Genomic DNA, 230,686 nt, shown 5'->3' on the forward strand with positions numbered 1-230,686 from the left:
TTCAAGGCTTCCAGAGCCACTTTCGTTTTGAACTGGGCTGAGTGATTCCGACGCTTACGTTTAGGTGCCACAAGAACTGCTCTCCTTCAAGCTCTACAGAGCCATTATGCGGCAAGCACCCCACCTATAACACTGCCCAAAAAACAGGGTCCACTTCTATACTCGATTACAGAGAAAACGAGGAGGACGCCATGACAGAAACTAGACTGTGGGCTTGCCACATCTAGTTCCAATATCCTTCAACTGGAAAGCGGGCTTCATCTTCTAATAGAGGGCCACAGACGACTACCTCATGTCCACCTTTGGCGAAGACGCTTCGACAAGGAAGGCTGAGCACCAAAGGGCTTTGAGGACCACCTGCCAGGGATATTAAGGTATCTCCACTAAGGGCAAAAACTACTCGGCCAATACCAGACCAGAAGATTGCACCACTACACATGGCGCAAGGCTCACAACTTGCATAGAGGGTTGCCCCGCGAAGGTCTATCCCTGGTTTCCACACATCACGTACCGCATTCATTTCCGCGTGCGAGGTAATGTCGGCACTGCTGTCAATTGAATTGTAAGCCTTGGTTAGAACAGATCCAGCACTATCGGTGATGAGAGCTCCGAAAGGCTCGTCACCGCGTGATCGTGCCTGAGTAGCTAAATCAATGGCTTGGCGTAGGAAATCTATATCGCGCGTGTCCATTGCTTCAGTGTAGAGGCAATAGCTTCCTCCTTACGCCTATCACAGTGTCATAATTGCCGTGGCAGAGACAAATATGGCACCGGGACACTGTTTTGCTTGGGGGGATAGAGCTTGTTTCTTTGCTTGGGGGGATAGAGCTTGTTTCTTTGCTTGGGGGGATAGAAACTACTTCAACTCTGAGACTATGACTGATGTGGCTTCGGCAATTGATTCCCACGAGCTACCTTCGGTATATATTGCCAACGCGAAGGCCCCTGAAGGCAGCTCAATTATCCCAACATCGTGCAGGTCTGCTTCAAGGAATCCAACTTTATCCGCAACGACGGTGCCCGCGGGGACACCCGCTGGTATGCCGTCGCGAAACTCTTGGCTCACCATGTCCTCAAATAGGCGAGTTCTGCCGTCAGATCCAAAAAGCTCACCCCGATATGCTTGCGCCAAAAAAACTGCCATGTCATTGGTGGTGCTAGAGAAAACACCCCAATCAAGTTGAGTGTGAGTGGCGCCAATCTCGGCTGCCCTCTGGGTGAGAGCGTCGGGAGGAATCTCATCAAGCCACGCCTCGGGGCAGTCATTGTCTGAATAGATAATCATAGCGTCAAAGCATTCACCCAGACTTGTTCCTAGGAACCAGTCCTCCCAGGCCCATTGCCCCTGTTCTACTGCTCTGATCATCGAATCTGCGATGAATAATTTGTACGTACTGGCTGGGTGAAAACCAATATCACCATTCCACTGCAGCAACGCCTCGTCAGAAGTGACGTTAATGAGTGTGACGGCCGCTTCTGCCTCGAAAAAGATTTCTTCTAATTCGTCAGTTACAGCAGAAGCATCAAAAACTGGGGCGGGTTTGGAAGGTTTCTTTGCTGGTTGTTCTCTCTGTCGGGCTGGTGCGCTTTCTTGGACGATAGGCAGAACTGGCTGCGCTGATGAAGTCTCTTCCTCAACTGTTGGAACACTTACCAGCACAGTCGTGAGCAATACGATGCATCCAATGCATAGGAGAGCTGCGAGAAATGTTCTGGATGCCTGCGGCATCGTGTGCTTTCGAACTGCGCGTGCGGGGTTCACTGAAAAGTCCCGTTTAGAACTGGTTAGAGCATATGAGCATGACATTAGAGTACCGTTCTTTGAAAGACCTGGCATCTCTGCACTTGAACATCGTGGTCATGCCAGATGAAGAGATTTCATGAAGAATAGAAGACACACGATGGTGTTGTGAGGGGAGACGAAATGTGTCGATGGATGGCCTATGTGGGAGAGAAGATTCCGCTAGAGATATTACTGAGTTTGCCTAACCACTCGCTTATACATCAAAGTTTGAACGCTCGACAGCTGGCTCTTCCTAGTTACAAATATGCTCGGCAGTTCCGTAACCACGATTTTCCCACCCAAGGTGAGGGATTCGGAATGGCATGGATCAGACGCGATGGTACCGTCGGAAGATACCGAGACACTCAGCCTGCGTGGGATTCCCAAAATTTTCCTGAGTTGGCAGCACAAATTGAAAGCTCATGTTTTCTCAGCCACGTGAGGGCGGCGCCAGGTGGCTCAGTTGCCGCTGACAATAATCATCCCTTCGTTCATGATGGATGGATGTTCCAGCATAACGGTGGGATAGGGGGTTTCGAGGCACTAAAAAGAGAACTGACATTTGACGTGGCGCCAGCACTCTATCCGTTTATTAGAGGGAATACTGATAGTGAAGTCTGCTTCTATCTGGCGCTCACATATGGTTTAGCGTCTGACCCGGTAAAAGCAATGCATCGCATGCGCGAACGGGTCGAGCAGGCTCGCATGAAATATCAGGTTGGGCAGCCTTTCGAAGGCTCTTTCGCCGCTTCAGATGGAGAAGTACTAGTAGCAATGCGCACAGTGAGCACGCAGGGATTGCTGCAGATCTATTCTGATGCGCAGGCACCATCACTTTATTGGGCAGAGGGGCCGGTTCATATCCGGATGGATGACGGAAACAGTGAAGAGTTGCCCGCTGGTTCCTTCACCGTGGTCTCTGAGCCTCCAGAACTTCACTACGCGCCTCGCACATGGCATCAATTTCCAGATCAGAGTATCGGCATATTTCAGCGAGGCCAACGTCCGCTTTTCTATTCGTTTGAAATGCTATCCCACTCATAGCTAACGCGATTGGGAAAAGACGATGACAATCGTGATTCCAGCGATGACGGCTCCAACTATGCCCAATCCGAGGTAGCCGATCGTAGCCAGCATGACGCCTGCTAGTGCTCCGCCAAACCCGCCGGCAACGCCCATCAGAGCATCCGAAGCTCCTTGAGTTGCAACGCGGATTGGACCTGGGACAGCATCGTTGAGAAGGGTGGAGGCTGCCACGGTGCTGGCTGACCATCCCAAGCCCAAGAGAATCAAAGCAACGATAGACGTGGGAACGGACGAATAAGAAAATGCGGCAGTGACTGCCGAAACAAGAATAGCGAATATGCCTAACAACATCATTGGTTGTGGTCCAAGTTTGTCTGACAGTAGCCCCATAACGGGCGAGAGAGCATACATTCCAGCAATATGGAGGCTCACAGTTAGTCCGACAACTTCGATTGAAGCACCATGGGTATCCATATGGACGGGAGTCATTGACATGATCGCCACCATGATTGCTTGACTTGAGATAATGGTTGCGAGTGCGACGCGTGCTTTTTTGTATTCCCACAGTGCTTTGACTCCCTCAAAAAACCGGCTGCGGGGAGAATTGTCTTGCGTGCTTCCTAGTTTGCATGAAAGGAGGTATGGGTCGGGGCGAAGCCCCACAGTAAGGACCGCCATCGCAGCAACCATACCAATCGCAGAGAACACGAAGATCCCAGAGAGGGCGGGGATTCCTAACCACGCACCAACGAGCTTCCCAGGTCCTGTCATATTGGGGCCTGCTATGGCTCCCACTGTGCTCATCCACATTATTAGGGACAGATCTCTGCCACGATGCTGAGGTAGTGCAAGATCAGTTGCTGCAAAGCGTGCCTGTAAGTTCACAGCGGCACCAAATCCAATCATGCAGCCGCTCAGAAGAAGTAAGGGGAAGAATGATAAGAGTGCAGAAACGATGACAAGGACCGATCCTAATGCGGCAATTGCCAGTCCTGTTGATAGAGAGAAACGTCTACCTTTTGAAAATGCCAGGCGTGACAGTGCTGCAGAGGCGAATGCTCCTCCAAGAGTGCTGGCCGTGGTGATGGAGCCTGCCCATGCGGGCGATCCTGTCATCTCTACTGCAAGGAGCGATCCCGTGGACACAACCGCGCCGGCGCCGAAGCCCGAAAAAATTTGTGCCGTGGAAAGAATCCACAAGGTACGTCTTTGAGTTGAGGCTATAGATGATGTTTGATTGGGGCAACTCTTCACAGCCTCACAATAGTTGGTAAGTGCTATTTGCCGTAGTCACGCTCATGAAGATCGTCGTAAAATTGACACGAGGACGTAACGGAGAAAGGACGGCACTCATTATGCGTGCAACGATAATCCACGGAAGGCACGATGTGCGGCTGGAAGAAGTTGCCGATCCCTCAATTGTTGCTGACACCGATGCGATTGTCCGGGTGGTTCGAAGCTGCGTCTGTGGATCAGACCTTCATCGATACCGGGGTACTATTTCGATTGACCGTCCCAAACCTATCGGACATGAATTCGTTGGTGTCGTGGAAGAAGCGGGCAGAGAAGTCAAGAATGTGAAGCCTGGTGACTTTGTCATTGCGCCCTTTTATATTTGCTGTGGCACTTGCGTGAATTGTCGAAGTGGGTGGACTGTAAATTGCTTGAATGTAGGTTGGTGGGGTGGTGGCAGCGACGGGAACAATTCAGAAAATGCCGGCCAGGCTGAAATCGTGCGGGTTCCTCAAGCTGACGGAACGTTGTTTGTTGTTGATGGGGGAATGCCTGCCGAAGAGCTGCTTCCTGGGTTGCTTTCTCTGAGTGATGTGATGTGTACTGGTCATCATGCAGCGGTATCAGCAGGGGTGAAACAAGGAAGCACGGTTGCTGTCGTAGGTGATGGGGCAGTGGGATTGTGTGGAATTATTGCAGCTAAGCGTTTGGGTGCCTCGCGTATTGTTGCGATGTCACGCCATGCTGATCGGCAAGAGCTTGCTGTAGAGTTCGGTGCCACAGACATCATTGCAGAACGTGGGGAAGAGGGAATCGCGAAGCTGAAAGCGCTCTTTTCTGGTATCGGCCCGGATGCGGTATTAGAGTGTGTGGGCTCACAAGAATCTATGGATCAAGCACTTGCTTCAGCTAGGCCTGGAGGACAGGTAGGGTTTGTGGGTGTTCCTGCAGGTGGAAGCATTATTGCTGTTCGGACGCTTTTTGACTCCAATGTCGGTGTGCGAGGCGGGGTTGCGACAGTCCGGGACTATATTGGTGAGTTACTGCCGGACGTTCTCAATGAGACTATTCAGCCTGGAAAGGTGTTCACCGAGGCGATGCCGTTGGATCAGGTGGCAGAAGCGTATGCGGCGATGGATGAGCGCCGTACCATCAAAGCAATGCTGATCCCATGATCAGAAGGATTTTCGAAGCGCCGAAGGTTAGCGAGGAAATACCAACACGTATAGTCCGCTATGGGCTGGGACGGCTTTGACCTGGACAGTTGAGCACGGAACGGTCTGCATTATGCCACTGAATATGTGGGACTATGGTCCTGTATTATTGGTATGTCTGGCGGGCGGAGCACTCACATGCCATCGGGGACGAAAAATTTGGACGCTCGAAGATTGAAGACAGCTGAGCAGTGGTTAGCTGAGGTAACCCCTCGGGTCGAGGATCCCCGTGTTCATTTTGGAAGTGCAATGGGGTGGTTGTTTGATTGTGTCTCTTGTTCGAAGGCTTCGTTTGGGGTGTGTTAGCCGAGGCATTTTCGGGGCTGGTGGTTGATTTCGTTGATGATCTCGTGGAGTTCTTGTTCGTTGATCGTGTCGAACCGGGTCCCTTTGGGCAGGTAACGGCGGATGTGACCGTTGAAGTGCTCGTTTGTTCCGCGTTGCCAGGATGAGTATGGATCAGCGAAGAAAGTCTTGATACCAGTTTTATGCAGACCCGCATGGTCGGTGAACTCCTTCCCGTTATCTGTCGTCACACTCGTCCTGGCCCCTATTGGCAGAGCAGTGAAAATGCAGAGTTGCGCGGCCAGGGTCTCTTTCGCCCCACACTTTGGCAGCAAAGTCGCAGTTAGGTAGCGAGTCTTCCTCTCGACCTCGGTATGAATTGCCCCACTATGATCGCCCCCGATCATTGAGTCCCCTTCCCAGTGGCCAAACTCGAGGCGATCCTCGACTTCACCTGGCCGATCGTGAATGCTCACACGGTCTGGAATGCAGGACTGTCGGTGTACTTTACGGCCCGAGCGTTTCCGTCTCTTTTCATTGCCCCTAGGGAGGTATTGAACTAGCTCACGCCACTTCTGTGCCTTGGAATACACCCACTGGTAGATGCTCTCAGCACAGATCCGCATCCGTGTATCTTCTGGATACAGCAGGCGAAGGCGCCCAGCGATCATTTTTGGGGTCCAGCCCCGGCGGAGGGCTTGAACCACCCAGTCCACTAGGGGGTCATGGGTCATGCGCCACGGCCGGTGAGATTGCTTTAACGCCTGTGCTGCCTTGTCTTGGGCGATGCTGGCCCGATATTGCCACTGGGTGCACGGACCGCATTTCAGGGCCGCTGTGCGGTAGGGCACGTAAGCCTGGGACGTGGAGGAAGGCTTTCCACCCATTACGCTGCACCTCCCGGCTGATCGTTGAGGGCGAGCGTCCCAAACACGCCGCCACATAGCGAACAGATTTTCCCTGATCAATGCACCAGTCCGACCGCAAAGTAAAGGGTCATAGCAATGCTAGCTATACCGAGAAAGCGCCCCATTATGTGGTCTCTGCTTTTGCTTAAAATGACAGCCGAGAAACAGACTGCCGGAACGCCAAAAGTTATGAGTGTATTGACAAGAATGTTTGTTGTTGGTGTTGAAAATCTATCTGGTTTGCCAGATATGTCCCAGTGAGTTGTCACCAGGCCGGGCAATGATGGAAGCATTCATAATTGTATGAGTAATGCTGTGAGGGCAATCGCGAAAGGAATTCCCACTAGTGTTGTGACCAGCGCCTGCGTTGAAACACCGGTCGGTTCTCTAGAGTCCACGGTAGGCCTCCTTGAAGAGCGAAGCGACAGCTTCTGCGGAGAGACCAAGGGTATGCGCGCGTTCTGCTAAAGACTGTGTTTCCCGGTGAATCTCGTTGATAGCTTCAGCTTGTGAGCTAATAACGGCACCGCTGCCCCGACGCATAGTAACTAGTCCTTGTTCTCGCAGAACTTGGTAGGCATGGAGTACCGTGTGGAGGTTAATATCTAAAGCTAGTGCCAACTGCTTGGCACTGGGAAGCCGGTCCCCAGCGTGTATCTTTCCAGCACTGATTTGAGTTTGCACTGCCGATGCGATCTGTTCGAACAATGGAGTATTCGAAGTAGGGTCGACACTGATAATCATATAGGCATTCTATCATCAGTAGAATACTTAATGGTATTGTTACAAGCACTTGTCAACTAGGCCAGTATCCATAACCAATGTGCTTATAGGACTTCCTTGTGCACAACGGACGTTTTCTCTAAACAAGAGCGCTAGTAATAGCTGCTTCCACTGTTGAGTGAGTGAAGGTAAATCCCGTTGCGTTGAGCACCGTGGGTTGTACGTTAGCATCGCTAAGCAACAGTGATTGAGCGGCTAGTTTTCCCAAGACTGTCAAAAGCATCCATGATGGTACCGGCAACCAAAATGGCCGACGAAGATGGCGAGCTAAAGATCGACCAATGTCGTTTGCGCTGGCAGCTACGGGACCATTGAGGTTCACCGGACCTTCTATTTCATGGTGAATTGTGTGGACTATTGCGCGTACCTCGTCTTCTAAAGAAATCCACGGCCAGATTTGTGTTCCTTTTCCCAGCGGACCAGCCACGCCCATACGAGTCAGGGGAATGAGTGGTTTGAGAAGTGCCGCACGGTCAATAACTGATGCCGTACGCAAAAGTACCGTGCGAGAGCCCCTTGCTTTACGAGCCTCTTGCTCCCACCTGACACATACTCGCGCCAAGAATGTGTTACCAGGAAGTGAGGATTCTGTAAGAATTCTGCCCGGTGCGTTCCCATAGAAGCCAACAGCTGAGCCGGAAATAAAAGCGGGTGGATCATCGCGAAGCTGGCTAAGTGCCTCTACTAGAGTCCGTGTCGAGTCGACTCGTGAGCGAAGAATCTGTTTCCGGTACTGTGCAGTCCAAGGAAGTTTGGCAATACTGGCGCCATTGAGAGAGACAACGGCGCGCGATCCCTCAAGTATTTCGGGATCTAACCTTTCGCCAGGTTGCCATTGCACCTCACCTTCGTGTAGAGGAACGCGCCGCACTAGTCTTCGCACGCCAAATCCTTGTGCCTCCAAGTAGTCGATAAGTGCGGATCCGATGAGCCCTGATCCACCTGCTATAACTACCTGCTCAGACATGCCGGTTCCTTCTCTCTTTCTGTCACCGTACCGTGACCGCGAAGGCTGCGCGAAATGAAGTGCTCTGGCGCAGGAGTTATCCGCAAGGCTGAACCTCGTGAGATATTTACTCAGTTAGTGGCTGTCTCTGCGATGCCACGTCCCGGCTAAGTCGTCACCGCGCCACCATGAATATGGTTCTGCAGCGGCTCGAATAGCTGAATCAAACCAGTATGTTGTGTCGGGATTCCAGCCGGCAATTACGCTGGCATGGTTCCCAATGGGCAAGGCTTTGCCAGCGCATGACAGATAAGCCTCAACAGTTAGATGTACGCCCGCGTAATCAGCGGCAACCTGTTTCCAGTTGGGCATCACCCATGATAAATCCTGACCAGTAGTGGGTACCCAGACTGCCCGTCGACTAGTGGCAACCTCAAGAGGATACGTCTGGCATAGATATTTCCAGTCCTGTTCGGATCGAATCTCGAAGACTTTGTCTTCATATGCGCCAACGTTAAGCCGGTATGCACGTGCTTCCGAGAGACACCGGCCATCTTCTTCGCAATAGAGGCCAAGAGGAGCATCAAGGATTGAACGCGAAGACTGGTGTAGCAAAAAAGGGGGAGTGGAGTGCCATTCACCGCCGGGAAGCTGATCTACAGGAAGGGAAAGATCAGGTTTATGGGTAGTTTCCCACTGCTGCATGCTTTGTTCCCATTGCTTGAGAACCTGGCTAGAAACCGATGATGGTTCTCCGCTGACCTCTTGACCGTCTTCAACCCAACGGACTTCCCATTGGTCGTTGTAGTCAACTGGGTTTGACCACCATGCGATCGCCTTACTGTCGCAAATGTGGGAGGCAATGCGTTCCAGTGGTGCATACATGTCAGAGTCTGCTAGGCAGATGTCCGTTTCGTCGGGTTCTTGCCAATACACGGCGTGTGCAACCGAATCGGCTAATGCGCCTAGAGCCCGGGTGGAAGTCACGGGAGCCAACGGAACCTGGTTCATGGCACTTATCACTGCTTCGACAGAGGCCGATTTTTGGTGACTTTTGATGGAGGAATAGGGGTCTTTATCGTTGCTTGTGTCCGAAAGAATGAAACTACTGGCGGGGGCATTCTTGGCGGAAAACCAAAACATTGCCTCGTGTAGTGCATGCGTGCCATCATCATCGTTCTGTTCGCTGATGATGGCAAACTCAAAGAGAAGACGACGTCCCCGGGGGCCTTCCAGCAGCGTCTTAGCTGTGATCATTCCACAAGTGTAGATGGGTGCGAGGAACCGTGTCCATGCTCTGTGTGTTTTTGCTGTACTAGATGAATCGTGCAGCAGCCAGGCCCCGAACTGGGCAAGACTTCAGTGCCAAGATAGCCGCGAGAAAGAGTTCGCACAATCTCATCGGTCATTCCCTGATGTATCGCGCAGACCAGCCCAGACGAACTGTTATTTCTTTTACGAAATGGGCAACGTTGAAGCTTGATGATGGACGCATCCTCACCAGGGCGTGCCTCAAAGCCAAGGCGTGAAAGAAAGAGTCGAATTTTTGCGGTGTGGACTGCTAGGTTGTGTGTTACCGCAGTATGTGCGTCAATCGTGCTGTGATCAGGAATCTCGGGTGCTCCAAGCATTTCTTTCGCCCATAGCCGTCCTATTTTTTCGGCTGATTGGGTGGGATTCTCTGAGGTAGCACACACATACTTAGTTACCGCCGCAGAAAAGTTTCCGAATTCCTGGAGAACCACGTCGGGGTCTGTGGACACCGTTGCTTGGTATAGCCAATACGGGCGGCCGCGCCCTTCCGTAGAAGAACGTTGCCGACTCACTAGCCCTTTCTCTTGCAGGGCTGTGAGCGCCTCGCGCGCAGTATTATTGTGCAGGTCCAGTGACTCGGCAATATCGTCGACCCGAAGAGGATCAGCGGAAGCGGCCAGGGTTCGTAGAATCTGGTGCTGAGTAATAGTCAGTTTCGACATGAGAGAAAAAGTCTCAGCGATAGGAGCGGTTGACGGTTCAGTAGTCGTGGTAGCCCCCTTGTGTCTCACCTGGTCATGTCCTCAGGTATACGGCAGATCAAGATCCTATGGTACGCCAATGGGTCGCTCCAGGTATTCTGACAAAAGAGCGATGTCCCAGGGCAAGGAGAGCTAGGTGGGCAACGAAGAGGAATATTTCCGCGATAACGAGGCAAACTGGGACGAACGTACGCGAATCCACGTTGTCTCCCGCGATTATGACGTTGAGGGCTTTGTGTCAGATCCGACACGCTTGTCTTCGGTAGTGCAGTCTGATCGTCCGCGTCTTGGAAGTCTTGCTGGGCAGGATGTTGTCCACTTGCAATGCCACATTGGTTTAGATACTTTGTCGTTGGCGCGCCTGGGAGCGCGTACAGTTACGGGCGTTGATATATCTGGAGAATCTATCAAAGCCGCCGAAGACATAGCTACACGCAGCGGCATCGATGCGACTTTCGTCAAGGCTAACGTGTATGACAGCCTCGAAGTACTTGATGTTGATCGCACCCAGGGAGCGTTCGATGTGGTGTATACCGGCGTGGGTGCTTTGTGGTGGCTTTCAGATATCGACCGCTGGGCGGCGGTGGTGGCCGGATTGCTGCGCCCCGGTGGCACTCTAGTCTTGCGTGAAGATCATCCGCTTTCCATGTCGCTTGGGGATGACCTCAATAATGGCTTGCTGATTGAATACCCGTATTTCGAACAGGCAGATCCATTCACAGATAGTGAGGATGCCACCTATACCGATGTCGCTGAAGGTGCGCCTGCGATTCTCAATCGGGTGAATCACGGGTGGAATCATTCTTTGGGAGAGATTATGGGGGCCCTTATGCGTCAGGGCCTCGTCATCACGGAATTTGCTGAGCTTGAAACTGTTGCCTGGCAAAGATTCCCCCGTGGAATGGAACGCGATGGAGACGCATACCGTCTGAATCCGGACTTTCCTCCAATACCGCTTACCTACACGCTGACCGCAAGACGGCAAGAGATAGACCAAACCGGTGCTCGCGGATTGCTACGCGGTAAAAAACGTAATGCGCTGAGACTTGCGGATGTCGACAGTGAGTATCGATCAGCTGCATTGATCGCCCCTCACGTTGATATCACTAATCCGTTGGTGCGACGTGTTTCCCGAAGTGCTCCACGTCTCTTACCTACGCCCAAAATCCCAGGTGTTACGATTTCTCAGATTCATGAAGAACCCCTACTGCGCCTGTACGTGCCGCAGAAGCCTAGCGGTGCGGCCCTGCTGTGGATTCATGGAGGTGGCATGGTGATGGGTGCCCCCCAACAAGATGATCTTCTGTGTGGAAGTCTTGCCGACACTATCGGGCTGACCGTTGTGTCGGTTGATTATCGTTTGGCGCCGGAACATCCGTTCCCCATCCCTCAAGATGATGTTTTGGAAGCATGGACATGGTTAGGTGATCATGCCGGTGATTTCGGTGTGGATCGCGGGCGTCTGGCCGTGGCTGGTGCCAGTGCGGGTGGGGGACTGGCGGCCTCTCTGGTCAACAGGCTTCGAGGACTGCCGGGACCTCACCCCGTTGCGCAATGGCTTCTCTATCCGATGCTTGATGATAGAACTGCTGCCAATGAGCATTTGGACGAGGTGGATCACTTCGTGTGGAATAACGTGGACAACCGTCATGGGTGGGGAGCGCTACTGGGAGGCAATGAACTGATCGGATCTGCTGATGTTTCTGCTCTTGCCGCCCCAGCTCGAGAAATAGATCTATCGGGAGTTCCGCCAACGTGGATAGGGGTAGGCAATATTGACTTGTTTTATCAAGAAGACCTCGACTATGCGGCGCGTCTGCGTCAGTCTGGAGTTCCCGTGACGTTTTCTGTCATGGAAGGTGCTCCGCATACGTTTAATACTCTGGGATCTGATGGGCCAAAAACGAAGAAATTTATGGAAGAGGCGTGTCGCTGGCTCGATGAAAATACGCAATAGAACGCAGTACTGGGGGTTTTAATTCGGTTGGAATCGAGAGCTATTCTTGTGTCCCTCGTAGTGTCTACTTTCCTCTATCGTGCCCGCAGAAGATGAGACAGTAACACTGGGTATTACCAGGATTCTGCGGCTTCTCGGGAGAGAAAGAAACCATGGAAGCTATGGGTGTCCCAGCATGTCAATCCGACCTCTCTGGATGCGCATGCGATGGAACCCACCTGGTACTTCTTCCCGTAATCCATAATTGTCACAGGGCCCGGTGATATGCCCTCATCTTCAAGTTCCTTTTGCCATCCCCGCACGTCACTTTGACATGTCACGAGGACACTTCCGTTCTTGATACCGTATCCGTTGCACGCCCCAACTCCTCGCTCAGGCATGGGATCAGGAAGGTTAGGCCACGAATGTTCCAACACATTGCAGGCTAGTGAATCGCCGTCCGTTCCTACGGTGCAGCCAATATTTGCTGAAGGCATACGCGAAAGATTTTCTAACGGAAGCGCATCTTCGGGCATACCACTGCATATCAGTGTGCTCTCAAGGTGAGAGGGCACACTGATGCTGTGAGGGCACGGTGATACCTCAGGTGACTGTTCAGACCCAGGAATGCTGGGAGGCGCCGCATCTGGGGGCGTGGCAGATACCTGAGATTGTGGTTCGGTCGTTACTGTCTCGTTATCGGTGCTGCTCAGAAGTCGTAAAGCTATGACCATGCCAGCGACAATGATGATGGCAACTGCGGAAGTAATTCCTAGCCAAATCCACTGAGACTGACTGGTACGAGGTTGCATAACCGGTCAGATCACTGTTGGTTTGCAATGTCTATTTCTGCAGGATCATCAATATCGATTCCCCACACTTGTGCGTAGAAAGAGAGCTCAACACGGCGCGCACGAATAATTGATTCAGGGCGGACAAAGCCGTGTCCCTCGCCTTCAAACGTCACTAGTGCCACCTCTTTGCCTGCCGAGGCCAGCTCGTCAAAAATATGTTGCGTTTGCGATAGCGGCACTATGGGGTCGTTGGTACCCTGCAAAAGTAAGACAGGAACGTTGATGTTATGCACGTGGAAGAGCGGAGAACGCTCGGTCCAAATCTCATCGGAGCTGTCAGCTGTCTGCAACAGGCGTTCCAAGTAATGCGAGCGGAACTTCGACGCAAGAGAAGCGACAACTCTTAAGTCAGACATTCCATACAGGGCAGTTCCGGCAGAGAATATATCTGTTGTTGCCAACGCAGAAAGAGCTGTGAATCCGCCTGATGAAGCACCACGAATAGCTACTCGATCGAGGTCAATTGCGCCTTCTTTACCAAGCCATACGACTCCGTCCGCGCAGTCTGTGACGTCAAGAATTCCTAGCTTTCCGTTGAGAGCTTCACGGTAGTCTCGTCCGAAGCCAGTGGAACCACGATGGTTCACGTCCAAGACAGCGAAGCCGCGGCTGGTCCAGAACTGGATCTCGATATTGAGACCAGGATGCGCGGCACCTGTTGGGCCACCGTGGACGGTAACGATAAGAGGAGGCCGTGACCCCTCAGGACCTTGGAAGGCTGGATTCGAAGGCGGGTAGAAGAATCCGTGCGACACGGCACCATCACGTGTTGGCCAGCTCACCGCATTAGCAATGGAAATCACTTCGGGGTCTAGCTCGAGGTCCGTAGAAGGTCGGACAGCCTTCACTGAAGACCCTTCGACAGTGACAATTGCAGGCGCATCGTGCGCTGTCTGTGCCAGATAGACGACGCGTCCTTCAGAAGCAGTGACGTTGCCAACAGGCCACCAGCCTGTGTCCCATTCTTCAAGGAGACCATTGTCCAAGCGGACAGTTCCTATGTGCCAACGTCCCTGGTCTGCCCAAGAGCAAATGAGATTTTCTCGATCAAGATTGTCGTAGGAGTGGAGTCCCAACTGCCAATGAGGCTGTGAGAAAGCTTGCGATGCTGGATGGAGGGCTCGTGTTCGCAAGCGAGTTGCCCAAGCATCATGAGGCTCACCATTGCGCCATTCAAATCCTTCGGTGCGATAGAGATTCGCCCATCCTGTGGAGTCGTCTACATGGACGAGGTCACCGTCAAAAGTCCAGCGAGGTTCGTATACGCACACATCAGGTTTATCTACCAGAACAATAGAATGGTCAAGGTAGCCATCGAAGTCTAGTGCGCCGACGTGAAGAGCGGAATGCGTCCATGGCATCTCGGGGTGGTTCCAGCTCAACCAAGCAAGTTTAGTTCCATCTGGGGAAAGAGTGGGGGCGGCGACGAAATCGGTTCCTTCGAAAACCGTAATAATTCGCGATCCCTCACGTGCAGCGGACCCATCAATAGGAATAGCGACTAGCGTATTGGTGACATTATCTGGATCGGTGTGGTCTTCACATACGGCGTAGACCAGGCCACGGACCTCATCGATTTCAAAGTCGCCATAGCGTCGCTTATCCATGGGCGTGAGGGGGATGAGCTCCGCTCGCGGATCATCCAAACTAAAACGATAGACACGATCATCGATACCATCGGACACAATAAGGAGTCCATGCTTGACTGCATAGGCCCGGCCACCGTATTCATGAACGCGTGTGGCCACATGCACAAGGCGAGACCCCTCAAGGAGCGGCAGAACCTCTGTTGTGTGTCCCAGAGCAGATCTGCGCAAAAGTACGTTTCGTTGCTCACGCTTGGGGTGACTTTCAACCCAATAGATGTCCGGTCCGTCCACGCGCAATTGCGAGAGTGCCACAAAGCGTGATGTGAACATCTCTGGTGTGATCGGGGAATTCCATGTCCCGTAGGGGGCAACGCGGGGGTTCATCCGAGCCTCTTCCTTCTGACGTCGACGGCACAGCTATTCTACTGGGGAGCCGAGCCTTAGATACACTTCAAGCATGCAAGATGCTGTCTCAAGAATCTACCCACTGCTGGAAAGGGTGCACCAGCCGGCTGATTTATCCCGTTTTACCCCAGCTGAAACTGTTGCATTGAGCCAGGAAATCCGTCAATTCCTGATCGAAGCAGTGTCGAAGACCGGTGGTCACCTCGGCCCCAATTTGGGTGTGGTGGAACTCACTATTGCACTTCATCGGGTCTATGAGTCGCCACGAGACACCATCATTTGGGATACAGGGCATCAAGCATATGTGCATAAGCTCTTAACCGGTCGCAAGGACTTTCGGGACTTGAGGCAAGAAGGAGGCCTTTCTGGGTATCCGTCGCGAGCAGAATCAGCTCACGACGTCGTTGAGAACTCGCATGCATCCACTGCACTGTCATGGGCTGATGGTGTATCGCGAGAGAAAGTGCGAAGCGGACTGCCGGGCGAAGTCGTAGCAGTTATTGGTGATGGAGCCTTGACTGGTGGCATGGCGTGGGAAGCTCTCAACAATATCGCCTCCGACAAAGAACGTCCTCTCACCGTGGTTGTCAATGACAACGGGCGATCTTACGACCCAACAGTGGGAGGAATGGCCCACCATCTCTCATTGCTAAGGACCTCTGAAGGATATGAACGAGCCTTGGCGTGGGGAAAAAGAACGCTCATGAGTATGGGAGAACCCGGACGTACAGCCTACGATGCACTCCACGGAATGAAGGCCGGACTCAAAGATTTCCTCTTACCGCAGGCAATGTTCGGCGAGTTGGGCTTCAAATATATCGGGCCTATTGACGGTCACGACATTGTCGCATTGGAATTTGCTTTGGAGCGGGCTAAGGCTTACCCCGAACCTGTCATAGTCCATGTAATGACGGAAAAAGGGCGAGGATACGTACCAGCTGAGGACGACGAAGCTGACCATTTCCACGCGGTTGGCAAAATCCACCCTGAAACAGGTTTACCGGTAGCGCCTGAACGCTTTGGATGGACAAGTGTGTTTGCCGAGGAGATCGTGCAGCTTGCCGAAAAGGATCCACGCATTGTCGCTATCAGTGCAGCGATGAAAGAACCGGTTGGACTTCGTCCTTTGAGTCTGCGCTTTCCTGACCGAGTAGTTGATGTAGGTATCGCTGAACAACACGCCGTTACGATGGCTGCTGGCATGGCTTTTGCAGGAGCGCATCCTGTATTTGCTGTCTACGCAACGTTTCTCAACCGAGCTTTTGACCAGCTTGTGATGGATGTGGCGCTTCATGACGCACCGGTAACTTTTGTTCTAGATCGCGCTGGCATAACTGGTAACGACGGCGCTAGCCACAATGGAATGTGGGACTTATCATTGGCGTCGATGGTTCCAGGTCTTCGGGTTGCAGCCCCAAGAGATGCTGCGCGCTTGAGAGAACTGCTTGAAGAGGCCGTTGAGTGGAACGAGGGTCCTTCACTGGTGCGATATCCCAAAGGGGCAATACCAAAGGATATAGAAGCTGTCGAGTGTCATAACGGCATTGATTTTCTTGTCAAAGTAGATGATGCGAAGACCGTCATAGTTTCGGTTGGACCTATGGCTCACAATGCAGCTAAAGCTGCGCAGGCTATTGGCGGGGTAGACGTCATTGATCCTCAATGGGTACTTCCTGTCGGCGAGAACCTCATCGATATCTGCTCTGGGTATAGCCGGGTCATTGTGATTGAAGACGGAGTGGTAACCGGGGGGGTAGGGGCCCAAGTGGCGCGACTGCTTGATGTGCCTGTGGAGGTCCTAGGGATTCCAGATTCTTTCCTCGCTCAGGCTAATCGCGACGACATTCTCCACCGACTCGGTTTGGACGTTGAAGGTTTAGTAAAAACAATCAGGAGATGAGGACATAGGTCCCTATTTTGATAGTGGTAGCCAACGGTGAGAACACAAATGTGCAGGTGACAATTTGCTCTGTGATTGGTTGCATTATGGCAAACCTGGGCCGGAGGTCCCCCGGAGCGTAGCCTGGACTCATAGCGGGAAACACCCGCGACAAGTAATTTTGAGGGTAGGAGACAGAGTGGCTACCTCCACTGAAACGCAATCCGCCGAAGCAAGTGTAGCGTGGCGCGGGTTTACTCCCGGAGAATGGGAAAAAACCATCAGCGTACGGGACTTCGTTCAGACTAACTACACGCCATATACCGGCGATGCCTCGTTCCTTGAAGGGCCTACAGAGCGAACTGAACGTGTGTGGCAAACCTTGTCGGAGATGTTCCCAGAAGAGCGTGAAAAGGGTGTCTACGACATCGATACCCATACTCCAGGACGCATCGATTCACATGATCCCGGTTACATTAGCGACGACGACAATGTGATTGTCGGATTGCAGACAGATGCACCTCTCAAGAGGGCCATGATCCCCAATGGCGGCTGGCGCATGGTTGAGGGAGCCCTCAAGACATACGGTTACGAAGTTGATCCCGTCATCAAAGAGATCTTCACCGTATATCGCAAGACTCACAACCAAGGTGTTTTCGATGTCTATCCCAAGAATGTGCGTCTTGCACGTCACTCACACATTGTGACTGGTCTGCCTGATGCTTACGGTCGTGGGCGGATCATAGGTGACTACCGGCGGGTAGCTTTGTACGGTGTTGATCGCCTCATAGAGGCGAAAAAAGCCGACAAAGTAGCTTTAGAGAATGAGTTCTCCACGGACAAGGTTATCCAGTTGCGTGAAGAAATTGCTGAGCAGATTCGGGCGCTACAGGAACTCAAAGCAATGGCCGCCTCGTACGGCTATGACATTTCACAGCCAGCTTCTAACGCTAAAGAAGCTGTGCAGTGGCTTTACTTTGGATACCTTGCCGCAGTTAAGGAACAAAACGGCGCAGCAATGAGTCTGGGCCGGACCTCGACCTTCTTGGATATCTACTTCCAGCGTGATCTTGAACAGGGACTCATCACGGAAAAAGAAGCACAAGAAATTATTGATGATTTTGTCATCAAACTGCGTATTGTTCGCTTCCTACGCACACCGGAATATGATCAGCTCTTCTCGGGTGACCCAACGTGGGTGACAGAGACAATCGGCGGTACCGGATGTGACGGGCGAACCTTGGTTACCAAGAACTCTTTCCGGATGTTGCAGACCCTCTACAACTTGGGTCCAGCACCTGAACCAAACCTCACTGTACTGTGGTCAGAGCAGCTACCAGAAGGTTTCAAAGAGTTCTGTGCAAAAACCTCCATTGACACTTCAGCGATCCAGTATGAATCTGATTCGTTGATTCGTAACTCCTGGGGCGATGACGCTGGCATTGCATGCTGCGTCTCTGCGATGGAAATCGGCAAGCAGATGCAGTTCTTTGGCGCGCGGGTCAACCTCGCAAAAGCACTGCTGTACGCCATCAATGGCGGTCGTGATGAAAACACAGGAGAGCAAATTGCCCCTCCCACACCGGTAGTTGAAGGCGAAGTCCTTGACTATGATGATGTTCGGGCGAAGTTTGATGTCCTCATGGATTGGCTTGCACAGACTTATGTGGATGCATTGAACTGCATCCATTACATGCATGACAAGTACGCCTATGAGCGTATAGAGATGGCATTGCATGATTCAGAAATCTTGCGCACCATGGCTTGTGGCATTGCCGGTCTTTCGGTTGCCGCGGACTCTCTTTCTGCCATCAAATACGCCAAGGTTGTTCCGGTTCGCGATGATAACGGCTTGGTTACTGACTATCTGATTGAGGGAGACTTCCCGAAGTTTGGTAATGACGACGATCGCGTGGATTCGATTGCGGTTGAACTGGTTGAGTCTTTCATGGAGAAGGTCCGTAAATTCCCGACCTACCGTGACTCGGTCCATACCCAGTCGGTACTGACCATCACCTCAAATGTGGTGTACGGAAAGCACACTGGTAACACTCCTGATGGTCGTCGCAAGGGTGAGCCTTTTGCCCCTGGTGCCAACCCGATGAACGGACGAGATACTCACGGGATGCTAGCTTCGGCGTTGTCGGTTGCCAAGATTCCTTATGAGCACGCCCAAGATGGTATTTCACTTACCAATACGGTTGTGCCTTCAGGATTGGGCCGTACCGATAACGAACAAACCACCAACTTGGTGGGTCTGCTCGACTCTTATATGGGTGAAGAGGGCTACCATATGAACGTCAACGTGCTTAACCGTGAAACCCTCTATGACGCAATGGAACACCCTGAGAAGTATCCTCAGCTGACCATTCGTGTTTCGGGCTATGCTGTGAACTTCGTGCGTCTTACGAAAGAACAGCAGATGGACGTTATCTCACGGACATTCCACGATCGCGTGTGACTAGTAACCCAAACGTAGACGGCGTGAGTGGGGAATATGCCCCCGCTCGCGCCGACCACGATACAGCTCGTCTTCCCGGCGCAGGATTAGCTGGGATTGATGCTGCGACAGAATTAGAGCGTGCTGAGCAAGCTCGTGCGCTGCACATGGGTGAGCTCGCATCTGTTCATTCGTGGGAGTTGGTGACTGCAGTAGACGGCCCAGGCACCCGCATGACAGTATTCTTTTCAGGTTGTCCGCTCAGGTGCCTTTACTGTCACAACCCAGACACAATGGAAATGCGCCGGGGGCAGATGGTCCCCACCTCGGAGCTCATTGATCGAATGCTGCGATACCAGCGTATTTTTGAACGCACCAGCGGTGGAATCACACTTTCGGGTGGAGAACCCCTGATGCAACCGCGCGTCATCGACCGTATGCTCACCGCTGCTAAAGCCGTGGGAATTCATACGGCTATCGACACCTCCGGTAACCTGGGCTGGCGCTGCACAGACGCAATGCTTGAGAAGCTTGACCTATGTCTATTGGACATCAAATCCGGTGATGAAGAAACATATCATCGGGTCACGGGCCGCGATTTGGCTCCTACCCTTGATTTTGCGCAGCGTTTGGAAGCTGCTCAGGTAGATGTCTGGGTGCGCTTCGTTCTAGTGCCTGGACTCACGGACTTCCCGGATAACATCGATCGGGTTGCAGACCTAGCTGCTGGCATCGCAACATGTCGGCGGGTAGAGGTTCTACCGTTCCATCAGATGGGTCGGGACAAGTGGGAAACCCTAGGCATGAACTATCAACTGGCCGATGTGGAGCCTCCTAGCGCAGAACAGACAGAAGCCGCACGTGCGATTTTTCGGCACCGCGGACTCGTTGTCCATTAGCCTTCTATCGCGACAAGTTCTGGCAAGACCTGTTCAATCTGCCATGGGCGAGCATCCGCAAGAACGAGTGTTTCTTCAGTATTTCTGGGCTCATCCCATGCAAGTATCCGTTGAACCCGCGGCTCCAGAACAATTTCTGGAGCCAATTTCAATGAATCGGCAACCTTCGTTACAGCTTCCCGTACCTTCTGGAGGCGTTCAAAGGCTTTAGGGTCCTGCCGTTTCCAAAAACGTGCTGGCGGAGGCCCCTCCCTATGCGTGTCTAGCGTAGGTCGTTCCTCGCGAGGCAACTCTTGAGCCCTGCGGATAGCGGTCCACCACCGGTCGGTGTGAGCCCGCGCACGCGGCCTCCGGAATTCCTCAATGTTCTGCATCTTTCTGCGGGTTCCCGGGTTTGTAAGAGCCGCTGCAATAATGCCTGCTGAGGACAATAACCGCGAGGGAGCAATATCTAACTCTTCTGCAAGGATCTCGCGGGTATTCCAGAGTTCTTGCACGATAGCCAGCTGTTCGGGCTTCTTTGCGCGGGACACACCTTTGAGGTTTTGCCAAATATTCGCCTTAGGCACGTTGGGATGCGTAAGTAGATAGCCGAACTCTTGCTCGGCCCAGTCAAGGCGTCCCAAAGCCTCCAAACGAGCGAGGAGTGCCTCACGAAGCTGGGGAAGCAGCTCTACGTCGAGGGCCGCGTAACGCAACCAGTCGGTAGGAAGCGGGCGTAGAGACCAGTCTTCGTTTTGATGCGACTTATCCAAGCTCACCCCTAAGACGGCTTCGCAGACACCGCGTAGTGAAAAACTCTCAACGCCAGTAAGCCGAGCGGCTAACTCGGTGTCGAATAGTGATGGGGGTACCATTCCTAGCTCTGCCAGCGGGAGTAGGTCTCCGCCGGGAGCATGAAATATCCATGGAGAGTCGAGGACATCGGCGAGCGGGCGCAGATCGGATAGCGCCTCAGAATCGATAAGAAAGATTCCCGCTCCCGGCCTCTTGATCTGGACGAGGCGGGCTGAACCATCGTAACGAAAGCCCTGAGCGCGCTCGGTATCGATAGCAACTGGTGTCGTAAGAGAAGACATGGCCTCGATTGCGCCCGCAAGCCCCTCCGGCGTGTCGATAATACTGGGAACTCCAGAAGCCGGTTGGCGCAATACTGGAAGCGATTTCTGTACGGTTTCTTCAGTCACCACGAACCTCTAGTCCAAACGGATGATCCTCACCGCAGCCTGCGGTAAGAAGAATAAAATTCGCCCATGCTTCATAGTGGTTGCCGATTTGTGACTGGGGCGTCCATGAGCAACGTAACTCAATATTGAGTGCCGACGCGCGCAATTCAAGACCGCCAAAGGACTGCGACAGTTCCCGGGTTACAGTACCCAGTGGTGATTCGTAGTGCGCCCCTGCCTCGTCCAAAGAAGTGAGAAAATCTGCCCACGTCATATCGACTAACACTGGATCTGCACTCATTTCTTGGTCGATCTGAGTGCGCACATGGCCCACGAGGCGCAAGTCACCGCCCCAATTGTCTGTTTGCTCGGGGTCATAAAGTAGGACAAAAGTTGAATGAGCCAGCGGATGATCTCCCTGTTCAGCCTCAGTTGTGAGGTTGATCGCGGCAGCATATGGGGCCAGGCGCCCCGGCGCGGGGACTTCTTTCACCAGAAGTCCATCAGGCAGGTTTGCGTCACGAATCGACAACAGTGCGTTGACGAAATCGTGCGGTGGCTCATGAATAGTCACTTGACCAGACTAGGTGCACTTTGAGCAATCGTTGGAATTCCACGCCGAATAGAGTCTTATCTCATTCGTGTGATAACTGCCGCAGAATCGGAATTGTTGAAGGCCACCTTGACCTGATAAAGTCTTATCTGTTCGCCGGTAACCCCGGCAAACGCGCGGATGTGGCTCAGTTGGTAGAGCATCACCTTGCCAAGGTGAGGGTCGCGGGTTCGAGTCCCGTCATCCGCTCGGGCCGTTGGCGCAGCGGTAGCGCGCTTCCCTGACACGGAAGAGGTCACTGGTTCGATCCCAGTACGGCCCACGATATAACTCAATATGACTTAGCCAAACACGCGGATGTGGCTCAGTTGGTAGAGCATCACCTTGCCAAGGTGAGGGTCGCGGGTTCGAGTCCCGTCATCCGCTCTGCTCCGCGGGTGGTCAACCCAATGGAATGATGCGATCCAGTGTGGAGATTTGGTGGGTTGGCCGAGAGGCGAGGCAGCGGCCTGCAAAGCCGTATACACGGGTTCGAATCCCGTACCCACCTCGGGCGATTGGCGCAGGGGTAGCGCGCTTCCTTCACACGGAAGAGGTCACTGGTTCGATCCCAGTATCGCCCACCATTGAAATAGCAACGAAAACTCGGCCCCAGCGGTCGGGTCTTTTTTTGTACTAAGTCAGCCATTCAGTCAGCCATTCGCACTTTTATGGCTCTTCGGACTTTGGTGGTTCTTGGGAGTTTGGTGGGGTGTGGGTTAGGTGATGGTGATTGAGTCGAGTGTTTTCCGGTGGGGTTTGCTGGTGTAGAGGAGGACTCTGGTTTTGTAGTTGTTGAAGTTGGTGAAGCCAAATCCGATGCGTTTGAAGCGGCCCAGGTTTCGTTCCGCGGTGACGTGGTCGCGCTCTGATTCCATATGTGGGAAAAAGCTGGCCACCCGTGGCATGCGAATGCTCGCAAACTCGGTGGGTCGGGTAGCCGCTGCCTGCAAGTATGCGGGAGTGAACGTGAGAATCCAGCACTGACGCGAAACAAATGGCAATGTATCGATACAACATAACGGTGCACTATGGAGCAAATGATGTGGGTAAGCGGGGATGACGGGATATTATCGTCATAGGCGGGCATTATGCCTACCTGTTGCGCGAACGCGGGGGTTTGCCAAGTACCGAAATGTTGTGATCAGTTTTCGAGGGTGAAGCGTCGGATGTGAGCGGTCAAGAATACTTACATCAATAGGTAGGAGCAGTAATGGCGAATGAAACTGAGAGAAACGTGGAATTCAACCGCAATCTCACGTCGTCAATTCCTTTTGCGGTGATCAATATTCTATTGCTCCTATGGGCATGGTCAGCAACGTTATCTCATGACACTGTGGTGCGCCCAGCGACTGTCGTGTGTGGAGGTGCACTCACGATTTCGCTGGGGACCCTTATTTTGAGCAGATTCGTGCAATCGAGACAAGTTTTCGTTCCCATCTATCGACTTGACTGTGTTCTGTGTGTTGTGGCACTGGCGTTCGCACTCGGCTTCCTCTGGGCTATTAGTAGCGTTGACGGACTAGCCCCCCTTGGATACGAGCAATTGAGACTCCTCATAGGCGCCTGTATTGCATGCTTGATTTTCGGCGTAGGTTTTATCGTGAGAATCCACAGAATGCAGAGTGGGAGTTCTGAGGAAAAACCAGTGAGCGTCGGCATTGCCACCGAATAGTCTAAGTCAGCTCAGCGCGCGATAAGGGGTGGCAATATCGCCGCCGCACTGCCATATGTGAGGCGAAATGTTGCTATCTAGTAGACATGCTATGGTAACGATTGTGTTGTGACACGGGGTGCTGCTTCCCTATGGAGTGGCTGAGATAAAACCCGAAAAACCTGATGCAGATAATGCTGACGAAGGGATGTCGTACCTGATGGCTACGTTTACTGATGAGTTGTGGGACGCCTCAGAATCACTGAGACACCAAATCTATAACTTGGAGTTTCTTACATTACTGGGCAATGGAACTCTCCCTCTTGAAGACTTCTATTTCTATATGTATCAAGATTCGATATATTTGGCGAACTATTCTAAAGCACTAGCTTTGGTTGCCACGCATGCTGACAATTCCGATGCAGGGGCGTTTTGGGCACGAGCCGCCAGTGACGCTGCCGCGGAAGAAATACTTTTACACCAAAGCGTTTTGGAAAGTGACATCGAGCGGATTCCCCAGCGTGATCGAGAACCTTCTCCGACATGTTTAGCCTATTTTTCTTACTTGGTTGCCACTGCAGCGACAACCTCGTATCCCATCGGTGCCGCTGCCGTATTGCCGTGTTTTTGGATATATGCAGACGTATCCAGCCGGATTGCAGATTCAGCGAAGAAAGTGCTATCCGCAAACCCCTCGCATCCTTATTCGCAGTGGGTCGCCGAGTATGACGGGATCGCCTTTCAAGAAAGCGCCGAAAAAGCAAAAGAGTTTGTCAACGCTGCTGCACGCGAGGCTGACCAGAAAACGAAGAAAGAGATGACTACTGCTTTTCTACGTGCCACCCGTTATGAGTTGTTGTTTTGGCAAACGGCTTTTGACAGGCATCCATGGCCGTCGGGGACAGAAATCTTCTGAGAGGATTTCCGCATTCTTCTGGTGCCACCTTCTGCTGTACGAAAGCCCGACGCATCGAGGTGCCAGCTCCCCGCAGGTCGGCCTCCTTGATAGACTTCCCCAAGTGAAGAGAAAAGAACTGCTGCCAGTGATCCTCGGTGGCGACGCCGGAGCGTATGCTTTGGCCCTCGAGTTTTATGAAGCGTTCAACGTGAAGTCTATTTTCGTATCGAATGCACCCGCAGAGATCATTACACGTTCTTCACTCGCATCGGTTGAGCATATTCCAGCAGGCATCAATGATGAAGAGCTTCTTGCTGTGCTACAGGGTATAGCAGCGCTTCACACCGATAGTCAGTTGGTGTTGCTAGCTAACACAGATGCCAGAGCGTCCTTTGCTGCCGCGTTTCGAGAGCAGCTTGAGCCCGACTATGTGGTTCCCTTTCCTTCGCAGGATGCAATGAATAAGTTGTGCAGAAAAGACTCATTTGCGCAGGTGTGTTCGGAACACGGGGCACTCACACCTCCCACGGTCGTTGTGGATCTCAGTGGCAGCGATGTCCCTGAGATTCCTTTTGGTTTCCCTGTCGTTGCCAAGGCTGCGTCTGGAGATGAATATGACAGGTTGACGTTAGAGGGCAAAAAGAAGATCTGGTTTATTGACACTCCAGAAGAACTATCGTCTTTATGGCAACGTTTGCGCACGGCGGGGTTCCAAGGAAAATTTCTGGTCCAAGAGACTATTCCTGGTCCTGACTCACAAATGGTGTCGCTCACTCTTTACGTAGATTCTCATGGCACGGCTACGATGCTGGCTGGTGCGCGGGTTCTCTTGGAAGATCACTCGCCGACGATGGTGGGGAATCCCGTGGCGATGATTACGCGCAAGTTCCCCGATTTGTGGGAACAGGCGCAGGCTATTTTGGCTGCCGCAAACTATCGCGGGTTCGCCAATTTTGATCTCAAGATTGACCCGCGCGATGGCAAGGTTTATTTTTTCGAGGTGAACCCCCGCATCGGACGCAATTCGTACTATGTTGCTGCAGCCGGGGTGAATCCGATGCAGGTGATGGTTGAAGACCTCGTCGACGGAGAACAACTGAACGTACAGATTGCTTCACATGAAGTGCTCTACTCGTTGGTGCCGATGTCACTCATCAGGCGATACGTTGATGATGCAGAGTTGGTTGCTGTGGCAAAGCGCCTAGCAGATGATGGAAAGATGGTGAGTCCGCTGGAAGCGCCTCATGAGAAGAACATGCGACGCAAGATCGTGGTTGCACTCCAAAAAATGAACTATCACCGGAAGTTCGCCGCGTATTTCCCTAGGAGTAGTGATGCTTGAGATTCGCCCAGCATCCGCTGAAGACATTCGAGTAGCCACATCGGGGGGCAGTGCACTGCCACTAGAGCAGTCATCGGTGTGGCAGAAGTTTTCCACTGCTGATGGACATCCCCTTGCAGGGCGTTTTATCTGGGAGGAAGACGGCAAAGTTATTGCAGTTGCCAGCTTCTATCGTCACTCGTTGCGAGGTTTCCCGTTCTTATGGGCGAAACGTGGACCAGTCTGGCTCAAGGAGGCAACTCCCGAACGCGAAAAAGAGCTGAGAGACTCGTTGCGAGTGTACTTGCGCAAGAGCGACCCCACAATTGTTTTTGTACGAATGCACGCTACCTACGCTGCCCAGGATATGACTGACCCAATGCGCGTGATTGGTTATGATCGCACGGTTGTTATTGATGGTGCGCGAGGCGACCGAGATGCAGCATTGGCGATTATGCCCAAGGACGGTCGGCGCACGGTCACGCGAGCTCGTAAGAAGATGGAACAAATGGGCGGCACGATCCAACAGGAGTTTCCCTCTAGCACAGAGTTCGCCGAGTACTACAGCATGTTAGAAGAGACAGCGGCGCGCGATGGGTTCACACCGCATCCTCGGCAGCACTATTGGAACTTCTTAGACTGTCTGGGGGAAAACGCTCGGTTGTACTCCGCCCGTGTTGACGGTGAGCTTGCGGCCTGGGACCTTGTAGGGGTTAATGGCGCTGAAGGAACCGCATTCTATGGCGCTTCTTCGCAACTCTCACGCCAAGCCCAGGCGGTCCCGGCTCTCGATTTCGAGATTGCTTGTCTTCTGGGTGAGGAGGGGCTTAGAGGGCTTGACCTCATGGGTATTCACTCACCTCGCACACCAGAGCTGTTTGCAGTCGGTAAATATAAGAGCAAATTTGCTGCTTCTCCCGAGGATGTTCCAGGACTGTGGGATGTGCCGGTACGAACCTTGCAATATCGCGCGCTCAAGACCGCATATAAACTTCGCGCATCAGTGAAACGTTCGTCCACTGAGGCTCAATGAGGGAACTAAGATAGTTGTGGACCTAGCTGTGGGCTAGGTAGAGAATAATAAGGAGCAAAACATGTCTGTAGTGCACGTGACCATTGACGGAACCCCTCAAGAGGTACCGGCAGGCACTACAGGGACGCAATGGTTCCAGGACCGGCGCGACATCGTTGCCATGAAGATTGACGGTGAGCCACGTGATCTCTTCTTTGAAATACCTGATGGCAGTGTTATCGAGTCGATTACGCTTGAAAGCCCCGATGGTCTGAATATTCTGCGACACAGTGCCGCGCACGTCTTAGCTCAAGCCGTTCAGGAGGTGAACCCGGATGTTGACCTCGGTATTGGGCCCCCGATCACGGACGGTTTCTACTATGACTTTGGTGTTGAGCAGCCGTTCACCCCTGAAGATCTGAAGTCTTTAGAAAAAGCAATGGCGAAGATCGTCAAAGAAGGACAAACGTTCCGTCGCCGCGTGGTGACCGAAGAAGAAGCGCGTCAAGAACTTGCAGACCAGCCTTACAAACTAGAACTCATCGAAACTAAATCGGGTTCGTCTGACGATGATGGTTCATCGGTAGAAGTGGGTTCAGGAGAACTCACCATATATGACAATGTTCGTAAGAACGGTGAAGTTGCATGGAAAGACCTCTGTCGTGGTCCACATTTACCCTCAACCAAGCTGATTGGTAACGGTTTTGGTCTCACTCGCTCGGCAGCAGCCTATTGGCGTGGGTCGGAAAAGAATCCGCAGCTCCAACGTATTTACGGCACCGCATGGCCCACAAAAGCAGAATTAAAGGAATACCGGGACCGCATCGCAGAAGCTGAGCGTCGCGATCACCGGAAACTGGGGAATGAACTTGACCTTTTTTCATTCCCTGATGACATTGGATCGGGTTTAGCCGTATTCCACCCCAAGGGTGGTGCGGTGCGTATGGAGATGGAAGACTATCTTCGTAGACAGCACGCCGCTGGCGGGTATGAATTCGTTTATACCCCTCATATTACAAAAGGCGATCTTTTTGAACGCTCCGGCCACCTGGGCTGGTATAAAGACGGAATGTTCCCGCCGTTGCAGGTGGATGCGACCTACAATGAAGAAACTGGAGAGATCGAAAAGCCCGGGGCCGATTACTATCTCAAGCCCATGAACTGTCCCATGCACTCACTCATTTTTTCGTCTAGGGGACGCTCATACAGGGACCTTCCTTTGAGACTCTTCGAGTTCGGTACCGTGTACCGCTACGAAAAATCAGGTGTTGTTCATGGACTTACGAGGGCTCGTGGATTCACTCAGGACGATGCGCATATTTATACGACTCGCGAACAAATGCGGGAAGAAATTGCTTCCGTTTTGACATTCATTTTGCAGTTGCTGCGCGACTACGGATTAGATGACTTCTATTTGGAGCTTTCAACGAAGAACCCTGAGAAATTTGTGGGTGATGATGAGCTCTGGACTGAGGCAACCGATACCCTACGTGAGGTTGCCGAAGAATCAGGGTTAGAACTAGTTGATGATCCGGGCGGCGCAGCATTCTATGGTCCGAAGATTTCGGTCCAGGCTCGTGATGCGCTAGGACGTACATGGCAGATGTCGACAATCCAACTGGATTTCAACACCCCAGAGCGGCTTGACTTGGAATATACCGACCGCGACGGTGAGCGCAAGCGACCAGTGATGATTCACCGGGCACTATTTGGTTCAATAGAGCGATTTTTCGCGGTGCTGGTTGAACATTATGGTGGGGCTTTCCCTGCGTGGTTGGCCCCGGTACAGGTGCGTTGCATCCCTGTCGCTGATGCTTTTGATGGTTATCTTGATGAGGTTGCCGCACAACTGCGCGCTGCCGGTGTTCGCGTGGAAGTCGATAAGAGTGATGACCGCTTCGGAAAAAAGATTCGCAACGCATCAAAGGAAAAGGTTCCATTCGTTCTCATTGCCGGAGGGGAAGACGTGGAAAAGAACGCCGTTTCTTTCCGTTTCCGCGATGGCTCACAGGAAAACGGTGTCCCGAAAGAGGAAGCGATTTCCCGTATCATCGCCCATATCCAAGCCCGCCGCAATGATGATGAGGTCTAGAGTCCATGCATGTGGAAGCCTCAGGGGAGTTGCCCGGTGATCCAGATGGCCTAGAACGGCTATGGACTCCTCACCGGATGGCATATATCGACGGTGAGGAACGTCCATCTGACGACTCAGCCCTGCAATGTCCTTTCTGCGCGGCTCCCGGCAAGACGGATGCTGAGGGGTTGATCGTGCACCGCGGGACTACTGCTTTCGTTGTGATGAATCTGTTCCCGTATAACTCAGGGCATGTCTTAGTGTGCCCCTATCGCCACGTCGCCGATTACACAGATCTAACTGAGGACGAGAGAGTAGAAGTCGGGGCTCTTACTGCACAGACGATGCGTGTGATCCGCGACGTTTTGGTTCCGCAGGGCTTCAATTTAGGAATGAACCAGGGAAGTGTTGCCGGAGCTGGCATCGCTGCCCACCTTCACCAGCACGTAGTACCTCGCTGGGGTGGGGATGCCAATTTCTTCCCCATCGTTGCGCAGACGAAGGCGCTTCCGGAGCTCTTGGAGAACACAAGGCAGCGTCTGGCGGCAGCGTTTGGGGGAATCAATGCTGGGTAATCACGGTCGCGGCGTTGCTAAGACGATCTTTACTCCTTTTGCGAAACTGTTGGCAAAGCTGCACGTGACTCCGAATATGGTGACGTTGGCATCATCATTACTTATCGCGATCATTTCTGTAACTGTGTTGGCGACTGGTCATCTTTTTTGGGGAGGCATCGTCTTAGGGGTCATTCTCTTCGCTGATTCGGTAGACGGGACATTGGCGCGAATGACGGGAGCATCCTCACAATTTGGAGCCTTCCTCGATTCGACCATGGACCGAATTACTGACGGAATCGTCTTCGGATGCCTACTGTGGTGGGCCATCTGGGGGCTTCCAGATGGTGCCATACGATCCACTTCGATTGCTGCTGGAATCGTATGCATGACGGCGATCGGAGTTGTGCCTTACGTGAGAGCGAAGGCTGAAGCCGAGGGGGTCGTGGCCAAAATAGGGATTGCTGAACGCACAGACCGACTGGTTATTGCCCTCGTCAGTGCGGGTTTTAGTGAACTTTCATGGTGCCCAGATTGGCTCTACGCCGTGGGGTTGGTGTGGGTGGCGTTTGCCTCAACCGTGACTGTCGTACAGAGGATATGGGTGACCTGGACCGGTTTGAAAGAAGCAACTGAATGAATCGAGAAACACTGTTCCGCTGGGCCTGGATGTTTGCTCCGAAGGTACCGCAGTCGATTCTCATGGGCTTAGCTCATATTGCGGCTGATGCGGTGAGTTTCGTCAACCCTGGTAGCGTTCGCCAACTGCGACGCAACTACCAGCACCTCTTGAACCGAAAGGTCACCTCTGCTGAAGTACGGGCGGGGGTACGCTCCTATTTTCGCTGCTATGCTCAACAGTTTTCGCTCCCAGGATGGTCGACAGACTACCTAGTAAAAATGCTTGAGTACCCCAAGGCTCAAGAGCTTCGTGCGTTGATGAATGATGGTCCAGTTATCCTCGCTCTGACGCATAGCGCGAACTGGGACATTGCCGGAGCGTGGTATGCGCAAGGATATGCCCCGATTATTACGGTGGCCGAGAAACTTGAGCCAGAAAGCCTCTTCAAAGATTTCGTGGAATTTCGGGAAAGCCTCGGGATGGAGATTTTAGGTGCAGCACCAGGGGAACATATTTTTGACACTCTTGTTGACCTGACACGTGGAAGAACCGCGCTGGTGCCGTTGCTCGCCGATCGAGATATCACCGGCCGCGGTATTGAGGTGCAACTAGGTGCGGCACGCGCGCTCGTTGCAGCCGGCCCCGCAGCATTGGCGTTGCGCCTTGATCGCCCCCTTATAGCTGGCCACATGACATATAAGAAAGAAAATGGTGCGTGGAGAGTTCATGCGCATTTTACAGATCCGATTGAGCCTCCAGAACCCCGCGTGGGTGAGACTCGGGTAGAAGCGTATACGCGAGAATGGGTGAAAGCTATCGAACCGGCGATGATGGAGGGATTCATTGACTGGCATATGATGCAGAAACTTTTTATTGCAGACCTTGACCCAGAACGCTTGCGTAGAGCTCGAGAAAGGGCGCAGTAATGAAGATTGGATTAGTATGCCCATACTCATTTGAAGCTCCCGGAGGAGTGCAAGCGCATATCCTCGACCTTTCTCAACAACTCATTTCTAAAGGACACTCGGTGTCGATCTTGGCGCCGGGCTCTTTCGAGGACGCTCCGGAATGGTTTGTTTCTGTGGGCGAGGCGGTACCAGTGCGCTTCAATGGTTCGGTTGCACGGCTCTCTTTTGGACCCCACATTGGGGTGCGCACCAGAGCTTGGCTGGAGGACGGACACTTCGATGTCGTTCATATTCACGAGCCAGGCAGTCCTTCCGTTGGCCTCCATGCACTTATGAATGCTGAAGTGCCGATTGTGGCAACGTTTCATGCAGCATTGGACCGTTCATTGTTACGTAAAGCAACCTCGGGATTAGTGCAGCCGTTTTTTGAGAGAATTTCTGCTCGCATTGCAGTTTCCGAAGAGGCACGTCGAACTCTTATGGAACACCATGATGTTGATGCTGTGGTCATCCCTAATGGTATTTTTTGTCGACCTTTTGTTACGGCGCAGGCTTCTCCTCAGTGGGGTGGAAGTGCTGAAGCTCCAACTGTCGTATTCTTGGGCCGACTCGACGAGCCACGTAAAGGACTAGAGGTTTTGGCTGGTGCTATTGGGGATGTTGTAGACCACATTCCAGGCGTGCGGTTTCTTATAGCTGGAAGAGGCGAAGCGCAAGCATTGGCAGCTGTTCGAGACCAGTACCCTCAAGCCATAGAACTACTAGGCGAAATAAGCGACGCTGAGAAAGCAACACTTTTGTCTTCGGCCGACGTTTATGTGGCTCCCCACACCGGCGGTGAGTCTTTCGGTATCGTCTTGGTCGAGGCGATGGCAGCGGGTGCTGCAGTGGTTGCCTCAGATATTCCTGCTTTCTCCGCAGTTCTCAACGACGGACGATTGGGACGGCTCTTTCGCACGGCAGACAGTTCACATCTGGCTCAGGTGTTGGTCGACGAGCTCAGAAATCCGAATGAGGAACGCACTCGGCTGGCGCAAGAGGAATCCTGGCGCTATGACTGGAGCACTGTCGCAGAACAAATACTTGCCGTGTACCAGGTTGCTACGCGAACGACGGAGCCAGTGGAAACGGGCACGTTGTGGGAAAGACTTAGTGGTCGGCAGCGGGGACATCTGTGATGGCGTGGTGGATATGGCTACTGTTGGTACTTTTATTAGCGGCAATTGTCTTTTTTGTTTACTATTTGTGGTCACTTGCTCGAAGGCTTGATCGGTTACATCGGCGAGTACTACAGGGAATGCTTCGCGTTGACCGTGCTCTTGTGCGCCGCGCATCAGATGCATTACAACTCGCGGATTCAGGATTGCTTCCGCCCGAGGTAGCAGCTGAACTGAGGAGAGCTGCTAGAGAAGCGTTACTGAGTGCGGAACTAGTCGATGATGGGACGGAACGTTCCATTGATTCCCGCTATGCATGTGAGACACACTTAACTCATGTCATCGGTCGCATCGTGCCCGAGTTCTCTGGGAAACTGCGCAGCGATCCTTTTGGCAGCCAGCTCCTCGAAGGATTGTCTGCTAGCGGATATCGAGTGCATGTGACCCGATCATTGGTGAACCAGGATGTCGCACAAGTGCGCGATTTTCGGGCCAGGCCCATTTGCCGAGTATTTCACTTGGCGGGGCGAGCTGCCCTCCCAGACTTTGTGGAATTTGATGATGAAAACTGAAAACCCGAATCCCGGTGAAAAATACCGACTAGGACAACAAGCGCACATGCGCCGAGCTGAAGGTATCAATACTCTTGGGCCAGCACCCACTGAAGAGGTGCACACACAACGCATCTGGCTGGGATGGGGGATAGTGCAGTGGGTTATCGCTATCTTGGCAATTGCCGCTTTTGCAGCCATGGTCGTCTTCGCAAGTGGTCCCTCATCCATCGCCACAACTGGGACTCTCGCTCTTGTGGCACTTGTGCCTTTGGTGGGCGTAACACTGGTGCTGACATGGATCGATAGGTGGGCACCCCTGTCGTGGGGACATAAGGTAATGGGTCTTTTTCTCGGTGCGGGGCTTGGAGGAGGCGGCGCAATTGTTGTCAATTCCCTCCTGGGTACCGATTTTCTTCTCTATACAGGTGACCAGAACCTTACCCAGTTCTATTCGGCAGTTTTTGTGGCACCATTCAGTGAGGAAATTTTCAAAGGACTCGCCGTAGTCTTGGTCATGGTGCTGGCTCAGAATTCTCTTGTTTCTCCTTTGTCGGGCGCGGCATTGGGCGGTCTTGTGGGAGCTGGTTTCGCCTACGTCGAAAATATTCTCTATTTTGTTCAAGCCCATGCTCAAGGAAGTGCTGTTCTGGGTCTCACGCTTTTTGCTCGCGGAGTTATGAGTCCATTTATTCACCCCATGGCGACCTCATTTACAGGGCTTATGATCGCGTGGGCATTCATATGCCGGCCGAAACTGTGGGGATGGGTTTGGAGAATCTTCGTAGGTTTATGCGCTGCAATTCTCGTGCACATGCTGTGGAACTATTTGGCTTCAGTGGGGACGGCAAATTGGCTTCTTTTGTACCTCATCATTGAGATGCCACTATTAGCCCTGTGGCTAGGGGGATTGCTGATATGGGCGGGCAAACAGTCTAAGCGTGTTGCCAGAGGGCTAGAGTCCTATGTTGTCACGGGGTGGGTGCTAGCCTCAGAAGTGCGAATGGCGACCAATCGCTATGCAGGGCGATACGCTCGAAAATGGGGGAGGCGTATTGGTCCTCCCGCGCCAAAAATGGTACGAAAATTTATACGTACAATTCGCAGACTGGGAATGGACCAGGAAGCAATGGCAGCCCATGGAGTCAGGCCATACCTTGTAGAACAAGACAATCGTCTCCTTGCCGACGTTGGAGCTATCAGGGAGGAATTCGTCCATCTTGAAGCTTTGCGAGGAGCAGCTCAATGACCACATTGGGTTCAGACTGGGTGCCAGACGACGATGGCATTCCCCACCGACAGGCCGCACGGATGGTAGTCTTTGCGGCCGATGGCCGGTTGCTGCTGCTCCATGGACGCGACGGACACGATCCAGACCACCAGTGGTGGTTCACAGTCGGAGGAGGGCTGGAACCAGGCGAAGAACCTCGCCAGGCTGCTGTGCGGGAACTGTATGAAGAAACTGGTATCCAAGTTTCCACCCAGGATTTGATTGGCCCAGTATTGTCGCGCTCAGCACAATTTCATTTTATGAACGTGACCGCGCGGCAAGATGAGTTGTTCTATTTAGCATTTCTACAAGGAAATCCTCAAAATATTGCTAAGGAGCATCGCACCGAGCTCGAAGGAGAAGTTCTTACGGGTGAACGGTGGGTTACTCAATCGGAACTAGAAGATCTTGCAGCATCCGAAACCGTGTATCCGCATGGGCTGGCTCAAATGGTATCTCACTGGCGTTCCGGTTGGGACGGAGTATGTAGACACGTTATCGAACGTTAGCCTCGCCGTCTGATCTGGAGCGGCCCTCACGTGGGCTCAGGCCACTGGTAGAATCCCTATGTATTTGATCTGAGTTTGGAGAACATTGATGGCGGGACATTCGAAGTGGGCGACAACGAAGCATAAGAAGGCTGCACTGGACGCGAAGCGAGGAAAACTCTTTGCGCGCCTCGTCAAGAATATTGAGGTTGCTGCGCGAACGGGTGGAGGGGATCCCGCGGGAAACCCCACTCTCTTTGATGCGATTCAGAAGGCGAAAAAGAATTCAGTCCCCGCTGACAATATTGATCGCGCCGTCAAACGAGGTTCTGGTGAACTGGCAGGTGCTGCCGACTACCAGACTGTCATGTATGAAGGCTACGGACCAAGTGGTGTGGCGTTCTTGGTGGAATGTCTTACCGATAACCGCAACCGGGCTGCATCGGACGTTCGTTTGGCACTGTCGCGCAACGGTGGATCTTTGGCGGATCCTGGATCAGTGTCCTATCTCTTTGCTCGCCGCGGCATCATTGAGGTACCTGCCGAAGGTAATGACGAAGAAAGCCTGGTGGAAGCGGTCCTTGAAGCGGGTGCTGAAGAAGTCGAACAAATGGATGATGTTTTCATCATCAGTTGTGAGCCAGGAGATATTGTTGCCGTTCGAACAGCACTCCAGGACGCTGGAATCGACTACAACTCGGCGGAAGCAGAATTCCAAGCATCTACAGAGGTAGAACTCGATGCAGAAGCGGCACGTAAAGTGTTGCGACTAGTCGACGCACTGGAAGACTCCGATGATGTGCAAAATGTCTATTCCAACATGACTTTGTCTGAAGCTGCCAAAGCGGAGTTCGAGAGCGAGGAATAAGCCGTGCGAGTCCTCGGCATTGATCCTGGACTGACCCGGTGTGGAATCGGTGTAGTCGAGGTTGATGCCGCTCGCCGCGCATCCTTGGTTGCTGTGAGTGTGGCGCGTTCAGACAAGAAACTCGCGACGCACTTTCGACTCAGAGACATTTCAATCGCCATCGAACAGGCATTGGCGCGATACCAGCCAGAGATCGTAGCTATAGAGCGTGTTTTTGCGCAAGATAATCTACAGTCGGTTACAACGACAATGCAGGTGATGGGTGCGGCAATGACTGCTGTTGGACGCGCGGGACTTCCACTCGCTGTCCATACTCCCTCCGAAGTGAAAGCAGCTATTTCTGGCTCCGGAACCGCTTCTAAAGCACAAGTCCAACACATGGTCGCCCGAATACTTGGCCTCAAGGAAGCACCTCGACCAGCTGACGCTGCTGATGCTTTGGCAATAGCAATTTGCCAGGCATGGCGTGGGACGGGCTTGTTAGGGGCAGAAGGCGAAGGGACAGTCCAGGTGTCACTTTCTGGGGGGGTGAGCGCCAAGAAGACACTGACCCCTGCGCAGCAACAGTGGGCTCAAGCTATGGCTGCTTCACGGCGCAAAGGGGCAGTCGATCCTCAACGTGTGCGTTAGCTCTGGTATCGTACAGTTGTTCGAAGGGAGCTCCTAGTGATTTGGTCAGTCAAGGGTCCGGTACTTGCCAGTGGTCTGGATTGGCTGGTGATAGACGTCGGCGGAATAGGGATGAAAGTGATGGCTCCGGCCACCACCATCAGTGAGGTGACGGTAGCGGGCGTGTCGCAGGCACAACTTTTCACCGAAATGGTTGTGCGCGAAGATTCCATGACTCTCTATGGGTTCACAACCACTGATGCCAGAGATACTTTTGTTGTGCTATTGGGAGTTTCGGGCATTGGTCCGCGCACGGCTCTTGCGGCTCTTTCTGTGATGACACCGCAACAACTGCGGCAAGCAGTGGAAGAGTCAGACGAATCTCAACTCACCAAGATTCCTGGCGTGGGCAAGAAGTCTGCTCAGCGCATGTTGCTTGAACTAGGCGGTAAACTTCCTCAAAGTTCTGGGAGTACTCCTTCAGTTGGCAGCGTCCGAAGTGATGTGGAAACTGCTCTTGAAGGGTTAGGGTGGCCAAAGGCCACAGTCACTAAGACACTCGATGCACTGGGACCAGACTATGTGGATGCTGGCGATCTTTTAAGAGCAGCATTGCAGAGAATGGGCGGTTCACGTGTCTGAGCAAGAGGAATACGAAAATCTGTTGGCTAGTCAGCCTTCGGCTGACGACCAGGTGGCAGAGTCGGCGCTACGCCCCAAAGTTCTTGACGAATTTGTGGGCCAAACCGGAGTGCGCCAGCAACTCGCAGTAGTCCTACAAGCAGCTAAAGGCCGGGGCGAGGCTGCGGACCATCTGCTTCTCGTAGGTCCTCCAGGGCTTGGTAAAACAACGTTGGCGATGATCGTTGCTGCCGAAATGGGGGCGTCCTTACGACTCACTTCGGGACCGGTAATTCAACATGCTGGCGACTTGGCGGCAATCCTTTCTTCGCTTCAAGAAGGCGATGTCCTCTTCATCGATGAGATTCATCGCCTAGCACGCACCGCCGAAGAAATGCTCTATTTGGCGATGGAAGACTATCGCATCGACATTATCGTCGGTAAAGGCCCCGGAGCGACGTCGATACCACTTTCCTTGCCGCGGTTCACGGTTGTTGGGGCAACAACTCGCTCAGGGCTGCTTCCCGCGCCTTTGAGGGATCGGTTTGGATTCACCGGACATTTGGAGTTCTATTCGACGGAACAATTGGAACAGGTTGTCAGGCGTTCAGCCCTGTTGTTGGCAGCCAAGGTGTCCAGTCCTGCGGCGCACGAAATTGCTTCTCGCTCCCGGGGAACTCCTCGCATAGCAAATAGACTATTGCGACGCGTTATCGATTTTGCACAGGTCAATGGCAAGCAAGAGGTCGACTTAGCTGATGCGCAGGCAGCATTGGACCTCTTCGAAGTAGACAAATTGGGACTCGACAGGTTGGATCGAGCAGTTCTAACAGCCTTGTGCACTCGTTTCGGCGGAGGACCAGTGGGCGTATCAACTTTGGCAATGACTGTCGGGGAAGAAGCCGAGACTGTTGAAACTGTTTCAGAGCCCTATCTGGTACGAGAAGGATTTATCACGCGTACTCCGCGCGGACGAGCAGCAACTCCCCGAGCGTGGGAGCATGTTGGCCTTGCTGCACCCGATACATTGTTCCAACCCTAGAACGCAGTTTCTTAAATGGGAGAAATCCGCTTAGACTGCTAACGCACGTTTTTTCGCATAGAGGAAGTATCCGGTGGAACTCTACATTCTCATGGGCCTAATGCTGGTCGCATTCATAGGCCTCAACATGTGGTCAAAGAAAAGTCAGCGCAAGCGTCAAGAAGAACACGATCGCATGATGAAGGAACAACTTGTTCCTGGAGCATGGGTCCACACCCGCGTTGGTTTCTTCGGTCGCTTTGTGGATCTAGACGGAGACGTCTTAATCCTTGAGACTCCCAGTGGTGAAGAAACCTACTGGGATAAGCGCATGCTTGCCTCCGTCGGTGATCTGCCTTTCGCAAACGATGAGGAAGAAAACGACGATATCCCAGAGGCTGAACAGATCACTGAGATTGACGAGATCGTGGAAGAGACAAACGACTCTTCAGATAACGCCTCAGACACGGACCTGGACGGGAAGAATTGAACGCGAAGAAAAGTCCGTGGCGTGCGCTCATCGGACTACTAGTTATCGCTGCGGTTGGCATTACAACCCTGGTCATCGGGACATTTGCCTCTGACGCCTCGTACACGCCAAAACTGGCCCTTGATCTTGAGGGCGGCACCCAGGTCATTTTGACTCCCAAAAACACTGCGGGCAGTGATGCTCGTGAAGTGACTGCAGAGGATATGGCCGAGGCGATCAATGTGATCCGTCAACGCGTGGATGCCTCGGGCGTTGCTGAAGCAGAGATCTCGACACTGGGATCAGACTCGATCGTGGTAGCAATTCCGGGCCAAGCAAATGCTGAAACGCTGGATCTTATTCGGCAGTCAGCAACTATGAGATTCCGCCCAGTTTTAGCCCAGGGCTACTCACAAGCCGCATTGGAACAATTCAGCCAAAGCGGAGCTCAATCTGGAGAGCAAAGCGGCGGGTCCGAGGAATCTCAGTCGGGTGAAGCTCCTCAAAGCGATGAAGTATCCCAAAGTGGAGCAGCCGAGGTTGATCCCGAGACTCTCGCTGATGAACCAACACAAACACCCGAGAACAACTCGGACTTTGCGTGGGTGACTGAACGGGTCCTTTACGACTTCGAGAACATCGACTGTGCTGACCCTGAAGCACAAGCTGCTGCACGCAATGACGATCCTGCGAAGCCGCTGGTTGCTTGTGACACCGAAGGCATGCAGAAATTTATACTGGGACCGGCAGACATTGAAGGCGAGAGACTTAAGAGCGCAACCGCCGGAATGATCTACAACCAGACAGGGCAGAGCACCGGGAAGTGGGGAGTAAACCTTGAACTGGACGCTGAGGGAACTGAACAATTTGCTGCGGTTTCACAACGGCTCTACGACTTCCATAAGGCCAATGAAAATGACAATCGAGGACGCTTTGCTGTAGTTCTCGATGGATCTGTTATCGTCGCTCCGAATATGAACGTTCCTATTAGCGATGGTAAAGCACAGATCGAGGGGAATTTCACGGCTTCGTCTGCTTCGGCATTGGCTAACCAACTGAGTTTTGGTTCTTTGCCGCTCAACTTTGAGGTGCAGACCGAGCAACAGATTTCCGCAACGCTGGGTGCTAATCACCTCGAAAAGGGTATTTGGGCCGGAATCATCGGTTTGATCCTTGTCGTTTTATGGATGCTGTGGCAGTACCGTGGTCTCACACTTGTTTCCGCTGGTTCACTCATCGTCGCTGCAGGGCTCACCTACTTGGCCATTACCCTTCTTTCATGGTTGATGGGTTATCGCCTATCTCTTCCGGGCGTGGTTGGGTTGATTGTCGCGGTGGGCATTACGGCTGACTCGTTTATCGTCTATTTTGAACGCATACGTGATGAGGTACGTGATGGCCGTCCTCTTGCTGACGCTGTCGAAACCGGTTGGAAGAGAGCTAGACGAACGGTAATGATTTCTGACGCGGTCAACTTGGTCGCTGCAGTTGTCTTGTATCTGCTAGCTGTTGGAGGAGTGCAGGGCTTCGCCTTCACATTGGGTCTGACGACTATTATCGATCTTGTTGTAATATTCCTCTTTACGCATCCGCTCATGTCGCTTCTCATGCGCACGCGGTTCTTCGGTGAGGGACACAAGTGGTCTGGGCTTGATCCTGAGCACCTTGGTGCCAAGTCAGGGGCAGTCTATGCGGGCCGTGGCAGAGTTCTTCACCCCAAGCATCCTGGTGAGGGCCGTCCAGAGAGAGGAAAATCCTTGGCTGAGAGGAAGCGTGAGTCCGTCACAGTCTCTGATACTGCGCAGGAAGCAGGTGATGCCCAATGATGAGTTACGCACAGTGGGGCAATGAGCTGTATTCAGGTAAACGTTCCTACAATATTGTCAAGCATTCACGGGCATTCCTCCTTTCCGGAATTATCCTCATCATTATTTCGCTGTTATTGGTGGGATTCAGGGGGCTGAATCAGTCCATTGAATTTACTGGTGGAACCCAGTTCATTGTTTCGAATACCTCAGATGCCAATGAGACAATCGGAGAAGGCATTCTTGGAGACCAAGGTGTAAACCAGGGCATTCGAGCCACTACAGTGGCTGGAAACTCGGTTCGCATCCAAACTCCCACATTGGACACTGACCAGGCTGAACAAGCGCGTTCGGCTCTTGCTACTGCCTATGATGTGCCAACTGAGGACGTACAGGTTAACTCTGTTGGCGCCTCCTGGGGACAAGACGTTGCCCGTAAAGCACTACAGTCGATCGTTATCTTCGTTGTGCTTGTTTCGCTACTCATGGCGATTTATTTCCGGTCATGGACTATGTCGGCAGCGGCCCTCATTTCTCTCGCGCACGATCTCATCATCACGGTGGGATTCTTTGCGTTGGTGCAGGTGGAAGTATCTCCAGCTACAGTTATCGGGTTCCTGACTATCTTGGGATACTCTCTTTACGACACAGTGGTGGTATTCGACAAGGTGCGTGAGACCACTCATGGAGTTCTCGATCAAGAACGCTACACCTACGGCGAACTGGTTAATCTAGGTGTCAATCAAACCCTTGTGCGGTCAATCAATACGTCGGTCGTGGCCCTACTTCCCGTAGCATCTGTCCTTTTCTTAGGCTCTTTGCTGTTGGGGGCAGGGACACTCACCGATATTTCGCTAGCTCTTTTTGTCGGCATGCTCGTTGGCGCTTGGTCGTCTATCTTTATTGCTTCTCCGGCATTGGCTCTGATGGAGGGACGCCGCGGGAAAGTCAAGGCCCATGACCAGGCCGTGCTTGAACGTAGAGCGGCTCAAGCACAGGGCAGCGATGGGAAAGCCGAACCAATTCGCGTGGCGAAGAAATCACCGGGCCAGCATCTAGGAACTTCAGCGCAGCCCAAACGGAAGAATAGGCGATAACATGTCCGGCAAGCTCGGCGTTGAAATAGCAGCGCTTGTGGAGGAAAACCTGCGGCTGGTACCCGATTTTCCCATGCAAGGAGTTCTCTTTAGAGACATCACACCACTCTTTGCTAACGGCCCTGCCTTTGCCGAGCTTGTCGCACTTCTAGCAAATCGCTACGCGGGAAAAATCGATATGGTAGCTGGCCTAGAATCTCGTGGCTTCATCTTGGCAGCACCGCTGGCAGCAGAGCTGGGCATTGGAATGATTGCTATTCGTAAGGCCGGTAAACTTCCAGGCCCAGTAGTCGGGGTGGACTATGCGCTCGAATATGGCACAGGGAGGCTAGAAGTTCAGCCAGCTTCTGTGCCGAAAGATTCGCGAGTTTTGGTGCTCGACGATGTTTTAGCAACGGGAGGCACAGCTAAAGCCGCATGCGACCTGTTGAGCCAATGTGGGGCACATGTTGTTGAGGTTGCAGTTCTCATGGAGCTAATCGACCTAAAAGGCAAGGATAAGCTTGCCGAAATACCATTTGTGACAGCGGTGCAGGTCCGCGAACAGGACTAGTGGCCCAACTAGTGTCTATCATGGGAGAATGACAGAACCACAGACCACAGACGCGGCGAAGGCCCCAGGATCCTTCGTGCGCTCAGGTTTGGCGTGGTTTGGGGGCCGTAGGACTACTGCAGCAGAAATAGAACCGCTAGTTCGAGCAGTCAGAGCGCACCATCCGCGTGCGGACGTATCGACTATCGAACGGGCCTATGAGGTCGCGCGCGATTGCCACGAGGGACAAAAACGCAAATCGGGTGAACCGTACATCACGCACCCTGTAGCAGTGGCCACCATTCTTGCTGAACTTGGAATGACCCCACCAACGTTGGTTGCAGCGCTATTGCATGACACCGTTGAGGACACCGACTACACCGTTGAACAGTTAGAAGCTGATTTCGGTCCTGAGATCGCGGCGATGGTCGATGGAGTAACGAAACTAGACAAGATTCGCTACGGGGCTGCAGCACAGTCCGAGACACTGCGAAAAATGCTCGTTGCGATGAGTAGAGATATCCGTGTACTCCTCATCAAGCTGGGCGACCGACTTCATAATGCTCGCACCTGGAAACACGTAGAACCTGAGTCAGCGAAGAAGAAAGCTCGCGAGACTCTCGAAATCTATGCCCCATTGGCTCACCGCCTCGGCATGAACACCATCAAGTGGGAACTGGAAGAGTTATCGTTCCGGGCTCTGTACCCTGATGTCTATGACGAAATCGACCATTTGGTGCAACAACGCGCGCCAAAACGGGAGAGGTATCTTCAAGACGTTGTGGGACAGATCGAAGAGGATCTGCGACATGCAAAAATAAAGGGAGTGGTGTCCGGGCGTCCCAAACACCACTATTCGATCTATCAGAAGATGATTGTTCGGGGTAAAGCCTTTGACGAAATCTATGACCTTGTTGCGGTGCGCGTCCTAGTTGAATCCATCAAAGACTGCTATGCGGTTTTAGGTGCGATACACGCACACTGGAATCCGATTCCGGGGCGATTCAAAGACTATATCGCCATGCCTAAGTTCAACCTCTACCAGTCTTTACACACGACGGTGATTGGGCCGATGGGCCGTCCTGTCGAGGTCCAGATTCGCACCTTCGAAATGCATGATCGCGCCGAGTACGGCGTGGCCGCTCACTGGCGCTATAAGCAAAATGCTGGGTCGGAAAAGAATGACCAGATGAATCCGCGTGAGCAGATGAACTGGTTGCGCGCATTGGTTGAGATGGAACGAGAAACTGGCGATCCAGAAGAGTTCTTGGATTCGCTGCGTTTTGAAATTGCTGGTGATGAAGTTTATGTATTTACGCCCAAAGGGCAGGTTCAGGTATTGCCGCCTAAAGCTACACCGGTAGATTTTGCGTATTCGGTCCATACCGAGGTAGGGCATAGTACGGTTGGCGCACGTGTCAATGGCCGACTGGTTCCTTTGGACACAATTTTGGAATCGGGAGACACTGTAGAGGTCATCACCTCATCTAGTGATAAAGCAGGTCCATCGCGAGATTGGCTGGCCTTCGTATCATCTCCGAGAGCTAGATCCAAGATCAAAGCATGGTTTTCTAAAGAACGGCGCGAAGAAGCGGTTGAACTCGGCAAAGGGCACATTGCAAAAACAATGCGCAAGCAAAATCTGCCTCTCCAACGTCTCATGACGCATGACGCGCTATTGAGTGTTGCAACGGCTTTGGGGTACGGCGATATTACCGCTCTTTATGCTGCTGTGGGGGAGAACCACGTCTCGGCGCAGAACGTTGTGACTCGTCTAGTAGATAACCTGGGCGGAGACGCTGGGACAGAGGAGACTCTTAGCGAGGGGATTAACCCCGCGACCGTGCCAGCGCGTCCTGGTGCTTCCAGTGACGGCGGTATTTTGGTTGAAGGAATCAGCTCGAACGATGTGTGGGTCAAGTTGGCGCGTTGTTGTACGCCGGTGCCAGGGGATATCATTGTGGGCTTTGTCACGCGAGGTCAGGGCGTTTCTGTTCACCGGGAAGATTGTGCCAATGCGAAACATTTGATGGACCGTAGCCCAGAACGTTTTATCGAAGTCCAGTGGGCTCCAGAGCAAAGCGGTAACCAGTACTTAGTTGAGATTGAAGTGCGCGCACTCAACCGTGCGGGCCTACTCAATGACTTGTCTCGAGTTCTATCTGACCACCGTGTGGACATCTTGAATGGGAATATGTCCACAACGGGAGACCAAGTTGCAACCACGCGTTTTACCTTCGAACTCCCAGATGTGGCCTATTTACAGTCAGTATTGTCCTCTCTGCGCCGTGTGGATGGCGTTTTTGAAGCTGAACGGAGACTCGGAACTAAGAGCCGCGGTTAACGCCTTGTCCAGATTCCCATTAGACTTAGAGAGACTTCTCTAAAGGTGAGGGAAACTGTGAGCACTGCATCTATTACCGGGGGCGACCCCAGGGATTTTGGCCGAGTCGACGATGACGGAAACGTCTGGTTGCGTGAAGGTGATACGGAACGAATGGTGGGCGGATACCCCGACGGTGTCCCTGATGACCCATTTGCGTTGTATGTACGCCGCTATGAGGCGCTGGAGGGGACGGTCAATCTCTTTGAAACCCGTCTGCCAGGGCTCTCTCCACGCGATATCGATCAGACCTTAAAAGTCTTGCGCGAGCAACTAGTAGAGCCACGGGTGATCGGCGATGTTGCCGCACTACGTGCCCGCGTGGAGGACTTGACTGCCAAAGCGGATGAGCAAAAGGAAGCCTATCGTGCTCAGCGGGCAGCCGCGAAGGAAGAGGCACTGCAAGCACGTCAGCAGATTGTTGACGAAGCGGAGAACATTGCTGCTCAAGACATTGAGTCGACCCAGTGGAAACAGTCGGGTGCTCGTTTGCGAGAACTCTTAGACTCGTGGAAAGAATATCAGCGAGGCGGCCCACGCTTAGATAAGGGCACTGAAGATGCGCTGTGGAAGCGTTTTTCCGCTGCACGGACTGCTTTTGATCGCAACCGCCGCCAGTACTTTGCGGCACTGGATAAGCGCCACGCTGAGGTCAAACGCGTCAAAGAGAAGCTCATTGCCGAAGCCGAGGCACTCAATAGCTCGGACGATTGGGGTGGTACCTCTCAGGAGTACCGGCGCCTCATGGATCGTTGGAAGCAAGCTGGCCGGGCGTCACGCAAAGACGATGATGCCCTATGGAACCGCTTTCGCGCTGCCCAGCAGGTCTTCTTTGATCGCAGGCGCGCCCATGATGAGCAGACAGACGCACAGTTCAACGAAGCTCTCAAGGCTAAAGAAGAACTCTTGGTTGAAGCTGAAGCACTTCTCCCCGTTACTGATGTCGCTGGAACAAAAGAGAAACTTCGCGACATTCAAGATCGCTGGGCTGAGGCAGGTCGGGTACCTTCACGTGATGTAGCTCGTGTGGAGGGGCGCCTCCGTAAAGTTGAAGACGCGCTGCGTGAGGCTGAAGAGCGCGAGTGGCGCAAGACGAACCCGGAGACACAGGCGCGGGCCCAGGGTATGCTGGCGCAGCTTGAAGACTCCATCACGGAGCTCGAGGCGCAACAGGCTGCCGCACAGACTGCTGGCGATGAGAAGCTTGCCAAAGAAGTGGGAGATGCCCTGGCCACAAAGAAGGCTTGGTTGGAGCAAGTCCGCTCTTCCATCAGCTAAATCATGATAGAGATTGAGCGGGTTCCTACCGCATTATTCGACGCGAATTGCTACATTGTTTCTGCTCCGGATTCGGACTCTATATTGGTTGTTGACCCGGGGGTAGGCGCCAAGGAAGCGGTTGCGGCTACGGGGCGAAAGGTCGGTGCTGTTCTTCTCACGCACGGGCATCCCGACCATACATGGGATGCCCACGCAGTCAGCCACATGGGCGGTGAGGCCCCTGTCTTCATGCCTAGCCCTGATCGATATTGGCTTGATGATCCTGTTGGACTTCTCGGTTTTGGTACCTTCGGTCAGTGGGATCGGCCGACAGTCGTCGATGCGCCGCTCGGTGATTGGGAGGTGCTCCCAGGCCTTTTTGTCCGGATGGTACCGGCCCCCGGTCATTCACCAGGTTCAGCACTGTTTCTGGTTGGCGGAAAAACCAATCAGGGTGATGCTGTCGCTTTCAGTGCAGACGTGATTTTTGAAGGTTCAGTGGGACGCACAGACCTCCCAGGAGGCGATGAAGAAGAGATGAAAGCTTCTCTGCGCCTTCTTGCTGATGCCCTTGATCCGAAGACTGTGTTGTTACCTGGGCATGGAGGAAAGACTACCTGGGTGCACGAGTTGAATCATAACCACTTTGTTGCGGAAGCTCGTAAGCAGTAAGACTCTTCCCCTCTGCCTATCACGGTGTCATAATTCCCGTGGCAGTTTATTATTCGTCGCCGGGATAGCACGCGTATACTCCTGCGCCCCGTGAGGTGTTGGAAATGTGCGACTCGACATGTCCGATAACGCCCACATAACACGCATCTGACGCTAGCGGTAAGCACAACGGGCGCTCACTGAGAATATTGTTCCCGTGAACGCCCGTTTCTTAGGCTTTTGTTCAGATTACCTGAATGTTGGCAGCCTGCATGCCTTTTTGACCCTGTTCGGCATCGAAGGAAACCTTTTGGTTTTCTTCTAAGCTGCGGTATCCGCTACCAACGATGGCGCTAAAATGTGCGAATACATCGGCGGAACCATCATCTGGTGAGATGAATCCGAAGCCTTTGTCTGAGTTGAACCATTTGACGGTGCCTGTGGCCATAACGTCATTCCTTTTCTATTACTTTTGGGAACACGTATGTGCCCCCGAACCGTGACGACACCGCCACGGGGCTTGTTGGACGCCAAACGGCGCGACTGATGGCATGAATACTGGAAGTGTGGTTCTTGCGCCTCACCATTGGGCGCGGAAAATACTGCAGGGAACAACGGCTGTGAAGAAGGAGCGGATGTCACTGCAATGGGAAAAGCCAGAAAAAAAATACAAAAACCAATCAACTAAAAGTACACATTTCCACCACGACAGTGGAACCATCTTTAGGTAGTGAACCGAATACCTGCTTGAGTTTTCCTCAAGCCCAGAAGCTGGTCTGGAATGCCTCCAGCAGAAATGCAACTTCAATTACCTACGGATAACAATACAGCAGCAAGTGAAGAATAGGAAGAACGGCTCACAAACTAGTGTTGAGGATCGCCGGTAGCCGAGTTATCGGAGAAGCCGGCAAGACCAATAACTGCGTCTAAATGGTCCCAATCCAAGTAGCTGCCAATTGCTTGTTTCACAGCGGGTTTCGCCAAAATGGCAATGCCTAAATCGGCTGCGCGCAGCATCGGGATGTCATTTGCCCCATCGCCAAGAGCAATAACAGGTGCACCGAGATCGCCCCGGATAGATGTGAGGAATTGTTCTTTGGTCTGAGCTGTCACAATGTCGCCTGCGACTCTCCCGGTAAGAATGCCATCGTGAATTTCAAAGTCATTGGCCTTATATTGGTCGATCCCCAGGGACCTAGCCAAAGACGCGACAACTGGAGTGAAACCTCCAGAGACCACTGTGAAGACTCCACCGTGTTGGTGCACCCAGTCGATCAGTTTCTGTGCCCCCGGGCGCACGTGAAGGGACTGTGCTACCTCCTCCAGCGCCTCAACCCGCAGTCCCTTGAGTAGAGCTACTCTTTGCGTGAGCGATTGGGCGAAATCAAGTTCCCCTCGCATGGCAGAGTCAGTAATTTCTGCTACTTGGGCTCCAACACCAGCTAGTTCTGCCAACTGGTCGATAACTTCTTCCTCGATGAGTGTGGAATCGACGTCCGAAACTACCGCTACGGGAGCTGATGACAGTTTTTTTTCAGAGAATCCCGCAGCCGTTTCGCGGAGGTGTGGTTTGTCAGTTCCCCACCAGCCAGTGCCTCTTACCTGAGGGGTTTGTTGTGTCCGTTGTCTTTCTCGATAGAGGAAGAGTGAGGTCATTTCTCAATCACGGTACCCTTTGGTGCCACAGTGATGCCAGACTCGGTCACCGTAAGACCCCGTTCACGGTCCCTCACAATATCTACTCCGACTGTCGCTCCTTCTTTCACCACGACATTTTTATCGAGTATTGCCTTGACAACCTTGGCACCGCGTTCCACGCGCACACCATCCATGAGAACAGAGTCATCTATCGTTGCCCATGAGTGAATGAATACTCTTGGTGATAGAACGCTGCGTCGCACAGTTCCCCCCGACACTATGACGCCAGCAGAAACAAAAGAGTCACTGGCACGTCCGACCCGGTCCGGCTCTGAATCGTACACAAACTTAGCCGGGGGAAGTGACGCATCTACGTTTGTTAGAGTAGGCCACTTGGAATTGTAGAGGTTGAATACGGGATGGACGCTAATGAGATCCATATTTGCTTCATAGTAGGCATCCAAAGTTCCGACATCGCGCCAGTAGTCACGGTCACGCTCAGTCGATCCGGGCACCACATTATCAATAAAATCGTAGACTCCGCATTCACCACGAGACACGAACCAAGGAATTATGTTTCCTCCCATGTCATGTTTTGACTCAGGATCGGCTGCGTCTGTGCGTAGGGCGTCAACGAGTGCCGCAGTGTCAAAAACGTAGTTTCCCATTGACGCGAGTATTTTACTGGGATCATCTGACAGGCCTTCAGCTTCAGAAGGCTTTTCGAGAAATTGGCGCACAACTCCACTTTCGGCATCAATGACTCCGAATTGGTTCGCCAATTCGATGGGCTGGCGAATACCAGCAACAGTGGCAGGAAGGCCCGAAGCAATATGATGATCAACCATCTGAGAAAAATCCATGCGGTAAATGTTGTCCGCCCCTGTAATGAGGATGTAATCGGGGCGTTCATCATCGACGATATTTAAAGACTGATAGATGGCATCAGCACTTCCTAAATACCAGTGCGGGCCGCGTCGTTGTTGGGCGGGCATTGCAGAAATATAGTTACCTAAAAGTGATGAGAGCATCCAGGCTTGCGAAATATGGCGGTCAAGAGAATGCGACTTATATTGCGTAAGAACTACAACGCGCAGATAGCCAGAATTCACCATATTTGATAAAGCGAAGTCTATGAGTCGGTAGTGGCCGCCGAAGGGGACAGCGGGCTTAGCTCGATCGACAGTGAGCGGCATAAGCCTTTTCCCCTCGCCGCCAGCAAGGATGATTGCGAGGACTTGGTTCTTTCCCATGAGGCCATTCTAACTGCGAGGCTGGCACCATGAGTGCCAAATGGCCGGTATGCTGGGGTCAATACTCCACTGAGATGGGAGCACAATGCGCGTCGACCTGATGACGAGAGAATACACACCGTATGTTTACGGGGGAGCTGGAGTTCACGTAGTTGAACTAGCCAAAGTGCTTAGAAAGCTCGTTGACCTGCGAGTACGGGCCTTTGATGGGCCGCGTAATCCGGGAGAAGCCGGAGGTGATCCTGGCGTTGTGGGCTACAGTGTTCCTGCGGAGATAACGGGAGCTAATCCGGCAGTAGAAACATTGAGTGTTGATCTGCAGATGGCTTGTGGTGCCCAAGGTGCGGACATTGTGCATTCGCATACGTGGTACACCAATTTTGCGGGCCTTTTGGCTAAACAGCTTTATGGCATTCCCTTGGTCATTTCTGCCCACTCATTAGAGCCGCTGCGTCCTTGGAAAGCCGAGCAACTTGGTGGGGGCTATGAGGTTTCTAGCTTCGTTGAGCGCAGTGCATATGAAGCGGCTGACGCGATCGTTGCAGTTTCCCACGGAATGCGTGAGGATATTCTCCGCTGCTATCCGGGCGTGAGCCCATCAAATGTTTACGTTATCCATAACGGTATTGATTTGGATGAGTGGAAGCGACCCACGGGAGTGGAAGCAGAACGTGCGCGGGTGCTCGCAGTTGATTTTGGGATTGATCCCGATGTGCCCACGGTAATATTTGTTGGTCGAATAACCCGGCAGAAGGGGCTACCTTATTTCCTTCGAGCGGCAGAGATGCTACCTGAAGGAACCCAGGTCGTTTTATGTGCGGGCGCACCCGATACCCCTGAAATTGAATGGGAAGTTGAAGGATTAGTGGCCCGATTGCAGCAGGTGCGAGGGGGAGTCGTTCACATATCCCAGATGCTCCCTCATAACGATTTGGTGGCTTTGCTTTCGATAGCGGATGTCTTTGTCACTCCGTCGGTGTACGAGCCACTAGGGATTGTCAATCTTGAAGCAATGGCGCTCGAATTGCCGGTGGTTGGGACCAAGACAGGTGGTATTCCTGATGTTGTCCATGATGGTGTCAACGGGTACCTCGTTCCCATCGAGCAGCTTGATGATGGTACTGGCACCCCTGTGAATCCCCAGCAGTTTGAAAGAGATATGGCTCAGCGCATCACTAAGCTATTGGAAGACCCTGAGTTAGCGCGGGCTATGGGACGCAAAGGCCGCATCATGGCAGAAGAACATTTCTCGTGGGAGGCTATTGGACGTCAGACAGTGGATCTCTATCAGACACTTCTGTGATTTGCGCTTAAGCTAGAGACATGAGTGAGAGCGCCAACCTATTGCTGGAAATCGAAAACGTCAATGTCTCCCGCCTAGGGAACCCAATTCTTCAAGATTTTTCTTGGAAGGCTGAGCCAGGAGAACACTGGGCCATTCTAGGTCCTAACGGGGCTGGAAAGACTACTTTGGCACGGCTCATATCGGGTGCTGATCGAGCGGATAGCGGCCGCATTGTTGTCCTCGGTGAAGAGGTAGAACACCACGACTCGGTTTTTCTAGCAACTCAAGTGGGGTATGCGGGCACTGATACAGCATCTCGAATTCCGTCGGGTACCTCAGTATTCTCCGTTGTGTCATCGGCCTCATGGGGACAAAGCGCTGACTACGGCGACGAATATGAGCAACTCGATCAATCCCGCGCAGAAGACCTTTTGTCTGCATTGGGAGTGGGAGATTTGGGATCGCGAATGTTTGACTCCTTATCTGAGGGAGAACGCCGCCGCGTTCTCATTGCTCGCGCTCTCATGTCGAATCCTGAAATAATTATTCTTGACGAGCCGACCGCTGGCTTGGATCTGGGCGGACGCGAAACGTTGATGGGTGCGTTGCGTGAAATTATGAGCGGTCCAAACGCTCCGGCCGTCATTATGATTACTCATGAGCCTGAACACATTACAGCAGAGTTTTCTCATGCATTGCTTATTCGTGGGGGACAACGCATTGCTGCTGGCCCCATCAATCAGGTTATTACCGATACGTTGCTGACTCAGGCATTCGGTCTCCCACTCAGTGTTTCTCGCAGTGACGGACGTTTCCAGGCTAAAGCTGCTCAAGACTAGGAGAAGAAGTGGATCACGTGCAGGAACAAGTGCTGGTCGAGGTCGCTGATCGGAATGTGCGGTTTATTCGCCTGTGGTTCACCGATGTTGTTGGACAACTCAAAGCAGTTGCAATAGACCCCGGACAGCTAGAAGCAGCTTTTGCTGAGGGAATAGGCTTTGACGGATCTGCCATAGAAGGTATGAGTCGCGTCTACGAATCTGACATGCTGTTGCGACCCGATGCAACGACCTTCCAAATGCTGCCGTGGCGACGCACTGAGGACCCGGTTGCAAGAATGATCTGCGATGTCTATGCGCCCGATGGAAAAGTATCTCACACCGATCCTCGCGGAGTGCTCGAAAGAGCGATAGACAACGCAGCAAAAGTTGGTTTTTCGGTGATGGTCCATCCCGAGATTGAGTTTTATCTTTTAAAACCGCCGGTGGCCTTTGACCATATCGAACCAGTTGATAATGCCAGCTATTTCGACCATGTTGCCTGGGGGGACTCCAACGATTTCCGTAGGCGAGTTATTCGTGCCCTAGAAGATATGGGAATCTCCGTCGAGTTCTCTCACCACGAAGGCGGCCCAGGACAAAATGAGATCGACCTCAAAGCCGTCGACGCCTTGCGCGCAGCTGACAACATCATGACGGCGAGGACGCTTATCGAAGAAGTTGCTTTGCGTGAAGGCATGGTCGCCACTTTCATGCCTAAGCTTTTCATTGACCAGCCAGGCAGTGGTATGCACCTTCATCTTTCTCTATTTGAGGGGGGTGACAACGCACTCTACTCAGCATCGGGACAGTACCAGCTTTCAGTGACGGGGCGACAGTTTATCGCGGGACTGCTCGCTCACGCTCGGGAAATCTCTGCGGTGGTGAACCAGCATGTCAACTCCTATAAACGACTGTGGGGTGGGGGCGAAGCGCCATCCTACGTTTGTTGGGGACATAACAACCGTTCTGCCTTGGTGCGCGTACCGCTTTACAAGCCGGGTAAAGAGGGATCAGCTCGAGTTGAGTACCGGGCTAGCGACGCTTCAATGAATCCTTACCTGGGCCTGGCAGCATTGATTCAAGCTGGTATTAGTGGTATTCAACAGCACATAGAGCTAGAGCCTGAAGCTGAAGACGATGTGTGGGGTTTGTCCGATCAAGAAAGAAGAGCCCTCGGTATAGTCGCGCTTCCGGCATCTTTGCAGGAGGCGTTGGAGGTGATGCGAGGCTCGGAAATGATGGCACAGACTTTGGGAGAAGAAGTCTATGATTATGTGCTTCGCAACGGTGAACGCGAGTGGCGTCGATATCGCCGTCAGATCACGCCAGCTGAACTGGAACGGTTCCTTGGAGTCCGGCGGTGACACCCGCGCATTCCGCAAGCACAGATTCTGTAGCGCTGCGAAAGCTGGGGTTTGCAAAACTAAGCGCGACACGTGGTCTCTTGGAGGAATATCCTCAGCTCAACCAGTATCTGGAATTGGTGGGAACAACGGCAGACCCAGACTTAGTATTGCTCCAGTTGGCCAGAATGATCGAAGCTGGTACGCCCATAGACGCTTTAGCGATCGACATGGGGGACAACCTATGGAAGCGCGAAGTACATCTCCTGGGCGGCTCACGCGCTTTAGGCGACTACCAAGTTGTCAAGGCGCCGCAGGTACGTCTCCACGAAGTGACTACAACTTCACGGTCTGAAATGCTGCAGGCAGTCGGGGCCGATCCCACTGTAGAACGCCCTATCGCGAAGATGGATGATGCAGTTAACGCAATGCGTTCGAGATACAGAGAACTACTCATAGACATAGCAGCGGCGGACCTCGGTGCCCAGGATCCTTTGACGCAGCTACCAGCCATTTCATCTCATCTATCAACCTTGGCCGACGCGGCAATCGAAACAGCGTTAGCAGTTGCTCGTATGCAGCACGATCCTCACGGAAAAATTAGGCTATCAGTTATTGCATTGGGTAAGACCGGCGCACGTGAGCTCAACTATATTTCGGACGTTGACGTGATGTTCTTGACGGCTGATGATGCGGACGAGGAGGAAATAGCAGTAGCCTCTGCAATGGCACGTACATTATCAACATGCTGCTCTGCACCCAGTAGCGAGCCTCCTTTGTGGGTGCTTGATGCCGGCCTTAGACCAGAAGGCAGAGATGGAGCCTTAGTAAGGACTGTAGCTTCAGCACTTGACTATTATCGCAAGTGGGCTGCTAATTGGGAGTTTCAGGCACTGCTGAAAGCTAGAGTTGCTGCGGGTGACATTGAGCTGGGGGAGAGCTTCGTCGAAGAAGCGGGTCCGTTGGTGTGGTCGGCAGCTTCGCACCCGGGTTTTGTACGTCAAGTGCGGGAGATGCGATTGCAGGTCGAGGGGTCTGTACGAGAGGCCGACCGAGGCCGTGAACTGAAACTTAGCGCTGGGGGACTGCGCGACGTCGAGTTCACGGTCCAGCTTTTGCAACTAGTCCATGGACAAAACGATCCCAGGGTGCGGGTTGCTAACACGCTTGGTGCAATAGAACTGCTTGCGGCTGGCGGGTATATAGGAAGAGCTCACGCACTTGCATTGTCTGATGCATACCGCTTCCTGCGGCTCATTGAGCATCGTGTTCAGTTGAGGTCTATGCGCCGAACGCATACATTGCCGACCAGTCCTGAAGCTTTGCGATCCTTGGCTCGGAGCATTGACCCACGAACCTATCCGACGTGGGAAGCCTTAGACAAGGCACTTACTGTGGTGCGCAAGGAAGTCAGATCTTTGCATGAGGACGTCTACTATCGCCCGATTGTTGCTGCGACGGCAACCTTAGGCGGAGAAGAAGATGTGTTTGCTGCTGAAGTTGCCGAGGATCGATTGCGGACAATCGGGTACCAGAATCCGGCAGGAGCGCTGCGGTGTATTCAGGCACTCACAGCGGGGACGTCTCGCAGGGCCATGATCCAACGTAACCTTGCACCAGTACTGATTAGGTGGTTTTCTCAAGGGGCGGACCCTGATATGGGAATCCTAAGTTTTCGCACCTTATCTGAACAGATCGGATCATCGCACTGGTACTTAGGGTTGCTTCGCGATTCAAGCTCTGCAGCAAGCCGCCTGTGTCATATTCTATCGAACTCTCGGTGGGCTGAAGGAGCTCTTGCCACAATACCGCGAGCAGTAACGTGGCTTGACTCGGACCGCGAGCTAGAACCTCGAAATAAGAAAGAACTTGTCGAGGAAGCTCATGCACTTCTGGGACGTCACCCAGATGCGGAGTCGGCTATGAGGCGAGTCGCCTCGATCGTCACCCGGGAAGTAACACGTGCGGGATTGTCTGATGCAACGATGGGAGTGCAGGCGTGGCGCCCATCACTCTCTGATGCTGTCGATGTGGCCGTTGATGCTGCCTTAGCATTGGCGCTGAGGGAACGCGCCGAACAAGAAGGGCGCCGAGAGGTACGTATGGCTGCAATCGCCATGGGACGCTATGGGGGGCGTGAAACTAGCTATGGTTCAGACATTGACATTATGTTTGTCCATTCCTCTCTTCCTGGAGTTGAGGAAACTCATGGGCATGCGGCGGCCATCCATGTGGCTAATCGTGTGCGTAGTTTGCTGCAGTCTCATAAACAGGAAGGAATGGTTCAAACTGATTTTGACCTGAGGCCGGAAGGGCGAGCTGGTGCCTTGAGTCGTACAGTAGCTTCATATGATGAGTATTACCGCAGGTGGTCATCAACGTGGGAACGTCAAGCTCTTTTGCGGGCTCGCTTTGCTGCTGGAGATTCTAGTCTTGGAGAGGATTTTTTCCATATGCTCGACCCGCTTCGGTGGGATAAGGAACTCTTGCCTTCAGACATCCGCGATATTCGACTGCTAAAAGCACGGATGGAGAATGAGCGATTGCCACGTGGTGCGGATCCCAACCTCCATGTGAAGCTGGGGCCTGGTGGGCTGAGTGATGTTGAATGGACGGTGCAGCTGTTACAACTTCGCAATGGTGGCGCCAATCCCGCTTTGAGGCAGACTTCTACGTTGCCTGCAATACAGGCATTGGTGGAGGCAGATTTTTTGAGCGAAGACGAAGGTGAGGACCTGCAACGGGCATGGACATTGGCCTCGCAGATTCGCAGCGCCAATGTTCTAGCTTCAGCAAGACTGCAACCCGAACGCGTGGATAATCTTCCACGCAGGCCAGATCAAGGCTCGCGAGTTGCTACGCTATTGGGTCTAGGTACGCAGGGCGAATCTCTGTTAGTTGAGCAGTGGAGGTTTGCGTCCCGTCGTGCTCGCGCCGTCATGGATAGGTACTTTTGGGGCTAGTTGACGCGAGGGTTTATCGTCGATTGGTTCACTGCAATTTCACTGACCTTATAACTTTGAAAAATGGCTTCGACGTAGCCGTTGTCGAGCAAGTATTGAATGGCTGCTTGAATAGCTACTGTAAGTTGCGCATTTGTGATGGGAACGGCAACTCCTTGTGGCTGAGGGGAAATAGGTGTTCCTTCAAGCCGAATGCGACCCAAACTATTCTTGACAGCATATTGAGCACTATCTGAATCAGTAAAAGCAGCCGCGATAGTCCCTCGACTCACATCACTAAACATCTCTTTTTGGTCGGAGGAGTATTCCTTAATGGAGATAGGCTTGGCGTCGTCCTCGACGCATTCCGCAGAGAGAGTCGCCAAAATCCTCTGTTGCGAGGTTCCCTTGAGAACCGATACAGCTGCACCGCAAGGAAAATCATCGGCAAGCGGTGTTTTAGGTGAGGTCGCCACAACGAAGGATGAGTCAACTGTTGCGTAGGTGACCATATTGGCCTGTTCCAACCGCTCTGGTGTCACTGAGAGTGATGAGGCGGCCACGTCGTAGTCTTTGCCAACACCGCGTATTAGCTCTGGAAAATCTACCTTAATGAATTCCACATCGACGCCCATTACAGTGGTAACAGCCTTCATTAGGGCAATGGTGTATCCGTGATATTCTCCTGATTGAGCTCCTTCGTATTGAGCTGGAGCCATGGTAGGTGAGATGCCCACTCGCAATGTTCCGGATGAGGATATGTCACCTGGAACCATTGCCGCGACATCTGCTTGAGTTTTTAGGTCGCTGAAACTGGGACCACCGGACTGTACTGCATTGGGCGTGGGAGTAGGTGGAGGCACGTCGTTGTTCGCGCAAGCGGTGAGCAATAAGGGGATGCACAGCGCAACGGGAAGCAACCGACGCATGGGACCGCTACTTTCCGCGTAGGGCACGTCGACTGGCACGTGCCTTCGTGGGATCTACTCCCTTGGGAATGGGGGCACCCTTCGTTGTTACTGCATTGAGCCTTGCTGCAACAGCTGGCACTTCCTGGCGGGTGAGGACTTTCTTAAGTTTTCGTAGAGCCCCTGGAATCTTTGATAGTTTCGTTTGTCCGTCGCCATTGCCACATTGGATGAAAACGACTGGAACGTTTGTTACTGCTCGATTCACACGGCGACGTTCTGCTTGCAGCATTGGCATCACTCGTGACGTGGGACCTTCAGAGATGAGTACAACACCGGGACGGCCGACGAGACGCCACACGACATCTTGCTGTTTATTGACTTCGATGGGCTGCTCATCCACTACCCATCCTCTCTTGATCTGGCTGATGACCGAATAGACAGATCCGACAGTTCCATCTAGTTGGCGATACATTGCTGGGCGCAGTGTGAACGCCAATATAACCATTGCAACGGTAACTGCAGAGAGAATGCCAATGAGAATCCACCAGATCAGACCGCCTCGCCACACGCCAAGCATGATAAAGAGTGCCAAAATGACGATTGCTGATCCACCAAGTACCCACCCAATCCAAGAAAAGGTGCGCGCGGTTACTCGGTATGCGTCAGCAATGTTGTGGTACCAACGCCGTTTTTTAGGTGTCTTTGCACCTTCTTGAGAATTCGTAGCCATGATAGGTCTATCTTAGCCGTCGATTTGGGAGAATAGTGACTCCATCCCACGTACGGGGTCATAAAACCGTACACAGGGCGGTATGCGGCCCAGGCACCTGCCACATCGCCCAGGCTGTAGCTGTGACGGGCATTGCGTGCACTGGCAATGCTGGCAGAATCAACAATCCACACGCACTCAAGTCTGGGTTATCCCCAGTTTTGCCCGCCTCTGTTTTCCTTCTACTCGACAATCCGCGATAGTCGAACAGGGAGGGCATATGTGGCAAAGGGATTCAGTTCACAGGGTGGAGCGTCAAGGCATCGTTTGGAGAGTACATGACGAGGTGGGCAATCAAGCTCTTATGAGCGAGGTTCGAGCAGATACAGCACAGGTGTCAAACTGGAAACAGCTGTCAGAACGGAACATGGGCTTTCGTATATGGAACCTCAGTGAGGTTGAAAATATCCGCGATGACATATGGCGGTTAGTTAGCCCACTCCCCGAGAAATGGCGCGAACCGGAAGCCGATGAGCTCAAAGCCTTGACAATTCCCGATGATGTGCGTGATATCAAAGTGCCGCTCAAGGATCATGTAATCGTCATCGATTCTACGTTAGTGTTTGTGCCGCTACCTTGGCTACAGCATCCTGGCACTGTGGGCCGGGAAATGCAGGCTATCACCGTCCCCACACCAGTCTTGCGGCTACCGTATGCGAGGTTTTGGTACTATATTCCTCTTCTTTTCGTAGTAACTACCATATTCGTACTGTGGAGTTTCCTTCTTTGTATGCGCATCTAAGCAAAAGCTGGCCTCCCCTGACGCCTATGATGAAGGGCGGGGAAGGCCAGCTATTGTGTCAATTGCTTAGCTTTGCTTGCGGGATCGATTCACTAGAATCGCGCCTACTGCGAGTGCGCATGCTGCTACGGCGATGGCTGCGATGACAGGTAGATTGATACCCGTTTCAGCCCGGTTCTCGTCGGGGCTAGTGGTAGTTGTTGTATTTCCCTCCTCGGGTGCTGTTTGAGACCCCACCACGGTGATTTCTTGTGTCAGAGTGTAGTCTCCGTACGTTGCCACTATCGTGTGGACTCCCGACGCAGCCGCTGCTGGAATGGTGAAGTCCGCGGAAGCTCTTGCATTCTCATCGATCGTCATAGTTCCCAGTGTGACGGGATCTGAATGCAGCGAAATATCGAATATCGCACCAACTGGGGCGTCACTGATAGTCACTGTCAGTTCTTCGCCCTGTTTCACTGTCGATGCGCTGAGCGAAAGGACTGGAGCGGCATCAGAAGTCACGGTGATTGGCACGGTAGCACTGGCGGTGATATTGCCGTTTGTGGCGGTGATCTTATATTCCGAACGGGCTCGTGCTACGTCAGAGGTGCCTGAGATAACACCTGTCTGTGCGTCGAGACTCAACCAAGAAGGCAGTCCCTCAGCGCTGAAGACTGTGGAGTTATCTTCCGGGAAACCCAAGGGGGATAAAGCCTGCGAGGTGATTTCCTCACCAGCCTCTCCGATGATGTCTTGTGAAGAGGTCGCAAGTCCTGGAGTTATCTCAATGGTGACGCGGTGTGTGCCAGGAATCTGCTGGCCTGCATATGTAGCTGTAATGTCGTATGTTGTGGCGACTTGCGCGATCTCAGCAACGCCTGAGATAACTCCGGTAGCGGTATCAATCGAGAGTCCGCTGGGAAGAGCGTTGGCTGAGAATGCAAGCAAACTTCCCGAAGGGGCTCCTGTGATGCTGGGTGCTGCAGAAGTAACATTCTGGCCAGCAGACACAACGATAGACTCGGGCTGCGAGATGAGTGTCAAGTCCGCGATTACCGATACCTTGTTGGCATCCAGCTCTGTGACATAGATTCGGTTGGTTTCAGGAGACACCGCAATTGACCAAGGTGAACCAGCGCTTGGAAGCTCCAGGACATCGGAATCGGAAACGATGGAAACCGTATCACCGTTTGAGTTAGAACTGACGATCCTCCCGTCAGATGTAAGTGCAACATTAGAGGGGCCTGCACCAACGCTAATGTGGCGAACAATTTCATTTGTTGCCAAGTCAATGACGCTGACACTATTTTTCGCAGACTCTGCAACATAGGCTGTAGAGCCGTCATGCGAAATCGCTATACCGCGAGGTGCAAACATGTCGGCAGACTCCTCGACTTATGGATAGTATATTGCGTCAACAAGTGCGCCCGTGTCGGCCGCAAAAACGGCAATGGCGTCATCTTGGAATGCCGTGGCATACACCTACTGGCCATCTGGAGATATTGCAATACCTTCGGTCGGCACGTTAATCGTGATGTCACGTGTCTGGCCGGTAGCGGTATCAATGATGTGTATGCCGTCATGCTGTGCGTCAGTGACAAAGACTTGCGAATCATCGGGAGTAACAGCAACTTGCGTGGGGCTGCCTCCGGTTTCGATAGTGTCGACTACCGTGTTCGTTGCAGTATCAATGACCGATACGTTTCCGGAGGAAAAATTCGCCGTATACGCCAGTGTTTTTCCTGAATTTAGAGCGATCCCTAAGGGCATTTCACCGACACTGACGGTGTCAATTACACTGTTATTAATTCCGTCAATGATGGACACGTTATTATCGTCAGCGTTTGTGACAAAAAGAGTATCTGTTGCGGAATTGATTGCAATGCCAGAGGGGGTATTTCCTGTAGAAATAGAGTCAATGGTAGTGGTCAGTGACTCTTCTGAATCGGCTGCTAATGCTGTCGCGGGCGCGCCAATTAATCCGCATAAAGCTGCAGAAATGGTGAGGCTGAGTAGCCTCTTGTGATTGGGTTTCAAAGTAATCCTCCCCGTGATTTAAACCTCTATGCGAAACTTTAAGGAGATTGAGGGTCATTAATCAAACGGTTCACATTCTGAGCAGGAAGATTCTTCCAAAACTCTCAATAATAAATTAATATAATTGTTTCTATTGGAAAATGATGATTAAAGGAGTGAAAGAATACATAAATGGGTCAAAACTGCACATTAAGCAAGATGGGGTGGTAGGACAGCCTCCTACCACCCCATATAGCCGCAGATCGCGTTCTAGAGATCAGCTGTAAAGTCAGCCTCTTCCAAGCGCTTCTTCACAGACATCAAGTACCGTGCGGCATCTGCACCGTCAACGAGACGGTGATCATATGTCAGTGAGAGGTACACCATTGAGTGGACCGCAATGGCTTCCTTACCGTCAGCGTCTGTTACGACAACAGGACGCTTGACAATGGTACCGACACCGAGAATGCCGACCTCTGGCATATTCAATACCGGGGTATCGAATAAGGCACCACCCGAACCAGTGTTGGTGATGGTGAAAGTTGAACCGGTAAGTTCATCAGGACTAATCTTTCCGGTGCGAGCCTTCTCAGCCAAGGTATTGATGGAGTCGGCAATGCCTGCAATATCAAGCTCGCCAGCATTTTTGATGACCGGCACCATGAGACCGCGTTCAGTGTCAACAGCGATACCAATATTCTCGTAGTCGAAATAGGTGACTTCGCGATCATTGATTTGCGCGTTCAACTTGGGATGCTGCACTAGAGCTTCCGTGGCAGCTTTAACAAAGAACGGTAAGAAAGTGAGCTTTGTACCGTGCTTCGCTAAGAACTCATCCTTAGACCGTGCTCGCAACGCCGCCACTTTTGTCACATCTACCTCTACGACGGTAGTGAGCTGGGCGGCAGTTTGAAGAGACTCCACCATGCGTCGCGCCACGGTTTGGCGCAGACGGGACATCTTCACTGTAGTGCCGCGAGGCGAATCTTCTGGCGCGGAGACCGTACGGGATGGTGCTTCTGCTTGCGGTGTTGCCACGGTAGCGTGACGAGCTGCTTCGGCGGCGGCCATAACATCTTCTTTACGGATTCTTCCACCAACACCGGTACCAGTGACGGATGCGAGGTCGACGCCTTGTTCACGAGCCAGCTTGCGAACAAGCGGCGTCACGTAGACTTTTGCGTCTGACGACGGCTTGTCCTCGCGCACGAGAGTGCCTGAGGCCGCTGCGCGTGTAGCCAAATCATCGAGAACTGCTTGAGCGTCGCCAGGGTTGTGCGTGGGAGCATTAGCCCACGCTGGGGCAGGCGGAGCCGGTGGTGTCGGAGGCGTTGGCGCGGCGGCTGGTGCGGGAGGTGCACTTGGCGGTGCAGGCTCAGCCGCGGGAGTAACGGGTACCGGTGCCTGCGATGGTGCGGGAGCAGCCTCTGCAGATGGGGTAGATACCTCCGAACCGATTACGGCAATTACCTCACCGACATTGACGGTTTCATCCTCTGCCACGCGAATCTCCGCAAGTATTCCGGAAACGGGGGAGGGGACTTCGGAGTCGACTTTGTCGGTTGCTACCTCAACGATGGGTTCATCTGCTTCGACGGTATCGCCGACCTGTTTGAGCCATGCGCTAACGGTTCCTTCGGTAACAGATTCACCCAAAGCTGGCATCGTGACTTCCGTAGTGTCTCCCGCATTTGATGCAGGAGCCGGAGCCTCCACCACTTCAGCTGGAGCCGTCTGCTGAACTGGTGACGGGACTTCAGCGGGGGCGGCGGGCTCTGTTTGAGCTGCAGGGGCTGGAGTTTCACCTGCGTCGCCGATCATCGCAATGACGGTGCCGACTTCCACGGTGTCGTCCTCCTCGACCAAAATCTGCACAAGTGTTCCCGCAACGGGGGAGGGGACTTCGGAGTCGACTTTGTCGGTTGCTACCTCGACGATGGGTTCATCTGCTTCGACGGTATCGCCGACCTGTTTGAGCCATGCGCTAACGGTTCCTTCGGTAACGGACTCGCCCAGAGCGGGCATCTTGATGGCGGTTGCCATGTTCTTTTCTCCTCAGTCTCAGTCGTGGGCGTGTAAAGGTTTGCCAGCTAGTGCTAGGGCCGCCTCGCCGATTGCTTCATTTTGCGTGGGGTGAGCGTGGATGAGAGAAGCGACATCTTCAGCGTATGCTTCCCAGCCAACGATCAGTTCGCCTTCGCCAATCTGCTCGCTGACGCGAGCGCCAATGGCGTGGAAACCAACAATAGGACCGTCATTCACACTCACCAGTTTAATCACGCCAGGCGTGCCAAGTATGTTGGACTTTCCGTTGCCTGCCAGATTGTATTCGACAGTCTTTACCGCATCCCCATATTTCTCTTTTGCTTGGGCTTCTGTGAGCCCAACGGAGGCAATTTCTGGTTCGCAGAATGTGACGCGTGGGATGGTGTTTTCGTCGATGGTTGCGGGGTGTAGTCCTGCAATTTCTTCAGCGACAAAAATCCCTTGAAGGAATCCTCGGTGAGCCAACTGGAGACCAGGAACGATATCACCCACCGCGTAGACATTGCCAACACCGGTATGTAGCCGTTCATTGGTGAGAACAAATCCGCGGTCTAGCTTCACGCCAATGCTGTCATACCCCAGACCATCAGTGAGAGGCCCGCGGCCCACTGCCACCAGCAGCACATCACCCTCAAATGTCTTACCGTCCTCTGTAGTAACGGTGACTCCATTTTCGGTTTGTTCGTATGACGAGAAACGGGTCTTGGTCGCGAACTTGATGCCTCGTTTGCGGAAAGCCCGTTCAAGTTGCTTAGAAATCGTTGCATCTTCGTTGGGGACCAAACTAGGTAGGCCCTCGATAATCGTGACTTCGGCGCCAAAAGAACGCCATGCTGAAGCAAATTCAACACCAATGACTCCGCCGCCTAGAATAATGGCGCTGCGAGGCACCCAATCCATTTGGAGAGCCTGCTCAGAAGCAATCACTCTGCCACCAATGGGCAGACCAGGAAGGCTGCGTGAATATGATCCTGAGGCCAGGATGAGGTTCTTGCCTGTGATAATTCGTCCCTCAACATCAACTGTTGTTGGGGAGGTTACCCGGCCCCATCCGTGGATGACCTCTACGCCTCGCGAAGACAGCAGGCCTTCAACGCCCTTGTATAGCTTGTTCACGATGGAATCGCGGTATTTTCCAACCTGTGCCATATTGATGCCTTGGAGCGTCGCTTCGACTCCAACATTGCTGGCCTCGCGTACGGCATCGGCGGTTTCAGCGGCATGTAAATATGCCTTGGTGGGGATGCAGCCCCGGTGAAGGCAAGTTCCCCCAACTTTGTCACCTTCTATCAATGCAACTTTGAGACCTAGCTGCCCTGCGCGCAACGCTGCCGCATAGCCTCCAGATCCAGCCCCAAGAATAACAACGTCGAAACTCTGGTCGCTCACTCTATTCTCTCCTCGGGTCGACTCGACTTAGGTCCATTGTCCCACTACTTTGCCGTCGAGGTGGCCCCTAAATATGACAGACGCGCCACGTTTTCCCTGGGAGCGTAGAATCGTCACTGATATGTAATCTTCTGCCCACTTTTATTGGACAACAATGACTGAATCTTCGCCGCCGGCTGACGACCGCACTGTATCTTTTGGACTAGGACGTTTGGTAATCGCCCTCTTCTGGATCGTAGCTGTAGTGGTCTTGGCCTTATCCCTATGGGGATTAGCTAGGGTCACCTCGATACCTATCGGCTCACGCCTTATTGCCGTGCTGGCAGGAATCGTGTATCTCCTGGCAGCAATTGGTATGACTCATAATGGGCGTCGCATGCGCATGATGGCTTGGGGTGCGTTAGTGACAGCTCTTGTGGGGCCTATCATTACTGGACTATCAGGCCTAGGGCTTCCCGATGCCCCCACGTTTTACTCTGCTTGGGCAAACTTTGGTGCAACATTTTGGTTCGCTCCCCTTGTCATTCCGTTGATAGGAATTGTATGGATGTGGATGTCTGACCCGCGCAGAATCGTCGAGCTTTCTGAAGGAATCAGGTGAGTGGTCGTATTTTTGCCCGATTCGCTAGACTCGGTGCGAAGGAGAATACGTTGAGGGAGCGGTGCTGTGAAATGGAGTCGGTTGGATCATGCAGCCAAGCTCTATGCGACCACGGCAGATGCCTCCAATAGTTCGACATTTCGATTGAGTGCAGTCTTATATGACCAGATAGACCCTGATGCGTTGCAGCGCGCCGCCGACCGTACGTTAGATCGATATCAGGGTTTCAATGTACGGCTGTCCAGCGGTCTTTTCTGGAATTTCTTGGCACGCAACACCGCGGGGATTGTGGTCGAGGCGGAGAGTGACTATCCGTGTTTCCCGATTTCGACCGGTGGGCCCGGGGCTCCTCTTTTACGGATTATTTACCATGAGAGGCGCATCTCGGTTGAGTTTTTCCATGCGCTTACCGACGGGACGGGAGGGTTGGAGTTCCTCAAAACGCTACTTCGTGAGTATTTACAGCAAAAGGGCATCGCTATAGCGTCAGAAGGGCTCGTCATTCCTAGTGATAGCTTACCGGGGATTGGCGAGGGAGAAGATGGTTTTTCCCTGTACCGCGACCAGTGCCGTGCACTTGCTGAGGGGGTCAGTATCACCTCGCCAAAAGCTCGGCACATCGCAGGGACGCCTTTTGACAATCCCGGGCATAACGTGGTCGAGGCGATCACGACCATGGATGGTGTGGCTCAGGCAGCACGACTACACCAGACGACCGTGACAGGTCTACTTATCGCTGTCGCGCTCAAGGCAGCTGCACTCACCGAGCCACGCCGTGAGTCCGAGCCATTCGTGGTATCAATGCCGGTCAACCTCCGCCGCGTATTTCCTTCCTCTACTTTGCGCAACTTTTTTGTCATCGTCAATATCGGTGACAATACCGACTCATATGATGACATGGAACGAGTTATTCATAGTGTCAGGACAGAAATGGATGCAAAGCTGTCACGGCCAATGCTTGCCAGATACGTTGCAGATACGATGCGGTTCGACCAGAATCTGGTATCTCGTTTCACCCCGAATATTCTCAAACGGCCAATGGTACGTTTTGGTTTTAATCGTTTTGGTCAATCGGTCACTACGATGACGTTATCTAATCTCGGTGTTATCCGTCTTCCCTCGCAGATGGAGTCTTTCGTTGAGAGACTTGACTTCCATCTCTATCCCGCGAAGGCTACGCCCGTGAATATCGCAGCGATTTCCTATGGGGGATTTGCTTCGATTTCTTTTGCAAGATCCATTGTTGAAGCAGATTTCATACGGCATTGCGCCGATCTGCTTTCACATACCATTAACGAGCCTGTAGCGTTCACCTCGAACGAATGGGGACTCTAGTGTTTCTCGCTGTTCAATGTGCTGAATGCGGCCATGATGTTGATTCTCGTCTAACACGCTGTCCTCTCTGCGGTGTTGCCTTATCTCACTGCGCAAACGGTGAGTCCCACGCGTATCCCTCATATGCGGGATACGTGCGGCGTCGGCGTCGACAGCAGCTACGGCGCCTTGTTGCTTTTATATCGGTGTCGGCCATCATTGTTGTTGTTGCTATCAACCTCTTGTATCAGTCCCACGGATGGTGGTCGCTGATAGTGATTACAGTGATCGCCTATTCATGGCTGACAGTAAGCGACACAGTGCTTTCACTCAAAAGCCTTATGTTGCGCCTGGGAGTTCAGGTGTATGCGTTGGTGATAGCGATGGTCATCCTTGACTGGCGTACGGGCTTGCACGGCTGGTCGGTAGATTATGTCATCCCCGCTATTCTTTTCCTTTCATTGGTGGGGGCCCTTGTAGGAATAGGAATTTCCAGGTTTTACGGGTGGAAAACCTCTGAGATTTTTGGCTTTGCAGTCGCGGTAACTGTGGGAGCTTTGATCATGCTGGGGCTTTCCTTCAGTCCACTGGTAAAAGTCGCATGGCCCTCTCAGGCTGTGGCTTGTGTAGGCGTAGTCCTTCTTGCGGCGTCAGCGGTCTTTTTACGCAAGGAATTTTCGCAGCACCTGCGTGAACAGTGGCATTTTTAGATTGAGTACTGCTCCCGGGTGCGAGCTGCATATGGCCGTGTTCTACTATCCCCATGAAACGAAGCATTCGGGTAATAGCGCTGAGTAGCCTAATCCTGGGCATATCTGGATGCGCCCCTGATGATGGAACTCGGGATGCACTCGTGAGTATCGGGCCGCTCCTAGCGGAAGCAGAAATACCGCTGGCTCAGGTTCGATACAACAACGGTGAGGGTAGTGACCACACACTGACTTTTATCGAGGGGGATGTTGCAGAAACCAACGAGCCAGCTCACTTCGCCTATCGCTCAATTACAAAGTCGTTTGTTGGCACCGTGGTGCTGCAGTTGGTGGACGAGGGAAAACTCAGCCTTGACGATCCGGTAAGCGAATACATCAGTGGAGTCCCAGACGGGGACCAGATCACTATCGCACAATTGGGAACGATGCGCTCGGAGCTTCCCAACTATTCGGCACTTCCCTCCTTCGGCGAAGAGTTGCAGCAAGACCCAGCGCGCACTGTTCCCGCGCAGGAATTGCTGGAGCTGGCTTTCAGTGCACCAACAGTTTTTCCGCCCGGAAGTAGCTATGAGTACTCAAATACCAATACTGTGCTTCTTGGAGAGATAATCGAATCAGTGGAAGGGGTTCCTTGGCAAGAATCTGTCGCCAGAAGAATTGTTGATCCAATAGGCCTCGACTCAGTTTCTTATCCGCAAGGTGCCGTGATGCCGGATCCGGAGACTCAAGGATTCCAGATAGAAGGTGGGATTGCGGAAGAATTACCGCCAGTGTCATTCTCTTGGTTCGGAGCTGCTGGAGGCCTTGTTGGTGATATTGAGAGCTTGGACCTGTGGGCAAGAGCATTGGGGGCAGGGGACCTTGTGTCGCAGCAGTCCCACGAGTACCGCCTGGGTTCGCTTGCCTCGACAAAAAGCGATAGCGAGAGTCCTTTCTATGACGCCTACGGCTTTGCCTTGGGAGAAATCCAGGGGTGGATCGGACATACGGGCACGGGCCTTGGATACCAGTCTCTAGCAATGTACAACCCAAAAAGTGGAGATAGCATAGCGATACTACTCAACGCGACGGGCTCGGATCCAGATCTTCCTGCGCGCCTTTTTACGGGCTTCGGATGCGAAAAACCGTAAAAATCCAACACTCAGCACATAAACGGCATCGAGACCTAGCCCTGAGGATCCTCGCCTGCGACGAGCCTTCCAGAGGCCCCCTTACCGAGATGTTCGAGCGCGAGCCGAGCAACCATTTGTTGATTTGTTGCTGCACGTTCAGGTCTGGCTCGCGACAAGAAACTCACCATCCAATGGATCAGCGTGGAAACACGTGCTTTGAAGCCGGTGATGTAGAGCAAATGAAGAAAGCACCACGCCAGCCAGGCAGTGAAACCATCGAATTGGAGTTTCCCCATGCTTACCACGGCCTTGAACCTAGCGATTGTCGCCATAGATCCTTTGTCGAAATAGCGGAAGGCCTCGTCTTTCGATGGCTGTCCTCGAAGTTGTTGCTTGATTTTCTTGCCTACAAAGCGAGCGCTTTGGATGGCGCCTTGAGCAACCCCGGGTACGCCCTCCATACTCATCAAATCACCAATGACAAAGATATCTTTGTGCCGTGAGACTGTCAGATCAGGGTTGACCTTGACGCGACCTGCCCGATCCAACTCAACCCCCGTCTGCTGAGCTAACACTTGACCAAGCTCAGATGCCTGTACGCCTGCTGCCCATACTTTGCACGAGGTAGGTATCGTCTCGAGGTCTCCGTTGACGTTCTTAATCGTGACGGAGTCTCCATCGACGTTGGTGACTAAAGTATTCCCGCGAAATTCAACTCCCAGTTTTGTTAGGGCCTTCTTCGTCCGGTTTCCCAGTTTTTCGCCGAACGAGGGAAGTGGTAGCGGCGCTCCATCAACCAGAATGACCCGCGCTTTTGTTGGGTCAATGGTGCGGAATTCCCCCTTAAGAGTGTGCGAGGAGAGCTCACGAATTTGCCCGGCCATTTCTACACCAGTGGGTCCGGCTCCAACAACAACGAAGGTTAAAAGTTGCTCAATCCGGCTTGGATCAGTTTCGATCTCAGCCAATTCGAATGCGTTGAAAATGCGTGCGCGTAGTTCAAGCGCGTCATCAATAGTTTTTAGTCCTGGAGCGAAAGAGGCAAATTGCCCATTGCCAAAATATGACTGTCCTACTCCGGTTGCGACTGCCAGGATGTCGTAGGGGGTGCGGTGATAGTCATTGTGGTTGCGCCACACAACCGTCTTTGTCTCTGTATCAATATCTTCAACGAGTCCCTGCAGAACAGTGACGTTCTTTTGCGAGGATAGAATTTCGCGAGTAGCCGGTGCGACTTCTCCCTCAGAGAGAATCCCTGTTGCAACCTGGTAGAGGAGAGGCTGAAAAAGATGTTGTGGGGTCATCGCGATAAGAGTGATGTCAACATCTTCTTTTCGCAACGACTTTGCGAGGAAGAGGCCGCCAAAACCAGACCCTAAGATGACCACATGCGGTCTGCTCACGTAGACTCCTTCAATAATTTCGACCCAACGATGTTATCAAAATTGAGATTGGTGGTTGAGAGGCCTATCTCATCACTGCGTACCCTCATTGAATCCAGGGAATGGACCCTTACTCTCCGTAATCTCACATGTCCGTAACATTCTTGGGGGCATCCAGGAGCGTGGAAGCTCAACGATGGAAGGATAAGTTTCGTGAGACTTATGAAGAATACAACTGCAGTCCTTGCTGCCACAGTTACTGCGTTTGGGTTGGCTGCGTGCGGATCGAGTGAGCCCCAAAGCGGTTCAGTTCAGACTCAAAGCGGCACAGAAGCATCGACCACTGAGCCCGGCGGACAGTCCTTTAATATCGCTGTAGCGCAGATCGTTACCCATCCTTCTCTTGATGCCTCGATCGAGGGTTTTAAGGCAGCAATAGCAGACGCTGGTCTTGACGTGAAATATGACGACCAAAATGCCAACAACGATCAGACTGTTGTACCTACGATAGCCACTTCGGTTGGCGGCTCTGGTGCTGATCTGGTGTTGGCCGTGGGGACCCCGATCGCACAGGGGTTGGCTCAGGCGGTTTCCGATAAGCCAATTCTCTTCACAGCAGTCACTGATCCATTGGGGGCTGGCTTGGTGGATAGTCTTGAAAAACCGGGGAAAAACGTTACAGGAACCTCAGATGCGAACCCCGTCAGTGAACAAATTGAGTTGATCACGAAAGTTGTTCCCGGTGCGAAGACTCTTGGTGTGATTTTCAATCCAGGAGAAGCGAACTCTCAAGTTCAGGTCGAATGGGTGAAAGAGGCCGCAGATAAACTGGGTCTTACCGTGCAGGAGGCCGCATCTGTAACAACTGCCGATGTGCAACAAGCTGCCGATTCGCTCAATGTGGATGCCATTTACGTTCCCACAGATAACACTGTGGTCTCAGCACTGGACTCCGTATTACAGGTGGGCGAATCAAAGAAAATTCCGGTTTTTGCTGCTGAGGGTGACTCGGTGGAAAAGGGCGCTTTGGCTACGTACGGAATTTCTTACTATGAGCTTGGATACCAGACGGGTGAAATGGCTGTCAGAATCCTCACCGAGGGGGCCAGTCCTGCCGACATGCCCGTGGAAACACAGGCCGACCTTCTTCTATACATCAACCAAGCAGCTGCGGGACGCATGGGCGTAGCTGTTCCTGAAGAAGTTATTGCAGAAGCAAAACCAGAAAATATTTTCGAGTAGAACCTGTCAGTGGTTCTACCACTGACACACGTGGGAGCTGTAGATGATCGGCGCAATTGAGCTGGGCCTGCTGTATGCCATGATGGCATTGGGCGTATATTTGACGTTCCGGATCCTTGAATTTGCGGACCTTACGGTTGATGGATCCTTTACGACAGGCGCGGCTATTGCGGCGGTTGCAATTGTAGGGGGAGTTAACCCTTGGCTGGCCGTCCTCTTTGCTTTTCTCGGTGGCATGGTGGCGGGTACCGTCACCGGCCTCCTTAACACCAAAGGTAATATAGACGGGCTACTTGCTGGAATCCTCACACAGATTGGACTCTATTCCATCAATCTGCGAATTATGGGAACCGCGAATATTTCGCTGTTGCGCGAACCCACTTTGATGAGCGGATTGAAGGATGCCGAGCTACTTGGCACATGGTGGGCTGTCGGGATCTTCCTCTTCCTAGCTCTATTTGTCTTGGCAGCGGTCATTTGGTTCTTACACACCAATGTGGGACTGGCAATGCGCGCGACAGGCGACAACCCAGAGATGATCAGTTCCTTTGGGGCGTCTATCGACGGAATGAAAATACTGGGGCTCGCACTATCGAATGGAATGGTGGCCGTTTCGGGGGCGCTAGTTGCGCAGTACCAGGGGTATGCCGATATCGGCATGGGGATCGGTATGATCGTGGCAGGCCTTGCTTCGGTGATTATTGGTCAGGCAATCTTTGGTCGTTTGACGATTCTGCGTGCTGCCACGGCTGTTGTGGTGGGAGCAGTTCTCTACCGCCTCGTCATTTACGCAGCATTACTGGTGGGGCTCGATCCAAATGACATGAAACTGGTATCTGCAGTCATTGTGGTTTTGGCTCTCTTGATTCCGCAGATCAAACTGTTCAAGCGGGTTCCTAAGCGGTTCCGTTCTGCTACTGAGGTGGAAGTACGGGATTCAGCTACTGTTGGCTCTATTGAGAGGGAAGCGTAATGTTGCGTATACAGGGAGTCTCCAAGACATTCTTTCCCGGCACGGTCAACGAGCGGCGTGCGTTAGTTGATGTCAGCCTGCATTTGCGTGAAAGGGATTTTGTCACCGTTATCGGATCTAACGGTGCGGGCAAGTCCACACTGCTCAATGTTGTTGCGGGCTCTATTCGACCAGATGCTGGCGCAATTGCTATCGCTGGCAGAGACGTGACTCGTTTGGACGATCATCAGCGCGCCGCATACGTAGGACGCGTGTTCCAAAATCCCTCATCTGGAACCGCGCCTCACCTGACGATCGCAGAAAATCTCGCTATCGCTCAGAGCCGAGGAAAGAAACGCACCTTGGGAATGGCTGTAACCGCCCGCAAACGGATGACTTATCGAGATGAGCTCTCGATACTTGAACAAGGCTTAGAGGACCGTTTAGGTGACTGGGTTGGCCTACTGTCCGGTGGACAGCGTCAGTCGCTGTCATTATTGATGGCGACATTTACGCGTCCGCAGATACTTCTTTTGGATGAGCACACCGCTGCCTTGGACCCAACTAGAGCTGGCCTGGTCATTAAGCTTACTCGTGAACTTGTTGAGAGGCATCGCCTTACCACCTTGATGGTCACGCACAACATGGAACAGGCTCTATCGATGGGAAATAGGCTGATCATGATGCATGCGGGCCGCATTATTTTAGACGTGGCTGACGAAGAAAAAGCCAAGATGACAGTTGCTGACCTGATGAAGAGCTTCGAGAACCTCCGGGACGCAGAACTCTCTGATCGCACGCTTTTACAGTAAAACTTCTAATACTCACTGAGGTCATGGGTTTGCACGTACTCGTCGAGGGTATCGTTGTGGAAGGAATCAGCGAGTTCTTCTAGACGTTCGTAATCGAGGTTGATGATTGACACCCCGTCCTCTGTCAATTCTGTGCCTAGAGTGGGCACGGTAAAGAAGACGATATCATCGGTACTCAGAGAGCGGAGAGTCCACACTAAGCTGACAAGGTAGTCAGCAGTGACTCCTTCGTCGACGGACAAATAGGGACTCAAGCCTTCGACCACACCAGTGATTTTTGACGGATTCGTAAGAGTTCCAGCACTGAGAAACTTTTCCAATACCGATTTTAAGTAAAGCTGCTGGTTGCGAGCTCGCTGGTAATCGCCATCGATAAACGAATAGCGTTCACGGACAAATTGCAGCGCTTGATCTCCGTTGAGGTCAAGGTCTCCAACAGGAAAATCTGTGGTTCCCTCTCCATTAGTTAGACTGAACTCTATTTCGTTGTGAACCTGAACCCCTCCAAGGGCATCCGTGACGTGTTTGAACCCTTCAAAGTCAACCATGATTACATGGTCGATTCGTGTAGAAAGATGATCTTCGATAGTTTCTATGGCTAATGGGAGACCACCGTATGCGAATGCAGCGTTTATCTTGTTGTATCCGTATCCCGGAATATCCACCCACGAGTCTCGCAAGAATGACATGACGTAGGCTGAATCGCGTTTCTCAGGGATTCTCACCACCATCATTGTGTCGGAGCGGGCATCATCTGGATTTCCCCTGGAGTCTGAGCCCAGTAGAAGAATAGTCTGCATGCCAGAAATCTCATCGGGGGTCTCAGTATCGTGACCAGAATCCCGGTCAGGCAATGCCTGTGAGATGACTGTTTTTCGGTCATCAAAAGTTTGTGACAAATGGTGTTTGTAACGGTAAACAGCTATGAGAGCCGATGCTGTGACACAGAGCGAACCAACAACCACCCACATCATGACTTTTGCCCACAGAGGGAAGGAATCACGTGACGACGAATGGGCTGGCGGTAGTGGGTGCATGAACTTCCTTGTGCAGAGCTTCTACGCTCATGCTACAAGGAGCTATTCTTCGCTGTCATCTTCTTCATCACTGTGGCCAAGGAGCAGATCAATCACAGGCACATTGAGCCGATCACACATAGTCTCAACAGTACGCAGAGTCAGGTTTTTCTCGCCGCGCTCTACTCCGCCGATATACGTGCGGTGCATGTCAAGGAGTTCGCCCAGTTCTTCTTGCGATAAGCCTATAGCCTGCCGATGTTTACGGAGGTTCTGGCCGAAGAGTCGCTGCATTTGTCCGATTGACACGCATTAAGACTCAATTCGCATGCTCGATAAGTCTACAGACTTATAAGTAGCAATATGCTTTTACCTGCGAAAATCGAGTTAATTTAAAGCTGTACTAACGGAAAACTCTACATTTGTGTATCGACTTGACTATCGTGGTTTTCTATACCGACCTCTTCAGAGGTCGGTGATAAATCAGCAGGTGAAACATGTGATGATGTACTAGATTGAGAGAGCAGACCCCGCTTCCTTTGGCGTTTCACCACAGCGATAGCTATCCAGGCCACTATCCCGAGGGCGATGACCCAAGGAATAGCAACGACAATGCCGTATCCCAGGTATTTTAACGATGCAAGAAAGGCCTGCCACACCCCTGTGTCGGGCTGGTCATTTGCTCCAGGTGTTTGGAAAGTAACCGTTAACGTTGACATGTCGACCTGCTCGCTGAGCCAATCAAGTTGCGAAACCACGCCGTCAAGTTCAGCCTGCCGACTTGCCAATTCACTTTCTGCCTGGATGACGGCTTCGGTGGTATCAGCTTGCTCCATTAATTCTTTGATGCGTTTGACCGAGGCTTCCAGCGCGGCCTTACGGGCTTCCAGATCACTCATCTGAAGTCCAACATCTTCCGCGTTAGTACCGCGGCTATCGACCTCTCCGAAATCGGAGAGTTTTACGAGAGCTTCATCAAATTTCTCTGCAGGAACTCGCGCCGTTACAGATGTCATGGTTCCAGAAGGATCCCGGTTTTGCCAGGTGTTGTCGACTCGTCCGCCAATGTCTTTGGCATACGCGGTGAAGTCGCCGGCTGCTTTGCCAGGGTCATTAGTGATGACAGTGGCATACCCCGTGTGGATGACCGGCGACGCAACGTAAGAACCAACAGCTGCTGATTCCGTTTGCGTCTGGACCTCAGCAGGCAGTTCTGCAGCATCCATTGCAACGCTGGGCTCGATTACACCTACATCAGGGGTTATGCCGTTATCAGTGGAAGATGTGCAGGCACTCACACTGAGTGAGGCAATCGCCGCAATACATAGGAATAAGAAACGTCTCATAGATCACACGATAGCGTGGAGTTGGGGGAGAAATAAAGCAACTACAGAGAAGCGAATGTGCTGAGAGGACGATCAACTCTGTCAAAAAACTCCATAAGGTCTGCAGCCAATTCGTCGGGGGACTGCTCTGATGGTGAGTGGCCTGCGTTGTATTCCCTGAACTCGGCCCCTATGCGTTGTGAAAATGCTGCGAACTGTTCTAGCGGCCACATATCTCCGTGTCCTGCACCAACCAGAAGCGGTACCCCTGAATGTCGTAGCGCATCTTCTAGATCAGGAATTGCCAGCATATCTGCCATGGCACTGGTAACGCTTTCCTTTACGGTATAGCCCATTCTATGGAGAACAAAAGCATGACGTTCTTTATCGACCCGATTTATATTGAAACGAAGACCAGAAAGCATGACACGAGCCGCAACCGCGGGGCTGGCCCACTTCACAATAGGTCCCACGACTCGAAAACCTCGAAGAGCATTACCACTAAGCGGAGGCGTCCCAATGAGAGTTGCAGATCGCAACAATGCAGGTTCATCCGCAATGAGATGCTCGCACACTAATCCGCCATAGGAATAGCCGACGACGTGCGCTTTGCCCAAATATTCGAGGACGGCGCGGATATCAGCAACATGCATGGGAAGAGTCCAGCCGGCACCGCTATGAGGACCGGCGGATGAAGACTCATATTGGCCAGCCAAATCCACTGCTATCACCCGGTAGCCCGCGCGTGCCAAATGTGGGATAACGAGAGAAAAGTCTTCCTTTGATCCGGTGATTCCTGGGATCAGACATACCGGTGGATCGCCGGGACAACCAGCTTCAAATGTGGCGAGAGGACCACTAGGAGCTAGGAAAGTGCCACGTGTTGCCCCAGAGGGAACGTCTTTCCAGTTAACGGAGGATGTACTCACTCTTCGTGATGATCTTTCTGTCCAGTGGCCTTTTCCATGAAGGTATCAAATGCGCGAGACGCGGGATCTAGTATTTCTTCCTTGACCCGTCTGCGCATCACCTTCCCTAGAGGATTGCGCGGAAGTTCACTCAAGAAAACTATCTTTCGAGGAAGAGCATAATGAGAAATAGTTTCTTCTGCCCAGGCGCGAACATCGTCTAAGGTGATCTGAGGACTGCCTTCTTCCAAGATAAGAGCTGCGGTAACCTCTTCGTTTTCGTCTTCACCTGGAGTACCAACAACCGCCACATCTGCGATCCCAGGCATCATGCGGATCACGTCTTCGACTTGAGAGGGATACACATTGAAACCACCGGAGATAATCAGCTCTTTCTTTCTATCAGCCAAATCAATATATCCTTCGTGGTTGACACCTATATCACCGGTGCGGAACCACCCGTCTTCGGTAAAAACCCTTGCTGTTTCGTCGGGAGCATCCAAATATCCTTCGAATACTTGAGGTCCCTTGACCAGGATTTCTCCTGGTTGACCATCTTCGACATCTTTTGACGGATCCTCTAGATCTGCCAGCCTAATCTGCGTCGAAGGAAAGGGAAGGCCCAGGGTTCCAAGCCGACGCTGCGCAGATAAAGGGGCACCGCACAATACTGGGGACGTCTCGGACATTCCGTACCCCTCAATAATTAGCTGACCTGTGGTTCGCTGCCAGAGATTAGCCACAGCCTTGGATAGAGGCATTGCTCCGGACACCGAATAGCGAATAGAAGAAATATCGGTGCCACAACGAAGAGCCTCTTTAGCGACACGCTCAAACATGGGGGGAACCCCAACAAAGAAAGTAACATTGCGCCTGCGATGTGCCGCCAAAGCCATTTCAGCATCAAATTTTGGTAGGACTACCTGAGTAGCCGCTTTCTTCACCGCCGCACACAAGAAGAATGTGAGTCCGAATGCGTGGAAATAGGGGAGCAGACTAAAGAACACTTCCGCCCCCTCATGTAACTCGAATACCCAAAACATGCATTGGTTGACATTGGTGCCGATATTGCGATGTGTCAAAGGCACCGATTTCGGTACCCCATTGGTGCCACCGGTGTGGAGAATGACTGCTCTATCTGTTGGTTGTGGCAGCGGAAATGAATCTGCAAGGGCAGTCGCTGCAGAAACCTCTCGATCCCATGAGCGTGTGCCCGGCGGTGTTGCTGAACGCAGTTGGCCGCGTTTTTCTCTGGCAACCTTGACAGGAAGACTCAAGAGCAGCCTCTGAGTGCGAGGGAAACCCGCAGAAATATCCACGGTGAACACGTTTTCTAGTCCCGTCGACCCATCGAGAGGGCATTCTGCAGCGGACTTTTCCCAGACGATCGCTACTTTCGCCTTGTGGCGGGCAAACTGTGCTTTGAGCTCAGCAGCAGGAGCCAGAGGATTGTGTTGGGCTGCGACGGCGCCGATACGCATGCATGCGTAGAAAGCAACAAAAGCCTGGGGGCAGTTAGGTAAAACGATAGCTACTGCGTCACCCGGTTTGACTCCAGCGGACACGAGTAGCCCAGCAGCCTTCTTTGCTTGGGTGAGCACCTCACTATATGTGATTTCCGCCCCGAAATAGTCGAGGGCGACTCGAGAGGGGTAGAAGTGCGCCGCCTCCGAAAGGAGAGAGAAGAGCGACGTATTCGCCACTGGAACTTCAAAAGGTACCCCCGGCTCGTACTTCTTGTGTGCCTGGCCAACGATGCTCATAGCGCTCCTTCGCTTTTACGAAACCCTCCAACAAGGATAGTGCGCTGCGCGATAAGGTGTGGCACATGGGCATAAGAAGCGCATTTGTAGACAGCATAGTGAGACTGTTTGGGTGGAAAGTTGTCGTAGACTGTCCCATTCCGAATGGGGGTGTCATTGTGGGGGCGCCGCACACGTCAATGTGGGATTGGGCATGCATGATGGCGCTGATCGCGAAAACTGGAGTTAAAGTCCGCTGGTTGGGAAAGAACTCTCTATTTTGGTTTCCCCTGGGGCCACTTCTGCGCGCATGGGGAGGCGTACCAGTCGACCGTTCTTCCCACAATGGCTTAGTCGATCACATGGCGCAGATACTCAAGGACAATCCAGGTACTTTTGCAGCGCTGACTCCTGAAGGAACACGCGCAGGTGCCGAATACTGGAAATCGGGTTTTTATCGCATTGCGGTATCTGCGCGTGTACCCATAGTCCTTGGATTCGTCGATAGTGCAACAAAGACTACGGGGATCGGTAAAATTCTCTATCCCAGCGCAGATATGCGAGCCGACATGGACATAATCCGTGATTTCTATAGGGACAAAATCGGTATAAAACCCGGCAATACACAGCCCCCGCGCCTTCGCGAAGAATAGTGAGAATGGTTTTGTCGAGATAACAGAGCGCGCTTGCGGTAGCGTTAAAACATGGCAACTCCCACTATTCGACTTTCAAGCGGTTTTGATATTCCCGCAATTGGCTTTGGTACTTATCCCTTGCGAGGGGAAGACGGCGTTAGTGCTGTTCGTTCTGCTATTGATGTGGGCTATCGCCTTATAGATACTGCTTTCAACTACGACAATGAAGCAGCAGTGGGGCAAGCTATTGCAGCCAGCGGAATTCCTCGTGAGGAACTCTTTATCACCTCGAAACTACCAGGGCGTTTTCACGAACGTCCCCACGCAGACGATGCGGTAAGAGAATCTTTGTGGCGTTTGGGGCTTGATTATCTCGATCTCTACCTCATCCATTGGCCTAATCCAATCCAAGGCCATTATGTCGAAGCATGGCAGGCACTAATCGACGCACGGGATGCCGGTTTAGTGCGATCAATAGGAGTGTCGAATTTTACCGTCAAGCATCTGCGTGATTTGGAAGCTGCGACGGGAGAACTGCCGGCGGTGAATCAAGTGGAGCTTCACCCATATTTCCCTCAGATTGAGCTAGTCGAACAGCTGCACCAGATGGGGATTCAACCAGAGTCTTGGAGTCCACTTGGTAAAGCAGCCAGGCCTCACGCTGAGTCGGTAGTTGGAAAGATTGCTGCTACCCATGCAGTTACCCCTGCACAAGTGGTATTGCGCTGGCAGATCCAACGTGGATCTATTCCGATTCCGAAGTCTGCTGATCCTGTTCGTCAAGCTCAGAATCTTGATGTTTTTGGCTTCGAGCTGAGCGAGGATGAAGTCTCGGCAATTACTGCTTTGGGACGTCCCGCAGGGCGGCTTTTTGATGGTGATCCAGATATTCACGAAGAAATGTAGGAAAACAATGACCGAGGATGCTCAGAAACACACAGAGTCACCGAAAGAAGTTGAGGTGGTACATATGGAGGACGATACTGAGAAGTCCGAGACTTTCCAGATTAAAGGCGAGGATCTGTTAGCCAAGGTTAAACAGCTCATAAAAGAAGGTAATGTTCGACGAATCATTCTTAGCCATGATGGTAAGAAACTCTTAGAGATCCCAGTAACAGCTGGAGCTGTAGGGGTCACTGTTGCCGCTGTTATCTCTCCGGTGCTAGTTGCGGTAGGAGCTATTGCCGCTGTAGTTGCTCAAGTAGAAGTAACGGTTGTTCGCGATTGAGGCGTCCGTATCAGAGCTAGTAGAAATGCTACCGTTGCAAAGAGGCCCCTTTGAACTCGGGGATCCAGATTAGAGCTAGGGCAGCGATGGCAAATGCTGAGGCGAATACTGCAAAAAGTATTCCTTTTGATGTAGCAGCTAAAAGTGCTGTGACTGCGAAGGGAGCGACGATTGAAGCGAGGCGACCAAAGCCTGTTGCCGCACCGGAGCCGCGTCCTCGCAAGGAAGTAGGATATAGTTCCGGCGTAATGGCATAGAGTGCCCCCCACGCCCCCAGGTTGAAAAAGGACAATAGACATCCAGCGATAATGATTGTCGTATGGGTAGATGCCAGACCGAAGGCAACTGCGGATCCGGCTGATCCTAGGAGGAAGAGCGCCAGAGTCGGGCGACGTCCCCATCGTTCGATCAAGATGGCTGCAGTTGCGTAGCCGGGTAGCTGTGCCAGTGCCATGATGAGAGTGAACCCAAAAGATTGGACTAGGGAATGTCCCTCGGACACCAAAATTGACGGTATCCAGATGAAAGCACCGTAGTAGGCGAAGTTGACCATAAACCAGATGGCCCATAGTGCAATAGTTCGTTTTCTCAACTCGGGACTGTAGATTGACCGCGCGGCAGAGGTGACGTCGGGTTCCGCTACAGGAACTCTGGATGTTTGTTTTTGTCCCTTTCGGATGTCGGCTTCGAAGGATTCTACGACCGCTTCGGCCTCTAAGCGCCGTCCACGTCGCAGTAGGTATCGGACTGACTCAGGGATAGAACTGCGCAAGTACACGGCATAGAGTGCTGGTAGAGCACCGACGGCAAATGCCCAGCGCCAACCGTCGTGACTGGCGGGCACGACGTAGTATCCAATGACTGCTGCAATCATCCAACCTATAGCCCAGAAAGCTTCGAGCCATACGACGACTGAGCCGCGTACCTTGCGCGGGGAGAGTTCCGCTACCAGTGTGGAGGCAACGGGAAGCTCTGCGCCTAGACCGAGTCCAACAAAGACCCGCAGGATGACCAGCGGGATAACTGCCGATACTAGCGCTGAAAGTCCGGTGGCGATTCCGTAGATAATGAGAGTGGCCGTGAAAATGGTGCGGCGGCCAAATCTGTCCGCCAGGCGACCCCCTGCTGCTGCCCCAATTGCCATGCCGATAAAGCCAGCGGAGACGATCCACGATTTTTCTGTTCCACTTAGGCCCCACTGATCAGTGAGAACTGCAATGACATAGGTGATAAGACCTACATCCATGGCGTCGAATGCCCAACCGATTCCACTGGCACCCAGTATGCGTCGATGTTTGCGAGTTAACGGCATTGAATCCATTCGGTCCGTAAGGTCGCGTTCTGCCGTGTGGATGTCAGTGTTCATGTACTGTCTCCCTTATTCTGATAGAGGCCAGCATAGACTACTTATAGTCGAAGTGACTATAAGTAGAAGAAAGGTACCTGTGCGATATTTCACTCCAGGCGCTAATGTTTCCGAGCGAGGAGCGCTTCCACCGCCAGTCGCGGTGTCAACCGTTATTTTTGCGCTTCGAGAAGAAACATTGTCGCTGCCATTGGTTAAGAGAATCAAAGAACCCTATGGTGGCTTGTGGGCACTTCCTGGCGGTCCGGTAACGTGGGATGAATCGTTACTCCACATTGCGTATAGGACGCTGTATGACACAACTGGTTTGCAGCCTCAGTATTTGGAGCAACTTTATACTTTTGGGGAACCAGGCCGTAGCATTGCGCAAAGAGTCATTTCAATCGTCTATTGGGCACAACTGAATGATGCTCAAGCCAGTGCGAGTGCAGAAAATGTGCATTGGTTTCCCGTTCGTTCCCTTCCACACATGGCCTTCGACCATGAGGAGATTATTCGTTATGCATTGCGTAGGTTGCAAGCAAAAGTTGAGCTGGCAGCAGGTTTTCTTCCGGAGACTTTCACGCTGGCACAGTTGCGGCACGTCTATGAGGAGATTCTTGGACACGCTTTAGATGTAGCAAATTTCAGGCGCCAAGTGCTCAAAGACGGGCATGTCATCGAGACAGGCGAAGTGATGGCTGGAAAGGCGCATCGTCCGGCAAAACTCTATCGAGCGGTTGAATAGTGTGCTGGGTCGATAGGATCGGGACGTCCTGCCACAAACCATGCACAGCTTTCTGGCTCCACTACTGTGCCTTCGGCTGTCGATTCGAGAAACCCCCCAGAATACAGAAGAGGGGAATGATGATTAGGTACGGTAATTGACCGCGACGAAGTGTTCAAGACAACCATGATTGGACCGGAAAGATGGACGCTAGTTTGGTCGTTGGCCCAGGATAATCCCTCAACAAACGCCAAGGTTGCTTTGCCGAGATCGTATTTTTTACGCAGATGTAAAACCGAGGAGGCGAGTCCGCGCTGGAACATGTTTAGGGGAGCGTTTCCCAGAGATAGAGCCAAGCGTGGCCTCCGAAGCTGGCTGACATGAACTGAACCGCCACACGTGAGATAAGGGAGATATATAGCTCCTGGAAGCGATGCAGCAAAGGTAACCATTGCTGACGAGCGAGCCGCTGGGGCATCCTCTTCCCACGAACCTGCAATGGCACCCCGCAAACGCGGATTCTCTGCCCACGTTTTCAGCGAGGGGCGCCATGCTGCTGCGTGGCCCAAAGGGTCCCGGTCTTTATATGTCTGAGCAATTCGCTTCTGTAAAGATTGAGCTGACCAAGGAGATCCATAGAGGGCGTCATCCCTCAAATGATGAAACCAATCCTCGGTCAGGTGCCTATGGAAGAAGTCTGGATGAGAACGTGATGCCTCTGCACTGAGGATCGTTTGTGAGTCGAGATCAGCAAGCTCTGCAAGCTGTTGGTTCACTGTGCGAGAGAATTCTTCGCCACGTCGCGCGCCATCACCCAATTCGGGTGCGTCGACGATGAGGCCAACATCGACTCCATCAACACCGGTGTTGAGAAGGGCACGCGTGCGTTCCACTAACACATGTGCATTATCCAACAGTTCCACCAGAGGCGGAGTGGCGGTTGGAGCTGTTACTTGGTCGTCGGGTGCAGCGACAACACGGACCATTACACGCAAATCGTTGCCGTGGGCTATATCTATTAGCTGTTTAAGATCGTGAGTTCTTCGCGTCACATCTGCCTCAGCTAAACGCAAGAGAACCGCATCAAACCCCAGCTTCCGTACAGGTGGGAGTTGCTCATGGAGAGCCGCCAAATCGTCAGCTCCAAAGGCTCCCGGGAGGTCGCAGATCGCAGATGTCCTCCACCACGATGTTCCCGTCCCGCTTCCGCGATGAACCAGACGGGTGGTGTTGAGGACTTCTACCGGTCGAGTCACGTGTGTCCTTTTCTTGAGCACTGTGGTTCCAAGCCTTTTCCATAATACGCTAGGGTTGAAAACTTTTTTAAATGGAGGTGGCAGTGGGCGACTCAGAGCTCTATGGTGCGAGGGCAGAACAGCGGTTTATCCCAGAAGCCCCCAAAGAATCTGCCCGAACCAGTTTTGAGCGCGATCGAGCGCGGATACTCCATAGTGCGGGATTCCGGCGGCTAGGTACAAAAACTCAGGTTCTGGGACCTTCTCAGGATGATTTTGTTCGGACTCGACTCACGCACTCATTAGAAGTGGCCCAGATCGGTCGAGAGATTGGAAAAGAACTAGGTGCTGACCCAGATATTGTCGATGCGGCGTGCCTGGCGCATGACATGGGGCATCCTCCCTTTGGTCACAATGGGGAGCGGGCTTTAGACGAAGTGGCTGCCGACATTGGTGGGTTTGAAGGCAATGCGCAGACTTTTCGTCTCGTGGCCAGGCTGGAAGCAAAGACCATGCGGGGGGACCGTCCTGGCGGTCTCAATTTGACGAGGGCAACACTGGATGCAATCTGCAAGTATCCTTGGGCAAAAGGCGAGGGGCCTGATCGTGAAAAATCGACGCGCAAATATGGTGTCTATGAGGACGACAGGGACGTATTTGACTGGATGCGCCTTGAAGCACCGTCGGATCAAAGGTGCCTTGAAGCTCAAGTGATGGACTTTTCTGACGATGTGGCATATTCGGTTCACGACCTTGAGGACGCAGTTGTTACGGGACGCTGCGACATTTCTGCAATAGATGTTGACGAGGTGGTAGAAGCGACAACACATTGGTACGGGGGCGACAGCGATGCGCTCAAAGAAGCCTTCGGTCGTGTGCGAAAACTCCCCTTTTGGGTGAGTGAATATACCGATTCTTACCGCGCTCGTGCAGCAATGAAAGACCTTACAAGTCAACTTATTGGCCGCTTTTGTTCTTCGGTAGTAGAGGCCACTAGAAAAGTCTATGGAGATGGTCGGCTAGGCAGATACCGCGCCTCACTGATTATTCCTGACCATACTCGCGATGAGGTACTTTTCTTGAAAGGGGTTGCTGTCCGATATGTGATGGAGCCTCGAGAGGTAGAACCGGTGTATTACCAACAACGCACTCTTCTTTTTGACCTTGTCGATGCCTTGTATAACGCGGGCCCAGACGCTCTGGAGGCTCCTTTTGCTGAAGAGTGGCGAGCTAGCAGTGAAGAAGGGCGCTTACGAGCTGTAATTGACCAAGTGGCATGTCTAACAGACCTTTCGGCCGAGCAGTGGCATGCCCGAAACTGTGGGATGCTCTCAACACTGCTGTAGCCCGCAGCGAAAGCAGTACTGCGGCATGGAGGAGACACGTAGACTGTCCAGTATGGCCGGGCTGATTCGTAAGGAAGACATCCGAGAGGTGCGTGAAAAGGCGCGCATTGAGGACATCGTCGGGCAACATGTGCAGTTGCGTTCAGCTGGCAGTGGATCCATGAAGGGATTGTGTCCGTTTCACGACGAGCGTACCCCGTCTTTTCATGTGCGGCCTCAGCTGGGATATTGGCACTGCTTCGGGTGTAACGAGGGTGGCGATGTCATTAGCTTCGTGATGAAGCATGATCATCTCGATTTTTCTGAAGCCGTCGAATACCTAGCCAGTAAAACCGGGGTGACGTTACATTATGAGTCCGGTGGTCGTGCGCGCCGGGAGGAACCTGGAAGGCGGGGACGTCTCCTTGAAGCAAATGCCCTTGCGGATGAATATTATCGCGGACAACTAGAATCTGCTGATGCGCAACACGCGCGCTCTTTTCTGGAGTCGCGCCACTTTACTCGTGAGCAGTGGGAGAGATTTGGTGTCGGATATGCGCCGAGTCCATGGGATTCTCTGACGCGATATTTGCGTGGGAAGGGATTCACTGATGCCGAGCTCACCACTGCGGGTCTCGCTGTCCAAGGTAACAGGGGACTCTACGATCGCTTTCGTGACAGGGTTATCTGGCCCATTCGCGACCTTACGGGGGCTACTGTGGGTTTTGGAGCTCGCCGGTTGGGAGAGGATCCAAACTCGCCGAAATATCTCAACACTCCAGAAACTCCTCTCTACCACAAGTCGCAGGTTCTTTACGGACTTGACCTGGCAAAACGTTCGATTTCTAAGCAGCGACGGGTCGTCATTGTTGAGGGATATACGGATGTGATGGCTGCTCATTTAGCTGGTGAAACGACGGCAATTGCCACGTGTGGTACTGCTTTTGGATCAGATCACGTTTCGGTGGTTCGCCGGTTACTTGGTGACAGTGCAGACCCGGCTGCAGGTGTGGTTCTCACTTCTGGTAAAGCTATTGGGGGAGAAATTATCTTCACCTTTGATGGTGATGAGGCCGGGCGCGCTGCAGCCCGAAAGGTATATGGTGAAGACCAACGTTTTGCTACACAAACCTTTGTTGCTATTGAAGCCCATGGGATGGATCCCTGTGATTTACGCATAGCCCAGGGGGATGCAGCTGTGCGTCAGTTGATTGAGTCACGCGTACCGCTTTTCGAATTTGTTCTCAAGAGCGTACTTGCCTCTCTTGACTTGAGTACTGCCGAGGGGCGCGTGGCAGGTGTGAGGGTAACTGCCCCGGTTTTAGCCGGTATCCGCGATGTTGCTTTGCGAGCAGAGTATGTTCGCATAGTTGCTGGCTGGTTGGGAGTTGATCCAGCGTCGGTGAAAAATGAGATGAGACAAGGAACGACGAGAGCATCGACACCTCGAGCTCAGGAAAGTGATCCAGTTGCTAAAGCCGAGCGCCAGGCTTTGGTTGCTTTGTTACAGAGGCCTTTAGATATGGTGGGTTCAGGTTTTGAAGATCTGGGATCAGATGCCTACACAGTACCCCTGCATCAGGCAATACACGAAGCTATCGAAGCCACGGGTGGGCTCGATGTGTTCCTTGACTTTTTGGCCTCGGCTGAGGCGGAAGCAGGAGTTGGAGAGGACTCCGTAAACCTGGCTACTCGGCGTTGGCTCGATGAAATCCGAGCTGGGGCGGATTCAGTGGTGGCTGAGGCCCTCACCCATATTGCTGTGGAGCCGCTTCCTTGTGATGAGGAGGATGCGCGAGATTTTGCATTGGGCGTGATGAAATCTTTGGTAAGACGGGGGCTTACGCGGGAAACTGCTGCACTACGCAGGCAACTGCGTCGAATGGATACAGATGACCCTGCCTATGAGGATACTTTCGCCCGCATCATTGAACTAGACACGAAGCGCCGCGCACTCGCTGAATCGTGAGCAGGGCACTTCTGGCAACTCTCCGCAATACAATGATGTACCTGCTGTATGTATCGCAAATGTCGCAACAGGTACATCAGTGACATATGCAAAAAGTGCTGGGCATGTCCTTTAAGACACACCCAGCACTTTGGGGGTTTACTGCTCTATATGGTCTTTACTTGCTCTGTGTTGACGAGTCTGAGCCTGCGCTCTGGGTGTCCTTCTCGTCTGTGGTTGAGCTGTCCTTCTTTGAGGAATTCTCTGTCTTGGTGTCAGTGGTGGAGGTTTCCGTCTGTGACTGTGTAGTCTCGCTGCCAGAAGCAGGAGCCTTGTCGCCCTCGGCACCACAAGCGGTGAGAGTGCCCATAAGAAGAAGACCAGTTGTTGCTACTGCGATTAGTTTCTTGTTCATGGCTCCACGTTACGATGAATTCGAGACCTCAATGGAGCTTTTTACCTATCCGCAACGGTCTTCACAGATGTCCCAAAGACTCTTCTTATATTCATCACAGGTTGCTCCTTACTTCCGTAAGTTGGTGGGAATTACGAGAGTAAACGTTGTGTGACCAGGGTTACTGTCTACAGTTATTGTGAAGCCTTGTGCCTTAGCTAGAGACTGTGCGATCGCCAATCCCAATCCCAAGGTTCCTCGATTTCTCGTCTTTTCAGTTCCGGGGGGGACCTGAGAGAACCGATCAAAAATCATTTCCTGGGCTTGTTGCGGAATGCCGGGACCGTTGTCGGAAACTCGTACGTGCACCGCATCTGCATCACAGTGTACTGACAGCTCAATGAGTGAACCTTCCTGCGTGTGGTGGTGAGAATTCGACAAAAGATTGAGGATTATCTGTCCCAATGCGTCTGAGTTACCGATGATCACAATGCTGGAGTCGGGCAGTTGCTCTTGCCACTGGTGTTCAGGGTAGGCAATACGGGCATCGTGAAAAACTGTTTTCACGAGAGCTATTAAGTCGATCTCTTCCAGTGAAAGAGTGGGGCCCGAGTCTAATTTTGCAAGCAGGATGAGACTTTCTACAAGGCGATTCATGCGTTGCGATTCAGCATGAATGCGATCTAAGGCAAAGCGAACGTCAGGGTCAAGACTCTCATCGTCAGCGTACAGTTCAGAATATCCGCGTATCGACGAAAGCGGATTACGAAGTTCATGACTGACATCTGCTAGAAATCGTCGCATAGAGTCCTCAGCCCGATGGCGAGCAGATAAGGCCTGTCCTACGTGAGATAAGAGATCGTTGAATGCCAGGCTGACGCGATCTGCCTCGCTTTGGGAATCCGGGTTCACTGCACGTACTCGGTCAGCGAGAAGGGGAGTGAGATCTTCTAGAGGAGTACTAGTAATTTTGTCTGCCACGGCTACGACGGTCTCTAGGGGAGCCAACGAGCGAACGATGAGGCGATAGGCGATAAAAACTCCTAGGCCTGCAGAGATCGCACCTGCGATGAGTTCCCACCATAAAAATACCTCTACTATTGCTACGCCATCATTGACGCCTACACCGCTAATAGCTGTGATGAGGGGCGACTCGGGGCCATCGAGGACCACTGGGGAGGCAAGGAAGGCGTAGGAATCAGTCTCGTTGATGCGAAGTTGGGGGGAGTAAGAGTTCACCTCCACTGCGGAAAGTACTGTTGCAATTTCATCTACTCTCAGGCGGCGTAAGGTGAAATCGGAACTGAGTAGAGAAGAAAAAACAACCTTATTATCGGACAAAATTAGGTAAAAACCATCAGGAGGGGGAATGAGGTTTTCTTCTCCCGTAAAAACCAAGTTTTGTCCGTCGAGTTCTCCCTCATTGATTATGCGGTTAGTAAGATTCTCTTGTGCAAGATATAGGGTCTTTTCAGCCTGTTTTGCTAGTGCTTGCTGCATGACAAAGGCGAAAAGTAGTGATAGAAGTGCTGTCACTAGCAGAATAAGTGAGCCAATTGCCACTCCTAGACTTACCCGTAGGGGGCGCCGTCGCAGCCACCCAGTATTCAAGGCGTTAAGGTGCATATTGGCCACTCGCGTGAATTAGGAAGGAATATCTGACTTGAGAACATATCCGGCTCCACGAATCGTATGAATCATAGGATTCGCATCTGCGTCTATTTTCTTTCGTAGATAAGAGATATAGAGCTCGACCAAATTGGAGTTATCGTCTTCTTCGCGACCCCACACTTCTTTGAGAATTTCACTTTTTGTGACAATACTGCCAGCCTTCGACATGAGGAACTTCAATAACGAAAATTCGGTAACGGTCAGCTGCACGTGCCGTTCACCCCGTGTAACAGTGAAACTGTTCTCGTCAAGTTCTAGGCTTCCCACGTGAAGTTGGCCTTTGCTGCTGGGCGAGAGGACTGTACTTCGTCGCAGGAGTGCATGAAGACGGACCACTACTTCCTTGATCGAAAAGGGTTTAGTGACATAATCGTCACCTCCGGCAGCGATGCCATCAATCCTATCCTCAACGTCACTGTTTGCGGTAAGAAAGAGGACCATTGCATCATTCCCTTCCCGTCGTATAGTTTCAAGAACTTGCATCCCATCAATATCAGGCAAGATGACATCAAGAACTATGAGGTGAGGCCGGAACTCGCGCGCCTGCAAAACTGCTTCGGCTCCCGTACCAACGGTCACCACATCCCAGCCCTCTTTGAGTAGAACAGTCTTAAGAAGTACTTGCAGACTGGGTTCATCGTCTACGACGAGTACCCGAACCATCTGCTGGGGCTCCACTGCTTCCGACTTCACGCACTAGCCTCTCTGTTCATCGCCGAAATCAATGTTCGACAGCGTTCCCATCACCACGATCACGGCTTTTGCAGATCTTCAGCTTACGCTGACAGCTCCTCGAGGGGTACTGGAGGGACGTGCGGATCTCAGGTGACCACATGGCGGGAAAGCACACGTGTTTCAAGAGACACAAGCGAGTAGGACAAAACCTGGCACTAAGATCAATGACATGCGTGCGCTTGATGCTTTCAATCACAATACGAATCTACTCATAGCTGGCAATAGTTTTGCGTTCCTGACGGAGAATTCGGAGTTGGAAGAGGCGGTGAGAGGATTTGGGGGCCGTATTGCGGAACTGTCCGCAACCACCCGGGTAGTATTTGCGGACCAGTGGAGCGAGCTTCTTACAGATGCGATACCTACCATATCGACTCAGTACCCACTTATTGTTGCTGACCTGAGTGGCGATATGAGTGTCCCTGGTTTTGAGTCGTCCTATGAGCTGACGCGTCCTGGTGTACGAGCATTCAATCCAGCAGCCCCCTTTTATGTCGTTGATTGCACTTCGCGCCACGACTACCGGGGGCACGCAGAGGCCCGAATCCGATGGGCAGAAAATTTCATGCCGGTCACTGCTGCAGTAGCCGCTTCAATTGGAGCTGACGTGAGGGGAAAACGTATCGGGATAGTCCTCATCGTAGAACCGAAAACTGCGGTGTTGGCACTAGCCTTGCACAAGCACGGAGCTGAAGTAGCGGTATATGCGCTCCCTCATGAGACAGATCCGGACGTGGCGGAATATCTGCGACAACACGATATCTGTGTCTTTGAAGACCCCATTGGGGTGGAAGAATTGAAGGCGTGGAAACCTGAGTTTCTCATCGATGATGGTGGGCGGGTCATCCCCGAAATTCAAAAAGGGGATCGCTGCGCGGCGGTGCGGAAGAGACAACCTCTGGGGTTCGCCCGTTGCGGAATTTGGCCGATCGCGGTGGTCTCTATGTTCCGGTTATTGCAGTCAATGATGCTCAGTCTAAGACACTTTTCGATAATCGCTACGGTACGGGACAGACGTGCGCCTTCGCCATTGACCACGAAGCCCATGGAAACACGTGGGCAATCATCGGATATGGTCCTGTCGGCGCCGGAGTTGCCCAGTGTGCGCGGGCATTAGGCAAGACTGTGTCCGTCGTAGAAATAGATCCCATCCGCGCGCTTGAAGCCGCATCGGCTGGATATCATGTGGAAACCATCGAAGAGGCTCTCGCGGCAGACGTTGTAGTTTCTGCCACTGGGTACGCCCGTACGATCACGAATGCACATATGGATGCCTCCCATGCGGTGTTTGCGGTAGCAGGAGGCGCTCCTGAAGAAGCGCCATCCACTGCTTTGGCGGGTGGGCACGGAATTAACTACACGGTGGCTGAGGGTAATCCTATCGAGATTATGGACATGTCTTTTGCCTGCCAGCTTTTTGCTGTTAGACAGCTGATTACGACCGTGAGGTCTCCTTGCTTTCACTTCGAGCGCGCGGCATACCAGAAAGTGTCGTGGCTCCCGACATCCATAATCGTCCTCAGGAAGTCACGTCACCAGAGGCTACTGTGTATTCCGCCTCCTTAGTAGTCCCTGTTACCGCACCTACTATTCGGGATGGAGCTGTAGCAGTGAGCGAGGGGAGAATAATCCATGTTGGACAGCGGCAGTGGGTTCTCCAAGCTCTTGAAGACGAGGGACTCTCATATGTAGAGGAACATTGGGAAGGTACTCTCACGCCGGGGTTGATCAACGCGCACACGCACCTGCAATACACGCTCATGGCCGAGGTGGGGCGTCACCATTATTTGGGATTTGATGATTGGTCGGCGGCTTTCGATCGAGTATATGAGGCAGGTGACCATGATTGGTTGAAGGCTTCTCTTGAAGGTACGCGCCTGGCATTGGAGTCGGGAACCACTGCTGCTGCCGACGTGGTGACTGACCTGGAGGCAGCTCCCGCTCTAGCTCAGGCTGGCATGCATGGAATCGCCTACTGGGAAGTCATGGGGTGGTCGAATCAGGAGTGGCGCCAGAGCGGCCGTGCGCAGACGATAGCAGAGATACACCAAATCCCACCTTCTCCAGGGGTGGGAGTATCGCCACATGCCCCCCTACTCACTTGAGGTCCAACCACTTCTTGACGTTCCCGACCTGGTGCGTAATCTGTGCTTACGCCTCCACATCCACCTTGGAGAGGCGCACTTTGAACGGGAAATTCGAAGTGACGATGGGTGGGTGGAACGCTCAGCAAATAGTTTTACAGAACTGCGTCGCCAGGGTGTGGGCGTGAGCTCAACGGAGTTTGTTGACCAGCTGGGTGTACTGGGTCCTGACTGCCATATTGCTCATGGGATCTACATGTCAGCGAAAGATCGAGCTCTGTTGAGAGCTCGGGGAACATCTGTCGCATTATGTCCACGGTCGAATGAAATTATCGGACTCGATGCTCCGCCAATTGCGGCATATTTACGCGAGGGAAATCAGGTTTCAGTTGGTACTGATTCGTTGAGTTCGTCGTCATCCCTTGACCTCCTTGAGGATGTGGCAGTGCTGTATCGACTGGCAAGGGAGCAAGGATACAACGACAGAGACCTGCATTTCCGCTTGTTGAAAGCGGCGACGCTGGGAGGTGCGGGCTCTTTGGGACTGCGCGCTGGAAAACTTCGAGCTGGTCAGCTTGCAGTGGGGGCAACCGCGGATCTAGCATTCTTCGACGTTCAGAGTGTAGAAGAACTTGTCGAAGCTGGGGCCGGGACGTGTCGACGAACAATTGTCGCAGGAAAGGGACTATATCGTGCGTGACCCAATAACGACCTTAGGGCTTGAGCCGCATCCCGAAGGAGGCTACTACCGGAGGACGTACACAGCTCCCGATTCCATAGGGGACAGGCCTGCTGTAACTCTCATTTACTTTTTCTTGCCAGCGGGCGATACTTCTGCGAGGCATATGGTCACATCGGATGAAATGTGGCTCTGGCATGGTCCTGGAACCTTGCAACTACAGTGTGGAGGAAATGGTGAACAACCCGAGGCCGGAGATGTATTGGTGCTCGGCACTCAGGGAGCATGCCAGATTCTGATTCCAGCGGGCACATGGCAAAGGACTCTTCCTGGTACTAGCGACGTCCTTGTCAGTTGCGTGGTCACGCCGGGATTCGATTTTGCAGATTTCCGCCTTGCGGTCACCTCTGACACATACAGCTAGAGCGTGTTAGATTTGCCAGCTTCACGCTGCACTGATGGGGCTGGCCTCTCGTGTGGCTGGCCCTGCGGTCGCCTGACTGAAGGAGAAACAAATGAAACGTCACCTTGCTGTTTCCGCTTTGACTTTGGCCAGCATATTCATAATGACCGCTTGTAGTTCAGGCACCGATTCCACTCAATCCGAAAAACCGACATCTGGGCAGTCAACAGACAGTTCAACAGCTACAGATCTTCCAACGGTTACCCCGGGGAAGCTTACGATTGCGACAGGCGAACCTGCTTATTCTCCCTGGGTCGAAAACGATGATCCTGAGTCTGGAGAAGGACTAGAAGCTGCCGTAGCCTACGCGGTAGCGGAAGAAATGGGCTTCGCTAAAGACGACGTCGTGTGGATCCGCACACCATTCGACACGGTTATTGCGCCTGGGCCTGAAGATTTCGATATGAATATTCAACAGTTCTCGATTACGCCTGAGCGTCTTGAAGCCGTTGATTTTTCGTCGCCGTACTATGTTTCGCCTCAAGCGGTGGTCTCAATACAGGGCAATAAAGGCGCCGATGCAAAAGACTTAGCCGGTCTGAAAGACTCCAAGATTGGAGTTGCTGCCGGTTCATCAAGTATTGCCGCTGCACAAGAGATTATCGCTCCAACTACAGAAGTCTCGATTTTCAACTCTAATGACGATGCAGTAGCTGCCCTCCAAGCCGGACAAATCGACGCTATTGTCACAGACCTGGGAACGACCCTCTATCTTGCTACTGCAGTATTAGATGACGGCGTTGTAGTAGGGCAGTTGGAATCCCAAGATGGAGACGAAGAACTCGCGTTCTTGCTTCCTAAAGATTCTGCGCTTACTCCCGTTGTGACGCAGGCCGTTGACTCACTGCGTGATTCTGGCGTCTTGGATGAGATCGCTCAAACGTGGATTGTAGAAGGTGCGGGTGTACCGACGCTCAAGTAGTAGCACAAGAGATGTGGTTGGGGAAGGAGATCCCCGACCACATCTTTTTCGTCCCCTATTTCCCTCGTTGTGGAGGCATAATGGCGCTTGAATCTCCATCTGTTCCCGATATCATCACGCCCAGCCCGGTGGAATTAGAACGGCGGTCTTTCCGTAAGAAACAGAACCTCCGCTCCGTGGGAATATCGATTGTTTTCACCGTCCTCTTTGCTGTAGTTGTTGCTGTGCTTCTTGTCAACGCGTCGGGTTGGGAAGACGTTAAGAAGTTCTTTTTCAATTGGGAAGTGGGATGGGCTGCTTTCCCCGAGATACTCAAGGGATTGTGGCTGAATATTCGAGTACTCTTCTTCGCCGCGATCGGAGTGGCTTTTTTTGGAACTCTTCTTGCCGTGATGAGAACGCTACGTGGCCCGGTGTTCACGCCGCTACGACTGTTATCTGCCCTATACACCGATTTTTTCGAGGTATTCCACTGCTCCTCGTGCTCTATTTGGTGGGTTTCGGAATCCCAGGCCTCGATATTTTTCCGCGTTTACCAGCACCTTTTTGGGGAACTATTGCTCTCATTCTCACCTATTCCTCGTACATCGCGGAAGTACTCCGTGCTGGAATTGAAGCGGTGCACCCTTCTCAAAGAATGGCGGCGCGTTCTCTTGGCCTGAGTTATAACCAAACATCGCGCGTAGTGGTTATGCCGCAGGCAGTACGTAAAGTTACACCTGCACTCATGAATGATTTTGTCTCGATGCAAAAGGACGTCGGGCTAATTTCAGTACTAGGGGCGGTAGACGCCATCCGATCAGCGCAAATCGTCGTCGCTAGTACATATAACTTCACACCCTACGTTGTTGCAGGTGTTCTTTTTGTTCTTATGTCGTGGCCCATGATTCGGCTCACAGACTGGTACACAGCTCAAGCACAGTCGCGCGAGCAGATGGGTGGTCAGGTATGAGCTCAATGGCTATTGCGTCGCCCCTCTCTATTGTCAACCTTCACAAATGGTTCGGTGACAACCACATTCTTCGTGGAGTCGATCTCGATGTTTCGCGAAGCGAATGCGTAGTCCTTATCGGTGCCAGTGGTTCTGGACAATCAACACTTCTCAAAACTGTGAATCTGTTGGAACGCGTTGACGATGGGCAAATTTTTTTTGATGAGGAAGATATCACCGCTCCGGGTATCAAAGCGGACGCGGTCCGAGCTCGTATAGGCGTTGTTTTCCAACATTACAATTTGTTTCCCCATATGAACGTGATGGAAAATGTTGCCCTCGCTTCCCGCAAAGTCAAGAAAGTATCGAAAGCAGAAGCTCAGAACCGTGCCTTAGAACTCTTAGATCGTATTGGCCTTGCAGATAAGGCGCACGCATATCCAGATCGGCTTTCTGGCGGTCAGCAACAACGTGTAGCAATTGTTAGAGCAATTGCCACGCGACCCGAGTTGCTGCTGCTTGATGAGATCACTAGTGCTCTTGACCCTCAACTAGTTGGCGAAGTGCTGGATTTGGTGAAAGAACTTAAGGGCGATACCACTATCCTCATGGCCACTCACGAAATGGGTTTCGCCAAGCAGGTTGCTGATCGAGTCGCATTTTTACACCAAGGCGAAGTCATCGAAGTGGGAAGTCCGGAGCAAGTACTCGAGGCACCTATTCGCCAAGAAACTCAGGCATTCTTATCGCGAGTTAACTGAGTGAGGCATCAATTTTCATGAAAAGAAACAGGGGGGTTGATGTATGAAACATCAACCCCCCTGGGGACTTTAGCTCAGAATAGTGCCACTACTACTAGCCTATTTTTGTGCTTCTGCGACGAGTCCTGCGCGGTGCTCGTCATTTGCATAAACCTCAGCTGCATTTTCTGAAGTGACGATCTGTGGGGTGAGTAGGTACGCAACGACGGGGTGGCCCTCGGTCGATTCGTATTCTGTCTCATTGACCGTGACGCCCTCTAGCTCTGGGTTGTCATCGCCAGAGGCCACTGCAATCGCAAGCTTGACAGCATTGGCGACCAGCGCACGGGTATCCTTATAGATTGTGGAGTATTGCTTCTCCTGAACAACCCATGTCACAGACTCGTCTTCAGAGTCTTGCCCCGTAACAACAGGAAGCGGCTTTCCGGCTTGCTCGACGGAAGTGATGGCTGCTCGACCCAGGGTGTCATTGGGGGAGAGTACGCCGTCCATAACCTCATCACCTGGGTAGGTTGAGTTGAGGATTGTATCCATGCGGGATTGTACGTTCTTCGGATCCCAGTTTTGGGTGGAAACCTGAGTGAATTCGGCCTGGCCAGAACCAATGGTTAGAGTACCATCGTCAATCTTTGGCTTGAGAACGTCCATCGCCCCATCAAAGAATTTGAGACTGTTGGCATCATCGGGCGAACCGGCAATGAGCTCAATCGTCCACTTGTCCTTGTCGCCCTTTTTCTCTTTAAGGCCGTTGAGTAGAGCTTCACCCTGCAACTGCCCAACACCGAAGTTGTCATAGGCAATGTAATAGTCGACATCTTCAGTGTTTGTGAGCATACGGTCATAAGCAATGACCTTGATATTGGCGGCTTTAGCTTGGGCAAGCTGAGTGCCAAGCTGGGAACCGTCGACAGCTCCAATGATGAGAACCTGAACCCCATTCTCAATCATCGCGGCTACCTGATTTTGCTGCTCCGCCGCGCCACCATCAGCGAACTGGATGGTGCAGTCGAGTTTGGCTTCAGCGCAGTCGGCTTTGAACATCTCCTCTGCTTCAACCCAGTTTTGTGAGGTCTTCTTTGGAAGTGCAATGCCGATCTTTGTTCCTTCGCCACCTGCAGCTGCGCTAGCGCCTGACTCTGCGCCGTCGACTGGTGCGGTGCCGGACTCTTCGGTGGCGCCACCTCGTCCGCCGCATGCGGCCAGAGCGAAGCTCAATGTGACAGCGGTTGCAACCGCTACCAATCCTTTACGATTCTTCATGAGTATTCTCTCGTTTCTTTCTTACTTATTGTCAGTAGCATCCCCATGGATGCCATTCATCGTTGTTGTGGAAATAGAAATGAAAGCTATTCACGTGAGTTCTGAGCGGAGCTATCCTCCTCTCCGCCACCAGTAAGGTCCTCTCCTGACGAAAGTTTTGTGATGGTGTGCTCAACAGTCCCGCTAACGTTGATCGCAGCAGGATCATCAGTCAAGCTTTTCTTGAGCTCAGCCTCTTGAGCAAGAATCTCCCGCTGGTTCCTTCTAGCATTCTGGAAGGTTCCAATGATGGAACGCCTTCCCTGACGCTTCGAGTACACATCGACGGCAACGGCCAATAGAAGAACTAAGCCCTTGATCATCTGGGTCTTATCGGAGCCTATGCCCTCAAGTTGAAGACCATTATTCAGTGAAGCCATAACCAACGCGCCCACCATTGTCCCCATAATGGTCCCAATACCGCCGGAGACGGCTGCGCCTCCAATAAATACTGAAGCAATGGCGTCTAGCTCCCACATATTTCCGTCGGCGGGACCAGATGCGGTTGCCCGTCCGATAAAGATCATTCCCGCGACCGCCGCTAGGAAAGAAGAGTTACACATGACAAAGAAGTTGGCTCTCTTGACGCGCACACCGGTGAGTTCAGCTGCTGCCTTATTTCCACCCACGGCATAGACCGAGCGTCCCAACACCGTACGGTTAGCGATGAAGGAATATACCAATGCCAAAACAACGACGATGATTCCTGGAACAGGGAACGATGTTCCAGGGCGTCCTGTGGCAAAGACCCACATGATGACAATAATCAATGCGCTGAGAATCACAGTTCGCACAACAGGAACCCATGTGGCGGGCATTTCGACGCCAGAGGTCTTTTGTCGCCTGTACTTGCGTATTTCGACGATTACTAGCGCTATCACAGCAATGCCCGCCAACACCATGGTAGGTAAGTTGAAGGCTAAAACGTCTGGTGCCACATCGGGCAAATATCCTGCGCCTAGAAATTGGAAGAACTCGGGAACCGGGACGGTCAGTGACTTGCCCACAAACTGGTTTGCGCCACGGAAGATCATCATTCCGGCCAAGGTGACTATGAAGGCAGGTATTCCCCATTGCGCGACCCAGAATCCTTGCCAGGCTCCTACTGCCAATCCGACCAGAATGCCGATGATAAGTGCTACAAGGGGAGGTAGGCCGAAGCTCTTCATTACCATTGCTACGACGATGCCTACGAAGGCTGCCACCGATCCCACAGAAAGATCAATGTGACCGGCGATGATTACCAGCACCATGCCGATAGCCAAGATAAGAACATAAGCATTACCCATGATGAGATTCATGAGATTTTGTGCTTGAAACACCTTTCCACCGGTGCGAATCTGGAAGAATAGGAGAATCACGATTAAGGCGGCAATCATTCCGAACTGCCTGAAGTCGCCCCCGAAGAGCGCCCGGATGTTTCGTTTCATTGTCTGGCTACGCCTGCCTTTCATGCTTCTGATCGAGTAGATGAGTGGGTCATCAGTCGCATCAGCGACTCTTGAGTTGCTTCTTTTGTAGGAATATCCCCGGTTATTTCGCCTTCGAAAACGGTATATATACGGTCGGTGATTCCTAGAAGTTCCGGTAGCTCAGATGAAATCACGATGACGGCTTTTCCAGAGTCTGCCAGAGCTTGGATAAAGGTGTATATCTCGAACTTGGCGCCAACGTCGATTCCACGAGTAGGTTCATCCAAGATCAACACTTCAGGATCGGTAAACATCCATTTTGCAAGGACCACTTTTTGCTGGTTGCCACCGGAAAGTGTGTTGACTCCAACTTCGACATTACTAGCTTTGATCCGCATGTCTTTGCGGTACACCTCTGATACCTGGCGGGCTTCATCAAGATTTAGCACTCCGGACCGCGTCACCTTGGTTGGTTTGGCAGAGATAATTGATTGATAAATTTTGTCGAGGAGATTCAACCCCAGCATTTTTCGGTCTTCTGGAAGATACGCAATACCATCGGCAATAGCTTCAGGAACTGACTTAGCTGTAATCTCTTTGCCGTTGAGCTTGAGTGTGCCTGACTCCCACATGCCGTATGAGCGACCGAAGATGGACCGGGCCAACTCGGTGCGTCCTGCGCCCATGAGCCCAGCAAGTCCAACGATTTCTCCCCGCCGAACGTTGAGTGTGGATCCTTTACATACCCAGCGTTCGGTGGCTTGAGGATGTCGCACCCACCAGTCTTCGACCTCGAACATAACATCACCGATGTCAGGTTGATGTTCAGGATAACGATCATCAAGAGGTCGCCCTACCATGTGACGGATGATTTCGTCCTCATCAATGCGACCGTTAGCAACATTCATATGGCCTACGGTCTTACCGTCGCGGATAATGGTGACGGCATCAGAGACTTCCGCTATTTCGTCGAGCTTGTGGGAAATCATAATCATTGTGACGCCACGTTCGCGCTGTTTGCGCATGAGATCTAGAAGGTGGGAAGACTCTTCTTCGTTGAGTGCTGATGTGGGCTCATCAAGAATCAAGAGTTTCACATTTTTTGCCAGTGCTTTGGCGATTTCCACCAGTTGCTGCTTACCGACGCCAATGTCTTTGATAAGAGCATCGGGACTTTCATCAAGTCCAACCTCATTCATGTACTTGATAGCTTCAGCGCGAGTCTCATACCAGTCGATAGCGCCTCCACGGCGAATTTCATTACCAAGAAACATATTCTCCGCAACGGACAATGTTGGGATAAGAGCCAATTCTTGGTGGATGATGACTATTCCATCGCGCTCGGAATCACGAATGGAGGAGAATTTACATTCTGATCCGTTGAAAGAAATACTCCCCTTATAGGTACCGTACGGGTGTACACCTGAGAGGACTTTCATGAGGGTTGATTTCCCAGCTCCGTTTTCGCCGCAAATCGCATGAATCTCCTGTTTTCGCACCTCCATGGTCACATCATCAAGGGCCAAAACGCCTGGGAATGCCTTCGTGATGTGTTCCATCCTGAGGATGACAGGCATTTCATCTGTCACTGAGAGCTCCTATCTGTCCTGCAAGACATATGCAAAGTTTCCCCGTTCAGTAGCCAGTCGAAGAGATAAATGCTAAACGTCACACCTTCGCGCCGACCGTCGTGAGCTTCTTCACCTTACATTGAGTCAGTCTAGGGGACAAACGAGTTTGATTACAACTAGTGGAACCATAATGCGACCAAATCGCAATCTGTCTGTAACAAATAAACGATAAGGGGAGGATTCATTGCGCGGTTATGCGCGTGGGCTTGTCCACATCATTTGTGCGGCTAAGGCAACGCACCCCAGAACTTCTGCGCGAGTACCCAAAGAAGTGATGGAAAAATCTACTGCAGCATCAACGGCAGGCAAGAGCCGTTGTCGGGCCGCTGGAACGACCAAATCCAAATAGGAATCTCCAAGAGGGGAGAGCGGCCCGCCAATAACGACTGCATCTGGTGCCAACACGTTGATGTGGGTAGACAGTGAGCGTCCTAAGGCGCCGCCCGCATCAGTGAGCATACGCGAAACAACAACGTCACCCTCATTGGCTGCTGTAAGAATACTGTCAGTATTATGCTTTTTCCCTGGTCGGATACGGTCAAGGTTTGCCACAAGGGCCCTCAGCGAAGCAATTGTCTCAAGGCAGCCACGATTGCCGCAGTAGCACACCTCTCCCGCTTCAGAAAACTGAGTATGGCCAATTTCTCCGGTGAGTCCCGTGGACGAAGAATATATGCGAGGGCCGTCAATCGCAGTTGAGGAAGTAGGGGAGGAAAAGTTCTGCACCAAACCAAGCCCAATGCCAGAGGCAACTTTAACGTAGATTAAATTACGTGCTGAGGGATAATCTCCGCACACGATTTGGGCTAATGCACCCACATTTGCGTCGTTTTCTAGATGGACGTCGATTCCTAGATAGTCCTGGGCCATCGCCCTTAAATCTCGGCCAGCCCAGGTATGAAAGACAGTGTCTTGCACAATCGAATAATCGGAAGAACGAATCGATGCTGGAAGGGCAATAATGCAGCTTGCGATACTCTCTTTTGCTATTCCAGAAGTTTTGAGTAGGTCTTGCAATACCGACTCGACATGCGGGAACGTCTCTTCAGGGGAGTGGTTTTCGGGGAGTCGTGAGTCATGTGTTGCCAATTCTTTGCGGGCTGAATCGGTCAATGACATGGTGAGGTGGGTTCTGCCGATATCTATTCCCAATAAAAATTGGTTAGTGGGCAGCAAGGCCACCTTTGTTGCCCTACGGCCACCGACGACGGCAGCCTCAGTGCTTACTGTCCCAGCGGCTGCAAGTTTGCGGACGATATTTGAGACAGTTCCGCCAGATAGTCCAGTGAGTCGAGCAAGATCGCTTTGCGTATGGGGACCCTCTACTGCCAATACTTCGAGAATGCGATGAGAATTGAGCTCACGCAAAGCCTGCTGAGATCCGGGGCGCCGTTGTCCTTTTACTTTTTGTCGCTGAGCCATCACGAAGTCTTCCGCCGAGCCTTTTCATTAAGTAATAAAGGCAGTCTACCGGAGCGAGCTAGGAAAAAGTAACCATCTTCAGGATCTCAGTGATGGAGGATCAGGAAGTGTGAGTGGTGCAAGAGAACATTAGAGACTGCGCTTCGACTAGTGATCCATACGCAGCTACTAGCGATATGTGGGGGGACTCAACGGCTACAACGGCAACCCAAGAAGGAATATTCAGCTGCTGGGACACGGCAACATTCCATTCAACTATTGACTGGCCAACAGACACGCGCTGTCCCTTCGACGCCAGCACGGTAAAAGCGGGACAGGTAGCTGAGTTGACGCCGATATGCACCAAGATTCCTGAGATGACAAATGCATGTGGAAAAAGTGCATCGATCCGCCCATTGGCAGGTGCCGAAACCACTTGAATGTTGTCGTCGATTGGCAGTAGGGCTACACCATCACCAAGCATCTTTTCAGCAAAAACCCGATCAGGAATTTGTGAAAGAGGGTGTAGCGTCCCAGATAGGGGCGCATACACCTCCATCAGCGCAGTGAATTCACCGATTTAGCGACCTGGTCTGCAGTTGGTCCGACGACCACCTGCACAATGTCATCCACCTGAACGACACCAAAAGCGCCAGCTTCTTTGAGGATAACTTCGTCGACTAAATCAGGCTGCGCAACTTCTACCCGTAGCCTAGTGATGCACGCCTCTAGCTCAGAGACGTTATCCGCGCCGCCTAGGCCTTTGAGTATGAGTTCCGGTGTGGTCATCGTGGCTCCCTGCGGTACTTGGACTTAACATCCAAGCTAACACGGATGCCGCCAATTATTGCCGTGAGACTGGACACGGCTTAGCCGCGTGAGTCACATTCTTGTGCCTGTACCATACGTCGGGTGTCAGCTTGGGCTTCGACCATGAGTCGACGTAATGACGACGATACGCCTTCATGATTGTCCAACCAGGTTTGGGCTATTTGCGGGATATCATATTCGGTGAGGTAGCCAGCCAGTGGCACGGGGAACATCGATTCAATGATGCCCGAGGCAATATGGAAGGTGTGCTGGTCCCACACGCGCACCGCCTCGTCGAAAAATCTGTCGATGAACTGAGCGTATAGAGCTGGTTGTGTTGCTGCGTGAGCCCAGAAGCCTGACACAAGTGCCCAACGAGTGTCATTGGGGACCGAAACGTCGTGGAGAATGGTGTTCCATGTTTCTTCACGAATCTCTGTTGAATTAATGGAAGCATGAGCTTGTCGGGAGCGCTGCTCACCCGTCATAGTATTGTCCTGAGCGTGCAGGCGTTTGATGTCATCGTCTCCCGCGAGACCGCCACGCACAAGGGCACAAAGAAGATCCCATTTAAGATCAGTATCGATGTCCAAGCCGAATAGAGGAACGGTTCCTTCGTAGAGACCCTTGACTGTCTCAAATTGACTCGGGGATTGAGCCAAGGAAGCTAATGATTTTACTAAGAGGCGCTGCTGGTCACTTTCAGCTGGAGCTGTTTTTGCCAAGAGTTCGATGCCGGAAGCAGTGCTTTCTAAACGCCATCCCCGATCATTAGGTGCGGCGTAGCATTTAGCAGCTCGGTTGATTTGATTGAGAAGACCCGTGACAGTGGCAACGGATTTCTCAGTGGGGAGTGCCGCGATTGCCAACTGGATGAACTTGGTTGCAGAAAGCTCCGCGTCACGCGTCATATCCCACGCAGCAGAAAGAATAATTCTGCGGGTGAGTGGGTCAGTGAACTGAGAAATGTTTTCAACCGCGAAAGCTAGAGATTCTGAATCAAGTCGAATCTTTGCGTAGGCGAGGTCTTCATCGTTCACCAATAGCAACGCGGGTCGAGGCTGCCCCGTCAGGTCGGTCACTACAGTTCGTTCACCGTCAACGTCCAGTTCAGTCGAAAAGACCCTAGTGACAGTTCCATCGACCAGATCATAGCCTCCGACCTTTAGACGATGTGGACGAAGGGACGCGCCCGGTGAAAATGCCTCTTGGATGACAGCGAACTCCTGGATACGGCCGTCCTCCGAGAGGAGAATGTCTGGACGCAAGACCGTGACACCGGACTCCTCCAGCCAGACCTGCGACCAGCGCGAAAGGTCTCGCCCAGATGTGGCCTCTAGTTCACCTAAAAGATCAGCCAACGTTGCGTTACCAAATGCGTGCTTTTTCAGATAGGAGTTGATCCCTGAGAGGAAGTTGTCTCTTCCCACGTAGCTAACGAGCTGGCGGAGGACGGCCGCACCTTTTGCATAGGTGATGCCATCGAAATTGACTTCGACATCCTCTAAATCACGTATTTCAGCTTTTATTGGGTGTGTTGTGGGGAGCTGATCGTTATCGAGTCCCCACTCTTTGCGTTGCAGGAAGCCGATCCAAGCATCCTTGAACTCTGTAGCTTCAGATGCAGCAAAATGTGACATAAACTCTGCGAAAGACTCATTAAGCCACAGATCATCCCACCACTGCATGGTCACCAAATCGCCAAACCACATGTGGGCCAGCTCATGCAAGATGGTGTTTGATAGAGCCTCACGTTGCCAGGCTGTTGGCTTTGAACGGAAAACGTACTGATCGCGGAATGTTATGCATCCAGCATTTTCCATAGCACCCGCGTTGTATTCGGGGACGAAAATTTGATCGTACTTCCCAAATGGGTAGGGGATTCCGTAGGACTTTTCAAAGAAAGCGAACCCTGCTTTCGTAATATCGAAAACAAAATCAGGGTCTAAGTACTCGGCAAGGGACTGACGGCAGTACACTCCCATGGGAATTTCTCTACCCTCAGCATCGGTGTATGAACTGGTCACTCCGTAGTATGGTCCTGCGACAATTGCTGTGATGTATGTGGAGATGACCGGTGAAGGAGCAAATTCGAAGCGAAGTCCTTCATCTACGGAAATGGGTTCTGGCGTGGGAGAATTCGAGAACACTGTCCATTCTGGTGGTGTAGTCACCGTAAATTGGAAAGTGGCTTTGAGGTCGGGCTGCTCAAAAGTTGCAAAAACCCGCCTGGCATCAGGAACTTCAAACTGCGAGTAGCAGTAGCGTTTTCCGTCTGCGGGGTCGGTAAATGCGTGGAGGCCCTCCCCAGTATGCATGTAGAGGCAGTCGGCGTTCACAATAAGCGTGTTTTCCTCCGCCAAGGGGCCAATCTCAATCCGATTGTCTTGGTAGGCGTCGACGGGGATTTCAACTCCATTGAGTTCGATCCGATGGACCTGATCGGCTACGAGGTCCACGAACGTGTGGGCTCCAGCAGTGCCGGTAAAGGCAATCGTTGTGTTCGAGGCGAATGTTGTCTCGCCTTTGGTCAAGTCAAGTTGCACGGCGTAGCTAGTGGGTTGCACTAGGGCAGCACGTTCAACTGCTTCTTGACGTGTCAGGTTTAAACCAGGCATTTCTTCTCGCAATCAATCTAGGTCGTCGCGCGTCAATACTACTGCCATTTACCAGATGTGGACGCGTTGGGACGGCTCAATCCACAAACCGTCACCTTTGCGTACATTCATGTATGTAGCAAATTCATCGAAATTTGCAAGGACACCGTTGCATCGGAACTCGGCGGGGGAGTGCGGGTCGACTGCCAGAAGTTGAACGGCATATTCATTACGTGACTTGCTTTGCCATATGCGTGCCCAGGACATAAAGAACCGTTCAGGGCCGGTTAAACCGTCAATCTCAGGAGTCTCTGCAGGGGAGGCGATCCCTTGTTTTTTCAAGGCCTTTTCCCATGCTTTCCAAGCAATTGTCAGGCCACCTAAGTCTCCAATGTTCTCGCCAATAGTAAGGGCCCCGTTAACTTTATGAGAGTCTGGAAGCGCTGCAGGGGAATACGCATCATACTGTGCGATCAGGGCCTTGGTTCGTTGCGTAAACTCCGCACGGTCCTCATCTGTCCACCAATTGCGCATTTCACCGTTGGCGTCAAACTGTGAACCTTGGTCGTCAAATCCGTGGCCAATCTCATGTCCGATGACCGCGCCGATTCCTGCGTAGTTCACCGCGTCGTCTGCATCGGGATTGAAGAATGGAGCTCGAAGAATAGCTGCTGGAAAGACTATCTCGTTAGACAGGGGATTGTAGTAGGCATTGACTGTCTGGGGAGTCATATGCCACTCTTCGGGGTCAACTGGTGATCCAAGTTTGCCAAGTTCGAAAGCAGTCTCGAATGACTGAGCTTCAGCGATATTCTCCAAAAGACTGCGTTGCGTACTAATGTCAAGCTGAGAGTAGTCCCGCCATTGTGAGGGGTATGCGATGCGAGGAGTGAATCCGCTGAGTTTCTCTAAAGCTTGCTCACGTGTTGCCTCTCCCATCCAATCGAGTGCACTGATGGAATCGCGGTAGGCTTCGATAAGATTACTGACGAGCTCTTCTACCTGTTGTTTGTATTCCGAAGGGAAGTGGCGATTGACGTAGAGGCGTCCCAGTGCATCGCCGAGGAGTCCTTCGACTAGAGAAAGTGCTCTTTTCCAGCGTGGGCGAATTTCTTCGGTGCCAGCGAGCGTTTTTGAATACATCTCAAAGTTTTCGTTGACAAAGGATGATGAGAGGTAGGGAGCAGCAAACCCTATAGTTTTTCTCAGCAGCCATTTTTGTAGAATAGGCACATCAGTAGTAGCCCATAGCTTACTGGCTGCAGCGAGATAATCGACCTGCCCGATACTCAATGCGCCCGTTTTGCTAGTGTCTAACCCGAGAGCATCAGCCCAAATTTGCCAGTCAAAACCAGGATTCTCCTTAATAACCTCATCCCAGCTACGGGGGTTATTCTGTGCTGCGACATCTCGCATAGCGACAATGTCCCAATGCAAGGAGGCGAGAGTTTTCTCAAAGCCGAGAACATCCGAAGCGGATTTTTCAGGATCGGCAATGCGGGCGAGTGAAAAAATAGTTGCGATGTATTGCTGATAACGCTGAACAATCGGTGCGTATTGGGAGTCACGATAATAGGACTCATCTGGGAGACCGAGTCCTGCCTGCCCGATGTAGAGTTGGTAACGATCGGAATCGTTCATATCCGTTGAGACGTCAAAGGCAAAGAATGGCGAAATTCCGAGTTTCCCTAGTTTTCCTACTGCTTCCGCCAACTCTCCATGAGAAGAAGCATTGACAATTGTTTCAATGAACGGTTGGAGTGGTGTTGCCCCTAGTTCTTCAATGTGGGATTCATCCATGAACTGGCTGTAAATTATGGCGATCTTCTCAGCGTCGGCATCGTCAACGAGACCTTTAACGGCATCCTCAACAATGGTGCGACACTGTACTTCGCTGAGATCTCGTAACTGGTAAAACGCCCCATCAGTGGGTCTATCAGCTGGGATTACGTGACGGTCAATCCAGGCACCGTTGCAATAGCGGTAAAAGTCATCTTGTGGCCGGACCGACGTATCCATGTCTGCTGGGGCAAGTACATGGGCAAGAAGTTCATTGTGAGTCATGAATACGATCCTAGTGGTCTTAGGGAAGTCTTATTTCCCAGGGATTTCTCAGGTTAGTTTGAGGGAATAGTCAAGACAGCCTTCTAGAGTAGATATCGAGCAAAGGGGAGCGTGACTATTAAGCGCCTGACGCGTTTCCCGCTCGCACTGTGTTGATGGGATGGGCGGCCCCGCGAAAGCGGGGCCGTTTCCCTTTTTATATTTGATTGCAGTTGGATCAGTGCGATGAAGGACTCCTTCTGGATCGATTAGAACTCGCCCATTTCGTCTGTGAGTACTGGACCAGTGGTTTGAACCTGGCTGCGTTTGGGAGAAACCCCCAGAAAGCGTGGGGATCGAATAACGTGCTTTGATCCTGTGCCACCGTCGCGGCGTTGATAGGTTTCCACAATGAGAGTTCCCTCTACGCTGACTCTGTCACCTTGATGGACAACCTCTGCCAGGTACTGGGCATCTTTTTCCCAAAAGGTTGCACTGACCCACAGCGGGGAGCCTATATCGCTCCATTCGCCTGTATCACGATTGCGTTGCGACGCTGTGGCATTAATCCTTAACTCTAAGACAGCCTGCTGCTTTCCCGTCCATCGTAAAACCGGTTCTGCTATCGCTCCGGTCACTATCGCTCTCAGACTCACAAAATCCTCCTTTTCCGCCCCTGCTTATATTCAGTGTAAGTGTGGGCTACGACAAATGAAATGGTTGGGATAGCTATGCCGAATGTGTATAGGGAGAATAGCCAAAATAGTGGGTCACGTCGCCGCAAAAACCCTGGCAGTAAAGGTCATTCCCCCAATGAATATCAACCTTGGTTCAGTATTATGACTCTGTAATGCGCAGTAGGGGAGGAAGGAACATATTTTGATGAGGCCGCTGTCGTCCAACAATGCTAAACTTGCTGCGCAACGATCCGGCCAGGGACACCTGGGTATCACCGGGGAGCAGTCGGAAGAACGGGAGTAATCCTCACTAGAACCGACCGGGTTGGCCCGAAATAGCCGGAGAATGAGTGGCCCGATGTGGGCAAGCTGGGTGGTACCGCGGCGCAAGTCGTCCCTGCATAGTTCAAGCAGAGAGGACAACCGGTGAATCGCTTTCCCAAACACCGCGACGATGAAGAAGTGACTCCAAAGCCCGATTTTCCGCGCCTCGAAGAAGAAATTTTGGGCTATTGGAAGGCCAGGGGAACATTTGAGGACTCGATCAACCAGCGACCCGCAGGGGAGTCTGGGAGTAATGAGTTCGTGTTCTATGACGGTCCTCCTTTTGCCAACGGACTTCCCCACTATGGGCATCTGTTGACCGGATACGTCAAAGACGTAGTTGGCCGGTACCAAACGATGTTGGGGCGCCGCGTCGAACGGCGGTTTGGTTGGGACACTCACGGTTTGCCTGCTGAGCTAGAAGCTGAACGCGAACTGGGAATTGACGATAAATCTGAAATTGAAGGTCCCGGTGGTATGGGGATCGCGGCCTTCAACGAAGCGTGTCGCGCTTCAGTGCTCAAGTACACGAAAGAATGGGAAGAATACGTCACGCGCCAAGCCCGTTGGGTTGACTTTGATAATGATTACAAGACCCTTGATCCCGACTATATGGAGAGCGTACTTTGGGCCTTCAAGACTCTTTATGACAAAGGGCTTGCATACGAGGGGCATCGGGTGTTGCCGTACTGTTGGAACGACCAGACTCCTCTGTCAAACCATGAACTGAAAATGGATGATGACGTCTACCAGGATCGCACTGATCAAACGGCAACAGTGGGAGTTGCGCTACTCGATTCAGATGGTGAGCCAACGGGTGAATACGCTCTCATCTGGACAACAACCCCGTGGACGTTACCTTCTAATCTGGCAATCGCTGCCGGACCTGATATTGACTATGTGGAGGTTGTTCCCGAAAACGGTCCGCTTGCGGGCAAACGCGTATACCTTGGGCAAGCCCGGTTGGATGCGTATAGAAACGAGCTAGGTGAAGACACTCAGCCTGTGCGCCACTTCAAGGGTAGTGAGCTCATCGGACGCAGCTATCAGCCGATGTTTCCCTATTTTGCGGATAATGAAAACAGCTTCCGCATTATCCGCGGCGACTTCGTGACCACTGAGGACGGTACCGGACTGGTTCACCTTGCACCTGCCTTTGGTGAAGACGACATGCAGGTATGTCACGCTGAAGGTATCAAGCCTGTGATTCCCCTGGACGAGGGGGCGGTATTCACCAGTTTGGTGCCGGACTACGAAGGGACGCAGGTATTTGATGCGAACCGGCTTATTCTCTCGGACTTACGAGAGAGTGAAGGTCCGCTAGCACGTATTGAAGAGGGTCGCCGCGCTATCTTGGTAAAGCAAGCGTCGTATCAGCACTCATACCCGCATTGTTGGCGTTGCCGCCAGCCGCTCATCTACATGGCAGTGGGCTCATGGTTTGTAGAGGTGACAAAGTTCCGCGATCGTATGGTGGAGCTCAATCAGCAGATCAATTGGGTCCCGTCCCACATCAAAGATGGACAATTCGGTAAATGGTTAGAAGGTGCTCGCGACTGGTCTATTTCTCGTAATCGCTTTTGGGGATGCCCGATTCCCGTATGGAAGTCCGATGACCCAGCCTATCCGCGGATTGATGTATACGGTTCCATCGAAGAGCTTAAGAGAGACTTTGGTGTTGACCAGGTAGAACTTCATCGTCCGGCTGTGGATGAGTTAGTACGTCCGAATCCAGATGACCCTACCGGACAGTCAATGATGCGACGTGTGCCGGAAGTTTTGGACTGCTGGTTTGAATCCGGTTCCATGCCTTTTGCGCAAGTCCACTACCCGTTCGAGAACCGTGAGTGGTTTGAAGACCACTATCCCGGTGATTTCATTGTTGAATACATTGGTCAAACACGCGGCTGGTTCTACACCTTGCACGTGCTGGCCACTGCGCTCTTTGACAGGCCAGCTTTCCGCAATGCCGTAAGTCACGGCATTGTGCTTGGCGACGACGGACGAAAAATGTCGAAGTCTTTGCGCAACTATCCCGATGTTACTGGGGTGTTTGACACCTACGGTTCTGACGCTATGCGGTGGTTCCTTATGAGTTCACCCGTGGTGAGAGGCGGAAATCTTGCAGTGACAGAAGAGGGCATCCGCGACGCTGTACGGCAAGTATTACTGCCTTTGTGGAATACCTATTATTTCTTGGCGCTGTATGCTAACGCCGCGCACGGCGGTGAAGGAATGGCAGTCTACCGCCTCGAATCTACAGACGGCTTGCCAGAAATGGAACGCTATCTCTTGGCCCGTACCAGTGAGGTTGTCCAATCTATGCGTGCGGCATTGGACGAATACGACATTCCAGAGGCCACAGCACTCTTTCGTGACCACCTCGACGTGCTCACCAATTGGTATGTTCGCACGCGAAGAGACGCGTTCTGGGATGAAGAGCAACAGTCGTTCGATGCACTGTACACCGCGTTGGTGACTCTCATCGAAGCTGCAGCACCCTTGCTGCCTCTGGTTAGTGAAGAGATTTGGCGTGGACTCACTGGGGGTGAGTCGGTCCATCTGACGAATTTTCCAGAGCCCCCATCCAGTTGGTCAGACCCTGCGTTAGTTTCTGCTATGGACGAGGCGCGTGATATTGTTTCTGCAGCTCACGCACTTCGCAAGGCCGCCAAAGTCAGGGTTCGCCAGCCACTAGCAACACTGGTGGTTGTATCAGAGAACGCTGAGCAGCTGCGTCCTTTTGCCCAGCTCGTTGCCTCTGAGGTCAATGTGAAAAATGTACAGATTGAGGAGCCACAGAAATCTGGTTTTGCTGTCCGCCAAGAGCTTTCTCTCAATCCGCGTGCATTTGCCCCTGCGACTCGTAAAAACACCTCTAAGCTATTTGCTGCGCAAAAGGCTGGAAACTGGCAGCTGCGAGAGGATGGGACAGTCTATTTCCCAGAGCTTGACATTGTATTGAGTGGAGAGCAGATTTCGTTGTCTGCGCGGGTAGATGCTCAGGGAGATGAGGTTGCTCAAGTCCTAGAGTCAGGAGCTTTTGTTGTCCTCGATACGGCAATCGATGAAGCTTTGGAGGCTGAGGGGTACGCGCGCGACGTAGTGCGAGCAGTCCAGGATGCACGTAAAGTAGCTGACTTGCATATTGCAGACCGAATCCGACTCACGCTTGCGGTACCAGCAGACCGGCTGGAGGCGACCCAGACTCACCAGGAAATGATCGCTTCCGAAACACTTTCACGTGAAGTGAATATCAGCGTGGGAGATGAACTATCAGTGACTGTGGAAAAAATCGATGTGGAGAAGACTGAATGACCGAACCTAAGGGGATTGACCCCGAACTGATTCCTTATCTTCTTGGTGAAGACCAAGCCAAACTGGAGGAAGAGGAATCACAACTGGACGCAGTCGAAGTTGCTGAGTTGCTTGGCGGCACCGATAACGACCGCGATCCAGTCGACCCGGTTGACGAGGTGGCGGTTCGCGCCCGTGTACGCGAACTAGCAACCACGCTCTTCGCGCGAGCACCCGAACACGATTTCGATCCCAGTTTGGCGCGTATCGAGGGACTACTCGACATTCTGGGTAGCCCGCAAGATGCCTATCCGATCATCCATATTGCAGGAACAAACGGGAAAACATCGACGGCACGGATAGCAGATGCTTTGCTTGGCGCCTTCGATCTCAAAGTGGGACGCTTTACCAGTCCGCATTTGCGAGACATCCGAGAGCGCATCACAGTGGAGGGCGAGCCTCTCTCACCCCAACAGTTTGTTGACGCGTGGGACGATATTGCACCATATGTCGCGATGATGGATGAGAAGGGTTCTCCTAAACTGTCCTTTTTTGAGGTTCTTACCGCTATGGCCTATGCGGCTTTTGCAGATTATCCCGTAGATGTAGCGGTTATCGAGACTGGTATGGGTGGAGTATGGGACGCCACCAATGTGGCGAACGCGGGGGTTGCAGTACTCACCCATATCGACCGTGACCATCAGCAGTGGCTGGGCGATACGTTAGAAGAGATTGCCACTGAAAAGGTTGGCATTATCAAAGAAAAAACTATTGTTGTCGCTGAGAAACAAACTGACGAGGTCGAGGCAATTATCCGTGACCGATGCTCTCAGACGGACTCGGTGTTGTGGATGGAAGGCGTTGATTGGGAGGTTGTGGATCGCCAACCGGGCGTGGGTGGCCAGATGATTACATTGCGCACACCGGCGGGGGTATATGAGGACCTATTTGTTCCACTCCTAGGCAAACATCAGGCCAGTAACGCCGGGGCTGCTCTCGTGGCAGTGGAAGCCATTTTGGGAGGGAAAGCGCTTAAAGCCGATGTTGTCGACGCAGGAATGCAAGGGGTACGTTCCCCGGGGCGCCTCGAAGTTTTGAGGGGTTCCCCTGCCATTGTCGTCGACTCGGCACACAATCCCGATGGGGCAGCTGCGTTGGGACCAGCACTTGTGGAATCCTTTGCCTTTGATTACACGGTGGGCGTCTACTCTGCAATGCGAGATAAGAATATTGAGGCCACCTTGGCGGAGATGGAACCATTCTTGGACGCGATTGTGGTAGTCCCCATGGATGGTCCGCGGGCCGCAGAACTGAGCGATTTAGAAGAAATTGCTGCCGATGTCTTCGATGAGGCTTATGCTGAAGAAGGACTGGTTGCGGGAATCGACCGGGCCGCGGCGTTAGTTGATCGAACTAACGACCCTCAAGCGAATAAAGGCATTGTCATCTTTGGCTCAGTGGTTTTGGCAGGAGAAGCTACCGCTCTCTTGCGTCCCGATCAGCGCCTTGGATGATCCGATGCGAAAATCATAATTGGGTGACAAGGCAGGGAGGCCACGATGAAAAAGCTAATCAACGATCCACAGCAGGTAGTAACGGAAACTCTGGAGGGTTTCGCTCTCGCGTATCCAGATTTGGTTGAAGTACATTTCGATCCGGATTGGGTTGAACGAAAAGTCTCGAAAGACGCCGGAAAAGTAGGGTTGGTTTCCGGAGGAGGCTCTGGTCACGAACCATTGCACGCAGGCTATGTTGGGGTCGGGATGCTCGATGCTGCTGTCCCGGGTCCAGTATTCACTTCGCCAACACCGGACCCGATCGTGGAGGCTACACGGGCAGCCGACAAAGGCGCGGGGGTTGTGCATATTGTGAAGAACTACACCGGAGACGTGCTCAACTTTGAGACAGCAGCAGAACTGGCAGAAATGGATGATATCAGCGTTGAAACCGTTCTGGTGGACGACGACTGTGCAGTTGAAAACTCCACGTGGACCGCGGGTAGGCGCGGGGTTGCAGGTACGGTTCTTGTTGAAAAAATCGCCGGTGCCGCAGCCGAGCGGGGTGATGACTTGGCGACTGTCGCGGCGATAGGACGCAGAGTCAATGAGAATATGCGCTCTATGGGTCTTGCACTGGGACCGTGTACGGTTCCACACGCAGGTAAGCCTTCATTCGACCTCGCTGAAGACGAGATAGAACTGGGAATAGGTATCCACGGCGAACCGGGATACCGCCGCGGACATATGGAACCAGCCGACTCACTGACGGAGGAGCTCTATCATCGAGTTCGTGACGACCTTGGGTTGGTGAAAGGCGACCGTGTAATTGCACTAGTAAATGGAATGGGGGGGACTCCTGAGTCGGAACTTTTTATTGTTTTCCGCAAACTCGCCGCGCTGCTAGAACAGGATGGGGTCGAGAGGGCTCGATCCCTGGTAGGTAATTATGTGACCAGCTTGGAGATGCCGGGTGTTTCCATTACCCTGTTGCGCTTGGACTCGGAGATGGAAGAACTTTTTGACGCGCCGGCATACACACCGGCATGGAAGTGAAGGCTAGATAGTGATCAATAGTGCGCAATGGGCCAGACTCTGGATTACCCAAGCAGCTGAGTCAGTGGCAGAAAACCGCGAACACCTGATAGACCTCGATCGGCAAATCGGAGACGGCGATCATGGTGAAAATCTGGATCGAGGTTTTGCCGCGGCTGTACGGGGTGACGCATTAGAGAATGCAGGTAATGGTGCAGACGTGCTCAAGCATGTTGCTAAAACCTTAATGTCGACTGTGGGTGGAGCTGCTGGGCCACTGTACGGGACGGCTTTTTTGCGAGGAGCGCAACAGCTAGTCGAAGATCAACTCACGGCTGCGCAGGTGGCGGCGCTTCTTGAAGCAGCCGTGGGTGGGGTCCAGGCGCGAGGCAAAGCAACGCTCGGAGAAAAGACGATGGTCGATGCGCTTCTACCAGCGGCAGAAGCGGCTCGCAAAATCGCAGATGCTAATGGTAGCGCTCAAGAAGCTTTGCGGGCAGCTGCAGAGTCGGCCCGGTCCGGCGCCAATGCGACCGGACCAATGCAAGCCACCAAAGGACGAGCCTCGTACCTAGGTGAGCGAAGTAAAGGACATCTTGATCCGGGGGCGGTGTCCTCGGCCCTTCTCATCGAAGCTGCTGCTTCTGCGGCGGATCAACTGGAAGGTGACCTGTCGTGACTGCGGCGATCGGGTTCGTCATTGTCTCTCATTCGAAGACACTTGCTCAAGGCGTTGCCGAACTTGCGGGACAGATGGCTCCCGACGTACGTATCGCCGTGGCCGGTGGTCGGGAGGATGAAGGACTAGGGACCTCATTTGATCTTATCGATCAGCGTTTGACTGATGTTTTGAGCCAATGTGAGGGTGCAGTAGTGCTGACCGACATCGGATCAGCGACCCTCACTGCGGAGTCTGTTATTGAGTTCCGTGATGACCAAGATCGCATAGCCCTTGCTGACGCCCCCTTAGTTGAGGGAGCAGTGGCTGCCGCGGTAGCCGCACAGCAGGGCGGTGATTTGAAAGCAGTTGCCCAAGCAGCTCACGGTGCCGCTCATGTGTGGAACGGGCATTCTCAGGAAACCGTGACCGAAGGACGCAGTGTAATAATCGCTGATAAGAGCGGTTTACATGCTCGACCTGCTGCGGCACTGGCACGTCTTGCGGCATCCTTTGAAGCAGATATTATGGTGGACGGAGTAGACGCGAAGTCGATCATAGGACTAATGTCACTAGGTAGGCGCCAAGGAGACACTGTGGTTATAAGCGCCACAGGTCCCGACGCTGAGAAAGCAATAACAGAGATTGGTGACGCGATTGTCGCTGGTTTTGAAGACTGAGAGGATACTCATGCCCACACCAGACCTTTTGGATCCCAAAAAAGAGCACACCCTAGTTTTGGTGAAACCAGATGGTTTCAGGCGTGGTCTGACCGGCGAGATACTGCGCCGAATTGAGTCTAAGGGCTATGTTCTCAAGGGTTTGAAAATCAAACAGGCTGACCGTGCTCTTTTGGAAGAGCACTATGCTGAGCATCGGGAACGTCCCTTTTTCCAAGGCCTGATCGAATACATGAGTGCTTCACCGCTGGTCGCGATCGTCGTCGAGGGTGACAGAGTTATTGAAGGTGTGCGTTCTCTTATGGGCACAACAAACCCCACCTTGGCGGCACCGGGCACTATTCGCGGAGATTTGGGACGTGACTGGGGAACCGGTCAGGTGGAGAACCTAGTTCATGGATCTGACTCGACCACCTCGGCCATTCGCGAGATCGCGCTATGGTTCCCGGAACTGGAGTACCACGCTGAGGACTAACTCATGTATCTGAAGTCACTCAGCTTGCGTGGCTTCAAGTCTTTTGCCAAACCCACCACTTTTCGGTTCGAGCCGGGGATCACCTGCGTGGTTGGTCCCAACGGCTCGGGTAAATCCAATGTTGTGGATGCACTCTCATGGGTGATGGGTGAGCAAGGTGCAAAAAACTTGCGGGGCGGCGCGATGGCAGATGTCATATTTGCCGGTTCGTCGGGGAGGGCAGGCCTTGGCCGGGCATTCGTGGAACTGACCATCGACAACTCCGATGGGCTACTTCCCATTGATTATGCTGAAGTGACTATTTCGCGCACCCTATTTCGTGGAGGTGGCTCCGAATACGCAATCAACGGTGCGGATGCGCGACTGCTTGACGTCCAGGAATTGCTGTCCGATACGGGCATGGGCAAACAAATGCACGTTATCGTGGGACAGGGCAGACTTGATGCTGTTTTACGCGCAACTCCCGAAGAACGACGGGCATTTATTGACGAGGCAGCTGGTGTTCTCAAACATCGTCGCCGCAAAGAACGAGCCCTGCGCAAGCTGGAAAATATGGACCAAAACTTGGTGCGGGTTTTGGACCTCACAGAAGAAATCAAGCGGCAACTCAAACCTCTAGCACGGCAGGCAAAAGCAGCGAGAGTTGCTGAAGACGTATTGTCAGAAATCGATGAAACATCACGGAGACTTGTCGCAGAAGACCTCGTGCGCGCTCGCGAACGTCATGAGCGCGATACTGCCTTAGCCCAGCAGGCGCGCGACCGTGTGGAAGGTTCTTCGTCCGAGTCTCACAGCCTCGAACTGCGACTGCGTGAGCTTGAAGGCAAACTTGAAAATGTAGATCAGTACGTTCGCGGCTACACAGAAATGACACACCAGTTCGACTCTGTGAGGGAAAGACTAGCTTCTCTCGTGGGGATCGCTATGGAACGCATTTCTTCCCACACCGGACGCGAGGTAGTCTCAGAAGCTCAGATTGATCTTGCACGTCAGAATGTGCAAGGGGCACGTAAAGAAGCTCAGGATTTGGCGGCGGACGCGCAAGCGAAAACCGAATCTCTATCGCGCACCCGTGAACAGAGAAAGAATGCCGAAGAAGCAGAACGGGAGGCACGTAAGAACCTGCACTATGCTGAAGAGGCTCTGAGCCGTCGTCAGACGGAGTCCTCTCGTTTGTTGCAGGCAGTGGCACGAACCCAATCGCGATACGAGGAGGCACAAGCAGCCCTGGAGCGAGCCGAAAATGAGCGGCTGCAGGCAGCTAAAGACCTGGCGTCTTTGCCGTTACCCGCTCAACCAGATGAATCTGAAGATACCTCAGAGGTTCTTAGCGCTCACCATACGCGTATGGCTCTGGAAGAATCTGAAGCGCGAAAGGCACTAGAAGAGGCTCACAAGGAAGAAAGTACGATTCAGGCGGCCCTGGCGAAGTGGCAAGGGCAGCGGCAAGCATTAGAACCTAAAAAGCCTGAGTTCAAAGAGCTTGATGATGGTCGGTGGGCTCCTCAAGGACAACTGGTAGATAGGTTAACTGTTGCTGTTGGGTGGGAAAAAGCAATCTCAGCTTTACTTGGAACCTTTGATGAAGCCGTAATAGTAGGGGAAAATGACTCCGTCGCGTCTGGTCTGCGGTGGGCAAGTGAAACGGGAATAGGTCTGCGTGCCGTCGTTTCTGGAAACGCAGATACCCCAGTGGAGGGGAATGCGTGGGAAGCAGTGGAAAGCACAAGGGGACTTGATGGTGCCATAGCAGAACTATTGGACGGAGCGTGGTTAGCCGAGGACCTGGACGAGGCACAAGCCCTTCTCCAAAGGCCTGGTGTTCGTAAGGTGGCCACGCGTGATGGAGTAGTCTTGGGACGCCGAACGATCGCCGGTGGCAGCACAGATATGCAAGCTGCATTGGTGGTTCGCGCAGAATGGAAGAATGCTCGTGCCGAGGAAGAACGGTGTGAGAAGGCGTTGAGATTAGCGCAAGAACGTGTTGTGCGCGCCAAGAATCACCTTCAACAAGCCAGCGCCTCAACAGCTGAAGCAATGTCCAAATTGCGAGAGTTTGATGCGCGATCAGCGCGGCTTGCGAAGGAACGAGCTGAGGAAGCTGCACGGCGTGCGGCTGCAGTGGCAAGAGAAGAGCGGGCGGCACAGGAAGTACTTCGTAGAACTACGGCAGTTGAAGAGAGTGCACAAGCTGCCAGGGAAGCCGCTCAGGCCGCGGAAGCGATCCCGGAGGTCAATGCGGAGTCTTTCCTCAAGGAACCCAGGCAAGCTCTTGACCAGGCCACCCAGAGATTACGCGTGGTACGAGAAACAGAGATGAAAGCTGAGGTTGCCGCGCGTGAAGCACGTGATAAAGCCCAAGCAGCAGCTCGTGCACTGCAGGTGATGACTGATCGTGTGCGGATGCTAGAAGACGATAGGCGCCGGGGCTTGGAAGAAGCTACCGCACAGGAAAGAAGAAAATCGCACCTTCTTGATGTTCATAAACGTGCTGACGCGGGACGCAACGAAGCAGCCAAACATTACGCAACTGCGCTCGCATTGAGAGAAAAATATGAGGCGCAAGCCAGCGAACTCAAAGAAGAGATAGTACGGGTTCGCACAGACCTAGAGAAACACCGTAGCAGCCAATCCCACGCAGATGAGATTCGTAGGCAGGCGGAGGTCGCTCTGGCTCAATCGGCCTTGATGATGGACGAGGCCACTAAACGAGCTGAAGAACTAAGTGACGACATAGAAGCGCTCATTGCCAGCCATGGTCCCCACATTCCTGTGATCGACAGTGAGGGGAACGCAGTCCCGTATTCGCGCGCGGATATTCAAGAGAGGCTCGAGCAAGCTCGGACTCGCCTGGCCCGCCTGGGGGTCGTCAATCCACTTGCCGTGGAGGAGCACAAGGCGCTGTCGGAGCGCCTCCAGTTTCTAGAGGACCAAGTAGCAGATCTTCAGAAGTCGAAACGGGATCTCCTTGCAATCATCCGTGATGTCGACACTCAGATTCGGGTCGCCTTTGAAGAGGCATTTGCTCAAACGGCAGACGAATTCGACACAGTATTTGCTGGACTTTTCCCCGGGGGGAAGGGCCGTTTGAGCCTCACCGATCCAGACGATCCCCTGCATACAGGGGTAGAGATTTATGCTCGTCCTGCCGGAAAGAAAGTTACGCGCTTATCGCTTCTATCCGGTGGTGAACGCTCGCTCGCTGCCTTGGCATACCTGATCGCCATTTTTAAAGCGCGCCCTTCTCCCTTTTACGTGATGGACGAAGTTGAGGCAGCGCTAGATGATATTAATCTCTCCCGCGTCCTGACGGCATTTTCAGATTTGCAGAAGACCAGTCAGCTCATTTTAATTACTCACCAGAAACGCACCATGGAGATTGCTGATGCCCTCTACGGCGTTAGTATGCGTGACGGCGTTTCGCAAGTAATATCACATCGATTATCACAGGAACGTTACAAGTCGTAACAGTTTTATAAATATCGTCATGTCGGCGGGAACTTCTTTGGAGAAAGTTGGACCATGGACACATGGCAATGTTGAGTTTGGGGATCGCGGTGTTTTTCATCCTTGCTGTGGGGATTGGTGTAATCGTAACGTTGGCGCTACAGCAGTATTCTGTAGATCAGTGGGAAGACCGAATTAAAGATACTGTGCGGGCGATGAAAACGCCTCGCCAGGAATTAACTCCTGTTAAAGAAGTAGAAACAAAAAAGGTGTCATTAGGGGATCTGTTGCAGGAGATGCCCGACGTCGAAGACAAGGTACCGGTTGTCGAAAAGCGTGAGAGAGTTTCTGCAATCACGCGTTTCCCACAGTTCCACTCTGTTGAGGGATATCAAGCTCGCAACTGAAATCTGGATTAGTAGTCTGCCAGTTGGCAGAGCGCGCCTGCGCTGTGGGAATATGGACTCATGCCTGATTTGACTCATCCGTTAGTGATCGCAGCAATCATCCTTGCGGTACTATGCGTTGTCGGTGTGGTGTGGTGGGCAATTGCCCGGCGCTCTCACCCCCACGGCGTAGAAGACGCACAAACTACGCCTGAACCCCCTTCGGTGATTCCAGACGCTGTTGCGGAAGACGAGGTTCACGCAGTTGACCAGCCTCTTCAAGACATTATTGAGTCTCCCAGTGTAGAAGAGCCACCGGTTGAGATACCGGAGGCCCCCATGACCCGCATGCAGCGGCTGCGTGGGCGCTTGGCTCGATCTGGATCCCTGGGGAAAGCTGTTTTGGCGGTTTTGTCGCGAGGGAATCTCAGCGAAGCTGACTGGGAGGAAATCGAAGACACTCTCTTGAGTGCAGACGTAGGGTTAGCTGCAACAGACGAGATCATGGAGCGCCTTCGCACAGAAGTGAAAGTGCGGGGCGATGTATCTCCAGTGGAAGCACAACAGATCCTCAAGCAAGAGCTTCTTGCCGCGGTCGGTACCGATATGGATCGTTCGCTTCACTTGGATAAGGCTGAGGGGCCAGCTGCGATTCTTGTTGTCGGGGTCAATGGCACGGGAAAGACCACGACTGTCGGCAAATTGGCGCGTGTTTTGCGTGCGCAAGATAAAACCGTACTTTTGGGAGCGGCAGATACGTTTAGGGCCGCGGCGACCGAACAGCTTGCCACGTGGGGGCAACGCGTTGGGGTGGACGTAGTCAGTTCCGAGCGTGAAGGAGGTGACCCTGCATCCGTCGCGTTTGACGCTGTCAAGGAAGCCAAAGAACGTGGCATCGATGTTGTCCTGGTGGACACGGCGGGACGTCTGCAAACCAAGGCAACCCTCATGGACGAGCTAGGCAAGGTGAAACGGGTCATGGAAAAACAGGGACCCGTCGATGAAGTACTGCTGGTTTTGGACGCCACCACCGGACAAAACGGTATGCGTCAAGCCGAGGTTTTCGGCCAGGTTGTTGGCCTGACCGGTATTGTGCTGACTAAACTTGATGGATCCGCAAAAGGCGGTATTGTCATATCGGTTCAAAAGGAATTGGGAGTTCCAGTGAAATTCGTGGGCTTAGGGGAGGGCCCCGATGATTTGGCCCCCTTTGATCCGGAAAGTTTCGTCGACGCTATCGTCGGGTAACATTTACGTGACAAACATTTGAGACTAGGCGGGTATTTAGAGTGTTCAACAATCTCTCCGATCGGCTACGAGACTCCTTCAAGCGACTGCGCTCTAAGGGCGTCCTATCTGAAGCTGATGTTGACGCGACAGTTGGGGAGATTCGCCGCGCCCTCATCGACGCTGACGTTGCTCTCCCTGTTGTACGTGACTTCACCAAGGCGGTCCGTGAGAAGGCGTACGGTGCAGCGCGTTCCCAGGCTTTGAATCCGGGACAGCAAGTTGTACGGGTTGTCCATGAACAACTGGTTGAGGTCCTTGGCGGTGAAAGCCGCGAACTGGTGTTTGCCCAGCGCGGTCCAACAGTCTTTATGCTGGCAGGTTTGCAGGGTGCTGGTAAAACCACGTTGGCTGGAAAACTGGGCAAGTGGCTGCGTGAAAGCGGTAAAACGGTCCTGCTAGTAGCGTCTGATTTACAGCGTCCTAATGCGGTCAACCAGCTACAAGTTGTGGGTCAGCGCGCCGGTGTTGAGGTGTGGGCTCCAGAACCTGGTAACGGTGTGGGTGATCCAGTGCAGGTAGCGCGGTCAGGACTGGCCCATGCGCTGGAAAACGGCATTGACGTTGTCATTGTTGATACTGCGGGACGCCTGGGCGTTGACGAAGAAATGATGCAGCAGGCTCGTGATATTCGCGATGCCGTTAACCCTCATGAGATCATGTTCGTCCTCGACGCGATGATCGGTCAAGACGCGGTGCAGACCGCTACCGCATTCCGCGATGGTGTGGGCTTCACCGGTGTCGTCATGTCGAAACTTGATGGTGACGCGCGTGGTGGGGCCTCTCTATCTGTGCGAGGCGTTACGGGAGCGCCCATTCTTTTCGCTTCTACCGGTGAGGGATTAGACGATTTTGAGCGGTTCCATGCAGACCGCATGGCCGGACGCATCCTCGACATGGGTGACATTCTCACTCTTATTGAAGAAGCAGAACGCAAGTTCGACCAAGACGAAGCCGAACGCATGGCTGCGAAAGCCGCCAGTGGAGACCTCACACTGACAGATTTCCTCTCGCAGCTTCAGCAAATGCGCAAACTTGGTTCCATGAAGAAGATCCTGGGGATGCTTCCAGGCATGGGAGAAATGCGCGAACAACTAGAAAACTTCGATGAGCGTGAGGTCAACCGGGTTGAGGCCATCGTCCGTTCTATGACTCCCGCGGAACGCGACGACATCGGCATACTCAACGGTTCACGCCGTGCTCGCATTGCAGCAGGCTCTGGAACCACAGTCACTGAAGTCAATCAACTAGTTAAACGCTTTGAAGCCGCCCGCAAGATGATGAAACACATGGGCAAGGGGGGCATGCCTGACCTTTCTGGTGGAATCCCTCAGATGGGTGGTGCTGGAAAGAAAACTCAGCGGCGCGAACAGATGCGGGCCCAAGCCGCTAAGAAAAAGAAAGTACAAAAGAAGGCGCGTTCGGGTAATCCAGCTAAGAGGCGTCAACAAGAACTCGAAGCGATGCTCCCGAAGGATCATCGCGGGGGCGCTGTGGCTCCGAAGGGTGCTGCCTTTGGACTTCCTGTCGAACCTGAAGAGGCTCGCCCCACCTTTGATCAGCTTCCAGAAGACTTGCAGCGTTTGATGGGTCGATGATGGAGCCCATCACCGGGTGGGTTCTGTGGAGAGATACCCCTAAGAGTCCGGCCTCTTTCCGGTGGGGGACTCTCAGTAGTGGGTTATCTTTCCATGAGGAAAAGACCCCCGGTGCTGGTCCGTGGATCACTCCTGGTCTAGTGGATGTCCATGCTCACCTGGGTATAGGAGAGACCGGTCCTGCCGGCCAGGAAGATGCTCTGCGCGCGGCACAGACAAATTGGAACAGCGGTGTAACGGCTATTCGAGAGCCGGGATCACCCACACCCCCCGTAGACGCTTCACCTCTGACGGTAATTCGGGCTGGACGTCATATTGCCAGGCCAAAACGCTATCTTCGTGGGCTTGCCATTGAATTGGAAAACCCAAATGATTTACCAAAGGTCGTGGCCCAGCAGACCCAGACTTCCGATGGTTGGGTGAAACTGGTGGGGGACTGGATTGACCGTTCTAACGGCGCTGATTCTGATCTTGATCCGTTGTGGGACACACATATCCTGGTTGATGCGGTTGCGGCAGCACACGACAACGGTGCCCGTGTCGCAGTGCACGCATTCTCTAGGCCAGCTATAGACAGTCTTTTAGAAGCGAGAGTTGACACGATTGAACACGGGTCAGGTATGACCTTTGACCATGCTGTCGAGGCGGCTCGTCTTGGTATCGCCGTAACCCCAACTCTTGGACAAGTGGAGTTGTTCCCCTCCTTCGCCGGAGATGCTAAGAAAAAGTACCCTCGTTACGCCCACACCATGACGGAGCTGTTCGATCACCGGTACCAGTGGTTTGATGATCTGCGCAGTGCAGGAGTGCAACTATTACCTGGAACCGATGCGGGGGGCTACCAGCCGCACGGAGAGATTCAAACTGAGCTGCAACGCTGGGTTGATTACGGCATGACAGAAACAGAAGTCGTGGACCTAGCTACCTGGCGTGCCCGGGATTTTCTAGGACTTCCTTCTCTCCATCCGGAAGGGCCCGAAGAGTTCGTTATTTTTGAAGAGCGCCCCGCGCTCACCAAACCCGTCAGTGTCGTCGGTGGAGCAGACCTGCTCCAATGCCGTCGTGCATAGGGAGGCTCGATGCGTACATCGAATAGGAGATGGCGGAAAGCCTAGAGCGCAGACAGAACTTCGTCGATCCCGCGCAGAACTGTCTCTTGTGCTCCAGTTGCGGCTGCAATCACGGCTGAAGGATCCGTAGGAGCAGCAGAAAACGACAGATCAGAGACGACCGACATGCCACACACTCTCACACCAAGAGCATGCAACATCAGGGCTTCCATCACGGTAGACATGCCCACGCAATCCACACCAGAATTCGCAAGAATCTGAGTTTCGAGGCGAGTCTGATATTCCGGTCCCCGCATAAGGCCATAGCTGCCGCGTCGCTGGCAAGCACCTGCCAGGATGTCTGTCAGATGAGGATCCCAACACGCGGTCGTATCAAGAAAAATCGTGCCATCAAAAGGGGAGATGCCAGTGAAGTTAGCGTGATCGTCAATTGCCATCACGTCCCCCAGATGCCAATCGCGTAAACACCCATTTGCATTACACAAGATGGCTGCACGCACCCCAGCACACGCCGCAGCACGCTCAAGGGCGGTAACCGGCTCAGTCCCCAGTCCCTCGTACAAATGGGTTCGACCCAAAGCCACGGCAATGGTCTTGTCTTTGCGGTAGATGGACAGCTCATTGAGATGTCCATCCGCGCAGGGAGCAATAACTCCAGGAATACTATCGAGTCGAATCTTAGCGTCAGGGGCGGCCCACATTTCACTTTGCTCCAACGTATCAGCCAAACCAGAACCTAACACCACCAGGACATCAATCGGCCCACCGGCAACGCTGCGCAGGTATTCACCTGCTTGCCTATCACGCGCAGACAAGAGGAAATCGGGAAAAGACTCTGGTGTCACGGGGAACCCCTACTTCTTGTCAAGGTCGTCGTATAGGAATCATGGTACCGCCCCTGTGCTGCCAGACACCTCCAGGTAGCATAGAAACCCCATCGATAAGTGCTCTACTAAAAGGAGAAATCCATGAGCGTTCACAGTGACGACTCTGCGGCTGAACAGGTGGCCACACGCGGTGGAATCGAACTGACAGGTATTGAAATAGTCAGTGAAGCTGAACGAACAGCAAAACCACGCAACCTCTTCCTACCCTGGTTCGCCTCAAACATCTCCGTATTCGGTATGAGTTACGGTGCTTGGGTATTAGGGTTTGGAATCTCCTTCTGGCAAGCAACAATAGTGGCCATCATCGGCGTGATACTCTCATTTGCCATCTGCGGCGTTATCGCACTGGGAGGCAAACGCGGCTCCGTACCGACAATGGTGATGTCCCGATCAGCCTTTGGTGTCCAAGGAGCCAAAGTCCCCGGAATCATATCCTGGCTGACCTCCATCGGATGGGAAACCTCCCTGGCCATCACCGCAGTTCTTGCTACCGCCACAGTATTTGAACGCCTGGGATGGGTGGGGCAAGACCACACGAGTGTCTCGATCGTCGCCTCCATAGTTGTCGCAGTGCTCATCGTTTTAGGAGCCGTCGCCGGATACCACATCATCATGAAGATGCAGGCGGTCCTCACCTGGCTTACCGGTATCACCACAATCATTTACGTCTTTCTAGTCATCCCACACATTGACTGGGCTGCTTTGATGGCCATCCCTACGGGCTCCTTTCCGGCAATGATCGGTGGCATGACCATGGTGATGACAGGAATGGGGTTGGGATGGGTCAACATCGCAGCCGACTGGGCTCGCTACCAATCCCGCGACGCTAAAGGATCCTCAATAGTTTTCTGGAACACCCTGGGCGGCTCACTGGGACCCGTTGTGCTCATCACCTTCGGACTAATGCTTGCCGGATCATCTGCCGAATTATCGGAAAACATTGGTACGGACCCCGTTGGTGCGCTAGCTACAATCCTGCCAACCTGGTTCCTCATCCCTTTCCTTCTCACAGCGATCCTCTCGCTGCTTTCTGGCGCGATCAACGGCATCTATTCGTCAGGGCTGACACTACTGACATTGGGAATCAACATTCCACGCCCCGTCGCCTCGCTCATAGATGGAATAATTCTCTCCCTGGGCACCATCTATGTTGTTTTCTTCTCCCCAACATTCATCGGTCCGTTCCAGTCCTTCCTGGTTACCCTAGGTGTGCCGCTTGCGGCATGGGCTGGGATCATGATGGCAGATATTGCATTGCGCAAGAAGAGCTATGACGAGTTTGCTCTATTCAACTCGAGCGGCCGCTATGGCGCGGTGAACTGGGCAGCACTGGGACTCATGGCTGTGTGTTGTGTGATCGGTTGGGGACTGGTGATCAACGGCTACTCGGATGCCTCCTGGAATGACTGGCAGGGATACCTGCTCGGAATGATTGGCGGCAAAGAAGGCGTATGGGCCTCGGGAAATATTGGCGTCATTATCGCGTTGATCATTGGATTTGGTGGATACTATGCGTTGTGTTCGGGGCGGGTACACCGCCAAGAGGAGACTCAGGGTGAAGCTGCAAGTTTAGGAGCCTAGCGGTACTGACATGTTCGATCAACGAACATGTCACCTGGATGTGTTCGATTTTTCCAAAAAAATCGAACACTAGGTGTAGGGGTGTGCGACTACTGCTGGGCCCGAGTGCGTGTTTTTGTAGGAAATGTACTCCAGAACCGGTAATTATTCGACACCCACGAGCAGGGTGGACAGGCGCGATCACGCCGACAGCGAAGCAACGACAAGAAGCGCGCTCAGAACGGGCTATACTGTCGAGGTGTTTGCGCCAGCCAGGTGCGACCTACTCATAAGGAGAAATAGTGGCGGATACATCGCGTCTTGATGCAGTGATCAGCTTGGCGAAGCGTCGAGGCTTCGTTTACCCGTGCGGAGAGATCTACGGCGGTACCCGGTCAGCATGGGACTACGGTCCACTGGGTGTGGAACTCAAAGAAAACATCAAGAAAGCATGGTGGAACCGTATTGTTCGCCAGCGTGAGGATGTTGTAGGACTAGATTCCTCAGTAATCCTGCCCAAGCGCGTGTGGGAGGCCTCCGGTCACGTCACTGCATTCACCGATCCACTCATTGAATGCTTGTCGTGCCATCACCGTTTTCGTGAGGATCAACTGATTGAGCAATACGCCGAGAAAAAGGGCGTATCTGAAGATGAAGTAACGATGGAGCTCATTGCTTGTCCCGATTGTGGCACGCGTGGACAGTGGACTGAACCCCGCTCTTTTTCCGGGCTTCTCAAAACCTATTTGGGGCCTGTCGACGATGAATCCGGACTACACTTCCTACGCCCCGAAACTGCTCAGGGCATCTTTGTGAACTTTGCGAACGTGATGGCATCAGCACGCAAGAAGCCACCGTTTGGGATTGGCCAGATTGGCAAGGCCTTCCGCAATGAAATCACCCCCGGGAACTTTATCTTCCGCACCCGTGAATTTGAGCAGATGGAACTAGAGTTCTTTGTCGAACCAGGAACTGATGAGGAATGGCATCAGTACTGGATTGACGAGCGTCTAGCGTGGTACACAGATCTGGGAATTGAACGCGATCACCTGCGTTTGTATGAGCACCCGCAAGAGAAACTTTCCCACTATTCGAAGCGAACAGTCGACATCGAATACACCTTTGGTTTTCAAGGATCGCAGTGGGGTGAACTCGAGGGGATTGCCAACCGCACCGACTACGACCTCTCGACTCATGCGAAAGAATCGGGTGCGAAGCTCGATTACTTCGACCAGACAAAGAATGAGCGTTGGACCCCCTACGTCATCGAACCCTCAGCTGGTGTTACGCGCTCTTTGATGGCATTCCTGGTTGAAGCATTCCATATTGACGAGGCACCCAACACTAAGGGCGGAGTCGATAAGCGTACAGTTCTGCGTCTTGATCCTCGTTTAGCCCCAGTTAAGGCTGCCGTACTTCCACTGTCTCGCAAAGATGAGCTCACCGGCCCAGCCAAAGAATTGGCTGCTGAACTGCGTAGAGTGTGGAATATAGAGTACGACGATGCTGGAGCCGTGGGCCGTCGCTATCGCCGTCAAGACGAAATCGGCACTCCGTACTGCATCACCTACGACTTCGATTCTATTGAGGATCGCGCCGTGACTATCCGCGACCGGGACACCATGGAACAGGTGCGGGTACCTCTTGCTGAGGTGCGTGACTGGTTGCTCGATCGAATCGACGCGTGCTAGAAAAACCTCTTTACCTGGGGCCGTTGTCTATCGGGACACCGGTGATTTTGGCCCCCATGGCAGGAGTGACCGACCTGCCATTTAGGCGCCTGTGCCGTGAGTTTGGTGAGTCAGTTCTTGATGGCTCTCAGCTCGCGGCAACGGACGCGCCTTCAGGACTTTATGTGATGGAAATGGTCACTGCACGTGCACTGACCGAAGGTAACCCTGAAACATGGCGAATGGTCGAACCCGACCCGACGGAACGCGTTCGTTCGGTTCAGCTCTACGGAGTCGACCCTGTCAGTATGGGGGAGGCAACCAGGTCGCTGGTGCGGGGCGGCTACGCGGACCACGTCGATTTGAACTTTGGATGTCCAGTTCCCAAAGTTACCAAACGTGGAGGTGGAGCTGCTCTACCGTGGAAGCGGGACCTATTCCAGGCAATCGTTCGTTCTGTTGTCGCTGCGGCAGATGAAAGTGCTCCCGCTGCTGGGCATGTACCTGTCACGGTAAAAATGCGCATAGGCATCGATGGGGACCATGCAACCGCCTTGGAGGCGGGGCGCCTAGCACAAAATGCGGGAGTGTCCGCAGTAAGTCTCCATGCGCGGACCCAAGAGCAGTACTACTCGGGGAAAGCTGATCTTGAATGGATAGCCCGACTTAAGGATTCTTTGAATATTCCGGTTTTCGGTAACGGCGACATATTCAGCGCATCGGATGCCGAACGGATGATGGACGCGACTGGATGTGACGCTGTTGTCATTGGACGAGGATGTCAGGGCCGTCCGTGGCTATTTGCCGAACTGAGCGCGGCGCTCCATGGAAAAGCCGTTCCTGACTCGCCTAATCTGGCTCAGGTTAGACAGACAATTCTTCGCCATGCGGCTCTCATGGTTGACACAATGGGGGATGAACTAAGAGCCATGCGTGAAATGCGAAAGCATATTGGATGGTATCTGCGAGGATTCGCAGTTGGAGGTGAGACCCGCGGGGCACTGGGGTTGGTATCTTCATATGTGGAGCTGGAAGAAAGAACAGCTTCCCTCGATTTGGACCAGCCCTTTCCTGCCGCGGCACATGGTGCGCGCGGAAGAGCAGGAAGTCCCAAACGCCCGCATCTGCCAGATGGCTGGTTGGATTCGCGGGACTTGACTCCTTGGGAGCGAGAGAAACTGCATCTAGCGGAAGACGGAGGATCGGGTGGCTGAGTCTACTTCCCATCATGAATTGCGAATAGGACGTCCGGGCGTCAACGGTATATCTGTGGGTGATACATCCATGAGGATTGCTGTTCCAGTGGCGGCCTTTACTAAAAGCGAGATAGTCCAACAATGGCAAGCTGCCGTTGACAGTGACGCAGATATTATCGAGTGGCGCGTCGACGGCTTGGTTGATCCTGAGCTAGAGACACTTGGTTTGACATTGCGGGATATCCATCGCATTCCAGTATTGGTTACGCTGCGAACAAAACGCGAAGGAGGGAGATTTCCTTTGCGTGAAGGATCAGGGGAGTATCGCAGGCTGTTGCGGCAGGCAGCCCATTGGGCAGATGCTGTAGATATTGAAGCAGCTATTCCTGACGCGCCTGAGTTGATTGTGGAAGCCCGCGAACTAGGGTCGATTGTCGTCGTATCACAGCACGTTTTTGATGAGGCTGTGACTGCTGATCGCCTGCGCGAATGCGTCAAAGAGATGGCGGCAATGGGAGCAGACATCGTTAAGATAGCCTGGATGGTCAATAACGATGATGAGGCCACTGTGATTGAAGAAGCGCAGGTGTGGGCCAATGATGCTCTTCCTATCCCCACTGTAATTGTGGGCATGGGAGAAGCCGGTGTACGTACCCGGGTAGGACAGCCGGGTACGCGAAATGCTTTCACTTTTGCTCATGCCGGAACTTCGACTGCCCCTGGCCAGCCCAGTGTGGATGAAGTGCGACAGTCGCTGACTGTCTAACCGATGGCGGCCGAGAGGACGTCCACACCCATCCCATAGTTCATGCGGATTACCGGAAGCGCATATTTTGGAGTATCTGCACTCACATACCCGTGCTCGGTGGTTCGACCCAGGTCGAACCCTGCCAAGGACAGGCCTTCATGAGTTGTGTCATTGTGATGGCCAAAAGGGTAGGCAACTACTTCTTTGACTCCGCCGACTACGTCAGCTGATTTTTGAAGGTCCTCTGCGATGGCTTCTGCTCCCCAGTTCACCATGCGCCCTTGGCCGTCCTCGCCAGCTGAATGCATATCGTAGGTGTGCGAACGCTTCCATACCCACTGTGACAATTCGGGGCCAGGGCCATCGACGCCAATAACAAACGACGTCACAGGAACCTGGTACTTCTCAACTAAAGGCGCCGCCATGGTCACCCACGTGGGATCGGCATCATCATCAGTAATGATGAGTGAATGCGAGGGAAGAAAGAGGTTTCCGTCGAGGAACGCTGAAAGCTCCGGCCAGGTGGGGAAGTAGAAGTTGCCCTCTTTGATGTATTGCAGGTGAGCTTCGAAGTCACCGATATACATGTAGTTATCCCGAAGCCAATTGTCTTCGCCTTCTGGCTTGTCAGTGAACTGGTGGTACATCAGAATCGGAATGGAAGCTTTTTCTTCGTTAACCCGCTCGGGGGTGACCCATGCAGCATGGAGAGTTTCGTGTCCGCTGGGGCATTCGACCAGTCGCGCCCCGTTGATCCGTTCCGCTGTGTTCAATGAGGCAGCGGCTTCCTCACTGCGATACCATCCGGCAAAAATCTGACCCGGATTGGTGGGGGTCGGTAGATCAGAATAGAGTTTGTCTTTCTCTAGTGTGATGCTTGGTGCGGGGGCAGCACCACCAACAAAAGACACGACGCATTCGTTCTCATTCCAGGGCATTACGGGAGATTCAGCGCTTTGTGGAGGTTCTACTTCAGACTGAGGGAGAGCCCCGATCGGATGAACGGCATCGACTGTTTTGCCAGCGAGAAGAAGAATAGAAATTACTGCAATGATAAGGGCGAAACCGCCTAGTGCAACCCAGTTGAGTGTGCGGCGTGACCGGGGAGTGTCCGAGGACGAATGCTGACTCACGTATCGAGCATAAACTAAAGAGGTAGTGGGAAGACGTCTCTTCGTGCTCAATCTCACCCGCGCGTCTGCCCGGCAGTGGGGTGCCCCTGATAAACTTGCTGATGCCGTCAGATCGGCCGCGGCTACGTATGCCTGGGAAAAGGTCCCAGCGCTCCGCGCAACGGATAGTGGGAGAAACAATGGCCCTAAGCAAAGAAGAAAAAGACGCAATCATTGCTGAGTATGCAACTCACCCGGGCGATACCGGTTCTCCCGAGGTGCAGGTGGCGCTGCTGTCAAAGCGGATTGCTGACCTCACCGAACACTTCAAGACTCACAAGCACGATCACCACTCACGTCGCGGCCTGATGCTGCTGGTGGGTCGCCGTCGCGGTTTGATGAAGTACTTGGAAGAAATCGACGTGGAACGGTACCGTTCCTTGCGCGATCGACTGGGACTGCGTCGCTAGTCCCATGTGGCCCGACTCAACCGAGCCGGGCCATTTTTGCAGTATAGAACCAAGATGTTGTGCAGCCGCGGTTTTCGACAGTGACTCTCGGACTCAAGCATTTGCCTGTATGCCGAGGGTTTCGATCGAAGGCCGACTCCAACTTCTTGGAGAAAATAATTCAAGGAGAAATATATGGAAGGCGAGTCCTTTGTGACTGCCGAGGCCGTTATCGACAACGGCCGTTTCGGAAAGCGTGTTATTCGCTTTGAAACCGGGCGCTTTGCGCTCCAGGCCGCAGGTTCTGCCGTGGCCTACTTGGATGACGAAACAGTCGTCCTGTCTGCCACAACAGTAGGCAAACATCCCAAAGACCAGTTTGACTTCTTCCCCCTCACGGTTGATGTGGAAGAACGCCAATATGCTGCTGGTCGTATTCCCGGATCGTTCTTCCGTCGTGAAGGACGTCCTAGTACAGAAGCGATTTTGGCATGCCGTCTCATTGACCGCCCGCTGCGCCCCGGCTTCGTCAAGGGCCTACGCAACGAGGTTCAGGTCGTTGAAACTGTTATGGCAGTCAACCCAGACGATGCCTATGATGTCGTGGCTATCAATGCTGCATCCATGTCTACCCAGATTGCTGGGCTGCCCTTCTCTGGCCCCATCGGCGGAACTCGCATTGCCTTGATTGACGGCCAATGGGTTGCTTTCCCGCGCTTTTCTGAAATGGAGCAATCCGTTTTCAATATGGTCGTTGCTGGACGCATCGTCACCAAAGAAGACGGAACCGAAGACGTAGCCATCATGATGGTGGAAGCCGGTGGCGGCGATCGTCAGTGGGAGCTCATCGAATCCGGTGGCGTGAAGCCCACGGAAGACATCGTAGCTGATGGCCTTGAAGCGGCCAAACCTTTCATCAAGGTTCTGTGTGAGGCGCAGGTAGAGGTAGCAAGCAAGGCTTCGAAGGAAACCCGCGAGTTCCCTCTATTCTTCGATTACACGGATGAAGAATACAAGGCTGTCGAGAACAAGATTGGCGATAAGCTAGCTCAGGCACTTCTTACCGAAGGTAAACTGGCCAGACTTGAGGCTGTAGAAGCTCTACGCGATGAGACCATTGGTGCGCTTCTCGAGGAATTCCCAGAGTCCGAAAAGGCACTCAAAGCGGCATTCCGTTCACTAGAGAAGGAAACTATTCGCTCACGCACACTGCGCGACGAAATCCGCATGGATGGTCGTACACCTCGTGAAATTCGCTCGCTATCTGCAGAAGTAGAGGTTTTGCCTCGCGTTCACGGATCAGCGTTGTTCCAGCGTGGAGAGACACAGATTCTCGGTGTCACCACTTTGGCAATGCTACGCATGGAACAGCAGCTGGATAACCTCAGCCCTGTTACTTCCAAGCGTTACATGCACCAGTACAACTTCCCGCCATACTCAACCGGCGAAACCGGTCGTGTTGGTTCACCTAAGCGCCGCGAAATCGGCCATGGCGACTTGGCTGAGCGTGCACTGCGTCCAGTCATCCCAAGCCGCGAGGACTTCCCTTACGCGATTCGCCAGGTCTCTGAAGCCCTCGGTTCAAATGGATCAACCTCCATGGGGTCTGTCTGTGCTTCAACATTGTCGCTTCTGCAAGCCGGTGTGCCCTTGCGTGCACCCGTGGCAGGCATCGCCATGGGACTGATGACCGGAGAGGTTGATGGTAAGCCAAAGGCCGTAACTTTGACAGATATTCTTGGCGCTGAAGATGGCTTCGGCGACATGGACTTCAAGGTTGCAGGTACACGTGATTTCATCACTGCACTACAACTGGATACCAAACTCGATGGCATTGACTCTGGACTGCTGAAGAGTGCTTTGGGGCAGGCGCGTGAAGCTCGCCTCGAGATTCTCGATCTTATCGAGCGCGCCATCGGTACCCCTGATGAGATGAGCCCCTTTGCTCCTCGCATCATTACTGTGCAGATCCCTGTCGACAAAATCGGTGAGGTCATTGGGCCTAAAGGCAAAATGATCAACGAAATCCAAGAGTCCACTGGTGCTGACATCAATATCGAAGATGATGGCACGGTATTCATTGGAGCCACCACCGGGGAGTCTGCTGAGGCGGCCCGCACATTGATCAACCAGATCGCTAACCCTCAAATGCCTGAGGTAGGGGAGCGCTTCGTGGGAACCGTTGTGAATACGGCTCCTTTTGGTGCTTTCATCTCTCTGACACCGGGGAAAGACGGCCTTTTGCACATTTCGCAGATTCGTCGCCTTGTTGGCGGAAAGCGCGTGGAACAGGTTGAAGACGTTCTGCAGGTGGGGCAACAGGTCGAGGTGGAAATCCACGAGATTGGTGACCGAGGCAAAATTTCATTGCATGCGGTAGTAGACGAAGAGGCAGAAAAAGCGGCTGCTGAGGCTGCTAAGACTGAAGCCAAAGAAAATGACAAAGGTGAGGAAAAATCGGAGAAATCTGAGCGTCCGCGCCGCCCTCGTCAGCGGAATCGTCGTCGCCGCTCAGATGAGAACAAAGCTGAATAACCATTCATGTATGCGGTGGTATGAGATATGTCGATTGTCTCTCAAAGACAATAGAGATATCGACATGCTTGTGAAATGAATACCGCGGAAGCCCCAGGGTCACCTGGGGCTTCCGCATATATCTGACACAGTACCCCACGCTCAACTAGACTTTCTTCATGACCCGCTACACAGACGCACTCTTCTTCGGTTTCCTTTTTGTTCTTGATGCCGTCGCTTGGCTTATCCTCTGGCTCACTGGTTCACTGCCAACGGGAACTCCCAACACGATTGCACCCATGACGGTGTCAGTGATCATCGTGATTGCATCGCCAGCTTTAGCTGCAATGGCTCTTTTGGCGCTAGGGCGAGCCTGGTGGGATCTTTCGCCCCGTAGCTTCTGGAGTTGGGTGGCCAGTGCCAGCATTTTGATGACACTTACCATGGCTGCAGCCATGGCCATCACCTTGCAGATGCAATTGCAATTGGGATTTGCGACTGGGGTATGGTTTATGCTGGTCACGACAATATGTGCAGTATTGGCTCTGTTCCTTGGAGTAATTGGGGCGATCTCTCGCCGCGAACAAGCCTCAGAACCAGAACCAGAACCGGTGCTGGCCGCAGATGTGTCGAGTATTGAAGAAGCACCAGTTTTTGAACAAATCGCCGAGGAAAAAGATTGATCCACTACACAGATCCCGTACCTCCCACACACTTACCTCTAGAGATAGATGGACCTGAAGAACATTACGAGGACGGACCGCTTCAGATGTCGCGGTCTATCCTTCCGGGGGGTATTCGCGTTCTTACCGAAAATGTACCGGGAACTCGTTCGGCAACGATAGGGCTATGGGTGCCCGTAGGATCGCGCGATGAAACGCATGCACAAGGTGGTGCAGCGCATTTCTTGGAGCATTTGCTTTTCAAGGGCACAAGAAATAGGAGTGCGTTAGATCTGGCGACGGCTTTTGATGAGGTCGGTGGCGAATCGAATGCAGCAACGGCCAAAGAATCTACACACTATTGGGCTAGGGTCCTGGATGACGATATTCCCATGGCGGTAGATACTCTCACCGACATGGTTTCATCCTCGCTCTTGCGTGAAGAAGACATTGAAACTGAACGTGGAGTTATTCTTGACGAGCTAGCCATGGCAGAAGATTCGCCTGCTGAAGTTGCCCAAGAGGCTTTCTTTCGCGCCATCTATGGCGACACGCCTGTAGGCCGACCTATCGGCGGCAGTCCGGAAAGCGTTCGAGCCACATCGCCAGAGCAAATCCGTTCGCTTTACAGTAACCATTACGGCCCAACAAGACTTATCGTTACTGCCGCAGGGAATGTTTCCCATGATGCTATCTGCCAGATGGTCGATAAGGCCTTAGACGAATCGAACTGGAACCGGCAGTCCGCCGATAGTCCTTCGCCTCGTCGTGGAGACAGCATGGCCACTGAAACGGATTTCCTTGGTAGCGTCTACGAGGATCGCGATATCGAACAGGCACACATCCTTGTTGGCGGCGAATGGTTGAAAGCCAATGATTCACTGCGTCCAGTCAGTACTGTACTTACCACAATTCTTGGTGGGGGAATGTCCTCGCGTCTGTTCCAAGAAATTCGTGAGAAACGCGGGCTTGCCTATACAACCTACGCTTTTGATATGTCCTTTTCTGACACTGGAGTCTTCGGCATGTACGCAGGATGTGCGCCGGAGAACATCACAGAAGTCGAAAAAATTATGTGGGGCGAGGTGGAGCGTCTAGCTGAGGGAGATTTGAGCGAATCTGAATTGATTCGAGCCAAAGGCCAATTGCGAGGGGGGATCGCATTGGGTATGGAAGACTCGGCCTCACGCATGTCTCGATTGGGTCGTAGCGAGCTCACCGGACGTTTCGTTTCCATTGATGGTGCTTTGGCACGCATAGAGGCGGTCTGTAAAGAGGACCTCATGCAGTTAGCCAGTGATGCGCTTTCCATAAGACGAGCCAAGGCGGTCGTGAGCCCTAGTGAGTGAGATAGATAGCCATCACGATGGGCCCGGACGGCAGTTTGTCCGAGAGGCAAAGGTCAGTGATGCAGAATTCATAGCCAGCCTTCAGGCAGCCTCCCTCACGGAGCTATTTGATGACTTGAGTCTCGATACTCCAGTTGCCGCTCAAGACTTGATTGAGAACTGGAGAGAAGCTGTTGGACAACAAAGCGGTGGAAGAGTCGTACTCATCGCTGAAGACCAAGGCGTTTCGGTGGGTTTTGCCGCTATGAACGAAGGAGAAATCCTCGCGCTAGAGGTAGATGCTTCGGCACGGTGTCAAGGTCACGGTTCGCGGCTATTGGCTGCTCTTGCTGATCTTGCTGACGTCCCAGAATTGTCCATGTGGTTACTTCCAGAACAGTCGGGTTTGATAGGTCTCATTCAATCGGCGGGTTTCGGGCCGGCTGGAAAACGTAGGACCCTAGAAAGTCCAGGGGCACCTTTAGTGCAACACCTCTGGCACGCAACTTTAGATAACTGATGAGAATGGCAGACTAGGAGTCATGATGCCGATGTATGAGAACCTTCCCGAGCCCCCACCGTTGGTAAAAAATGGCTTGCGGGTTATTCCGCTTGGCGGCTTGGGTGAAGTAGGCCGAAACATGAATGCCTTGGAAACTGAAGGCAAACTACTCATCGATGATTGCGGAGTTCTTTTTCCTGAAGACAACCAGCCTGGTGTGGACCTGATACTGCCAGACTTCTCACCGATTGCTGATCGCCTCGATGCTGTGGAAGCTCTGGTTCTCACGCACGGCCACGAAGACCACATCGGAGCCGTTCCCTATTTACTGAAGCTTCGCCCAGATATTCCCATCTACGGATCAGAACTCACTTTGGCTTTCTTGGAGCCAAAGCTGCAAGAGCATCGTCTTCCGACCACAGGCCTGCACGTTGTCAAAGAGGGAGATCGTCTCACACTTGGCCCCTTCGATGTCGAGTTTATTTCGGTCACACACTCTATTCCTGATGCCCTAGCAGTATTTGTTCGTACTCGGGCTGGCAATGTTTTGATCACTGGCGACTTCAAAATGGACCAGTTACCTCTCGATGGCAGACTGACAGATTTGCGTGCCTTTGGGCGCCTTGGAGAAGAAGGAGTCGACCTTTTTATGGTTGACTCCACCAACGCAGAAGTTCCCGGATTCATTGCCCCAGAATCAGAAATAGGACCAATCCTCAGCCAAGTATTCGCTGATACTCCCGGCACAGTCGTCGTTGCTAGTTTCGCCAGCCATGTTCACCGCGTCCAACAAGTAGTCAATGCAGCTGCCTATACGGGGCGCAAAGTGAGCTTTGTTGGCCGCTCCATGGAACGCAATATGCGCATTGCTGAGGAACGCGGATATTTGCACGTTCCCGACAACACGGTGGTTGATCTCAAGACCTTGAACCAGCTTCCTCGGGCTCAACGTGTCTATATGGCGACAGGCTCACAGGGGGAGCCGATGGCCGCACTAGCGCGCATCGCCACCGCTGCGCATCCATCGATTTCAGTTGGCCCTGGCGACGCAGTCGTCTTTGCTAGTTCTCTCATACCAGGCAACGAGAATTCGGTGAATCGCGTGATCAATGATCTGACTCGATTAGGCTGTAAGGTCGTTCATCAGGGCAACGCCAAGGTCCACGTGTCAGGGCACGCTTCTGCAGGAGAACTCATCTACTGTTACAACATTATTCAGCCAAAGAACGTTATGCCGATACATGGCGAGACTCGGCATCTGGTTGCTAACGGGCAGCTCGCAGTCAAAACGGGTATTTCGCCTGAAAACGTCGTCCTTGCCGACGACGGGGTTGTTGTCGATTTGATTGACGGACAGGCTCGAGTCGCAGGCGCAGTGCCGGTCGAGTTGGTATTCGTGGATGGAAAGTCTGTTGGTGAAATCTCTGATGACGAGCTTAAAGAAAGGCTTACTCTCGGCAGCGAGGGGTTCGTTTCGGTTTTTGCAGCTATCGATAAAGAAGACGGAACTATCCTGGCAGGTCCCGTGATTCGGGCAGTGGGCGTTGCCGAAGAAGAAACCGTATTTGACGAGGTAAAACCCCAGCTCGTCCGTGCCATCAATGACGCGTGGGGCGCAGGCAAAACAACGCCTCACGCTCTGCAACAGGCTATGCGCCGCGCTCTTGGTCGCTGGGTGGCGAAGAAATTACGGCGCCGTCCGATGCTGGTTCCGGTGGTTGTTGAACAATGAGTGGTGAAGGACGTTTCATCACGACGAATGCCGTGATGCTCTCAGTAAATATATCTCTACAGCAGATGCCGGAACGCGGGTCCTCAGTTCGGGCACTGTCAGCAACCTCAATGCCCGGTGGTGGTTTTACGACTCTGGCGGTAGCAGCAGCGCAGGGGGTCAATACGAATCTTGCTGCGCCGCTGGGTACAGGCCCTAATTCGTATACTGTGCGCCGGCAGCTCAAAGCGGCGGGCATTCACGTTCTCACCGACGTTTTAGTGGGAGATATCGGCGTAGCCATAGTGATGGTGCAGGCCGACGGGCATACCACAACCATCATTACTCCAGGCGTTGAATCGGAACCCACGTTCCAGGAGATGGAGAATATAGAGTTATTTCCCGGTGATTTAGTCCACGTCAGTGGGGCCGATTTGTCGTCTCCAGCTGCAGGAGTTCTCGCCGAATGGGGCGGTGCGCTCCCTGACGATGTGACTCTTGTGCTGTCAGTATCACCGGCAGTGGAAGAGGTTCCCTACCCTATTTGGGTTGCTCTTCTTGAGCGTGCAGATATTGTCACCATGAACATTCGAGAAGCCGCTGCGTTGACACGAATCCTTGAAGAGTCGGCCCCAGGGGTCAGCATCAGAGACTTTGTTTCTCCAGACACGGCTATGGTGCGCCGACTCGGCGTGATGGGGTGTGAAGTGCAACAGAATGCTTACACTGAAAAGATCCGTCTGGAGCCCTATGCCGCTCACCGCATGGACAACGCTGGTGTAGGGGATACTCACGTCGCCACGATGTGTGCTTCTTTGCTTCAAGGTCTAGACCTTGTGGCGGCTTGCGAGCGAGCAAATGCAGCAGCCGCACTCATGGTCGCACGAAAAACCAGTTTGCCCGCCCCAACGCCAGCGGAGATTGACCAGGTCATGGAGCGCGGAAGGGTGTAGCCACGGCGTGGCAGTGCCCGATATTTGCCTATAGGCTGGTAATCTCTGTGACGCTATGGCCAAGCAGAAGACTGTCCAAAAAGGACGAATCAAGGGTACAAAAACCGAGTCCACAACACCTCCCGCGGGACCGGGCTTTTTTTCGCGGGCTGGTAAAGCCATCGGACGCGGCTTCGCGGCGATGGTTGCCGGGTGGCGGGCAACTGATGCTCAGCTGAAAAGGGATGCTCTAGCTTTTGTACTTCTGGCAGTGGCCGTTATCGTAGCTCTGCGCGAATGGTTTGGAATTTCGGGAAGCGCGGGTACGGCAATCCATCATGGAGTTGCTGGACTTATCGGCATTTTTTCGGTTGCAGCTCCCCTTCTGTTAGTAGCCGCCGCAATTCTTCTCTTCAGATCTCGCAAGCACCCAGAAAATCTTCCATTTAGAGTAGCTGGGGGGCTGGGAATCACATTTGCGGTTACCGGTCTAGTGCAAGTAAGCAGAGGAAATCCACCACTGCGTCCCTTCGAAAACTTGGAAACCGCTGGCGGCATCTTCGGATGGTTTTTTGCCTACCCTCTCACGATGCTTTTGTCGGCGTGGGGAGCTGGCGCAATTCTCGTGCTCTTGCTTATTTACTCTTCGCTGTTAATGGCAAGACTGCCTTTGCGTGAGGTGCCTTCAGCGATTCGATCCCTGGTCAATCGCAGTAACACACCTGAGAAGCCCGCTGAGACCGGTGATACCAGTGCTTTTGCTTCATCAGGTGACGAGTGGCTGGAAGAGGCAACACAAGCAGTTCCCTACGAGCAGGCGTACACCATTGACGTTGATCTTGATGAGGCGCCAACCGCTGTTGTTGCACCGCCAGAAGAATCTGCTCCAGTGTTCGACCAGACGGCCGTAGAGCCGTATGTCGTCCATGAGCCGCCAGAAGAACCGGAACGCGTCGCTTTTGAAGATGCCGAGACGACTGTCTTTTCTATCAATCCGCCAACCCCAGAAGGGGAAGAGGGACAAGAGATAGCGCCGTATCAGCTGCCGCCGGCTGACATTCTTGTCACAGGCCCCCCTCATAAAACGCATTCTGCAGCCAACGACGCAGTGATCGCGGCTTTGACTAGGGTACTTAACGAGTTCAATATTGACGCGAAAGTCACTGGTTTTTCACGCGGGCCGACAGTAACGCGTTATGAACTAGCTTTAGGGCCGGGCGTCAAGGTCGAACGCATCACAGCTCTTTCGAAAAATATTGCCTATGCGGTTGCCAGTGCCGACGTTCGGATTCTTTCTCCGATTCCTGGAAAGAGCGCGATCGGTGTGGAGATTCCCAATGCTGACCGCGAAACCGTTGCACTCGGCGACGTACTGCGTGCGCCTGCAGCAAGCCGGGAAAATCATCCCCTGATGGTGGGGGTTGGAAAAGACGTTGAGGGTGCTTACGTTGTCACGAAGCTTTCGCGTACGCCTCATCTTTTGGTTGCTGGTCAGACAGGATCGGGTAAATCGAGCTTTGTTAACTCGATGATTGTGTCTATTTTGATGCGGGCTACTCCCGATCAGGTTCGGATGGTTTTGGTCGATCCTAAACGTGTTGAGTTAACTATTTACGAGGGGGTCCCTCACCTGGTAGCGCCCATCATTACCGACGCCAAGAAGGCTGCGGAAGCGTTGGAGTGGGTGGTCCGAGAGATGGACGCGCGCTATGACGACCTTTCCTTGTACGGATATAAGCATATTGATGATTTCAACCGTGCCATCCGTGAAGGGACAGTGACAGCATTGCCCGGATCGGGGCGGGTTTTGAAACCGTATCCTTATCTCCTGGTGGTCGTCGATGAGTTAGCAGACCTCATGATGGTCGCTCCCCGTGATGTTGAGGCATCGGTGCAACGCATCACTCAGCTTGCTAGGGCGGCAGGAATTCACCTCGTACTTGCGACGCAGCGGCCTTCCGTTGACGTGGTTACTGGGCTCATCAAAGCAAATATCCCATCGCGACTGGCATTTGCCACTTCCGCTCTTGCAGACTCGCGGGTTATTTTGGACCAACCCGGAGCTGAAAAACTCATCGGGCAAGGTGATGCACTTTATTTGCCGGCCGGTGCAGCTAAACCGTTGCGTGTGCAGGGCGCGTGGGTTGATGAAGAAGAGATTCAACGAGTCGTTGATTTTACAAAGAGCCAACGAGAGCCGGAGTATCGCGAGGATATTGATCAACCAGCGGTAGAAGTTAAAGTCGCTGAAGACATTGGAGACGATCTCGATGACTTGCTTGAGGCCGCCGAGCTCGTTGTCTCGACCCAGTTGGGTTCAACTTCTATGTTGCAGCGCAAGCTGCGTATCGGGTTTGCTCGCGCGGGACGTCTCATGGACCTTCTTGAGTCGCGCTTCATAGTAGGCCCCTCTCAAGGATCTAAAGCGCGCGAAGTATTAGTGCAACCTGAAGACCTCCCAGGAGTCTTGGCTATGCTCAGGGGCGAGTCAGCTGCTCCAGACCACGCTGGAGAGGTGCACGAGGAGAGTACCATGCAGCTTTCGGTGCCAACTAGTTCTATCCCAGGAAATACGATGCCATTGGACGTAACCTCTGGTAATGAGTAGCCTCAGACATATACAGAGAAGGGGAGATGATGGCCACGAAAGATGTGAGTAGGCGTTATCCCATAGTCAATGTTCCCAATGCATTGACTGTTTTTCGGATTCTTCTCATCCCTGTTTTTATAGTCCTCTACCTATGGGGAACTACCGCGACACAGTGGTGGGCGTTGGCTGTATTTGTCGTCGCTGGCTTGACCGATCAGCTCGACGGTCATATTGCACGCTCATATGATTTAGTGACCGATTTTGGTAAGCTAGCTGATCCTCTTGCGGATAAACTGCTCACACTTACCGCATTCGTTTTGCTATCTATCAATGGGCCCATTCCCTATTTTTGGGTATTCACAGTGCTAGTCGCCATCAGAGAGATTGGTATTACTGTCCTACGTGAGGTTTTGCGCCGTAAAGGGGTTGTTGTCGCAGCTTCCAGTGGCGGAAAAATAAAGACAGTCCTGCAAATGGGACTGATCTTTCTCATGTTGATCCCTTGGAGCACTTTTGTATTTTCCGAGGTGGTGCTTGGTGTAGTTTTCTGGGTTTTAGTCATCCTGGCGGTAGTTACGTTGGCTCAAACTCTTATCTCCGGCTGGCAGTATTGCTCAATAGTGTGGCGAAGCTCACGTAACGGCGTGGAAGAAATATGAGGGGAAGGACGTTATCTATAGTATGAGCATCAAGAACCATGTGTATCCAGGAAAGTTGATGGAGAACAAGTACCCAGAGCATCTGAGCAAATATGCCCCGGTGACACCCCTGTTGCGGGTAGAACTGGGAGAGGTCCTGCGCAGTCTAAGACTTTCTCAAGGTCGGACTCTGCGTGAGGTATCTGCCGACGCGCAGGTCTCTTTGGGATACTTGTCTGAAGTTGAACGCGGACAAAAGGAAGCCTCGTCAGAGCTATTACAGTCTATCTGCGAAGCTCTTGCAGTCCCGCTGTGGTGGGTATTGCGTGAGGTCTCAGACCGCATGTCATTAGTAAATAGTGTTCCGGACACGGTGCCGGACGATTTGCTTCCGGTTCCCACGGCCTAGTGCGAACCAGCGAATTTCGAGACGCCCTGGAACTGGCCTTCGGGTCGGTCCAGGGCGATTCGCTTGCCCGTGATCTCTACCTTGTTCGTGTTGATGCTACTGCGGAAGAAGCTTTAGCCGCGGGAGTACCTCCAGCGAAAGTGTGGGATGCTCTCATGGAAGAAACAGACGCGGATGAAAAGACACGGTGGATATATCGACGCCCTCGGCGTGTCGAGTCGTAATCGAACACGTGTTCTAGATAGTCTATCCACTGGCAGCCAAGAGTACGTTGTCCCCATATGAGGAATGACAAAAAACTACATGTCGGTGGTCGGGCATACGGTTGTTCATGTACCCCGGAGAGGGGAAACATGCAAAGGAAGACCAGACGTTATTGGCGGTCGGAGAGACCGACGGACTAAAGGGAGAAAACCAGTATGGCTCGTGAGAAAAAAACTAAGAATCTTGAAGCTGACCGTGACAAGGCTCTAGATCTAGCATTAGCCCAGATTGATCGGCAATTTGGTAAAGGCTCCATCATGCGCTTAGGGGATGAGAGTCGCCCGCCCGTTCAGGTTATCCCGACAGGTTCGTTGGCGCTGGATGTAGCATTAGGCATTGGTGGGCTACCTCGCGGGCGCGTTGTTGAAATCTATGGACCAGAATCATCTGGTAAAACAACAGTTGCGCTTCATGCTGTTGCCTCGGCGCAACGCGCTGGTGGCAATGCGGCTTTTATTGATGCCGAACATGCGCTTGACCCGATCTATGCGGAGGCTCTAGGGGTCAACACTGATGAACTCCTCGTGTCTCAGCCAGACACGGGCGAACAGGCACTTGAGATCGCCGATATGTTGGTTCGCTCTGGCGGAGTAGACCTCATCGTGATCGACTCGGTTGCGGCTTTGGTACCTAAAGCTGAAATTGAGGGAGAGATGGGGGATTCTCACGTGGGCTTGCAGGCTCGTTTGATGAGTCAGGCTCTGCGTAAGATCACCGGCGCACTTTCTTCCACGGGGACAACAGCAATCTTCATCAACCAGCTTCGTGAAAAAATTGGCGTATTTTTTGGTTCTCCTGAAACAACAACCGGTGGGAAGGCGCTTAAGTTCTACTCTTCAGTGCGCATTGATGTACGCCGTATTGAGACGCTCAAAGAGGCAGGCCAGCCTGTCGGTAACCGCACCCGCGCCAAGATTGTCAAAAACAAGATGGCTCCGCCTTTCAAACAAGCGGAGTTTGACATTCTCTATGGCAAAGGTGTTTCGCGTGAGGGCTCGATCATCGATATGGGTGTAGAAAGCGGCATAGTCAAGAAATCTGGGTCGTGGTTTACCTATGACAAAGATCAGCTTGGGCAGGGAAAGGAAAATGTAAGGCAATTCCTTATCGACAATCCTGAGCTAGCTGATGAGATCGAGGCGAAAATCCTAGCTGCTTTAGGTATCGGGGAGCCTGTAGCTGAAGCAGAAGATGCCCTGGCTGAAGAGAAACTGGTTAAGTCCAACAAAGCAGGTAAGGACAGCGCCGAAGACGCAGGTTTCTAATGGCTTCTCCTTGGGATGCCGCCCTGAGATACCTGGGGCAGCGTGACCACTCAGAACATGAGCTTCGCACAAAACTTGCCAGGCGTGATTTTGACGAAGATGAAATAGAGAATGTCATTCAACGTCTCTACGCGGCACAGCTGATTGACGACGCTAAGTTTGCATCAGCATGCGCTATCTCTTACTTTCACTCAGGACTGTCAAGACGCGCCGTTGCAATAAAACTGCGCAATAAAGGGCTGAGTGATGTGAATATTGAAGCAGCATTGAGTGGGCTTGATGACGATGATGAGTTGGGACGCGCTATTGATCTGGCACGCAGCCGCCTTCAAAAGATGTCAGGGATTCCTCAGGCTACTGCAAGACGGCGCCTCCTAGCATTCTTAGGAAGGCGTGGTTTCTCTGAAAGTATGTGCTATGCGGCTGTAGGAAAGGCTTTTGATGAGCAATCGAACTCTTGTTGAGGTTCTCAAAGAAAAGAAAATGACCATTGCAGTGGCCGAATCACTGACAGGCGGATTGCTGGCCTCCTCTATCGTTGATGTGCCAGGTGCCTCCGAAGTGTTCCTTGGGGGGATCGTCAGCTATTCGCATTCTGCGAAGGCTGAGCTCTTAGGGGTAGATCAAGAATTTCTGAGTTCTCATGGAGCCGTAAACTCTCAAGTAGCCCAGGAAATGTGCTCGGGTGCTCGTAAGCTTTTCCATTCTGACATTGCGATATCCACCACTGGTGTGGCCGGTCCCGGAAGCTCAGAGGGCAAGCCTGCCGGTACCGTATTCGTGGGTATTGCCATGCCAGAGGGCATCGAGGTCTTTTCACTGCACCTGGAAGGTAGCCGCCAAGAGATTCGTGACTTGGCTGTGAATGAAGCATTGACTCTTACGCTTGCTAGACTATCGCCCGATGAGTGAGAAGAATATTCCCCGCACCTATGCTGTGCGAACATTAGGCTGCCAGATGAATGAGCACGATTCAGAGCGCATGGCAGGCTTACTAGAACAAATGGGCCTGACGCCGGTTGATCAAGTCCCTGAGCTGTCAGCACGGGCAACCAATGCCGGTGACATGGGGGCCGATGTTGTTGTCATCAATACTTGTTCAGTACGCGAGAATGCCGCTAATAAGCTCTTTGGCAACCTAGGACAGCTCGCGTCGGTCAAAAGAGAACGACCCGGAATGCAAATCGCGGTAGGGGGTTGCCTAGCCCAGCAAATGCGTGAAGGCATCGTTGAAAAGGCGCCATGGGTTGATGCGGTCTTTGGAACCCATAACATTGATGTCTTACCTGCTCTTCTCAAACGTGCTGAGCACAACCGTGAAGCGGCTGTGGAGATTGAAGACTCACTGAAAGTATTTCCCTCGACGCTTCCCACCAAACGCGAATCTGTATACGCAGCGTGGGTCTCTATCTCGGTAGGGTGCAACAACACGTGTACATTCTGTATAGTGCCTCGGCTTCGCGGTCGAGAGAGGGATCGCCGCCCAGGGGAAATCCTCGCCGAAGTTGAAGCAGTGGTCGCTCAAGGTGCGATAGAAGTAACACTTCTAGGGCAGAATGTGAACTCCTACGGAGTGAGTTTCAGAGAACGCGGGGCATTTGCTGATCTACTCAGGGCTGTTGGCAACACGGAGGGACTTGAACGATTACGATTCACTTCTCCTCACCCAGCTGCATTTACCGATGATGTTATCGAGGCAATGGCAGAGACTAAGGCCGTGATGCCAAGTCTGCATATGCCTCTGCAATCCGGATCTGATGCAGTGCTGCGGCAAATGCGAAGGTCTTACCGCCGCTCGCGGTTTGCGGGAATCCTTGAGCGGGTTCGCCAGCAGATTCCAGATGCGGCAATTACCACGGACATCATCGTCGGATTCCCCGGTGAAACAGAAGAAGATTTCCAACAGACACTCGAAGTCGTCGAAGAGTCCCGTTTTGCTTCGGCTTTTACCTTCATCTACTCGCCAAGGCCCGGAACTCCAGCGGCTGCGCGGGAGGATATGGTTGACCCAGAGGTGGTTTCCGATAGATACAACCGACTACTGAAGCTTCAAAACCGTATCTCTACAGAGGAAAATGAAAAGCAGGTTGGAAGAACTGTCGACGTGCTAGTAGGCGAGTTTGGTGGACGCAAGGACGCATCGACGTCTCGTATCACAGGTCGCGCCGCTGACAATCGCCTGGTCCACGTCTCTATTCCCGAGGGCATTGACGCGCCGCGGCCTGGTGACATGGTGACTACCACCATCACTCACGGCGCCCCCCACCATCTTTTGGCTGAAGGTCCTGTGACAGTTCGGCGAACTAGGGCTGGGGATGCTTGGGAGGCTGCCCAGGCAAAAGAAGAGCCAGTAGGTGTCTCCTTGGGAATGCCTACGGTTCGGCCTCGATAATCGTGCGCGGTGCGTGGCTAGATGATGGGTGCCAGAAGATTCGGTAGCGTTTCGTGAGCCTGAAGGTGAACGTCAATGGCGCGGTCTATTGCGACCTCGATTTGTTTATCGGTGCAAGGCGCGCCAAAAAAGACTGCTAGGTCAAGGAGTACTTTCCAGACATCTGTGTCATTCACAGGATGAGCTGTTGGTTGAAGGTATTGTCTGTTCCATTCGTTGCTGGCATTTTGTAGCAGTGAGCGGGCCTGTTTGGGGTCAATGTGCCCCACTTCTTCAGGTGCTTCCCACTTTGTCTGAATCAATAGCCAGTGACTGTCTTCGGCCGCACTGAAACGGAAATAGATCTCATTCCACGATCCTACAAGTGCATCGTCATCATAGGCCCAGTGGTAACCTACTTGGTCAAAGTAGGATCCGACCCGCTCAAGAGTAAATGCTTCGATCATGACTCGTCCCCTAAGGCCCACGGATCTGGAAATGCTGCCTCCATGCGTCCGAAAGCATCCATCGAACCGCGTAAGAACGCATCGATTTCACTGGAGATCTGTTCGTCCGTTGCTCCAGCATCCCAGTTGAAACAGTGAGAAAGCCGAAAACGTATCTTTCCCTCGTCTGACACCATTGAGTACATTTTTGGAGCATAAAAGTCAGCATTATGAGAGGCGACAAACTCACTGGCTAACTCGGTGTATCGCATATCGACTGATCGTGGTGCTGCACCGATACCCAAAATGGGATGTTGGTTCTGCGTGACAATGTAGAACAGGTAAGGGAACAGAGATATTGCCAAATCACCCTCGCCGTCGAGCATCGGAGAGATCCCCAAGTCCTCTAAAATGCTAAGAATACGGTCACGGGTCACTGGAGGCGTGAGGTCGTTTGGCTCTGGCATATCTCAATAGTAGCTTTGTGGTGTGGCTACTATCCCTCCTATCGCAGTGGTCGGTCAGACGGCATCGGGAAAATCTGATCTGGCCTTAGACCTGGCTGAGGTCCTTGGCATCCCCATTATCAGTGCCGACGCGATGCAATTGTATCGGGGATTGGACATTGGCACTGCCAAGGTACCCGTGGAGGAGCGTCGAGGTATCCCTCATTTCCAACTCGATCAGCTTGACGTCCATGAAGATGCCTCTGTTGCCGCCTATCAAGCGCATGCCCGTGCTGACCTCGACAGAGTCGGCAGCAGAGCGGTCATTGCCGGCGGATCAGGTCTGTACCTTCGGGCATTTCTGGATCATTTTGAGTTTCCGGGCCAGGATCCTGCTATCCGCTCCAAGCTGAATGAGGAAGGTAAGATTCTAGGAACGGACGCGTTGCACAGCCGCCTTCAAAGCCTTGACCCTGCAGCAGCCGCAGTAATACACCCGAACAATCTCAGGCGGGTTGTGCGCGCCTTAGAAGTCATACAGATTACCGGTAGGCCGTTCTCCGCTTCGCTGCCACGGTATGAATACGTCTACCCGGGGACCGTGCAGATTGCCATTGCGTGGGAAAAGGATCACTTAGACCAGAGAATCAACCAGCGCTCCCAAAAAATGTTCGACGAGGGCATTATCGAAGAGGCTAGGCTTCTCGAAGGTTTAAAGGACGATGCCACTGCCTGCAAGGCTACTGGCTATAAAGAAGCTCGCGCCGTTTTGGCCGGGGAGATGACGGTTGCCGATGCCATCTCTCAGGTTGCCCTGGCCACCAGGCAACTAGCATCACGTCAGTTGAAATGGTTCCGGCGTGATCCGCGTATCCACTGGTTGCCAGCAGGACCGCAGCTGTTAGAACGCGCTTTAGAGGCAGCGAACCTCGATAATCCGAAATCCTTTGCGTGAAGAGTGCTTGCGAGCTTGAAAACCTTGATTACCTAGCCAAGTAATAAAAGAATCTGCGCCAAGATTTTTACTCATCACTAGCCATGCCACACCGGTAGGTGATAGTAGGTCCAACCATTGTTTGACCATGGTTTGCATTGCTGTTTTTCCGACACGCACCGGGGGGTTAGACAAGATCACATCAAACTGTGTCCCCCGCGCCTGCGCTTCCTGATAAGCCTCCGACGCGTCCATAGCTCTCACGTTGTCCACACTGTTGACCTTGGCGTTGTCTGCTGTCAGTGCTACAGCGCGAGGATTCACGTCTACCGCCCAAACTTCCGCCTGGGGCGATTCTGCCCCAGCAGTGATGGCAACCGGGCCCCAACCACAACCTAGATCAAGGAAAGTGCCGGTACTGGGGAGAGAAGGTACTGCTCGGAGTAGTTCTGCAGTGCCAGGATCGAGGCGTCCAGCTGAGAAGACCTGACCTGCTACCCATACTTGAAAATCGTGTCCACGAGTCGAAAAAGTCACCAGATGTCGTTCGTCTGCCCCAGCAATGGGGGACTGGGAAAAGTAATGGTGTGTCACGGCTACAGCCTACCCGTGGCAGACTTGGAGCATGAACACAGCCGATGACAGCCGCGCACGAGAGATTGCCAGACGAGTATTGGCGCGCCAGGCAGGGCGGGAGCCTATAGCGGAAGAGGCGGGCGCGCTTGAGCGGGAATTCCGTGAAGGTACGCGTAGACGCGCGATTCATGGTGCGGAACTCGAAGAAATCGGTGAAGTTGAATATCGGCAGGTTCGCCTTGAGAAAGTCATCCTTGTAGGGTTGCGCACGGGAGGGGCTGCCGCTGCGGAACGGTCTATCGAAGAGCTTGAGGCTTTAGCTCATACTGCAGGTTCAGAGGTATTAGGTAGTTTTCTCCAAACCCGTGATAAACCAGATCCGGCTACCTACCTTGGAAAGGGCAAAGCAAAGGAACTGGCTGAGGTAGTGCGGGAACAAGGCGCAGATACCGTTATCGTCGACGGCGAGCTCAATCCTTCTCAAAGGCGCGGTTTAGAAGATGCTGTGGGGGTGAAAGTCGTCGATCGTACCACCGTCATTCTTGATATTTTCGCTCAACACGCTAAGTCACGAGAGGGCAAAGCCCAAGTGGAACTGGCCCAGTTGGAATATCTTTTGCCGCGTCTACGCGGTTGGGGAGAATCGATGTCCCGCCAAGCAGGCGGCCGGGTTGCAGCAGGTGCAGGAATCGGATCACGCGGTCCTGGCGAAACCAAGATAGAACTGGATCGCCGCAGAATCAGAATCCGCATGGCACGACTACGCCGTCAGATCGCCCAAATGGCCCCAGCGCGACACCAACAACGGGCATCTCGACGACGCGGAAATATTCCGTCAGTTGCTATCGCCGGATACACGAACGCGGGTAAATCGACACTGATGAATGTACTCACCGATGGTGACTTATTGGTAGAAGACGCTCTCTTTGCCACGCTTGACCCAACTGTGCGCAGAACTACCACCGCAGATGGACGTGTCTATACGCTCACCGATACTGTTGGCTTTGTATCTAACTTACCCACAGAGTTGGTTGAAGCTTTCAGGTCTACCCTGGAAGAAATCGCTGAATCTGACGTGATTGTTCACGTTGTCGACGCCAGTGATCCAGATCCGGTCAACCAGGTTCGTGCGGTCAATGAAGTATTGTCGGGGATTGACGGAGCCGCGCAGATTCCGACTATTCTAGTTCTCAACAAAGTGGACGTGGCAGATCCTGGCACTCTTGCAGCGGTGCGCGTCAGCTTGCCAGCTGCACTCGAGGTCTCAGCACGCACAGGCGCAGGTATTGAAGCTCTCCAAGAAGAGATAGCGGCATGCCTGCCCAGACCACAGATCATGGTTGACGTCATGCTGCCCTTCTCCGAAGGTGCGCTTCTCAGTGAAGTCCATGAGGATGGGGAAATACTCGAACAAGAATGGAGCGAAGATGGGGTGCGCCTCGTCGCACGCGTTGGTGAAGGACTCGCGGCACGTCTCGGAGAGGCAAATATCGCCTCGTGAATAAGGACGAATTACAGCAGCTCAGCGAGGAGGCCCTTAAAAAAGTAATAGAGAACTTAGGGGGTTCTGCCCGAAGCAACCAACAAGAAATGACCCAAGCTGTCGCGAAGAGCCTTGCTGAAAAGAGAAACCTGGTAGTCCAAGCCGGTACTGGCGTTGGAAAGTCGATCGGCTATCTCACGCCACTACTGCTGCGTACGGCGCTCAGTGAGCAAGTGCAAATTGTGGCGACTTCATCCCTTGCTCTGCAACGACAGATCACCTCAAGGGACGCTCCGGCCGTAGCAGAAGCGGTGGAAGAAGTGACGGGCAAAGCCGTCAATGTTCAGGTACTCAAGGGGTGGAGTAACTACCTGTGCCGGCTGCGTTTGAACCAAGGCGATGACGCTTTGCTGTGGGATGATGCTTATTCCGGTGCCACTGGGGCCGAAGAAGTGGCAGCTTTGCGAGAATGGGGCTTGGAGTGCGAGAGCGGAGATAAAGACGATGTCCCCTTCAAAGTAAGTCCTGCCTCGTGGAGACAAGTCTCTGTGTCGCGTCGTGAATGCATCGGGCGCGCATGCCCCTTTCTTGATGAATGCTTTCCAGCTGCCGCAAAAGAAAAAGCTTTCGATGCTGACGTTATTGTCACTAATCACGCGCTCTTAGCGGTTATGGTCGGTGGCAACCCAGAAATCTTTCCAGATTTTGATGCGGTCGTCATAGACGAGGCGCATGACTTGGCATCTCGCGTTCGCACACAGGGCACAGCGCAGCTGTGGCCCAGCCAGATAAGGCGCCTGGCCCGCGTTGCCCGCAGTCTCTCACGCAGTGGTGCAGGAGAGCTTGAAGATGCCTCACACCGCCTTGAGGCGGCCCTGGACGACTGTGCTGAGGGTCTGTTGGTAATCCGCACAGAAGAACTGAGCTCTGCGATGATGGCCGTAGATGACGCGTCCCGATCCCTGCGTTCCCGTATCAAGGGTGCGAAAGGTGCCACTGAAGAAATCACCGTGGCTCGAGTACGCGCAGGTCTTGAAAGCATCGACGAGGTAATGGACGCCTGGAGCCGCGAACCAGAACAGATGATTTTGTGGATAGGTAAGAGCCGCAACGATGAACGCTACGTAAATATTGCCCCTCTCGCAGTTTCTCCCCAGCTCTACAGCACATTGTTTTCGCGGCACACTACCGTACTCACCTCCGCGACTTTGAGTGTGGGGGGAAACTTTGAACAGATCAAATGGGCCAGTGGCATTGGACGAGGAGAGTGTGACTACCTTGATGTAGGTACTCCCTTCGACCCGGGAAAACAAGGCATTCTCTATGTGGCCGCACACCTAGCAGACCCGGGAAGAGATTGGCCAGATGACCAGGCGCTTGCTGAACTATTGGCCTTGGTGGAGGCATCTGGCGGGGGAATGCTGGGACTGTTCTCGTCATGGCGGGCGGCGGAGGCGGCAACGGAGTTCCTTAGAGAGAAAACCGAGCTTACCGTCCTTTTTCAACGCGACGATAATGTACCCGCACTCGTGGAAGAATTTCGCCTAGATCGCGATTCCTGCCTTATTGGAACAATGTCGTTGTGGCAGGGGGTGGATGTTCCAGGTGACTCTTGCCGACTGGTAGTACTAGACCGAATCCCGTTCCCGCGGCCCGATGACCCTATCGTCGCCGCGCAGCAAAGAGCAGCAGAACGCGCTGGGCGGAGTTCTTTCCACGAAGTGTCTTTAGCACCGGCAGCTCTCGCGCTGGCTCAGGGGGCTGGCAGGTTGCTGCGAGGAATGGATGACCGTGGAGTGGTGGCGATTCTTGACTCTCGTATCCATACGCGCCGGTATGGTCAATATCTGCGTAACTCGTTGTTGCCCTACTGGACAAGCACTCATAGCGACACTGTCAAGGCGGCGTTGAGACGTCTGGCCTAGCAAAGTAGGGGGAAATAATGGGACACTGGAAACTAACAGGAAGGACTTCTATGCCAAGCCAAGCAACCAGTCTTTATCCAACCTCGTTTGGACGGCCCTCAAAAATCGCCGTTATTGGCGCTGGGGCCGTGGGAACCGCAGTAGCCTACGCCGCCGCTATTCGTGGGGATGCCAGAGACATTGCCCTGTACGACATCAATGCCGAAAAAGTTCGAGCTGAAGCATTGGATATAGCCCACGGTATTCAATTCACGCCATGCGGATCAGTGGTGGGGTCGGATGACATCGAGGTAGTACGCGCTTCAGATTTGGTGATTGTGACGGCTGGCGCTAAACAGAGTCCCGGTCAGTCACGTCTTGAGCTTGCCGAGTCTACGGTGAAACTTATGGAGAAGGTCGTACCGGCTCTTCAAGAGGTGGCACCAGATGCGGTATACATGTTTGTTACCAATCCTGTCGATATTGTCACGTATGTCGCTCAGAAGATTTCTGGTTTACCAGCATCGCAAGTTTTTGGTTCGGGAACTGTGCTAGATACGTCTCGTTTGCGATATTTGGTCTCGCAAGAGACTGGTGTTGCCACGCAGAATATCCACGCATATGTGGCTGGAGAGCACGGAGACTCTGAAGTGCCGCTGTGGTCGAGTGCGGAAATCGGCAACGTTCCTCTTACTCAATGGGGGACAACGCTCTCAGGCCGTGTTTTTGGTAGGGACCTACGTGATGAAATAGCTCATGAGGTTGTCAACTCCGCCTATACGATTATCGACGGTAAGGGAGCAACAAACTACGCAATAGGTCTGGCTGCCTCCCGGATCGCCGGGGCAGTTCTCCGTGATGAGGCCCGCGTACTCACCATTTCCACACTCCTCAACGACTGGCACGGCATCAGTGATGTGTGTATGGCAGCCCCGACCATTGTGGGGCGCTCGGGGGCCGGACGAGTTTTGGTTCCGCCCGTCACTGATGATGAACGTCAGGGCCTACAACAGTCTGCCGAAAAGCTACGGGAAGTAGCCAGGTCTTTCGGGTATTAGTCATACTGCTGCGACGCGTCATGGCTTCAATCAACAAGCATGTCCTGAAGCCATGACCTGGTCATTGTGCTGTAGCTTAGAGCGCTCTCACCAATGTGACGACTTTACCCAGGATCGTTGCTTCGTCTCCAAAAATCGGAGCGTAATTTTCGTTCATGGGGAGTAGCCAGCGGTGTCCATCTCGCTCTGAAAGAACTTTGACGGTAGCTTCGCCATCCAACATGGCAGCAACGATTTCACCGTTATTCGCTTGTGCTTGTGCGCGGACTACTACGTAATCTCCGTCACAAATTGCCCCGTCAATCATGGAGTCTCCGTGAACTTCAAGGACGAAGAGTTCGCCGCGGCCGGTAAGTCGTGTGGGTAGCGAGAAATAGTCTTCGACGCTCTGTTCTGCAGTGATGGGAGAACCAGCTGCGATTCGACCCACAAGAGGTGCCACTGAGGTGTCGCCTTCGGAAACTACTGCAGGAATTTCGACCACTTTACTTGTCGGAGGGGTGGGGGACGATTCTTCTTGTGAGTCAGATAGTCGTAGATCAAGGGCGCGAGGCAGTCCTGGTGAGCGCTGCAGAAGCCCCAGCTTCTCAAGGGCATCCAGATGGTGCTTCACCGTTGAAGGGGAAGCCAGCCCCACTTTTTTACCTATTTCCCTCACTGACGGCGGGTATCCGGTATTTGCAATGCTTTCGCGGACAACATCAAGAATCTGTGCTTGCCGCGCGGATAATGGTCTGTCTTTCATCGGATACCTCCTTCATTGAGAATAGGCGAAAATCTCAAAAAGTGAAACATATGTTCGAGCAAGTCTCGACATTCGCTCAAAAATTAGGTATCGTACAAGTGTTCGACGAACATGTGTTCGAGGCGGCAGGAGAAACACGATGAGTGCAGCAGCATTGAGTCCTCAGGACGGCGCACAACGTCCCCAACTGTGGGTAGTTCCGGATTTACCGGCGCGTGTTGAGAGTGCGCCTAAGGCCGGTGTAGAGGCTACGGTGCGTCATATTAGAACGGCACCTTCCGTAATAGAGATGGAGCGGGCTCGTCTTCGCCACCCATCCGTCCGTGCTCGCAGGCAAACAGATGCTATGCACGGTACAGCCAAGAAAATTCTGGTCCAGTGCATTGCCTATTGTTTTGCGTTGTTCTTAGTTGTTGCGCTTGGTGCAGGTGTGGGCATGGTTCTCCAACCTGGGACCTATTCAGGTCAGGCAGTGCAGCATTCTGTTGATACCGGGGATACTCTTTGGGGCCTGGCTGCTTCGATCGGAGCTGAGCGTCCGATTCTGGATGTAATAGAGGACATTAAAGCTCTCAACGGATTAGAGGGTGATGGTCTAGTAGCGGGACAGCAAATAATTCTGCCAGTTGAGTGATCGTGTTGCGAAAGTGGCACATGTGGCCATACGGTTCTGTAGTAGAAGAACTGGGAGGCCCTGTGCACTGTCTATTTTGTTCCTGTGATGATACACGAGTGGTTGATACGCGCGTCGCCGATGACGGCGCGTCTATTAGGCGGCGTCGTGAGTGCACAAACTGCAAGCGTCGGTTCACTACTATTGAAACGTCTAGTTTTGCCGTTGAAAAACGTTCGGGAGTCGTTGAGCCTTTCTCTAGAGATAAAATTGCGGCTGGCGTTAAGAAAGCCTGCCAGGGGCGTCCAGTCTCAGACCATGACCTGGCTCTTTTAGCTCAGCAGGTGGAAGAAAGACTTCGTTCTGCAGGGCAATCTACTGTTTCAGCTGACGAAGTTGGCAAAGCCATCCTGCCTTTTTTGCGCAATCTTGATGAAATTGCATACTTGCGTTTTGCCTCTGTCTACTCGTCATTCCAATCTCTTGACGACTTTGAAGATGCCATCAAGAGTCTGAGGGAAGAATCATCTGAAGCTAGAGCTTAAAATCTAGTTGGGATGTGGAGACTCATCATTTTCAGTGTCTTTGTCGGTCGGTGAGAGTCGATCGACAAATTCCTTTGCTGCGGCTTCAAATCCTTCTCTTGCCGCAGTACCAAGACTCGTAAGTTGCTCACGGACCTTTTTGCGTAGTACCTTACCGATCTGAGAACGTGGCAGCTCCTTGACGATCACGATGTGACGTGGCAAGGCATAGTGAGCCAGTGACTTTTCTGCCCAATCTCTCACGTCTGCCAAGGTAAGTGATGATCCTGCCTCCAGAACCAAGGCAGCTACAACCTCTTCTCCCGACGAACCTCCTGGCATCCCCACGACGGCAACATCTTCAACACCTGGCATAGACCGAACGGCTTCTTCAACCTGTGATGGATAGATGTTGAAGCCACCAGAGATGATGAGTTCTTTGCGGCGATCAGCCATAACGACGAAGTCATCTACCAGACGGACCAAATCTCCGGTGCGCAGCCACCCATCGACTAGTACCAGCTCTGTTTCTTCCGGGTTATTCCAATATCCTTGGAATACTTGAGGCCCACGGACCAAGAGTTCACCGACTTCTCCGTCGGGGATGTCACGCGAAATATCTTCTGGATCCACGATGCGTATTTCGGTGGATGGGAATGGAAGCCCCAACGTAGAGGGGCGCCGCAGATGTGATACCGGAGAGCCGAGAATAATCGGGGCGGCTTCAGACATGCCGTAGCCCTCGATCATGTACCCACCGGTCGCCGCTTCCCACCGAGCCGCTAACTCGGGATCCATGGGCATAGCACCCGCGATAGCGAACCGAATCGAAGAAAGATCAACATCAAGCTCTTCAGCTGCTGTCAAGAGCCGATCGTAGATGGGCGGGACCCCAACGAAGAATGTGGCCGGGAGACGCCGTTGGCTCAGAAGAATCTGAGCGGGATCAAATTTGGGGAAAACAGCGATTGTCGCCCCCAGGCGGATGCCAGCAAGGAGCGATACTCCGAATCCGAAGGCATGAAAGAACGGCAAGACAGCCGTAAAAACCTCAAAGCCTTCATGCAGCGTCGGAACCCACGCAGCGTCCTGGGCAGCATTTGCGACCAAGTTTCTGTGTGAAAGCATGACCGCTTTGGGGACGCCTGTAGTGCCCCCTGTATGTATCAGCAAGGCGGTATCTGTGCTAGTGCCGGGGCTGCTTCCTTCCCACTCGCCCGCACCTCGCACCAATTTATCCCAGTTTCTTACTCGACCAGGAGTCTTGGCACCTAACATACGTTTCTTTTGACGTACTGAGGGAATAGGAAGATGAATGAGCGCGCGGGAAAGAGAAGGCAGCGCCTGTGCAAGATTGACACCAAAAATTGTCGTGTGAGCGGGTAGGAAAGAAAGACTTTCGACAGAATTTTCCCATGCGATGACTATTTTGGCGCCATGCCTAGAAAACTCTTCCTCAAGTTCTTTCTCCGGGGCCAGAGGATTATGTTCGACGACGATGGCGCCAAGCAAAGACGTTGCGAAGATAGCTACCACATGCTGCGGACAGTTAGGCATAACTAAGGCGACGCGATCACCCGGCCGCACACCAGCCTGATGGAGAACAGTTGCCGCCTGGCGTACTTCGGCAACGAGCTCACGGTAAGAAGTTTGACGTGAGAGGAAATCTAGAGCAACCCTGCGTGGGTACCTGCTCGCCGAATCAAATAGAAGATCGTGTATTCGCTTGTCAGGTACATCAACGGTATACGGGACGCCGGGGGCGTAGCTCTCCCTAAGTTGATCCGTCAGATTCACGATGCTCCTTCGCTATAGCGTGAGACAGCGTAGCCTAATTGTCGCCGACATTGCACGAATATGGTCGATGGTCTCTTGAGGTAACTCCTGAGCTAGGTCGGTGACAGCGTAACCTAACTCTCCTTCAGTGGCCAGCATTTGCCCATCGACGTTCACGCCGTGTTCAGCAAAAACAGAGTTCAGCTCAGCCATTACGCCGGGGACATTTTGGTGAATCACGCATAAGCGCTTCTTGGAACTAGCGGGCGGCGGTGGTGCCAGGTTGGGGAGATTCACACTCATGTCAGTAATTCCATAGCGCAGGTAGTCGACTAACTTGCCGGAGACAAAACGCCCGATAGCCTCTTGGGCTTCCACGGTCGAACCCCCGATATGAGGAGTCAGGATGACGTTGGGAATGCCTAAGAGTGGGGAGTCAAAAGGGTCACCATTGGACTTAGGTTCCGTGGGAAACACATCGACCGCCGCTCCTCGCAGATGCCCGGACTCCAAATGCTTCTTCAGCGCCTCAATATCAACAATGAAGCCACGGGAAAGGTTAATGAACCGTGCCCCCGGTCGCATCATCGAGAATTCACGATCTCCAAAAAGATTGGTATTTTCTTTGGCTCCATCCACATGGATGGAAATCACATGAGCTTCACGGAGAACTTCTTCCATAGTGGCCTTGCGCTCAGCATTGCCCAAAGCAAGTTTTTCAGCGATGTCGTAGAAAATTACTTTCATCCCCATCGCCTCGGCCAATACGGAAAGCTGAGTGCCGATTGAACCATAGCCGATGATTCCAAGAGTGCGACCACGGATTTCGTGAGAATGTGCTGCGGACTTGTCCCAAATGCCTTTGTGAAGGCTTTCTGTGCGCACGGTGAGCATACGCGCCAAAGAAATGATTTCGGCAATCGCAAGTTCTACGACGGAGCGAGTATTTGCATATGGCGCGTTGAATACCGATATGCCACTGTGCCGGGCAGCTTCTAGGTCAATCTGATTCGTGCCGATGCAATAGGCACCTATAATGCGCAGCTTCGGTGAGTTCTTGATAACGCGTTCACTAACCTGGGTCTTTGAGCGGATACCAAGAATCTTCACTCCCTTCAATGCCTCGATCAGTTCATCTTCGTCAAGGCTTCCAGAAATTCGGGTTACCTCAACTCCACGGTCAACTAGTGGCTCGTCGGCGTATTCATGCGGATCTTCAAGGAGCAGTGCTTTAGTCACGGTACTTATCGTGCCAGGAAGCTGCGAACGGGTCTCAGTTGTCCGCCACCTGACCGGTCCAGCCTGCGGGGAGCTCCTGGGCATGCACCGCATGCAATCGTCTGGTAGAACGGGTCATTGCTACAAACAAATCTCCAGGCCCACCAGTCAAAATCTCACTAGGCTCGACAAGAATAGTGACGTCAAACTCAAGGCCTTTAGCTTGGAGAGGCGTGAGGATACTCACCCGCTGCGCTTTCACCTCTGGCTGAAGTCCCCACGTGCGTGCGCGTTCTTCGCTGAGGATGATCGCAACTTGCCCTAGACCTTCGCCGACGCTTTCGTCGAGTAGCTCGCACTCGATTTCGAGAACCCTCTGTGTTTCGGCCTCGAGGTCATTCGTTTGTGTCATAGCCAGCGCATCGGGCAGGTCACGAGCTGCAACCACGGGAAAATGCGCGGGATAGCCCAATGCTTCCTGCACATTTTGAGCCAAGTCGGTCAAGGTGCGGGGAGTTCGATAGGAAATAGTCAATACGCATTCTTCAGTCAAGCCGGGACCAGCGGGGCCAAGAGTCTCATACCATGACGATGGGCGATTCCCGCGGGCCTGGTCAAGATCGCCGACAACTGTGAAGGAGCGCGAAGGACAACGGCGTAGTAGAGAATGCCACATCATGGGAGTGAGCTCCTGTGCCTCGTCCACAACAACATGCCCGTAAGCCCACGCGCGGTCCTCCCGCGCTCTCTCAGAAAGTGGCTTCCACTCTTCTTCGCCGCGCGCTAAACGTGCCAATGTCTCCGCATCGACTAAACCACCGCCAAGGTCTTGTCCGCTAATGGCTGCCTGTGCTCGTTCGATTTCTTCATTGTGGGAATGCTCAGCGGCTAGATGAGGAGCCGACTTCCGTGTAAGCGTGGAGGAATAGCCTAGAAGTTCATCCAACTCATCCAGTAATGGCACGTCCGCGATTGCCCATGGCTCTCCGGGTGCCCGGCGGCAAAGGTCGATCTGCTCCGTGCTAAGTCCCCTATTGACCCGCGTAAGGTAGTCGGGGCGTGCATAAAGACGTGACAGGAGAGTCGTGGGTGTCGTGGGCATCCAGCAAAGATTGATTTCTCGGCGTGCATCCTTCGACTCGCGCACAATATCGCGCCACCAGGCCAACGTATCGGCATCAGTTTCTCCGCTGGCCAGTTGAGTAGCCAGCCCATCGATCAGCTCTAAAGCAAAACTGTCGCGCGCCTCATTGTGGGCTTTGCCTGTGCGCCTCGCCCTCGTTCTTGCCGCGCGCACCATATCGATAGTTAGCGTTGCCTTGCGGCCATGAAGATGGAGAACAACATCTTCATTCGGGAGCCGCTGCAAGTCCCGTACAGCATTCTTGAGGGTATCAATCCACGCGAGATTTCCTTTTGCTTGGGCTACTGCCGGAGGATCGATCTCATGAGCTGAAAATCCAGGAAGGAGGTCACCCATAGTCAATGAGACAACGCCAGTCTCACCCAAGGAGGGGAGTACCCGTTCTATGTAGCGCAAGAACGCCCGGGTAGGCCCCACTATCAACACGCCAGAACGCTCAAGACGTTCTCGCTGGTTGTAGAGCAAGTATGCCGCCCTGTGGAGCGCTACAGCAGTCTTACCAGTTCCGGGTCCGCCTTGGACAACCAACACCCCCTTAGTGTCAGCTCTGATGACACGGTCTTGCTCAGCTTGGATGGTCGCGACAATATCGCCCATATGGCCGTCGCGTGCCGCTCCGACTGCTGCCATGAGTGCGCCTTCACCTTGAAACTGGAGATGAGTCGCCTTTTCGGAGTTAAGTAGCTCATCTTCGACCCCCACCACCGTCCGCATTCGAGTGGAGATGTGCCTTCTACGCGCAACCCCTTGGGGATCAAGGCCCGTTGCCTGATAGAAAGGGGTTGCTGCCGGGGCACGCCAGTCGGTCAATAAGCGAGTCCCGTCAGGTGATTTGAGTCCCGCGCGACCAACATACATTGTTGATTGGTCGTCATTATCCAAGCGACCAAAAACCAGCCGATCTTCAATACGCTCAAGTCGAGCCGCGCGATCTCCATAATGGGCGGCCGTGACGTCACGTTCTGTGCGCGCTTGTGGCGTACCCCAAGCTCCTTGGGCTTCGGCCTGCCGTTGCGTGGCACGGAACTGAGCACGTTGACGGTCTAAGACCTCGTAGGCTCTATCAACAAACTCCTGCTCGTGAGCGATTTCTCCCACTTCGGTGTTCGGCACGTGACCCCCTGAAATGATTTTGGCGGATTCTCAATTATCCTCCCTTTGCTGCTTTTGGCCAACTGTTGTTGTGGTTCCCCTGGTAGCGCAATGTGGCCCTGCTATCTCGCATTCAGGAACCATTACCGGTAAATTTGAGGGAGTTGGAGGAGGATATGGAAGAAAAGCTCTATAAAGACGGTCCAGGGGCCGGTGCGAAGGCACCCATCATGGTCACTCATTTTGAGGGTGCCATGGATGCAGGTTCTGCAGGAACTCTGGCGACCGTACAGCTTTTGCGCACCCTATCTCCCAAGCGTGTTGCCACGTTCGATACCGATAAATTGATTGACTATCGTTCGCATCGCCCAGTGATGACTGTCGAAGACTGGGTGACGTCCGATGTTACGGTTCCAGAAATTGCGCTCGACTTAGTCCACGATGATGCAGGAACGCCGATACTTGTTTTACATGGGCCCGAGCCAGACGCGCGGTGGGAATCATTTGCTGCAGACGTTGCCGAATTAGCCCATAACGCCGGAGTTGAGATTCTGGTTTCTTTCCATGGGATACCTGCGGCAGTCCCTCATACGCGGCCAATTGCAGTTCACGTGCAAAGTACCGATGGAGATTTAGTTCCAGAGCAGCCACAAATGGGGGGAGTGCTACGGTTCCCGGCACCCTTGAGCTCGTTCCTTCACCACCGTTTGTCGCAACAGAATCTGCATGGTCTCAGTCTGGTGGCGGCGGTACCGTATTACATGGCAGAGTCAACATTCCCTCGTGGAGGGTCGGCGCTGCTGTCGAAACTTGCAGAGATGACTGACTTGTCACTTCCTATTGGAGACTTGGAACGTGGCGCCGATGCCAGCGCAGACGAAGTGGAGCGCGTTGTGGAAGGCAATCCAGAGGTCGGACGCATCGTACGTTCTCTAGAAGAGCATTATGATGCAATGATTCGGGGCGATGCTCCTTTTATTGAGTCGGCTGAAGAGGCTCACGATAGCGAGCTTGATAGTGACGTTGCAGAGGCAATGGGTGAAGCAATTGAACGCTATCTTCGGCACCAAGCGCAGGGAGCCGAAGGGACTGTTCCAGCTGACACAGACGATGACGAAGGTGCACAGCCTCGACATCGTGCCCCTAAGCCGTGGGAAGTGGATCCCGAAGCGGACTAGCGCCACCTAGCCAACGAGATATTTCATCAGGGCGCACTAATCGAGCGGGAAGAGGAAGCCTTCGTAGTTTGCGGTCAAGTTCCTCCCAGTCGATCAAGCCGGGAGTTGATGTCGCTGCTACCACAAGATTTCCCCAGCGGGCACTTTTCAAGACCTTAGAATCGCCGATGATAGCTGTTTCGGCGAATACATGGGAAGTGGTCGCAATATCGGGCCTGGCATCAGTACCCTTCCCGTGGGCGGTGTTCGCCAAGTAAAGTCCATTCAAATGGGACTGGGCCAGGTGGTTCCATTCGAGAGTCGATAAATGAAGTGGGACGTTACGTCCTTTGAATGCATCGCGCACAATAACGTCCAGATGCGCCCGCGACCCCTCCAGCGACTGCCTGCCATCTGCCACGCGGATCCTGAGTATCGGCTTCCGAGGCAGTGGCAGGTGTAACCGAGCCAAATCAGCTATGTGGGAATCCACCTCGAACACGACCTGTCGTGAGGTAGGACGAAGATTTTCCCATGCCCACGGTAGCGCGCAGAGTCCTCCGCCAATATGGGCAGCTCGAATGGGACGTGGTTCTGGCCAGAGGGTTCGAAGAACCGCATCCATATGTTGCATATACTCAAATTCGAGATAGCCGGGGTTCTTTCGATCTACGCGGCTTTGCTCGGCACCATCAACCAACAAAGAGACGACAGAATCGTCTTCAATAACTTCTATCATTGGAATCATTGTAGGGGCTGTTAGAGTACATACATGTCAAATGCGCCGCGAGCTTCGGGCATAGCGAAAGACTGGGGAAGTGATGATTCAGCTTCGCCCATACTTCACGTTGACATGGACAGTTTCTTCGCCTCGGTCGAAGTTGCTCTTGATCCAAGGCTTCGCGGAGTACCTCTCATCGTGGGTGGCCTTGGAAACCGGGGTGTCGTCACCTCGTGCACCTATGATGTTCGTGCGCTGGGGGTTCGCGCTGGGATGCCGATGTCCCGTGCGCGTGCGCTTGCCCCAAATGCGACAGTACTTCCAGGTCGACGCCAGGACTATGCGACGTATTCACATCGTGTGATGGAACTTCTAGGTCGCTACACGCCTCGTATGGAAGCCGCCAGCATTGATGAAGCATATTTGGATGTATCTGGAGCTAAAAGGCAATTTGGTTCGCCCATGCAGATTGCTGTTGATCTGCGAGAAAAAATCAGAACCCAGTTAGGATTGCCCGCTTCTGTGGGTATTGCTGCAAATAAGACGGTGGCAAAAATTGCGTCGGCACACGCCAAGCCGAATGGAGTGCTTTTGATTCCCGCCGATGCGACAGAGCAATTTTTGGCGGGGCTGCCGATTGGAGCATTACCAGGAATAGGTCGAAAATCTGGTGAGGCATTGACTGCGCGGGGCATAGACACGCTTGGTGATCTAGCGCAGTGGGATTTCAAGGATCTGGAGCGCATCGTTGGGCCAACCTCAGCATATTCTCTGCAACGCCGTGCGCGGGGTGAAGACACTAGCCGCGTAGGACAGCGAGAATCCGAAAAGTCGATTTCGACTGAGGAGACCTTTTCTCGCAACCTGTTGTCAAGGGTACAGGTGAGCGCTTACCTAAATCAGGCCGCGTATCAATGCGCTCGGCGTTTGCGCTCAAGTCAGTTGAGGGCATGGACGGTACACCTCAAGCTCCGCGATGCTTCTTTTCGGACAATCACCAGGTCGTTGACATTATTTGCTCCAACAGATGTGGGGCGAGAAATTTCAGATGCCGTGTTGCAGCTTTTTGATCGCGAAGCTCTTCCAGCCGGTGGTGTACGGTTGGCAGGAGTGGGCGTTAGTAGTTTGGTGTCACTGACATCAGGGGTGCCGGTTCCTTTGGAAGAAGATACTCGTCCGCGAGAAGTAGAAACCGCGATGGATCGAGTTCAAGAAAAATTTGGCATCTCGGCTGCCCAACCTGCGTCATCCCTGGGAAAGCCCTGGGAGTCGTCGGCTCGATAGGAGGTTCTGCCTTCATTCTTGCTAGACTTAGAGTACATGCAGTTGGAGAGGAGGGGACAATGGCTCTTTCAGATTATGAAAAGGAAGTTTTGGCCCAAATGGAACGCGGGCTCAAAGAGGAAGACCCGCAGCTTGCCCATACTCTGACTTCTTCTCTGCCGGTGAACGATTCTGAACCCACTAGGCTTTCGCCAAGGCGGATAGCTCTAGGATCTATCGTGGCCGTAGTTGGCTTGGCTGTCGTTGTTGGTGGAGTATCAGCACAGATACTGTGGTTGTCAATCACACTGGGAACAATCGGTTTTGTATTGATGGTTGGCGGGGTTCTCTGGGCACTTAAGGGAGATCGGGATACGGCTCCTCGCAAACAGCCTAGATCAGGCTCGGATTCCAGTAGTTTCATGGATCGCCAGCGTGATCGCTGGGAAAATCGCGACCGCAACTAGTTGAGCATATAGCCAGTTTGGGCATTCTTGCATCTCACTAGACCTATCTAATTTTTCGCGCGGCTCTTTCGATGCTACGGCAATGGTGCCTGTATGCATGAACACTTCTCCCTCATTCTGGATTTTTCGGCGCCGTTTTCTTCTTACCGCTGCCCACGATTGTCTCAGTGCAGCATCCTGGGCGTTGTGACACGTGCCGGGGCGGTATACAGCCCCGTTTACGGTTTTATGACCCCGTACGTGGGAATGAGTAAATGGCGCCAGACATTCCGACGCCACGACACATAAGTGATCGGCGAAACTCCTCCACCAGTATTTTCGCAGGTAAAAGTGCTATTTGTTGTGCCATTAGAGTGATTATTTACGATAATGGAGTATTCAGTGGGTCAAAGTGGAGGAATGTGGAGTAGAGTGTAGGCACTGGGAGGAGGTAGGCATGTTCCTAGGTACGCACCAGCCAAAGCTGGACGACAAAGGACGTTTGATTTTGCCTGCCAAATTTCGAGATCAGCTTGCCAATGGCTTGGTGATCACTCGCGGTCAAGAACGCTGTCTTTACGTGTTTCCAGCTGCCCAGTTCCAACAGATGTATCAGGAGCTTTCACAAGCCCCCATCACTTCCAAGCAAGCGCGGGACTACATCAGGGTGATGCTTTCAGGAGCTACCGATGAGGTGCCGGACAAGCAAGGACGAGTGATCATCCCTGCTGCCTTGCGTGAGTACGCGGGTTTAGACAAGGAACTGAGCGTCATAGGCGTTGGAAACAGAGCAGAAATCTGGGATGCGAAAGCATGGCAAGACTATCTGGACCGCCAAGAGAGCGAATTCGCTGAAACCGCAGAGGAAATTATTCCAGGAATGTTCTGACTCTTCGTTGCTGCTCTTCGCCGCACTCTGACTCTCTTCCCCGATGTCAGAGAAGCGGCGAGGAAGCAGTGGTGAAGAGCAAAAGGAACGAAGGAGGTAGTACATGGGGCAGGCAGCTCGCATGCACATACCTGTTCTTCGGGACCGCTGTGTGGCCCTCCTCGAGCCAGCTCTGCGTGAGCCAGGTTCTTTGTTTGTCGATGCGACTTTAGGGCTCGGTGGACATACAGAAGCAGTTCTGACGCAGTGTCCTCATGCGATCGCTATAGGCATTGACCGTGACCCGCAAGCTCTACAGTTGGCAACGGAGCGCTTGGTGCGATTTGGCGACCGTTTCACTCCGTTCGAGGCGACGTTTGATCAGATTGATGAGATTCAACAGCCAGTCTCAGCAGTTCTCATGGATCTGGGCGTTTCATCTCTGCAGCTTGATCAGGCTGATCGCGGATTCGCATATGCGCAGGATGGGCCACTCGATATGCGAATGAATAGAAATGAGGGGCAAAGCGCTGCCGAGCTTCTCAATACTGCCGATCACGGAACCCTTACACGGATACTTCGCGACTATGGAGAAGAAAAGTTCGCCTCAAAAATAGCGCGGCGCATTGTTGACCAGCGCCAGCGACGTCCGTGGAGCACTACCGGGCAATTGGCGCAGTTGATTGATGAGACAATTCCTGCACCAGCTCGTAGGCGTGGTGGAAATCCTGCAAAGAGGACATTTCAGGCGTTGAGGATAGCTGTCAACGACGAGTTAGGAATACTTGAACGTACTCTCCCTAAGGCACTGAGATCGCTGCGAATCGGCGGACGTATGGCCGTTGAGTCATATCACTCACTAGAGGATAAAGCGGTCAAACGTGTTTTCTCAAGAGGCCTCACCGATACGGCTCCGGCTGGTTTGCCAGTTATTCCCCAAGAGGATGCTCGACGGTTGAAAGCACTGACTCGCGGAGCTGAGAAGGCTGATGAAGAAGAAATTGCCCGCAATCCCCGCGCTAAGTCCGTGAGGCTTCGTGCGGTCGAATTAGTGAGACCCTGGGAGGACCGATGACTGCGACGTCTGCACCATTACGCCGCGAGAATTCTCAACAGCGGCCTTCACTACGAGTTGTCGAAGGCGTTGACGGTCACTCGCAACGCTCAGCAGTCGTATTCTTGGTGTTTTGTGCATCGCTGTTGCTGATGGCCATTGTTATTCCATTGATCGCCAACACCAACATGGCACACATTGCATATGAAATGCGTGATGTGTCGGTTCAGCTCAGTGAAGAAGAAGCTGCAATACAGACTCTAGAAAAGAAACTGTTAGAGCAAAGCTCTCAGTCGGTACTCAGAGAAAAAGCCCAGGGGATAGGGATGGTGCCGGCAGCACCGTTGGGGGTTATCGTTCTGGAAAATGGAACAGTTGAGGGGGGAGTTCCGGCGCAATGAAGACAGCTGACCACAACGCCGCCCAGGCCGATATCTCAAAGAAGCGAGCGCGAGTCATAGGTGTTGCTATGACGGTGCTTTTGAGCGTGTGTGCTGTGCAGCTGTTCATGATCCAGATTGTGCGAGGTCCTGCTTTGGCTGAGCAAGGACGTCAAGTTCGAACTTCTGCAACTAAAATTCCCGCCCCTCGTGGACAGATCCTCGATGCCAACGGTCAGGTGATGGTTGATTCGGTGCAGACGTATCACATTGCGGTAAATCAACAAAAAATACGTGAGTACATCCAAGAAGACGATGATGGAAAAACCATAGGCCGGGGGCCTGCCGCAGCAGCGAAGCAGTTGGCACCTCTCCTCAAAATGGATGCGGCAGTTCTTGGCGCAAAGATGGTGGGAGATGGGACCTATGAGTACCTCGCCAAAAACGTCGATTCGGATACATATAGGGCCATTCGTGCTTTGGGTATTTATGGAATTGAGTGGGAACCAGTTTTTGAACGCATTTATCCTGCAGGAAATGCGGCGGCTAACGTCTTAGGCACTTTTGGAACAGAACCTGAAAATAGTTCCGGTTTAGAAATGGTCTACTACGATGTTCTCGAAGGAACTCCCGGTGAAGAGTCTTATGAGGTGAGTCCTGGTGGTGCTGTGATTCCTGGTGCCAAGACAGTGTCAAAGGAAGCGGCACATGGTGGCACTGTTCAGACCACTCTCCATCTTGACCTGCAGGCACAGGTTCAAGAGGCAGTCGATGCCATTGCGGATAAACACCAGGCAGATTGGGTGTCGGCAGTTGTTTTAGACGTCAAAACGTCAAAAGTTTTAGTACTGGCCGACTCCGATTTGAAGAAGCCAACCGAAGGACCACAGATGTCCAATGCGGTGCAGGGGGCTTTCGAACCCGGCTCGGTGGGGAAGATCCTCACAATGGCAACCGCGTTGGAAAAAGGAACAGTTACTCCGCTCTCTACTTTCTCCGTGCCAGGGGTGCTCTCAACTCCTGATGGCGGCGATATAGAGGACTTGCACGACCATGAAACCTATGTGAGGACAGTCGCCGGAATACTCACTGAGTCGTCGAATACTGGAACGGTTATGGTCGGACAGACTGTCTCAGATAGTGACCGCCTCGAAACAATGAAAGCTTTCGGGCTTGGTCAGCTGACAGGTATCGAATTGCCTGGTGAGACTCCGGGACTGTTGGCTGAGTCAGGTGATGAGTGGGTTGGTAGAGATCGCTACGTCACCATGTTTGGCCAGGGATACGCCATGAGTGCCTTGCAGCAGGCAGCAATGATGGCTGCCATCGGGAATGACGGGGTTTGGCAGCCTCCTAGAATCGTTGACAGCGTTACTTACGCTGATGGAAAGCGTATCGAGACAGAAGAACCTCAGCCGCGCCAGGCAGTCAGTCCTGAGACTGCGAATGCCCTCCTAAAGATGATGGAAGGTGTTGTCTCTGATGAGGAATATGGAACCGGTTCGGGGGCGGCAATTGACGGATATCGGGTGGCGCTCAAGACTGGTACCGCGGAGATTCTTGGGGGCGAAGGGACCGTGGCAACAACTGCTGGGGTGTTGCCAGCTGATAACCCACAAATCGCTATTTCTGTCGTGGTCAACAATCCGAAAGCTGGAGGGTATCTATCCTCAGATTCGGCGATCCCACTGTTCAAGTCAGTTGCCTCGAGTGCGGTAAGAAATCTCGGAATCCCGGCATCGGCGACAGAGCCTGAGCTCTTTCCACTGACTCCATAAGGTACTCTCACCTATTGGCGGATGCATATTCGGAGGAGCGCATGGAACAGAAAGCATCGTGGATTGCCACGGTTACTGGAGGCACCCTGCATGGACCGGACGTCGCAATCACAGGCAGCGTACAAACCGATTCACGGCTATGCGGTGAAGGCTCACTTTACATCGCACGTGTAGGTGAAAATGCTGATGGGCATGACTATGCTGATGCGGCAGTTGAATCAGGTGCTACCTGCCTCGTTGTCGAAAGGCCGCTGCCATTAGCCGTCGCTCAGGTTGTTGTTTCTGAATCGACTAGGGCCCTAGGTGATATTGCTAAAGCCCATCTAGCATCGCTGCGCAACGATGGAGAGATTACGGTCATCGGTATTACCGGCTCTGTGGGAAAGACCACGACAAAAGATCTCCTGGGGCAAATTCTTGGAGCCGAAGCTCTGACTGTATTCCCTCAGTTATCGTTCAATAACGAGGTTGGATGCCCGCTCACTATCCTTACTGCCGACTCCGCCACACGTTTTCTCATCCTTGAAATGGGTGCGTCGGGGATTGGACACATCGAATACCTCACTAACATTGCTCCTCTCGATGTTGCTTGCGTACTTATGGTTGGTTCAGCCCACTTGGGCGGATTTGGTTCCATGGAAGCTGTTCGTCAAGCAAAATCTGAGTTAGTTGCTGGGCTTGTCTCTGGAGGCAAAGCGGTACTCAATGCCGACGATCCTGCAGTGCGATCAATGGCTTCGACGGTGGAACGTGAGAACGTACTCTGGTTTTCCAAGGATGACGCCACTGACATCCATGCAGGAAAAGACGGGATTCAATTCACATATCGTGGTCGGCTGGTGCGGAGCCCTCTGGTGGGAGCTCACCAAGTCATGAATATCCTGGCGGCTCTGCGTTGCGCAGAGGCAGTGGGGGTAGACGTCGATGATTCGGTGGAAGCACTGTCCGCTTCAAAAGCCCTTTCACCGCACAGAATGGTAGTGCGTGACGGGGTAAAATTTGCTGGCGTTAGTGATTTACGTGTTATTGATGACTCGTATAATGCCAATCCAGATTCTCTTCGCGCGGGACTTGATTCCGCCGCAATGCTGAGCACGGGTCGTCTTATCGTTGTTTTGGGCGAAATGCTGGAGCTGGGTGAAGAATCAGACAAATTGCATCGTCAGGCCGCTAAAGATGCGGTCTTGCATGGGGCGGATATTCTCATTGCTATTGGGGAAGGGCTGCGAGTAGTGGAGAAGATAACAGATTCACCAACGACGATGTTATGGTGCCGTAACGCAGCAGAAGCAACTAAGCTCTTAGAGCAAGTACTCAGAGCAGGAGATACCGTGTTTGTGAAGGGCTCGAACGGCTCAGGCGCGTGGCGCGTTGCCGACTCACTATTGGCAGATGTCCAATGATCAGTGTAATTGTTTCTTTTTGCGTATCGTTAGCACTGAGTATTCTTCTCACTCCTGTCTTTATCCGTTTTCTCATCAAGAAAGAATACGGACAGTTCATACGCCAAGATGGACCAACAGGCCACTACACAAAACGCGGTACCCCAACAATGGGGGGAGTCGTCTTTATCTTCGCTATCCTCGTGGGATGGCTTGTTGGCTTTCTCGCGGTACGAGAATTACCTGATTACTCCAGTGTCCTGGTAGCAGGCTTGTTCCTTGGGCTTGGGGTGATTGGCTTTCTTGATGACTTCATCAAAATCTCGCGTCACCGCTCCCTTGGGCTCAATCCTCTAGCAAAGATCATCGGACAACTCATCATCGGGTCTGTATTTGCGGGATTTGCCTTGTGGTCTCCAGGGGGACATGGGCCAGCTCCCGCGTCAATGAGTATTTCTTTGTTCCGCCCCACAGGAGTTACGCTAGCTTTTGCGGGAGCGGGAATTGGTATTGTCCTCTTTGTACTATGGGCGAATTTTCTGGTGACAGCATGGTCGAATGCCGTCAATCTGACGGATGGACTTGACGGGCTTGCGACGGGTGCTTCTTTAGCCGCGTTTGGTGGCTACACTTTCATTACTTTTTGGCAGTTCAGTCAATCGTGCATACGCAGTGTTGACATAACTGGATGTTATGAGGTGAGGGACCCACTGGGTCTTGCAGTATTCTCTGCAGCTGTTGTTGGCGGACTTATCGGCTTTCTTTGGTGGAATGCTTCACCCGCGCAGATATTCATGGGAGATACCGGGTCGTTGGCTCTCGGTGGGGCCTTTGCGGCCATCTCGATTTTGTCACACACTGAGTTCCTTGCAGTGATTATCGGTGGCCTATTTGTAGTGGTCACTATGTCGGATGTTATTCAAATTGTTGTATTTAAACGGACTGGAAAACGGGTCTTCCGTATGGCACCGTTGCACCACCACTTTGAACTAAAGGGGTGGCATGAGGTCACAATTGTTGTTCGTTTCTGGATAGTTGCAGCGCTCTTTGCAATTACCGGGGTGGGGCTTTTTTACGCAGAATGGGTGGCTACAGCTACGTGAATGAGCGGATTGCCATTATTGGGTTAGGTGCTTCTGGGAAAAGTGCTGTAGAGGCATTAGGTAACGATGCCGATATTCGGGGATTCTCTACGACTCCGGTGGAACAAAGTGACTTTCCCGTGTTCTATTCTCCTGATCCTGCGATGGTGGCGCAGGAAATTATCCAATGGAATCCTCAATATTGTGTTATCTCGCCAGGCATTCCCATGACATCTGCATTGGCGCAAGAGCTCAAGAGGCGCAGAGTTCCTGTTATTAGCGAGGTTGAGTTGGCGTGGAGATTGCAGGAGAAATCTAAACGCGCTGGACGTCCCTGGTACTGCGTCACTGGAACCAATGGGAAAACGACTACCGTTGGACTGCTCGGTGCTATTTTTAGGGCTGCTGGCATCCGCGTATCCGAAGTTGGCAATATCGGACTCCCTATTTCTTCGCAAATTGCAGGTGACTCCGAAGCTTTTGTCGTTGAACTTTCCAGTTTTCAACTCGAAACCACATACACGATGGAGCCAGCAGCAGCCATTTGTCTCAATGCTGATGCAGACCACTTGGATTGGCACGGTGACGTTGAATCCTACCGTGAGGCTAAGGCCCGCATATACGATCGCGTGCGCGGAAAGTCTTTCTATTTTGCATCGGATCCTGTAGTTGCGCGCATGGTCCAGGGGCGTCCTCGCGTCGTTGCTCTTACAACGGATAGCAATGAGTGGGATTGGGTTCCTTTCTACGCCGAACGTGGTCACCCCTCGGCACTTCTTGCTGATATCGTCGCCGCTGTTGCTATTGCTCGCGATGCTGGCATTGATGAGAATGCTATATCTGCAGGGTTATCTGAGTATTCTCCGGCCACTCACCGTCAGGCGCTTGTTGGCCAGTGGGGCGGTGTGCGCTATGTTGATGACTCTAAAGCAACGAATGCCCATGCTGCTGCCGCTGCTCTTAAAGCTCTTCCACCTGGAACAGGGGTGTGGATCGCTGGGGGTGACGCGAAGGGACAAGACTTTGGACCCCTCGTGCACAGCGTTCGTTCGCAATTGCGGGCAGTGGTGGCGATAGGACTCGATCCTTCACCCATTCGGCGCGCCGTCGAAGAATTTGCCCCAGATACGCCGATAGTGGAAGTTGTGGGTAATAGCGACGCAGACCTTTGGATGTTGCAGGTAGTTCGTGCAGCAGCTAATTTTGCGCGCCCAGGAGACACCGTCTTGCTATCACCAGCGTGTGCATCGTGGGATCAATTCTCCAGTTACTCACAGCGAGGGAAGGTGTTCGAACAAGCGGTCCGCCGTTTCCAGGAGGAATCATGAGTCTGCTCGATAAACTTCCTCGAATACGCGTGGAGGGAGACTGGAACGAGCGAGAGTATTCGCCAGCTGCAACGTATTACATGATTCTCGTTTCGGCACTGCTGCTGGGCGGTTTCGGGTTGCTCATGACATTTTCTGCTGCAGCCGTCAGTAACATTGCTAATGAGGTTAATCCGTACACAGCCTTTTTTCGTTCCTTCGCTATCATTATGGCTTCTGCCATCTTGGCTGGTATTACCGCGATGATGCCAGCGAGTATCTGGCCTCGCCTCACCGCTCTTATTTTTGCTGTTGCTGTAGTTGGACAGTCAATGGTGCTCTTTCTTGGCGTGGAACAGGGAGGCAACACCAACTGGATAAGAATCCCCGGGACCAGGCAGTACATTCAGCCATCAGAATTTCTTAAGCTTGCCACCTGCCTCTTTCTAGCAATGGTCCTCGCGAATCTAGGCAAAGAGGTCTCCAATTGGAAGAGAGTCCTGGTTGCAGTCGGGCTTCCCACAGCTATTGCAATCGGTGCTGTTATGCTGGGCCACGATATGGGTACCGCAATGATCTTCGTTGCAATTGCTCTGGGCTCTCTGTGGATTGCCGGTGTCCCCGCAAAATGGTTTCCAATCGTTGGTCTCATCATGGCTGGAGGGGCCGCTGCACTTGTTACCATCAATGCTTCTCGCATGACTCGTGTTTTAGATGTTCTTCCGGGCCTGAGGCCCGAACCTGATCCTTCGAATCCTACCCAGACTGACCATGGATTGTGGGCTTTGGGCTCGGGTGGCCTATTTGGGATGGGGCCGGGAGCATCAAGAGAAAAATGGAACTATCTTCAAGAAGCCGACACTGATTTTATATTAGCGATTGTCGGCGAAGAATTTGGCCTTATCGGAACTCTGACTCTTCTTGTCGCACTAGGGGTCTTGGTGTGGGGAATCCTTCGCCTCGCATCACACTCACAGACTGCTTACGTACGCATCGCCTCGGGTGGTATTGCTAGCTGGCTAATTTTTCAGGGCCTCATCAACGTCGGTTCGGTTACCGGGCTAACCCCAGTTATTGGGGTGCCTTTTCCTCTGGTATCGCACGGCGGTTCGGCATATCTCTTTACAGCATTGTCCATTGGGGTCCTCCTGTCTTTTGCGAGGACTGATGCTGGCATTAGGTGGCGGTCACGACTTGATCCGGAGACGCGCGGCCGCGATCCACGCATACCAAAGCGGCGGCGTCGCGTTCGCAAACCACGAGGAGAAAAGTGACAAACAAGAGAATAGTCCTGGCTGGCGGGGGGACTGCAGGGCACGTGAATCCGCTATTGGCAACGGCTAGTGAGTTGTTGGCAAGGGGATACAGCGTCGACGTTCTGGGAACCAAGGAGGGACTTGAATCTGAACTTGTCCCAGCAGCGGGATTACCTCTTACAGTTATTCCAAAAACGCCGTTGCCGCGAAAACCGTCACGGGCGTGGTTTTCACTGCCCGTAAAGCTCCGCGAGGCCAATAGAATTTCACGGGATTGTGTGCGAGACGCCCGCGCGGTTGTGGGATTTGGCGGTTACGTCTCCGCACCTGCCTATCGTGCGGCTCGCTCGGTTGACGTGCCCTATGTCATTCATGAACAAAATGCTCGGCCAGGCATCGCCAATACGTGGGGCGCACGCCACGCAGCTGCCGTGGGCTTGACTTTTGCCGGCACCCAGTTAGAGGCACGTCAGGGGATAACCCGAGTGGTTGGGTTACCACTGCGCAAGGAGATTGCCGCATTGGTTGACCAACGCTTAGATGAGGCAGGGCGGTTACTAGCTAGGAACCAGGCGGCCACGGTATTGGGTCTCGATCCTCGAATGGCAACACTGGTTATCACCGGAGGATCTCTGGGGGCAGTCCACCTCAACCAGGTTATGGCTGAAGCCGCAGCTCAACTTCCTGCGGGGGTGCAGGTGCTCCACCTCACCGGGCGCGATAAGGCAGATGACCTAAATGTGCCATGGAAGACTGTGGAGTATCTATCGGAGATGGAACTGGCACTGGCGGTTGCTGATGTAGTCGTGTGTCGCTCCGGTGCTGGCACTGTTGCCGAGCTTGCAGCATTGGGAATCCCAGCCTGTTTTGTCCCCCTTCCTATAGGTAATGGCGAACAACGGCTCAATGCGAAGAATATGGTTGATGCTGGAGGGGCGCTCATCGTTGACGACAAAGACTTTAGTGCGGATTTTGTTCGAGAACGAGTATTCCCACTCTTGTCTGATCCAAAAAAACTCTTAGCCATGGGACGGGCAGCCGCTTCAACGGGAGTTCCCAACGCGGCCATCAAAATGGCGGATTTAGTGGAAAGTGTGTGTGGTGACTGATAAATATCACCTTGTTGGGATTGGCGGCGCTGGAATGTCGGCAGTAGCGGAGCTACTGGTGGCTCGTGGAATTGCGGTGAGCGGATCAGATAGGGCCGACTCTCCAGCTCTAACGCGGCTTCGCGCGCTGGGAATCACGGTGCATGTCGGTCACGACGTCCGCAATGTCCCCGAGGGGTCAGTATTGGTCTATTCATCGGCTATTCACGACGATAACCCCGAGTTTGCGGTGGCCAAAGCACGCGGCCAAGAAATAGTCCATCGGTCGGTCGCTTTGGCACGAGTAAGCGCCGACAAAAAGTTTGTTGCGGTTGCTGGGGCACACGGCAAAACAACGACGTCTGCAATGATTGCGACCATTTTGACTCACGGAAATATCGATCCCTCTTTTGCTATTGGATCAGCAGTTTTGGGGGTAGGAACCGGTGCCCACCTCGGAAATGGAGAGATTTTTGTTGCAGAAGCGGATGAGTCAGATGAATCGTTCTTGAACTATTCGCCAACGCTAGCTCTCGTCACAAATGTGGAACCTGATCACTTGGATCACTATGGAAATGCTGAAGAGTTTGAGGAAGTTTTCTTCCAGTTCGCCAGCAAAATTCGCACTGATGGAATTGTGCTGTGCTGCGCAGAGGATGAAGGGGCAATGCGCCTTGCGGATCGATGCCGTAACGAACTAAGAGACATTCATGTTCACACCTATGGCAGAGGTGGTGATATAGCACTGAGTGAGGAAGAACTGGCCCCAACTGGAGCACACGGGATCTTTTCCTTTGATGATACGAAGGTGCCTGTACGGCTGTCGGTGAGTGGGCGGCACAATCTTCTCAATGCGTGTGGTGCCTGGGGAGCCTGCGTGCTTCTCGGGATGGACCCGCACACCGCTGCTGCGGGCATTAACGTTTTTGGAGGAACCAGCCGTCGATTTGAGCTGGTGGGCGAAAACAACGGACGGCGTCTGTACGACGACTACGCACATCATCCAACGGAAGTGGCTGCGCTTGTAGAACAGGCCCGAACAGCCGCAGGCAGTGGGCGTCTTATCGTCGTGTTCCAGCCGCACCTTTACTCGCGAACTCAAACATTTGCAAAGAGATTTGCCGAGGCACTGTCTGGAGCAGACCAGGTTTTCCTTGCTGATATTTACGGAGCAAGAGAACAACCCAGAGAGGGCATTAGCTCTCAACTCATAGCGGATCTCCTTCCTGGTGCTCAATACGTGCCGGGTGCGTCCATCTTTGAGATCGGAGAAAGTGCTGCAGCAGAGTCTCGCAGCGGCGACATTGTCGTACTAGTGGGGGCCGGAAATATTACCGAAGCGCAAGATTCGGTCCTGAAGCGGTGGGCGGTGAAGTGAGGCCGCCTCGTCCGCCTCGGCCTTCGCAGCCCGTACCAGGGCGTAGAAAGGCTGTCGCGCCTCAAAAGCCACTTACAACGGCTGCTCCTGCTTGCCGCGTTCCTCCTGCCCCTGCCCAGGTTCTGGGGAGAGTAGAGGAGAGCCCAGAAGAGATCAAAGCTCGCTTACTAGAGAAAAAAGTTGCACGTCGCCGGCTCTTGATTTGGCGCCTTATGTGGGTACTTCTTAGCGTTGCAGCCATAGCCGCAGTTGTATGGGTGGCACTTTTTTCTCCGCTTTTCGCAGTACAAGAAACTCGTCTGGAAATTGAGGCCCCAGAGACTATCGACGTTGCCCCGACTGCTTCTGTGATGCAGAAACACGTTGGGACGTCTCTATTCCTAGTTTCTTCTGGCGCACTGCGAGAGGAAATCTTGAAGGATCCGCATATCGCAGAAGCGACGATTACGAAAACCTGGCCAGATGGACTCCACGTCGCCCTGATTGAGCGAGTCCCTGTCATTGGCGTAAAAGTGGAGGGCGGGTATGACCTGGTTGCTGCGGATGCTGTGACTGTGACGACTGTTAATGATGTTCCTGAACAACTCCCGTTGTTAACCACTGACCAAGAGATAGCTGCCACCACGGTGAGTCAGATCGGAGAGATTTTAGAAGCACTTCCTACTGATATTTCTGACCAAGTATCTGAAGTATCGCTCAGCGGAGGAATTTACACATTACATGTCGCGAATGGTTCGCAGATTATTTGGGGCGATCCGTCCGATGCCGCGTTGAAAAGCCAGGTTTTACAGCTCTTAGTGCAGCAACGTCCTAGTTCCATATATGACGTGGCCGATCCACTAAGACCGTCAATTCGATGATTCATTGCGACACACCCATCAATGTCCTTGTTTGTACCCGCCAGCGCGTTTACCGTCAGTGCGCAAAGAAAGATCAGAACCTGAACCTTCTAGTAAAGGTTGAGGCTTTACCCCGGGAGGCGCATTGTCCGCTCCGCAGAACCACCTGGCCGTAATCAAGGTCGCCGGCGTCGGCGGCGGCGGCGTAAACGCCGTAAACCGAATGATTGAAGTTGGCCTCAAAGGTGTCGAATTTATAGCAATTAATACCGATGCCCAGGCACTGTTGATGTCTGATGCCGAAACCAAACTCGACATTGGAAGAGATTTAACTCATGGCCTTGGCGCAGGTGCCGATCCAGCGATTGGACGCAAAGCTGCAGAGGCTCATGTCGAAGAAATCGCTGAAAGCCTCGAAGGCGCCGACATGGTCTTTATCACCGCAGGTGAAGGTGGTGGTACTGGAACCGGTGGAGCTCCGATTGTTGCAAAGCTTGCTAAAGAGGCGGGTGCCCTTACAGTAGGTGTTGTCACCCGTCCGTTCTCCTTTGAAGGTGCACGGCGAAGTTCACAGGCTGAAGCGGGACTAGAAGCGTTAGAGAAGGAAGTTGACGCACTCATCGTCATTCCTAACGACCGGCTACTAGAAATATCAGACCGTAATATCTCCGTCCTTGACGCGTTCCGTGCGGCAGACCAGGTTCTTCTTGCTGGTGTGCAGGGCATTACTGATCTCATCACCACCCCCAGCTTGGTTAACGTCGACTTCAACGATGTGAAATCAGTGATGGAAGGCGCTGGAACGGCCCTCATGGGGATGGGGTCGGCTACTGGCGAAGACCGTGCATTGCGGGCGGTGGAAGCCGCAGTGTCTTCACCGCTATTGGAAGCCTCGATCGATGGCGCACACGGCGTGCTCATCTTTATCCAAGGATCTTCAGATCTGGGTATGGCAGAAGTCGGGGAGGCCGTCAAACTGGTCACCGAAGCCGCTCACAAAGACGCTTTGGTCATTTATGGTCATGTTGCGGATGATTCGCTTGCCGACGAATTCCGCGTGACGGTTATTGCCGCTGGCTTTGAACCAAAAGCGGAAGAACGGGATGTGGAACCGGTGGCACCCGCAGCCAAGCCAGCACCGCGTGCAGTTATCGAGGATGCCGTTTCTACCACCGTTGTTGAGGAAGTCCATGAGACTCCGGCAGCAAATCCAGCACCGAAGGCAGTTCCTGCCGCGCACCGAGCTCAGCCACAAGTGCCCACACGTACCGGTGCAGTTCCTGTCGTTTCAAAACCGGAACTCGAAGAGTCTGTAGAGGAAATCGACATCCTTCAGGTCCCTCGGGTTTTTGACGACGACGGTGATGTTGATATTCCAGATTTCCTTCGCTAGATCCAGTGCAAACACATCTGGGCTTCTATGGGGCATCAACTGATTTTGGGACTGGGAAAGACATAAGAAAAACTGCCCAGTCCCAAAGAGGTCAGTTGGCACAGGTGCTTGGTCGCCCATGTCAGTGGATGGCCCAGGAGCATGGAACGCAGGTTTTTCTGTGGCAACGCGATACTCCTGTTGACTTACTTCCGGTGGCAGATGCAATCATTGTCGACGCGCGAGGTGTTTCTGCTTCTGCCCCAGCCGCTGCAGTAGTGACTGCTGACTGTTTACCGATCCTTCTATGGTCCCCAGACTTACCAATATGGGCTGCTGTGCATGCAGGGAGAGTCGGACTTGAAAAGGGCGTTATTGCACGGACACTGGAAGTAGTTCATTCACTTGTCGGCACTCAGATATATGCAGCTATCGGTCCGGCGATCTGTACACGGTGTTACCAAGTTGACTGGGAGTGCGCTGATTCCTTTCCCGCAGCATATGTGCAGACCAATGGTGAAGTACCTCACCTCGACTTACGTGGCTACGCGCGCCATGAGCTCGCCAAGGGTGCGGAACTCATCATGGACTATCCGCAGTGCACTCGATGCTCCTTGCGGTGGCATTCTCATAGGCGCGATGCCGATGGTCAACGAAACGCGGCATTGATCTGGCGAGACACCGATTCCGACATGCCGAGCGACGCTGGCGAAATCTGGGTGCGTCTGACTTAGAGTGGGGATCGTTCCGCGAAGTATCAAGGGAGGGTACCATGGCAGGCCGACTCAATTGGGCAATGGAAAAAATGGGCTGGCGCGTGCCGGCCGAAGAAGAAATAATGGAGTCTGAAGAAGAGATGCAAGAATATCCCTTCGCTGAGTCACGGCAAACAGCCGAGGCTTACAGTTTTGAACCAACTCCGTCGGTATCTTCCGTGCCGCAAGAAGATGCGCGTCAACGTATTTCGACCATTCATCCCAAGAGCTATGCTGATGTGATGGCTGTGGGGGAGGCCTTCCGGGACAACGTTCCTGTCATCATGAATTTGACTGATATGGACGATGCTGAGGCTCGACGAGTAGTTGATTTTGCTGCTGGCCTTACGTTTGGTCTGCGTGGCGCGATTGAACGTGTCACGACAAGGGTTTTCTTGCTTTCACCTGCTGACACTCATGTTTCGAGAGATCTTGGCGCACGCATGTGAAGAAAACCGATAGGCTAACAAGGTGTTTCTCTATCTGATCGGGTCCATTATCTATTGGGCCTCAATGCTATACACCCTGATCCTTCTTGCACGAGTCGCCTTTGACTGGGTGAGGTTCTTTGCTCCGCGGTGGACTCCGCGCGGGCCGATTCTACTTCTGGCAAACCTGATTTACTTGCTTACGGACCCTCCAGTGCGTTTTATGCGTCGATTCATTCCTCCATTAAGGCTAGGGAACGTGGCATTGGACGTAGGTTTTCTAGTGATCTTCGTCGCTGTTACCGTATTGGGACGTGTAGGATTCCAACTTATGTGGTTGGGGCGCTAGAAAGCGGAAAACTCAATATTAGATTCTCGCAAAGTACGTTGTAACATGGCACAATGTGAAGTACGACATCAGCTCAACAGGAGATATTTCTGTTACCAAAGTAGACTGGAGTCGCGGTTGTGACTATCGTTCTTGTTGTGCGGGATGTTACGATCCAGTAAAACATGCTAGGCATGCTCGGCTAGCAAAAGCATTCGAATAGTTCATGAGGTGGAAAGATGGCGCTACTGACAGCCGACGACGTGCTGAATAAAAAGTTCCAGTCTGTGAAGTTCCGTGAGGGATATGACCAGGTAGAGGTCGATGAGTTCCTTGATGAGGTTGTGGCAACTATCTATTCCCTCCAGGTAGAGAACGCCGAACTGAAAGAGAAACTTGAAGCTGCGCAGAGGCGCATCACAGAGTTGCAGCAAGGCGTGCCTGAGACAGCAGCAGTCGCTCCAGTGCAAGAGAGCACTCCTGAGCCAGCCCCAGCACCTGAGCCAGCCCCGGTCCCAGAACCAGTTCAGGCACCAGTACCTGCAGCACCGCAAACACCTGCTGGCTCAGAGGCAGCAACATCCATGCTTGCTCTGGCTCAACGTCTCCATGACGAATATGTCAGCGACGGACAGGCTGAAGGCGAACGCATCGTTGAGGAAGCACGCGACAAGGGACGCGAAATTGTCAAGGAAGCTGAAGACAAGCGCGATGAGGTCCTTTCCAAGCTCGAACAAGAACGTAGTCAACTAGAGACTAAGATCAACGAGCTTCGCACCTTCGAATCCGACTACCGTACGTCGCTTTCTAGCCATCTTGAAGGACTATTGTCTGATCTCAAAGCAATGGCAAAGTAGACTAATACTCTTTAAGGACCGTCCTGGCCGTTACAATGGCCAGGGCGGTTTTGTTTAACGAAAGGTGGACATGGTGGCGAACTCAATGAGACGGTTACGCACTGTCTGGGTTGCACTCACGTCTCTAGTGGTGGCGTTCTTGGCGGTTTTCCTGGATCAATGGAGCAAATCGTGGGCTATTGCCAACCTTGTGGAGAAAGAGTCGAAGCCACTAGTGGGAGACTTCTTCTCTCTTCGCCTCATCTTCAACTCTGGAGCAGCATTTTCTCTAGGTGAGAATGCAACATGGATCTTTACAGTAATATCAGCTGCAGTAGTTGTCGCCGTACTATGGCTACTTGTCACCGGCAAAGTCCAATCCTTTTGGATCGGTATCATTTTAGGATTTATCGTTGGAGGTGCCATTGGAAACCTTCTTGACCGTCTAGAGTTGATCGACAGAGGACTACCGAAGCACGGTGTTGGTCACGGACATGTGATTGATTTCCTGGACTACAACGGTTGGTTTGTAGGAAATGTTGCAGATATTTGGGTTGTCCTGGGTGTGATTTTCTTAGCGGGATACATGCTGGCTGTAGGGGATCGTCCTAAAGAAGAAGACAAAGGGAAAGAAAAGCTACACAAACAATCGGATAGTGTGAGCAACAATGCAACGCACGCCGGTTCGACAAATGTGCACGAAGATACTGCCGACGCGACAATAGATCATGAGCCACATGAGTGAAAGCAGAATTCTTCCGGTTCCTGAAGGCCTCGTTGGAGAACGCGTAGACGCGGGGCTATCACGATTACTTGGCCTCTCACGGACTACAGCCGCACAAATCGTCGACAATGGAATGGTGCAACTTGACGGACGCCTCGTACAAAAGTCGACGAAGCTAACTGCCGACTCATGGCTAGAAGTCACACTGCCTGAATCTGAAGCCCCCAAACCTGTTCCGGTGACAGACATGGAGATTATTTACGATGACGAGGATCTCGTCGTCGTCAATAAACCTGTGGGTGTTGCGGCTCATACGGGACCGGGGTGGGATGGTCCCACAGTACTGGGTAATCTCGAGGCTGCGGGTTTTACCATTGCCACAGGTGGGCCACCGGAACGAAAAGGTATCGTTTCTCGATTGGACGTTGGAACCAGTGGGGCAATGGTGGTTGCCAAGTCAGAACTGGCATACTCCCGGTTGAAATCAGCCTTTCGAGAGCGTGAAGTCACTAAAATCTACCACGCAATCGTTGCGGGGCATCCCGATCCAATGCGGGGGACTATCGATGCTCCCATTGGCCGGCATCCATCGCGTACTTGGCGGATGGCGGTGAGGGACGACGGAAAAAAGGCCATCACGCATTACGACGTCGAAGAACTCTTCGCCGGTGCAGCCTTGGTTACTGTCCACCTTGAGACGGGACGCACTCACCAGATTCGCGTGCACATGGCAGCGATGGGACACCCCTGTGTTGGAGACGTCTTCTATGGAGCTGATCCAGTCCAAGCTGAGCAACTGGGCCTGGAGAGGCAATGGCTGCATGCCCGCGAACTCGGTTTCGATCACCCTCGAACAGGAGGTCCCATGCACGTGGTCGCTCCATATGCCACAGATCTCGATAATGCACTGGAGATATTGCGAGGATGAGTACCATCCATATCTTTCGCGGGAATGAACAGCATTGTATGCGTGCCGAGGCGACACGCCTTCGCATGGACGTGTTTGTGCGAGAACAGAAGGTTCCCATGCTTCTGGAAATAGATGCTCGTGACTTCTATCGCGATACAGTGCATTTTGTCGTGGCTGATGGTGATAGTGCTATTGCGGTTGCCAGGCTACTTTGTGATGGGCAATGCGCATATCATGTTGGTCGCGTTGCGGTAGCACGCGAACAACGAAGAAATGGAATCGGATATACGTTGCTTGAGGCGATGCATAGCTGGATAGCTGAGAGACTATGTTCGGGAGATAAAGCTCTCGTCACGCTAGAAGCTCAGGAACAGGCAACTGGCTTCTATCAGCGCGTTGGCTATGATTTCACGGATCGTGAACCTTTTTTTGACGCGGGAATACGACACCGCGAGATGATTCGAGAAATCACTTGTCGCACCCGCTGCCTACAATAGCGTCATGAGTTCTTCCTTCGTTCACTTGCACAACCACACCGAGTATTCGATGCTGGATGGTGCATCCAGAATCAAGCCAATGGTTGCGGAAGCTGCCCGTTTAGGACAACCTGCGTTGGGAATTACGGATCATGGATACTTGTTCGGTGCTCTTGAATTTTACAAGGCTTGTAACGCGGCTGGAATCAAACCAATTATCGGCTTGGAAGCATATGTGACGCCAGGAACATCTCGGTTTGATAGAAAAAAGGTGCTATGGGGGGAACCTTGGCAACGTTCCGATGATGTCCCGGCAGGTGGCTCCTATAATCACCTCACACTTTTGGCGATATCAACTGAAGGGGTCCATAATCTTTTTCGGTTGGGTAGTGAGGCGTCACTTGAAGGACAAATGGGGAAGTGGCCGCGTGCCGATCGTGAATTACTAGAGCGCTACCATGAGGGACTTGTCGTTTTCACGGGTTGTCCCTCTGGAGCCGTGCAAACCCGCATGCGTCTTGGGCAGTGGGATGAATCTGTGCGTGAAGCGGCTGAATTGCGCGATATCTTTGGCGAAGAAAATTTTTATGTCGAGTTAATGGACCACGGGATCGACTTTGAACGTCGCACCAAAGCGGATCTCATCAAACTTGCTCGGCATATGAATGCACCGCTGGTGGTCACAAATGACTCCCACTATGTGTCCGCCTCTGACGCTCGTACTCAAGAGGCACTTCTTGCCATCAACTCGGGTTCAAATCTCACCGAGCCTCCGCTTCATGAGGGTGGTACTCGTTTCGCATTTGAAGGAGAAGGGTATTACCTTCGTTCGTCAGATGACATGCGGGCTCTGTTCCCCGAGTTTCCTGAAGCCGCCGACGCGACTCTCACCATTGCAGAACGCTCCGACATAAAATTCACAACGGTAGCGGATGGTGCGAACTTTATGCCGCAGTTTCCTACTCCTCCCGGAGAAGATGAGAGGTCATGGTTCATTAAGGAAGTGCGTCGGGGGCTCGATAAGAGGTTCCCGGGTGGAGTCCCGTCCCATGTCATTGATCGGGCGAAATTTGAAGAAGATGTCATTCTCAATATGGGATTTCCCGGTTACTTCCTGGTCGTTGCTGACTTCATTAACTGGGCAAAAGGGCAAGGGATTAGGGTAGGTCCAGGCCGTGGTTCAGGCGCTGGCTCTATGGTTGCCTACGCAATGGGAATTACTGAGCTCAACCCGATGGAACACGGGCTGCTATTTGAGCGCTTTCTCAATCCTGAGCGTGTTTCAATGCCTGACTTCGATGTTGATTTCGATGAGCGGCGCCGGGATGAGGTTATTGACTATGTCAAAGAAAAGTACGGTGATGATAGGGTCGCCCAGGTTGTCACCTACGGACGAATCAAGACTAAACAGGCACTGAAAGACTCTGCTCGCATCCAGGGGCGTGATTTCCAAACAGGGGAGAGGCTTACTAAAGCCTTGCCACCTTCCGTAATGGGAAAGGACATTTCAGTTTCTGGGATTTTCGATCCTGAAAATCCCCGGTATTCTGAGGCTACTGAGTTCCGTAAGTTGTATGAGGACACCCCGGATCTACATCCCGTAGTGGAGATGGCCAAAGAACTTGAAGGAATAACGCGACAGTGGGGCGTCCACGCCTGTGCCGTCATCATGTCATCAACCAAGCTCACGGACATCATTCCGTTGATGATACGCACTCAAGATAACGCAGTAATCACCCAGTTCGACTATCCCAGTTGTGAAGATCTAGGACTTCTCAAGATGGACTTCTTGGGATTGCGTAATCTCACGGTTATATCGGATACCTTAGAGAATATCCGCACTAACGGCAAAGAGGTGCCAGATTTAGATCACTTGCCCTTAGATGATAAAGCTACCTATGAGTTGCTTTCTCGAGCGGAAACCTTAGGGATATTCCAACTTGACGGTGCGGGGATGCGCGAACTACTCAAGTTGATGCGCCCGGACAATTTTGAGGATATTTCCGCGGTTGGTGCGCTCTATCGACCGGGTCCGATGGGGGCAGATTCGCATACAAACTATGCGCTGCGAAAGAACGGTAGGCAAGAAGTTGTCCCGATTCACCCAGAGCTTGAAGAGCCTCTGAAAGAAATTCTTGGAACAACCCATGGCTTGATTGTCTATCAAGAGCAGGTCATGCAGATAGCTCAAAAAGTTGCTGGGTACAGTCTGGGACAGGCAGACATGCTCCGCCGCGCGATGGGCAAGAAGAAGAAAGAAATCCTTGATAAAGAGTTTGCTCCATTCAAGCAAGGAATGATTGAGCGTGGATACTCTGAAGGGTGTGTCAACGAGCTGTGGTCCATTTTGGTTCCGTTCTCGAACTACGCATTCAATAAGTCTCACTCTGCTGCGTACGGACTTGTTTCCTATTGGACCGCCTATCTGAAGGCAAACTATCCAACAGAGTTTATGGCTGCTTTGCTCACGTCTACGAAGACGAATAAGGACCGACGTGCTCTCTATCTTGCGGAATGCCGCCACATGGATATCCAGGTACTTCCCCCTGACGTGAACTCTTCTTTGGGTGAGTTCTCGCCTGCAGGAAAGGACATCAGATTTGGATTGTCTTCCATCCAAAACGTGGGACAAAACGTTGTTGATGCCATTGTTGCAACGCGCAAAGAAAAGGGAGAATATACTTCGTTCCAAGATTTCTTAGATAAGGTTCCGCAAGTTGTCTGTAACAAGAGAACCATTCAATCACTGATCAAGGCGGGGGCGTTTGACTCCTTAGGGAATCACCGACGTGCTCTTTTGGCACGCAGTGATGAAGCAGTCGACGCGGTGATGGACCTGAAAAAGAATGAAGCGTTCGGTCAGTTTGATCTTTTCGCTGGAATGATGGGAGATTCCCCAGAAGAAAGCTCATTTGCTATCACTATTCCGGATCTTCCTGAATGGGATCGTAAGCAAAAGCTAGCGTTTGAGAGAGAAATGCTGGGGCTCTACGTCTCTGACCATCCTCTTCGAGGTGTTGAACGTTCACTGAGCCACTATCAAGAGAACCAAATTGCTTCTTTGAAAGATCATCCTGAGGGTCATGATGGCAAACAAGTGAAGATTGCTGGTTTGGTTTCATCGGTCCAGGCAAAACTCACAAAGAACGGGGCGCCGTGGGCTATCGTCACGATTGAAGACATGACCAGTTCTATGGAAGTTCTTTTCTTCCCGAAACAGTATGAGAAGATTCAGGGAATCTTGACCGAAGACTCGATCGTTCAGGTGTCGGGACGGGCATCGCTACGCGACGAAGAGACCCTGTCTGTCATGGGACAAGAACTACGAGTACTGGATATTCGTGAGGACAACAACGCGCCCGTTGAGCTTCGCCTCGAAGGGATGCATTGTGTTCCTGATACTCTCAACAATTTAAAAAATATCCTTGAGGGATACCCAGGAGCGCAGCCTGTGCGTGTTGAAATTGAAGAGCGTGGCAAGGACACCATCATTGAGCTACCGGACCATCTCCGTGTGAGCTCGTCATCTGCACTAGTGTCAGAGCTCAAAGCGCTCCTAGGACCTCAGTCGATATTGCGTAGCTAGGGCTAGTCGAAGAGATCAAAACATCATCCTTGGCGGACCATCCCTGGGAACAGGTGGTACGCCAAGGAATCTCTTTGCTTTACGCCGCATATATATTCCTCCCCTTTTAAGTTTTCGCAGCTGCTGGAAATTTGTGACTTAGCTGCTCTCATAACAGGCAAATAACACGCACCTGGGCGAGGGAGGAGGGGACGGGGACGCTCAAACAACTGTGACTGACTCGGCTCCAGCCGGTGTGTAGACCGTAACGATGTCACCGGACGCCAGCTGGCGTCCACGGCGTATTTCGACTTCACCATTGACCCGGACGTCACCGTCTTGAATTAGCTCGCGCGCATGGGCGCCATTTTCAACTAAACCTGCAAGTTTAACGAATTGGCCAAGTCGAATCGTGCCTTCGACTGCAATGCTCTGTGGTTTCATAAGGTGATTGTGCCATTATTGTGGAAAAAGCAAAAAGAAAAGGGGTGGGCGGGGGGAATTTTCGGAGTCCCCCCCGCCCAAGGGAAGACGTTGGCGTATCTTCCCATTTATTTCGGGGAATCAAGGCAATGCGCCCCATACTGCCGGGCGATCGGTAACCAGTCTAGGGAACGAATCGCCGCCACGCAAGGTTAATGGGTGTGATCGTCGTCGCTTTTGTCCGGGCGTCGGACCTTTTGAAACTAGGAAAGCTGCGCCCACTACCATTTAGTTGTGAGAGTCATACATATGAGGGATGCCCAGCCCGAAAAAGGCTTTGCTTCGATACTCCCTAGGCCGGAGATTGATACTGCAAAGGCCGTCGAGATAGTCGCTCCAATACTGGATCGAGTGCGCGAAGAGGGTGCTGCTGCGCTCTACCATTTCAGCGAGCATTTTGATCACGTGAGACCAGAATCGCTTCGGGTATCGCGGAATGCCTTGAAACAGGCTCTTGAGGACGTAGACCCGAAGATCCTTAATGCCCTCAGAACAATGATTGCTCACGTGAGAGCAACCCATGAAGCGCAGCTACCGCGCGAAACGGAAACGGAAGTCATACCGGGGGGGATGGTTTTTCAGCGGTGGGTTCCCTTGCGCCGTGTAGGGCTATATGTTCCTGGGGGATTAGCGGTATATCCCTCGTCAGTAGTAATGAATGTGGTCGCGGCCCAGGTCGCTGGCGTCGACTCGATCGTTGTCGCAACCCCTCCACAAGCAGAGTTTAAAGGGCTACCACATCCAACGATCTTGGCCGCCTGTGAGCTATTGGGTATAACGGAAGTGATCGCTGCTGGCGGATCCCAGGCTATCGCAGCGATGGCTTATGGATTCACGGACGGGGACTACGAATGCGTGCCAGTTGATAAGGTTACGGGCCCGGGAAATATCTACGTAGCCGCCGCAAAGCGCTTGGTTCAAGACACCTGTGGAATCGACGCGGAGGCTGGAACGACTGAAATTGGCATTCTGGCGGACAATACAGCGCGTGCCGATTACGTGGCAGCTGACCTCATAAGTCAGGCTGAGCATGACCCTGCGGCGGCCTCGGTTTTAATCACTGATAGTGAATCTCTTATTGAGGTTGTTCAAGAAGAGCTAGAGCGGCAGATACTTGGAGCTTTTCACGAGGATAGAATCCGCACCGCGCTGTCGGGACCCCAATCAGCTATCGTCCTTGTCGATGATTTGACTCAGGGCGAAGCTGTCGTAGAAGCATACGGCCCGGAGCACTTGGAGATTATCACTGCCGATGCGACGGAGCGGGCAATGCGGATCCGCAATGCTGGGGCTATTTTTGTGGGGCACTATAGTCCAGTGCCTCTAGGCGACTACATGGCGGGCTCTAATCACGTACTTCCGACTGGCGGGACTGCTCGCTATGCCAGTGGATTGAACTCGACTCAGTTTTTGAGGTCGGTGCAGGTGATTGACTATGATGCTGCTGCATTGTCAGAAGTGACTGGGGATTTGGTTGCTTTGTCAGAGGCGGAGCAGCTCCCTGCTCACGGCACGGCAGCTTTGATTCGCAAGGGTGCCTCCAGTCAAAGGGGGGTGCGACTCCCACGAAGAAGAGAACTGGCGGATGTCGAACCCTATGGAGCGCCTCAGTTGGATGCTCCCGTGCGATTGAACGTCAACGAGAATCCATATGCGCCCAGTGACGAGGTAGTAGACGCGGTTACTCAAGCAGTTCGCGGAGCAATGACCCGCTTGAACCGCTACGCAGACAGAGATGCTGTCGCGCTGCGGGAGAAACTAGCGGGCTATCTCCGTTTAGAGTCGGGCGTTGAGCTACCGATCGAGCAACTTTGGGCCGCCAATGGATCGAATGAAGTGATGGTGCAGCTGTTGCAGGCCTTTGGAGGCCCGGGGCGAGTTGCTATGGCATGCGCGCCGACTTACTCCATGTATGAGGAGTATGCCCGCGACACGAATACCGGCTGGGTTCTTCTTCCACCCGGTGAAGGACTTTTCCCGTCACCACGAGTAAGTGACATTATTGCTGGCTTGCGTACCCATCGACCTGCGGTGCTGCTTCTCCCAAGTCCGAATAACCCCACCGGTATTCCAGTCGAACTAGATGACGTCAAGGAAATTCTTGAGGCCGCCACAAGCACTGGGCCTGGTGGAGCAGCGACCCTTGTTGTGATCGATGAGGCTTATTCGGAGTTTCGAGAGCCGGGCATTGCTTCGGCTCTCACATTGCTCGACCGCTATCCACACCTCGTGGTGACGCGGACGATGTCTAAGGCATTCGCGGCCGCCGGACTTCGTCTGGGATACATGGCTGCTGCGCCTGAAGTAATTGACGAGGTCCAAAAGGTACGTTTGCCGTACCACTTGTCGTTACTTACCCAAGCTGCTGGTATTGCTGCGATTGACTATAGTCCGCAACAACTCGCTCAAATCGATCTCATACGGAGCGAGCGGGAAAAGCTCGCCCAGTGGCTTCGAGAGCAGGGATACCAGGTAGCGCAGTCATCGTCGAACTTCTTGCTTTTTGGGCCGCTACCGGATCGCACCAGCACCTGGCAGGGGCTAGTTGATCGAGGCGTCCTGGTTCGCATTGTTGGGCCAGAAAGCACCCTGAGGGTTACGGTAGGTACACCGGAGGAAAATCAACGTTTCCGGGAAGCATTAGTAGAGGTGGAATCATGAGTCAACGTATCGCGACCGTGTCGCGGGAAACATCCGAGTCTCAAGTAAAAGTAACGATTAACCTCGATGGTACTGGTGCAACCCAGATTGCCACAGGGGTACCTTTTTATGACCATATGCTTACGGCATTAGGAAGGCACTCGCTCATCGACCTTGAGGTCGAATCTATGGGCGATATCCATATTGATGCGCATCACACAGTGGAAGATGCTGCGATCACGCTGGGGTGGGCGTTGAAAGAAGCGCTGGGTGATAAGCGCGGACTGCGCCGCTACGGTACCGGATTTGCTCCACTGGACGAAGCTTTGGCACGTGCCGTAGTGGATCTAGCTGGCAGACCATATTGTGTGTGTTCGGGTGAACCTGCAGGCCAGGAGTATCACCTGATCGGCGGCCAGTTTACGGGGTCGCTCACACAGCACGTTTTTGAGTCGTTCTCATTTAATGCTGGGATTTGCCTCCATATGACACTCCTTGATGGCCGCGACCCGCATCATATTGTTGAGGCTCAGTTCAAGGCGTTAGCTCTGGCTTTGCGTGAAGCGGTAGCTTTGGACCCACGGGTAACGGGAGTTCCCTCAACGAAAGGGAGTCTATGAGCGATGACGATGTGGATGACGAATTTGAGCGGCTCACTGCAGGATTGTCTTCAGATTTAGAGGTACCTCTTGAAGACACTTCTGAGCTAGAGTCTAAAAGGACCTCCATTGGAATGGTTTTAGCGCCCGTTAATGATGCAGCGGCACTGGGAGCGTTACTCAAATTGGCTGGTATTGATGCTGATGTTGTGAAAACGGATCCTTGGGCGGCAGTATGGATACCCCTCGATCCTGCAGATGCTCTAGTTGATGAGGAACTTCTTCTGTTGACAGGGCAGCGCCCCATTCCCGACGCAGTGGATCGCGTCGCAAAGGTAGTATCGACATTCACGCCGTATGGGGCAGTAGCTCTCGTATCGTGGCTGGCGGAAGACGAGAGTTTCGAGTCGGGAATTGCCGGGAACATTACCGCTAAACGGTACGTGGATGGCGAGCCCGAAGAGACCCTCGAATCAGGGATCCTCATTAATCAACTTGACGATATTGCCGAAGATTTACTCCTGGGACGCGCCACGCCATCAGATTTTCCTGATGATGGCAGCGGATGGAAGAAATTCTTCAGACGTCCAGGACGCCGACCATGAAGGTGGCGGTGTTCGACTATGGTGCAGGAAATGTTCATTCTGCATGTCATGCGATTGAACGGGCGGGTGCAACCGCGATTTTGACCCATGATGCTGGCATCGTTGCGCATGCTGAAGCCGTCTTGGTGCCGGGCGTGGGAGCTTTCGGGTACGTCATGGACAGATTCAAAAGTCGCGGAGGCCCAGAACTGGTTCGCATGTGCCTCACAGAAAATAAACCAGTGCTGGGAATCTGCGTGGGCATGCAGATATTCTTTGAGGAATCCACGGAAAAGGGTGTGCACAGTGGTCTTGGCATTCTTTCAGGGATCGTAGAGGAACTGCCAGCTCACAAGCTTCCTCACATGGGATGGTCACATGTTCAGTCGGCACCAGAGTCACGCATGTTCACAGGTATAGGCGACGAACGTTTCTACTTTGTTCACTCTTACGGGCGCCTAGCCCAGCCGGCAGTTTTGAATCTTGCACGTGAGGACACGGTGCTGGTAGCCGAAGCACAATACAGTCAGGCTTTCATTGCTGCCGTTGAAAGTGGTCCGCTTTGGGCCACCCAATTCCACCCCGAGAAGTCGGGCCACGCAGGCCTGAAATTACTCAAGAACTGGCTTGCAGCCGCAGGTAAGGAGAACGAATGAAACTCACGCTTTTGCCCGCCATTGATGTTGTTGAGGGCAAAGCCGTCCGCTTATCGCAAGGGGAAGCTGGTACGGAGACTGTCTATGGTTCGCCCGTTGACGTAGCACGTGACTTCGTTGAGGCCGGAGCCGAGTGGATCCACCTGGTTGACTTGGATGCTGCTTTTGGCCGTGGATCGAATCTTCCTCTCTTGCAGAGCATCATTGCTGATGTACCCATCAAAGTGGAACTCTCAGGCGGAATTAGAGATGCGGAGTCTCTGAAGAACGCTATTGATTGTGGTGCACAACGCGTCAATTTGGGAACAGCGGCCCTAGAGAATCCAGAGTGGACCGCCACGGCAATTGCAGAATACGGTGACAAAGTTGCTGTTGGCTTAGATGTGCGAGGCGAAACTCTGGCAGCGCGAGGGTGGACTAAGGAGGGCGGCAACTTGTGGGAGGTGCTCGATCGCCTCGAAATGGCAGGTTGTTCGCGCTATGTTGTTACCGATGTCGAACGAGACGGCATGCTCACCGGGCCCAATGTCGAACTGCTCACAGCGGTTGCCCAGCGTAGTGGCGCGCCGGTGATTGCTTCGGGAGGCGTGTCGTCGTTGGAGGACCTGCGTGTGCTTCGGTCTTTGGTTCCCAGTGGTATCGAAGGTGCGATAGTCGGGAAGGCTCTGTATGCCGGTGCCTTTACCCTAGCTGAGGCTCTGGACGTTGCTGGATACTGAGAAGCTTCGGCGTCTCCAGGGGCGGCTTGAGGGCAGGCCAGATCGAACTGACACGGGTCGTCTCATGCCAATGACCGAAAAGGCTTTGAGATCTACCTATCCGCCAGCTGAACTTGTTCAGGCATTTTTAGTTGAAAGGTTGCTGCTGGTCGCAGGTGAACCGGTTCGTGTAGAAGACGGGTGTGTTCTTGCGTTCACCTCGCTTGCCAGGTTGATTGAGATGGATCCGCAGGCACGTCCAGTACAAAAGAGTGGTATCGAAGCAGCGATGCTCGCTATCGGGCAGGATTGTCCGCGGCTGCTGGTTGATGGGAAATGGGTGATCCCAAGGCCGGCTGTAGAGGCCTTAGCTGCAGGCGACTCGTGGTTACCTCCATGGGAGGATGCTGAACTTCAGTATGACTTAGGTGACTCAGTGCGTATTCTTCCATGCACCGATCCGCTAGTGATCGAAGTGAGTGGTTCTACGCGTCAAGAGATTGAGGCACATTTGCTTCGGATATCGCGCCTACCGAGACTTGGGGTTGCTGCGGACCGAATCGAGTTTCGGCCAGTCCGGTTGTGAGAGAGAACACCGCAAAGCACACCCGTACACCTGGTATGATTATGTCGACCGTGTAAGGGCAACCTGCACGCAAGCGGAGAAATCCCACCTAGAGGACCCATATGAGGGGCCCGGGTAGTCAGTGGTAACACGTGAGTGTTACCTGAGACTATGGAGCCTTCGTGCGCGTGCAAGCGGCGAAGGCTTTTTGCTTTCTCTGTAATAGTAAGAATAAGGAGAAACCCATCAGCGAAACTCGTATCAACGATCGAATCCGCGTCCCAGAAGTGCGTTTAGTAGGGCCCGGAGGGGAGCAAGTTGGCGTTGTGCGCGTCGAAGATGCTCTGCGCTTGGCCGAAGAAGCTGGCCTTGACCTGGTAGAGGTCGCGCCTGACGCGCGTCCGCCGGTCGCGAAGCTGATGGATTATGGCAAGTACAAGTACGAGGCAGCACAAAAGGCTCGCGACGCTCGCCGCAATCAAGCCAATACACAACTTAAAGAGATTCGCTTTCGCCTCAAGATTGACGATAACGACTTCCGTGTCAAAAAAGGCCACGTTGAACGTTTCCTCAATCAAGGAGACAAAGTCAAGGTCATGATCATGTTCCGCGGTCGCGAACAGTCGCGACCTGAAGCAGGGATCCGCTTGCTTCAGCGCTTAGCCGAGGAAGTGGGGGAGATGGCTACTGTTGAGTCGCTTCCCACTCAGGATGGTCGCAACATGACCATGGTTTTGGCACCAACGCGTAAGAAAGCAGACGCCATGACTGAACAGCGTGCACGGCGTCAAGCTGAGCGGGAAGCACGCCGTAACAAGCATGAAGAGCGGGCAGCACGAATCGCCCAGCGTAAGACTGTCAGCGAGTCACCCCTCGCCGACGACGAATAAGGAAAAAGGAAAATGCCGAAGAATAAGACCCACTCGGGAACCAAGAAGCGCTTCCGCGTCACCGGTTCTGGCAAGCTGATGCGTGAGCAGGCCGGACACCGTCACTTGGCCGAGCATAAGTCCAGCCGTCGCAAGCGTCGCCTTTCTGCCGACCTAGCAGTCTCGCGTGCGGATCAAAAGGAAGTTGGCCGCTTGCTGGGCAAGCGCTGAGTTGGAGGGTAGATACTTATGGCACGTGTAAAGCGTTCAGTAAACGCCAAGAAGAAGCGTCGCGTTGTACTTGAGCAAGCCTCGGGTTACCGCGGTCAGCGTTCACGTCTGTACCGCAAGGCAAAAGAGCAGGTCACGCACTCGATGGTCTACTCTTACCGGGATCGTCGCAACAAGAAGCGTGATTTCCGTCGTCTGTGGATTCAACGCATCAATGCTGGAGCCCGCGCTAACGGCTTGACCTACAACCGATTCATGCAGGGCTTGGGTCTTGCTGGCATTGAGTTGGATCGTCGTATGCTTGCTGAGCTTGCTGTCAACGATCCTGCTGTGTTTGCCAAACTGGTTGAGACGGCTAAGGCCGCTTTGCCAGCGGATGTCAACGCTCCCGCAGCAGCCTAGTTTTACAATGGCGGACCGCCTTCCTATCATCGACAATTTGCGCTCAGAAAGGGTGCGAAATGTTGTGGCACTAGGAAGGCGGTCTTTCCGCATTAAGCGGGGTCTTCTGCGTGTTGAGGGCCCCCAAGCAGTACGTGAACTCTTACGCTTTCGGCCTCAGATGGTTCGTGACGTATATTCAGTCAGCCCGGAGGGCGAACTCTGGGAGTTGGCGCAATCGGTGACCAAGTGGTGTCACCAAGTGAGTCCTGAGGTTGCCAAAGCTGTCGGTGATGAGACTCAGGGAATTTTTGCCGTATGCACAACCGATGCGCTTGAACCTGTCGACTTCGAAAAGTGGCCGTTGGTGATACTTCCGCGAACCCAAGACCCCGGCAATGCTGGAACGATTATTCGCAGTGCCGATGCTTTCGGAGCGGCGGGGGTGGTCATGTGCCGGGGTAGTGTGGACGTGACATCACCTAAAGTTATTCGATCTTCTGCCGGCAGTATTTTTCATATTCCAGTATCAGCAGGCGTAGAGTTCTCGACTGTTGCACGGCACATCGGTGGAAAACTCATCGGAGCTGCTGGAGGCGGGGGACCTCTGTCACAGGAGGAATTGCGTCAGCCGCATTCATGGGTTTTCGGCAATGAAGCCGAAGGATTGACCAGTGAAGAGATTGCCCAGTGTGATGCTCTGGTCTCAGTTCCTATGAGCGGCAATGCAGAATCACTCAACGTTGGCGTCGCCGCAGGCATATGCCTTTTCGCTTCTCAGGAGGCCCGGTGAAGGTCAAAGATATGAGCGAGGAAAGTTTGCTTGCTGCAATCACCCCGCTACTTCCTCGTGGGGAACACACTATTCTCGGTCCTGGTGACGACTGTGCAGTCATAGAGGCTCCGGGTGGTTCTTTCGTTGTCACCACAGACGTATTGGTTCAAGACCAACACTTTCGCACACAATGGTCTTCTGGATTTGATATTGGAGCAAGGGCCGCTGCACAAAACCTTGCGGATGTCGCGGCGATGGGTGCGGTGCCTACAGGTATGGTCGTTTCGATGGTGTTGCCCGGAGACACCGAAGTGAGTTGGGTCGAAGACTGCGCGCGCGGCTTAGCTAGTTACAATATTGGCGTTGTAGGCGGGGACCTTTCTGGTGGCTCATATATATCCATTTCCGTGACAGCCTTTGGCTCTGTGGAAGGCCCCGCAGTGACGCGCGGTAGAGCAGCGCCTGGACAAACCCTGGCTCTAGCCGGAACTCTAGGACTGTCGTTGCGCGGATTTGAGGCACTCACAGAAGGCAAGGATGATCCAGCAATCGACGTTTTCCGGGTTCCACGTCCACCTTTAGAAGCCGGTCCTATTGCCGCAAAGGCCGGCGCAACAGCAATGATGGATGTTTCTGACGGACTGGTCCGCGACGCAGCCCGCATCGCCAAAGCATCACAAGTACTGATTGAGTTAGATCCCGCATTACTCGATGCCTATGTCGCAGAAGCGGGGACAATCGATCGGGTTCTATATGGGGGAGAAGACCATTCCTTGTTGGCAGTGTTCCCCAGTGATAGGGTACCTGATCCTTTTCAGCCGATTGGGAAAGTCAGTGCCGGTCAGCCTGGTGTTGTCATGGAAGGCAAGAGACTCACTGGCGGATGGGATCACTTTGCTTGATCTGCCAACCAAATAAGGTGACAGGCGGCTGAGGTTGGTGGGCGCCTGGAATATATGTGGGTGCATATAGTAGCTCTCTGCTGGCCTTCGCTACAAACGCGTCGACCCGCGTGATAAATGCCAGCCAATGGCAATAACGAGAGTAGAGGTCGGAAGTTGAGGCTTCACAGTCCTCTGGCGCAGTATCCATGGCAGACATGGACGAGACAAGACGTCTGAATCTAGCTACGTATTGGTCGACATCGGACCCGGAGCCATAAGAGCGTTGATACTCATCAGAAAACTGTTCTAAAGACAATGCATTTGACGGCTGAGGGATTTCCCAATTGTAGCGGTCGACAATCTGACTCAAGGATCCCTCGAAGGAATCACACAAGCGAGGAAGTTCCGGTTCCTGGGCGGCTGGGTGGCTCTGGGGAATCCCGTAGCGGAGACCTTCGATCGTTCCTGCTGTCATGAATACCGCAAAAGGCATCGCAAATCTATCCGCACCACTTTGAAAAAAGAATCCGGGATGGTCTTGGGCCAAACTATCGAAGTATCCGTTGAGGTTGCAGCGTAGCTCTACCAGATGGAGTTCTAGACTGTTGGATCCTCGATGAGGGAAATAGGGGGAGAGCTCATCCAAAGGTGAGGTCACATTGGTGTGGCGTGACGGAAACGATGCGCACAGCGTACGGAGCGCTTGGATACAGCTGTAAATATTGAACAAGAAAGTGATGACCATCGACAAGAAGACAATACTCAGCAAGGTCTCACAGACGGTGAGAATCGCAACCCACGTTTTCATTGGAGTAAATTGATCCGCACCAACCGTTGAGAACTGGCCCAAACTCAAATATACGGATTCCCAGAATCCGATGCGGCCGCCGGTGTGCGTGAGTGCTCCAAGTCCCGCCGCGCCGTAGAACATGAGGGCAAAACCTAGGATCAACCCTGATAGCCACAAGCTGATAGCTGATACGAGGACTAGTCCGGTAACTTGGCGAAGGAACCAGCGCCTCTTATGTATGGGTAGAGCGCTGATGAGGGTTCTGACCGCTCGCCACTCCCACCTAATGAAGCGATTGACTAGTAGTCCACGTTCGTTGTAATTGAGGACAGTAAAAAAGGTATCCACCATTGTAAATACGGTGATTACAGCCCCTATTATCAGCCAGAAGTATTCCATTGGTTTGGCATCCTTCTACGAAGTTTGTTGGGGTGTGCTATCTATTGGTAGATGACACACCCCAACGACAATCAAAGAGATAATGGCTTGGTCAGCCCATATATATGTAAGGCTCCAGCTCCTCCAGCAAAAACTGTTGAAAGGGCAGACGTTTCTTCAAGCGGAATAACTGTCACGTCAGTGTCGGGTACCTCAAATGTGGCATTGGAAGAACTGACAGCAGCAGAATCTCCTCCCGTCGGTCCGTTAACAATGCGTGAGAGCTGTGTATGTGCTTGGTAGGGCGTATCACCATCAGTCGAATAATCAACATGAAGGGAAGCAACCCCGCCAATGGTCCCCGCGTGTGCAGTGCCATAATCGGATGGTGACAGCGCATATTGGCCATCGCAATTGAACGCGATTCCGCCTGATCTAGCCGCGACTGAGGCTGGATGCAGCTGCATTCCGCACGAGGGAATAAGGTGTAGTGCAATAGCATTGTGACCGCTAGGCCAAGGGGATGAAAATGCAGACTTGCGCAATCTCTGGTCCGAATGATCCAGACAGATTTCTACGCCGACCGTGTTTTCCGCAACATCGAAAATCGATTTCACGTCGGTTGCCGACTCTTTGATGTCGCCACGACTCAAATCTAGTACGGGGTATGAGACTGTTTGCTCGGTAACAACAGATTTATCTGTGACATCCCACAGGAGGAAGTCTTCGTTGGAAGCAAAGTACTTCTCTGTGGTCACAGCAGTATTGGTGAAGTTGTTTCCACCTAAGCTGCGAGCCTGCGCGGTTGAAATAATGAGTGCGCGGTTACGAACTTCTAGCTTGGGATTCGCGTGGGCGAACTCAATAAATGTCTCTAGTAGAGAAAACACCTTGGCCTTCTGAGCCCCTGTAGAGTTCCGCCACGCATTGCCAATAGCTTTGACTAGCTCATTGCGTATCACTATCTCGGGATTGGATAGCACCTCATCGAGGTTTTCCACTTGGGTTGAGATAGCGGTACCTAGAATAAGTTGCCTCTGATCATGGTGATGGAATGATCGAGTCAAACATAACCACTGGTAGCAATCGCGGCAACAGGAATGCACCCCCATGTCAGAGGGTAATACGGTTCCTAGCAAAACCATCCGAACAGTTGCGCATCAGTGGAATGCGCCTTAATGGCGACATGAGTACTCAGTGCCGAGGAATGAGTATTCGAGGTGTGCGGGGACTCTTCGCGAGCAAGTTTGCCTATATTCGGATATTCTACCTATGAAACGGGGAAGTTTAGGCGCAGTTGAGACAAAGGGGAATCGCATGTCAAATAACCCATCTAGCACAACTGGAAAACCCGGTAATAAAACGTTGGGGCTCATACCCCTTGTGGCATTTGCTGTCGGGACAATGGTTGGTGGAGGCGTATTTGCGCTTTCGGGAATGGTGGTGCAAGAAGCCGGTCCTGGGGCAATAATTTCTTACATTGCTGCAGGTTTAGTAATGCTTCTATCTGCTTTGTGTTTTGCCGCTGTAGCTTCGCGGGCTAAGCCTGGAGAGAGTGGATATGCACCGATTGCAACGACACTGTCTCCGATGTGGCGCTTCATTACGATGTGGGCATTCTATATTTGCGGCGTGACTGGAATTGCTTATGTCCTCATGTCTTTTGCCAACTATCTATTGACATTCTTTCCCGCACTAAAGGGGCAATCAATTTGGTTTGCGCTTGGGGCTGCAGTGCTATTGGCGCTTCTCAACTTTGGTCCAGCAGCACTAGTTGGAAAAGCCGAAACTTTCATGGTGGCTTTCAAGCTAGCAGCATTACTCCTGTTAGTAATCTTCGGATTCATCCATTTCGCCCCTGCAGAGCTATCGAACTGGTTGCCTCACGGCACAGGGTCAATCTGGTCAGCCACTGCATTATTGTTTACTGCATACACTGGATTCAATGTCATCACTAACATGTCAGGATCGGTGAAGAACCCCGGGAAAACAGTTCCCAAAGCTATTATTCTTTCCCTGGCGGTTGTCGCCGTGGTGTATATCGGCGTTGCGATCGCATTAGTGATGTCAAAGCAATCAGGAGCAGAAGGCTTTGCAGAACATGGGCTGACCATTGCCGCTAAAGAGCTCATAGGCCAATGGGGTGCCTACCTTGTGGCAATAGCTGCGTGTGTTTCGACCTTGTCGGGGGCGAACGCGAATATGTTGGGCTCAGCAGATCTCGTGGTCCACATGTCAGCAAATGGAGATCTTCCATCAAAGCTGGGACATCTCAATAAAAAGGGCGACCCAGTGTCATCGGTTACCTTGACCGCCGTCATTACATTGATTTTGCTACTGCTGGGGGTTCTGCCCGGTATCGGAGCAGAAGCACTAAAAATCATCGTTATCTTCTGTAACGTAGCAGCGATCGTTGCAATGGTAATTGTCGACGTTACTGCGGTAAAGATGGGGTTGGAGAAATGGAAGACTCCGGGGATGAAGCTACCTCTAGGCCCAGTCATTCCAATTTTGGCTATTCTTACGGCTTTGCTGCAGATACCGTCTCTGGGTTGGTGGCAAGTCTTGGTGGGCATGGCGATGGTTGCGGTTGGATTCCCCATCTGGGCGCTACATAAGAAATATGATACCGGCGGAAAAGCCGATATTAGAGCCCATATTCTCTCGGGGAATACCCCGATGGGGAGAGCACTCTTGCGTGATGGAATTGCGGGAAATGATGTCATAAGTCAGGCAAGTCAAGAGGCAGCCAAAGCCGCGCAGAGCGCACAAGCAGCACAGAATGCCGTCAAGAACCTTGACGAATAGTGGAGGCCAAGAGACAGTGCGAGAATGCCGCATTGGGACGGCTCGGTGGTGCTTTACTTGCCGTTGGCTATGCTGTCACCGATGTTCGCCAAGACCTCAATAGAATTGCGAGCGTTTCAGGAAGATCTGATCTGGCCATTCAAGTTCAACCCAACATGGTGTTTATTGACGATCCACACCTTGGCCAGACCCGGATGACACTTGCACCGTCATCCGCTTTCACATTGCAACAAATAGGAGAGGTTGGTTCATTAGCCTCACGTACCGTACAGGGGACAATACTGCTCGCGGACGTCCCACCGCACCTGGATGCTATCGAAGCGAAAGCAAAACGTACACCGTTGCTCATGGCAATGGTAGGTGGCGCGATGGTTTCAGGGGCCATCACCGTGATCTTTGCATCCCCTTGGTGGGCGGTTGTTGTCAGTGCGGTCCTGGGACTTCTTATCGGAGCCTTGCTATCTCGTGTTTCACCTGCATGGCAGACAAATGGTATGGTTGCCTTTGCGCTGGCCCTGGCTGTCACATTGCTAATCTGGACGGCAGCCACCGTCATAGGTGTCCATGACCTCCCGACCTTTGCTTTGTGTGGCCCCCTAGTAATTTTGGTGCCTGGGATGTTAGTGACAAATGCTGTACTGGAGATTTCCGGTGGAGACCCAATATCGGGTGGCGGACGCCTTGTCTCCGGACTCCTAGTATGGGCAATGCTGGCAGCTGGAATTCTTGTGGGAGTACACCTTGTTGGAGGAAGAATCTCAGCGAATTCATTGATTCTTAATACGGGTACTTTTGAGAGCCAGCACTCCTTAGGACTTTGGGCGAGTATTCCACCGGTGTGGGCGCGATGGATTGCAGTATTCTTCATCGCCGCGGGTTTTGCGCTATCGTACCTGTCCACGGTGCGGATGTTTCTGGCTATGACACTGACACTGTACTTCTCTTACGCGGTACTCAACCTTGTCGAACCCGCAGTGGGATCGGTGATTGCGGGGGGAATTTCTGCTGCACTCACGCTTTTCATTTCGCGTATTGCTATCGGAGTGGGAGCCTCTTGGCCATCAATAGTCCTATTTCGCCCTGCCTTTTATATGCTAGTCCCGGGTTCGCTAGGCTTGGTGACAGTCTTGAGTGTTGCTAGCCAGACCGCACCCCCCAATGCTTCATTATCGGTTCTAGCAGCTGTAATCTCACTGACTATTGGGATTCAGGTGGGTGCGATGACCGCGCAGATAACGCAGCCACTCATTGCCCGAATAAAAAACCGACAGAAAAAGTGAATGACACTGAGGCATATACGGTCTGCCGGACTATCAGTCTGTTTCTCCCCATATCTGACGGATCCAATCTGACGATTTCGATGTCAGCACCTCATATTGCTCATCGCGTGACAACGAAGGAAGCATTTGTCCTTGAGTCGCAGACTCTTCTGGCACCAAGAGAGACACTCCTAAGCCGCCTCGGCCATCGGATAATTCGCCCCCCAAAAGGTTGTAGAGCGTAGGAAAGACATCAAGCTGAGTGCCTTCTGAACGTTGCAGTGTTACGCCGTCAGGACTGTAGAACTTGTTGAATATCGGGTACTCATCCTGGCGGGGAATGAGGTTACGGTATGCCGCTACGGGATAGCCATCCATGATTTGGTGATCCGCGATCATTACGACGACTGTGTTCTCCAGGAGCCCATTTTCATCCATGAAATCGACCAGTTCTGCGACCATCTCGGATTGGCATTTGATAGCTGATAGCGTCTTGTCGCTATATGCATCCGGGCAGTGAGGGAGGATCGAAGCTGGAGAATGATTGTCGAGGGTTGCAAATGAGAGCGAAAAAGGAGCATTCTGCTTGCTGAGGTCCAGTAGCTCTTGCTTCACATAGTGGATGAGACGTCGATCAGCTAGACCCCAGCTCACCATCTCTGTCTCTCCCTGCGCCTCCCAGTCACGCAACTCTAGGACTCGGTCGAAGCCGTGGCTTGTTAAGAAATCTCGTGAGTTTGCGAACGTGAGATCGCCTCCAGATAGGAATACCTGGTTGTAACCTTCTTGATGGAGTATGTCGCTCAAGCAAGTTACACCAGGCATGTAAGGTCCTGCATCTACGGCAATTTCTGATCCATTGGCTACGCTGTCTTCTCCTTCAGCGCGGATCGGGATACCGCAGTAGGAAGCAACCATTCCAGCCTGACTCCACCCCCCACTGGGGTATTGAGTATAGCGGTCAAGGGTTGCCCAATCTTCTGTTGTCTCCAGGAGGGATTCTAGCGCGTTACCTTCCACTAGAGAGTCATCCGCGAATGCGGTGTCCATAGATTCTAGATAAATGACAACCAAGTTTTTGTCGCCGTCAGTCGGTTTGACTACATCTGGTTCGACGTAATATTCAGCGATATCGACATGGGTGGGACGCGGTGTAAGCCATTTGACGAGGTTGATTGCCTTATCTGCGTATACCGCTCCTATAGTGGCACTGACTAAAGACCCGATAAGGGTGAGTGCCAGAATGAAACGCGACCAAAAGATATGGTGGTGTTTTCCTAGCCACTGTGAGAGGAGTAGCGCAACGCAAGCCCCAACAAAAACTACTACCCCCGGAAACACGATCCATTTTGCCAATGAAGCAGCATAGTAGTCGGGGATTCCTTCGTTTCCTGAACCGGAAAGATTATCGAGTGCTTGCGGAACGCTGATAGGACCAAATTCTCTTAGACTCCATTTGGAGGCGCCGAAAGCAAGAGCGCCACTGGTCGCAAGCAACAGGATTACCAAGGAACTGATTAATTTGCCTAGTCGACGGCTCCAAGTGCTTGAATCTTTCATGGCATCCTTTCGGCGGCTCCCGAAGAAGGGAACAAGTTCACGGTGAGCAGCATTTCACCTAGTTTACTCCGCAAGGCATCTTCCTTGTTACGCGTGGTGCGAAGCAGGTAAATAGCGAGGTAACTGGAGTAGGAATATTCAAATCAGTAGAATCTTTCTCTGAGAAAAGATTTCCGTATTCTTGCTATTTGATATTGAAGGGCAAATAGGCGTCGTTCGCACTGCACAGATCGCTACTCCTCCTTATACTGGCCAAGAGATCTACATCACGTAATTGCGTGATAAGGGATTGCTTTTACGGGGAGGATGTTATGGGAAAAGAGCTCACTGACGAACAACAAGGATGGGTACAAGAGGTACATCGTCAGGACGTTAACGGCTGGATCTATGTGCGGGTGGGGGGTGAGCCATTTAAGCGCGGATTTCAAATGGGGTACTGCACAGTTGATGAGTTTAGAAATGCCGTGCGTGTATACGCCGAGACCACGTACCTCACTTTGGGGATGGAGTACAAATTCTTTGTTGAACATGCGGTTGCGATGCATAAGCCCCTTATTCCGGCTGAAATTCTTCAAGAAATGGAAGGACTTGCAGCTGGTTTTACGGCAGGTGGCTATCCCACGACGGTTGACGACATTATCGGGTGGAACGCTTGGCAAGAAATGACGGACTATTGGTGGCCAACAGTATCGAAAAAGTATGCGAAAGATGGGCCGAAGAAAGCCCAAAGCATGCACTGCTCTGCGTTTGTGGCTACCGGATCGTGGAGTAAAGACTCTAAGCCTGTCCTAGGCCATACTTCTTTTGACTATTTTGCGTATGGCCAGTATTTCAACGTATTTCTCGATATAACACCCTCTGAAGGGCACCGCATGGTAATGCAGTCGGTGCCAGGCTACGTGGGGTCATTTACGGATTTTTGGGTTACTGATGCGGGCTTGGCTATCACTGAGACCACAATCGGTGGATTCGAAGGATACGACCCTAAGAAGATCCCCGAATACGTTCGTTCTCGCATTGCCTGCCAGTACGCCAATTCTATTGACGAATGGGTGGACCTTATTCGTAAAGACGATAATGGTGGATACGCCAATACGTGGCTACTTGCGGATGCCAATACCGGAGAGATCGCACGCTATGAGGAAGGACTGGTCTACACCAATTTTGAGAAGACCTCCGATGGGTATTACTTCGGTGACAACGGTCCCAACGACCCACGCATCCGCCACTTGGAATGCTCTCCAGTAGGCTACAACGATATTCGCTCTCAGGTGGGAGCTAGGCGAGTGCGCTGGCGTCAACTTCTTGAAGGCAATAAAGGTGACATTACTGGTGAACTGGGCAAGCGCTTTTTAGCTGATGATTTTGATCCCTATTTGGGGTATCGCAAGCCCGGATTAAGAACCATTTGTGCTCACTGCGACTCTGACCCGGGAGATGTTGGAGGGCCAGCACCCTATGCGCCATTTGGTTCGTGCGACGGTAAAGTTGCCGACACCGATGATATCAAGGCCATGCGATTTTGGGGTCGCTTTGGTCGAGCAGATGGCGCACCCTTTTACGCTGAACAATACAACAGCGAACATCCAGAATGGGACACGTGGGCACCCTATCTAGTTGATAGACCTTCTCAGCCGTGGACTCTCTTCGATAACGGCACCGTCACAACACAAGACAGCATCTAGTAATCATCCACAACACAAATTCATGGTTTCTGAAAGGAAACGAAGATGAGTTCACAAACACACAGTACGCAAAAACCCGGCAGCCCACCGCCTGTGGGTGCCGACCCGGTCGGGGCAAAGAAGAAAACGTCGTCGGGACGCATTACCGTATTTGGGCTGGCGATGCTCAATGTTGCGGCAGTTGCGGCATTGGCGAACGACTCCCAGCAAGCCGAATACGGTCTATCATCCGTTACATTCTTCGCCTTGGCCGCCATACTCTTCCTTGTACCGATTTGCTTGGTAGCTGCTGAACTAGCTACCGGCTGGCCAGAACCAGGTGGTATTTTTCGTTGGATCGGTGAAGGCTTAGGAGCGGGTCTTGGATTTACGGCAATTCTTCTGCTTTACGTAGAGGTGACCATATCTCAAGCTGCAGGCCTTTCGAGTATCGCCAATATATTGGGATTCTTCCAAACCGACATCCATAGAGCTATGGAATGGGCTGAGCATCCGACTACGTGGATTGTGTTGGTTTTCGGCATTGGCTATTTTTGGGCGATAACCTTTTTGGCTTCGCGCGGCGTAACTGTCTTTCAAACAATCGCTAAATGGGGAGTGGTGTTCGGAACTCTTATCCCCCTGGCTGCCATGGTTGTGCTCGTAATTATCTGGCTAGCACACGGTAACAAACCCGCCATCGACATGACGTGGAGCGGGCTGGTACCGAAATGGTCGGGAATGGGAACACTGGCCCTGGCAGCTGGGGTGTTCTTTTCTTACGCGGGAATGGAAATGAATGCTGCTCACATCAAACAACTCAAGAACCCGCGCAAGGCATACCCCGCGGCGATTCTTATAGCTGCTCTTTTATCGATGGCAATCTTCATAGTCGGAACAGTCATTATCGCGATGGTGGTTCCTCAAAAAGATATCAACATCATCTACGCCATCTATACAACCTTCTATGAGATTGGCAAAGCCGCTGGTATCCCGTGGGTCTTTACAATCGTTGCCTGGCTGACTCTATTGGCAGGATTAGCTGGGGTTATTTCGTGGCTCGCAGGTGTGCCCCTCATGTTGGTCAACGCTGGACGTGGCGGATTCTTGCCTAAATGGGCCCAAAAGGTCAATGAGAAGGGGATGCCTGCCCGCCTCATGTTCCTTATGGCGATGGTTATCTCTGTGTTATTGATAGCGCTAGTGCTTTTCCCTAACGTTGAGGGATTCTATGCGATGCTCACCCAAACAGTGACTATTCTGTATCTGCTGATCTATGTCCTCATGTTCACAGCCTTCATGAAACTGCGGCGCAACCAGCCCAATAGGCCACGATCCTTCACGGTTCCTGGAGGTAAAGCAGGTGCGTGGATTGTCGCAATACTAGGAGTATTCTCTTCGGTATTTGGGATAGTCTTAGCATTCTTTCCTCCCTCTCAGATTGCTAAAGAGGTGGGCTCTCCTGTGATCTACGTGGGCGGCATTGCACTCATGGTTGCTTTGACTTTTCTTTTAGCATTTGGGATTTATCGGGCTCGCAAACCTTCGTGGGTTGACACGACCAACCCTGCGCCTCCTTTCACGTGGCAGATTGAAGGACTGAAAAAGCCGGAGAAAGTCACCTCTAATGTTCCTACAGAAATGCTCTCTGAAGGACAAGACGGTATGGGGATGCCGGTCAAGAGGCATTTTTCTCCTGACGATCAGGTGACTGAAGAACAGCTCATCAGTGGAGGGTTCTTGCCTGAGAAGAAGAGAGGAAAGACCGGGGCCCCTGCGGTTGGCACAGTAACGTCTTCTGTCACAGCTACCTCACACCATGATGCTGCACCGGTAGTTTCTGCCGCGGCTACGACACCTCCGCGCACTGGCACAGTTACGCAGGCCGCGCCATCGGAGGCGGTTCCTACGGATCCAGCGACTGCGGCTTCCGCGGCGGCACGTGCAGCACGGGAAGCAGCTGCCGAATCAGAAGCGCTCGCGGCCGCTGCACAGGCATTAGCCCAAGAAGCGGAAGCTGATCAAGCCTTGGCTGATGCGCAAGAAAAGGCTCAGGCAGCGCACAAGGCAGCTCAGGTAGCGGAAGAAAAAGCACACTTTTCACCAGGAAAGCATGCAGCACCTCCTTCGGATGAGGATGAACAGAAGCCGAAGGATGGTCATGGAAGTAACACGTAGTTTCTAGGTACGAAAAAATTCACATGCCCTTGTCGGGCAGAGGTATTAAAAGGGGAAACATGGCACAGCTATCAAGCGAGCAAGAGCAATGGGTCGCAGAGGCCTCCCGGTCAGAAATCAATGGCTGGATTTATTTGCACATCAACGGTGAGCCTTTCGCGCGAGGCTTTCAACACGGATATTTGGTGGCAGATGAGTGGGCTGATGCCCAGCGTGTCTATAAGGCAATGACTTATCAATGCTTTGGGTTGGAATACTCATTCTTCCAAAAGCACGCCGTGGAGATGCATAAAGACAAAATCCCTGAAGAAATTGCCGATGAGATGAAGGGGATTGCTGCCGGTCTCACCGCCGCGGGAGTCCCAGCAACATTTGAGGACATCATCGGTTGGAACGCCTGGATGGAGGTAACCGACTACTGGTACCCGTCAGTGTCATCCAAATATGCGAAGGCAGGACCGAAGGGACCCCGAGGTTCGCATTGTTCAGCTTTTGTCGCTACTGGCTCAGCAACCGTGGACGGGAAACTAGTTATTGCACACACCAGCTTCGATGACTTCTGGGCAGGACAGTATTTCAATGTGCTTCTGGATCTCACGCCCACTGAAGGTTCGCGCATGGTGATGCAATCTGTTCCCGGCTATGTCGGCTCATTTACCGACTTCTGGGTGGCATCCTCAGGGCTAGTTGTTACTGAAACAACAATCGGTTCCTTCCACGGTTACGATCCAAAGCGTGCCCCTGAGTATGTGCGTTCCCGCTTGGCCACGCAATATGCGAAGACGATTGACGAGTGGGTAGATACGCTCAATAAGGATAACAACGGGGGTTATGCCAACACATGGCTTGTGGGAGATGCCAACACGGGAGAGATTGCCCGGTATGAGGAGGGGCTTATCTACCAAAACCTCGAAAAGACACTAGACGGCTCCTTCTTCGGTGATAATGCCCCCAGTGATCCGCGTATTATGCACCTGGAATGTGACGACTATGGATACAACGACGTTCGCTGGCCTACCGGGGCAAGGCGCGTGAGGTGGATGCAGCTTTTGGAAGAGCACCACGGTCAGATTGACACCCAGGTGGGTCAGGCGATGATAGGGGACACCTACGATGTCTACCTTGGCTACAACAACCCGTCAATGAGGACTATCTGTTCCCACTACGATGCTGACCCTCTCTACTATTTGTCTTCTCATGGCGTTCCGTTCAACCCATTTGGGTCCGTCGACGCCAAACTGGCCACCGGCGACGACGTACTGAAGATGAACATGTGGGGGCGTTTTGGTCGCGCTGACGGTACTCCGTTTGACGCAGATGCTCACCTGCGTCAGCACCCCCAGTTCAATTGGCAGAAGGGATACCTAAAGTCTCGGCCATCACAGCCGTGGACCTATTTCGACAACGGGAAAGTCGATACCGAATCAACTGGACCACTGGAAAATAAGGAATAACGATGGCCTCTCTTACGAAGGACCAACAACAGATAGTCGACCAGGGGACTCTTTCTGAAATCAACGGGTGGCATCACCTCAAAGTGAAGGGAAATCCGTATGAGATCGGTTTCCAACATGGCTACCTCTTAGCGCCGCAATACAAGGATGCTCTGCGAACATACACGGCAATGACTCTCGAATGCTTCGGCATGGAATATTCCTTCTTTGTCGAGGCAGCGACCCGTATGCATAAGGACAAAGTTCCCGCCTACCTGATGGAAGAACTGCGAGGACTTGCCGAGGGGTTCACAGCTGCTGGCGTTTCCACCACTGTTGATGACCTCTTAGGTTGGAATGCGTGGATGGAACTCACCGATTACTGGTGGCCCACAGTTGCTGAAAAGTATTCCAAGAATCCTCCAAAAGGACCACGGGGCTCGCATTGTTCAGGCCTGGTAGCCACCGGCTCAGCCACACCCGATGGGAAGGTGGTTTTAGCCCATGAGAGCTTTGACGAGTTCTGGTCCGGGCAGTACTTCAACGTCGTTCTCGATATCACGCCTGATGATGGCAACAGAATCGTCATGCAGACTGTTGCCGGGTATCTGGCGTCAATGACCGACTACTATGTGACATCTGCTGGCTTGGCCATTACGGAGACCACTTTGGCTGGATTCCGAGGGTACGACGAAAAACGAGTCCCCGAATATGTCAGGGCCAGAAACGCAGCTCAGTTCGGAAATGACATTGACCACTGGGTTGAGTTGATGAACAAGGACAACAACGGTGGGTATGCAAATACGTGGCTGCTGGCTGATGCCAACACGGGAGAGATTGCCCGCTACGAAGAGGGCCTGATCTACCAGAAGTTGGATCGCACCAAGGATGGAACGTTCTTTGGATGCAACGCTGCTTTCGACCCGCGTATCCGCAATCTTGAGTGTGCTGATGTCGGCTTTAATGACCCACGCCAGCAAACTGGTGCCCGCAGGCAGCGGTTTATGCAACTGCTTGAGCAGTACCACGGGAAGATTGATGTGGAGATGGCCAAGAAAATCTTGGCTGACACGTATGATCCTTACTTGGGCTATCAGAACCCTTCATCGAGAGGAATCTGTTCTCACTACGACGTGGACCCGCAATATTATGCGGATGACCCAACTGCAGTGTGGAATGTGCCGTTCTATCCGGCCGGATCGGTTGACGGTAAGGCCGTGGGTGCTAAAGAAATTCTCGCGATGCAGATGTGGGGTCGTTACGGCCGCGCTGACGGAGTGGAATTCGATGCGGATGAGTTCCTTCGCGAGCATCCACTGTGGAATTGGCAGGAAGGTTACCTGAAGACGCGTCCTTCCCAGCCGTGGACGCTTTTTGTCTAGATTATTCATTCATTTCACCACGTACAGTGTTACGTTACTGTACACGGGGCCGTATACAGCTCCGTGTACAGTTTCATGACCCCGTACGCGGACAACATGCAAAGAACGAGGGAAACACATGGAACTTTCACTTGCCGACCTAGCACATATGCGGTCAGAATACGAAAAGAAAACAGCGCAACACGTTGCGCAGCGTGCCGTCACCAAGAACGGGATCCTAGAATCAACCCAAAACATTGAAGTTATTGAGGCAAATCCTTTTGTCTTTTCTGTCGATGTGGATTCTGAGGCGGTTGCTAATCAGAACCAAAGCGGCAGATGTTGGATGTTTGCCTGCCTTAACCTACTGCGCCTCCACATTGAAAAATCGTTGAAACTACCTCATGGCTCATTCCAACTGTCACAGAACTACACGTTCTTTTACGACAAGATTGAAAAATCGAACTTTTTTCATCAGGCAATTATTGACACAGCTTTGGATGAACTCTCCGACCGTAAAGTGACTTTCCTCTTGCAAACCCCTCAACAAGATGGGGGAGACTGGGACATTATCACCGCGATTGTCAAGAAATATGGCGTCATCCCGAAGACCGCAATGGAGGAAACATCCGCCAGCATCAACTCGGCCGAGTTAGACACGGTCCTCAATCGTAAGCTGCGCCAAGATGCACTGGAACTGAGAGATCTGGTTCGCAAGCAAGCACCTGATGAAGATATCACTGCAACACGTAAACGAATGCTGGGTGAGGTTTACCAGATTGTTTCTGTAGCTTTGGGTACCCCACCTGAAACCATTGACTTTGAGTATCGGGACACCGATAAGGCGTACCACGCAGACTTTGGTCTCACCCCCAAAGAGTTCTACGACAAGTATGTTCCTATTGATTTGGACGACTACATTGGTGTCATCAATGTTCCCATTGACTCAATGCCCTACGGCAAGGTGTACGGCATTGACTTGTCCAACGAAATCATCAAGGGACGCCCCAACCGGTACCTGAATGTCGACATGGAGACACTGAAGAACCTGGCGATTCAGCAGCTCAAAGATGGAGAACCCGTGTGGTTTGGCTGTGACGTGCTGCAATCATCTGACATTCATAAGGGCGTCATGGCCATGGGACTCTACGGGCTTGAGGAAGCCTTCGGTATCAAATTTACTATGGACAAGGGGCAGCGTTTTCTCAGCCGCGAGAGCCTACCTACCCACGCGATGATGCTTGGTGGTGTGGACCTTGTTGATGGTAAACCAGTGCGTTGGAAAGTGGAGAACAGTTGGGGCGCTGATGTTAACGGCAAGAAGGTCGGTAATAATGGCTACTTTGTCATGTCGGATGATTGGATGGACCAGTACACGTTCGAGGTGGCTATCCGTAAGGACCTACTCAGTCCCGAGCTGCAAAAAGCGCTGGACAGTGAACCTGAAATGATGCCGTACTGGACCACATTCAATCCGCTTCTCTAAGCACACCCCCCGCCTATCACAGTGTCATAATTCCCGTGGCAGTGGGAAATATGCCGCCGGGACACTGTTTTATTTGGGGGCATACAATCACATCGAAACCAGTCGGCGAAGGGATTGCAGGAGGCCAGGGAACACCATCAGTGTATTCCCTGGCCATTTGCGGTCAGTCGGTCTTCATAAGGAGGACAGTGGCAGTGGCACTGCACGCTTGTCCGCGGCCAACCTCTGCAATGCCGTCGTGTGATCGCCCCTTGATGGAAATACGGTCAAGGGGCACATCAAGGGCAGCTGCAACTGCCTCGCGAATAGCACTCATGTAGGGGCGAAGCCTAGTCGTTCCCAAGGTAACGAATGCATCAATGTTGACTATTTCGTATCCCTGAGCGCGCATATACCCGGAAAACTCAGTGACGAAATTCAGGCTCCGCGCGTTTTCAGAAGCGGGGTCATCTTCTGGATAGTGCGTGCCTAAATCTCCGTCAGCCATAGCACCTGCGATCGCGTCAATGATTGCGTGCGAAAGCACATCGCCGTCGCTATGAGTACGAAAGCACATCGCCGTCGCTATGAGTACGAAAGCCTCTCTTAGCAGAATCAATCAGCACTCCACCAAGACACAGGGGTTCGCCGTCGAAGAGTGCGTGGATGTCGTGTCCGTGGCCGATTCGTAACGGCGGAATATCAAGCATCCAGTTCTCCAAGTCTAAGTTGTGCACAAGGGGCTACGTGTTGCGCAGCTTCAAGGTACCACTGGAGGACGATTCTTCCACTGCGCATCGGGCTATTTTGAAGTATTTCCCTGGGTACATGGCTCCCGCTGATTTGTGAGAGGCCCCGTTTCGGTAACGACGAGGAAGGGAGGATGTGTGCGTCGACATGCATTCATGGGTAGAGCAGTAGCGACATGTGTTGCGGTGTGGTCTCTTGTTGCGTGCGCTGATAGCAGCGACGATCTTGGTTCAAAGGTTATCTATCCACCGAACCCCAAGACCTATGAGTTAGCTGTCAACGTACCCCCTGAATTAACAGAACAAGAGATGTTCGTTCACTTCTCCCATTCAAAAAGCATGACGTTTATGGGTGCGGCCGCCTTATGGATACAGTCGGGATACCAGGACCAGAGAGCAGAAGAGACAGTTCAGGAGGTCCTTGAATCTGGACTAATCCTCACCCCAGATCTTGTCCGTCCCCTAACAGACGTGTTAGATGCTTACTCAAGCGAGGGCCTGCCTATGCGTTCGGTTCAGCAGGTCCTTTCCTGGGAGCCAGCAACAGTGAGGGGGGAAGACTCACTTACTGCCATTGCCTGGCAGTACTGTTTCCCGCCTCAACGTGGTCAAAGCCAAGCTGACACCGAGAGCGAAGAATGCATACTCATCGGCCTTGTCTCTACCGGCAAAGACGAAGGATGGGCAATCCACTCTGTGAGTCGGTTACCTTAGCCGCTGACGTCGACATATAGTGAAATACCATGTCGCATGACGGCAGGATACTTCCGGATCGTAGATAGCTCACCTTAAAACGGCGTAGAAATCGCACAATCGGCAATATGCTGCCGTAATGCAGAATTGAAGGGTAGGGTGTAAAGGAATAGGGCATAATCGGTAGTATTGTGCCGGAAGGGGATGTGGTGGTGAGTTCTGAAGAGATAGGCCGTGCCATTGCCGCTGCCCGCAAACGCGAACACCTTACGCAAGAAGAACTGGCCGCTCTCAGCGGTATCAGCGAAAGAACCCTCCGTAATATCGAAAACGGGACTGGCCGCACCTCATTGGAGACAGTACTTCGAGTTGCCGGGTCTGTTGGTGTGTCAATACGGCTCGAGGATTAATAATGGAACGATCCCAGCTACGTTTCGTCGCCGACGCCGACGTGTATAAGCAGGGTGCGCTTGCGGCAACGCTGCATCGCGATGAGGGCGGCACCACGACTTTTGTCTACGATGATGACTATGTGGGACGAGGCGGCGCCCCGGTTGCGCTATCGCTTCGGATAGGGGACACTCCTGTTGTCACACCCAGTGGTGGATTGCCGCCTTTTTTTGCAGGGCTTTTACCAGAGGGATTCCGACTTTCTCAGCTCATCAAGGATGTCAAGACAAGTCCGGATGACGAACTATCATTACTTCTGGCGGTTGGTCAGGATACGCCAGGGGATGTTCAGGTTGTTCCACACGGTGCTCCTTTGACGGCGGCAGCCCCGCTAGTCAATGCAGATGAACCACTGGACTTCTCATCACTGCATCTGTCTGCTGACACGTCGGCGCTTCCCGGAGTGCAAGCAAAAGCCAGTTCACAAATGGTTACGTTACCGACAACCAGTCGCGGCGCGTCGGCGATCTTGAAACTCACGCCAAAAGATTATCCGCGCCTGGTACACAATGAAGCCATCCATTTATCTGCGGCTAAGCACCTGGGTTTTCCTGTAGCGCAGGCGCATATTGTGCATGACAAAAGAGGTGAGGCGGGGTTGCTGGTTCGCCGCTTTGATCGACATGTCGATAACGGTGTCGAGCATAGACTGCCGCTTGAGGATGCCGGTCAGATCATGGGGATTGTTCCCGCGCAAAAATACAGCGTGAATACTGAAGAGCTAATCCTCGCTGTAGCTAATGTTGCGGCTGCCTCAGAAGCGGCAAAGCTGGCACTCTACACACAGTTCGTATTTTCTTGGTTGACTGGAAATGGGGACCTCCATGCCAAGAATGTCTCTTTGCTGCAGACGCGGGGAAGGTGGCAAGTGTCTCCACTCTATGATGTGGTCTGCACTCTTCTCTATGGTGATGACACTATGGCTCTGCCTGTAGATGGTCGCACCAAGAACCTGCGCCGTCGCCACTGGGACAATCTTGCTGACGCGATATCCCTTCCACCGAGAGCCCGCGATCGCGCCATTACAAGGGCGCTCAGAGCTACAAGTCAGGTCAATCTTGAGGACGTTGGTATTACAGGCTCACCGCTGAATGGGACTCTCAGAGAGCTCAGATATCGCCGGTCTGAAATAGCCTAGGTTAATGGGCCATGAGGCCGTGACAGGTGGTTCTTTCGTAGTGCACTCGGTTGCCGAAATCGTGCAAGATATGGAGTCGGCTGGCGATTAGGTGCCAGTACCACTGGGTGAGCGCCGCTATTCGGGAAAACTCAGTTTGCGTCTTACTCCTGAACAGCACCGAAGGGTCGCCGTGCAAGCCGCGCAGCAAAACGTCTCCATCAATCGGTATATTGCAGCCCGCGTATATCCCCATGAGGAAGGGACATCGATCTTCAGTGACTGAACCATAGCGTGGCTGATTACGGGGTGTCAATATTCAATTGTACCTTCTCTGTAGGTATAAAATCCTAAACATACCGACTCGTTATGTCTATATAAATACGCATAGATACCGGGAGGTGTAGATGGCTGGATATCGAATTGACGCGCAGCTATACTCTTGGGTTCTCAGTCCAGCTTTTGATATCACCTCCAACCTTGGCCTTGCGCGATATCGGCCAAATTGTGGGAGTGCCCTACCAGAGGGCGGGACAATTCACCGAGAGATAGCCATATCCCCTTATGGTCGCATGGGTTGGGTGAGGTGCAACGGCTGAATGTTTGCTACTGGGTTGGTGTGAGTGTCCCTAGGAGTAGGTAGCGGGCGTTGTCGTATTCGTAGGTGCAGGTGGATAACAGGAGGTATTTGGTGTGAAGCGGTCCAGGTTTTGTTCCATCCTGACAGTAGCGCAACATGGACAAACGTCCTATAAAACACCCCGGCCCAGATTGTCTCTAGTTTGCAGGAAAGACAATCGCAAAGACTGTGACATGCACCATGTGGTTGGTGGTGGTTGAGTGTCTGCAGGAATGAGGTAAACGAACATCAAAAATCTTGGCGGTAGGTAAGGGTTCGCTGTCCCTATATGGCCATATTGCCATGAGTGAGGAATCCGCTCGGAAGAAAATGATGGGCGGAACGTAAATTTTCGGGCAAAGAAAAAGGCACCCACGCCATAGTGTGAGTGCCCTATTCTCTTTGAGGAAGACTATGCAGGACGAACAACCCGCTCGCTCTTAATGCACTTGGTGCAAGCGTTAATGTGGGTGCTAGTTCCGTCAACAACAGCGCGAACACGCTGAATATTGGGGTTGAAACGGCGATTGGTGCGCACGTGCGAGTGCGAAACCTGCTTGCCGAACTGGGGGGTCTTCCCACAGATGTCGCAAACCGATGACATGAAGCCCTCCTTGAACTGGCCTATCTGAGACAACTACAACAGGCTAACCGATAAACCCGCATAACTGCAATGAGATAGCTGTCGTGTTCAGCACACTTGTCGGTATTCACCTCTACAATCAGGGGTGGAGGTTAACCCATGACGACTGTGCACGACCCGCTACTGACCCCAGTAAAACACAGAGTCACGCCTGCTGCTGCGCGGCGCTTGAAAGACCTGGGTATCGAAACGGTGGGTGACGCGCTTCGTTATGCGCCGCGGCGCTACTACCACTGGGGGAAGCTCACGGGGCTTGCCGGGCTTAGCGAAGGTGAAGACGTCACAGTATTGGCTCAGGTAGTCTCAGCGAATCTCATCCGCAACAGGTCAGGAAATGGTGTACGCCTAGTTGTCATCATCACTGATGGAATGTCGCGCTTGACGTGTACATTCTTCGCCAAAAAAGAGTATGCGCTGTCGCGGCACAGGAAGCTGCTGCAACCAGGTGAGACCTTTCTCTTTGCAGGGAAAGTCAGTGCCTATCAGGGGGACCTGCAACTAGTACAACCCCAGTTCGAAGAGATAGAGTCCGACAGTCCAGAAGCCATTGAAAGAAAAAGCGGCGCCCCCATTCCCATCTATCCGGCAAAAGGCGGCACACCCTCCTGGAAGATCCGTGCCCTCATCAACTCTATCCTTGAAGGAATCAACTGGGATGCAGTCCCAGAAACCGTCCCAGAAGACGTCAGGAATCAGCACAGACTCTTGCCAATCTCACGTGCTTTTCAGTTGCTGCACAACCCCCATGATGACACTGACTGGCGTGAAGCAAAGAGAACTCTGGCATGGCGCGAAGCTTTAGAACTACAAACCGCGCTGCTACTACCCAGAATCACAGGAGAGAATAAATCCAGGGCTTTGGTCGATACCACGGGGCTGGTATCTACAGTCATTGATTCCCTGCCTTTTACCCTGACTCGTGGTCAGCATGACGCGTGGCAGGCGATAGCCGCTGACATGGCACGCGAAGAATCCATGCAAAGACTGCTACAGGCAGACGTCGGGGCCGGTAAAACAGTGATAGCGCTCTTGGCGATGCTGCGGGCGGTTGAAAATGGGGGACAGGCAGCGCTCCTTGCTCCCACTGAGGTACTGGCGCGCCAACATTTTCTCTCCCTGCAACGATTGCTGGGGGACGAACAACTGAATGTGCCACTCCATCTACTGACTTCCTCCGTCTCTGCGGGGACACGCAGCGAAATACTCTCACGGCTAGCCGCGGGGGAACCAGGTATTGCGGTTGGCACCCATGCGCTGATCCAAGACGACGTAGAGATACCGCGTCTCGACGTGCTGGTGGTTGATGAACAGCACCGTTTCGGCGTTGCCCAGCGGGACAAGCTCAGAGAAGGCCGCGACACCACACCCCACCTGCTCGTCATGACAGCCACCCCGATTCCCCGCACCATCGCTATGACAGTATTCGGTGACTTGGACACCACCGCAATGACCGACATGCCGCCAGGAAGGACGCCAGTAGCGACCCACGTGGTGAGCGCAGCCAATAAGGCTTGGATGGATCGCATATGGCAGCGCGCCAAAGAAGAAATTGATAAAGGTGGTCGCGTCTACATGGTGTGTTCGCGCATTGATGATGAGGACGACTCGAACCTTCCATCAATCGAAAGCATGCAAAGCTACCTGCAACAGGTCCCCGACCTAGCTGGGGTGACGGTGGGGATCGCTCACGGCAATCAAAAGCCAGAAGACAATGCCCGCGCTCTTGACGCATTCGCCCGGGGGGAAGCCCCACTACTGCTCGCTACCACGGTTGTCGAAGTAGGTGTTGACGTGCCAGAAGCAACCATGATGGTGGTGATGGGGGCAGAACAGTTTGGCCTATCCCAGCTACACCAGTTACGCGGCAGGGTGGGGCGCTCTGACCGGGCCAGCATATGTTTGCTGGTACATATGGATGGCCCCTCACCTGTGGCATTAGAACGGCTCCAGGCTATGGAAACCTTCAGTGATGGTTTCGCACTGGCTGAGGCGGACCTGCGTTTGCGCAGTGAAGGTGACGTGCTGGGCCGCAGACAGTCAGGCCATGCAAGTTCCCTGCAATTCTTGTCTGTTCGCCGTGACGCGGCAATCATTACGGCGGCTAGAACCGCAGCAATGCAAATATTGCAGGCTGACCCCCACTTGAAAGATCATCCTGGGTTGGCACACTCTGTGCAGGAACGCGCCGGGGAAGAACTCATGTGGTTGGAGAGGAACTAACCCGACTGCGGCGCAATGCGGGAAGAAACTTCGATGCTGAATAGGCAAGCAAAACTGCGATCGCGATGGCAGTGAATTGTGGCCCAAAAGTGATGCCTGCGATGGTGACTGCGGACGCTGGAAACCACCCAGAGGCGACACTGCCAACAGCGCCCTTGGACACCATACTCAACTCTGGCACGTGGATGAGGCTGCCCAAAGGCCCCATTTCCGCCTTCTTCAACGCTAGGTTGCCTCGCGATACAAAAATATAGATGGGCGTAAGGACCGCGCTCAGACACCACCACAGGGTGGTCTGAGGGTTGAACAGGCAGAGCAGTAACGCCAAAGAGACAACTTGAGGAAAGAGCGTCTGAGAAAAGAGCGTGCACTCAGTGGCGTGACGGGTCACGGGAGTGAGGAAGGCTCTAAGGGCTGGTGCCTCCAAATAGTCACTCCATAGGCGAAGGCTGCGCATCGACAAGACAATGGCGGAAGCCAAGGCCAATGCTGGAGCAATACTGGCACCCAAGAGCGCCGGTGAAGATAGCGTGGCGGCACTGAGAAGCAAAGCCGCCGGCCACTGGGCTGTGATCGAGCGCAGAGACAGAATAGAAAACAGTGACCAAGCACGTTTTCCCCAATGCGGAAAACGTGGAAGACTGCCGCGCTGACGTAGATCAGAAAGAGCTTGCAGTGCCGTCGTGTCCAACATGGTGATGCCCATTGTCAGAGAAGACACGTTCGCCTCCGCATAGGTCAGATTCCACTTCGGCGTCCAGCGGGATAGGTGGAAAAGCCCGCGCATCGACCACACAACTGCCGCTAAAGCCGCGACTGCGCCGAGAGCTATGCTTTCCGATGCTCCTAAACCCAAAGAATAAGCAAGCAGGGCCGGTAAAGGGCTAAGCAACGCGAATCTAGTCAGGTCTTGTTGGGGACTTCCCTTCGTGGTCCTTTGTAATAGCCCGGTGTAGAGACACAGGAGTGCAGCCGCGCCTACGGTAACGCCAAGAATTACTGCGATTGTTTTGGTTTCCCAGTCCACCTCATAGAGGACGATAGCCTCAAGAGAGCCAACAACCGCGCATAATCCAACAACAATCAATGCTGTGATACCAAGAGTGCCCCACTGTCTGCACAAGGGACGCCAACTAAGAGTCGGCACGGATGCACGCCTGGGCCCAGAAAAACTCACAAGGGTCATGGACATTGCGACGGTGAGGGTACTGACCAGATAGAGGAAGAGCCGCTGGGTGGATAGGGAGGGGATACTGGCGGAAAGGTTCGGCGCCGCCCACTGGCAAAAGCCAATCCACATGGAACCAAAGATCAGCACCAGAATTGCGTTATACCAAATGTCAAGAAGTTGTTCAGACCTCATAGCGTCTCTATGTCTACGACGTCAGTTAAGGCCTCTTTCAGCAGGTCAGGGACGTGCGTTGCGATGATAGCTGCGCGCTCACCTATCTCGCTTTGTAGGTAGCGGCCAGTATCCCTTGGTGCTCCTCATCCAGTCCAGACTCAGGTTCGTCCAGAAGAAGTACCCGCCAGGGACGGACCAAGGTTGACGCCAGGTTTGCACGTTGACGTTGCCCAGTGCTGAGAGTTGCGGGGATACGATAGGCCAAATGTTCGATGTCAAAAAGCTCCAAAGCGCGCTGACATTCCTTCACCGGGGCGAAGAGACGAAAATGGTCCCATACAGTCAAACCGCGCAGCCAGATTGACTGGTCTAGGACAGAACATACAAGATCGCGGTGCCTGGTGGATGCTAGAGGAGTTTCAACGCCGTCAATACGGAAAGATTCATACTCCATGGGCTGGAAGCCAGCAAAACCACGCAGCAAAGTAGATTTCCCAGCCCGGTTTCTCCCACTAGGGCAGTGACCGATCCGGCAGAGGCCGACAGCGAAAAATCGTCAATGATGATGGTTTTGCCGTACTTCATTGTGATGCCCTGAGCGCTGAGGACATGAGAGGAATGGGAAGCAGAATCCATGGAAGTAATCGTATAGTTCTTAGAGGTCCAGGTGGCTTTCATGCGTACTAGTGATATTGGCGAGTAGAATATGTGCGGTGACACGAGTGATAGCAGGAACCGCTAAAGGGCGCGTTCTCAAAGTGCCGAAAACGGGGACCCGGCCCACCTCGTCAAAAATGCGCGAAGCACTCTTTTCCAAACTGGAAAGCTGGGGAGTGGTGCAGGGGGCGCGGGTGCTGGATCTTTTTGCGGGCTCTGGAGCATTGGCTATCGAGGCACTTTCCCGCGGAGCCGCAAGCGCATCCCTAGTCGAGATTTCCAGGCAAAGCGCGCGGATCGTCAAAGATAATCTGCAGCTGTGTGGGATGAATGCGCGCGTAAGTGTCATGGACGCAGCTAAGTTTACCTCCGATGAGGTATTTGACCTGGTGTTTCTTGACCCACCATATGATTGGCCCGAATCTCAGTGGCAGTTGGTTTTCGATCACCTACTGGGGATGGTTTCTCCCGATGCGGTCATTGTTGCGGAACGTTCCAGACGCTCTGAAGTGTTAGAGCTTCCTGATGGGCTGGAAATAGAGCAAAGTCGGACATTTGGAGACTCGGCGCTCTACTTCATCGCACCGGTGCGCTCAGAGACATAGACTCAACCTATGACGACGGCAATCATCCCAGGATCTTTTGATCCTCCCACGGTGGGTCACCTTGCGGTGATTGAGATTGCTCAACGGTGCTTTGATCGCGTTGTCGTGGCAGTGGGTGTGAATCCAGCCAAGCATACGTGGTTTTCCGCTCTTGAACGTGTGGAGATGATCCTGGAAAGCACCAGCGGTGTTGAGGTCGTTGAATTCGATGGCCTTCTGGCCGATACTGCGGGCAATGTGGGGGCGGACTGCATAGTTAAGGGCCTGCGAGGGGCAGGGGACTTGGAATATGAGCAAGGGCAGGCATGGGCTAACGGGGAATTAGGGGCACCGCCCACTCTTTTCTTGCCGACAGACCCGTCCCTAGCGTACATATCGTCCTCGCTTGTTAAAGACATGTGCAGATTGGGGATTGACGTGAGCGCTTATGTTCCGCCAGCAACAGCGCAGCGACTACTACTAAGAGGAGAAGAGAATGCCTGAAAGATACGAACCTGAACTTTCAGACCAGAGTGAAGAGTCAATGCCAGAAGAATCCGTGTATGGGCCTTCTGTTCTTATTGCGGCCCTTGATCAGTTAGAGGTGATGACAGAAGAGGCTCGTTCGGTGCCACTGTCACCTAACATCATCCTCAACAAGGCCGGAGTGCTGGATCTGATTGCTCAGGCGCGGGAGGCTCTTCCTGAAGACTTGGTCGCTGCAGACGCAGTTGTTGCCGACGCGGACGCTGTTTTGGACCGCGCCGATGCAGCCGCAGAGGTCACTGTCGCTGAAGCGAATGCTAAAGCAAAAGCCCTTTTGGACGAGGCGCGGGAAAAGGTGGACTCTATGTTGCGTGAGGCTTCGGAAGAGTCTGACCGACGTGTTGCACGCGCACAAGAGGAAGCTTCACAGATTCGCACGCGCACAGAAGAAGACGTTGCCCGTCAACTGGCCCAGGCCAAAGAACAAGCCGCTGCAATGGTTGCGCAAGAAACAGTTCTGCGCACAGCGCAAGACCAGGCACGTGAAGTGGTTCAGCGGGCGCGCTCCGAAGCTGCTGACCTGCGTTTAGGGGCAGACGACTATGCGGCAACGGCACTGTCGCAGGTCGCTCAAGTACTTTCTGATCTATCTAGGCGCACAGAAGCAGGACGCAGAACGATCGCTGAACGTTCCGGCTTTGACGCTCCCGATGTAGACTTCCGTCCGTGACGACTACAGAATCATTACAGATTTCCTTGGCTCAGCTGCCTCACGCAGTTGGGTCCTACCGGGAGTACCACATCAACTGGATAGTGCCTGCTGGATGGTCAACGGAAGTGTTGACCCTGCCGCAGGGCACTGAGGTGCCCATCGATGTGAAACTGACAACCGTTGATGACGGTGTACTGGTGCAGGTCGAAAGCCACGGAGAGCTCTTGGGCGACTGTGTGCGCTGCTTGGACCCGCTAACTGAACCGTGGACAGTAGACACGGCCGATGTTTACTTTGAAGAGACAGCGGTCAGCGACCTTATTGTCGATGGGGATGTCGACATGGAGGGGCAGCCCCAAGATCAGCCGCGGGTTATTGTCCGGGACGAGATAGACCTTGAGCCGATGCTCAGAGACACGATTTTAGCAGCGGCCACACTGACGCCTCTGTGTGAACCGGACTGCCTGGGCTTGTGCGCCACTTGCGGTGAGAAACTTGCGGATCTTCCGGCCGATCACGCCCATGAAGACATCGACCCCAGGTTGGCGGTTTTGCGTACGTTGTTGGAGCCTGCTGATGAGTAGGGGAGATCGCGGTCCAAAGAATGCTGATGTGGAAGAGCTCAGCCGCAACTGGGGTGTCCACATTGATGGCGAATTGTTGGTTCTGGCCCTCACCCATAGGTCATTTGCCAACGAAATGGGTGGCCTGCCCCACAATGAGCGCCTAGAGTTTCTTGGTGATTCGGTGTTGTCCATCGTTGTGACAGATTTTCTTTTCCACCGTTTCCCAGATAGTCCCGAAAGCGAATTGGCGAAAATGCGCTCTGCCACCGTGTCTCAAACGCCTTTGGCGGAAATGGCACGCAGGATTGGGCTGGGTGATTTTATCCTTTTGGGCGTGGGAGAAAACAAGATGGGAGGGCGTGACAAAGACTCGATTCTCTCCGATACTCTGGAGGCTCTGATAGGCGCGACGTATCTGTCGGAAGGAATGGAGACGACTCGCGCTGTTGTTCTTGAGCTTTTGGGACCACTGCTGGACGACGTAGAAAACCGCGGTAAGACCATGGATTGGAAGACTCCTCTGATGGAGTACGCACAGTCCAAAAATGTCGACGTCGTATACCAGGTGCAGGGTAGTGGACCTGACCATGCCCGCATGTATGATGCTGAAGTCCTTGTCAATGGCCAGGTGCTGGGAAGCGCTCAGTCTTCATCGAAGCGACATGCTGAAAATCTGGCGGCCAAGGAAGCATTAGATTCTTTGGGCTATGCCTGAACTTCCAGAAGTCGAGACTATTCGGCGCGGCCTAGAAAAACACTCACGTGGGCGCAGCGTTGCTCAAGCCCATGTTGATGGCAGTCGCATGTTTCGACATAATCCACATGGAAGTGCCGACGTTGTTGATCTTGCAGTTTCCCGTCAGATTGAGGGTATCGGGCGGCGAGGAAAATACATGTGGCTTGAGTTTGTTGGCACAGAGCAAGTTCTAGTGGTGCATCTAGGGATGAGTGGCAAGGTTTTGGCTGACAGTGGCCTTCACACTGCACCGAATAAACATGAACATTTACGCCTTGAACTCGATGATAGGACAACTCTGCGGTTTGTTGACCCCCGCACCTTTGGACATCTCAGCGTGTCAAGGAAGGAACGCGACATTCCTGTATTGATTGACCATATTGCGCCTGATCCTTTCGAAAAATCGTTTGACCCAGCTCAAGTGGCGCAGAAAATGCATTCATCGGCACGTCCTATCAAGATCATGTTGCTAGATCAGGAACTAGTGTCAGGCATCGGTAACATTTATGCGGACGAAGCCCTCTTTCGTGCACGTATTCCCGGATATATGCGCGGAATGGAACTTGCACTTGAGGATATTGAGAATATTGTGATTTCTGCGCGTGAGGTTATGGGGGAGGCAATAGCCGTAGGCGGAACATCTTTTGATGCCCTATACGTTGATGCGCAAGGAAATCCAGGATATTTTGCCCGCTCGTTGTTGGCTTATGGCAGGATAGGACAGGACTGTCTCCGGTGTGGAACGCCTATAGAACGGATGGTTATTGGAGGGCGCTCCCATTTCTATTGCCGCGCATGCCAGACTAAGCCGGTACACTAAGAGAGGTTCGCGTGCCAAAGACAGTGGAGGTGGGCAAACGTGAGTGAACGCATTCGCGTAATGATCGTTGACGACCATGAGATTGTTCGGCGAGGCATTGCAGAGATTGTAGATCGTGATGACGATTTTGAAGTTGTTGCTGAAGCAGGGTCTGTCGAGGACGCAATTCGTCGCGCCGAATTAGTGAAGCCAGATGTGATGCTGGTTGACCTACAGCTCCCTGACGGGACAGGCATTGATATTATGCGTTCGGTTGGACAGTCAGATCCATCAATCAAAGCCATAGTTCTCACGTCCTTCGACGATGACGGGGCTCTGACTGAAGCTCTCGAAGTGGGTGCGCGCGCATACATTTTGAAGACAGTGCGGGGCGGAGAAATCAACGACGTCATACGGGCTGTTGCTGAGGGCCGAGTACTCCTCGACGAGAGAACAATGACTAGGCGTTTTCCCGATGGGGAAAATCCAACCGCGTCGCTGACCCCTTCGGAGCGTAAAGTTCTTGAGCTCATTGGCGACGGCATGTCGAATCGCGAGATTGGCGAAAACCTAGGGATCGCCGAAAAAACCGTGAAGAACCACATCACTTCCCTTTTGGCAAAGATGGGATTGCAGCGCCGGACCCAGGTGGCAGCGTGGGTGGCGGCGCAGCGCGCCGCCGCTTGGCGTAACGGCTAATGCAGCTCTAGAGGAACGCTCCACACCACTGAGGTTCCAATACCGCGAGGTCCAGCGCCAACCCCAAAACTACCCCCGTGCATTCGGGCACGGGTAGCCATATTCGCCAACCCGGAAGCTCGCTTCTCCGTAGGGTCGACTCCCACGCCGTCATCTGTTACTGAGATGGCAAGTTCCCCAGTGAGCCCATGTCCAGATACGGCCACTTCTATTTTCACCAGGCGCGCATGGGCGTGTCTGGCAACATTTGAAAGTCCTTCACGCACCATAGCCACAGCGTCGTCTGCTATGGACTGGTCGATGCGCGCAGAAAGCTCATCAATGATGTCTCGAGCGTTGGGCGCAGAAGGATCGATGATCTGACCGTCCAACTCGAACAGTAAGGACGGAGCAAAACCCAATACTTGCCGAGAACGGGACGCTTCCCGTTCCATTCGCTCAGCAAAGGGAGCACAAATGTCGGATTCTTTCAGGTCATGGACGATTGCACGAATCTGTCTGACGGCCTCCTCCAAGCTGGCCATCGCGTCTACAAGGCCCTCGGTGAGGGCACGCCCAGACATCGCTCCGGTAGCTGACCCCTCGCGCAAAACCTCAAGTTTCATCCCGGTCGCAAACAGCTGTTGCACTGCAAAATCGTGAAGGTCGCGGCTGATGCGTGCACGGTCTTCTAACAGGACTGCTAATGACCGCGAATGCCGGGCGCTTGCCACCTCAAGGGCCAAAGATGTCTGTGACGCAAATGCTTCCGTGAGGGGGAGATCATCAGGGGCAAAGGGCTCACGTCCGCGTCTTCTGAGGAGGACAATGGCACCGTCCACGGAGTCGCGGGACGTAATCGGGGCAACAACCAGGGGACCATAGGCTGCCAGGGCTACGTGATCACCCAGCCTGGAAGTGGCATCAATTCCTGCCACCATGCCCTGCCTTCCCGCGCGTACTTGTGAAAAGCCAGGAGCAGAGGGGAATATCAGACCCACCAGGGATTGAGCGCCCTCACCTGCAGCAATCTCACATGCCCATTCCTCACCTATGGAGGGAAGAAAAATAAGTGCCGCGTCCGCTCCGGCGGCGCTGCGAGCTGCCTCAGCAACATGGTCTAGTGCTTCCTCTTCGTCAGCACCTGCAAGAAGGGCATCAATGAGAGTTCGTGATGCCATGATCCATCGGGCTCGACGACGCGAAGAAGCGGCTTTTCTTTGAAAACGCAGCGCGCCGAAGGCAACGCGGGACAGAAGAGAAACCATGTCGAGACTCTGGCGGTCAGGTTCCGTGTCCCACGCTAGGCAAAGATACACGCGCGTGTCACCGTATTCGTCGATGACTTCAACGCGAGAGGGCATATGCGTGCTCTGGCTCCATGCGGAGGCAAGATCCGTAGCTGCGGACGGAGACGACAATGCCGTCGAGGCCTCGTCATGAGCATGGTCAACAGCATCAATTTGGAGAGAAGATCCATTTTGACTGATGACCGCTGCCTTTTGCGCGCAGCAAATACGTCCAGAAAGCTCAACGAGACGGTCAACAACCTGGTTGTAGGAGATGAGAAGTTCTCGTGGCCCGAAACTCACGCGCAGAGCATCTTGCGACGGTTCTGGAGTTGCGCCGTAGGGGAGTGGCGCTGCTGCCTCTAGCAAGAAACCTAAGAGAAGCCGGAGGTCTGCATCGTGGGCTTTCTGGGTCATGATTCCGCACCTAGAGCATGTCGATAGTAGTGGGAGCGGGCAACGAGTTCAGCGTGGGTTCCTGAATCGCTCACACGTGCCACATTATCTCCATTCATCACAAGAATCTGGTCGACGCTATCGAGCTCGGAGAGCCGATGCGTCACTATGAGGATACCGCGGCCAGAGCCGCTGCCTTCCAAGAGCCGAGTGAGAATCTGCGCTGACGTGTGAGCGTCGAGATGCTCACCGGGTTCGTCGAGCAGCATGAGAGGAGCGGGAGCAGCTAGCGCCCGCGCCAAGAGGAGCCTGCGCCGCTCGCCACCAGAAATGCTGGTACCACCTGTTCCCAGCTGCGTGTCCATTCCATGAGGAAGTGCCTTTAACCAATCAGCCAAGCCGACGGCTTCCAGTAGTTCTGCGGCTTTTTCTGGTTCCAACGCAGCATTGGCAACACGAAGATTCTCATACACCGTTGTCGCAAAAATATGTGCATCCTCAGTGGTTAAGGAGATGCGGGCAGTGAGTTCACTGCGGTCAGCCTGCCACGTTTCGGCCCCATTGATACTGGCGTGCCCCTCTTTCGGTGGCAGCATGCCTGCAAGAGTGTATAGCAAGGTGGTTTTGCCAATTCCTGATGGCCCAACAATCGCAATGCGTTTTCCGGGCGTCAGTTCAAGGTTGATACCTTCCGCAACCACCGGCCCTGACGGCCATCCCACAGCAAGGTCTTTCGCAGACAGCGCCGAAGAGGAGGTTTCTGGAACCGAATGGGTTGTGTCTTTTTCTGGCTCTGGGCCAAGGATATCGTCAATCCTTACAGCTGCCTGGGCTGAACGAACCAACTGTGCGGCAGCCGCACCGAGCTCCGCTGTCCCCTCGAATGCGGCCAAAGGGGTAAGAATGAGGACCGCGAACATGACTGCAGGGATAAAACTCAAACTGGCCGGTCCAGTGGCCACGAGGAATATACCAACAATCGCACAGCCCATAGCTAGTTTGTCTAGGGCAACGGCAAAGGCCGCTGGCCGAGCTGCCAGCGCACGTGCACGGTTGAGACGATCGGACGCCTGGTTGACTGCACCAATAGCATCGTCTAGTTTGCCGCTCACCTGAAGTTCATCTGCGCTCTCAATAACGTGATGACTGGCTATGGCCAGTTCTTTTTCGCTATCTTGCTGCGCGATTTCTCCTAGGCGAGTGGCCCTCATGGATAAGAGTGGGCCGACAACTCCCGACAGTACCAGCGAAAGCCCAAGAATAAGTGCTGCTGGGGGCCATACTAGAGCGAAACCGATGACAGTTCCCACGCCGACAATGCCAGTGACGCAACTGGGTAGCAGCGACTTGACTACCAGGTCGCCCACCTCGTCAACGTCGGCACCCGTTCGGGAAATCAAATCACCACGCTTCAAAGTAGCGACCCGGTCTGCTGGTCCATCCATGAGCGTGTCATAAATACCCAGGCGCAGAGAGTCCATTCCGCGCAAAGCCACGCTGTGAGATGCCAGCCGTTGCAGATAGCGAAAGAATGCTCGGAAGACACCGAACATACGGACGGCTGTTGCCGCAACGGCTAAGTCAAGAACAGGAGGCATTTGTGAGGCGCGAGTGATGAGCCATGCTGACGTAGCTGAAAGCCCTACAGCAGAGCCTAGCCCCATCACACCAAGAAACAATGAGAGCCAAAAACCTCTTTTGCTGATCTTGAGAAGGCCTAGAATCCTGCGCAGAGCGCGTCTCTCGTTTCGGGTAAGGAAGATAGTCATGAGTTTTCCTCCAGCAGACGAGAATCCAATAGGTCAAGGCGGTCGTCAGAAAGATCTTCGGGAGCCTCATTCACACTGAGCTGCGGGTATGCCTCAAGCTCGTCCTGAGTTGCAGGCCGTGTAGGAATCGGAATTACCAGGTCGGCGCTGTCTAGTACCGCTTGGCGGTGGGCAATCACAATAATTGTGGTGCCCCCATCGCGCAACATTTCAAGAACATGGACTATTTGTTCCTCGCTCATTGCGTCTAGGTGGGCGGTGGGCTCATCCAAGATCACATAAGGGGAGCGTTGTAATAATGCTTTTGTTAGCGCGAGGCGTTGGCGTTGTCCAACAGATAAACCAATACCTCCAGCGCCAATGAGAGTGTCCCAACCGCCTGGCAGTGTTTCTACGACGGCTGCGAAACCAGTGATCTCTGCTGCCTTATCGCGGTCAGAGGGATTAGCATCATTGCCAATGTTCTCAGTAACGCTTCCTGCCACGATCAGGGGTGATTGGGGCACCCATGAGACCTGTGACCACCATGTCTGCATGCGGGTATCAGCTAAATCTTGTGAGTCCAATAATACTGAGCCGCGGGTGGGTGTCTCTAACCCCAGTATGGTCATTGCAGTGGTTGTCTTTCCAACACCTGACGCGCCTGCCAGCGCGGTGATTTTTCCGCGGGGGATTGTGGCGCTGAGATTGTCTGGTGCCCATGCGCCGCGAGCTGCAACGCTCAAGGACTGGAGGTGGATGATTGGGGCAGTTGGAGCTGTGAGATCACCGCGGGGAGTTTCGGGCTGTTCTAGAATCGAAAAGCATTCTTCCGCAGCTGCGATGCCGTTTGCAGAGGCATGGAATTGGGCGCCGACTTGCCGCAAAGGCTCGTACACCTCAGGTGCAAGCATGATGATTGTCAGGCCGGTAAACAGATCGAGGTCTCCAGTAACCATGCGAAACCCTACAGAGACTGCGACTAAGGCAACCGAGAGAGTTGCCAGAAACTCCAGCACCCCGCCGGAAAGGAAGGCAATGCGCAGCGTTTGCATGGTCGTTTTCGTGCTTTGTTCAGAAATCTGTTCGAGGTGGCGGCGAGGCCCCTTTTCCCGGCCGAGAGCTTTGAGGGTCGGCAATCCCACCAACAAATCCAAAAGTTGTGAACCAAGCTGCTCCATTGCCAAAAGGCGCTTTCGCGACGCAGACTCGGTCATTTTGCCGATGAGGATCATGAATACGGGAATCAGAGGCACGGTGACGGCTGCAATGATGGCAGAGAGGGGATCGAGAATAAAGATTGTTACCAAAGTTGCTGGAGTAACTGTCATCATCATGACAAGCTGTGGCAGGTAGCGAACGAAATAGGGATCAAGATCGTCGAGGCCGCGAGTGACAAGAGTTGTTGTGTCTACACCATTGCGTGAACGCCAACGAGGCCCCAACCTGGCAGTCTTCGCTACCACTTGCTCTCTCAAGGTGGCAATCGTCTGGTCTGCAGCCTTATGGGCCCTTGACTCCCTCCAATAGAGCAGAAGCGCTCTAGCGACAAAGACAGCTGCCAGCCAGCCGAGTAGGGGAGCAATCTGAGAAAGCTCAGCACCATAGTTGACCACAGGTGAGACCGAAGCCGCGATCAAGAACGCCCCAGCAATAACTAGGAATGATACGAGTATCCCAAGAATGGCAATTTCTACGATATATCGGCGTGCTGCTTTCGCGTAACGGAGAAGCCGAGGATCTAATGGTCTCACGTATGTAGTCTCTCAGATAAGTAAACAGAGTGGGGACTTAGGCCGGGGGAGTGCGTAATGAAGGGCGCTGCCCAACTGATGTTAGACAGCGCCCTATTGTGAGTCTTACTATCAGGGTTTGCCTGACAGGAAGTTTGCACCTAAACGAATCTTGTCGGGAAGTAGACCTGCACCATGGTCCACGTCGCCAACAGAAATACGCTTACGGAACACGTAGTATGACCACACCGTGTATGCCAAGACGATGGGCACCAATACCACGGCCACAACAGTCATGACCGTTAGGGTTCCGGTTGTCGATGAAGCTAGAGGAATCGTCAACGAATACGCTGGGTCGACCGAAGACTTCATCACGTTTGGTGCCATGGCAGTGAATATCCACGCGACTGCTCCAGCAATACCGATGGATGAGAAGGTAAATGCCCATCCCTCTTTCTGGAAAGCCGGCTGCGCCATGACGGTGGAGAGCACTAGAGCAACTGCCGCAATGATGAGAGGAATCCAGGCCCAGATATTCGCGTTGAATGCGAACTGTCCCCAGATTACCCATATTGCAGCAACGAGTGTTGCTGCAATGGAGGCGGTTGCTCCAACCTTTACGCTGCGCTGGCGCAGTTCCCCTTCTGTTTTGAGTGCAAGGAACTGTGCTCCGTGGGCTAGACAGACCAGCAGCACGGCCACGCCACCGACCAAAGTGAATGGGGTGAAGAGCGACCAGAATCCGCCGACCATATTGAATACTAGGTTGCCGCTAGTTGCATACTCGGCTACAGCCTCGGGCGGAATAACCTCTGAAACATTGAGTCGGTTTTGGGCAACGATATTCATGCCTTGAACCAGGTTGGAGAAAGCAACGCCGAGAACCAGGGGTACCAGATAGGCGGACACTGTGTGCATCCAGTCCCAGGTAGTACGCCACTTGACGGAACGCACTTTCGAACGCCACTCGATAGCAGAAATACGGATGATGAGCAGCACCAAGAGAAGGAATAGCGCCAGGTACATGCCTGAGAACATTGTGGCGTACCAAGCTGGGAATGCCGCGAATGTGGCACCGCCAGCGGTGAGCAGCCATACTTCATTGCCATCCCAGTGCGGCCCAATTGTGCGGACCAGAACTGAACGCTCTTTGTCATTCTTGGCTACAACAGGCAACAGCATGCCGACACCAAAGTCAAAGCCTTCAAGAACCAGATAGACGGTCCAAAGAACCGCGATCAGAATAAACCAGAGAATGCTGAGAAATTCCATTGTCGTTACTCCCTCAGTATCCGAAGCTCAGCGTTTGAGCGTTGTCGTCTTCATGATCCTTGGCGGCATCATCACCGTGGATATCTTCACCGCGGTACATTCCTTCAAGGACGAAACGTCTCATCAACCATACCCAAACAACGCCCAATGCGGCGTATAGCAAGGTAAAGACGATCATAGTGAGCAGGACCGCGCCCGCGGACACATTCGTTGATATGCCAAGGGGCGTCATCATGAACACATTGCCCAAATCCGATCCTGCGGCCATAGCCTGCATATTTGGATAGACAACCCAGGGTTGACGGCCCATTTCGGTAAAGATCCACCCCAACGATGCTGCGATGAAAGGCATAGGAACAGAAATGATTCCGAATGTGCCCAGTGCTTTCGAGCTTGGAGTGCGCCCACCGCGCATTGCGAAGAGAGCCCACAGGGCCAGGATCGCTGAGAAACCACCAAATGCGATCATCAAGCGGAAGGTCCAGAACGATACTTGCTGGTTAGGAACGAAATCGTACTGGGATGCATCACCGTACTGGTCCGTGAACACGTCGTTGCTGTTGAGTTGTTCGACCATCCGTGCCTGAATGTCAGCCACGCCTTCAGCGGGTGCCGAGAACGAATTCGACGCTAGGAAAGAAGCCAGTCCAGGAACTTCGATGAACCGCGAAGGCTGTTCTGTATCGCTGGCATCTAGCGGACACTCATCAAAAGTCATGACAGTAAAGGACGCGCCTTCGGTATCCACACATATTGCTTCAGCTGCCGCCATCTTTGCGGGCTGTATTTGTGCGAGCTCTTGACCCTGGAAGTGTCCAGAGACCACGGTCCCCACACCGCCGGCGAGCACTGCCCACAGACCGAAGATAACGATAGGTCGCCATACGTTCTTCGCTTCTTTTTGGGCGGGTTCAGAGCCCTCACGCATTGCGCGAGTCATCCACCAAATGGAAATCCCTGCGACAAAGGTTCCTGCTAGAAGCCATGCGGATGTGACAACGTGAGAGAAGGTAAGCCCTAATACGGGGTTAGTGAGCAGTTGGAAGAAACCTCCGACGCCGTCAAGCTCTGCTCGCCCAGTTTCAGGGTTGAATACGGTGCCAACAGGATTCTGCATCCACGAGTTGGCAGCCAGGATCCATAAAGCTGAAAGATTTACGCCAGCTGTGAATAGCCAGATGGTTGCCAGGTGAGCTTTCTTAGAGATGCGTCCCCAACCGAAGATCCACAGTCCAAGGAATGTGGATTCAAGGAAGAAAGCAAGAAGAGCTTCGACGGCCAGAGGTGCGCCGAAGATGTCACCAACGAAGCGAGAGTATTCAGACCAGTTCATTCCAAACTGGAACTCTTGCACGATACCGGTGGCGACGCCTAGGGCGAAGTTAATAAGGAGTAGTTTACCGAAGAATCGCGTGGCCTTCAGCCATACCTCTTTCTTACTCGCCATCCACATGCTTTGCATGATGGCAACCAAGAGAGATAGGCCGATGGTCAGTGGGACGAGGATGAAGTGGTAAACGGTCGTAATACCGAATTGCCAGCGTCCCAGCGCGACAGGATCAAGCGCTGCCGGCAGGAAGTCCATGTGTCCACCTTTCAGTGTGTTGTGGTCTAGGGCACTCGATAGGTGTACCGGTGCCTTGCCTCTCCACGATACATCATGACCGGATGGTAAAGGGACCTATTACCCACGGTGATTCGACCGAAATGGACGAGATTTTGCTGACAGTTGGGATGGCGTGATTCTTTCAGGAGGGCCCTTATGCGATAATCGGACTATGGTTTGGTGCTGCACACCCAGCACCTTGACTCGCTTTTAGTTGAGAAAGCAGAGAGCCAGAGAGTTTTCGCCCCGAAGAGGGCGCGTGAAACAGGGCTGGTGGCGCCTAGGTGTGGAGGCCCCGCCGCATATGGAGAGTTTTGAATATGAAGAACGATGCGGGCGCAGCTGCGCCCGCTCCAGCTGCAGCACTACTATTTCAGGCACCGCAATTTCAGGCGCCCCCTCCTCCGGCACCAGCGGCCGAAGTGGGCGCCAGCACAGATGAGCAACCTGCAAAAAAGACGCGAAAAAACGGCGCGTCGACAAGTGTAAAAGGTGGAGATAAAGACAAGGCTGTTGTATCTGAAATCACTGAGGCTGAAAAGCCGGTTCGTGCTAAGCGTGAAAAACAGAAAAATAACGCGAAGCCAGAATCTAAGGAATCCGAAACTGACCAAAGTGTAGAAGAAGTCGAAGGGACAAAACGCCGTCGTAGACGCTCCCGTTCAACAGCTACCCAAGAGACCGATCCCGTTGATGAGGTCACCGCACTTAAGGGATCTACTCGACTTGAGGCAAAGCGGATGCGTCGGCGCGAAGGGCGAAGAGAGGGACGTCGTCGCCAGTCAGTCACTGAAGCCGAGTTCCTTGCGCGCCGAGAATCAGTTGATCGGCAAATGGTAGTGCGACATAAAGACGGACTGGATCAGATTGCCGTTCTGGAAGACGGTCTTCTAGTAGAGCATTACGTGGCCCGGAAGACTCAACAGTCAATTGTGGGCAACATTTACCTTGGCCGCGTGCAAAATGTTCTTCCTTCGATGGAAGCCGCATTTGTGGATATTGGCCGCGGTCGTAACGCCGTACTATATGCCGGAGAAGTCAACTGGGATGCTTTAGGCATGGAGGGGCAGCCTCGCAGAATTGAGCAAGCTCTCAAGTCTGGTGATGCAGTCTTAGTTCAGGTCACAAAAGATCCTATCGGCCATAAAGGTGCCCGTTTAACCAGTCAGGTTACGTTGGCTGGGCGCTACCTCGTGCTGGTGCCTGGCTCCAATATGCTGGGAATTTCTAGGAAACTTCCTGACACTGAGCGCACCCGACTCAAGAAAATTCTCAAGGAATCTGTTCCAGAAGATACCGGCGTAATCGTGCGCACTGCTGCTGAGGGGGCCAGCGAGGAACAACTTCGTGATGACATCGACCGCCTAGTGAAGCAGTGGGAGAGTATCCAGAAGAAAGAAAAAGGCACCAAGAAAGCCCCGCAACTCTTACGCGGAGAACCCGAACTGGTCGTACGCGTAGTTCGCGATATTTTCAACGAGGATTTTAACAAACTTGTTGTTCAAGGCGAACCCACATGGGAGACAGTCTCGGAATATGTGGAAGACCTGTCACCTGACCTGCATGCACGGTTGGAGAAATGGAATGGGACCGAAGACGTATTCCACGCACTAAGAGTCGATCAACAGCTGGCCAAAGGTATGGACAGAAAAGTGTGGCTACCCAGCGGGGGAACACTAGTTATTGATCGTACGGAAGCTCTCACAGTCGTCGATGTCAATACGGGTAAGTTCATTGGTTCGGGCGGAACCTTGGAAGAGACAGTCACGCGTAATAACCTTGAAGCAGCCGAGGAAATCGTCAGGCAACTGCGTCTGCGTGATATCGGCGGCATCATTATTATTGACTTCGTTGATATGGTCTTGGAGTCCAACCGCGAGTTGGTCTTGCGCCGCCTCGTCGAATGTCTTGGAAGGGATCGAACCCGCCACCAGGTCACCGAAATCACCTCTTTGGGACTGGTGCAGATGACACGTAAACGTGTAGGTGAAGGCCTGGTTGAAGCGTTTTCTACCACCTGTGAGGCCTGCGAGGGGCGGGGATTTATCGTCCATGACCATCCAGTGGAACTTACGGTGACTTCTGGCAATTCGCGCCGCAATAATAACGGCAACGAGAACCGAAAGAAGCGTGGCACCTCTAAAGAAGAGGCAGTTGTCAGTCACGTGGGAGACGAGAAAGTCAAGACTGCTCTATCTGCTATTGCCGCAGCAACAGTCTCAGAAAAGAGCGCCGGTCAAGAGGTTCAAGAAACTCCTGCGCCAACGTCATCGTCCACTTCTACGAGGAAACGCTCGCGTAAGCCTCAGGAAAAAGAAGAGTCTGATGCCAAGGCACCGCGTTCAGTTGCCGAAATTGCTTTGCCAGAAGCTACTGGTGTACCGGCGAAGACGAAAACTGCTGCTGAAGTGAAGAAGCCTCGCACCCGCAGGC

The 230,686-nt window shown here is 52.9% G+C and carries 210 protein-coding genes, 5 tRNA genes, 1 pseudogene and 1 riboswitch; of the genes and pseudogenes, 148 read left to right on the plus strand and 68 right to left on the minus strand.

The genetic code is table 11. The annotated features are described in order from the left end of the window. Window positions 1–223 precede the first annotated feature (223 nt). Both FYJ24_RS01555 and FYJ24_RS01560 read right to left on the minus strand, forming a co-directional pair. On the minus strand, window positions 224–691 hold the full coding sequence (locus tag FYJ24_RS01555) for a nucleoside deaminase (RefSeq protein ID WP_154542962.1): 468 nt from the start codon (window positions 689–691) through the stop codon (window positions 224–226). 165 nt (window positions 692–856) lie between these two features. Next, window positions 857–1,672 (minus strand): serine hydrolase, encoded by an 816-nt coding sequence (locus tag FYJ24_RS01560; protein ID WP_206192431.1) that lies wholly within the window; start codon window positions 1,670–1,672, stop codon window positions 857–859. Window positions 1,673–2,011: 339 nt separating this feature from the next. Between FYJ24_RS01560 and FYJ24_RS01565 the strand changes: the two genes are divergently transcribed. Then, window positions 2,012–2,827 carry a class II glutamine amidotransferase gene (locus FYJ24_RS01565; protein WP_206192432.1) on the plus strand — a complete coding sequence of 272 codons (816 nt, stop codon included), beginning with the start codon at window positions 2,012–2,014 and terminating at the stop codon, window positions 2,825–2,827. On the opposite strand, the gene FYJ24_RS13285 is transcribed toward FYJ24_RS01565, so the two are convergent. Beyond that, window positions 2,828–4,063, minus strand: a complete 1,236-nt coding sequence (locus FYJ24_RS13285) for an MFS transporter (protein WP_154542966.1) — start codon at window positions 4,061–4,063, stop codon at window positions 2,828–2,830. Between the two features lie 20 nt (window positions 4,064–4,083). On the opposite strand from FYJ24_RS13285, the gene FYJ24_RS01575 reads away from it, so the two are divergent. After that, on the plus strand, window positions 4,084–5,217 hold the full coding sequence (locus FYJ24_RS01575) for a zinc-dependent alcohol dehydrogenase family protein (RefSeq protein ID WP_450097622.1): 1,134 nt from the start codon (window positions 4,084–4,086) through the stop codon (window positions 5,215–5,217). A gap of 341 nt (window positions 5,218–5,558) precedes the next feature. Here FYJ24_RS01575 and FYJ24_RS01580 read toward each other — a convergent pair whose 3' ends face one another. The 5 genes from FYJ24_RS01580 to FYJ24_RS01600 all read right to left on the minus strand — a co-directional run bounded on the left by FYJ24_RS01580 (window position 5,559) and on the right by FYJ24_RS01600 (window position 10,223). After that, the gene (locus FYJ24_RS01580) at window positions 5,559–6,428 is read right to left on the minus strand and encodes an IS30 family transposase (RefSeq protein ID WP_225871922.1); all 870 of its coding nucleotides are present in this window, start codon (window positions 6,426–6,428) and stop codon (window positions 5,559–5,561) included. A gap of 408 nt (window positions 6,429–6,836) precedes the next feature. Beyond that, window positions 6,837–7,193, minus strand: coding sequence for a GntR family transcriptional regulator (locus tag FYJ24_RS01585; RefSeq protein WP_154542970.1), 357 nt, complete (start codon window positions 7,191–7,193; stop codon window positions 6,837–6,839). 118 nt (window positions 7,194–7,311) lie between these two features. Then, a complete protein-coding gene (locus FYJ24_RS01590; protein WP_154542972.1) occupies window positions 7,312–8,199 on the minus strand; it encodes a TIGR01777 family oxidoreductase in 888 nt (295 codons plus the stop codon). Window positions 8,200–8,313: 114 nt separating this feature from the next. Next, window positions 8,314–9,435, minus strand: coding sequence for a hypothetical protein (locus tag FYJ24_RS01595; RefSeq protein ID WP_154542973.1), 1,122 nt, complete (start codon window positions 9,433–9,435; stop codon window positions 8,314–8,316). After that, entirely contained in the window at window positions 9,432–10,223 is a 792-nt protein-coding gene (locus FYJ24_RS01600; protein ID WP_154542975.1) for a helix-turn-helix transcriptional regulator, read from the minus strand. Before FYJ24_RS01600 ends, FYJ24_RS01595 begins: the two co-directional genes overlap by 4 nt. A 106-nt stretch (window positions 10,224–10,329) precedes the next feature. Between FYJ24_RS01600 and FYJ24_RS01605 the strand changes: the two genes are divergently transcribed. Continuing rightward, window positions 10,330–12,150, plus strand: coding sequence for an alpha/beta hydrolase fold domain-containing protein (locus FYJ24_RS01605; protein WP_154542977.1), 1,821 nt, complete (start codon window positions 10,330–10,332; stop codon window positions 12,148–12,150). 113 nt (window positions 12,151–12,263) lie between these two features. Here FYJ24_RS01605 and FYJ24_RS01610 read toward each other — a convergent pair whose 3' ends face one another. Both FYJ24_RS01610 and FYJ24_RS01615 read right to left on the minus strand, forming a co-directional pair. Continuing rightward, the gene (locus FYJ24_RS01610) at window positions 12,264–12,941 is read right to left on the minus strand and encodes a hypothetical protein (protein WP_154542979.1); all 678 of its coding nucleotides are present in this window, start codon (window positions 12,939–12,941) and stop codon (window positions 12,264–12,266) included. 11 nt (window positions 12,942–12,952) lie between these two features. Beyond that, window positions 12,953–14,956, minus strand: coding sequence for an alpha/beta hydrolase family protein (locus FYJ24_RS01615; protein ID WP_154542981.1), 2,004 nt, complete (start codon window positions 14,954–14,956; stop codon window positions 12,953–12,955). A 73-nt stretch (window positions 14,957–15,029) separates the two neighbouring features. On the opposite strand from FYJ24_RS01615, the gene dxs reads away from it, so the two are divergent. The 3 genes from dxs (at window position 15,030) to pflA (ending at window position 20,195) form a co-directional block, all read left to right on the plus strand. After that, window positions 15,030–16,877: a 1-deoxy-D-xylulose-5-phosphate synthase gene (gene dxs / locus FYJ24_RS01620; protein ID WP_154542983.1), complete on the plus strand. Its 1,848-nt coding sequence runs from the start codon at window positions 15,030–15,032 to the stop codon at window positions 16,875–16,877. 178 nt (window positions 16,878–17,055) lie between these two features. Then, window positions 17,056–19,317, plus strand: a complete 2,262-nt coding sequence (pflB, locus tag FYJ24_RS01625) for a formate C-acetyltransferase (protein WP_318656440.1) — start codon at window positions 17,056–17,058, stop codon at window positions 19,315–19,317. Next, the gene (pflA, locus tag FYJ24_RS01630) at window positions 19,314–20,195 is read left to right on the plus strand and encodes a pyruvate formate-lyase-activating protein (RefSeq protein WP_318656441.1); all 882 of its coding nucleotides are present in this window, start codon (window positions 19,314–19,316) and stop codon (window positions 20,193–20,195) included. Before pflB ends, pflA begins: the two co-directional genes overlap by 4 nt. Here the strand turns inward: pflA and FYJ24_RS01635 are convergent. Next, complete coding sequence (locus tag FYJ24_RS01635; protein WP_154542986.1) at window positions 20,192–21,382, minus strand: HRDC domain-containing protein; 1,191 nt, start codon at window positions 21,380–21,382, stop codon at window positions 20,192–20,194. The genes pflA and FYJ24_RS01635 overlap by 4 nt on opposite strands. Further along, window positions 21,375–21,935 carry a DUF3000 family protein gene (locus FYJ24_RS01640; RefSeq protein WP_154542988.1) on the minus strand — a complete coding sequence of 187 codons (561 nt, stop codon included), beginning with the start codon at window positions 21,933–21,935 and terminating at the stop codon, window positions 21,375–21,377. Before FYJ24_RS01640 ends, FYJ24_RS01635 begins: the two co-directional genes overlap by 8 nt. A gap of 155 nt (window positions 21,936–22,090) precedes the next feature. On the opposite strand from FYJ24_RS01640, the gene FYJ24_RS01645 reads away from it, so the two are divergent. From FYJ24_RS01645 to FYJ24_RS01665, 5 genes are all read left to right on the plus strand, one after another. Further along, window positions 22,091–22,163, plus strand: a tRNA-Gly gene (locus FYJ24_RS01645). 1 nt (window position 22,164) lies between these two features. After that, window positions 22,165–22,236, plus strand: a tRNA-Val gene (locus tag FYJ24_RS01650). A 31-nt stretch (window positions 22,237–22,267) separates the two neighbouring features. Then, a tRNA-Gly gene (locus FYJ24_RS01655) sits at window positions 22,268–22,340 on the plus strand. 53 nt (window positions 22,341–22,393) lie between these two features. After that, a tRNA-Cys gene (locus tag FYJ24_RS01660) sits at window positions 22,394–22,464 on the plus strand. A 1-nt stretch (window position 22,465) separates the two neighbouring features. After that, window positions 22,466–22,540: transfer RNA gene (locus FYJ24_RS01665), tRNA-Val, on the plus strand. A 132-nt stretch (window positions 22,541–22,672) separates the two neighbouring features. Here the strand turns inward: FYJ24_RS01665 and FYJ24_RS01670 are convergent. Further along, window positions 22,673–22,957: a hypothetical protein gene (locus FYJ24_RS01670; RefSeq protein WP_206192434.1), complete on the minus strand. Its 285-nt coding sequence runs from the start codon at window positions 22,955–22,957 to the stop codon at window positions 22,673–22,675. Between the two features lie 209 nt (window positions 22,958–23,166). Between FYJ24_RS01670 and FYJ24_RS01675 the strand changes: the two genes are divergently transcribed. The 23 genes from FYJ24_RS01675 to FYJ24_RS01785 all read left to right on the plus strand — a co-directional run bounded on the left by FYJ24_RS01675 (window position 23,167) and on the right by FYJ24_RS01785 (window position 45,799). Continuing rightward, window positions 23,167–23,628 (plus strand): hypothetical protein, encoded by a 462-nt coding sequence (locus FYJ24_RS01675; protein WP_154542992.1) that lies wholly within the window; start codon window positions 23,167–23,169, stop codon window positions 23,626–23,628. Between the two features lie 104 nt (window positions 23,629–23,732). Beyond that, window positions 23,733–23,833, plus strand: a riboswitch (TPP riboswitch). Then, window positions 23,828–24,523 carry a TenA family protein gene (locus tag FYJ24_RS01680; protein WP_206192435.1) on the plus strand — a complete coding sequence of 232 codons (696 nt, stop codon included), beginning with the start codon at window positions 23,828–23,830 and terminating at the stop codon, window positions 24,521–24,523. (Overlaps the previous riboswitch by 6 nt.) A gap of 103 nt (window positions 24,524–24,626) precedes the next feature. After that, on the plus strand, window positions 24,627–25,847 hold the full coding sequence (locus tag FYJ24_RS01685) for a carboxylate--amine ligase (RefSeq protein ID WP_318656442.1): 1,221 nt from the start codon (window positions 24,627–24,629) through the stop codon (window positions 25,845–25,847). After that, a complete protein-coding gene (locus FYJ24_RS01690) occupies window positions 25,840–26,859 on the plus strand; it encodes a lipid II:glycine glycyltransferase FemX (protein ID WP_154542998.1) in 1,020 nt (339 codons plus the stop codon). The genes FYJ24_RS01685 and FYJ24_RS01690 overlap by 8 nt, the downstream gene beginning before the upstream one ends. 61 nt (window positions 26,860–26,920) lie before the next feature. Next, window positions 26,921–28,930 (plus strand): threonine--tRNA ligase, encoded by a 2,010-nt coding sequence (gene thrS, locus FYJ24_RS01695; protein WP_154543000.1) that lies wholly within the window; start codon window positions 26,921–26,923, stop codon window positions 28,928–28,930. Window positions 28,931–28,935: 5 nt separating this feature from the next. After that, the gene (locus tag FYJ24_RS01700) at window positions 28,936–29,487 is read left to right on the plus strand and encodes an HIT family protein (protein ID WP_154543002.1); all 552 of its coding nucleotides are present in this window, start codon (window positions 28,936–28,938) and stop codon (window positions 29,485–29,487) included. Further along, a complete protein-coding gene (pgsA, locus tag FYJ24_RS01705; RefSeq protein WP_154543004.1) occupies window positions 29,477–30,106 on the plus strand; it encodes a phosphatidylinositol phosphate synthase in 630 nt (209 codons plus the stop codon). Before FYJ24_RS01700 ends, pgsA (FYJ24_RS01705) begins: the two co-directional genes overlap by 11 nt. After that, window positions 30,103–31,014, plus strand: a complete 912-nt coding sequence (locus FYJ24_RS01710) for a phosphatidylinositol mannoside acyltransferase (RefSeq protein ID WP_154543012.1) — start codon at window positions 30,103–30,105, stop codon at window positions 31,012–31,014. The genes pgsA (FYJ24_RS01705) and FYJ24_RS01710 overlap by 4 nt, the downstream gene beginning before the upstream one ends. After that, window positions 31,014–32,174 (plus strand): glycosyltransferase family 4 protein, encoded by a 1,161-nt coding sequence (locus tag FYJ24_RS01715; protein WP_154543014.1) that lies wholly within the window; start codon window positions 31,014–31,016, stop codon window positions 32,172–32,174. Before FYJ24_RS01710 ends, FYJ24_RS01715 begins: the two co-directional genes overlap by 1 nt. Beyond that, window positions 32,174–32,725: a hypothetical protein gene (locus tag FYJ24_RS01720; RefSeq protein ID WP_154543016.1), complete on the plus strand. Its 552-nt coding sequence runs from the start codon at window positions 32,174–32,176 to the stop codon at window positions 32,723–32,725. Before FYJ24_RS01715 ends, FYJ24_RS01720 begins: the two co-directional genes overlap by 1 nt. Continuing rightward, window positions 32,712–33,953, plus strand: a complete 1,242-nt coding sequence (locus tag FYJ24_RS01725) for a PrsW family intramembrane metalloprotease (protein WP_206192436.1) — start codon at window positions 32,712–32,714, stop codon at window positions 33,951–33,953. Before FYJ24_RS01720 ends, FYJ24_RS01725 begins: the two co-directional genes overlap by 14 nt. Then, on the plus strand, window positions 33,950–34,483 hold the full coding sequence (locus tag FYJ24_RS01730; RefSeq protein ID WP_154543020.1) for an NUDIX hydrolase: 534 nt from the start codon (window positions 33,950–33,952) through the stop codon (window positions 34,481–34,483). Before FYJ24_RS01725 ends, FYJ24_RS01730 begins: the two co-directional genes overlap by 4 nt. Window positions 34,484–34,571: 88 nt before the next feature. Next, a complete protein-coding gene (locus FYJ24_RS01735) occupies window positions 34,572–35,330 on the plus strand; it encodes a YebC/PmpR family DNA-binding transcriptional regulator (protein ID WP_154543022.1) in 759 nt (252 codons plus the stop codon). A gap of 3 nt (window positions 35,331–35,333) precedes the next feature. Next, window positions 35,334–35,960 (plus strand): crossover junction endodeoxyribonuclease RuvC, encoded by a 627-nt coding sequence (gene ruvC, locus FYJ24_RS01740; protein ID WP_318656443.1) that lies wholly within the window; start codon window positions 35,334–35,336, stop codon window positions 35,958–35,960. 36 nt (window positions 35,961–35,996) lie between these two features. Further along, a complete protein-coding gene (gene ruvA, locus FYJ24_RS01745; protein WP_318656444.1) occupies window positions 35,997–36,581 on the plus strand; it encodes a Holliday junction branch migration protein RuvA in 585 nt (194 codons plus the stop codon). 19 nt (window positions 36,582–36,600) lie between these two features. Then, window positions 36,601–37,602, plus strand: a complete 1,002-nt coding sequence (gene ruvB, locus FYJ24_RS01750; RefSeq protein WP_154543294.1) for a Holliday junction branch migration DNA helicase RuvB — start codon at window positions 36,601–36,603, stop codon at window positions 37,600–37,602. Between the two features lie 73 nt (window positions 37,603–37,675). Then, window positions 37,676–38,071, plus strand: a complete 396-nt coding sequence (gene yajC, locus FYJ24_RS01755; protein ID WP_154543023.1) for a preprotein translocase subunit YajC — start codon at window positions 37,676–37,678, stop codon at window positions 38,069–38,071. Further along, on the plus strand, window positions 38,068–39,876 hold the full coding sequence (gene secD, locus FYJ24_RS01760) for a protein translocase subunit SecD (RefSeq protein ID WP_154543025.1): 1,809 nt from the start codon (window positions 38,068–38,070) through the stop codon (window positions 39,874–39,876). Before yajC ends, secD begins: the two co-directional genes overlap by 4 nt. After that, complete coding sequence (gene secF / locus FYJ24_RS01765) at window positions 39,873–40,952, plus strand: protein translocase subunit SecF (protein ID WP_154543027.1); 1,080 nt, start codon at window positions 39,873–39,875, stop codon at window positions 40,950–40,952. Before secD ends, secF begins: the two co-directional genes overlap by 4 nt. A 1-nt stretch (window position 40,953) precedes the next feature. Beyond that, window positions 40,954–41,505: an adenine phosphoribosyltransferase gene (locus FYJ24_RS01770; RefSeq protein ID WP_154543029.1), complete on the plus strand. Its 552-nt coding sequence runs from the start codon at window positions 40,954–40,956 to the stop codon at window positions 41,503–41,505. A gap of 28 nt (window positions 41,506–41,533) precedes the next feature. Continuing rightward, window positions 41,534–43,828 carry a RelA/SpoT family protein gene (locus tag FYJ24_RS01775; RefSeq protein ID WP_154543031.1) on the plus strand — a complete coding sequence of 765 codons (2,295 nt, stop codon included), beginning with the start codon at window positions 41,534–41,536 and terminating at the stop codon, window positions 43,826–43,828. A gap of 57 nt (window positions 43,829–43,885) precedes the next feature. Continuing rightward, a complete protein-coding gene (locus FYJ24_RS01780; protein ID WP_318656446.1) occupies window positions 43,886–45,145 on the plus strand; it encodes a DUF349 domain-containing protein in 1,260 nt (419 codons plus the stop codon). 3 nt (window positions 45,146–45,148) lie between these two features. Next, entirely contained in the window at window positions 45,149–45,799 is a 651-nt protein-coding gene (locus tag FYJ24_RS01785) for an MBL fold metallo-hydrolase (RefSeq protein ID WP_154543033.1), read from the plus strand. Between the two features lie 223 nt (window positions 45,800–46,022). On the opposite strand, the gene FYJ24_RS01790 is transcribed toward FYJ24_RS01785, so the two are convergent. The 3 genes from FYJ24_RS01790 to glgC form a co-directional block, all read right to left on the minus strand. Further along, window positions 46,023–46,226 (minus strand): cold-shock protein, encoded by a 204-nt coding sequence (locus FYJ24_RS01790; RefSeq protein WP_154543035.1) that lies wholly within the window; start codon window positions 46,224–46,226, stop codon window positions 46,023–46,025. Between the two features lie 416 nt (window positions 46,227–46,642). Further along, complete coding sequence (serB, locus tag FYJ24_RS01795; protein WP_154543037.1) at window positions 46,643–47,434, minus strand: phosphoserine phosphatase SerB; 792 nt, start codon at window positions 47,432–47,434, stop codon at window positions 46,643–46,645. Further along, on the minus strand, window positions 47,431–48,669 hold the full coding sequence (glgC, locus tag FYJ24_RS01800; RefSeq protein WP_154543039.1) for a glucose-1-phosphate adenylyltransferase: 1,239 nt from the start codon (window positions 48,667–48,669) through the stop codon (window positions 47,431–47,433). Before glgC ends, serB begins: the two co-directional genes overlap by 4 nt. 85 nt (window positions 48,670–48,754) lie before the next feature. On the opposite strand from glgC, the gene glgA reads away from it, so the two are divergent. The 4 genes from glgA to FYJ24_RS01820 are packed head-to-tail and all read left to right on the plus strand — an operon-like array spanning window position 48,755 to window position 55,081. After that, window positions 48,755–49,972: a glycogen synthase gene (gene glgA, locus FYJ24_RS01805; protein WP_154543041.1), complete on the plus strand. Its 1,218-nt coding sequence runs from the start codon at window positions 48,755–48,757 to the stop codon at window positions 49,970–49,972. Between the two features lie 20 nt (window positions 49,973–49,992). Next, window positions 49,993–50,793 carry an ABC transporter ATP-binding protein gene (locus FYJ24_RS01810; RefSeq protein WP_154543043.1) on the plus strand — a complete coding sequence of 267 codons (801 nt, stop codon included), beginning with the start codon at window positions 49,993–49,995 and terminating at the stop codon, window positions 50,791–50,793. A gap of 8 nt (window positions 50,794–50,801) precedes the next feature. After that, a complete protein-coding gene (locus tag FYJ24_RS01815) occupies window positions 50,802–52,139 on the plus strand; it encodes a glutamine synthetase family protein (protein WP_318656447.1) in 1,338 nt (445 codons plus the stop codon). Then, window positions 52,136–55,081, plus strand: a complete 2,946-nt coding sequence (locus tag FYJ24_RS01820; protein WP_154543045.1) for a bifunctional [glutamine synthetase] adenylyltransferase/[glutamine synthetase]-adenylyl-L-tyrosine phosphorylase — start codon at window positions 52,136–52,138, stop codon at window positions 55,079–55,081. The genes FYJ24_RS01815 and FYJ24_RS01820 overlap by 4 nt, the downstream gene beginning before the upstream one ends. Here FYJ24_RS01820 and FYJ24_RS01825 read toward each other — a convergent pair. Then, window positions 55,078–56,028 carry a transporter substrate-binding domain-containing protein gene (locus FYJ24_RS01825; protein WP_206192437.1) on the minus strand — a complete coding sequence of 317 codons (951 nt, stop codon included), beginning with the start codon at window positions 56,026–56,028 and terminating at the stop codon, window positions 55,078–55,080. The two genes, FYJ24_RS01820 and FYJ24_RS01825, sit on opposite strands and share 4 nt — an antisense overlap. Next, the gene (locus FYJ24_RS01830) at window positions 55,997–56,701 is read right to left on the minus strand and encodes a DUF4191 domain-containing protein (RefSeq protein ID WP_154543049.1); all 705 of its coding nucleotides are present in this window, start codon (window positions 56,699–56,701) and stop codon (window positions 55,997–55,999) included. Before FYJ24_RS01830 ends, FYJ24_RS01825 begins: the two co-directional genes overlap by 32 nt. Window positions 56,702–56,960: 259 nt before the next feature. Between FYJ24_RS01830 and FYJ24_RS01835 the strand changes: the two genes are divergently transcribed. Next, a complete protein-coding gene (locus FYJ24_RS01835; RefSeq protein ID WP_154543051.1) occupies window positions 56,961–57,482 on the plus strand; it encodes a hypothetical protein in 522 nt (173 codons plus the stop codon). A 66-nt stretch (window positions 57,483–57,548) separates the two neighbouring features. On the opposite strand, the gene FYJ24_RS01840 is transcribed toward FYJ24_RS01835, so the two are convergent. The 4 genes from FYJ24_RS01840 to lpdA form a co-directional block, all read right to left on the minus strand. Continuing rightward, window positions 57,549–58,841: a putative Ig domain-containing protein gene (locus FYJ24_RS01840; RefSeq protein ID WP_154543053.1), complete on the minus strand. Its 1,293-nt coding sequence runs from the start codon at window positions 58,839–58,841 to the stop codon at window positions 57,549–57,551. Between the two features lie 105 nt (window positions 58,842–58,946). Further along, complete coding sequence (locus FYJ24_RS01845; protein WP_154543055.1) at window positions 58,947–59,501, minus strand: YncE family protein; 555 nt, start codon at window positions 59,499–59,501, stop codon at window positions 58,947–58,949. 249 nt (window positions 59,502–59,750) lie between these two features. Further along, entirely contained in the window at window positions 59,751–61,523 is a 1,773-nt protein-coding gene (gene sucB / locus FYJ24_RS01850) for a 2-oxoglutarate dehydrogenase, E2 component, dihydrolipoamide succinyltransferase (protein ID WP_154543057.1), read from the minus strand. 18 nt (window positions 61,524–61,541) lie between these two features. Further along, window positions 61,542–62,915, minus strand: a complete 1,374-nt coding sequence (gene lpdA / locus FYJ24_RS01855; protein WP_318656448.1) for a dihydrolipoyl dehydrogenase — start codon at window positions 62,913–62,915, stop codon at window positions 61,542–61,544. A gap of 154 nt (window positions 62,916–63,069) precedes the next feature. Here lpdA and FYJ24_RS01860 point away from each other — a divergent pair, with 154 nt between their 5' ends. The 4 genes from FYJ24_RS01860 (at window position 63,070) to FYJ24_RS01875 (ending at window position 66,670) form a co-directional block, all read left to right on the plus strand. Continuing rightward, window positions 63,070–63,516, plus strand: coding sequence for a hypothetical protein (locus FYJ24_RS01860; RefSeq protein ID WP_154543059.1), 447 nt, complete (start codon window positions 63,070–63,072; stop codon window positions 63,514–63,516). Between the two features lie 66 nt (window positions 63,517–63,582). Then, window positions 63,583–64,851, plus strand: coding sequence for a hypothetical protein (locus FYJ24_RS01865; protein WP_154543061.1), 1,269 nt, complete (start codon window positions 63,583–63,585; stop codon window positions 64,849–64,851). Then, entirely contained in the window at window positions 64,839–65,540 is a 702-nt protein-coding gene (locus FYJ24_RS01870; RefSeq protein ID WP_225871924.1) for a DUF6320 domain-containing protein, read from the plus strand. The genes FYJ24_RS01865 and FYJ24_RS01870 overlap by 13 nt, the downstream gene beginning before the upstream one ends. Window positions 65,541–65,593: 53 nt before the next feature. After that, window positions 65,594–66,670 (plus strand): serine hydrolase domain-containing protein, encoded by a 1,077-nt coding sequence (locus tag FYJ24_RS01875; RefSeq protein WP_154543065.1) that lies wholly within the window; start codon window positions 65,594–65,596, stop codon window positions 66,668–66,670. Window positions 66,671–66,705: 35 nt separating this feature from the next. On the opposite strand, the gene FYJ24_RS01880 is transcribed toward FYJ24_RS01875, so the two are convergent. Beyond that, window positions 66,706–68,055 carry an NAD(P)/FAD-dependent oxidoreductase gene (locus FYJ24_RS01880; RefSeq protein WP_318656449.1) on the minus strand — a complete coding sequence of 450 codons (1,350 nt, stop codon included), beginning with the start codon at window positions 68,053–68,055 and terminating at the stop codon, window positions 66,706–66,708. A 201-nt stretch (window positions 68,056–68,256) separates the two neighbouring features. On the opposite strand from FYJ24_RS01880, the gene FYJ24_RS01885 reads away from it, so the two are divergent. The 3 genes from FYJ24_RS01885 to FYJ24_RS01895 are packed head-to-tail and all read left to right on the plus strand — an operon-like array spanning window position 68,257 to window position 71,040. Then, the gene (locus tag FYJ24_RS01885; RefSeq protein WP_154543300.1) at window positions 68,257–69,276 is read left to right on the plus strand and encodes an ABC transporter substrate-binding protein; all 1,020 of its coding nucleotides are present in this window, start codon (window positions 68,257–68,259) and stop codon (window positions 69,274–69,276) included. Between the two features lie 43 nt (window positions 69,277–69,319). Continuing rightward, a complete protein-coding gene (locus tag FYJ24_RS01890; RefSeq protein WP_154543067.1) occupies window positions 69,320–70,249 on the plus strand; it encodes an ABC transporter permease in 930 nt (309 codons plus the stop codon). After that, window positions 70,249–71,040, plus strand: a complete 792-nt coding sequence (locus FYJ24_RS01895; protein WP_154543068.1) for an ABC transporter ATP-binding protein — start codon at window positions 70,249–70,251, stop codon at window positions 71,038–71,040. The genes FYJ24_RS01890 and FYJ24_RS01895 overlap by 1 nt, the downstream gene beginning before the upstream one ends. 5 nt (window positions 71,041–71,045) lie before the next feature. Here FYJ24_RS01895 and FYJ24_RS01900 read toward each other — a convergent pair whose 3' ends face one another. The 5 genes from FYJ24_RS01900 to FYJ24_RS01920 all read right to left on the minus strand — a co-directional run bounded on the left by FYJ24_RS01900 (window position 71,046) and on the right by FYJ24_RS01920 (window position 76,052). After that, window positions 71,046–72,077, minus strand: a complete 1,032-nt coding sequence (locus tag FYJ24_RS01900) for an LCP family protein (RefSeq protein ID WP_154543069.1) — start codon at window positions 72,075–72,077, stop codon at window positions 71,046–71,048. Between the two features lie 42 nt (window positions 72,078–72,119). Next, a complete protein-coding gene (locus FYJ24_RS01905) occupies window positions 72,120–72,365 on the minus strand; it encodes a helix-turn-helix domain-containing protein (protein ID WP_318656450.1) in 246 nt (81 codons plus the stop codon). 107 nt (window positions 72,366–72,472) lie between these two features. After that, window positions 72,473–73,402, minus strand: coding sequence for a DUF4349 domain-containing protein (locus FYJ24_RS01910; RefSeq protein ID WP_154543070.1), 930 nt, complete (start codon window positions 73,400–73,402; stop codon window positions 72,473–72,475). Between the two features lie 41 nt (window positions 73,403–73,443). Next, entirely contained in the window at window positions 73,444–74,310 is an 867-nt protein-coding gene (locus FYJ24_RS01915; protein WP_154543071.1) for an alpha/beta fold hydrolase, read from the minus strand. Next, window positions 74,307–76,052: an AMP-binding protein gene (locus FYJ24_RS01920; RefSeq protein ID WP_154543072.1), complete on the minus strand. Its 1,746-nt coding sequence runs from the start codon at window positions 76,050–76,052 to the stop codon at window positions 74,307–74,309. Before FYJ24_RS01920 ends, FYJ24_RS01915 begins: the two co-directional genes overlap by 4 nt. 98 nt (window positions 76,053–76,150) lie before the next feature. On the opposite strand from FYJ24_RS01920, the gene FYJ24_RS01925 reads away from it, so the two are divergent. From FYJ24_RS01925 to FYJ24_RS01935, 3 genes are read left to right on the plus strand one after another with little or no spacing between them, the layout of a single operon-like run. Further along, entirely contained in the window at window positions 76,151–76,684 is a 534-nt protein-coding gene (locus FYJ24_RS01925) for a 1-acyl-sn-glycerol-3-phosphate acyltransferase (protein WP_318656451.1), read from the plus strand. 51 nt (window positions 76,685–76,735) lie between these two features. Next, on the plus strand, window positions 76,736–77,572 hold the full coding sequence (locus FYJ24_RS01930; RefSeq protein ID WP_154543075.1) for an aldo/keto reductase: 837 nt from the start codon (window positions 76,736–76,738) through the stop codon (window positions 77,570–77,572). Window positions 77,573–77,579: 7 nt separating this feature from the next. Beyond that, window positions 77,580–77,894: a DUF4342 domain-containing protein gene (locus FYJ24_RS01935; protein WP_206192438.1), complete on the plus strand. Its 315-nt coding sequence runs from the start codon at window positions 77,580–77,582 to the stop codon at window positions 77,892–77,894. Between the two features lie 28 nt (window positions 77,895–77,922). Here the strand turns inward: FYJ24_RS01935 and FYJ24_RS01940 are convergent, their stop codons facing one another. Next, window positions 77,923–79,260, minus strand: coding sequence for an MFS transporter (locus FYJ24_RS01940; protein ID WP_154543077.1), 1,338 nt, complete (start codon window positions 79,258–79,260; stop codon window positions 77,923–77,925). Between the two features lie 79 nt (window positions 79,261–79,339). On the opposite strand from FYJ24_RS01940, the gene FYJ24_RS01945 reads away from it, so the two are divergent. Then, window positions 79,340–79,987: an NUDIX hydrolase gene (locus tag FYJ24_RS01945; protein WP_206192439.1), complete on the plus strand. Its 648-nt coding sequence runs from the start codon at window positions 79,340–79,342 to the stop codon at window positions 79,985–79,987. Here the strand turns inward: FYJ24_RS01945 and FYJ24_RS01950 are convergent. Further along, a complete protein-coding gene (locus FYJ24_RS01950; protein WP_154543081.1) occupies window positions 79,969–81,222 on the minus strand; it encodes an alpha-amylase family protein in 1,254 nt (417 codons plus the stop codon). The two genes, FYJ24_RS01945 and FYJ24_RS01950, sit on opposite strands and share 19 nt — an antisense overlap. A gap of 83 nt (window positions 81,223–81,305) precedes the next feature. Between FYJ24_RS01950 and FYJ24_RS01955 the strand changes: the two genes are divergently transcribed. Both FYJ24_RS01955 and dnaG read left to right on the plus strand, forming a co-directional pair. Next, window positions 81,306–82,547, plus strand: coding sequence for a deoxyguanosinetriphosphate triphosphohydrolase (locus FYJ24_RS01955; RefSeq protein ID WP_318656452.1), 1,242 nt, complete (start codon window positions 81,306–81,308; stop codon window positions 82,545–82,547). Between the two features lie 52 nt (window positions 82,548–82,599). After that, on the plus strand, window positions 82,600–84,495 hold the full coding sequence (gene dnaG, locus FYJ24_RS01960) for a DNA primase (protein ID WP_154543085.1): 1,896 nt from the start codon (window positions 82,600–82,602) through the stop codon (window positions 84,493–84,495). Between the two features lie 157 nt (window positions 84,496–84,652). On the opposite strand, the gene FYJ24_RS01965 is transcribed toward dnaG, so the two are convergent. From FYJ24_RS01965 to FYJ24_RS01975, 3 genes are all read right to left on the minus strand, one after another. Continuing rightward, the gene (locus tag FYJ24_RS01965; RefSeq protein WP_154543087.1) at window positions 84,653–84,889 is read right to left on the minus strand and encodes a hypothetical protein; all 237 of its coding nucleotides are present in this window, start codon (window positions 84,887–84,889) and stop codon (window positions 84,653–84,655) included. A 108-nt stretch (window positions 84,890–84,997) separates the two neighbouring features. Continuing rightward, window positions 84,998–86,431 (minus strand): sensor histidine kinase, encoded by a 1,434-nt coding sequence (locus FYJ24_RS13290; protein WP_206192440.1) that lies wholly within the window; start codon window positions 86,429–86,431, stop codon window positions 84,998–85,000. An 81-nt stretch (window positions 86,432–86,512) separates the two neighbouring features. Beyond that, window positions 86,513–87,232 carry a response regulator transcription factor gene (locus tag FYJ24_RS01975; protein ID WP_318656453.1) on the minus strand — a complete coding sequence of 240 codons (720 nt, stop codon included), beginning with the start codon at window positions 87,230–87,232 and terminating at the stop codon, window positions 86,513–86,515. Between the two features lie 960 nt (window positions 87,233–88,192). Here FYJ24_RS01975 and FYJ24_RS01980 point away from each other — a divergent pair. The 7 genes from FYJ24_RS01980 (at window position 88,193) to FYJ24_RS02005 (ending at window position 93,111) form a co-directional block, all read left to right on the plus strand. Next, window positions 88,193–88,837: an NAD(P)-dependent oxidoreductase gene (locus FYJ24_RS01980; protein ID WP_263970213.1), complete on the plus strand. Its 645-nt coding sequence runs from the start codon at window positions 88,193–88,195 to the stop codon at window positions 88,835–88,837. Then, entirely contained in the window at window positions 88,819–89,376 is a 558-nt protein-coding gene (locus FYJ24_RS13295; protein WP_318656454.1) for an amidohydrolase family protein, read from the plus strand. The genes FYJ24_RS01980 and FYJ24_RS13295 overlap by 19 nt, the downstream gene beginning before the upstream one ends. Next, the gene (locus FYJ24_RS13300) at window positions 89,357–90,055 is read left to right on the plus strand and encodes an amidohydrolase family protein (protein ID WP_318656455.1); all 699 of its coding nucleotides are present in this window, start codon (window positions 89,357–89,359) and stop codon (window positions 90,053–90,055) included. The genes FYJ24_RS13295 and FYJ24_RS13300 overlap by 20 nt, the downstream gene beginning before the upstream one ends. Next, window positions 90,048–90,458, plus strand: a complete 411-nt coding sequence (locus FYJ24_RS01990; RefSeq protein WP_318656456.1) for a cupin domain-containing protein — start codon at window positions 90,048–90,050, stop codon at window positions 90,456–90,458. The genes FYJ24_RS13300 and FYJ24_RS01990 overlap by 8 nt, the downstream gene beginning before the upstream one ends. A gap of 91 nt (window positions 90,459–90,549) precedes the next feature. Beyond that, complete coding sequence (locus tag FYJ24_RS01995; RefSeq protein ID WP_154543093.1) at window positions 90,550–91,419, plus strand: ABC transporter substrate-binding protein; 870 nt, start codon at window positions 90,550–90,552, stop codon at window positions 91,417–91,419. A 289-nt stretch (window positions 91,420–91,708) separates the two neighbouring features. Further along, a complete protein-coding gene (locus tag FYJ24_RS02000; protein ID WP_225871925.1) occupies window positions 91,709–92,371 on the plus strand; it encodes an amino acid ABC transporter permease in 663 nt (220 codons plus the stop codon). After that, complete coding sequence (locus tag FYJ24_RS02005; RefSeq protein WP_154543095.1) at window positions 92,368–93,111, plus strand: amino acid ABC transporter ATP-binding protein; 744 nt, start codon at window positions 92,368–92,370, stop codon at window positions 93,109–93,111. Before FYJ24_RS02000 ends, FYJ24_RS02005 begins: the two co-directional genes overlap by 4 nt. A gap of 99 nt (window positions 93,112–93,210) precedes the next feature. Here the strand turns inward: FYJ24_RS02005 and FYJ24_RS02010 are convergent, their stop codons facing one another. From FYJ24_RS02010 to FYJ24_RS02050, 9 genes are all read right to left on the minus strand, one after another. After that, on the minus strand, window positions 93,211–94,371 hold the full coding sequence (locus FYJ24_RS02010) for a substrate-binding domain-containing protein (protein ID WP_154543097.1): 1,161 nt from the start codon (window positions 94,369–94,371) through the stop codon (window positions 93,211–93,213). 86 nt (window positions 94,372–94,457) lie between these two features. Beyond that, the gene (locus tag FYJ24_RS02015) at window positions 94,458–95,840 is read right to left on the minus strand and encodes an ABC transporter permease subunit (protein ID WP_154543099.1); all 1,383 of its coding nucleotides are present in this window, start codon (window positions 95,838–95,840) and stop codon (window positions 94,458–94,460) included. A gap of 20 nt (window positions 95,841–95,860) precedes the next feature. Further along, window positions 95,861–97,411, minus strand: coding sequence for an ATP-binding cassette domain-containing protein (locus FYJ24_RS02020; RefSeq protein WP_450097623.1), 1,551 nt, complete (start codon window positions 97,409–97,411; stop codon window positions 95,861–95,863). 234 nt (window positions 97,412–97,645) lie between these two features. After that, entirely contained in the window at window positions 97,646–98,875 is a 1,230-nt protein-coding gene (locus FYJ24_RS02025; protein ID WP_154543101.1) for an ROK family transcriptional regulator, read from the minus strand. 100 nt (window positions 98,876–98,975) lie between these two features. Further along, window positions 98,976–99,413 carry a PTS sugar transporter subunit IIA gene (locus FYJ24_RS02030; RefSeq protein WP_154543103.1) on the minus strand — a complete coding sequence of 146 codons (438 nt, stop codon included), beginning with the start codon at window positions 99,411–99,413 and terminating at the stop codon, window positions 98,976–98,978. Further along, entirely contained in the window at window positions 99,413–99,643 is a 231-nt protein-coding gene (locus FYJ24_RS02035; RefSeq protein WP_154543105.1) for a glucose PTS transporter subunit EIIB, read from the minus strand. Before FYJ24_RS02035 ends, FYJ24_RS02030 begins: the two co-directional genes overlap by 1 nt. A gap of 80 nt (window positions 99,644–99,723) precedes the next feature. Continuing rightward, a complete protein-coding gene (pepN, locus tag FYJ24_RS02040; protein WP_154543107.1) occupies window positions 99,724–102,282 on the minus strand; it encodes an aminopeptidase N in 2,559 nt (852 codons plus the stop codon). Window positions 102,283–102,330: 48 nt separating this feature from the next. Further along, window positions 102,331–104,325, minus strand: coding sequence for a M13 family metallopeptidase (locus FYJ24_RS02045; RefSeq protein WP_154543109.1), 1,995 nt, complete (start codon window positions 104,323–104,325; stop codon window positions 102,331–102,333). Window positions 104,326–104,573: 248 nt separating this feature from the next. After that, window positions 104,574–104,960 (minus strand): single-stranded DNA-binding protein, encoded by a 387-nt coding sequence (locus FYJ24_RS02050; RefSeq protein ID WP_154543111.1) that lies wholly within the window; start codon window positions 104,958–104,960, stop codon window positions 104,574–104,576. Window positions 104,961–105,407: 447 nt separating this feature from the next. Between FYJ24_RS02050 and ileS the strand changes: the two genes are divergently transcribed. The 11 genes from ileS to FYJ24_RS02105 all read left to right on the plus strand — a co-directional run bounded on the left by ileS (window position 105,408) and on the right by FYJ24_RS02105 (window position 120,734). Continuing rightward, a complete protein-coding gene (ileS, locus tag FYJ24_RS02055) occupies window positions 105,408–108,623 on the plus strand; it encodes an isoleucine--tRNA ligase (RefSeq protein ID WP_318656457.1) in 3,216 nt (1,071 codons plus the stop codon). Further along, on the plus strand, window positions 108,620–110,116 hold the full coding sequence (locus tag FYJ24_RS02060) for a bifunctional folylpolyglutamate synthase/dihydrofolate synthase (protein ID WP_154543113.1): 1,497 nt from the start codon (window positions 108,620–108,622) through the stop codon (window positions 110,114–110,116). The genes ileS and FYJ24_RS02060 overlap by 4 nt, the downstream gene beginning before the upstream one ends. Window positions 110,117–110,161: 45 nt before the next feature. Next, window positions 110,162–111,154: a dihydroxyacetone kinase subunit DhaK gene (gene dhaK, locus FYJ24_RS02065; RefSeq protein WP_154543115.1), complete on the plus strand. Its 993-nt coding sequence runs from the start codon at window positions 110,162–110,164 to the stop codon at window positions 111,152–111,154. A gap of 10 nt (window positions 111,155–111,164) precedes the next feature. Continuing rightward, window positions 111,165–111,812, plus strand: coding sequence for a dihydroxyacetone kinase subunit DhaL (dhaL, locus tag FYJ24_RS02070; protein ID WP_318656458.1), 648 nt, complete (start codon window positions 111,165–111,167; stop codon window positions 111,810–111,812). Next, window positions 111,809–112,471, plus strand: coding sequence for a dihydroxyacetone kinase phosphoryl donor subunit DhaM (gene dhaM, locus FYJ24_RS13305; protein ID WP_318656459.1), 663 nt, complete (start codon window positions 111,809–111,811; stop codon window positions 112,469–112,471). The genes dhaL and dhaM overlap by 4 nt, the downstream gene beginning before the upstream one ends. A 10-nt stretch (window positions 112,472–112,481) precedes the next feature. Then, window positions 112,482–112,946: a nucleoside-diphosphate kinase gene (gene ndk, locus FYJ24_RS02080; RefSeq protein WP_154543117.1), complete on the plus strand. Its 465-nt coding sequence runs from the start codon at window positions 112,482–112,484 to the stop codon at window positions 112,944–112,946. A 3-nt stretch (window positions 112,947–112,949) separates the two neighbouring features. Then, entirely contained in the window at window positions 112,950–116,414 is a 3,465-nt protein-coding gene (gene smc, locus FYJ24_RS02085) for a chromosome segregation protein SMC (protein ID WP_154543119.1), read from the plus strand. A 62-nt stretch (window positions 116,415–116,476) separates the two neighbouring features. Then, complete coding sequence (locus tag FYJ24_RS02090) at window positions 116,477–116,800, plus strand: hypothetical protein (protein ID WP_154543121.1); 324 nt, start codon at window positions 116,477–116,479, stop codon at window positions 116,798–116,800. A gap of 60 nt (window positions 116,801–116,860) precedes the next feature. After that, a complete protein-coding gene (gene ftsY / locus FYJ24_RS02095; RefSeq protein ID WP_154543123.1) occupies window positions 116,861–118,027 on the plus strand; it encodes a signal recognition particle-docking protein FtsY in 1,167 nt (388 codons plus the stop codon). Between the two features lie 41 nt (window positions 118,028–118,068). After that, window positions 118,069–119,664 (plus strand): signal recognition particle protein, encoded by a 1,596-nt coding sequence (gene ffh / locus FYJ24_RS02100; protein ID WP_318656460.1) that lies wholly within the window; start codon window positions 118,069–118,071, stop codon window positions 119,662–119,664. Continuing rightward, window positions 119,661–120,734, plus strand: coding sequence for an amidohydrolase family protein (locus tag FYJ24_RS02105; RefSeq protein ID WP_225871926.1), 1,074 nt, complete (start codon window positions 119,661–119,663; stop codon window positions 120,732–120,734). Before ffh ends, FYJ24_RS02105 begins: the two co-directional genes overlap by 4 nt. 41 nt (window positions 120,735–120,775) lie before the next feature. Here FYJ24_RS02105 and FYJ24_RS02110 read toward each other — a convergent pair whose 3' ends face one another. Then, window positions 120,776–121,579: a purine-nucleoside phosphorylase gene (locus tag FYJ24_RS02110; RefSeq protein WP_404814686.1), complete on the minus strand. Its 804-nt coding sequence runs from the start codon at window positions 121,577–121,579 to the stop codon at window positions 120,776–120,778. Window positions 121,580–121,702: 123 nt separating this feature from the next. On the opposite strand from FYJ24_RS02110, the gene FYJ24_RS02115 reads away from it, so the two are divergent. The 4 genes from FYJ24_RS02115 to FYJ24_RS02130 all read left to right on the plus strand — a co-directional run bounded on the left by FYJ24_RS02115 (window position 121,703) and on the right by FYJ24_RS02130 (window position 126,813). Next, window positions 121,703–123,202 (plus strand): purine-cytosine permease family protein, encoded by a 1,500-nt coding sequence (locus FYJ24_RS02115; RefSeq protein WP_154543125.1) that lies wholly within the window; start codon window positions 121,703–121,705, stop codon window positions 123,200–123,202. Between the two features lie 281 nt (window positions 123,203–123,483). Further along, on the plus strand, window positions 123,484–124,872 hold the full coding sequence (locus FYJ24_RS02120; RefSeq protein ID WP_318656461.1) for a glycine--tRNA ligase: 1,389 nt from the start codon (window positions 123,484–123,486) through the stop codon (window positions 124,870–124,872). A gap of 14 nt (window positions 124,873–124,886) precedes the next feature. After that, entirely contained in the window at window positions 124,887–126,065 is a 1,179-nt protein-coding gene (dusB, locus tag FYJ24_RS02125; RefSeq protein ID WP_154543322.1) for a tRNA dihydrouridine synthase DusB, read from the plus strand. Continuing rightward, window positions 126,058–126,813: a type I 3-dehydroquinate dehydratase gene (locus FYJ24_RS02130; protein WP_154543127.1), complete on the plus strand. Its 756-nt coding sequence runs from the start codon at window positions 126,058–126,060 to the stop codon at window positions 126,811–126,813. The genes dusB and FYJ24_RS02130 overlap by 8 nt, the downstream gene beginning before the upstream one ends. Here FYJ24_RS02130 and FYJ24_RS13310 read toward each other — a convergent pair. Further along, window positions 126,810–127,928: a polysaccharide deacetylase family protein gene (locus tag FYJ24_RS13310; RefSeq protein WP_206192441.1), complete on the minus strand. Its 1,119-nt coding sequence runs from the start codon at window positions 127,926–127,928 to the stop codon at window positions 126,810–126,812. The genes FYJ24_RS02130 and FYJ24_RS13310 overlap by 4 nt on opposite strands. Window positions 127,929–128,107: 179 nt before the next feature. Here FYJ24_RS13310 and rpsO point away from each other — a divergent pair, with 179 nt between their 5' ends. From rpsO to miaB, 15 genes are all read left to right on the plus strand, one after another. Beyond that, window positions 128,108–128,377, plus strand: a complete 270-nt coding sequence (gene rpsO, locus FYJ24_RS02140; RefSeq protein ID WP_154543131.1) for a 30S ribosomal protein S15 — start codon at window positions 128,108–128,110, stop codon at window positions 128,375–128,377. 174 nt (window positions 128,378–128,551) lie between these two features. Further along, complete coding sequence (locus FYJ24_RS02145) at window positions 128,552–130,891, plus strand: polyribonucleotide nucleotidyltransferase (protein ID WP_154543133.1); 2,340 nt, start codon at window positions 128,552–128,554, stop codon at window positions 130,889–130,891. Window positions 130,892–131,049: 158 nt separating this feature from the next. Then, window positions 131,050–131,553, plus strand: coding sequence for a hypothetical protein (locus tag FYJ24_RS02150; RefSeq protein ID WP_154543135.1), 504 nt, complete (start codon window positions 131,050–131,052; stop codon window positions 131,551–131,553). After that, a complete protein-coding gene (locus FYJ24_RS02155; RefSeq protein WP_225871927.1) occupies window positions 131,550–132,881 on the plus strand; it encodes a M16 family metallopeptidase in 1,332 nt (443 codons plus the stop codon). Before FYJ24_RS02150 ends, FYJ24_RS02155 begins: the two co-directional genes overlap by 4 nt. Beyond that, window positions 132,874–133,380: a GNAT family N-acetyltransferase gene (locus FYJ24_RS02160; RefSeq protein ID WP_154543137.1), complete on the plus strand. Its 507-nt coding sequence runs from the start codon at window positions 132,874–132,876 to the stop codon at window positions 133,378–133,380. Before FYJ24_RS02155 ends, FYJ24_RS02160 begins: the two co-directional genes overlap by 8 nt. Window positions 133,381–133,402: 22 nt before the next feature. Next, window positions 133,403–135,094 (plus strand): ribonuclease J, encoded by a 1,692-nt coding sequence (locus FYJ24_RS02165; protein ID WP_154543139.1) that lies wholly within the window; start codon window positions 133,403–133,405, stop codon window positions 135,092–135,094. Then, entirely contained in the window at window positions 135,091–136,026 is a 936-nt protein-coding gene (locus FYJ24_RS02170; protein WP_206192442.1) for a PfkB family carbohydrate kinase, read from the plus strand. The genes FYJ24_RS02165 and FYJ24_RS02170 overlap by 4 nt, the downstream gene beginning before the upstream one ends. Before the next feature lie 55 nt (window positions 136,027–136,081). Continuing rightward, window positions 136,082–138,613, plus strand: a complete 2,532-nt coding sequence (locus FYJ24_RS02175; RefSeq protein ID WP_206192443.1) for a DNA translocase FtsK — start codon at window positions 136,082–136,084, stop codon at window positions 138,611–138,613. 26 nt (window positions 138,614–138,639) lie between these two features. Continuing rightward, window positions 138,640–139,254 carry a CDP-diacylglycerol--glycerol-3-phosphate 3-phosphatidyltransferase gene (gene pgsA / locus FYJ24_RS02180; protein WP_225871928.1) on the plus strand — a complete coding sequence of 205 codons (615 nt, stop codon included), beginning with the start codon at window positions 138,640–138,642 and terminating at the stop codon, window positions 139,252–139,254. A 58-nt stretch (window positions 139,255–139,312) separates the two neighbouring features. After that, window positions 139,313–139,642, plus strand: coding sequence for a helix-turn-helix domain-containing protein (locus FYJ24_RS02185; protein ID WP_154543331.1), 330 nt, complete (start codon window positions 139,313–139,315; stop codon window positions 139,640–139,642). Next, window positions 139,642–139,866: a DUF3046 domain-containing protein gene (locus tag FYJ24_RS02190; protein WP_318656462.1), complete on the plus strand. Its 225-nt coding sequence runs from the start codon at window positions 139,642–139,644 to the stop codon at window positions 139,864–139,866. Before FYJ24_RS02185 ends, FYJ24_RS02190 begins: the two co-directional genes overlap by 1 nt. A 195-nt stretch (window positions 139,867–140,061) precedes the next feature. Beyond that, a complete protein-coding gene (gene recA / locus FYJ24_RS02195) occupies window positions 140,062–141,171 on the plus strand; it encodes a recombinase RecA (RefSeq protein WP_154543141.1) in 1,110 nt (369 codons plus the stop codon). After that, window positions 141,171–141,635, plus strand: a complete 465-nt coding sequence (locus FYJ24_RS02200) for a regulatory protein RecX (RefSeq protein ID WP_154543143.1) — start codon at window positions 141,171–141,173, stop codon at window positions 141,633–141,635. Before recA ends, FYJ24_RS02200 begins: the two co-directional genes overlap by 1 nt. Continuing rightward, window positions 141,613–142,083 carry a CinA family protein gene (locus FYJ24_RS02205; RefSeq protein WP_154543145.1) on the plus strand — a complete coding sequence of 157 codons (471 nt, stop codon included), beginning with the start codon at window positions 141,613–141,615 and terminating at the stop codon, window positions 142,081–142,083. The genes FYJ24_RS02200 and FYJ24_RS02205 overlap by 23 nt, the downstream gene beginning before the upstream one ends. Further along, complete coding sequence (gene miaB, locus FYJ24_RS02210) at window positions 142,076–143,563, plus strand: tRNA (N6-isopentenyl adenosine(37)-C2)-methylthiotransferase MiaB (protein ID WP_154543147.1); 1,488 nt, start codon at window positions 142,076–142,078, stop codon at window positions 143,561–143,563. Before FYJ24_RS02205 ends, miaB begins: the two co-directional genes overlap by 8 nt. 17 nt (window positions 143,564–143,580) lie before the next feature. Here miaB and FYJ24_RS02215 read toward each other — a convergent pair whose 3' ends face one another. Both FYJ24_RS02215 and FYJ24_RS02220 read right to left on the minus strand, forming a co-directional pair. Next, window positions 143,581–144,009, minus strand: a complete 429-nt coding sequence (locus tag FYJ24_RS02215; protein ID WP_154543149.1) for a YbjN domain-containing protein — start codon at window positions 144,007–144,009, stop codon at window positions 143,581–143,583. After that, window positions 144,006–144,455: a YbjN domain-containing protein gene (locus FYJ24_RS02220; RefSeq protein WP_154543151.1), complete on the minus strand. Its 450-nt coding sequence runs from the start codon at window positions 144,453–144,455 to the stop codon at window positions 144,006–144,008. Before FYJ24_RS02220 ends, FYJ24_RS02215 begins: the two co-directional genes overlap by 4 nt. A 22-nt stretch (window positions 144,456–144,477) precedes the next feature. On the opposite strand from FYJ24_RS02220, the gene miaA reads away from it, so the two are divergent. Further along, a complete protein-coding gene (gene miaA / locus FYJ24_RS02225; protein ID WP_318656463.1) occupies window positions 144,478–145,389 on the plus strand; it encodes a tRNA (adenosine(37)-N6)-dimethylallyltransferase MiaA in 912 nt (303 codons plus the stop codon). Here the strand turns inward: miaA and FYJ24_RS02230 are convergent. Then, the gene (locus FYJ24_RS02230; RefSeq protein WP_318656464.1) at window positions 145,348–145,962 is read right to left on the minus strand and encodes a class I SAM-dependent methyltransferase; all 615 of its coding nucleotides are present in this window, start codon (window positions 145,960–145,962) and stop codon (window positions 145,348–145,350) included. The two genes, miaA and FYJ24_RS02230, sit on opposite strands and share 42 nt — an antisense overlap. Before the next feature lie 31 nt (window positions 145,963–145,993). Between FYJ24_RS02230 and hflX the strand changes: the two genes are divergently transcribed. Genes hflX through FYJ24_RS02245 form a run of 3 tightly spaced genes read left to right on the plus strand, consistent with a single transcriptional unit; the run spans window position 145,994 to window position 150,389 of the window. Continuing rightward, the gene (hflX, locus tag FYJ24_RS02235) at window positions 145,994–147,445 is read left to right on the plus strand and encodes a GTPase HflX (protein ID WP_154543153.1); all 1,452 of its coding nucleotides are present in this window, start codon (window positions 145,994–145,996) and stop codon (window positions 147,443–147,445) included. Next, window positions 147,442–149,352, plus strand: a complete 1,911-nt coding sequence (locus tag FYJ24_RS13315; RefSeq protein WP_154543155.1) for an ATP-dependent DNA helicase — start codon at window positions 147,442–147,444, stop codon at window positions 149,350–149,352. The genes hflX and FYJ24_RS13315 overlap by 4 nt, the downstream gene beginning before the upstream one ends. Before the next feature lie 50 nt (window positions 149,353–149,402). Next, window positions 149,403–150,389: an L-lactate dehydrogenase gene (locus FYJ24_RS02245; protein WP_154543157.1), complete on the plus strand. Its 987-nt coding sequence runs from the start codon at window positions 149,403–149,405 to the stop codon at window positions 150,387–150,389. Window positions 150,390–150,465: 76 nt separating this feature from the next. On the opposite strand, the gene lexA is transcribed toward FYJ24_RS02245, so the two are convergent. Next, the gene (lexA, locus tag FYJ24_RS02250; RefSeq protein ID WP_154543159.1) at window positions 150,466–151,134 is read right to left on the minus strand and encodes a transcriptional repressor LexA; all 669 of its coding nucleotides are present in this window, start codon (window positions 151,132–151,134) and stop codon (window positions 150,466–150,468) included. Window positions 151,135–151,273: 139 nt separating this feature from the next. Here lexA and FYJ24_RS02255 point away from each other — a divergent pair, with 139 nt between their 5' ends. Next, a complete protein-coding gene (locus FYJ24_RS02255; protein WP_154543161.1) occupies window positions 151,274–151,768 on the plus strand; it encodes a LysM peptidoglycan-binding domain-containing protein in 495 nt (164 codons plus the stop codon). A 20-nt stretch (window positions 151,769–151,788) separates the two neighbouring features. Further along, window positions 151,789–152,292: a transcriptional regulator NrdR gene (gene nrdR, locus FYJ24_RS02260; RefSeq protein WP_154543163.1), complete on the plus strand. Its 504-nt coding sequence runs from the start codon at window positions 151,789–151,791 to the stop codon at window positions 152,290–152,292. 3 nt (window positions 152,293–152,295) lie between these two features. Here the strand turns inward: nrdR and FYJ24_RS02265 are convergent, their stop codons facing one another. From FYJ24_RS02265 to FYJ24_RS02275, 3 genes are read right to left on the minus strand one after another with little or no spacing between them, the layout of a single operon-like run. After that, window positions 152,296–154,068, minus strand: coding sequence for an AMP-binding protein (locus FYJ24_RS02265; RefSeq protein WP_318656465.1), 1,773 nt, complete (start codon window positions 154,066–154,068; stop codon window positions 152,296–152,298). A 12-nt stretch (window positions 154,069–154,080) separates the two neighbouring features. After that, window positions 154,081–155,286, minus strand: coding sequence for a phosphoglycerate dehydrogenase (gene serA, locus FYJ24_RS02270; RefSeq protein WP_318656466.1), 1,206 nt, complete (start codon window positions 155,284–155,286; stop codon window positions 154,081–154,083). 34 nt (window positions 155,287–155,320) lie between these two features. Beyond that, window positions 155,321–157,522, minus strand: a complete 2,202-nt coding sequence (locus FYJ24_RS02275) for a HelD family protein (protein WP_318656467.1) — start codon at window positions 157,520–157,522, stop codon at window positions 155,321–155,323. Between the two features lie 155 nt (window positions 157,523–157,677). Between FYJ24_RS02275 and FYJ24_RS02280 the strand changes: the two genes are divergently transcribed. Then, window positions 157,678–158,679, plus strand: a complete 1,002-nt coding sequence (locus tag FYJ24_RS02280) for a PAC2 family protein (protein WP_154543167.1) — start codon at window positions 157,678–157,680, stop codon at window positions 158,677–158,679. On the opposite strand, the gene FYJ24_RS02285 is transcribed toward FYJ24_RS02280, so the two are convergent. Continuing rightward, window positions 158,645–159,397 (minus strand): spermidine synthase, encoded by a 753-nt coding sequence (locus FYJ24_RS02285; RefSeq protein ID WP_206192444.1) that lies wholly within the window; start codon window positions 159,395–159,397, stop codon window positions 158,645–158,647. The two genes, FYJ24_RS02280 and FYJ24_RS02285, sit on opposite strands and share 35 nt — an antisense overlap. Before the next feature lie 33 nt (window positions 159,398–159,430). Between FYJ24_RS02285 and dinB the strand changes: the two genes are divergently transcribed. The 22 genes from dinB to dnaE all read left to right on the plus strand — a co-directional run bounded on the left by dinB (window position 159,431) and on the right by dnaE (window position 182,915). Then, window positions 159,431–160,663, plus strand: a complete 1,233-nt coding sequence (gene dinB, locus FYJ24_RS02290; RefSeq protein ID WP_154543169.1) for a DNA polymerase IV — start codon at window positions 159,431–159,433, stop codon at window positions 160,661–160,663. Window positions 160,664–160,722: 59 nt separating this feature from the next. Next, the gene (locus FYJ24_RS02295; protein ID WP_154543171.1) at window positions 160,723–161,109 is read left to right on the plus strand and encodes a DUF3040 domain-containing protein; all 387 of its coding nucleotides are present in this window, start codon (window positions 160,723–160,725) and stop codon (window positions 161,107–161,109) included. A gap of 436 nt (window positions 161,110–161,545) precedes the next feature. Beyond that, a complete protein-coding gene (gene mraZ / locus FYJ24_RS02300; RefSeq protein WP_154543173.1) occupies window positions 161,546–161,977 on the plus strand; it encodes a division/cell wall cluster transcriptional repressor MraZ in 432 nt (143 codons plus the stop codon). A 103-nt stretch (window positions 161,978–162,080) separates the two neighbouring features. Further along, window positions 162,081–163,031: a 16S rRNA (cytosine(1402)-N(4))-methyltransferase RsmH gene (gene rsmH / locus FYJ24_RS02305; RefSeq protein ID WP_154543175.1), complete on the plus strand. Its 951-nt coding sequence runs from the start codon at window positions 162,081–162,083 to the stop codon at window positions 163,029–163,031. Beyond that, complete coding sequence (locus tag FYJ24_RS02310; protein WP_154543177.1) at window positions 163,028–163,411, plus strand: hypothetical protein; 384 nt, start codon at window positions 163,028–163,030, stop codon at window positions 163,409–163,411. Before rsmH ends, FYJ24_RS02310 begins: the two co-directional genes overlap by 4 nt. After that, on the plus strand, window positions 163,408–165,168 hold the full coding sequence (locus FYJ24_RS02315; protein WP_225871929.1) for a peptidoglycan D,D-transpeptidase FtsI family protein: 1,761 nt from the start codon (window positions 163,408–163,410) through the stop codon (window positions 165,166–165,168). Before FYJ24_RS02310 ends, FYJ24_RS02315 begins: the two co-directional genes overlap by 4 nt. 41 nt (window positions 165,169–165,209) lie before the next feature. Beyond that, a complete protein-coding gene (locus tag FYJ24_RS02320; protein WP_154543179.1) occupies window positions 165,210–166,571 on the plus strand; it encodes a UDP-N-acetylmuramoyl-tripeptide--D-alanyl-D-alanine ligase in 1,362 nt (453 codons plus the stop codon). Next, window positions 166,568–167,653, plus strand: coding sequence for a phospho-N-acetylmuramoyl-pentapeptide-transferase (mraY, locus tag FYJ24_RS02325; RefSeq protein WP_154543181.1), 1,086 nt, complete (start codon window positions 166,568–166,570; stop codon window positions 167,651–167,653). The genes FYJ24_RS02320 and mraY overlap by 4 nt, the downstream gene beginning before the upstream one ends. Then, on the plus strand, window positions 167,650–168,960 hold the full coding sequence (murD, locus tag FYJ24_RS02330) for a UDP-N-acetylmuramoyl-L-alanine--D-glutamate ligase (protein ID WP_318656468.1): 1,311 nt from the start codon (window positions 167,650–167,652) through the stop codon (window positions 168,958–168,960). The genes mraY and murD overlap by 4 nt, the downstream gene beginning before the upstream one ends. Continuing rightward, window positions 168,957–170,213 carry an FtsW/RodA/SpoVE family cell cycle protein gene (locus FYJ24_RS02335; protein ID WP_154543185.1) on the plus strand — a complete coding sequence of 419 codons (1,257 nt, stop codon included), beginning with the start codon at window positions 168,957–168,959 and terminating at the stop codon, window positions 170,211–170,213. Before murD ends, FYJ24_RS02335 begins: the two co-directional genes overlap by 4 nt. Continuing rightward, the gene (locus FYJ24_RS02340) at window positions 170,210–171,304 is read left to right on the plus strand and encodes a UDP-N-acetylglucosamine--N-acetylmuramyl-(pentapeptide) pyrophosphoryl-undecaprenol N-acetylglucosamine transferase (protein ID WP_318656469.1); all 1,095 of its coding nucleotides are present in this window, start codon (window positions 170,210–170,212) and stop codon (window positions 171,302–171,304) included. Before FYJ24_RS02335 ends, FYJ24_RS02340 begins: the two co-directional genes overlap by 4 nt. Continuing rightward, the gene (gene murC, locus FYJ24_RS02345; RefSeq protein WP_318656470.1) at window positions 171,297–172,661 is read left to right on the plus strand and encodes a UDP-N-acetylmuramate--L-alanine ligase; all 1,365 of its coding nucleotides are present in this window, start codon (window positions 171,297–171,299) and stop codon (window positions 172,659–172,661) included. Before FYJ24_RS02340 ends, murC begins: the two co-directional genes overlap by 8 nt. Continuing rightward, the gene (locus FYJ24_RS13320; RefSeq protein WP_154543187.1) at window positions 172,658–173,521 is read left to right on the plus strand and encodes a cell division protein FtsQ/DivIB; all 864 of its coding nucleotides are present in this window, start codon (window positions 172,658–172,660) and stop codon (window positions 173,519–173,521) included. Before murC ends, FYJ24_RS13320 begins: the two co-directional genes overlap by 4 nt. Window positions 173,522–173,645: 124 nt before the next feature. After that, window positions 173,646–174,893, plus strand: a complete 1,248-nt coding sequence (ftsZ, locus tag FYJ24_RS02355; RefSeq protein WP_154543189.1) for a cell division protein FtsZ — start codon at window positions 173,646–173,648, stop codon at window positions 174,891–174,893. A gap of 5 nt (window positions 174,894–174,898) precedes the next feature. Continuing rightward, on the plus strand, window positions 174,899–175,606 hold the full coding sequence (locus FYJ24_RS02360; protein WP_154543191.1) for a polyphenol oxidase family protein: 708 nt from the start codon (window positions 174,899–174,901) through the stop codon (window positions 175,604–175,606). 38 nt (window positions 175,607–175,644) lie between these two features. Beyond that, a complete protein-coding gene (locus FYJ24_RS02365) occupies window positions 175,645–176,076 on the plus strand; it encodes a cell division protein SepF (RefSeq protein WP_225871930.1) in 432 nt (143 codons plus the stop codon). A gap of 22 nt (window positions 176,077–176,098) precedes the next feature. Next, the gene (locus tag FYJ24_RS02370) at window positions 176,099–176,404 is read left to right on the plus strand and encodes a YggT family protein (protein ID WP_404814687.1); all 306 of its coding nucleotides are present in this window, start codon (window positions 176,099–176,101) and stop codon (window positions 176,402–176,404) included. 218 nt (window positions 176,405–176,622) lie between these two features. Beyond that, the gene (locus FYJ24_RS02375) at window positions 176,623–177,240 is read left to right on the plus strand and encodes a DivIVA domain-containing protein (protein ID WP_154543193.1); all 618 of its coding nucleotides are present in this window, start codon (window positions 176,623–176,625) and stop codon (window positions 177,238–177,240) included. 85 nt (window positions 177,241–177,325) lie between these two features. Further along, on the plus strand, window positions 177,326–177,964 hold the full coding sequence (locus FYJ24_RS02380; protein WP_206192446.1) for a signal peptidase II: 639 nt from the start codon (window positions 177,326–177,328) through the stop codon (window positions 177,962–177,964). Then, entirely contained in the window at window positions 177,957–178,871 is a 915-nt protein-coding gene (locus FYJ24_RS02385; RefSeq protein WP_154543197.1) for an RluA family pseudouridine synthase, read from the plus strand. Before FYJ24_RS02380 ends, FYJ24_RS02385 begins: the two co-directional genes overlap by 8 nt. Beyond that, on the plus strand, window positions 178,868–179,350 hold the full coding sequence (locus tag FYJ24_RS02390) for a GNAT family N-acetyltransferase (protein ID WP_154543199.1): 483 nt from the start codon (window positions 178,868–178,870) through the stop codon (window positions 179,348–179,350). Before FYJ24_RS02385 ends, FYJ24_RS02390 begins: the two co-directional genes overlap by 4 nt. 4 nt (window positions 179,351–179,354) lie before the next feature. Beyond that, complete coding sequence (gene dnaE, locus FYJ24_RS02395) at window positions 179,355–182,915, plus strand: DNA polymerase III subunit alpha (protein ID WP_154543201.1); 3,561 nt, start codon at window positions 179,355–179,357, stop codon at window positions 182,913–182,915. Between the two features lie 201 nt (window positions 182,916–183,116). Here the strand turns inward: dnaE and FYJ24_RS02400 are convergent, their stop codons facing one another. Then, window positions 183,117–183,338 (minus strand): RNA-binding S4 domain-containing protein, encoded by a 222-nt coding sequence (locus FYJ24_RS02400; protein ID WP_154543203.1) that lies wholly within the window; start codon window positions 183,336–183,338, stop codon window positions 183,117–183,119. A gap of 273 nt (window positions 183,339–183,611) precedes the next feature. Here FYJ24_RS02400 and FYJ24_RS13325 point away from each other — a divergent pair, with 273 nt between their 5' ends. The 11 genes from FYJ24_RS13325 to thiL all read left to right on the plus strand — a co-directional run bounded on the left by FYJ24_RS13325 (window position 183,612) and on the right by thiL (window position 192,277). Beyond that, window positions 183,612–186,038 carry a histidinol-phosphate transaminase gene (locus FYJ24_RS13325; RefSeq protein WP_318656471.1) on the plus strand — a complete coding sequence of 809 codons (2,427 nt, stop codon included), beginning with the start codon at window positions 183,612–183,614 and terminating at the stop codon, window positions 186,036–186,038. Continuing rightward, window positions 186,035–186,637, plus strand: a complete 603-nt coding sequence (gene hisB, locus FYJ24_RS02410) for an imidazoleglycerol-phosphate dehydratase HisB (protein WP_154543205.1) — start codon at window positions 186,035–186,037, stop codon at window positions 186,635–186,637. Before FYJ24_RS13325 ends, hisB begins: the two co-directional genes overlap by 4 nt. Beyond that, window positions 186,634–187,221 (plus strand): hypothetical protein, encoded by a 588-nt coding sequence (locus FYJ24_RS02415; RefSeq protein WP_154543207.1) that lies wholly within the window; start codon window positions 186,634–186,636, stop codon window positions 187,219–187,221. Before hisB ends, FYJ24_RS02415 begins: the two co-directional genes overlap by 4 nt. Then, the gene (gene hisH / locus FYJ24_RS02420) at window positions 187,182–187,856 is read left to right on the plus strand and encodes an imidazole glycerol phosphate synthase subunit HisH (protein ID WP_154543209.1); all 675 of its coding nucleotides are present in this window, start codon (window positions 187,182–187,184) and stop codon (window positions 187,854–187,856) included. The genes FYJ24_RS02415 and hisH overlap by 40 nt, the downstream gene beginning before the upstream one ends. Beyond that, window positions 187,853–188,575 (plus strand): bifunctional 1-(5-phosphoribosyl)-5-((5-phosphoribosylamino)methylideneamino)imidazole-4-carboxamide isomerase/phosphoribosylanthranilate isomerase PriA, encoded by a 723-nt coding sequence (gene priA / locus FYJ24_RS02425; RefSeq protein ID WP_154543211.1) that lies wholly within the window; start codon window positions 187,853–187,855, stop codon window positions 188,573–188,575. Before hisH ends, priA begins: the two co-directional genes overlap by 4 nt. Then, window positions 188,562–189,140: a hypothetical protein gene (locus FYJ24_RS02430; protein WP_154543213.1), complete on the plus strand. Its 579-nt coding sequence runs from the start codon at window positions 188,562–188,564 to the stop codon at window positions 189,138–189,140. The genes priA and FYJ24_RS02430 overlap by 14 nt, the downstream gene beginning before the upstream one ends. 161 nt (window positions 189,141–189,301) lie before the next feature. Further along, on the plus strand, window positions 189,302–190,009 hold the full coding sequence (gene infC / locus FYJ24_RS02435; RefSeq protein ID WP_318656472.1) for a translation initiation factor IF-3: 708 nt from the start codon (window positions 189,302–189,304) through the stop codon (window positions 190,007–190,009). A gap of 12 nt (window positions 190,010–190,021) precedes the next feature. Next, on the plus strand, window positions 190,022–190,219 hold the full coding sequence (gene rpmI / locus FYJ24_RS02440) for a 50S ribosomal protein L35 (RefSeq protein WP_154543215.1): 198 nt from the start codon (window positions 190,022–190,024) through the stop codon (window positions 190,217–190,219). A gap of 18 nt (window positions 190,220–190,237) precedes the next feature. After that, window positions 190,238–190,621: a 50S ribosomal protein L20 gene (gene rplT / locus FYJ24_RS02445; RefSeq protein WP_154543217.1), complete on the plus strand. Its 384-nt coding sequence runs from the start codon at window positions 190,238–190,240 to the stop codon at window positions 190,619–190,621. 7 nt (window positions 190,622–190,628) lie between these two features. Further along, window positions 190,629–191,393, plus strand: a complete 765-nt coding sequence (locus tag FYJ24_RS02450) for a TrmH family RNA methyltransferase (RefSeq protein WP_225871931.1) — start codon at window positions 190,629–190,631, stop codon at window positions 191,391–191,393. An 11-nt stretch (window positions 191,394–191,404) separates the two neighbouring features. After that, window positions 191,405–192,277: a thiamine-phosphate kinase gene (gene thiL / locus FYJ24_RS02455; RefSeq protein ID WP_225871932.1), complete on the plus strand. Its 873-nt coding sequence runs from the start codon at window positions 191,405–191,407 to the stop codon at window positions 192,275–192,277. Here thiL and FYJ24_RS02460 read toward each other — a convergent pair. Both FYJ24_RS02460 and FYJ24_RS02465 read right to left on the minus strand, forming a co-directional pair. Next, entirely contained in the window at window positions 192,249–193,400 is a 1,152-nt protein-coding gene (locus tag FYJ24_RS02460; RefSeq protein WP_206192447.1) for a two pore domain potassium channel family protein, read from the minus strand. The genes thiL and FYJ24_RS02460 overlap by 29 nt on opposite strands. A 119-nt stretch (window positions 193,401–193,519) precedes the next feature. Continuing rightward, window positions 193,520–194,494: a hypothetical protein gene (locus FYJ24_RS02465; protein ID WP_154543225.1), complete on the minus strand. Its 975-nt coding sequence runs from the start codon at window positions 194,492–194,494 to the stop codon at window positions 193,520–193,522. Window positions 194,495–194,744: 250 nt separating this feature from the next. On the opposite strand from FYJ24_RS02465, the gene FYJ24_RS02470 reads away from it, so the two are divergent. Then, window positions 194,745–196,235, plus strand: a complete 1,491-nt coding sequence (locus tag FYJ24_RS02470; RefSeq protein ID WP_206192448.1) for an APC family permease — start codon at window positions 194,745–194,747, stop codon at window positions 196,233–196,235. Between the two features lie 32 nt (window positions 196,236–196,267). After that, complete coding sequence (locus FYJ24_RS02475) at window positions 196,268–197,515, plus strand: threonine/serine exporter family protein (protein WP_154543229.1); 1,248 nt, start codon at window positions 196,268–196,270, stop codon at window positions 197,513–197,515. Window positions 197,516–197,548: 33 nt separating this feature from the next. Here FYJ24_RS02475 and FYJ24_RS02480 read toward each other — a convergent pair whose 3' ends face one another. Continuing rightward, window positions 197,549–199,054 (minus strand): LTA synthase family protein, encoded by a 1,506-nt coding sequence (locus FYJ24_RS02480; RefSeq protein ID WP_154543231.1) that lies wholly within the window; start codon window positions 199,052–199,054, stop codon window positions 197,549–197,551. 311 nt (window positions 199,055–199,365) lie between these two features. On the opposite strand from FYJ24_RS02480, the gene FYJ24_RS02485 reads away from it, so the two are divergent. From FYJ24_RS02485 to FYJ24_RS02505, 5 genes are all read left to right on the plus strand, one after another. Next, the gene (locus FYJ24_RS02485; protein ID WP_154543233.1) at window positions 199,366–200,739 is read left to right on the plus strand and encodes a C45 family autoproteolytic acyltransferase/hydolase; all 1,374 of its coding nucleotides are present in this window, start codon (window positions 199,366–199,368) and stop codon (window positions 200,737–200,739) included. Window positions 200,740–200,784: 45 nt separating this feature from the next. Next, window positions 200,785–202,896, plus strand: coding sequence for an amino acid permease (locus FYJ24_RS02490; protein WP_206192449.1), 2,112 nt, complete (start codon window positions 200,785–200,787; stop codon window positions 202,894–202,896). Window positions 202,897–202,955: 59 nt separating this feature from the next. Beyond that, entirely contained in the window at window positions 202,956–204,350 is a 1,395-nt protein-coding gene (locus FYJ24_RS02495) for a C45 family autoproteolytic acyltransferase/hydolase (RefSeq protein ID WP_154543235.1), read from the plus strand. 2 nt (window positions 204,351–204,352) lie between these two features. After that, on the plus strand, window positions 204,353–205,711 hold the full coding sequence (locus FYJ24_RS02500) for a C45 family autoproteolytic acyltransferase/hydolase (RefSeq protein WP_154543236.1): 1,359 nt from the start codon (window positions 204,353–204,355) through the stop codon (window positions 205,709–205,711). Window positions 205,712–205,829: 118 nt separating this feature from the next. After that, window positions 205,830–207,176 (plus strand): C1 family peptidase, encoded by a 1,347-nt coding sequence (locus tag FYJ24_RS02505; protein WP_154543238.1) that lies wholly within the window; start codon window positions 205,830–205,832, stop codon window positions 207,174–207,176. Window positions 207,177–207,339: 163 nt separating this feature from the next. Here the strand turns inward: FYJ24_RS02505 and FYJ24_RS02510 are convergent, their stop codons facing one another. Further along, window positions 207,340–207,702: a 2-C-methyl-D-erythritol 2,4-cyclodiphosphate synthase gene (locus FYJ24_RS02510; protein ID WP_318656473.1), complete on the minus strand. Its 363-nt coding sequence runs from the start codon at window positions 207,700–207,702 to the stop codon at window positions 207,340–207,342. Between the two features lie 10 nt (window positions 207,703–207,712). Next, window positions 207,713–207,865, minus strand: coding sequence for a 2-C-methyl-D-erythritol 2,4-cyclodiphosphate synthase (locus FYJ24_RS13130; RefSeq protein WP_154543242.1), 153 nt, complete (start codon window positions 207,863–207,865; stop codon window positions 207,713–207,715). A gap of 177 nt (window positions 207,866–208,042) precedes the next feature. Between FYJ24_RS13130 and FYJ24_RS02520 the strand changes: the two genes are divergently transcribed. From FYJ24_RS02520 to FYJ24_RS02530, 3 genes are all read left to right on the plus strand, one after another. Beyond that, window positions 208,043–208,618, plus strand: a complete 576-nt coding sequence (locus FYJ24_RS02520; protein WP_154543244.1) for a hypothetical protein — start codon at window positions 208,043–208,045, stop codon at window positions 208,616–208,618. A gap of 191 nt (window positions 208,619–208,809) precedes the next feature. Continuing rightward, window positions 208,810–209,007, plus strand: a complete 198-nt coding sequence (locus FYJ24_RS02525) for a helix-turn-helix transcriptional regulator (protein ID WP_206192450.1) — start codon at window positions 208,810–208,812, stop codon at window positions 209,005–209,007. Between the two features lie 2 nt (window positions 209,008–209,009). After that, window positions 209,010–210,185 carry a type II toxin-antitoxin system HipA family toxin gene (locus FYJ24_RS02530; RefSeq protein WP_154543246.1) on the plus strand — a complete coding sequence of 392 codons (1,176 nt, stop codon included), beginning with the start codon at window positions 209,010–209,012 and terminating at the stop codon, window positions 210,183–210,185. A 1-nt stretch (window position 210,186) separates the two neighbouring features. On the opposite strand, the gene FYJ24_RS13630 is transcribed toward FYJ24_RS02530, so the two are convergent. Then, window positions 210,187–210,480 (minus strand): hypothetical protein, encoded by a 294-nt coding sequence (locus tag FYJ24_RS13630; protein WP_263970209.1) that lies wholly within the window; start codon window positions 210,478–210,480, stop codon window positions 210,187–210,189. 715 nt (window positions 210,481–211,195) lie between these two features. Further along, the gene (rpmB, locus tag FYJ24_RS02540) at window positions 211,196–211,387 is read right to left on the minus strand and encodes a 50S ribosomal protein L28 (protein ID WP_154543248.1); all 192 of its coding nucleotides are present in this window, start codon (window positions 211,385–211,387) and stop codon (window positions 211,196–211,198) included. A gap of 138 nt (window positions 211,388–211,525) precedes the next feature. Between rpmB and FYJ24_RS02545 the strand changes: the two genes are divergently transcribed. After that, entirely contained in the window at window positions 211,526–213,646 is a 2,121-nt protein-coding gene (locus FYJ24_RS02545; RefSeq protein WP_154543250.1) for an ATP-dependent DNA helicase RecG, read from the plus strand. On the opposite strand, the gene FYJ24_RS02550 is transcribed toward FYJ24_RS02545, so the two are convergent. The 3 genes from FYJ24_RS02550 to FYJ24_RS12565 form a co-directional block, all read right to left on the minus strand. Continuing rightward, a complete protein-coding gene (locus tag FYJ24_RS02550) occupies window positions 213,624–215,009 on the minus strand; it encodes a hypothetical protein (RefSeq protein ID WP_154543252.1) in 1,386 nt (461 codons plus the stop codon). The two genes, FYJ24_RS02545 and FYJ24_RS02550, sit on opposite strands and share 23 nt — an antisense overlap. 82 nt (window positions 215,010–215,091) lie before the next feature. Then, window positions 215,092–215,445, minus strand: coding sequence for an ATP-binding cassette domain-containing protein (locus FYJ24_RS02555; protein WP_263970210.1), 354 nt, complete (start codon window positions 215,443–215,445; stop codon window positions 215,092–215,094). Beyond that, window positions 215,400–215,669, minus strand: a complete 270-nt coding sequence (locus FYJ24_RS12565; protein ID WP_206192452.1) for a hypothetical protein — start codon at window positions 215,667–215,669, stop codon at window positions 215,400–215,402. Before FYJ24_RS12565 ends, FYJ24_RS02555 begins: the two co-directional genes overlap by 46 nt. A gap of 35 nt (window positions 215,670–215,704) precedes the next feature. On the opposite strand from FYJ24_RS12565, the gene rsmD reads away from it, so the two are divergent. Genes rsmD through FYJ24_RS02590 form a run of 7 tightly spaced genes read left to right on the plus strand, consistent with a single transcriptional unit; the run spans window position 215,705 to window position 220,230 of the window. Next, window positions 215,705–216,253 (plus strand): 16S rRNA (guanine(966)-N(2))-methyltransferase RsmD, encoded by a 549-nt coding sequence (gene rsmD, locus FYJ24_RS02560; protein ID WP_318656474.1) that lies wholly within the window; start codon window positions 215,705–215,707, stop codon window positions 216,251–216,253. A 9-nt stretch (window positions 216,254–216,262) separates the two neighbouring features. Continuing rightward, window positions 216,263–216,736 carry a pantetheine-phosphate adenylyltransferase gene (gene coaD / locus FYJ24_RS02565; protein ID WP_154543258.1) on the plus strand — a complete coding sequence of 158 codons (474 nt, stop codon included), beginning with the start codon at window positions 216,263–216,265 and terminating at the stop codon, window positions 216,734–216,736. After that, a complete protein-coding gene (locus FYJ24_RS02570) occupies window positions 216,729–217,448 on the plus strand; it encodes a hypothetical protein (protein WP_154543260.1) in 720 nt (239 codons plus the stop codon). Before coaD ends, FYJ24_RS02570 begins: the two co-directional genes overlap by 8 nt. After that, window positions 217,445–218,014 (plus strand): YceD family protein, encoded by a 570-nt coding sequence (locus FYJ24_RS02575; RefSeq protein ID WP_154543262.1) that lies wholly within the window; start codon window positions 217,445–217,447, stop codon window positions 218,012–218,014. The genes FYJ24_RS02570 and FYJ24_RS02575 overlap by 4 nt, the downstream gene beginning before the upstream one ends. Further along, window positions 218,007–218,711: a ribonuclease III gene (gene rnc / locus FYJ24_RS02580; RefSeq protein WP_154543264.1), complete on the plus strand. Its 705-nt coding sequence runs from the start codon at window positions 218,007–218,009 to the stop codon at window positions 218,709–218,711. Before FYJ24_RS02575 ends, rnc begins: the two co-directional genes overlap by 8 nt. Beyond that, complete coding sequence (gene mutM, locus FYJ24_RS02585) at window positions 218,704–219,552, plus strand: bifunctional DNA-formamidopyrimidine glycosylase/DNA-(apurinic or apyrimidinic site) lyase (RefSeq protein WP_154543266.1); 849 nt, start codon at window positions 218,704–218,706, stop codon at window positions 219,550–219,552. The genes rnc and mutM overlap by 8 nt, the downstream gene beginning before the upstream one ends. A gap of 60 nt (window positions 219,553–219,612) precedes the next feature. Further along, on the plus strand, window positions 219,613–220,230 hold the full coding sequence (locus tag FYJ24_RS02590; protein ID WP_154543351.1) for a response regulator: 618 nt from the start codon (window positions 219,613–219,615) through the stop codon (window positions 220,228–220,230). On the opposite strand, the gene FYJ24_RS02595 is transcribed toward FYJ24_RS02590, so the two are convergent. The 5 genes from FYJ24_RS02595 to FYJ24_RS02615 form a co-directional block, all read right to left on the minus strand. Beyond that, the gene (locus FYJ24_RS02595) at window positions 220,227–221,915 is read right to left on the minus strand and encodes a GAF domain-containing sensor histidine kinase (protein WP_154543268.1); all 1,689 of its coding nucleotides are present in this window, start codon (window positions 221,913–221,915) and stop codon (window positions 220,227–220,229) included. The two genes, FYJ24_RS02590 and FYJ24_RS02595, sit on opposite strands and share 4 nt — an antisense overlap. After that, a complete protein-coding gene (gene cydC, locus FYJ24_RS02600; RefSeq protein WP_154543270.1) occupies window positions 221,912–223,663 on the minus strand; it encodes a thiol reductant ABC exporter subunit CydC in 1,752 nt (583 codons plus the stop codon). The genes FYJ24_RS02595 and cydC overlap by 4 nt, the downstream gene beginning before the upstream one ends. After that, complete coding sequence (cydD, locus tag FYJ24_RS02605; protein ID WP_318656475.1) at window positions 223,660–225,396, minus strand: thiol reductant ABC exporter subunit CydD; 1,737 nt, start codon at window positions 225,394–225,396, stop codon at window positions 223,660–223,662. Before cydD ends, cydC begins: the two co-directional genes overlap by 4 nt. Before the next feature lie 111 nt (window positions 225,397–225,507). Next, complete coding sequence (gene cydB, locus FYJ24_RS02610) at window positions 225,508–226,647, minus strand: cytochrome d ubiquinol oxidase subunit II (RefSeq protein ID WP_154543272.1); 1,140 nt, start codon at window positions 226,645–226,647, stop codon at window positions 225,508–225,510. A gap of 13 nt (window positions 226,648–226,660) precedes the next feature. Next, window positions 226,661–228,232 carry a cytochrome ubiquinol oxidase subunit I gene (locus tag FYJ24_RS02615; RefSeq protein ID WP_154543274.1) on the minus strand — a complete coding sequence of 524 codons (1,572 nt, stop codon included), beginning with the start codon at window positions 228,230–228,232 and terminating at the stop codon, window positions 226,661–226,663. Between the two features lie 341 nt (window positions 228,233–228,573). On the opposite strand from FYJ24_RS02615, the pseudogene FYJ24_RS02620 reads away from it, so the two are divergent. Then, window positions 228,574–230,344 (plus strand): annotated as a pseudogene (locus FYJ24_RS02620) (Rne/Rng family ribonuclease); the annotation flags it as partial. Window positions 230,345–230,686: the final 342 nt, after the last annotated feature.

Origin of the sequence: Scrofimicrobium canadense (assembly GCF_009696615.1) — a bacterium.
Taxonomy (GTDB): domain Bacteria; phylum Actinomycetota; class Actinomycetes; order Actinomycetales; family Actinomycetaceae; genus Scrofimicrobium; species Scrofimicrobium canadense.

What these genes read in the sequence shown, in the direction of transcription:
- FYJ24_RS01835 (WP_154543051.1), top strand. Translation starts at nt 56,961, where the DNA reads ATGTGGCAAAGGGATTCAGTTCACAGGGTGGAGCGTCAAGGCATCGTT.
- cydC (WP_154543270.1), bottom strand. Translation starts at nt 223,663, where the DNA reads ATGACTATCTTCCTTACCCGAAACGAGAGACGCGCTCTGCGCAGGATT.
- rplT (WP_154543217.1), top strand. Translation starts at nt 190,238, where the DNA reads ATGGCACGTGTAAAGCGTTCAGTAAACGCCAAGAAGAAGCGTCGCGTT.
- FYJ24_RS02495 (WP_154543235.1), top strand. Translation starts at nt 202,956, where the DNA reads ATGGCACAGCTATCAAGCGAGCAAGAGCAATGGGTCGCAGAGGCCTCC.
- hisB (WP_154543205.1), top strand. Translation starts at nt 186,035, where the DNA reads ATGAGTCAACGTATCGCGACCGTGTCGCGGGAAACATCCGAGTCTCAA.
- recA (WP_154543141.1), top strand. Translation starts at nt 140,062, where the DNA reads ATGGCTCGTGAGAAAAAAACTAAGAATCTTGAAGCTGACCGTGACAAG.
- coaD (WP_154543258.1), top strand. Translation starts at nt 216,263, where the DNA reads ATGACGACGGCAATCATCCCAGGATCTTTTGATCCTCCCACGGTGGGT.
- FYJ24_RS02090 (WP_154543121.1), top strand. Translation starts at nt 116,477, where the DNA reads ATGGCAATGTTGAGTTTGGGGATCGCGGTGTTTTTCATCCTTGCTGTG.
- FYJ24_RS02280 (WP_154543167.1), top strand. Translation starts at nt 157,678, where the DNA reads ATGGAAGAAAAGCTCTATAAAGACGGTCCAGGGGCCGGTGCGAAGGCA.
- FYJ24_RS02245 (WP_154543157.1), top strand. Translation starts at nt 149,403, where the DNA reads ATGCCAAGCCAAGCAACCAGTCTTTATCCAACCTCGTTTGGACGGCCC.
- FYJ24_RS02000 (WP_225871925.1), top strand. Translation starts at nt 91,709, where the DNA reads ATGGGCTGCTTTCCCCGAGATACTCAAGGGATTGTGGCTGAATATTCG.
- FYJ24_RS01930 (WP_154543075.1), top strand. Translation starts at nt 76,736, where the DNA reads ATGGCAACTCCCACTATTCGACTTTCAAGCGGTTTTGATATTCCCGCA.
- FYJ24_RS02500 (WP_154543236.1), top strand. Translation starts at nt 204,353, where the DNA reads ATGGCCTCTCTTACGAAGGACCAACAACAGATAGTCGACCAGGGGACT.
- FYJ24_RS02595 (WP_154543268.1), bottom strand. Translation starts at nt 221,915, where the DNA reads ATGACCCAGAAAGCCCACGATGCAGACCTCCGGCTTCTCTTAGGTTTC.
- hflX (WP_154543153.1), top strand. Translation starts at nt 145,994, where the DNA reads ATGAACACAGCCGATGACAGCCGCGCACGAGAGATTGCCAGACGAGTA.
- FYJ24_RS02200 (WP_154543143.1), top strand. Translation starts at nt 141,171, where the DNA reads ATGGCTTCTCCTTGGGATGCCGCCCTGAGATACCTGGGGCAGCGTGAC.
- FYJ24_RS02570 (WP_154543260.1), top strand. Translation starts at nt 216,729, where the DNA reads ATGCCTGAAAGATACGAACCTGAACTTTCAGACCAGAGTGAAGAGTCA.
- FYJ24_RS01965 (WP_154543087.1), bottom strand. Translation starts at nt 84,889, where the DNA reads ATGAACAAGAAACTAATCGCAGTAGCAACAACTGGTCTTCTTCTTATG.
- cydB (WP_154543272.1), bottom strand. Translation starts at nt 226,647, where the DNA reads ATGGAATTTCTCAGCATTCTCTGGTTTATTCTGATCGCGGTTCTTTGG.
- lexA (WP_154543159.1), bottom strand. Translation starts at nt 151,134, where the DNA reads ATGAAAGACAGACCATTATCCGCGCGGCAAGCACAGATTCTTGATGTT.
- FYJ24_RS01585 (WP_154542970.1), bottom strand. Translation starts at nt 7,193, where the DNA reads ATGATTATCAGTGTCGACCCTACTTCGAATACTCCATTGTTCGAACAG.
- mutM (WP_154543266.1), top strand. Translation starts at nt 218,704, where the DNA reads ATGCCTGAACTTCCAGAAGTCGAGACTATTCGGCGCGGCCTAGAAAAA.
- dinB (WP_154543169.1), top strand. Translation starts at nt 159,431, where the DNA reads ATGTCAAATGCGCCGCGAGCTTCGGGCATAGCGAAAGACTGGGGAAGT.
- FYJ24_RS02590 (WP_154543351.1), top strand. Translation starts at nt 219,613, where the DNA reads ATGATCGTTGACGACCATGAGATTGTTCGGCGAGGCATTGCAGAGATT.
- rpmI (WP_154543215.1), top strand. Translation starts at nt 190,022, where the DNA reads ATGCCGAAGAATAAGACCCACTCGGGAACCAAGAAGCGCTTCCGCGTC.
- FYJ24_RS02530 (WP_154543246.1), top strand. Translation starts at nt 209,010, where the DNA reads ATGGAACGATCCCAGCTACGTTTCGTCGCCGACGCCGACGTGTATAAG.
- FYJ24_RS02045 (WP_154543109.1), bottom strand. Translation starts at nt 104,325, where the DNA reads ATGACTCACAATGAACTTCTTGCCCATGTACTTGCCCCAGCAGACATG.
- rnc (WP_154543264.1), top strand. Translation starts at nt 218,007, where the DNA reads ATGAGTAGGGGAGATCGCGGTCCAAAGAATGCTGATGTGGAAGAGCTC.
- FYJ24_RS13300 (WP_318656455.1), top strand. Translation starts at nt 89,357, where the DNA reads ATGCCCCCCTACTCACTTGAGGTCCAACCACTTCTTGACGTTCCCGAC.
- FYJ24_RS01580 (WP_225871922.1), bottom strand. Translation starts at nt 6,428, where the DNA reads ATGGGTGGAAAGCCTTCCTCCACGTCCCAGGCTTACGTGCCCTACCGC.
- FYJ24_RS02415 (WP_154543207.1), top strand. Translation starts at nt 186,634, where the DNA reads ATGAGCGATGACGATGTGGATGACGAATTTGAGCGGCTCACTGCAGGA.
- FYJ24_RS01610 (WP_154542979.1), bottom strand. Translation starts at nt 12,941, where the DNA reads ATGCAACCTCGTACCAGTCAGTCTCAGTGGATTTGGCTAGGAATTACT.
- FYJ24_RS02220 (WP_154543151.1), bottom strand. Translation starts at nt 144,455, where the DNA reads ATGCCAGAGCCAAACGACCTCACGCCTCCAGTGACCCGTGACCGTATT.
- FYJ24_RS02025 (WP_154543101.1), bottom strand. Translation starts at nt 98,875, where the DNA reads ATGGCTCAGCGACAAAAAGTAAAAGGACAACGGCGCCCCGGATCTCAG.
- FYJ24_RS01840 (WP_154543053.1), bottom strand. Translation starts at nt 58,841, where the DNA reads ATGTTTGCACCTCGCGGTATAGCGATTTCGCATGACGGCTCTACAGCC.
- FYJ24_RS02185 (WP_154543331.1), top strand. Translation starts at nt 139,313, where the DNA reads ATGGAGAACAAGTACCCAGAGCATCTGAGCAAATATGCCCCGGTGACA.
- FYJ24_RS02470 (WP_206192448.1), top strand. Translation starts at nt 194,745, where the DNA reads ATGTCAAATAACCCATCTAGCACAACTGGAAAACCCGGTAATAAAACG.
- mraY (WP_154543181.1), top strand. Translation starts at nt 166,568, where the DNA reads ATGATCAGTGTAATTGTTTCTTTTTGCGTATCGTTAGCACTGAGTATT.
- ftsY (WP_154543123.1), top strand. Translation starts at nt 116,861, where the DNA reads ATGCCTGATTTGACTCATCCGTTAGTGATCGCAGCAATCATCCTTGCG.
- FYJ24_RS02005 (WP_154543095.1), top strand. Translation starts at nt 92,368, where the DNA reads ATGAGCTCAATGGCTATTGCGTCGCCCCTCTCTATTGTCAACCTTCAC.
- FYJ24_RS01590 (WP_154542972.1), bottom strand. Translation starts at nt 8,199, where the DNA reads ATGTCTGAGCAGGTAGTTATAGCAGGTGGATCAGGGCTCATCGGATCC.
- FYJ24_RS01940 (WP_154543077.1), bottom strand. Translation starts at nt 79,260, where the DNA reads ATGAACACTGACATCCACACGGCAGAACGCGACCTTACGGACCGAATG.
- ndk (WP_154543117.1), top strand. Translation starts at nt 112,482, where the DNA reads ATGCCCACACCAGACCTTTTGGATCCCAAAAAAGAGCACACCCTAGTT.
- dnaE (WP_154543201.1), top strand. Translation starts at nt 179,355, where the DNA reads ATGAGTTCTTCCTTCGTTCACTTGCACAACCACACCGAGTATTCGATG.
- FYJ24_RS01895 (WP_154543068.1), top strand. Translation starts at nt 70,249, where the DNA reads ATGTTGCGTATACAGGGAGTCTCCAAGACATTCTTTCCCGGCACGGTC.
- FYJ24_RS01885 (WP_154543300.1), top strand. Translation starts at nt 68,257, where the DNA reads ATGAAGAATACAACTGCAGTCCTTGCTGCCACAGTTACTGCGTTTGGG.
- dxs (WP_154542983.1), top strand. Translation starts at nt 15,030, where the DNA reads ATGCAAGATGCTGTCTCAAGAATCTACCCACTGCTGGAAAGGGTGCAC.
- FYJ24_RS02460 (WP_206192447.1), bottom strand. Translation starts at nt 193,400, where the DNA reads ATGGTGGATACCTTTTTTACTGTCCTCAATTACAACGAACGTGGACTA.
- FYJ24_RS02035 (WP_154543105.1), bottom strand. Translation starts at nt 99,643, where the DNA reads ATGACCACACCGGAACTCATACTCAAAGGCCTAGGCGGCGCGGATAAC.
- FYJ24_RS02550 (WP_154543252.1), bottom strand. Translation starts at nt 215,009, where the DNA reads ATGAGGTCTGAACAACTTCTTGACATTTGGTATAACGCAATTCTGGTG.
- FYJ24_RS01860 (WP_154543059.1), top strand. Translation starts at nt 63,070, where the DNA reads ATGACTGAATCTTCGCCGCCGGCTGACGACCGCACTGTATCTTTTGGA.
- FYJ24_RS02545 (WP_154543250.1), top strand. Translation starts at nt 211,526, where the DNA reads ATGACGACTGTGCACGACCCGCTACTGACCCCAGTAAAACACAGAGTC.
- FYJ24_RS01810 (WP_154543043.1), top strand. Translation starts at nt 49,993, where the DNA reads ATGAGTGAGAGCGCCAACCTATTGCTGGAAATCGAAAACGTCAATGTC.
- pepN (WP_154543107.1), bottom strand. Translation starts at nt 102,282, where the DNA reads ATGCCTGGTTTAAACCTGACACGTCAAGAAGCAGTTGAACGTGCTGCC.
- FYJ24_RS01785 (WP_154543033.1), top strand. Translation starts at nt 45,149, where the DNA reads ATGATAGAGATTGAGCGGGTTCCTACCGCATTATTCGACGCGAATTGC.
- FYJ24_RS02205 (WP_154543145.1), top strand. Translation starts at nt 141,613, where the DNA reads ATGAGCAATCGAACTCTTGTTGAGGTTCTCAAAGAAAAGAAAATGACC.
- rsmH (WP_154543175.1), top strand. Translation starts at nt 162,081, where the DNA reads ATGGGGCAGGCAGCTCGCATGCACATACCTGTTCTTCGGGACCGCTGT.
- FYJ24_RS02315 (WP_225871929.1), top strand. Translation starts at nt 163,408, where the DNA reads ATGAAGACAGCTGACCACAACGCCGCCCAGGCCGATATCTCAAAGAAG.
- FYJ24_RS02010 (WP_154543097.1), bottom strand. Translation starts at nt 94,371, where the DNA reads ATGAAGAATCGTAAAGGATTGGTAGCGGTTGCAACCGCTGTCACATTG.
- FYJ24_RS02490 (WP_206192449.1), top strand. Translation starts at nt 200,785, where the DNA reads ATGAGTTCACAAACACACAGTACGCAAAAACCCGGCAGCCCACCGCCT.
- FYJ24_RS02450 (WP_225871931.1), top strand. Translation starts at nt 190,629, where the DNA reads ATGGCGGACCGCCTTCCTATCATCGACAATTTGCGCTCAGAAAGGGTG.
- secF (WP_154543027.1), top strand. Translation starts at nt 39,873, where the DNA reads ATGATGAGTTACGCACAGTGGGGCAATGAGCTGTATTCAGGTAAACGT.
- FYJ24_RS01790 (WP_154543035.1), bottom strand. Translation starts at nt 46,226, where the DNA reads ATGGCCACAGGCACCGTCAAATGGTTCAACTCAGACAAAGGCTTCGGA.
- FYJ24_RS13130 (WP_154543242.1), bottom strand. Translation starts at nt 207,865, where the DNA reads ATGCTTGATATTCCGCCGTTACGAATCGGCCACGGACACGACATCCAC.
- FYJ24_RS02480 (WP_154543231.1), bottom strand. Translation starts at nt 199,054, where the DNA reads ATGAAAGATTCAAGCACTTGGAGCCGTCGACTAGGCAAATTAATCAGT.
- FYJ24_RS02170 (WP_206192442.1), top strand. Translation starts at nt 135,091, where the DNA reads ATGAGTGGTGAAGGACGTTTCATCACGACGAATGCCGTGATGCTCTCA.
- FYJ24_RS01770 (WP_154543029.1), top strand. Translation starts at nt 40,954, where the DNA reads ATGTCCGGCAAGCTCGGCGTTGAAATAGCAGCGCTTGTGGAGGAAAAC.
- rpmB (WP_154543248.1), bottom strand. Translation starts at nt 211,387, where the DNA reads ATGTCATCGGTTTGCGACATCTGTGGGAAGACCCCCCAGTTCGGCAAG.
- FYJ24_RS02030 (WP_154543103.1), bottom strand. Translation starts at nt 99,413, where the DNA reads ATGGAGGTGTATGCGCCCCTATCTGGGACGCTACACCCTCTTTCACAA.
- thrS (WP_154543000.1), top strand. Translation starts at nt 26,921, where the DNA reads ATGTCTGTAGTGCACGTGACCATTGACGGAACCCCTCAAGAGGTACCG.
- FYJ24_RS02380 (WP_206192446.1), top strand. Translation starts at nt 177,326, where the DNA reads ATGAGACGGTTACGCACTGTCTGGGTTGCACTCACGTCTCTAGTGGTG.
- FYJ24_RS01725 (WP_206192436.1), top strand. Translation starts at nt 32,712, where the DNA reads ATGATGAAAACTGAAAACCCGAATCCCGGTGAAAAATACCGACTAGGA.
- FYJ24_RS01900 (WP_154543069.1), bottom strand. Translation starts at nt 72,077, where the DNA reads ATGCACCCACTACCGCCAGCCCATTCGTCGTCACGTGATTCCTTCCCT.
- FYJ24_RS02295 (WP_154543171.1), top strand. Translation starts at nt 160,723, where the DNA reads ATGGCTCTTTCAGATTATGAAAAGGAAGTTTTGGCCCAAATGGAACGC.
- thiL (WP_225871932.1), top strand. Translation starts at nt 191,405, where the DNA reads ATGAGCGAGGAAAGTTTGCTTGCTGCAATCACCCCGCTACTTCCTCGT.
- FYJ24_RS01710 (WP_154543012.1), top strand. Translation starts at nt 30,103, where the DNA reads ATGAATCGAGAAACACTGTTCCGCTGGGCCTGGATGTTTGCTCCGAAG.
- FYJ24_RS02255 (WP_154543161.1), top strand. Translation starts at nt 151,274, where the DNA reads ATGAGTGCAGCAGCATTGAGTCCTCAGGACGGCGCACAACGTCCCCAA.
- FYJ24_RS02215 (WP_154543149.1), bottom strand. Translation starts at nt 144,009, where the DNA reads ATGATCGAAGCATTTACTCTTGAGCGGGTCGGATCCTACTTTGACCAA.
- FYJ24_RS01730 (WP_154543020.1), top strand. Translation starts at nt 33,950, where the DNA reads ATGACCACATTGGGTTCAGACTGGGTGCCAGACGACGATGGCATTCCC.
- FYJ24_RS01920 (WP_154543072.1), bottom strand. Translation starts at nt 76,052, where the DNA reads ATGAGCATCGTTGGCCAGGCACACAAGAAGTACGAGCCGGGGGTACCT.
- smc (WP_154543119.1), top strand. Translation starts at nt 112,950, where the DNA reads ATGTATCTGAAGTCACTCAGCTTGCGTGGCTTCAAGTCTTTTGCCAAA.
- FYJ24_RS02335 (WP_154543185.1), top strand. Translation starts at nt 168,957, where the DNA reads ATGAGTCTGCTCGATAAACTTCCTCGAATACGCGTGGAGGGAGACTGG.
- FYJ24_RS01735 (WP_154543022.1), top strand. Translation starts at nt 34,572, where the DNA reads ATGGCGGGACATTCGAAGTGGGCGACAACGAAGCATAAGAAGGCTGCA.
- FYJ24_RS12565 (WP_206192452.1), bottom strand. Translation starts at nt 215,669, where the DNA reads ATGAAAGCCACCTGGACCTCTAAGAACTATACGATTACTTCCATGGAT.
- FYJ24_RS01995 (WP_154543093.1), top strand. Translation starts at nt 90,550, where the DNA reads ATGAAACGTCACCTTGCTGTTTCCGCTTTGACTTTGGCCAGCATATTC.
- FYJ24_RS02485 (WP_154543233.1), top strand. Translation starts at nt 199,366, where the DNA reads ATGGGAAAAGAGCTCACTGACGAACAACAAGGATGGGTACAAGAGGTA.
- FYJ24_RS02555 (WP_263970210.1), bottom strand. Translation starts at nt 215,445, where the DNA reads ATGGAGTATGAATCTTTCCGTATTGACGGCGTTGAAACTCCTCTAGCA.
- FYJ24_RS02175 (WP_206192443.1), top strand. Translation starts at nt 136,082, where the DNA reads ATGGCCAAGCAGAAGACTGTCCAAAAAGGACGAATCAAGGGTACAAAA.
- rpsO (WP_154543131.1), top strand. Translation starts at nt 128,108, where the DNA reads ATGGCCCTAAGCAAAGAAGAAAAAGACGCAATCATTGCTGAGTATGCA.
- FYJ24_RS02285 (WP_206192444.1), bottom strand. Translation starts at nt 159,397, where the DNA reads ATGATAGAAGTTATTGAAGACGATTCTGTCGTCTCTTTGTTGGTTGAT.
- priA (WP_154543211.1), top strand. Translation starts at nt 187,853, where the DNA reads ATGAAACTCACGCTTTTGCCCGCCATTGATGTTGTTGAGGGCAAAGCC.
- FYJ24_RS01870 (WP_225871924.1), top strand. Translation starts at nt 64,839, where the DNA reads ATGGGGACTCTAGTGTTTCTCGCTGTTCAATGTGCTGAATGCGGCCAT.
- FYJ24_RS01890 (WP_154543067.1), top strand. Translation starts at nt 69,320, where the DNA reads ATGATCGGCGCAATTGAGCTGGGCCTGCTGTATGCCATGATGGCATTG.
- FYJ24_RS02165 (WP_154543139.1), top strand. Translation starts at nt 133,403, where the DNA reads ATGATGCCGATGTATGAGAACCTTCCCGAGCCCCCACCGTTGGTAAAA.
- FYJ24_RS01910 (WP_154543070.1), bottom strand. Translation starts at nt 73,402, where the DNA reads ATGAGACGTTTCTTATTCCTATGTATTGCGGCGATTGCCTCACTCAGT.
- dnaG (WP_154543085.1), top strand. Translation starts at nt 82,600, where the DNA reads ATGGCCGGGCTGATTCGTAAGGAAGACATCCGAGAGGTGCGTGAAAAG.
- FYJ24_RS02150 (WP_154543135.1), top strand. Translation starts at nt 131,050, where the DNA reads ATGACCCGCTACACAGACGCACTCTTCTTCGGTTTCCTTTTTGTTCTT.
- FYJ24_RS01595 (WP_154542973.1), bottom strand. Translation starts at nt 9,435, where the DNA reads ATGATCACAGCTAAGACGCTGCTGGAAGGCCCCCGGGGACGTCGTCTT.
- nrdR (WP_154543163.1), top strand. Translation starts at nt 151,789, where the DNA reads ATGTGGCCATACGGTTCTGTAGTAGAAGAACTGGGAGGCCCTGTGCAC.
- FYJ24_RS01680 (WP_206192435.1), top strand. Translation starts at nt 23,828, where the DNA reads ATGGCTACGTTTACTGATGAGTTGTGGGACGCCTCAGAATCACTGAGA.
- FYJ24_RS02505 (WP_154543238.1), top strand. Translation starts at nt 205,830, where the DNA reads ATGGAACTTTCACTTGCCGACCTAGCACATATGCGGTCAGAATACGAA.
- FYJ24_RS02320 (WP_154543179.1), top strand. Translation starts at nt 165,210, where the DNA reads ATGGAACAGAAAGCATCGTGGATTGCCACGGTTACTGGAGGCACCCTG.
- FYJ24_RS02115 (WP_154543125.1), top strand. Translation starts at nt 121,703, where the DNA reads ATGAGCGTTCACAGTGACGACTCTGCGGCTGAACAGGTGGCCACACGC.
- miaB (WP_154543147.1), top strand. Translation starts at nt 142,076, where the DNA reads ATGAGTGAGAAGAATATTCCCCGCACCTATGCTGTGCGAACATTAGGC.
- FYJ24_RS02060 (WP_154543113.1), top strand. Translation starts at nt 108,620, where the DNA reads ATGACCGAACCTAAGGGGATTGACCCCGAACTGATTCCTTATCTTCTT.
- FYJ24_RS01935 (WP_206192438.1), top strand. Translation starts at nt 77,580, where the DNA reads ATGACCGAGGATGCTCAGAAACACACAGAGTCACCGAAAGAAGTTGAG.
- FYJ24_RS01715 (WP_154543014.1), top strand. Translation starts at nt 31,014, where the DNA reads ATGAAGATTGGATTAGTATGCCCATACTCATTTGAAGCTCCCGGAGGA.
- serB (WP_154543037.1), bottom strand. Translation starts at nt 47,434, where the DNA reads ATGACCTCACTCTTCCTCTATCGAGAAAGACAACGGACACAACAAACC.
- FYJ24_RS01675 (WP_154542992.1), top strand. Translation starts at nt 23,167, where the DNA reads ATGGCGAATGAAACTGAGAGAAACGTGGAATTCAACCGCAATCTCACG.
- mraZ (WP_154543173.1), top strand. Translation starts at nt 161,546, where the DNA reads ATGTTCCTAGGTACGCACCAGCCAAAGCTGGACGACAAAGGACGTTTG.
- glgC (WP_154543039.1), bottom strand. Translation starts at nt 48,669, where the DNA reads ATGGGAAAGAACCAAGTCCTCGCAATCATCCTTGCTGGCGGCGAGGGG.
- pgsA (WP_154543004.1), top strand. Translation starts at nt 29,477, where the DNA reads ATGCTGGGTAATCACGGTCGCGGCGTTGCTAAGACGATCTTTACTCCT.
- pgsA (WP_225871928.1), top strand. Translation starts at nt 138,640, where the DNA reads ATGATGGCCACGAAAGATGTGAGTAGGCGTTATCCCATAGTCAATGTT.
- FYJ24_RS02365 (WP_225871930.1), top strand. Translation starts at nt 175,645, where the DNA reads ATGGCAGGCCGACTCAATTGGGCAATGGAAAAAATGGGCTGGCGCGTG.
- hisH (WP_154543209.1), top strand. Translation starts at nt 187,182, where the DNA reads ATGGAAGAAATTCTTCAGACGTCCAGGACGCCGACCATGAAGGTGGCG.
- FYJ24_RS02310 (WP_154543177.1), top strand. Translation starts at nt 163,028, where the DNA reads ATGACTGCGACGTCTGCACCATTACGCCGCGAGAATTCTCAACAGCGG.
- FYJ24_RS01775 (WP_154543031.1), top strand. Translation starts at nt 41,534, where the DNA reads ATGACAGAACCACAGACCACAGACGCGGCGAAGGCCCCAGGATCCTTC.
- FYJ24_RS01720 (WP_154543016.1), top strand. Translation starts at nt 32,174, where the DNA reads ATGGCGTGGTGGATATGGCTACTGTTGGTACTTTTATTAGCGGCAATT.
- FYJ24_RS02375 (WP_154543193.1), top strand. Translation starts at nt 176,623, where the DNA reads ATGGCGCTACTGACAGCCGACGACGTGCTGAATAAAAAGTTCCAGTCT.
- FYJ24_RS01875 (WP_154543065.1), top strand. Translation starts at nt 65,594, where the DNA reads ATGAAACGAAGCATTCGGGTAATAGCGCTGAGTAGCCTAATCCTGGGC.
- FYJ24_RS02015 (WP_154543099.1), bottom strand. Translation starts at nt 95,840, where the DNA reads ATGAAACGAAACATCCGGGCGCTCTTCGGGGGCGACTTCAGGCAGTTC.
- FYJ24_RS01555 (WP_154542962.1), bottom strand. Translation starts at nt 691, where the DNA reads ATGGACACGCGCGATATAGATTTCCTACGCCAAGCCATTGATTTAGCT.
- sucB (WP_154543057.1), bottom strand. Translation starts at nt 61,523, where the DNA reads ATGGCAACCGCCATCAAGATGCCCGCTCTGGGCGAGTCCGTTACCGAA.
- FYJ24_RS02390 (WP_154543199.1), top strand. Translation starts at nt 178,868, where the DNA reads ATGAGTACCATCCATATCTTTCGCGGGAATGAACAGCATTGTATGCGT.
- FYJ24_RS01700 (WP_154543002.1), top strand. Translation starts at nt 28,936, where the DNA reads ATGCATGTGGAAGCCTCAGGGGAGTTGCCCGGTGATCCAGATGGCCTA.
- glgA (WP_154543041.1), top strand. Translation starts at nt 48,755, where the DNA reads ATGCGCGTCGACCTGATGACGAGAGAATACACACCGTATGTTTACGGG.
- FYJ24_RS02400 (WP_154543203.1), bottom strand. Translation starts at nt 183,338, where the DNA reads ATGAAACCACAGAGCATTGCAGTCGAAGGCACGATTCGACTTGGCCAA.
- FYJ24_RS02145 (WP_154543133.1), top strand. Translation starts at nt 128,552, where the DNA reads ATGGAAGGCGAGTCCTTTGTGACTGCCGAGGCCGTTATCGACAACGGC.
- FYJ24_RS02385 (WP_154543197.1), top strand. Translation starts at nt 177,957, where the DNA reads ATGAGTGAAAGCAGAATTCTTCCGGTTCCTGAAGGCCTCGTTGGAGAA.
- dhaK (WP_154543115.1), top strand. Translation starts at nt 110,162, where the DNA reads ATGAAAAAGCTAATCAACGATCCACAGCAGGTAGTAACGGAAACTCTG.
- FYJ24_RS01830 (WP_154543049.1), bottom strand. Translation starts at nt 56,701, where the DNA reads ATGGCTACGAATTCTCAAGAAGGTGCAAAGACACCTAAAAAACGGCGT.
- FYJ24_RS02615 (WP_154543274.1), bottom strand. Translation starts at nt 228,232, where the DNA reads ATGGACTTCCTGCCGGCAGCGCTTGATCCTGTCGCGCTGGGACGCTGG.
- FYJ24_RS01690 (WP_154542998.1), top strand. Translation starts at nt 25,840, where the DNA reads ATGCTTGAGATTCGCCCAGCATCCGCTGAAGACATTCGAGTAGCCACA.
- FYJ24_RS02105 (WP_225871926.1), top strand. Translation starts at nt 119,661, where the DNA reads ATGATGGAGCCCATCACCGGGTGGGTTCTGTGGAGAGATACCCCTAAG.
- FYJ24_RS01615 (WP_154542981.1), bottom strand. Translation starts at nt 14,956, where the DNA reads ATGAACCCCCGCGTTGCCCCCTACGGGACATGGAATTCCCCGATCACA.